The following is a 230,686-nucleotide window of genomic DNA, read 5'->3' as shown; positions in this document are numbered from 1 at the left end:
GCCGAATGGAAGTTAGAGGCCCACCATGCTTGATGCTTTGCTTACTATGCTGCAAAGTCCACTAATGCAGCGTGCCCTGATTGTGGCTCTGCTTGTAGGCATCAGCGCTCCGATTGTGGGTACTTACCTGGTGCAACGAAAGCTCGCCATGATGGGCGACGGCATTGGGCACGTCGCGCTAACAGGTGTTGCCCTAGGCTGGCTCACCGGCACACTTCTGAACCTCACTACCCCTGAGAGCCTGGCGATTCCCGGTGCCTTGGTGGTTTCAATCGCCGGCGCACTGTTGCTGGAGATTATCCGCATAACCGGTAAAACTGAATCTGACGTTGCTTTAGCTATCCTCTTTTACGGTGGTATCGCCGGTGGTGTACTGTTGATTAGCTTAGCGGGCGGCACCTCATCTCAGTTGAACTCCTACCTATTTGGGTCCTTGGCTTCAGTCAGCGTAAACGATGTGTGGACTACTATTTTTCTCTCAAGCGTAATCATGGCAGTGGGATTAGGACTTTCCCCGGCACTTTACGCAGTTTGCAACGACGAAGAATTCGCTAAAGCTTCTGGCCTGCCGGTAAGAGCTCTCAGCGTTTTAATTGCACTGTTAGCTGCTTTTACGGTGGCGATTTCGATGCGCGTAGTAGGGTCATTACTAATCTCTGCGATGATGATTGTACCGGTAGCAATTGCACAACTTATGACGCATTCCTTTAAACGTACTGTTGCCTACGCTATGATTATCGGCGGAACCGTTAGCGTTAGCGGACTGGTATTCACCTACTTCTTTGATGTTTCTCCGGGCGCTACAATTGTTACTTTCACGATTGCTATCTATGCTTTGGCACATGTTTTCAGAGGGATTCTAAAAAGAATTTAGGTTAGACTTACTTAAAGTAAAGTGAATTGATTGAGGAAATCATGACTGAACCACAAAAACGCTTAACTAAACAGCGTCAGGCAGTGATTGATGCGCTTGCGGATTGTAATGACTTCCGCTCAGCCCAGCGCATTCATGAAGATCTTATGAAGTCTTCCGCCAAGATTGGTCTGGCAACAGTTTACCGAAATCTGCGTTCACTTGCCGAAGAAAAAGAAGTCGATGTTCTGATGAGCCCCGACGGTGAAGCCCTTTACCGTCGTTGCGAGCAGGGCGAGCACCATCACCACCTGGTGTGCCGTAAGTGCCTGCGTTCAGAAGAGATTGAAGCCACTGCAGTTGAAAACTGGGTTCATGGTTTGGGTGAAGAATATGGTTTTACCCAACTAGAACACTCTATTGAAGTATTCGGAATCTGCTCTCACTGCGTAGCTTCGGACAACTAGAATTTAAAGGTAGTTATATGACCGGTGTACCAGATTTTATCTTGCACGGCCCGTTCCCAATCCTGGTGATTTTCTTAGCGATTGTAGTTTGTTTCCGTTCGCAGGGTACCTACTGGCTAGCCCGCCTTATCACTACTGGGGTTATTAAAACTTCGGAATCTACTACTAAACCTTGGCTGCGTAAGATTGGTAAGTGGCTTGAAGGTGCTTCTGTACAGCAGGGCGTGGATATTATCGACCGCTGGGGCTTAATTGCCATCCCGCTTTCTTTCCTCACTATTGGCATTCAAACAATTATTCATGCGGGTGCGGGTGTACTGCGTTTACGCTGGTGGCTTTATACTCTGGTGGCAGTGCCGGGCTACTTTGCTTGGGGATTCCTCTACGCTACGGTAACGCTTTCTATTTTGAAAACCGGTCAGGCAGCTGTGTTAGGCAAGACTTGGGCGATTTTGCTTACTTTAGGCATCGTTTTGATTGCTGTGTTGTTCAGCTTGCGTCGTTATAAGATTGCGAAAGCGCGCGTTAAAAACCAGTTAGACTGAGTTTTCTTATTTTCCGAGGGCGTCCCAGTTGGTCTCATATACCGCTGGGGCGTTTTTGGTTTCCATAGTAAAACGCACGAACGCGAGTTCGGACGCAGAGAAAACGCGGGAACTATGGCTGTACTTTATCTACTGCGCCCCCAAAACGACGCTCACGCCCTGTAAAAGCTAAAATATCGTCCCAAAGCGCTTCTCGGTTATACTCTGGCCATGGCAGCGGATTAAAAGAAAACTCCGCATAAGCGCACTGCCACAGCAAAAAGTTAGAAATCCGCTGTTCCCCACCAGTACGAATCAACAAATCAACATCTGGTGCACCAGGCGCATACAAACGCTTCGCAAAAGCGCCCTCGGAAATATGCCCCGCAGTTAGCCTACCAGCTTCCACCTCATGCGCCACCTGATTTACCGCATCCGTAATCTCAGCACGACCTCCATAATTGACCGCCATATTAAAATCTAAAGCAGTATTATCAGCGGTCAGCTCATGGGCTGCTTCCAACTCGTTGATAACTGATTTCCACAGGCGTGGGCGCCGCCCCCACCAGTTAATCCGCACTCCCCACTCATTAAGCTCTGTAGCCCGACACCGAATCACATCCCGTGAATACCCCATCAAAAAACGTACTTCCTGTGGAGAACGACGCCAATTCTCAGTTGAAAACGCATATACGGTTAAATGCTTAACTCCAATTTCCACTGCCCCCGCAATAGTATCCATCAGCGCTATCTCACCCTGGCGGTGTCCCTCGGTACGTGGCAAACCACGCTCATTCGCCCAACGCCCATTGCCATCCATAATGATTGCCACGTGCTGTGGAACCCCACTAATCTGAGGAGCTTGAGAACGTCCCTGACCAGGACCAGGCAAAACCATTGAAGTATCTAAAACACTCATATAATGAACCTACCCTATTCCAGACTTCAACGACGTGAAAGACACAATCCGCCGTTCGACATTCCATTGCACCCAAGCTGCCACCAAAGAACCCGCTTCTCTACGCGCAAAGTCCTCACTAGTTAAAGCCGCTTCCCAGTCGCCTGACAAAAGTTCGCCCAAGAGGCGCATTGCTTCTGCCGAAGGCGCAGCCGATCCGGGTGGACGACATTCCAAACACACTGCCCCACCAGACTGCAAGTGAAAATACTGCGATGGCCCATTCGCCCCGCACAGGGCACAATCCCAAAATGAAGGCGCCCAACCTGAAAGCGCCATGGCACGCAGCAAGAAAGAATTCATCACTAAATCCGCTGGATAACGCCCAGTTGCTAACGCGTGCAAAGCCCCCAGTAGCAGCAGATACATTTGCGGACTAGCATCATCTTCGCTTAAACGTTCCGCAGTTTCTACCAGCACAGAAGCACGCATGTATTTGTCGTAATCCTGTGCTATCTGCAACCCGTACTGGCGAATCGACTCCACCTGGTTTAGGACATCCAGGCTCCGCCCAATATGAATCTGCGCATCCACAACGGTGAAAGGTTCTAGCCGGGAACCAAACTTTGAAGTTGTCCTACGCACTCCTTTAGCCACCACGCGTTTAACGCCGTGGTGGTGAGTTAGTAAAGTGATGATTCGGTCGGCTTCCCCCAGTTTATGGGTGCGCAGCACAATCCCTTCATCGCGGTAGGTTTTGCTCATCGCACCGTGGTTTTAGAAACCTAACTTCCCTAGCATCTTCGGATCGGACTGCCAGTCTTTAGCGGTGCGCACGTGTAAGTCTAAATAAACGCGACGCTTCAGAAGTTCTTCAATCCCAATGCGTGCGCGGGTCCCAACTGCTTTCAGGCGGGCACCCCCCTTACCAATGATGATGGCTTTTTGGGAATCGCGTTCTACATAGAGGTTCACGTGAATATCTAGCATTGCCGGGTACTTCTGTCCCGGTTTCTTCTCTCGCTCAACGATTTCTTCAACCTGCACGGCCAGTGAGTGTGGAAGTTCTGCACGTACCCCTTCTAAAGCTGCTTCGCGAATTAATTCGGCAATCATCACGTCACGCGGCTCATCTGAGTAAATGTCCTGTGGGTACAGTGGCGGACATTTTGGCATGAGGTTTGCCAAGACTTCTTTGAGGACGTCAATCTGGCGGTCTTTATGAGCTGAAACAGGCACGATTTCTTTAAAGTCACCGAGCTTGTCAATATCCATCAGGTGTTCCATTAATCGTGGTGGCGCTACCTTATCCGTCTTAGTAGCGACTGCCACGATTGGCGCCCGCAGACCACGTAGCTGGCGGGCAATGAATTCATCCCCGGGCCCAATCTTTTGGTCAGATGGCAGACAGAAGACAATAACGTCAACTTCCGAAAGGGATTCGCGCACCATTTCGTTCAGGCGGCGTCCCAGCAGGGTTCGAGGGCGGTGGTATCCGGGTGTATCCACTAGCACCAGCTGGTAGTCGTCGCCATGGACTACACCGCGAACATTGTGACGGGTGGTTTCTGGACGCATAGAAGTAATCGCGATTTTTTCACCCACTAGAGCGTTTGTCAGCGTCGATTTACCAACGTTTGGACGCCCTACAATGGCAATGAAACCAGCGCGGAAGTTCGGATCATGGTCGGCTTCTACAAGGCTACCTGCACTGACTTGCCCAGGGAGTACCCCAGTTTCTTCGTAGGCAGCAATCGCGTCATCGTCAAATTCAAGGATGTCTTCGTCAAAGGCGTTTGGGCCGTCGATTAGTTCGTCATCGGAGGGAAAGAACATTATTCTGCTTCACTTTCTGCTTCTGTTTTACGAGTAGCGACGACGGTGCCTACCTGTCGGCGACGCCCCACGGCTTCCTCTGCTGTAATCATAATATCGTCTGTTTCAGCGCTATCCCCTGGAAGTGGCACTTTTCCAAGGAGTTTCGCTAAATAACCACCGACTGAGTCCACGTCTTCATCTTCAAGTTCAACTCCCAAAAGCTCGCCTAGCTCCCACAGAGAGAACCGGGCAGGCACTCGCCAAACGCCCTCGGAAATCTCTTCCGGTTGGGTTACGTTACGGTCGTGTTCGTCGGTAAGCTCGCCCACGATTTCTTCTAGCAAGTCCTCAATCGTAACCAGGCCCGCGATACCACCGTATTCATCGACAACCAATGCTAGGTGCACGCGGGAAGCCTGCATTTGGCGTAGCTCGTCATCTGCCAAAACGACTTCAGGGACGAAACGTGGCTCACGGCAAACATTACGCACTGGTACCTGTTTATCGTCCGGCCGGCGGCGCAAACGTGAAATCACGTCCTTGAAGTAAACGATCCCGACAATATCATCGATATCATCTTCAATCACTGGGATACGCGAGTAACCTGAGGTTACGAATAAGTCCAAAGCTTCATCTATAGTTGTTTCCGCGGCGATAGTAACCATTTCCGTGCGCGGCACCATAACTTCCCGCACCAGGGTGTAGCCGAGTTCAAAAACGGAACGAAGCATTTCGCGGTCTTCTTCTTCGAAACCGCTGGTTTCCCCTACTTCGTCCACTACCTCACGCATTTCTTCAACCATTTCTGCGCGAGCTTCAGCATCAGTTTGTTCCGAAGCTGGTACCAGTTTCTGCAATAGGGAAATAAAAGGATCCCAGGCTTTAGAACCCTGTAGGTAGAGTTCGAGAAGCGGAGTAAGCAGTAGTGCCACTGACTCTGGGTTACGAATCGCTAAACGGGTGGGAATCAATGAGACGAACAGGTACACAATTGCCCAGTTAATCGCGATTGATACCAGCAGCACCAACCACCAGTGAGAAATTAAGGAAGCCACCACCAGGGTGAGAGCCACCGTGGAAAGAGTTTGGAAAATCAGTCTCCAAGAACGCGTGGAAAGCACAGCTCGTTTACGGTCATCTACCAGTTTTTCTAACCGGCGTGCCCGAGGCTTTCCCGCTTCAACCAGGTCATCGACTGCTGCCCGGCTTAAACGTTGTAAAGCCGTTTCAGCAGCTACTGAAATTCCCGCAACAATCACTACTAATACGGAAAGCGTAATCAGCAGCCCCAGGGGAACGGTATTCATAGGTTTTAGCTCTCTTCCCCACTCTTCAAAGGAGGATCAATCGTAATCTTGCCAGCGAAAGTTGGCCGCTCAGCTAAGAAAGTGAGCAACAGTTTACGCTGTAGCTCGAACATTACTTTTTCTTCTTCAGGTTCTACGTGGTCATAGCCAAGTAAGTGCAATACCCCATGTACTGTCAGCAGTAGCATTTCCTCTGCGGCAGAGTGTCCGGCTTTTAAAGCTTGGGCTGCGGCAACAGTTGGGCAAATAACAATATCTCCCAGTGTGCCCGGTGGAGTGACGCGTCCGGGGGTGCCGGGACGCAGTTCGTCCATGGGGAAGCTCATGACGTCCGTTGGCCCTGGCAGGTCCATCCATTTAATGTGTAGTTCTTCCATTGGCTCTGGCTCAATGAACATCAGTGCCAGTTCAGCTTCAGTGGAAACATGCATCTGCGCGAGGACGAACTCAACTACCGCACGAAATTCATCAATATCTACCTGGTATTCAGTTTCATTTGCTACTTCAATAGTCATGATTTCCTCCGATAAGCTCCACGTCCAGAGGCGCGGTACTGTGGTTCAGGATGCTGCTGGTCCCAACGCTGATATGCGTCAATGATATCGCCGACAAGCTTATGGCGAACCACATCTGCAGATGAGAGGGCACAGAACTCGATTCCATCAATGCCTTGCAAAATATCATAGGCGGTTTGTAAACCCGACTTAGTATTGCCTGGTAGGTCTACCTGGGATGCGTCACCGGTTACTACTACTTTAGAGCGGAAGCCTAATCGAGTCAGGAACATTTTCATCTGTGACTGCGTGGTATTTTGGGCTTCGTCCAAAATGATGAAAGCGTCGTTGAGAGTTCGTCCTCGCATATATGCCAGGGGCGCCACTTCAATAGTGCCTGCTGCCAGTAATCGTGGTAGCGCTTCGGCATCTACCATGTCATTTAATGCATCGTAGAGGGGACGCAGATATGGGTCAATCTTTTCGGTGAGTGTACCGGGTAAGAAGCCTAGGGATTCGCCTGCTTCTACAGCTGGGCGGGTGAGGATAATGCGACGTACTTGCCCGGTGAGTAAAGCGTTTACTGCCATTGCCATCGCTAGATAGGTTTTACCAGTACCGGCTGGCCCAATGCCGAAGACTACTGTGTTTTCTTCGATCATGTCTACGTAGCGTTGTTGTCCGGGGGTTTTCGCGCGGATTACGCGTCCCCGTACATTTAGGATGGACTCATTTAGAGTGGATGAGGTTCCGGTTTGCGAAAGCAGTCCGATGGCGTGTTCGACGGTGGCGGAGTTTAAGTATTGTCCTGAACGCGCTAGGGAAATCAGTTCGCGTACCAGGTCGGCTACGGTTTGAACATTGTTGGCTGAACCAGTGATAGTGATTTCGTGTCCCAAAGAGTGTACTTTTACACTTGGGAAGCCTTTTTCGAGGCTGCGAAGTACTTGGTCAGCGGAGCCCAGCACAGTGACGGGGTCAAGGTTTGTGGGGATGGTGATAATGGTGCTGACGGACTGGTCGTATGCCAGGTTCGTTTCGAGGTTTGTATTTTCACTCATTAGTTCTGATTGTACCGCCCGCTTAGATAATTGACGAGGGCTAGGGCAACGGTTCCGGCGGTGGAGGAACGCATTACGGTATTTCCGATGCGGACGATTTGTGCGCCTTGCGCGGTGAAGGCTGCTAGTTCAGCTTCGGTGATACCACCTTCGGGTCCGACGATGAGAGCGATTTCAGTAGTGTCGAACCACTCGGTGGGGATTTGTTCGAGCGTGTGTTCACCGCTTTCGTGTAGTACCAGGAGTTTGGCGTCTGTAAGTTTGTTTAGGAGGCTCTTGGTGCTTTCCGCGTAGTCCACTGTGGGGATGCGGGAGCGCCGGGATTGTTTGGTGGCAGCTTTTAAGAGGTTGCTCCATTTTTCCAGGTTTTTCCCTTGTTTTTTGCCTTCCCATTTGACGATTGTGCGTTGGGATTGCCAGGCAATAACTTTGTCGATGCCTACTTCGGTGGCCATTTCCACGGCTTGTTCGTCGCGTCCGCCTTTTGCCAGGGCTTGGACCAGGGTGGTTACGGGTCGAATACTGGTTTCGTTTTTTATTTCCCGAGGGCGTACGGTGACGCTTTTATCTGCAGCAGAGATGACTTCGCTGATTACACGTAGCCCGTGTCCGTCTACGAGGTGGATTTCTTCACCGGGCGCAACGCGCATGACGCAGGCATGGTGGGCTTCACTACCGGTGAAGGTGAAGGGCTTGCCTACTTCAAGGCCAGTAAAGTCGTCGTGGAAATAGACGGGTGCAGTCATCTTTCACCTTTTAGTTTTAGAGGTTCGCGAATTTTTCTTTAAGAGTAGCGAAGAATCCGGAACTGGCGTGTTCTGGTGTGGCTTCAAAGTTGTCTTCTCCGCGTAGTTTAGCTAGTTGGCGGACAAGTTCTTTTTCTTCTTCGCTGAGGTGACGGGGTGTTTCGATATTTAGTTTCACTTTTAGGTCGCCTCGGGTCGCACGGTGTAGGTAGGTGATGCCGTGGCTGGGTAGCACGATTTCGTCGAATGGTTGTGCTCCGGATTCTACGGTGAGGGTACGTGGACCGTCGAGGGTTTCAAGGTTAATTTGGGTACCTAGTACTGCCGCCGTAAATGGGATGGTTACGGTAGCTACCAGGTCGTTTCCGAAGCGAGTAAATACCGGGTGGCGCTGTTCGCGGACTTCCACGTAAAGATCACCGGCAGGACCACCTCCGGGTCCTACTTCTGCTTGGTTGGTGAGGCGAATACGAGTACCGTTTTCTACGCCTGCGGGAATGTCTACTTTAATGTTGCGTTTAGTGCGTACGCGCCCATTAGCGTTACAGTCTACGCAGGGGGTGGTGATGACGTTACCGTACCCTTCACAAGTGTGACATGGTGCAGTGGTCATGACGTTACCGAGGATTGTGCGCTGTTGCATGCGTACTGCCCCGGCACCGTTACAGGCGGTGCAGGTTTTAGGAGCTGTACCTGGGGCACAGCAACTACCATTACAGGTCCCGCATCGTATGTAGGTGTCGAGAGTTAATTCTTTTTCAACTCCGAAAGCGATTTCGTTAAGGTTAAGTTCAACGGCGGTCAGCATATCTTTACCGCGGCGACCGCGTGGGGTTGGCCCACCGTAGCCGGCTGCTCCGAAGAAGGTTTCGAAAATGTCTCCGAAACCGAATGGGCTTCCTCCCATGCCTCCCAGTGGGTTTGCTCCGCCCATATCGTAGGCGCGACGTTTCTCTGGGTTTGAGAGGGTGTCGTATGCTACGGTAACTTTCTTAAATTCTTCTTCAGTTTCTTTACCTGCGATGTCTGGGTGGAGTTTGCGAGAGAGCTTTCGGTAGGCCTTTTTGATTTCGTCGGCGCTGGCGTCGCGGGAGACACCCAGGATTTCGTAGTAGTCTTCGTTCACTTTGGTTTCTTCCTGTTTTCGCTTCGATTATTTCTGTAAGTAGTGGGATAGGTAGGCACTGAGAGATTGTACTGTACTCATGGCTGCACCGTAGTCCATGCGTACAGGTCCAACGACTGCCAGGTGTGCGGAAGTGGTTTGCGTTCCGTATTTTCCAGCTACGATGGAAGTTTCTATTAGTCCGTCATGGTGGTTTTCTGCGCCAATTGAGACACTCACTTGGTTGGGGGTCACTCCAGAGAAGAGACGCAACAAGGATACTTGTTCTTCGAGGGCATCGAGCACGGGCACGATGGAGCGCTGGAAGTCGATTTCTGCTCTTGCTAAGTTTGCGGTTCCTGCTATGACCATACGGTGTTCTGTTTCACCTTTAGTAAGTTCTAGCAAAGTTTTTCCAATGACTTGTTCTGCAGGATTTTGCCATTCAACTAAAGTAGCCTGAAGGATTGTTTCGATTTCCAGTGGGGTTTTCCCTACGCAAAGTTTACTGAGAGTGAGTTTCAACTGATTCAGGTTTTCAGTTGAGATTTCGTAGCCGCTAAGGGTCCTGCGTTCCACATTTCCGTCATCGGTAATGGCTACGACCATTAAACGTCGTTCTCCCAGGTCTACTAGTTCTACACAAACGAGTTTTGTTTGCGCGTACTGGGGGTATTGGACAACTGCAACCTGGCGGGTTAGCTGTGCCATGAGACGCACGGTACGTTCCACAATTTCGTCTACGCTAACTGCGTTTTCGAGGAATTGTTCAATGGCTGCGCGTTCGGGAGCAGATAGTGGTTTTACTTGTGCTAGCCGGTCTACGAAAAGTCGGTATCCGGCGGGGGTGGGGACGCGCCCAGCAGAGGTATGTGGCTGGTAGATGAGTCCTTCTTCTTCAAGCACCGCCATATCATTGCGGATGGTCGCGGGGCTGACACCCAGGTCATAGCGTTCTACCAGCGTTTTAGAACCAACTGGTTCACGAGTGGAAACGTAGTCTGAGACGATGGCTCGTAGTACGTCTAAGCGTCGATCAGCAGTGCTCATTTCCTCTCCGTTCCTAGTTGTTTCCTAACTATTCAAATCTAGCACTCTCTGCATTTGACTGCTAACTTTGAGGTGTTTCTTTAGTCTCAGCAAGCCTCAGATTCCGTCACAAAATCAATAAGTTCTTCAACCCGCCCTAGCAAAGCCGGTTCTAAATCCTGATAGTTACGCACACGCCCTAAAATCGCTTTCCAACCTAAACCAATATCTTCTTTCGTAACCGCTGGTAATCCCAACGCCCGCAAAGTCCCCACCTTAATATCCGTCCCGCGGGGAACCTCCGGCCAGGCTTTCAATCCCACCCGCACTGGTTTCACAGCCTGCCAAATATCAACAAATGGGTGCCCTAAAACACGTACTGAATCCGGCCAACGCGCCTCTACAACCTGGGCAATCCGAGACTCTTTAGAACCGGGAACCAAGTGATCAACTAACACTCCCACACGAGCCTGCCGGGTTGGCCCAAAGACTTCCAGTACAGCTTCTAAGTGGTCAATGCCCTGCAGGTATTCAACAACCACGCCTTCAACCCGCAGGTCATCTCCCCAAACCTTTTCAACTAGCTCAGCGTCATGAGTTCCCTCAACAAAAATACGCGATTGTCGAGCAACACGCGCTCTATCCAACTTCACAGCACGCGACCCTGAAGCCGTCACAGCAGGATTATTTTCCACCTGCATTGGAATCCACACTGTTAATTCAACAGGTTTCCCATCCACCCAAAAACCCGGTCCCAATGGAAAACTACGCCGATTCCCCCGCCGGTCCTCTAACTCCACCAGGTGCATTCCCCCGGACTTTTCAACACGCACCACTGCCCCTACGAAACCTGAGCTGGGTTCTTCCACCACTAACCCCGGTTCGGCAGGCATTTTTTGTGACCGAGGGCGGGTAGCAAATGCCCCCTCTCGATGCGGATCCTGTTTCAAAATATCACTACCGTAACGGTCCCACATAAGTTCTTCTCCTCGTTTCCGGTAAAGATCGACTACCATCTGATAAGCATACTTTAATCCCCCGTTTTTCCTGAGGCAGTAGTACCATTAGCACTATGGATTTGTCACTGAATGTCACCCAAGTGCGAGCAGCACTCGCCACTGAACTCATCGCAGACACACTCACTAACCAAGTTTTCACCCAGGTTTCCTATAACTCTAAAAAGGTTATTCCCGGAGCTCTTTTCGTTTGCAAAGGCGCAAAATTCAATGTCGCCTACCTGGAAGAAGCCATAGAAAATGGCGCGCTCGCCTATATTTCTGAAGTTGCTTACCCCGTTGCTGCAGCGTGGATTCAGGTAAAGGATATTCGCGTGGCGATCCCTAAACTAGCTAACGCGTTTTACACTACCCCGTTTGCAGCTTTCCAACTAACCGGCATCACCGGCACTAAAGGAAAATCCACTACCACTATTTTCCTACAGCGGATTTTAGATACATACCTGGCTAACACAGGTAAAACCAGTGGAATTATTTCTTCCATCAACACCTACGACGGTATCGTAAATGAAGAATCCAGCCTAACTACTCCAGAGCCACTGGAACTTTTTGAACACTTCCATAATGCTCGACAAAGTGCTTTACCTTTCGTAACTATGGAGGTTTCCTCCCAGGGGTTAAAATACCACCGCGTCGGCGGAGTTCTCTTTGATGTAGGTGTATTCCTAAACATAGATAAGGATCATATTTCAGCTATTGAACACCCAGATTTTGAAGATTATTTCCAATCTAAACTGATGCTTTTTAAGCAGGTTAAGCACCTGGTAATTAACTTAGATTCTGCTGAAATCGATCGTGTTTTAGCTGCGATTCCCGCACATGTAACGGTAACAACCATCTCTGCTTCTAACCCGGCTGCGGATTTCTGTGCAACTAATATCAGCACTGACGGTTACTCTATTAAGTTTCAGGTGTCTGGTGAAGAAATAGACCTTGGTATTTCTGGGCTGTTTAACGTAGAAAACGCTTTGGCAGCAATTGCGGTAGCTCGCCATTATGGGATTCCGTTTACTGCTATTAAAGAAGCACTTTCTGAAATTCGTGTTCCCGGACGCATGGAACTCTTCATCGGTGAGAATCCTAATTTAGTTACTATCGTTGATTACGCACATAACCGTCTCAGCTACGAACGTCTTTTCCAGTCTTGTGAAGAGTCTTTCCCCGGCTTTAAAAAAATTATTATTTTTGGATGCCCAGGTCATAAAGCTTTAAACCGGCGCGTTGATTTGGCAGAAGTTTCTGACGAGTACGCAGATCACATTATCTTAACGATGGAAGATCCAAATGCAGAACCAGTTTCAGAAATCTCTGCAGACATCGCGAAGAATGTGAAACACACTCCGGTTTCTATCGTAGATGACCGGGTGGAATCTTTCGCGTATGCGCTATCTCTAGTTGAGGGTAAAACTGTGATTCTTTTTGTGGGCAAGGGTGATGAAACCACTCATAAGATTCACGGTAAAGCAGTTCCGTATCCGTCTGATGTAGAAATTGTTAGAGGTGCTCTAAACCTGTAGCGCAAGGAATCCACACTTATCTATAACTTTAGGGTATGTATTTTATGAAAAATACCCCCTAATCTGAAATTATCTACAGCAAACAGTACTTTGGGGTAGGTTTTTTGATAAAACCTACCCCAAAACTGCTTTTCCTTAAAGTTACTTGTAGTATTCGCGGATTAGCTCTACCGTTTCCAAAACATATTTTGCACTTACGTCATCAACATCTAGTTCTGGATTATATTCAACTAAATCCAAAGAACAAACAGAGGTATTTTCCAACAGCGCGCGTAAAATCTGGTGTGTATCCGCTGGTGTGAACCCTCCTGGCACAGGCACACTCACTCCCGGAATCAACTCAGGATCCATAGAATCTAAGTCCAATGAAACGTGCACTCGATCAACTGCCTGGAAATGTTTGACAATCTCTTCCAAACAGGCTGCTAACCCACGTTCTACTACTTCATCCCAGTAGTAGTGCAAAATCCCCAGTTTCTCTAAGTAAACTTTTTCACCTGGATCAACGTCACGCAACCCAATATAAACCATATGCTCTGGCTTAAACTTCGGGCCAGCAAAATGCAGATCGTTTAATTCCACAGATTCAGTAATCCCCAACAACGCAGCGATTGGCATACCGTGAATATGTCCTGAAGGCGTCGTGCTTTCAGTATTAATATCAGCGTGCGCGTCAATCCAGATTACCCCTAAGGTTTCTACTGAAGCAGAAGCAGCAGCTACAGTTCCCATGGCAGCTGCGTGATCACCCAAAATATGCAGAGGGGTTAGCTTCTCAGCATGTTTTTCCTGAGAAACTTTAGCTAAGTTTTCAGAAGTAGCTACAACTGATTCAAAGTTCTTCAAACGTGGATCATTCTTTACATGTTCACAAACTGTTTCAGCGACTACTTCTAAATCCAGCTGCGGGTTGAGTTCCTGCAAGCGGGTGAGGTTACCAGCTAATCCAGGGGCAGTTTCCCCCAAGTGGTTATTACAACCGATTACTTTAAGCATGTGTTTACTCCTCTAACTGTTAATTCAGTTTCTGTAATAATCCCGTGTGTTGATCATAGTACAAGCCAGTAACTCGCAACTGCCCAATTTTACAAAGCTGCTCTAAAGCCGCATGAGTTTCCAATACCTTAACCTGATGCAATATATTCAAACGAATAGCTTCATCTGCGGTAATGTCTGCCGTCGTTTCAAGAGAAGATTCTGCTCGAACGCCCTCGCGAATCCTATCTAAAACGGTCTGCAAATACGGGTCAGTCTCCCCTGAAACTGCCGCGGTCACTGCGCCACAGCCAGAATGTCCCAAAACCACAATCTCAGTAATTCCCAAACTGAACACTCCATAGTGAATCGTCGCGTATTCAGCCTCACTAATCGTATTCCCAGCATTACGCCCCACCAGGATTTCTCCCAGTTGCGCATTAAAAACCACCTCAGGAATAACTCGGGAATCCGCGCAAGTAACCAACGCCAGTAAAGGCTTCTGCCCACGTTCTGCCAGCTGCCTACGGGTTTCCGGACGGAAACAAACAGTCATCTGCTGGTCTTGTACCAGCTGCTCGTTCCGAGTCAAGTAATCTTCGAGAATCATTTCCTGCTACTTTCTTATACTCATTATTGCAACGATAGCAGAGAAAAAGACTTACTCGGACTTATTCTCAGGTTCACCCGTCTCAGGATCAATATAAGCGCCCTGCTCGTAATCATATTCCACCGGATTACCATCCTCATCGGTACGAATATACCAATCAGTATATTCTTCCGCAGTCGAGTCAAAATCATTACCCACACCGCGATCAGATTCCGGATCTACGGGTTCCACAGCAAGTTCAAAATTATCACCGTGTTCTTCAATACCGTAACGAACCGCATTAGAAATCGCGGTCTGCTCGTAGTGCTCACGAATCATCATTGGGTCAGTACGCAATTCTTTAACCAAGGCAAAACACATCAACACAATAATCACAGAGAAAGGCAAAGCCGTAACCGTAACTAAATTCTGTAATCCAGACAGTGCAGTTTTGCCACCCATCAGCAAAATCACCACCGCGATACCCGCCATAAGTACAGCCCAAAAACCAGTAATCCAACGATTAGGTTCTGGATTACCCTTTTGCGACAGCTGAGAGTTCACCAAAGATGCAGAATCAGAAGAAGTAATAAAAAAGACTGCCAGCATCAGCATTACAACCGGCGCAATCACGGTAGCTCCCGGCAAGTAATCTAATACCCGGAAGAACACTTCCTCAGATGGAGGAAGCATACTTATATCATTACCTACTGCCAGTTCCTGCAGTTCCCGCTGCTTGAAAATCGCAGTACCACCTAGGAAAGTGAAGGCCACGATAATGATGCTAGAAGGAATAAAAAGTACCCCGGTTACGAACTGGCGGATAGTACGTCCCTTAGAGATTTTCGCAGTGAAAACCCCTACGAATGGAGCCCAGGAAACCCACCAAGCCCAATAAAAAGTAGTCCAACCAGACAGGAAAACCTGCGTTTGAGGAGAATCAGCCATAGTTGCCCCCAGCATAGTGGGTAACTGATTAAAGTACTCCGCGATCACACCCGGCAGGATCGTAATAATAAAAACGGTTGGACCCGCGATGAAGAAAAATAACGCCAAGATAACGGCAAGCGCCAAATTAATGTTGGAGAGACGGCGAATACCTTTACCAACACCAGAAACCGCGGAAATGATAGTTCCAATAGTAAGGACTACGATTAGTCCAATCGCAAAAGCATTTCCTAGATCAGACCAGCCGGAAACCAGTTTCACACCGGAAGTAATCTGCATTGCTCCGATCCCCAGTGAAGCTGCGGTACCAAAAAGCGTTGCAATGATGGCCATGCCGTCTACTAATCTAGCCCAGACGGAAGTTGATTCCCCACCGAAAACGGGCGTGAGAATAGAAGACATCAAAGGCACGCGTCCCTTACGGAAAGATACGTATCCAATCGCAAGACCAACGATTCCGTAAAATGCCCAAGCGGTTGGACCCCAGTGTAATGCAGATTGCGCTAGCGCGCCGCGGATAGCTGCGCTAGATACGCCCTCGTAAGTGCCTGGAAGTGGGGAAAGGTAGAAAGTAAGGGGTTCTAACGCGCCAAAGAAAATAATGCCAATTCCTATGCCTGCGCCGAACAACATCGCTGCCCAAGAAAGGGTGGAATACTGGGGTTCTTCCCCATCCAAGCCCAAAGGAATCTTTCCGAAACGTGAGAAACCAATGGTAAGAAGGAATACGGGAAGGAAAATCGCTAATGAGTTAAACAACCAACCCATATTAAGCATGGTCCAATTCAATGCGGCTGAAGACGTAGTAAGCACCGATTGTGGAGAGAAAATACCCCAAAGAATAAATCCGATAACTAGGCTGGCAACGCCGATTAGAAGTGGTTTATCGATACCGTAACGGATTTTCTGGTCTTCGATGGAAACCCCTGGAACCAGGGCGGGGTGAATATTATGTGGATATTCGTCTAAATCTTTTAAGAAGTGGGCTGCACGGTTAGCGGTTTCAGAACCCGAGGATGAGAAAACTTGCTTTTTCGAACTATTCTTCAGTAACGACATAAATACCTAAAAGTAGCTAACATTATCTCTTCCAACCTAACAGAGTTAAAGAAAGTGCGCATTATTTAATAGTTGCCACGATGTTCTCTAACGTCATTTTTATACGTAGGAATGTTAAACTAAACTAGTTATTTATTTACCGAGTATCAGGTTTAGTTTCCCCATGACTGTTCTTTTGTCCCCTGCTTCAAACCACCCCGAAGTGCTGGAATTCAACGATTTTGTAGCTAACCATAGGTACGGCACTCTGATGCAGGCTCCGGCTTGGGCGCATGTTAAAAATACTTGGACTGCTGATTATGTGATTTTACGTGATGAGACAGGACACATCACTGCAGGTATGCAGATTCTGTCGATCAATAATCCTGTAGGCGGCGCTCTGCTTTACGCTAACCGTGGCCCAGTTATGGACCTGTATGACGTTAAACTTTTCGAGCAGCTTTTAGAAGAGGCTAAACAGGTTGCGCAGGCGCGCAATGGTTTTCTTTTACGTATGGATCCTGCGGTTGCTTATGACCCGGTTTTAGTCGCTGATTTACGTAAACTGGACCTGGTGGTAAAGTCAACTGAAGTTGAGGATAAGCATGCATTTACTAACCCCCCTTTGACAATGATTTTACATTTTAATAATCGTTCTTTTGAGGAGATTTTAGCAGGCTTTTCTTCGCGATTCCGCGGTAAGTTAAATAAGTCCTACCGCGGTGGTTTAACGACGCGTTTTGTTTCGGCAGCTGATCCGCAGATTGGGGACGCTTACGATACTTTCTATGATTTATATAAGGTTACGGGTGAACGTCAAGGGTTTGGTATTCGCCCGAAGGATTACTATGCGCGTATTTTAGAAGGCTTTAAAGATTGTGCCTATATTGTGATTACGCAAAGTGCTGAGGGGCAGCCTTTGGCTTCTACCCTGCTAGTTAATTACGGTGAGAAGTCAATGTACTTGTTTGCGGCTTCGGGAAATGAGATGCGTAATTTGAATCCTAGTGTGCAGTTGAATATCGAGTGTGTAAAGTTTGCTTTAGAGCAGGGTAAAACTCACTATGATATGGGTGGTTTATGGTCTTTCGATATGGAAGATGGCTTGTATCGTTTTAAGCGTGATATTTGCAGTGAGGCGGGTGCTCGTGAGTATCTAGGAGAGCTAGATTTAGTTTTCGATAAGGAAAAGTACGCTCAGTTTATTTCCTGATTCTAGATCCAACCATTTTCTTTCGCGATCCGGGCAGCTTCTGCCCGGTTTTTCGCATTTGTTTTCGAAATAATATTGGAAATGTGGTTGCGTACGGTTCCTGGGCTGAGAAAGAGTTTTGCAGCGACTTCTGCAACTGTGGCAGAGTCTGTGAAGGCTGTGAGAATTTCCTTTTCTCTTTGGGTGAATGGACTGTTGGGTAGGCTGAGGGCTTCTACAGCAAGTTGCGGGTCGATAACTTTTTGCCCGGCTTTGATTTTTTCGAGGGCGGTGACTAATTCTTTTGAGGGAGCGTCTTTAACTAAGAATCCCCGTGCCCCTGCGCTTAATGCTCTTTGAACGTAGCCGGAACGACCGAAGGTAGTTAAAATGCAGACTAGCAGCTGTGGGTAGAGTTTTTGGGCGTTTTCGCATAGCGAAAGCCCATCCATTTCAGGCATTTCGATGTCTGTGAGTAGAATGTCGATTTCTGGGTGTTGTTCTAGTAGTTCCAGGGCTTGATTCCCGTTGCTAGCTTGAGCGCTGACTTCTACTTCTCCTGTGAGTTCAAGGAGAGCGGCAAGTGCTTCTCTGACCAGGTTTTGGTCGTCTACGAGTAATACTTTCAGCATGCTTATCTTCTTTAGTATATTTAGGCTTGGTGGAAACTAACTTCTAGTATCCACTGGTTTTGGGTTTGTTCTGCGCTTACTTTCCCTAGGTTGCCAACGCGTTGTTTAAGAGAGTCAATACCTAGTCCGGTTCCGGCTGAGTTTTTCACGCTGTTAATATCGTTAGTTACCTGAATGTGAGTTGCGTCGATTGTAACCGCGATTTCGGTTGGTGAAGCGTGACGTAGCGCGTTTGTGATGGCTTCACGTAGCACGTAGGCGCTGATAGTTTGTAACTGTGCGGACTGGGTTGCATATTCCGCCCTCAGGAGCAGTTTGATGCCCGCTGTTTCGCAGATCCCCATGCAGTTTTGGATTTCTGCTTCTAAATCGAGTGCGCGGTTGGCAGCAACTACTGCGCGGACTTCGTTTAAGGCTTTACGAGTTAAGTCTTGTAGTTGTTTTAACTGCCCAGCGACTTTTTCAGTTTGTTCAGCCTCCAGGAGTTTCTCAGCTAATTCAGCTTTTAGACTAAGTGCCGTGAGGGTCTGCCCTAAAACGTCATGCAGGTCAGCACTAATGCGATTTCGTTCTTTCTCTTGGGCGTATAAGAGCTCTTTCGCAGCGTTTTCTCTACCTTGGTTGTCTAGGTCGATTGCTCTGCGGGACATGAAAACAGTGAATCCCGCAAGTAACAAAATCAGCGGGCTGAACTTGATTTCCCCTGGAATTAGAAAAGCTGTAACTGTGGCCAGAGCAACAGTTAAAAGAGCTCCGGGTAATAGGAGCGGTTTCAGCGCTTGGAGAATCCACAGGCTCAGAAAGTAACTGAGGAAGAATACAATCCCGATTCCTCCGACCAGATGAATTAACAGCATGTAAAGCACTGTGAATACTGCGAAAGAAACCTGCCAGGTAATAAACCGTTTGGTAACTTTGGAGGAACGCGGTGCGATGGGGAGAGCTACAGCAGTCAGCAGGTAGATTACCGCGTAGATTAAGGTACTGACTACGACTAGATACCAGGTTAAGCTGCCTGTTCCTTGTTGTGAGGCGGCTACTAGTGGGAATCCTAAGAATACTAGGAAAGGAGCTGAATGCGCTAAGACACTTTTAGTTTCTGACGGATCGGCTTGTAACTTCCAGTTACGCATATCAGTTCCTTTCCTAGTCCTTGTTTAAGTCTACTGGTAGTTTCAGCGTCCCGTATCACGCTTATTTCCCATCCAGGCTAGGAGTGCAAATATAAGCATCCAGACCAGTAGGTTAGTTACCCAGCCCCATTCAAAACCTTCACCGTAAATGGGGTAGGAAACTAGGCGGATACCACCGTAGAGAGGGCTAAACGGTGCCAGGTCTTGCACAAAGCTCGCCATCTGCTCAAGTGGGATGAAGATACCTCCTAAAAATGCAGATATTACGGTTAGTCCTGAGACCCCCGCATAGGCAGCGTCAGAGCGCAGTAAGAAACCGAAGGCTAACCCCATGAGGGTTGCCAGCAATGCACTAGCTAAGAGTAATACTCCGGTTATACCCCAGACCAGTGGCTCCATTTTTGCATCCGTATATGCCCCTACAGTAAAGGTAGTTAGGATCGCCAGTGTGATTATGGTTAGCGACGCGACAACACGCGTAAGTAAAAAAGCTAGGGGCGACATGGGGGTGAGGGAAAATAAACGCGAAACGCCGTTAGCGCGTTCTAGGGTAATACCTGCTGCCACTGAGGATCCGGCGACAGCTACCCCGTAGAATGCCATATTAACCATTATTTGCGCGGAAACGTTGGCATGTGGCAGTTCGATACTGCTATATTCTTTCCCCACTCCAAAAATCAGGTACATCATTACTGGCAAACCAACGGCAAAAATTAAGTTTAGTGGGTGCGCAGCGACTTTTTGAAAGGCGACGAGGGCGTTTTTTCCGAACCCTTTGAAACCATTCGAGGTAGGGATCTTTTTAATCTCTGCTAGGGTTTTCATCAGTTTTCACTTCCCTCTTTTGCATGACCAACTAGGCGAGTGTAGATTTCTTCCAAACTAGTGTTAGTTAGTTCCAGCCCGTAGGCTTGGGGCTGGTCCAACAGGTAGCGGGCTACTGCGTCAAAGTCTTTGCCGCTAAGTTCTAATGACTGCGGTTTTACCTGATAGCTGGTGATGTGGCCGGCGAATTTTTCAACTAGAGTTTTCGCAACTGCGTTTGCGCTCTCATCTGTGAATCTGATGTGGAGTATTTGCTCTTGGAAGTTGCGGCGAATATTAGCTGTGAGATCATCAATGAGGATTTGCCCATCTTTCATAATCACTGTGCGCTCAGCGAAAGCTTCGGCTTCGGCCAAGTAATGAGTAGCAAAAATAATAGTTTTCCCCTGATCGGCGAAACGTTGCATTAGTTCCCAGAATGTTTTGCGCGCCACCGCATCCATACCGCTTGTCGGCTCATCAAGAATCAGCAGCTGGGGGTTACCTACCAGAGCAGTGGCGAAACGAACTCGTTGTTGTTCTCCGCCTGATAGTTTCACAATTTTCTTCTGACGTAGCTGTGTTAAGTCAGTGACTTCCAGCAGTTCTTCCATTCCCAGCGGATTCGTATAAGTGCTTGCCACGCATTTTAAAAAAGTTTCCACCTTATAGTCCACCAGCAGTCCACCGGCTTGTTGCATAGCTCCAGCTAAAGAACGGCTGAGTGCTTCACCTGGTTTTAAGCCAAAGAGGCGGGTGTGCCCTGCGTTTGGTGTTTGCAATCCCAAACACATATCTAACAGAGTGGTTTTGCCCGCACCATTGTGCCCCAGCAAAGCTACAATTTCGCCTTGTTTAATTTCTAACGTTAAGCTATTTACCGCTGTTTTCTCACCAAAAGTTTTAGTGACTTCTTTAGCTTGCAAAGCTAAAGAAGCTTCATCTGTGAAAAGTGTTTCCATACTTCTAGTCTGCTGTTCGCAAGCGGCTATTTGAAGTATGCTTTTAACTATTTTTAGCCATGACATTTGTCATGGCTAACCTTCAAAACGCGCGAGTTGCGATTCGCGCGCAGACGAAACGCGGGAGTTAAACAGTGAGTTCGCGGGTGACGTAATCCGCTAAGAGGCGTCCTTGTAAAGTAAGTTGTAAAACCGCATCCCCTTGATTCGGATTTCCTGTTAAAGTCAGCAATTCTTGACCAACAAGTGCCGGAATCCGCCCTCGTAAATCCGGATCCACTTCACTCAGACCCAACCCGTCAGCAGTACGAATCTGCAGTAAAAACCGCTCTAAACTACGCTCTGCCGCAGTTAATTCCTCACCCGCTTGTGCCGGTGACAAAAACGATTCTCCCCGTCCTAAAGCATCTGCCCAAGCGCGTGGGTGCTTGCGATTCCACCAGCGTAGGTTACCTAAGTGCGAGTGTGCACCCGGGCCAATCCCCCACCAGTCATCGTCACGCCAATAAGCTAAATTATGCACGGAAGCATAAGTAAGCTGAGTAGTACCTGAGGACTCACCCGGTTCTAAACGCGCCCAATTAGAAATCTCATACCAAGCAAACCCCGCTTCAGAAAGTAACAAATCTGCCAGCTCATATTTCGCAGCCTCATCATCCGGATCAGGCATCGGTAAATGACCGCGCTGCACATCCTTCCACATCTTAGTGCCCTCTTCAATCACCAACGCGTAAGTGGAAATATGCTCAGTTCCAGCGGACAACGCGGCTGACAAAGACGCTTCCCAATCCACCAAGGATTCCCCAGGAGTTCCGTAAATCAAATCCAGTGAAGTATCCATACCGGCTTGTTGCGCCCACTTCACAACACGCTGAATCCGCTTCGGATCATGAGTGCGATCAAGAGTACGCAAAACCTGCTTAACCGCAGACTGCATACCAAACGACACACGCGTGAAACCACCAGCAGCTAATGTTTCTAAACTACGCGCATCTACAGAATCAGGATTCGCTTCAGTAGTTACCTCACAGTTAGGTGCGAAACTAAACTTTGTGCGCGCGTATCCTAGCACCTCTGCTAAATGCTGAGCATCCAGCATCGTTGGGGTTCCCCCACCTACAAAAACTGATTGCACAGGATTATGCTCGTAAGGAGCTAAAACTTGCGCCGCTAAATCAATCTCACGGAAAACGCTCTGATGATAGGAGCTTATATCCGCTCCTTCACCAAAGCCAACCGTATAAGTATTAAAATCGCAGTATCCGCAACGCACTTTACAAAAAGGCACATGAATGTAAAGGGAAAGATTTTTAGAAGTCTTTCCCACTACAGCAGGGTCGGGTACGCCATCTGCCGGCCAGGCGATGCCTTCCGGAAGTACAGGAGTCACAGTGTTTACCGTTTCGAGTTAAACGCGTGGCAGGCGAACGCCAACAATATCATAAGAATCCCGTCCCTGGCGATCCCCACGATTCTCAAAATGAGTCTTCACGCGCCCCTCAAAACGAGGTGCGTAGCCACCACGAGTAGCATCTTCTTCCTCAGGATCAGGGCGCTCCCCCAAATGCGGATTCTTAAAAAACGCACAGCCTTCAACTACATCTCGCATCTGCCAAGCATAGTTTTGCCAGTCAGTTGCTAAACGCCAAGTTCCCCCATCTTTAAGCAGACGAGCAACCTCTTCCGCAAACTTTGGGTTAACCAAACGACGCTTATGATGCTTTGACTTACGCCAAGGGTCGGGGAAGAAAACCCACACTTCCGTCGCTACCCCATCAGCTAACATGATTGGCAGTGCTTGAGCAGCATCAGCTTCCACCAGACGAATATTAGTTACCCCCGCAGCTACTGCCCGCGCAATAGTTTTACCAATGCCTTGACGGTAAACTTCAAAAGCTAAAAAGTTCATTTCTGGGTGTTCTTTAGCGTAAGCAACAATCTGTTCACCATTACCAGGACCGATTTCAACAACCAAAGGCGCTATACGACCAAAAGTAGCTTCCAAGTCCAGGCGGAAACCATCCGCTACCGTGGTGTATCCTTCTGCACGCGGCACATCAATCACATACTGATCAGCGTATTGATCCCAGGTGCGTTGAATCCCCGGGTTCAGTTCCCGACCGCGACGGGTAAAGGACTTCACACGGGCAATGAAAGGAGTTTTTTCATTTTCCATACTAGTTCTTCCCCTGTGGTGCTTCAGAAGTTAAAGCAGCAATGAAAGCTTCCTGTGGCACGTCTACACGGCCAATGGACTTCATACGCTTCTTACCTTCCTTCTGCTTTTCCAGCAGCTTACGCTTACGAGTAATATCGCCACCATAGCATTTAGCCAGCATATCCTTACGCAATGCTTTAATAGTCTCACGTGCAATCACACGAGAACCTACCGCAGCCTGCACGGGGACTTCGAACTGCTGACGAGGAATGAGTTCCTTCAACTTCTTTGTCAGCTTCACGCCATAGGAATAAGCGGCATCCTTGTGAACAATCGCAGAGAAAGCATCCACCTGCTCACCGTTAAGTAAAATATCAACGCGCACCAAGTCAGCAGCCTGTTCCCCCGCTGGCTCGTAATCCAAGGAAGCATAACCGCGGGTACGAGACTTCAAAGAATCAAAGAAGTCAAAAACGATTTCTGCCAGCGGCAAAGTGTAGTGCAGTTCTACACGGTCTTCAGAAATATAGTCCATACCGCCCATAATGCCTCGACGTGCCTGGCACAATTCCATGACTGAACCTACAAATTCCTTAGGGGTAAGAATCGTGGAACGTACAACAGGTTCCAGCACTTCATGTACCTTCCCGGATGGGTATTCACTTGGGTTAGTAACCACAATTTCAGAACGGTCTTCAGCCACCACACGGTAGATAACGTTTGGAGCAGTTGCAATCAAAGAAAGATTAAACTCACGTTCCAATCTCTCACGCACGATTTCCAAGTGCAGCAACCCTAAGAAACCACAACGGAAACCGAAGCCCAGAGCAGCTGAGGATTCTGGTTCGAAAGTAAGTGCCGCGTCATTAAGTTGGAGTTTTTCTAAAGCCTCACGCAGGTTCGGGAAGTCCGAACCATCAATTGGGTACAGACCAGAGTAAACCATTGGCTTAGGCTCTTCATAACCAGCCAGTGGGATTTCTGCACCGCGAATAGCAGTAGTTACCGTATCGCCTACCTTAGATTGGCGCACGTCCTTAACACCCGTAATCAGGTAACCTACTTCACCGACGGACAAACCTTTAGTAGAAGCAGGTTCCGGAGAAATAACGCCTATTTCCAAAACCTCGTGAGAAGCCGCAGTAGATATCATCTTAATACGTTCACGCGGATTCAAAGTGCCGTCAACTACACGAACATAAGTAACTACACCACGGTAAATGTCATAAACGGAGTCGAAAATCAACGCGCGAGCAGGCTTATCCTTATCACCTTTAGGAGATGGGATTCGACGCACGATTTCGTCCAGCAGTTCTTCTACACCTTCGCCGGTTTTACCGGAAACCTTCAGAATATCTTCTTCATTACAGCCAATCAGGTTCGCAATTTCTGCCGCATATTTTTCAGGCTGGGCGCTGGGTAGGTCAATCTTATTCAACACTGGAATGATTTCCAGGTCGTTGCTCATTGCCAAGTAAAGGTTCGCCAGAGTCTGCGCTTCAATACCTTGGGCAGCGTCAACTAGCAACACTGCACCTTCACAAGCAGCTAAAGAACGCGACACTTCATAGGTGAAGTCCACGTGTCCCGGAGTGTCAATCATATTCAACGCGTAGCCGGTCCCTTCAAGCTCCCACGGCATACGAACTGCCTGAGACTTAATGGTGATACCACGTTCGCGTTCAATGTCCATGCGGTCCAGGTACTGGTCACGCATATCACGTTGCTGAACTACGCCGGTTTTCTGCAACATACGGTCAGCCAAAGTGGACTTACCGTGGTCAATATGAGCGATAATGCAGAAGTTACGGATGAGCTCCGGAGCAGTTGCAGCAGGCTGAATATACTTAGCCTGCGCCTCGCTAACAACTGGTGACACTTGTACCTACCTTATGATTTTGAACATTCAGAGCAATTTTCGCATGTCCAGCTGTTTAGAGCGAATTAATTAAAGTAGATGTGGCACATTCCGCCCTAAAATACAATTACTGCGGGTCGATTATCATTCCCCTACGCATTTCTTCCCGGCGTGCTTTAGCGAAGCGCTGCTTTTCTTCCCAGCCGAGGGCGGTTTCCACAATCTTCTGACGCCGTTCAGTAGTTACCACCTGGTTCAACTCTGAAGGGGTTAGGTCCAGCAAATAATCCCCACTAGGTTGGGCTAACATCACCCAGTTCGCGAAGTTTAATATCTTTGCGGAAGTCAATGCTGAACCGCCCTCGGGAATAATCCAAAGTGGTTCTTCCGCCAGCGTTTCTTCCACCTCTTCTTCATTGAAATCTAAGCTAATTCCATATTCAGCAGCCACCCTGCGCAGCTGCCAACGGGGCCAGAAACTAGCCGCATACGCTACCAACGCGACACCGGTTAATCCTAATAGTCCCAGCACTACAGCCCACAGCCCAGTACTCATATTCGGCCCCATCGTCATAAACCCCGCAGTCAAAACAATTCCCGCGAACACCAACAGCCAATGCCGGTTATGATCCCACCACCAAGCACGATCCACAGCCGCCTGCACTTGCGCCGGCGTTCCTTGTTGTATTAGCTTCGTATCGTCTTGATCCCAACCTGTTTCTAAACTTTCTAACGCCGCAGCCATCGCAAACCCACGTAGACGCCAGCGCTTAAACTCCTCTCCCGCTTCAGTTTCCAACCATTCCAGATAGTCGCGTCGGTCAAACGGATCCAAATAATTTAGTGCCTCATCGAATTGCGCGTTTATTTCCTTACCGCGTTGTAAAACCAGTGTTGCCTGCGGGTCATTGCGCAGTCCGATAGGGGTAGCGAGGGTAATCCCAGGAGTGTAGATAACTTTCAACGCCGAACGTAGTGCCGGCATTCCGATTATTTCGGAGTTTTCCAAGGTTCCTCCCAGGTACTGTTTCTATACTTAGTATTAGTTTAGTTGATTACTGAAAACCAGCCCAGTTTCAGCTATTGAGAGGACTATTGATGTACGAAGATGATTTCGTGAAAAACCAAGCTTTTTCCCCTGGTGGTTTTGGCTCTCAGAACGCATACGAAAAAGCTACACAGGTAAAGATTGTAGCGCTTGATACCGGCGCTCGTTTTCTTTCGGCTATTATCCGTCTGCCCGGCACCTTATTGATTCGATTGGGTTTGCTTAGTTCTCTAACAGCTACTGTGTTAGTGCTATTAGCCATGCAGGGGTCTGCTTCAGTTGCGTGGAAGTTCGCTTTAGGTGCCAGTATTATGTCACTGGTTGTTTTGGGTTTGTTTACCTGGCGTCGTCAAGACCTTTTAAAACGTTTAGCTAAATCAGGTCCCGCGCAGGTGGTTTCTCTTTCAGGAGCGCAGCTTATTTTTCCAGAATCCCCGGCTAGCCCCACAGATCAGCTTAACTCTTTCGCGCGGAGTGAGGCCGAGGCTGTGGCAGCTGCACGAGCTGAGTTTGCTGATAGGCGGGCTCGGTTTTTGCCTGGTATTGAAGCTGGGCAACGGGCGTTGCGTCAGTTAGCTGGGGGTGTTTACGAGGGCGATTGGTTTAATCATGATCTGCGCCCAACACTGATTTTGTTTATTCTGGGCTTTTTGTCGATGCCGGTGATGTTTTTTATTAGTATTTTGGCTCTTATTGGGCTGTTAGTTGGCGCTTAGTTTAGTGACTGTTGTTGTTAGTGCTTGTGGCGGTGATTGGCTTCACCTATTTTATTTAGTTTAGGGCGTGGATTTAAGCGGTTTTCCTGCTAGTATTGCTAGTGGATTCAAGCCTGGTCGGGCTTGGGACCACGCTGGGTTGTTTGCCATATTCTCGAGTGTCCCCCACTGAGTTGTCTAGACCCAGCAAGCCCTCAACCGACCCTGTAATCTAACAAAAAGAGAGTAAGTACTGTGGCAAATATCAAGTCCCAGATGAAGCGCATCAAGACCAACGAAAAGCGTCGCATCCGCAACAAGGCTGTAAAGTCTGAACTTAAGACTTTCGTACGTCGCGTTCGTGAAGCAATCGTTGCTGGTGATCGTGAAGCTGCTGAAGCTGCTTTGCGCCTGGCTGGCAAGAAGCTCGATAAGGCAGCTTCTAAGGGTGTAATCCACCGCAACCAGGCTGCTAACCGTCAGTCTAAGCTGGCACAGCAGATCGCTAAGATGTGATTTTCTCTTAAATAGTTGTGGGGTGTGCACTTTAAGTGCACACCCCACAACTATTTTATTTTCTATGCTTGCCTGGCTTCACTAAGCACTCTTTGCGCTAGTTTAAGGTAACAGTAGAGGGCTACGCAGAATAGCAAAAACATTACTACGCCGTAGGTTCCTAAAAGGAACATGGTTACGAGTTGTCCGATGAAAAGTCCATCGACCAGGCCAAAACCAAATTGGGTAAGATAAATCTTCGTTTTTAGTTCAGATACATAGTTTGCAACTAAAAGGAATACAAACGGCGCGAGGATCGAAGTCACGCTTATGGCGATTAGTATCGTTTCAGATCCGTAAAATGGGTAGGTTCCGCTTCCCTCAATGTAGGCGTTTGGTAATAGTACGAAGCCGATTGCAATTAACCATTTTTCTGTTGCAGTCTCTGGATACAAAGCTCCTAGGATTTTCCTAAACTTAGCTTCCACTTCTTTCACTTTCTAATAGTTATTTTGCGAGTTTTTTCATTCTGTAACTTCATTGTTTATAAACGTAAAACTAAGTATTTCAAATAGATAACCTGTAGATGCGATTTGTTATTCAGTATAGATAAAAATCACCTTGTCAATACTAATAACCGTGTTTATCCCATGCGTTGCGTTCAATGAACGCCTGCATTTGCGCTTTAAACCAGACACTGCCAAGGGCAAATAAGATAGATGATATCAGCCAAGATCAGAAATTAGTTTTTATTTTGAATACTCTTGACACCACCCCGCCTACATGGTTAATTAGTTAAGTAATGAACCATTTAAGGAGGTGAACGAATCTTGAACTTTGATGACTCGACACCCATCTATTTACAGATTGCCGAAGATATTCGCCTAAAAATCCTCACAGGTATGCTTTCCACTGGCGACCAGCTGATGTCCACCACGCTTTACGCCACCACTTTCAGGATTAATCCCGCAACAGCAGGTAAGGCTTTCGCCCTGCTTCTAGAAGAAGGTTTAATCGAAAAACGTCGCGGTATTGGAATGTTTGTTACGGCTGAGGCTAAGCAGATAATCATCACCCAACGCCGGGATTCCTATTTTGAAACGGTACTTTCCACTGCTTTACAAACGGCTTTGGACCTAGGGATCAACAAAGACGAAGTCCTTAACTTCGTGTCTAACTACTTAGAGCTTGAACAGGATAATCATCATGGAACTAACTAACTTGAGTTTCACTTACCCAACTAATATACATGCGACGTTAGAGCAGTTTTCTTGTCATTGTAAGCCTGGGTCTATCACTGCTCTTTTAGGTCCAAACGGCAGTGGTAAAACCACTTTAATGCGACTAATCAGTGGACGTTTACTGCCCTCTGCTGGGCAGGTTTTACTTTCTGAAACTCCCGCGTCACAAGACAGACTTTTAAGCGAAATTTTCTATGCAGGGGATGCTTCTGAGTTTGCGTACTACAGAATCAAGGATGTACTGGCTTTTCTACGCCTGCGTTCAGATTGGAACGAGAATTTATATCAGCGGTTAGTAAAGCGTTTTGATTTGCAGTTTAACCCGAAATCTAATTTTAAAAAACTTTCCACGGGCCAAGCTAACCTTTTGTTTGCATTATTCGCTTTAGCTGTCCATTCTAAGGTGACTTTGTTTGACGAGGTACAAGCGCATTTAGACGTACCGACTCGCTATGCACTTTATCAGGCGATTATTGAAGTTAATGCGGTTTCTATAGAGGATGGACCGAAGCCGCGTACTTTCATTCTTTCTTCACATATGGTTGAAGAGTTGGAAAAGTTGTGTAGTGAAGTGTGGGTATTACGTAACGGTCGTTTAGTTTTCGAGGGCGGTGTAGATTCTCTAAGAGCCCAGTTTTTATCTTTACAAGGTAGTTCTGAGCGGATTAACGCCTTTAAGTCCGCTGTCTCTGCTGAGCAGATCGTAACTCATCGTGATCTTGGTGCTTTTGCAGAACTGGTCGTGAAAAACACGTCGGTTACCCAGCAGCTTTTGGGGTCTTACCCGGATTTAGCACAACAGTCCCTTTCTTTCCAGGATGCTTTTGTAGCGTCTGTCGCTTAAGGATTTATGATGAACCAAAAACACTCTTTTAATACTTTCGATTTAACCTTAACGAATCTTCGACTATACTGGGGATTTTCACTAATTTCACTAGGCGTTTTTACAGGTAATATTCTGATTAATTTCGTGGGGTCTTATTTTATGCAAGACTCACCTGACACGATAGCCCCTTCTGCCTTATGGATACTCATTTCTTTGATTTCTTCAGCAGCGGTAATGCTTCCACTCTATTTACAGTTTCCGCGTTTGAATTTCTTAGCGGGAGCTTCCCGCAAGCAGGTAAAAACGGCATTGCGTTTAACTAGTTTATTTTTTGTGTTGATTAGTTTCGTCGTGTGGGGGCTGATTCTGAGTTTTGAAAGTTGGGATAGTTCAATGAACCTGGTGTGGAGTTTAAAAGGGATTCTGTTAGTTATGTTTGGCTTTATGCTTGTTGAACAAGGTGCTTGGGCGATTGCAGCGCTTTTCTTTAAGTCTGCCTCGACGTATAAATCCTCCCTGGCTATGATTGTTTTCACTGTGTTTGCGGGGAGTAGCTTCGCCTGTTTATTCGGCGCAATCATTTTGGAAGTTACACAGTCAAGTTTCCCAATCCAGAACTATATTTTAATTCTTCCAGCGATTTTCACGGTTTTCGCTTACGTTGTTTCTAGGAACAACCCGCTACAGAAATAGGATACTTAGCTTCTCAATCTACCTAGCTGAAAAAGCATTTTGTAAGTTTTAGGAAAATCACGAAAACCGCCTTGGAACCCCTATCTAAATACTTCTACACAACCACCTTGCATTTGCACTCCCAAGCAGTCAAAGCCAAGTGCAAATGCCTGGGGTAGATAAAACCCCCTCCCGTTTGCACTTCGTGAGAATGATTCGCAGGTGCAAACGGGAGGGGGGTAATAAAGCGTAAGGTTAGTCAATATCTGTTCGAGTTCCTGAAAAGAATCTTCCTAGTTACAACTACTCGTTGTTGTTCCTGAACCCTATCCGATAAAGGCTCCTCAACGCCAAGATATAGTAGATTACCGCTACGATTAGAGGCGCAAAAGAAGTGGAGTTGGAATTGACGCTAGCAGGCTATCTCCTCCGCTTTCTGCTTGTTCAATAGCCTTTTCGAATAACCAATAAAAACCAACTATGCTAAGAGCAACGCAAGTAATAAGAGTCGATAGTTGTTGTTTTTCTTTATTTGTTGCCTTCTGGCTACTTAACATTAGTAAAAGAACAACCCCAAGCAACAAAACTACAATATAGAACGAAAACGGCAAGAGCATTACGAATGGCATAATGCATAGCATGATAAATACCAACTGTAGAGTTTTCATCGCACTCCAAAGGATTACATTTTGTGAGGATAGTCCTAGCACAACCAACATCTGGACGCCATTCATCTAAATTCCAGTAGTCTTTGAATGGGGTAAGGCGTTGATGAGGCGCATACTGGTTATACATACTGTTGAGATTTTTGTTAAGCACTTTATCTTGTATATTGCTAACAGTTCATTCCAACCTGCCACTTAAAAACTTGCCAAACATTACCCGAAAATCAGGATTTTCTTTCTTAATGCATTTCATCAAAGCGAGTATGCTATTAGTTCTTTCAGAATTTACTCCCGCGTCGCGCCACCGTAATCAAGAGTTTTTCTAAAGCGTAAACAGGGTCGCGGGATTCGCCTTTAACTTCCGCATCTGCAATCGCGCATGCACGGAAAGCTTCACGTAATGCCATTTCGTTCCAAGTCCGTAAGCTCCCTTGGGTTTTTTGCACCATAAATGGTGCCATTCCCATCTCATACGCTGTGCGACGTGGAATCGTAGAAACTTTTGCAAGCTGGCGTAGTTTAAAAGCCATTGCCCCGGTGATTGAAGGGCCGGTTACTCCACAACTAAGAGCGTGACGAAGGTGTGTGAGTGCGGTTGCCAGGTCGCCATCTATGGCAGCTTGCACTACTTCATAACCATCCACTTCGCGTTTACCTGCCTGGTATTCTTCAACTAGGTTGGCAGTGATAACTTCACCTGGGTAGTCAGATACTAGCTGGCTAACTACTGCCAGGATTTCAGGCAGTTCTGAACGCATTGCCAGGACTAGTGCAGCAGCAGCGTCGTTGTCGATACGTCCGCCTAGGCTGCGTGCTTCATCGATCACACATTTAATGCGTTCGCCGTCGTTGGCAAGTTTTGGTGCGATATAGGCGGGGACTTGCAAGTTCTGCAGTTCGGTAAGTAGTTTTCGCGCGCTATTGCCTCCATTATGGCGCAATAGGATGACTACTTGTGGCTCTGGGGTAGTCACATATTTGAGGAGGTCTTCAACCAGCGCGGTATTTGCTTGTTCTACTTGCGGGATATAGACGAAACGGCTTTCTGCAAATAGTGAGGGTGATACGGCTACGGCCAGTTGTCCACTCTCGTATGTAGCGGCTTCAACGGTTGAAATTTCAGTTCCGGGGTCGGCTTTTAACAGGTTCTTCCGGATGAGTGATACCGCACGATCTGCGAAGAGGCTTTCTTCTGCGCGTAACAGAATCACTGGTGCGGGTTTGATTTGGCGCCAGCTGGGTAGGTTTGATTCTGCGGAGCGTTTTTTAGAAGTGCTTTTTGATTTCACAGCCATGTTTTAAGCATCTCATACCCTTTTGGAATAGCAAACCGCTTACGACGATTCCCCATTGGGCTCCCAATGCTATCCAGGCTTTTTCGTTTTCAAGCTGCGCCCCGGGCAGGGTGGCAATTAGTTCCATGATTCCCAGTGCGTATTTGGCTGCGGTTTGCGCAATGTAGAGGAATACTTGTCCCAGGTGCGTATTTAAGTTTCCAGTGAGAATTGCGATTACTCCCCCGCCGGTAATAAATGGTACGAATCCACTGATTAGGATATTTGTAAGGATTCCGTAGGTTGCGTATCTGTTTAGAAAGATAACGGTCGCGGTAGCGGTCACCAGGTGGGTAAGTACCGGCAGGGCGATGATGGTGATAAGGGTTTGTCGGTAGTGTTCGAATAGGCTGGGGTTTTCATAGTGTGTAAGTCTTTGTTGCCAGAGGTTCACGCTAATTACTGTGGCGGTCGCTAAGGCTGAGAGGATGAATCCGATGGAGTGTGCTAGCCAGGGGTTGCAGGAAAGCCATAGTAGGCAGACTAATGCCAGGCTGTTGATACCTTGTGAGTGTCGTTTAAAGAGGGTTGCGGCTACGGAGACTGCCGCCATTGAGGCTGCGCGTAAGATGGAGGGTTGCCATCCGACGGCAGCAATGACGGCGGTGAGGATGGCAAGTATTGTGAGGGATTTTTCCCGAGGGCGCCCAGGAAGTGTAGTAGTTAAGAGTTGCAGCAAAATGGCTAAGTGTAGTCCGGAAATGGCTACGAGATGTGATGCTCCTGCCGTGCGAATGGCTTGAATTTCTGTGGGGGTAAGTAGTGTCAAATCGCCAAGGGTCATACCTTTTACTAATCCAAGGGAGTTGCTTTTTCCGCGAGCGCTGTTGGTTTTGGGCGTGTCGGTTGGGGATGTTTTACCTGAGGTGGTGTCGAATGTGTTGGAAACTGTATGCGCGAAACTAGTGGTTTTTAACTTTATTTGTTTTACTTTAAAGATTCCCAGGGACGGTGATTCAGTTTGGGGGATGAGTTTTCCCGTGACTTTTAAGATGTCGTTGGTTTTATAGGCGTCTAGTTTTGTTCCGCTGAGTTTTAGTTCTATGCGTGGGTGGTTGATTAGGGAAACTGGCAGAATGAACTTGGTGGCTGTGTTTTTGAAGCCTTTCACGGGGACCGCACTTTTCGTAGCTTGTACTTCCAGGGTGCAGGGGTTGAGACATTTGGTCGAGATGTGCTGGCGTTGCGGGTCTATTTTTTCTAAGTGTGCGGCAGTTAGGTTGAGAACACTGAGGATAACTGTGGCTATAAGTAGGAGGTGGATATTGTTTCCCAGTCTTTCGCTATGTTTAGGTCGTTTTTGGATAGTGCGGTTGACTAGCCTAATGAGGATGATGATTAGCCCGAGGGTGCCGATGCTTATGGTTATTGCGTTGATTCCTTGGAGGATTTGGTAGTCGAGTGCCCAGATTAGTAGGGTTGGTGTAACTAGGCTGAGGTCGTAGCTGTCTTGTTCTCTTACTCCCACGGTTTTCCCTTTGTTTCGTTTTATTTACATAAGCCAGTTTCTAAACGGCGATAGGTTTTTTGGCCGATTCCGTCGATATTTAATAGGTCTTGGGGTTGTTTTATGCCGTGTTCGTTGCGGTAGTCTAAGATTCGTTGGGCGGTTTTTTCGCCGATTCCTTTTAAGCTGGTGAGTTCTGTGAGGGAGGCGGTTTTTAAATCTACGCAAGTGTTTGTGGGTATGTTTTGAGTGCTGGCATTTCCTGTTGGCGGCTTGGGTTTTTCCCCTTTGGCGGGGATGTGGATGTGTTGTCCGTCAGAGAGTGGTTGCGCCAGGTTAATAGTATTTGCATCAGCATTTTCTGTTAGTTCTTGTGCTTTTCTAACTGCATCAATTACGCGGCTTTGTGCGGGTAGCTCATAGACTCCTGGGGTTTTCACTGCTCCGGAGATGTAGATTGTGATGGTTTGGGTTTCTTCTGGGGCTGGTTGAGTTTCAACTGGGGGTTCTGTTTGTATTTTTTGAGGGCGGTGAGTTGTATCGATAGCAGTTGTTTGACTGTTGGTTTTTGTTCCAATAGAGACGATTAAAACTACTATGCACATGAGGGTGAGCCCGACTACTGCTCCTGGAGAGGCAGACATGCGGATTTGTTTAAGCAGGCGAGAAACTCCTGGTTTTTGGGTGCTTTGTGGTTTTTTTGAGTATCCTGGATTCATCTTGTTATTATCTGCAGGATTTTTTGGCAACTGTAGTCTGTGCCAGATTTCCTGTGGATAACTGGGGGCGTGTTATGCGCCTTGTGCACACAGTCGGTAAGCACTGAAAGAGCGTAGGAAATGTTTGGTTTCATCGGAGCTGGAAATATGGTTAGCGCGCTAGTTAAAGGTGCTCACGCAAATGGATTCTTAACTGGTGAAAACTGTCTCATTACCGACAAATCAGGAATTTCTGGCCCAGCACTAGCTAAAAGTGTTGCCGGTCGTTACCTGGTTTCTAACTTGGAAGTCGCAAAGCAATCTGACGTGCTGGTATTAGGCGTTAAGCCACAGCATATCCTTGCTGTACTTGCAGAGTTACGCTCCGTCTTAGAAACACACCAACCGTTAGTTATTTCTTTAGCCGCGGGCGTGAAACTAGAAGATATTCAGATGACTGCCGGCTCTGACGTGCCGGTTCTGCGTATGATGCCTAACGTTAATGCGGCAGTGCAAGCATCAATGACTGCGATAGTTCCCGGCCAGAACTGCACTGATGAGCATATCGAACTGGCTTTAAAGTTCGCACGTACCTTCGGAGAAGCTATGCAAATCCAAGAGTCTGAGCTTCCGATTTTCACGGCATTGGCGGGCTGTTCCCCCGCTTGGATTTTTGATTTAATTGATGCTTTTGCGATGGCTGGCGTTAAATACGGTATTTCTAAAGCAAATGCCAGTAGAATAGTTACCCAAGCGTTTTTAGGCAGTGCAACGCTAGTTCGTGAAGCTACTGAAACTGGTACGAAGAGTACCGCGAACCTGATTGATCAAGTTTGTTCTCCAGGTGGTACTACTATTGCTGGTCTTCTAGCTATGCAAGCAGCAGGTTCTCGTCATTCTGCTGTCGAAGCTGTCGACGCTGCCGTGATGCAAGACATGATCCTCGGAAAGAAATAAATACCCCATCATGCCATTCCCTGCCAACAACACATCATTTTCAAAAGCTGATTTCGTTTACCAGCAGATTCAACAAGAGATTCTCTCAGGCGAACTTGTTCCAGGAGACCGCCTGGTATTAGATCGTCTTGCACGTAAATATGGTGTTTCTGCTGTCCCTGTCCGCGAAGCTATTCGCCGTTTAGAAGCCCAAAACCTAGTGGATTTTACTCGGAATGTGGGTGCTGTCGTTACGGCGGTTTCGCAAGAGGACCTTCTGGCTTCTTTTGAAACCCTCGCTGTTATCGAAGCCTACGTGACTGGTATTTCTGTGCAGCGTCTTAGTGATTCTGAAATCTCTGAAGCTGAGCAGTTGAACGAGCAAATGCGTGAAGTAGTGAAACGAAATTTCTCTTCTCAGAAATTCTCAGAATTAAATGCCCGTTTCCACCGGCTCTTAGCATCGCGTTGTACGAATCCTCGCCTGGCTATGCATTTGCAGCAAGAATGGGATCACCACGCGATCCAGCGTTTCTCTAACCATGGTTACAACCTAGAGTGGTGTGTGCGTTCTGTTGCGGAACATGATGAGATTCTGAAACTTATCCGCGAACGCGAAGCAAGTCATAAGATTGAGGCATACTGCCGCGCTCATAATCTGCGGGTGATTAAGCAAGTTAACTTACAGAATTCCTTGGAAAGCTAAGATTTTTCGCCCTCGGGAAAAAATATTTGTGCCCCCTGTGACAAAACTCAGACAGAGTTAGGAAACTGACACAATACCAGGTAAATTTTAAGGTGATAGAAAACTGTCTGCAGTCTCATGCTGTGACAGTACCAGATTATTTAAGGAAGACGCGGTTTCAATGACTTCTCATGCAAGCGACCTGACCCGCCTCCCTGCTCCAACCGTACCTGAGAAGGTAACCGCGGACGGACTGGAAGGAAAGTGGACCGAAAATTGGGCCACCTCAGATGTTTATGCATTCAACCCTGATACCACTCGCGCTGAAGTGTTCTCCATCGACACTCCTCCACCGACCGTGTCCGGCTCCCTGCACGTAGGTCACGTATTTTCCTACACCCACACCGACACCGTAGCCCGCTACAAGCGTATGCGTGGCATGAACGTCTTTTACCCAATGGGTTGGGATGATAATGGGCTTCCAACTGAACGCCGAGTACAGAACTACTTCGGTGTTCGCTGTGACCCTTCCCTGCCATACGACCCTAACTTTGAGCCACCACACCGCGGTTCCGCAACCTCCATTAAGAACCGCGACCAAGTACCCGTATCCCGTAAAAACTTCATTGAACTCTGCCAAGAACTCACCATTGAAGACGAAAAGGGATTCGAAGAACTCTGGCGTCGCCTGGGTCTTTCCGTAGACTGGAAACATCACTACCAGACGATTGGCACGAAAGCTCAGAAAGTCGCTCAGGCAGCTTTCCTTTCTAATCTTGAACAGGGAGAAGCCTACCAGGCAGCTGCTCCGGGCCTGTGGGATGTCACCTTCCAAACTGCAGTAGCCCAGGCAGAACTAGAAGCCCGCGAATATCCAGGTTTCTATCATAAACTCGCGTTCCACGCTGCAGATGGCTCCGACGTCGTTATTGAAACCACTCGTCCTGAGTTGCTTCCAGCTTGTGTAGCACTAATAGCACACCCAGATGACGAACGCTACCAGCATTTGTTTGGCACCACTGTTACTTCCCCAGCGTTCAATGTGGAAGTTCCAGTTTTGGCGCACCCCGCAGCTGAGATCGATAAGGGTGCGGGTATCGCCATGTGCTGTACTTTCGGTGACCTGACTGACGTACAGTGGTGGCGTGAGCTGGCACTGCCACTGCGGTCTATCTTGGCAAAAAATGGTCGTATTGAAGCTGAAACTCCAGAGTGGATCACTGATCCAGCTGGCCGTGAACTCTATGCTGCTTGCGCTGGGGCAACTACATTCACCGCGCGTAAGACCATCGTGGAGCATTTAGCAGCTAGTGGTGAAATGCTGGGCGATCCCACCCCAACTCAGCGTATGACCAACTTCTTTGAAAAAGGCGATAAGCCTCTGGAAATTGTTACTTCCCGCCAGTGGTATATCCGTAACGGTGGTAAGGACTTCACCCGTGCTAACGCGCATATGCCACTGCGGGATGAACTGATTTCTCGCGGCGAAGAACTTAACTTCCACCCAGATTACATGCGGGTTCGTTACGATAACTGGGTTAAGGGTTTGAACTCTGACTGGTTGATTTCTCGTCAGCGTTTCTTCGGTGTACCGTTGCCTCTGTGGTACGGCATTGAAGCTGACGGCACTGTTAACTACGATAACGTCTTAGTTCCAACCCAGGACATGCTTCCAGTTGATCCCACCACAGACGTTCCACCCGGTTTCACTGAAGACCAGCGTGACCAGCCGGGTGGCTTCGCAGCTGAAGTAGACATTATGGATACTTGGGCGACTTCTTCCCTCACTCCACAGATCGCAGGTGGGTGGCTGACTGACGCAGAACTATTCCAGAATGTTTACCCAATGGACGTTCGCCCGCAGGGACATGACATTATTCGTACCTGGCTGTTCTCTACGGTTGTGCGCGCACACCTGGAGTTTGATGCACTTCCTTGGAAGCACGCGTTACTTTCCGGTTGGATTCTGGATCCAGACCGTAAGAAGATGTCTAAGTCTAAGGGTAATGTGGTTACCCCCATGGGCTTGCTTGAAACTCATGGTTCTGATGCTGTTCGCTACTGGGCGGCTTCTGCTCGTTTAGGTACCGATACTGCTTTTGACGAGTCACAGATGAAGATTGGTCGCCGCCTGGCGATTAAGGTTCTGAATGCTTCTAAGTTTGCTTTGACCATGGGGTCTGAAGCTGATTTGGATTTGAATCCTATTAACGTCACTGAAGAGCTTGACCGTTCTGTTATCGGTGAACTAGTTAAGGTTATCGAAACTGCTACTAATGCTTTCGAAGCTTTTGACTACACTCGTGCTTTGGAAGTTTCTGAAACTTTCTTCTGGACTTTCTGTGACGATTACCTGGAATTGGTTAAGGAACGCGCGTACAACCGTGATGGTTTGTGGAGTGCTGCCCAGTCTTTGTCGGCTCGTTCTGCGTTGGCGCTGGTTGTTGACACTATGGTTCGTTTGTTTGCACCATTCTTGCCTTTCGCAACTGAAGAAGTTTGGTCTTGGTACCGTCCTGGTTCCGTTCACCAGGCTGCTTGGCCTACCGCTGACGCTCTGCAGGTAGCTGCGGGTAACCCTGCTATTTTGGATGCGGCTTCTAAGGCGTTGGTACGTCTGCGTCGTGTGAAGTCTGAAGCTAAAGTTTCCCCACGCACTCCTTATTTGAACGTGACTTTGGAAGCTCCAGCTGCGTTGGTTCCACTTTTGGAGTCTTCTCGCGATGACTTAGCTCGCGTTACCCATATTCAGGGTGAGTTCAAGATTGTTACTTCTGCTGAGGAAGAAGTAACGGTTAGCGATTTCACCTTGGGTGAAGCACCTGCGAAGGTGAAGAACTGAATTAAACAGTTCTTTTTAAACGGGGAGTTTCAGGTTCCGCCCTCCTGATTTTTTCTCGAGGGCGGAACGAAAACTTTTGTTGATTATTTAATCCACCCACTGGTTTTCTAAGCCAGTACAACTGAGTGTAAGTAGGATTCTTATGGAAAACTCGGGAGCAGAACAGGCCCCTGTGTTGGCTGAGGAAACCGATATTTCCGGCGTAGTCACCCCTTCAGAGGTACTGGAGTGGCATGGTCCGGTACTAGAAAAGTCTGAGATGCACATGACGATTCCCTGGTGGATTCGTCAGCGTGCCGAACGCAACCCAAGGTCCCCTATCATCGCCCGGAAAACCCAGATGGGGGCGAACTGGCGTAACATTAGTTGCGCTGATTTCCTTGAAGAAGTAAATGTAGTAGCTCGTGGTTTAATCGGCTTGGGCTTACAGCCAGGCGATTCAATTGCCATTATGTCCCACACCCGTTACGAGTGGACTCTGCTAGACGTAGCTGGCTGGTCAGCGGGTCTGGTTGTTGTGCCCATTTATGAGACTTCTTCTGTAGATCAAATTGGCTATATCCTTAACGATTCCCAAGTAAAGCTGGTTGTTGCTGAAACTATGGTGATGTCTCAGCTAGTAATGGCTGCACGTGAACACGCACCTGCCGGCCTAAAGATTCTTTCCTTGGATAACTCAGCGATTTTAAAGATCACAGCAGCATCAAAAGACGTTCCACAGTCTGCTGTCGACGAACGTCAAGCTAATCTTTCCATAACTGACCTGGCAACCGTGGTTTACACTTCAGGTACCACAGGTAAGCCTAAAGGAGTGGAGCTCACTCACGGTAACTTCACTATTTTGGCTCAAAATGGGCATAAGTGGATGGCTGAGATTGCTAATCACCGTCGTTCTCGACTGCTGTTGTTCCTACCGCTCGCACACGTTTACGCGCGGTTCTTAGAAGTATTCCAGCTTACTGGTGGAGGGGTGCTTGCGCACACTCCTGATACTAAGAACCTTCTGCATGATTTAGAATCATTCCGCCCTTCCTACCTTCTGGCAGTGCCTCGGGTGTTAGAAAAAATCTATAACTCTGCTGAACAGTCTGCCGCTTCTGGAATGAAACTTCGTACTTTCCGGTGGGCTGCGAAAACGGCAATTGCATACTCTCGGGCTTTAGATACTGCAGAGGGACCTTCTAAAACGCTACGCGCTCAACATCAAATGGCTGACGCGTTAGTTTACCGTAAGCTCAAAGACCTGCTGGGTGGGCACTGCAAGTACGTGATTTCTGGTGGCGGGCCACTGGGTGAACGTTTAGGACATTTCTACCGTGGCCTGGGTGTAACCGTTTTGGAAGGCTATGGTTTGACTGAAACCACTGCCCCACTGGCAGTTAATACTCCACGCCTTTCTAAGATTGGAACAGTTGGTCCCCCAATCTCTACTGTGGGTGTAAAGATTTCTGATACGGGTGAAATCTTAGTTAAGGGACCATCCGTATTCCGCGGTTACCGCAATAACCCAGAAGCCACCGCAGAAGCATTTGAAAACGGCTGGTTTAAAACCGGAGACTTAGGTTCCTTAGACCGTGACGGCTACCTGCGTATCACCGGGCGAGCTAAAGAACTTCTCGTGACCGCTGGGGGAAAGAACGTTTCCCCAGCTGCTTTAGAAGACAGTTTGCGAGCACACCCGCTGGTTTCTCAAGTAGTAGTAGTTGGGGATAAACGTCCTTTCATTGCTGCACTAGTTACTTTGGATGCGGAAATGCTACCCGGCTGGCTAGCTAACCATGGTTTACCGTCACTGACTGTTTCTGAAGCTGCTCAACATCCGGATGTCCTCCAAGCACTACACCGCGCAGTCGAACGCGCTAATGAAGCTGTTTCCAGGGCTGAGTCCATCCGTAAGATCACAGTTTTGGACACTGATTTTACTGAAGCAAACGGATTCTTAACGCCTTCTATGAAAGTTAAACGCCAGATAGTGATGCGTGAGTTCGCTTCTGAAATCGATGCAATCTACGGTGGTCCAGTAGCTGCTGACGCCTAGATCAGAAAAATTTACGTTGCCCAGGAATAGTTTATTCCTGGGCAACTTTCATTCTCTTAACCTTACTTTTCTAAAATACCAGCCGCGGAAAACCGCCCTCGGGAAATAATCGTGAGCTAGCCCTCAAAACGAAAAATCTTGGAATACCAAAGTAATTCCTGGTGTTAAACCCAACGGAACTACAAAAGTCCCCTATGAACCAATAAAGGAATCACATGACACAGCCTACTAACCTAGAACAGGTCACTCAAGCGAAGCACCGCTGGCTGAAAATGCCATCATTTACCGTCCAAATTTTCCTGGGCCTGGCAATTGGTATGTGTCTAGGCTACTTAGCAACTATTTTCGGTACTGCTGAAGAGCCCCTCCCTTGGTTAGTAGCCATTCTTAATTGGGTGGGTTCCTCCTTCGTTAGCCTACTTTTCGCGCTAGTGCCCCCACTCATCTTCGTTGCCATGGTGGTATCAATCAATAATCTCCGCGGGGTTGCAAATGCTACTAGCTTAGCTTTAAAGACCTTACTCTGGTTTGCTATCACTGCTCTGTTATCTGTCTCTGTAGGTATCGGACTGGGTCTGCTTTTTGAACCGGGGCTGAATACTTCCGTATCCGCCTCTGAAGTTGCTGCTCCCTCACGTGTAGGTGGCTGGACTGACTTCATAAATGGCATTATCCCCAACAACTTCTTAGGCCTAGAAGTCCGTTCAAAACTCGTTGAAGGTGAAGTCACTTCCTCACTCAAATTCAACGCGCTACAGATTCTGTTAATCGGTATTGCGGTAGGCATAGCAACTTTAAAGGCAAAAGACACTGCGAAACCATTCTTAGAATTCGCAGAAGCCACTCTGAAGGTTTTGCAGAAGATCCTCTGGGGTGTGATTCGTTTGGCGCCAGTCGGTACCGCTGGTCTGATTGGTACGGCTGTAGCCACCTACGGTTGGTCTAAGATTACGTCTCTGGGCTGGTTTGTACTGGCTATTTACGTGGGGTTGTTCATCGTCGGTGGTTTGATTTATCCTGTCTTACTGCGCCTGAATGGTGTCTCTGCACTGCAGTTCTATAAGGGTGCTTGGCCAGCGATTCAGTTAGCTTTTGTATCTCGGTCTTCCCTGGGTACTCTGCCTGTGACTCAGCACGTGGCCACTGAAAACCTTGGTGTCCCTGCCTCTTACGGTTCATTCGCTACTTCCTTAGGTGCAACTACAAAGATGGATGGTTGTGCGGCTATTTACCCTGCTGTTGCAGCGATTTTCGTAGCTCAGTTCTTTGGCCTTGAGCTAGGTGTTGTTGATTATCTGCTGATTATCTTTGTAGCAGTCGTTGGTTCTGCAGCTACCGCTGGTTTGACCGGTGCTACCGTGATGCTTACCCTGACTCTGTCTACGTTGGGTTTACCTCTTGAAGGTGTTGGCCTGCTACTCGCAGTTGATCCGATTCTGGATATGGGGCGTACTGCGCTGAATGTAACCGGCCAGATGGTGGTGCCAGTGATTGTATCTGCGCGGGAAAAGATTTTAGATCGCACTAAACTGTAGGTTACAAAATACAGCTAACGCGTTACTACTGCGTTAGCTGTATCTCTTCCAGCACTAAACGCAATCTTCAGTCACTATCCGCACCCTTTACATCAGGTTTTGACACTAAACGCGACGTTCACAGAGTTTAGGGTGGCATTTGGCGCGTGCCAGCGCACTAAATGCCACCCTAAACTACTACCTGTGCCGCTGAGTTAGTATGCATGATGCTTAAGCGCTACTACTCCAAAATCTCCGTTTTTCCCTCCCCCCGAATTTGCACTTCGGAAAGGCAGTTGCCAAGCGCAAATCAATGGGGTGCGGTTCTAACCCACAGCATAGACAGCATAATCGCGGGAAAACGAGTTCCCGCGATTTCCCTGCGCGCGAACTCAAGTTCCGGCGTTTTCCCTGCGTGGGAAAACGAGTTCCGGCGCATTTTAAGACGTACAACCACTAGCCACTCCCCGCAAATACTAATCGCCACCTGTACGTGGTGCTCGAAATTTACTATCACCGTATTTGTGCCCAAAGCTACCCTGGCAGCACGTAGTGTTTTATTCCCTGTTTCTGTCAGCCAGCCCCGGTCCACTGACGTGGGAGTATTTTTGAAAAAATGCTCCCACCGGCTTCAAAAACAGCTTTCGATTTTCCATGACCAGGCATTTAGTGCAAACAGGGCTTTAATGAAACCTAACGCCTTTATTTTGCATCCCTTGATACGCTTCATAAAATCAGCCGATTTTATCTAATAACTCCCGAAGGTGATGACAACAATACATAAAACAAAAAATCCTGAAGCGTTTGCTTCAGGATTAGTTTTGGTGGGCCCAGAGGGACTCGAACCCCCGACCTACTGGGTGTAAACCAGTTGCTCTAGCCAACTGAGCTATAGGCCCTTATTTTCTTCGCGCTCTCTCAAGCACATATATAAATATACAGACCAGTTACCGAAGTGCAAAATCGGAATAGGCAATTTCAGCAAATAGTGGCGAGGGTCTCACCACTGTCAGAAAATGAATATAATAAAAACCGCTGACTTTCAACGAAAATCAGCGGTTTAATAGTTTGCTAATTTATTTGCGTCCAGTTGCCACCAGACGCATCCCCGCCCAAGCAGGAGCAACTTTCGTAGCTGAAGTTGGCTTCAAGCCGGCTAGTTTCGCTGCATCTTGAATGTCAGCTGGTTGCACATGTCCAAAAGAACCTGACTTTGGGGTGAGTACCCAGACGTCACCACCCTCGTCAAGATTTCCAATGACGTCCAACAGCACATCAGTGAGATCTTCTTCCTCTGCATCATCTGCACGCCACCAGATAAGAACCCCATCAACCACGTCGTTAAAATCGACGTCTACCAGTTCCTCTCCAGTCGCTTCTGCAATCGCTTCACGCAGGGATTCATCTACATCGTTGTCCCAGTAAAATTCCTGGACTACTTGACCGGTTTTAAAACCAAGGCTTCCGGCTGCCTTCACACCCGCAGTTTCGGGAATAGAAATATCAGTCACAAAATCTATATTACAAGTATTGCTCTTAGTTTTCGCAGCATTTATCGGATTGTAAAACTGTATTATTTTCACCCTTTTTAACATCACAATTATTTGTGTTCTAAATACCTGGTGTGCATTTATTAACAACATGGGGTCTTTCGTCCCTAATCGGTATGCAAAACCCGTAAAAAAGTGGAAAATAGAATAGTATGCACATAGCTGTGCGACGTAATCGTCGCCTTCACAGAAAGAGGGACTCGTGACTCAACACGGTAACCGCCCACTGGTTAACGGCATCCTCAGCCAGGTACCTGACAACGATCCGAATGAAACCGGTGAATGGCTTGAATCACTCGAAGCATTAATCAACGAAAAGGGTGGCCCACGTGCTCGCTACGTCCTGCTCCATATGCTGGATCAAGCGCGTCGCAAGGACGTTCAGATTCCTCTGGAACTAACCACCCCTTACATCAACACTATCCCAGCTGATGAAGAGCCAGAATTCCCTGGTGATGAGAAAACCGAACGTGCTTACCGTCGTTGGATTCGCTGGAACGCAGCTGTGCAGGTAACTCGCGCGCAACGTCCAGGTGTGAAGGTGGGCGGTCATATTTCTTCATACGCCTCATCCTCCACCTTGTACGAAGTAGGTTTCAACCACTTCTTCCGTGGTAAGAACCACCCAGGTGGTGGCGACCACGTATTCTTCCAAGGTCACGCTTCCCCAGGAATCTACGCGCGCGCTTTCCTGGAAGGACGTCTCACCGAAGAACAAATGGACGGCTTCCGCCAGCAGGTTTCCAGCGCTGACGGTATTCCTTCCTATCCACATCCACGTCAGATGCCTGACTTCTGGGAATACCCAACCGTTTCCATGGGTCTAGGACCAGCAGAAGCAATCTACCAAGCTTGGTTCGACAAGTACCTGCACATGCGTGGAATTAAAGACACCTCCCAGCAACACACCTGGGCATTCTTAGGTGACGGCGAAATGGACGAGCCAGAATCCCGCGGTATGCTGCAGCACGCTGCACAGCAGGGACTGGATAACCTAACCTTCGTTGTTAACTGTAACCTCCAGCGTTTGGACGGCCCTGTTCGTGGTAACGGCAAAATTGTTCAGGAACTGGAAGCATTCTTCCGTGGCGCTGGCTGGAACGTCATTAAGGTCCTATGGGGACGTGGCTGGGATCAACTGCTAGAAGCAGACACCGAGCATGCTCTGATGAACGTCATGATGGAAACCCTCGACGGCGACTACCAGACTTTCAAAGCAAACGACGGTGCTTATGTACGTGAACACTTCTTCGGACGCGACCCACGTGCTAAGAAACTAGTGGAAAACTGGACTGACGACGAAATCTGGCGTCTACGTCGCGGTGGCCACGACTATCAGAAGGTTTACGCAGCTTACAAGTCTGCGATGGAACACACTGGCCAACCAACCGTTATTTTGGCTCACACAATTAAGGGTTACAGCCTAGGTAAGTCATTCGTGGGCCGTAACGCAACCCACCAGATGAAGAAGCTAACGCTGGATGATCTTAAAGCACTGCGTGACCTGTTGCGTATTCCAATCTCAGACGAAGTGTTGGAAGCAAACCCATACATGCCTCCTTACTACCGTCCAGATGATTCCGACCCAGCATTGCAGTACATGTTGAATCGTCGTAACGAACTGGGGGGCTTCATTCCATCTCGTCACCGTGAAGACCCAGCACTGCCAATGCCAGCTGAAAAACCATTCTTAGCTCTTTCTAAGGGTTCTGGCGCGCAAGAAGTTGCCACCACAATGGCACTGGTTCGTCTGTTCAAGGACCTGATTAAAGACAAGAACATCGGTAAGTACATTGTGCCGATCATTCCTGACGAAGCACGTACTTTCGGTTTGGACGCGATCTTCCCATCTGCAAAAATCTTTAACACTCACGGTCAGAACTACACTTCTGTAGATGCTGACATGATGCTGTCTTACAAAGAATCTCAAGCAGGTCAGATTCTGCACACCGGCATTAACGAAGCTGGTTCTGCAGCAGCAATGCAGGTTGCGGGTACTTCCTACGCGACCCACAACGTGCCAATGATTCCGTTCTATATCCTCTACTCAATGTTCGGTTTCCAGCGTACTGCTGACCAGTTCTGGGCTGCTGGCGACCAGCTGGCCCGTGGCTTTATCATTGGCGCAACCGCTGGCCGTACCACCCTAGCGGGTGAAGGTCTGCAGCACATGGATGGCCACTCTCACCTGATTTCTGGCACCAACTCTGCAATTGTTTCCTATGACCCTGCGTACTCTTACGAAATCCGCTACATTGTGGCAGATGGTTTGGAACGTATGTACGGTCCTAATGCTACCGGCCGTGACCGTGACGTAATGTACTACCTCACCGTTTACAACGAGCCATACCAGCAGCCAGTAGAACCTGAAAACGTTGATGTTGAAGGCATCGTTAAGGGTATCTACCAGCTGGATCCAGTATCTGGTGGCCGTCCAACTGTGAAGCTACTGGCTTCCGGTGTTGGTGTGCCTTGGATTCGTAAGGCTCGCCAGCTGCTCGCTGACGACTGGGGAATCGACGCCGCTACCTTCTCTGTAACTTCTTGGAACGAACTGCGTCGCGACGGTTTAGCAGCGGATCAGCATAACTTCCTCAACCCAGAAGCAGAACAGAAGGTTGCTTACGTAACTCAGAAGCTAGCTGGTATCGACGGTCCTACCATCGCTACCTCAGACTGGGATCACCTGCTACACGATCAGATCCGCAACTGGGTTCCAGGTGCATACTACACCCTGGGTGCAGATGGCTTCGGTTTCTCTGACACTCGCCCAGCTGCTCGTCGACACTACAAGATTGACGCTGAATCCGTAGTAGTACGTGCACTGCAAGCTCTGGCAGACGCAGGTCAAATTGACCGCTCCGTGGTTTCTCAGGCAATCGCGAAGTACGATCTGCACAATGTAAACGCTGCTAACTGAGTAGTTACCTAACGCTGGGGCGTGGATGGCTGAGAAGCCACCCACGCCCCAGTTTCGTTATACAAAAGAAAAGATTCCCGAGGGCGCTGAGTTTAACTTTCCGCCCTCGGGAATCTCCATATTTATCGCCTGATTCGTGCGCTAATCTCACTACTGCCCGATGTAGGATCCCGCTATCGCAGCAACTAAACCAAAAATAATTGAGACAGTAACGTAAATAACTGCTGTCCCCCATTGTCCATTTTCTACTAGCGTGAGTGTTTCCAAACTAAAAGTAGAAAATGTTGTGAATCCGCCGCACAATCCGACTCGCAACGCTAAGCTAGCAGTTTCTCCTAACCCCCACCGGACAACAAGTACCTGTGCAAAGAATGCAAGCAAAAACGTGCCTAACATGTTAATGCCGAAAGTAGCCCACGGGAAACCACCCCGGTACGGGATGGACACGGAAATTAGGTAACGCAAGGCAGCGCCGATGAAACCACCGGCGCCGACTGCTAAAGCATTGATGAACATACTTAGTTCTGTTTCCCCGCTAACTCAGGTTTTTCTTCAAGCACTCCATCGCGGATCTGATAAACACGGTCACAGTATTCCAACAAACGGCGATCGTGCGTTACCATTACCGTAGTCCGCTGATATTCATGCGTCAAGTCACGCAATAGACGCGTTGTTTCTAAAGCACGATCAGTGTCCAACGCAGCAGTTGGTTCGTCGGCTAAAATCACATCGGGATTGTGCATCAAAGCGGTTGCAATAGCTACGCGCTGGCGTTCACCACCAGAGAGTTCAGAAGGGTATTTGCGCGCTAGTTTCGCTACGCCTAACTGTTCTAGTAACATTTTCTGGCGTTCTTTATCAGCTTTCTCTCTAGCTACCTTTGAGTGCAGCAAGAGTTGTTCTTCTACACGTAAGAACGGCACCAGCGAAGATGCTTGCAAAATGAATCCGAGTTTTTCAAACCGCAGTTGAGAACGTTGTTTTGCGTTCATAGTGTCCACCCGCTGACTTGCCAGGGTAACTTCCCCAGTGGACGCTGACTGCAGGCCACCAATGATGGTGAGGAAAGTGGACTTACCGGAACCGGATGGACCAATGATTGCTACGAATTCACCTGGTTGCGCGGTGAAGTTAGTGTTTTTTAGGGCTTGAATTTCTTCTTCACCCTGTTTGAAGGTTTTAGTTACGTTTTTTAGTTCGATCATTAGTTAATCGCCTCAATCGGGTCAATGCGGCTAATCATGCGGGTTGGGATTAGCCCGCCTAATACTGCGGAGATAATGAATGCTGCGGTTACTGCAGTGTAGAAGGTGGGTTCGATCCGGAATGGGATGGCTCCGCCGATTGCGGAAGTGGTGGCTAACACTGCGCCTAATCCAAGGGATACCCCGATTACGGATAATGCCAGGGTTTGCATTACTCCAGCTTTCGCGATGTAGGCAGTGGAAATTCCCTGTGCTTTCATGATTCCGAAAATCTGCTTCTTTTGTACGGTGAGGACATAGAAGAAGATGCTGAGTACTAGTGCGAGGATCCCGATGAGAGAGCCAATCATGAGCATGAAGGTGAGAGTCTGCGCACGGTATCCAGGTAGGTTGTTGATGTAGTCATTGGGCGCGACGAGTTCCAGTTCAGCCTCTTTGGCGAGTTCTTTTACATTTTCCGAGGGCGGATTCAGAAGCACGATTGCGTTAGAAGATAGCTGGTCTGCTTCATCGATATGTGGGTTTTGTAATGGACGCAGGTGGTCTTTGTAGGAGGTTACATCTACGAAGAAAGTTGGCGCAGCTTGAAATTTTGCTGCTGTGAATCCGACGATTTTCCAGTCTATGTCTGATGCATCAGTTGCTTGGGCGACGGGGAGTTTTACGGTGTCTCCCAGTTCAAATCCGCGAATTTTGAAGTCTGCGTCGGCGATTATTTCATATTCTTCGGTGGGTTTTTTACCTTCGATTAGGGTTGGAGCTAACTCTGAGTTCAGGTCTATCCCAAAGATGAAAGCATTTTTACGTGTTTTCTTTGTTTCTGCGGGGGCGTCGTCTTTGTTGGGTAGGTCTACTACTACTGGTGAGACGGAGAATGAGACGGCTGTTTCATCTTCCAGGAGGATTTCAGAGGCTTGTTTGTTGGTGATGCGTGAGGCTGTGACGTTGTAGTGTGAGGCTTCAGATAAAACGATGGAGTTAGCTTTCCAGTCTTTTACTGCTTCCGAGTATGAGGATGAGAGGCCATATGCCAGGCCAGTTAGGAAGTAAACCAGGTAGCTTACTAGGAAAATTACCGCGGTGATGAGCACGAAACGGGATGCGCTGTGGCGGATTTCTTTTAGTGCCAGAAACATTCGGACTCCTTAAAACTATTTCCCTTACAGTATTAGCTATTTTTTGCCACTCCACACCATTTAATGACATAGTGTCATTAACGTCTCATTTGGGAATAAAAATCCGCCCTCGGAAAAGAAAAATCCCGAGGGCGGACCCTAAACCCCCACGCTACTGAGGCAACCCCTTCTCACCTGGCTGCCATATACGACCCGCATACTTAGGCGCCACCAAATTCTCAACATTCAAAACTGCCTCAACTTCCGCACGCGTCAACAACCCCTTCTCAACAATCAAATCAGCCACATTAGCGCCAGTCAAAACAGCTTCCTTACCAATCATGTCACCATGATGGTGGCCAATAATCTCATTGAAATAAGTAATAATACCAACAGAGCCCAACACCTGAGAGCGACAAACCTCAGCATTCGCCCTAATCCCCGGCACAGAGTTCTTACCCAAAGTTAAAGCAGCATTCTCAAGCAAAGTCATCGACTCAAACAAACACTGAGCAATCACCGGTTCCATCACATTCAACTGCAACTGACCAGCCTCAGCAGCCATAGTCAAAGTAACATCATTACCAATCACCTTAAAACAAACCTGGTTCACCACCTCTGGAACCACCGGATTCACCTTAGCCGGCATAATCGATGACCCCGCCTGCTGAGACGGCAACCGAATCTCCCCTAAACCAGCGCGAGGACCAGAAGACAACAAACGCAAATCATTACAGATCTTAGAAAGCTTCACTGCCAAACGCTTTAAAGCCCCATGCACAATCACATACGCACCCGTATCCGAAGTTGCCTCAATCAAGTTCTGTGCCGGACGAACCGCCAAACCAGTAACCTCAGCTAACTTAGCTACCGCGACCTCTGAATACCCTTCCGGAGTATTCAAACCCGTCCCAATAGCAGTTGCCCCCAAATTCACTTCCAAAAGCAAGTCGGAAACAAGGTTAATAATATTAAGTTCTTCGCGTAGAGTCACCGCAAAAGCCCGGAACTCTTCACCTAAACTCATAGGAACCGCATCCTGTAACTGGGTGCGCCCCATCTTAATGATGTGTTTAAACTCATCCGCCTTAACTTCAAAAGCATCAGCTAAGAAAGAAATCTGCGTATTAAGCTCATGAAGCTCCTGATAAACCGCAATGCGGAAACCCGTGGGATAAGCGTCATTCGTAGACTGCGACTTATTTACGTCATCATTTGGATTAATAACGTCGTAACGTCCCTTTTCAAAGCCCAGCATCTCTAAAGCCAGATTTGCTACAACTTCGTTAGTATTCATATTAACTGAAGTGCCTGCACCGCCTTGGAATACGTCAACTGGAAACTGATCCATGCAGACGCTCTCATCCAAGATTTTGTCGCAAGCTGCCACAATAGCCTCAGCAACATCCTCAGCCATTACATGCAACTGTGCGTTAGCTAATGCAGAGGCTTTCTTAACCTGCACCATGGAACGTACGAAAGTTGGAAAGTGACTGATGGGAATACCCGAAATGTTGAAGTTCTCTTTAGCGCGTAAAGTATGCACCCCCCAATATGCTTCAGCAGGAACTTCCCGAGCACCCAACAAGTCTTCTTCCACACGAGTCATCATTGACCCCTACCTTTCGGTTGACAGCATCGTTTACCTACTCTTCTAGGCTACTCCTCTTCCCCCTTGTTTTTTGCAGATTACGCGTCCCAAGACAAATCTGTCCGAACACCTTTAGCTACCAAGCCAGGGTCAGCACTAAGAGGCGTACGTGGCTTCTCATAACGCTTATCCGTATTCCACCAAGGCATCCAACCAACGTAACCATCACGTGGAGGTTGCAAAGAATCCGGTTCAAAACCAAGCTCCGCTGGAGTTTCTGGAATCATATCAGTCTGGAAGTACTTATCCTTATCATCAAAATGAGCGCGCACGATATCGCGGAACTCACCCAACTCAAAATAAAGATTATTAGTAATTGGGTTTCGTCGCGTCTTCACAATCTTGTAAAGCCAGTAAATAAACAGACCAATATTGAAAACTAACGCAGCAGCAGCACACACTATATTGGCAACCGGGTTCATAGTCGCAAAGTTATTCATATGTGCTGGTGGAACCAAAATCTCTGGAAGCAAGTTATTAGCAGCAATCCAGAACATCAACGTAAAGCAACGGAACCAAATCCACTGACCCTTAGCCCAAGTAAAAGCAGGAATCGTACATGCCAACAACAAAGCTAAAGTACAGTACCAGGTATAGTCAGCTAACGCATTATAAAGGAAAGCGTGGTTCCACAAATCATAGGCAACCACCCATGGCCAAACCATATCAACCCAGATTAAACCACGAACTTTTTGCTTACCCTCAGAAGTAATCGCAATCTTCCCTAGACCAGTAATAGTTATGATGTTTAAAACGCCTGCAATCGCCGACATGATATTCCAGTAACCACCGATGGTACGGAAACCCGTAGCAGGGTCGATACCGACGTGATTAGCTTTGAAATTATCTGCAACTGCTTGATACCACTCTGGTGAGTGCAATGGAGCGGTAACCCCACGGGTTTCAGGTAACCCGTTAATCATGTCGATTCCTTGACGAGAATCATTTATGCTCTGCAAACATTCCGCAGACGCCCCACAAGCATAGTAATTATCCGCTTCAAAGAAAATCGTAATATCCCGGATATTAGCTTCCATAATATTGACAGCCAACCCAATCCACAAAGCAACGCCTAGCCAAATTGCGTAACGGTGAGCCTTAACTGGATTACGTTTACCATAAACCAACAGAGTTCCTGTCATAGTTGCAGTAGCAACCATAATGGCGTATTTACCGAATGGGAACCAACCAACCATCGGAGTACCGTGAATAGCCGCGTATGGCATCATCGCCAGCCCACCGATAGTCCACAGTGCAAAAATAGTCCAGTTCCAACGACGGTTAATTTCTGCTATTGCAATCTGAGCAACAAACACAACTAGCCAAATCGCGTAAACCTTTGGCGTCCCTAGTTCCCACAAGAACAAAGATTCCATCATGCACCCAACTTCATCATTGAAATTATTTATTAGTCTATTAAAAATAAAATTACTCTTACCTAGCCTACCTTAGGTGAATCTAAGCCCAAATAGACTAAAAGACCTAATTATTTTTCCTACTTTTATTTTCTCACCTTCATTTATGATTCTGATTCATAGGCTTGCCCCGATAACGTTTTTTAGTGTTACCCTGAAAATAGGTTTGAGGGTTCTCAAACCCTAATTTTGTTTAGAAATAAATGCATTAAATATTTAACTAAGTGAGTTGTCCAATGACGAAACAAATCACCATTAACATAAACCCTAAGGCCATCGCCAAAGTTGCCGGCGCGCTTGGTGTAGCTGGTCTCTCCGGTCTAATCGGATTCTCCCAACTCAGCGGTAAAGCCACCAAAGCCGAACAAGAATGGGTTTACCCGGCAGATGACATTATCGATGCAAACTATAAGAACGGTCGCTCCTCCACCTACGCTATCGACATCGATGCTCCCGCATACGCCGTATACCGCATCTTCAAACAAATTGGCTGCGATAAATCTGGCTCATTCTCATCAGAATTCCTAGAACGCACTTTCGCTCGCCTACCATTCTTTAACTCCTACGAAATCCAGGAAGAATTCCAACAACCCGACTCCCTACTCCCCGGCGACGTAGCCGCATTCGATTACCACGGCATGACCATGGAATGGGCTGATGTCGTGCCAGGAAAATACCTAGTGCAATGGGTAGACACTAAAACCCCACCAGCCGCCCCAGGGTCCTACGCATTCCGTTTCCCCATGATGACCCACTATGCAGCAGCCTGGTGTTTTTACATCGTCCCCCTAAAAGGAAACCGTTGCCGCCTCATTAACCACTGGCGTATCGGTTTCGAACCAGACACAAAAACCGCAGCCGCAATCAACTGGATCAACATTGAACTAATTGGTGGCTGCATGGCCCACCTACAAAACCTATACGTAAAACGCGTAGCAGAATTCCGTAAAAAGGAACAGTGGCACGGCAAATTCATGCGCGGCGTCCTCGGTGGCCGCTTCTGGTCCAAGACCCCAGCAGGACGTTGGGATGGTACCCCACTATTCGAAGATACCTACACTCAATGGATGCGATACGGTCGTCAATCACCAGCAGTTGCAGAAATCCGCCCTCCAGTAACTGACAATCCTGAATGGCCACCAACTGGTCCAGATTCCCCTTGGGCAGATATTGTCGATCCCGAATATTTCGACGGTTGGACTGAACCAAAGTTCGATTGGAATGAACAGATTCGCCAGAAGATGGAACGTACTTACCTAGAAAACTGGGGTAAGGAAGCCTGATTTTAAGGAGATTCCATGAACGTCGATTACCCTACCCTACTCTTCTTCGAAGTAGGAGAATGGTGGGACTACCTAATGCTCGCCATCGTAATCTTCGGATTAGCATTCGGAGCTTGGCTGGCACAGCGCTCCAAGTGGTTCGCAATTACCACTTTCATCGTAGTTCCAATCCTCCTCACCGTTTTTTGGTGGCCCTACTCCACTGCAGGAACCCATTCAGCTGGCTGGTTCGCAATAGTTAAACAGTACTCAGCTCTAGCTGGTTCTCTCTCCCTAGTAGCATTGCAGTATTTCCCAAAGCTCCAAAAATCCCGTCTGTACCTCATGTTGCCACCACTGATTCTGGCAGTAAACATTGCCGAAGCCGTCATACGCGACATACAGTGCTACAGCATTCACGGTGCTGACCCAGTAAATGGACTATGGACCTGGGGCGGACCATGGAACCTACTAAATGCCGCTGCCGGATTCCTCAATCTAATCATGATTTGTGGCTGGGCTGGCATCTACGTGGCAAACGATAAGAGTAAAGCCATCATCTGGACGGATTTAACAATCTGGTGGATTATTGGCTACGACCTGTGGAATCTTTCCTACGTCTACAACTGTTTATCTGACCGCGCTTGGTACTCAGGGGTAGCGTTGCTCCTAGCCTGTACGATTCCAGCCGTACTACCTTTCGGTAAAGGATCCTGGATTCAATACCGCGCATACACCCTGACCTATTGGTCTGCGGTGGTCCTGACTTTCCCAGCATTCATGCATGATTCGATTTTCGCTCACCGTCCAAGTCACTCTGCGACCGCAATGCTGATTTTGGCAGTAGCATCCTTCGTATTCAACCTGGGAGTTTTCGTCTACCATGTGCGCCGGATTCTCGTTACCAAACGTAATCCGCTCACCCAGGAACTCTACTCAGATTTACCTGCTGCTCTGGAACTCTCAGAACGCACTGCTTCAGCAGAAGTTAAATCTGGAATTGCTGCAAGAATAGGTAAACTTCCTGAGCAACTGTGGCCACTACATAAGTAGCTATTACAGCAGATCATCCCGCGTCGAGTTTTTCAACTTTGGCGCGGGATTTTCTTTACCTTTAGCTTTGTATTTCTTTGAGACCTATAAGGTACCACCCTCGAGAATCTGAAATCTGCCACGCCGAATCGCTATCCTGCCAACTTTTCCGCGGGTTTTAGGGCATAATTAAACTACACTGCACGCCCGGTTGCCCAAAATGAGGTCGTAGGGGAAGACGGTCCTCAACAGATTGGAGCGATTATGACCGGAAGTTACACGCGCGGTGTCGTTTTTGTGCACTCTGCGCCTCCCGCGTTATGCCCGCACCTAGAGTGGAACCTCGCCAACGTACTCGGCTTAGAAGTTCGTTTAGAATGGGTTAAACAACCTGCTGAAGCCGGTACTTTCCGCACCGAATATGCCTGGGTCGGCCCAGTTGGCACCGGCGCTAAGCTTGCTTCCGCACTGCGTGGGTGGGATCAACTTCGCTACGAAATCACTGAAGAACCTGTCCGCGGGTCCGACGGCGCCCGCTGGTGCCACACCCCCTCACTGGGAATCTTCCATGCCCCTATGGATGTTTCCGGCAATATGACTATCCCTGAGGATCGGATTCGCTTTGCGATGGAGTCTGCTTCTTCCCTAGCAGAACTGCAAGAATCCTTAGAGTTAGCGATGGGACAGCCTTGGGATGATGAGCTGGAAGTATTCCGCTACGCTGGTGATGGTGTAGCAGTACGCTGGCTACACCAGGTCAGCTGAGTAGGTTTAAAGAAAGATAATAATGGGAACTTCAATCGCTGATTTATTAGGCATGCAGCTTCCAGAAGATCCAGTTTCGGATTCTTCCGAGGGCGGGGAATCTGGTGCTTCACCTGATAAAGTCTGGGAAACCGTGGTTGCAGCTATGCTGGATGTTTCAGATTTGCCGGCTGCAGATTACCGTTTAGACCTGCGTTTGCAAGAGGATTTTGATTTACATCCGATTGCTTTATTCGCGGTTGTATCACGCATTGAAGATGATTTGAAAGTAAAGTTGAAGGATTCTGAGGTTACTGAGTGCCAGACTTTAGCGGACTTAGTTGCCCTCGTTAAATCTGCCTAACTTACGTTTTCATACTGATAAGTGTAGAAAAACGTTTGCCCACATGAAAACCTACTTTCTCATGTGGGCAAACGTTTTAAAAGTTGCTTATTTTAAGTTCACAGTTTTTCGCGAACTTCCTTCATCGCCTTACGACGCATTGCACGATCCAGACGATCTAGGTAAAGCATGCCTTCCAGGTGATCACATTCATGCTGCAGGCAACGAGCCATCAGCTCTTCACCTTCGACGATAATCTTCTTACCATCTAAGTTGATGCCTTCAACCCGAGCGTACCAAGCACGCTTAGTTGGGAACCACAGACCAGGAACAGACAGACAGCCCTCATCACCGTCTTGGTATTCCTCTTCCATAGATGCTTCAACTAACTTTGGGTTAAGAACGTAGCCGATGTCGCCGTCGATGTTCCAAGAGAACGCGCGTAAGCCCACCCCAATCTGGTTTGCGGCCAGACCTGCACGGCCATCCATATCTACGTTTTCCAGTAGGTCTTCTACCAGACCTTTTACCTTATCGTCGATGTCAGTAATCCACTCGCAAGGAGTACGAAGTATTGGGTCGCCGATTACTCGAATTTCACGGTAGGTCATCGGTTAGACTCCCGGTTCTCTTCCAAAACGCGCAGTATTTCTGCGCTTGCTTCTGCTACTGGAAGTTCTACTGCAGTACCGTTGCGACGGTCGCGTAGTTCCACTACCCCATCCTTGAGGCCACGGCCAACTACCAGCACATATGGCATGCCCAACAGTTCCGCGTCAGCGAACTTAACGCCAGCGGATACCTTTGGACGATCATCGTAGAGTACGTCAAACCCAGCGTCGGATACTGCCTTAGCAATGGAACCAGCAGTTTCGAATAGTTCTTCGCCCTTACCAGTTGCCAGTACCTGCAGGTGGAATGGAGCTAAAATCATTGGCCATGCCAAGCCGTTTTCGTCGTTGCAAGATTCTGCTAGTGCCGCCAGTACACGGGAAACGCCCACACCATAGGAGCCCATGGTAACTACCTGGGTCTTACCGTTCTGGTCCAGAACTTTCAGGTCCAGTGCTTCTGCGTACTTCTTACCCAGCTGGAAGATGTGACCGATTTCGATACCGCGAGCTAGTTCCAGTGGCCCGGAGCCGTCTGGTGCTGGATCGCCTTCACGGATTTCAGCTGCTTCGATAGTACCGTCAGCAGTAAAGTCACGGCCCATAACTAGGTTGTAAACGTGCTTATCTACTTCGTTGCCACCAGCAATCCAAGAGGTACCTTCAACTACTCGTGGATCTACGAGCAGGCGTACGGAACCAGAAATCTTACCGTCTTCGTCTACGGTACGCAGTGGAGAGTTTGGACCACAAGCCTGTGGACCAAGGTATCCGGCAACCAGCTCAGGGTGATTTTCGAAGTCAGCGGCTGATGCCATTTCAACTTCAGCTGGGGAAACAGCAGCTTCCACGCGCTTCATGTCTACTTCACGGTCGCCTGGAATAGCGATAACCATTACCTCACGCTCACCATCTGGGTGGGTCAGAGCAACTACTACGCTCTTAAGCATATTAGCTGCAGTCCAATCACCTTCAGCGCGTGGATAGTGTTCGTTGGAGTATTCGACCAGTGCTTCCATAGTCTTTGCGCCTGGGGTTTCGTGAACGCTGAATGCAGGTACGTTAGTCGCGTCAACTGGCGCTGGGACTGGAGTGGTTACTGCTTCAGCATTTGCTGCGTAACCGCCTGGGGAGCGCACGAAAGTGTCTTCACCGATTTCACATGGGTGCAAGAATTCTTCAGAACGGGAACCACCCATTGCACCGGACATTGCTGAGCAGATAACGTATTCCAGACCGAGGCGTTCAAAAATACGCTGATATGCCTGACGCTGCAGGTCGTAAGACGTGTTCAAACCTTCTTGGTCAATATCAAAGGAGTAGGCATCCTTCATCACGAATTCACGACCACGAATCAGACCTGCACGTGGACGGGCTTCGTCACGGTACTTAGTCTGAATCTGGTAGAGGGTTACTGGCAGGTCCTTGTAGGAAGAGTACATATCCTTAACCAGCAGAGTGAACATTTCTTCGTGAGTTGGAGCCAGCAGGTAGTCAGCGGCCTTACGGTCACGTAGTTTGAAGAGAGTTGGGCCGTATTCTTCCCAACGATTGGTCTTTTGATATGGTTCTGCTGGTAGTAGTGCTGGGAAGTGAACTTCCTGTGCGCCAACAGCATCCATTTCTTCACGGACAACTTTTTCAATCCGCTTCAGAACCTGCAGACCAAGTGGTAGCCAAGTGTAGATACCCGGTGCAGTACGACGAATGTAGCCGGCACGAACCAGCAGCTTGTGGCTGGTTACTTCCGCGTCTGCTGGGTCTTCGCGCAGGGTACGCACGAAGAAACTTGACATATTCTTCAACATTTAGAGACCTCTATCTTCAGTGTTTTAAAAATTCGGGGTGGCTTTAATCAGCCAACAATATCGATTTCGCCCGAGCCTGCTTCCAGACCCATTTCTTCAGCAAGGCGGTTAGCGTGTTCAATCAGGGTTTCTACAATCTGATCTTCGGAAACCGTAGCAACGGTCTTACCCTTAATGAAGATCTGGCCCTTACCGTTACCGGAAGCCACGCCTAAGTCAGCTTCACGGGCTTCACCTGGACCGTTTACGACACAGCCCATTACAGCGACACGCAAAGGTACTTTCAGGTCTTTCAACCCTTCAGATACCTGTTCTGCCAAGGTATAAACGTCTACCTGTGCGCGACCACAAGATGGGCAGGAAACGATTTCCAGTGTACGTTCACGCAACCCCAAGGACTGCAGGATTTCAATGCCAACCTTAACTTCTTCCACTGGTGGCGCAGACAGGGAAACTCGAATCGTATCACCAATCCCCTGGCGAAGCAGTGCACCGAAAGCAGTAGCAGACTTAATGGTTCCTTGGAACTGTGGGCCAGCTTCAGTTACCCCCAAGTGCAGTGGCCAGTCACCGGAGTCAGCCAGGATCTCGTAGGCGCGAATCATGGTGATTGGGTCGTGGTGTTTCACGGAAATCTTGAAGTCATGGAAGTCATGTTCTTCAAAGAGAGAAGCTTCCCACATAGCGGATTCAGCCAGTGCTTCTGGAGTTGCCTTACCGTACTTTTGCAGCAGACGTGGGTCCAAAGAACCTGCGTTCACACCAATACGCAAAGAAACCCCTTGGTCACGCGCCGCTTTGGTGATGTCTTTAACCTGGTCATCAAATTTACGAATATTACCTGGGTTTACGCGTACTGCTGCGCAACCACCTTCAATTGCAGCGAAAACGTACTTCGGCTGGAAGTGAATGTCTGCAATAACCGGGATCGTAGATTTTTTCGCGATAATCGGCAGAGCTTCAGCGTCATCTGCGGAGGGGCAGGCAACACGCACGATATCGCAACCAGCTGCGGTTAATTCCGCAATCTGCTGCAGGGTGGCGCCGATATCAGTGGTTTTGGTGGTGGTCATTGACTGCACGGATACAGGAGATCCCCCACCAACCGGGACGTCTCCTACATGGATTAAGCGGGTTTGGCGGCGTGGAAAGCCAGCAAACTCTTCTGGAGTCTTAATCCGTGGCATACCTAAAGAAATTTCACTCACGGTATCTATTATCCCTCAGAATTAGCGAAAACGCCTAACTGTGCACGGACTTTTCCACGATTTTTTACACAGTTTCCCACCCTGGCTCTTATTTCCCGAGGGCGTCCCACTCATCACACCGTTTAAGGCAAGTGAATCGGGTTCCACAGGTCTGCAAAGACCAGAATCAGAGTCATAATCCCAAAGAATCCGACCATGATTTGTGCTAATGGAACGAGCTTCGCCGTATCAGCTGGACCTGGATCAGGTTTTCCAAGTAAACGAAATACAGCTCGCCTTCCGCCCTCGTAAATCGCGCCCGCAATATGCCCACCATCTAAAGGTGGTAGCGGAATCATATTAAAAACGAATAATGCCAAGTTCAAGGAAGCCCACAACCCTAACAGGGCGCTAAATCGATCAAGTAACGTCGCAGGCGAATCCGCAGCCGTTACTTCCCCAGCAATGCGGCTAACCCCCACGATCGAAAGCACGCCGTCAGGCTGTCGTTCCGCTCCGGAAACCAAACCCACAGCAGTATTCCAAACCTGCTGAGGTAAAACCAAAACAATCCCAGCAGTCTGTTGCAAGCCCTGACCAGTCTGGGAAAGAACATCTCCAAAACTGCCGTGAACCCGTTCAATCGAACCCACGATACCAAGTTTCAATGAGCCCTCATATTCAACCGGGGTAATCTGCGTACGCTGTTCTTTCCCAGCACGAATGTACTTGAGTTCTACCGGCTGAGTAACACCATCTTTAACAGGTAAAGTTGCCAAAATCTGCCCCAAATCAGCAAATTTTTCTACCGGTTTCCCTGCTAAAGCAACTACCCTATCCCCCGCTTGCAAACCCGCAGCTGTAGCTGGGGACGCCGGGTGACTAGCAGTACAAGAAGTTTCTAAGGTTCCTAAACACATCAGGGGCTTAGAAACCGTTGGAACAGGCTGGTTTATCCCAAATCCCATGATTACCACGGCTAAAAGAACTACCGACAGTACCAGGTTCGTAAGCGGGCCCCCAAACATGACCACCAGTTTATGCCAAGTCTTAAGCTTGTAGAATACTTGGTTCTCTCTACCTGCAGGGACTTCTGAAGCGGAATGTTGGCGCGCCTCCTCAGCTAAAGTAAGTTGCCCACCCTTAGTATGAGTTTTCGTACCCGGACGAGCGGGAGCAAACATACCGACTAAACGTACGTAACCACCCAGCAGGATAGCTTTCACACCGTACTCGGTATCTCCTTTTTTGACTGACCAGAGTTTCGGGCCGAAACCAATCATGTATTCCGGGACGTAAACGCCGAATTTCTTAGCGGGAAGAAGATGACCAAGCTCATGAATCGCAACGGAAATTACGATTGCTAGAATCATCAGAAAAATGCCCAGAACGTACATGAAATGCCTCTTTCCTACAGTTTAGATACACGCTCCGTGGCTGCTGTAACCGCCCAATCTTGGACGCTGAGAATCTCGTCCAAAGTTGGGTTTACTAACCCTTCATGTGCATCAACAATCTCAGCTACAGTATCTACAATCGCCAGGTACGGCAACTTTTCACGTAAGAATGAGTCTACGCAAACTTCATTTGCAGCGTTCATTACTGTCGGATGCGTATCTGATGTTGCTACGCTGTGGCGGGCTAAGTCTAATGCTGGGAAAGTTTCATTATCGACAGGTTCGAAGGTCCAGGCGGTGGGCTGGTCCCAAACACAGGCTGGTTCAATGTCGTCCCAACGGTGCGGCCAAGAGAGCGACAGGGCAATCGGCAGATGCATGCTTGGTGGGCTGGCCTGTGCGATGGTGGCACCATCTTTGAAAGTAACCATTGAATGTACGATGGATTGTGGGTGGATTACCGCTTGAATATCTTTAGGGGCGATATCGAAAAGCACATGTGCTTCGATTAGTTCCAGCCCTTTATTCATCAGGGTTGAAGAGTTAATAGTAACTACCGGCCCCATGCTCCAGGTTGGGTGTTGCAAAGCTTGTTGAGCGGTAATGTTTTGTAAGTCGGCACGAGTTTTCCCGCGGAATGGTCCGCCAGAAGCGGTGAGGACTAAGTGGGCAACTTCTGTGTCACCCGTGATTTCAGGGACGGTTAGGCCTTTGCCGTGACGTCCTGAGAGCAAACATTGGGCGATCGCAGAGTGTTCGGAATCAACTGGGATAATTTGCCCGGGGCGTACGCAGGCTTTTTTGACCAGGGGCGCGCCAACCACCAGGGATTCTTTATTTGCCAGAGCCAGGGTAGCGCCAGATTCAAGCGCTGCGAGCGTAGGAAGGAGACCTACTCCCCCATTGATTCCGTTGAGAACAATCCCGTTTTCGTCGAGCATGCTAGCGACCGCGACGACGGCTTCCGGGCCGACAGAAACTTTTGCTACTACGCCTTTTTCGTGGAGCAGTTTTTCCAGTTCGGCTTTATTCCCAGAATAAATTGCGATTTCTCGAGGACGGTGTGCCTGGGCTTGTTCTGCCAGGAGTTGCAGGTTACCGCCACCAGCTGCTAACGCAGCAACTTTAATGCGTTCGGGGTATTTCGCTACAATGTCCAGGCACTGTGTGCCGATGGAACCAGTAGAACCCAGCAGCACCAGTTCGCGCCTGTTCATGTTTTAGCTTTCTACGGATAGTAGGATTTCGATTACGCGAGCCAGGTAAGCGTCTACTGCCCCTTCAACGTATGCTTTCTGTTCCTTCGCAGGTGGGAAGGTGAGTGAGCGAATTTCACGTACAGTGAGAGGCTCATTCTGGTCAAAGAAGTCTGCCAGGCGCGCCAGGAAAGCGTCTACTGCTTCAGCAGAATAGCCTGGCTGATCTTTTTCTGGGTGGGCGAAGCGTTCACCTTCCGGGCGAGACAAACGTGGGTAAAGAGTGGTTGCTCGGTCTGCTACGTGTGCCAGCCAAGCAGCTTCACCGTTTACTGCCACGTGGTTTGCACGGTCACGCTGAATGAAACCGCCTTCCATACGGTCCAGGGCAGCGTCAACGGTGTATGGGTCGTAGCCACCACGAACCAGAGGGAACATTGCTCGGCGTACCTGTTCTGCAGAGAACTCGGAAGCAGGCAAACCACCCGTGTATGCCTGTTCTGCGAATTCGAAGAATTCATCTACTGCAGCAGTGTCGTAGCCCTTCTTCAGGAACTTAACGCGAGGGAACTTACCCTTCATTTTGCTTCCTCTTCCTTTGCAACGGTGGTAGCCAGCTGACCGCAAGCACCATCAATATCTGATCCTCGAGTGTCACGAATAGTAGTTGAAATACCGTTCTTCCGCAGGATTTCAACAAATTCCTGCTGGGCTTTCTTAGTTGAAGCCGTCCAGATGGAACCTGGTGTTGGGTTCAGTGGAATCGGATTAACGTGAGCCCAACCATGACCGCGTTTATTCAGCTCGTCAGCTAAAAGCTGCGCACGCCACGCATGATCATTCATATCACGAATCAAAGCGTATTCAATGGAAACGCGACGCCCCGTTGCCACAAAGTAGCGTCGGGCTGCGTCTAGCAACTCCCCTACTTTCCAACGCGAGTTAATAGGAATAAGCTCGTCACGTAGCTCATCATCAGGAGCATGTAGGGAAATCGCTAAAGTAACTGGATGTCCAAGTTTTGCCAGCTTATCGATAGCTGGGACTAGACCAACCGTTGAAACCGTAATATTGCGTGCAGACAGACCAAAGCCCTCTGGGGACTCCTTAATCAAACGATCCAGGGTTTCGACAATCGCCTTGTAGTTGGCCAGTGGCTCTCCCATACCCATGAATACGATATTCGACAGTCGGGTTGGACCGCCCTCCAGATCCCCATCTTCACAAGCTTTCGCTGCCAGACGAACCTGCTCAACGATTTCCGCAGTTGAAAGATTACGAGTCAGGCCCATCTGCCCAGTTGCGCAGAAAGGACAAGCCATACCGCACCCAGCCTGCGAAGAAATACACAGGGTCGTGCGCTGCGGGTAACGCATAAGGACGGATTCCACGCGAGAACCATCAAAAAGTTCCCACAGATGTTTAATAGTTAAACCGCCGTCTGCTTCCAGTGTGCGCACTGGCTTAACCAGGGTTGGCATCAAAGAATCTCGCACCTGATCTACCATGTTTTTTGGCAGGTCGGACATTTGTGCTGGGTCTGCAACATAGTTGCCAAAGTAATGGCGAGAAAGCTGGTCGGCGCGGAAAGCCGGTAAACCAGCATCTTTCAGTACCTGCTTACGTCCAGATAAATCTAAATCAGCCAAGTGAGAAGGCGCTTTACCGCGACGCTTCGCAGTAAACTGCAATACCGGTTTCGCATCCGGAGAAGTTGCCCCCTCTGGAGCCTGGTCAGTAGGCATAACCTGCCGACCGGAACGGTTAAGATTTACAGGAACTTTCACCATGGAAGGGCAACTCGCAATACCAAATAGACTACAGGAGCTACCATCAGCAAAGAGTCCATGCGGTCCATAAGACCACCGTGCCCTGGTAGCAGATTCGACATATCTTTCAAGCCTACGTCACGTTTAATCAAGGATTCGACCAAATCACCCGTAGTTGCGGCAATAGTAGTCAAAATCGCAAGAATAATGCCCCACCACCAGGAAGCACCCAGATAAACCATCCCGCCAACGCCCACAGTGATGGACGCCAGGATAGAACCTGCAAAGCCTTCCCACGATTTCTTAGGGGAAATCTTGGGTGCCATAGGGTGTTTTCCGAAAGTAATTCCTGCTGCCCAACCACCTAAATCGTTAGCTACAGCTAGAGCAATGAATAGCATTACTGCCGGAATCTTATAGGGGGACGCTAAGATGAACACCACGAAAGATGCCAGCAATCCCACGTAAACCAGTGAGAAAGCAGTGATCATCACGTCCATCAGAGCGTTTTCCCCAGTGCCGTCTAAAACTCGCCAGATAGCGATAGCGGCAATAGTGAAGCACAGGGCCGCTAGGACTGCTTCCAGTCCTAGCGTCCATGCACAAATAATCATGCCAACCGCGCCAATCCAGGCGGGAGGCAAAACTACTTGATGACCTTTACGAGCGAATGCACCAGCTAATTCCCACAGGGCAACTACAGCAAACGTGGACATCAAAACTAGGAAAGCAATATTCGATAAGAACAGGGCTCCCAGTGACACAAATGCCATGCTAAAGCCCACAGCCAGTGCAGCTGGGAGATTACGACCAGCTTTACCAGAAGCCGGAAGTGGCTCATGGTTTTGGGTGGGACCTGGGTGAATTAACTGTTGCAAGTTCAAAGTAAAGCTCCTCAGACCGTCATCAGGTCCTTTTCCTTAGCATCCAGTTCAGCATCAACCTTAGCTACGAAATTCTTGGTGAGGGTTTCAAGTTCTTTTTCTGCGCGTTCTACTTCGTCTTCGCCAGCTTCGCCGTCTTTCTTGATACGATCGAGTTCTTCCTTAGCCTTACGACGAACGTTACGGATGGAAACACGGCCGTCTTCTGCCTTGGACTTAGCCAGTTTCACATATTCCTTACGACGTTCTTCAGTGAGTGCTGGCAGAGTGCAGCGGATTACGTTACCGTCGTCAGTTGGGTTTACGCCCAGGTCAGATTCGCGGATAGCAGTGATAATAGCCTGCATTGCAGAGCGGTCATATGGGCTTACCAGCACCATACGTGCTTCTGGAATCTGTACGGATGCCAGCTGCTGTAGTGGAGTTGGGGCGCCATAGTAATCTACCAGCAGGCTGTTGAAGGTTTCTGGGTTTGCACGACCGGTACGGATATTACCGAATTCGCGTTTAGTAGCTGCCAGTGCTTTTTCCATGCCTTCTTCGGCAAGTAGCATTGCGTCTTCAATCATGATTACTCCTTGGGTGAGGTTAGGGTCTTAGTTTAGTGGTTCAGTGGATACCAGGGTACCGATCTTTTCCCCCAGCAGGGCTGCGGTGACGTTACCGGGTTCAGTCATGCCGAATACGCGCATGTTGAGTTGGTTATCCTGGCACAGTGAGAACGCTGCTGCGTCCACCACTTTCAGGCCCTGTGCCAATGCGTCACTGTAGGTGACGAAGTCAATGCGGGTAGCGTCAGGGTTCTTACGTGGGTCATCAGTGTAAATACCGTCCACGCCGTTCTTTGCTACCAGTAGTTCATCACAGCGGGTTTCCAGAGCGCGCTGTGCGGAAACAGTGTCAGTTGAGAAGTATGGTAAACCAGCACCGGCACCAAAGACTACTACACGTCCCTTTTCCATGTGACGGATAGCTTTCAATGGAATGTATGGTTCAGCAACTTGCCCCATAGAGATAGCGGACTGTACGCGGGTAGTAACGCCTTCTTGTTCCAAGAAATCCTGCAGTGCCAGCGCATTCATGACAGTGCCAAGCATACCCATGTAGTCTGCACGCGCACGGTCTAAACCATTTTGTGAAAGGGTTGCGCCACGGAAAAAGTTACCGCCGCCTACTACGATTGCTACTTGTACGCCTTCGACTACTGCTTTAGCAATCTGGGCTGCTACGGAACGCACCACATTTGGATCTAGCCCAATGGAGCCGCCACCAAATACTTCGCCGGATAATTTCAAAAGGACGCGACGTGGTTTATTCGCTGATTCAGACATTAGTTCTCCTGCGTTCCGCGTATGTTTGCACTGTGTGGTCGGTAGCTTGCAGACTTAAGCCTAAGTTACCGTTTCTATAATACCGGCTTAGAGCTGTTTTCGTGATAATCCCACTCTTACCTGCGCGAATTATCTTTCTGTTCGCACGCAACAAAATAGCCCTGTTTACACGATTAGAAATCTAACCGGCAAACAGGGCTATTTAGCGACTAGTATCAGGCGCCAACCTGTACGCGTACGAAAGACTGTACGGATGCACCAGCTTCAGCCAGTACAGCGGATACCTTCTTGGAAGGATCCTTTGCGAAGTCCTGATCTACCAGGCAGTTGTCCTGGAAGAAAGCGTCCAGACGACCTTCAACGATCTTTGGAACGATGTGTTCTGGCTTACCTTCGGAAAGGGTCAGCTTGGTCAGGGTTTCGCGTTCCTTTTCGATTACGTCTGCTGGAACGGTTTCACGGCAGACGAAATCTGGGGAGAATGCTGCAATGTGCATTGCAACGTCGCGGCCCAGGCCAGCCAGGGTTTCAGAGCCTGCTACCAGAACGCCAACCTGTGCTGGGAGGTCAGCAGAAGTCTGGTGCAGGTACAGTGCAACATTGTCGCCTTCTACGCGAACAACGCGGCGAACCTGAATCTTTTCGCCAATAACTGCGCCCATGTTGTCAACCAGGTCAGAAACCTTGCCGTCTTCAACTGGTGCTGCCAGCAGTGCATCTACATCAGCTGCTCCGGAAGCTACTGCAGCTTCCAGTACCTTGTTTGCGAATGCGATGAACTTTTCGTTCTTTGCAACGAAGTCGGTTTCAGAGTTAACTTCAACCATTACGCCGACCTTGTTGTCGACTACGGTGCCAGCAATCAGACCTGCGGATGCGGTACGGTCTTCACGCTTTGCAAGAGACTTCAGGCCGGAAAGGCGAATGATTTCCAATGCCTTTTCCTTGTCGCCGTTAGCTTCTTCCAGAGCCTTCTTAACGTCCATCATGCCTGCGCCGGTCTGGTCGCGCAGTGCCTTTACGTCGGCTGCAGTGTAGTTAGCCATTTTTATCCTTCTTTTGAGGGTTTATATGAAACAGTTAAGAAGCTCAGGCTTCTTCGGTTTCAGCTGGTGCTTCTACTGGAGCTTCTTCAGTTGCCAGCAGGTCGCGTTCCCATTCAGCCATTGGCTCTGCTTCAGCTGCTTCGCCTGCGCGGTTGCGCTTTTCGGAGCGTGCTACCAGGCCTGCTGCTACAGCGTCAGAGATTACGCGGGTCAGGATGCCAACGGAGCGGATTGCATCGTCGTTGCCTGGGATACCGTAATCTACTTCGTCTGGGTCACAGTTGGTGTCCAGGATTGCAACAACTGGGATGTTCAGCTTCTTAGCTTCAGCAATTGCCAGGTGTTCCTTCTTGGTGTCTACGATCCACAGTGCGGAAGGTACCTTCTGCATGTCGCGGATACCGCCGAGGGAACGAGCCAGCTTTTCCTGCTCACGACGCATCATCAGCAGTTCCTTCTTGGTGCGACCAGAGGATGCTACGTCGTCGAAGTCAATCTGTTCCAGTTCCTTCATGCGCTGGATACGCTTGTATACGGTGTTGAAGTTAGTCAGCATACCGCCCAGCCAGCGGTGGTTTACGTATGGCATGCCTACGCGCTGTGCCTGCTCTTCGATTGCTTCCTGAGCCTGCTTCTTAGTACCAACGAACAGAATGTTGCCACCGTGTGCAACGGTTTCCTTCACGAATTCGTAAGCGCGATCGATGTCTGCAACGGTCTGGTGCAGGTCGATGATGTAGATGTTGTTACGTTCGGTCAGGATGAAGCGCTTCATCTTTGGGTTCCAGCGACGGGTCTGGTGGCCGAAGTGAACGCCGCTTTCCAGGAGCTGACGCATGGTTACAAGTGCCATGACTTGGTTCCTTTCAAATACCTTAAAGCAGGTATTTATTTTCAGGAGTACCGGGCTTTCGCGCGGTTACTCAGTTTCAGTTGTTTACCAGTTCAGGTTTGAACTGGCCCTAGCGCCCAGAATCCGCACTCTGCAAGTTTTTGCAAAGACTTCGCTTCTTCTCTTCACTGGGTTCCCCATTGGGGTTAGCCGTTTTGTGAAGTTGCGGGCGCGCGATAGTCACTTTTTACATAAAGTGCCTTGATAATCTTATCTGATTTGGCGGGATTTTGGCAGTGGCGGAATGGATTTTTCGGCAGGCGAGAATATGAGTTTATACACAGGCAGTTTTAGAGACGAGCTTATCCACATTCTCGAGGGCGGTTTGTTACAGCTACGCAAATATTTTGCAAAGATACTGCTATGACTCTCCCCCGTTTTACAGTTTGGCTGCTTGCCTTTTATCTAACTTGGTTACCCGCTAGCACAGCTAAGTCACCCAAACAGAACATTTGGTCTCCTCCGCTGTCTGGAACGCTAGTAGTTGGTGAACGCTTCACGCCCCCTGAATACACGTGGTTGTCTGGGCATCGAGGTGTTGATTTATGTCCATTGCCAGGTGCCGCGGTATATGCGCCCACCGCAGGTACGGTCATTTACGCAGGTGTGCTTAATGACCGGAAAGTTGTTTCTATTCGAACACCCTCTGGATTAAAAACTAGTTTTGAACCCCTCCAAGTAACGGTAAGTAAAAACCAACTCGTACAACCAGGGGATTTACTGGGGTATTTGGAACCTGGGCACGTAAGCAACGGAAAAGTCACTAACTGCCTACACTGGGGCGTACGGACCGATAACGGCAAGTACTTAAACCCACTGCAATTTTTAGTTGGCAGACCTAGGCTCTTACCTTGGACTGAACCGCCCTCGGGAAATCTGCATTCTAAGAATAGTAAGTCCGCTTATTCCACCGGATCTTCAATCGGTTCTGCCGGGTAAATCGGCGGAGCCGGATACTCCGCTTTCAAAGCCCGATATAAGCCAGCCATTACCGCAATAAGCACTAATGAGAACGGCAACCCCATAATAATCGTGGCGTCCTGTAAAGCGGGGATTCCATCAACTAAAAGCATTGCCACAGTCAATAAACCAGTCACGGCTGCCCACCAAATCTTCACCGCCGGATGCGCGTCCGTAGCTGAATCAGGCAGGTTAGATGACAAATTTCCCATCACTAAAGCACCGGAATCTGCGGAAGTCACGTAGAAAAGGAGCCCTACAAAAGTTGCCACTGCAATCACCACGGGAGCCAGCGGGAAATGCCCTAAAAGCTCATAAAACCCCTGCTCTGGCGATTCCAAAACTGTCTGCGCAAACGCCTTATCCCCCGCCTCAACCAGTGAAATAGCCGAGTTACCAAAAATAGAAATCCACATCAGCACGTACGCGAATGGAATAAACATGGTTCCGAAAATAAACTCGCGTAAGGAACGCCCCTTCGAGATACGTGCCAAGAACATACCAATGAAAGAAGCCCAGGCAATCCACCAAGCCCAGAAGAACAGAGTCCAGTCGCTCACCCAAGAAGTCAAGTCATCATAGGCGAAAGTATTTAGTACACGCGACGGGAACGTAGCGGTAAAATCACCAATATTAAGAGTTAGCGCACGAATCAACCAGTCTGTCTTACCAGTGATGAATACCCAGCCTGCCAAGGCAAGAGCTAACCAAATATTAAGCTGCGAAAGGAAACGAATCCCTTTTTCAATACCCGCTGTTGATGAGACTACAGTCATGATTACAGCGAATAAGATCAGTGCAATCTGCGCGCCAATCCCAACAGAAATGCCAAACAGAATCTGTAACCCCACATTCAGCTGGACTACGCCAATACCGAGCGTGGCAGCCACACCGAAAACGGTACCCAAAATAGCTGCAATATCAACTAAATCCCCCCAACGCCCCGGCAGACGCTCTTTCAAAATAGGAGCCAAAGCTGAACGCACCGCAAGCGGGCGGTTACGGTTATAAGCGAAGTAGGCTAAAGCGATTCCCATAAGAGCGTACATGCCCCAGCCAATTACCCCGTAGTGGAAAAGCGTCCAGGTGATGGCTTCCCGCGCTGCCTCTGGAGTTTGGGCAGTGCCGACTGGAGGATACATGTAGTGTGAGATTGGTTCAGCTACAGAAAAGAACATGATGTCCGTGCCGATGCCGGCTGCGAAAAGCATTGACCCCCACGCGAAAGTTGAGAACTCCGGTTTCGCATCCACGCCACCTAAGCGTACGTTTCCGAAGCGGGAGAACGCCAGGATCAGCACGAAAACGAGGATAGCTCCGGCTAGGCCAATGTAGAAGGACCCTAGCCAGCGACTAATCCAGTCCACTCCAGCACCCAAAATGGTTTGAGTTTGGGTGGGGAGGAAGATTGCCAGGCAGGCAACGAAGAGGACAGCCACCGAGGATCCAATGAAAACGTGTAGGTTCAGGGTTTGCGCTTTGGCGCGAAGTTTCGCTACGTCAGCTTTAGTTAGTTTCGGCTTGTAGCGGCGGGGCTTGGAGCTGTCCAACGGTTTATCCTCTTTTAGTTTTCTGTACTGTTCTAAGGATAGCTTTATTTCGTGTATTTATGCCCGTGGGTGGGCTTGGCGCATGATATTTGAAAGACGTACGGCGTCTACGTGGGTGTAGCGTTGCGTGGTGGCTAGGGACGCGTGTCCGAGCATGTCTTGTACGGTACGCAAATCTGCACCGCCCTCGAGCATGTGAGTGGCAGCGCAGTGCCGCAGGCCGTGGGGGGAAAGTACCGGCACGCCAGCTTGCACGCAGGCTTTTTCTAGGCATTCACGCACGATGCGCTGGTCGATTCTTCCCCCGCGTGAGCCAAGGAAGAGGGCCTGTCCGCTGCGTTCGTTTACGAGTTGGGGGCGTCCTTGTGTCACCCAGGCGCGCAGGGATTCCAAGGCGGGAGTTCCAAACGGGACTAGGCGTTCTTTGTTGCCTTTCCCGATAACGCGTAAGGTGCGGTTACTACCGTCCACGCTGGTGAGGTTGAGCCCCACAAGTTCAGCGACGCGGATGCCACACGAGTATAAGAGTTCACTAGTTGCCCAGTCGCGGATGGCATTTACGTTCCCGGTTTGGGCTGTTTCAACCAGGTGGTTAAATAGTTGGTTGATTTGTTCCAGGCTGAGAACTTGGGGCAAGTGGTTATCTACTTTAGCGGTTTTAAGTTTCAAGCTGGGGTCGCTGTTAAGGTGTCCTTGTTTGAGAGCCCAGGAGCTGAAGAGGCGGAGCGAGGCTGCGTAGCGGGCGACAGATGCCCGGGCGTGGCCTTTGCGAATCCGATTGGATAGGAAACTTCGCAGGGCTTGGCTATTGAAGTCTATTGGGGTGAATGGGTCGTTTCCGAAGCAGTATTCGAGGGCGGCTTTCACATCATTTTCGTATGCCCGTTGGGTGTGGGTTGAGAATCCTCGGAAGTGTTCTAGCCACGTGGTGAAGTCTTTTAACAAGGCTAGGTTAGTTTCATGCATTTCCTGCCTTGCCTTTCTGTTGTGCGCATTTTACTGATGATATGAAAATGACCTTGCTTTCACAGCAAGGTCATTAACTTGTACGCGAGAGGGGACTTGAACCCCTACACCAAAGGTACTGGAACCTAAATCCAGCGCGTCTACCAATTCCGCCACCCGCGCAGGTACTTTATAAGGATACCGGGTTAGTTCAGAAAAATAAAACTGAATCTACTTCCATTCGCCTTCTCGACGTGCGAATTCAATCACAGCATGCGCTAATACGCGGTTTCCACGATAAATTACCAAGGATTGTCCCGCAGCGATACCACGTACCATTTCACCCAGACGAATCTTAACGGTTTCAGTAGTTTTTTCTAATCCGACTACTGGAATAGCCCGCCCATGAGCCCGCATTTGTGCGTATAGACACTGATCATCGTCAGTTCCCATTTCTTGAGAAATTTCGGTCAAAACTTCGCCCTGGTCATCGGTTGCTAACCAGGTTAGTTCGTTTGCGCGGACTGTGTCGATGGAGAGCAGCGTGGCTGAGCCAACTACTACTTCATTGGTGGAGGGACGAGTTTCTAACACGTAACGTGGTTTACCATCTTCTGCTGGGCGATCAATCCCCAGGCCTTTTCGCTGTCCGACGGTATATTCAAAGTACCCGCGGTGGGTACCTAAAACGTTGCCGTCTGGGTCAACAATATTACCGGTATTCTCTCCCAGGCGGGCGCGCAGGAACCCTTGGGTATCTCCATCTGGGATGAAGCAAATATCGTAGGAGTCTGGTTTGTTAGAAACCCCTAGCCCACGAGCTTCAGCTTCTTCACGGACTGCTGTCTTAGAAGTAACGTCACCTAGCGGCAAGATTACGCGGTCGAGTTCTTCTTCCCCCATAACTGCCAGCACGTAGGACTGATCTTTAAGTAAGTCACGGGCACGCAACAACTGTTTACCGTTTGGTCCTTCTTCTACGCGCGCGTAGTGTCCAGTACAGACGGCATCAAATCCTAGAGCTTTGGCGCGTTCGGCTAGTTCCCTGAATTTTACGAACTCATTGCAGCGCACGCAGGGGTTTGGAGTGCGTCCGAGCTGGTATTGCTCAACGAAATCGTTAATAACGGTTTCTTCGAATTCTTCTGCGAGGTCCCACACGTAGTATGGGATTCCAAGGGTTTCGGCAGCACGAGCAGCGTCTACGGAGTCTTCCAGGGAGCAGCATCCACGTGCGCCCATACGGCAAGACTGCGGTGATGAGGACAGCGCCATGTGTACGGCAGTTACGTCATGACCGGCTTCTACGGCTCGTGCGGCAGCTACGGCTGAATCTACGCCTCCGGATAGGGCGGCTAATACTCTCATGGGTTCTTTCAGTTGCGTTTCTTTTTACTACGTTGGTCTAGTTTATCCAATGCCTGGGCTTGTTGCAGGGTGGAAGGCAGAGCTGTGAGGAAGCTATCGATATCAGCTTCTGTAGAGCCAGGGCCAAAGGATAGCCGTAAGACTCCCAGAGCTTGGGTTTCATTCCTGCCCATTTCCATGATTACCCTAGATGGCCGGGTGACCCCAGCGTGGCAAGCGGAACCTGCGGAAGCCCAGATACCAGCGCGGTCTAGGTTCAGCAGAACTGCTTCTGGATGTGCGGTGGGGATGCTGAGATGGGCAATGGTCGGAGCAATCTCAGCTGTGACAGTTTGGGTTACTTCAGCAGGGAGTTCTCCACGGTTTTGCAGGATTTTAATGCCATCCCACAAGCGTTTTTGAAGGGTTTCGCATCGTTTACGCAGCTCGTCGCGTTCTACTGTAGCCGCGTTCAAAGCAGCTGCAAAAGCGCAGGCTCCGGCAACGTCAACTGTTCCGGAACGGTATTTTAGTTCTTGGTCGCCACCGGGCCGATCAGTGCGTAGCGGGGTGCCTCGTTTAATTGCGAGGGCACCGATGCCCACTGGTCCACCTATCTTATGGGCTGACAGAGTGATTAAATCTATCCCATCCGCATGCAAATTCACTGGCAGAGTATGCAGGGCTTGGCATACATCTATATGAACCAGCGGTTTACGTGAGTACTTTTGCTCGTCATAGTTTTCATTGACGCGATCAACGATTTTTGCAAGTGGCTGAAGCGTCCCCGTTTCAGAACATACTAGGGAAAAAGAAATAACTCCGGCGTCTGGGCTGAGGCTCTCAACTACCGCTACCCCATTGGTATCTACTTCGAGGGTTTTAAATATGCCACCCTCACGTTCAATCACAGTTTGCTGATTCCATGACGATGGGTGGTCTGCAGCGCATACCTGGACTGCTGAATACCCGTGTTGGCGCATTCCCCGCCAGCTTCCGACGATTCCGAGGGCGTTTGCTTCAGTCGCTCCGGAAGTAAAAATAACTTCCGCGCGGTCTGCGCCCAAGTTATGCGCGATTGATTCTCGGGCATCTTCTAAAAGTCGACGAGCATTGCGTGCCCCCGAATGTAGGGCCGCGGGATTACCAGGCACTACGCGGAGTTCTTGGGTAGCACGCAACCACGCCTCTTCAGCTTCAGGGCGAAGAGGCGTGGTTGCTGCGTGGTCTAAGTAAACCATTTAGTTGTTTACTACTCCCAAGTTCCGTAGTTCTTCCAACGCCTGTGGAACGACTTCATTAATGTCACCCACAACTCCGAAATCAGTGAGCTCAAAAATTGGTGCGTCTGGGTCATCACAGACTGCCACGATCTTTTGGGAAGCTTGAATACCGCAAGTGTGGTGAACTGCGCCAGATACCCCCAGGCCGATGTAGAGGCGAGGAGCAATAGTTACCCCAGTTTGACCAACCTGCGCGGAGCGTTCAATCCAGCCCTCATCACAGGCCACGCGGGTAGCGCCCACGCCCGCACCCAAAGCATCAGCAAGTTCTTCAACCAAGGTGAAGTCGCCATCAACACCACGACCACCAATAACTGCGATTGGAGCTTCAGCCAACGCTACTCGACCGTCAGACCCCTGCTCTTCAGAAGAAACTACCTGCACTGCTTTAGCAGCCGCACTGTATTCTACTGGGACAGCAGTAACAGTTGGTGAGGTTACTGCTTCAGCGGCAACTGCTTCAACAGCAGATGGACGTAGGGAAATAATCGGGGTACCGCGAGCGACCTTGAAAGAAGTTGCCCAAGTGCCCCCAAGCACAGTCTTAGAAGCCTGAAGTTCACCGTCTACAACCTTGCAAGCAGTTACATCTACAGCTGCACCGGAGTGTAGTTTCGCGGCGAGGATACCTGCCACTTCCCGCCCTCGGTAATTAGAAACGTTGAGGACAGCAGCGTATTCTGCCTGGCGAATAACTGCCAACGCAGCGTCAGCAACAACAGCTGCAACGCGCGGGGAAACGCCACAGAGATCCGGAGTGAAGACTTCGGAAACTCCGTAAGCACCCAAAGCTTCCATATCCGGATCCGGATTCAGAGCTACAGCGTGAACTGGTCCGGCAGTCAAAGAACGAGCCAGGGTGAGAAGCTGCTGAGAAGGACCGGTAAGGGTAAATCCCTGTACTGGGTCGCCTACGTGGTCGGTGATTACAAGAATCGGATTAGTTAGCATTTTCAAACCTCACTTCAGCACGTCCGCTAGGAAGTGTGCGAGCTTCACGCCAGCATCACCACTGTCTTGAATTACAGTGCCGGCAACGCGTTCTGGTTCCTGATCAGCCCCCAGAATTTGCGTACCAGCGGACTCCGCACCCACCTGCACGTTATCCACATCAAATCCTGGAATATCATCCAAAGACCAAATATCCAGTGGCTTAGAACGAGCTGCCTTCATGGCTTTAAAGTTCGGGTAACGAGGGTCATTCACCTGGTCGGTTACAGAAATAACCGCTGGGAAAGACACCTGCAGGGTATCGGTGAAACCATCCGCTGAACGCTTCGCAGTTGCAGTAGTCTCAGTGATTTCAAGTTCAGATGCCAAGCCAACGTATGGCAGGTCAAGCTCTGCTGCTAAGGTAGCGGGGAGCATAGAAGTCATACCGTCGAGGCTGGCCATGCCAGTAAGCACCAAGTCCACTGGAGTTTCAGCGTGGAGGGCGCGAATAGTAGCTGCCAGTACCTGTGCGGTACCGACTGCGTCAGTACCTTCTAAGCGGTCATCTGCAACGACGATTGCGCGGTCTGTGCCCTTTTGTAGTGCCAGTAAAGCTGAGTCCTCAGCATCTTCTGGGCCCATTGTCACTGCAATGACTTCTCCACCCAGGTCTTCGACTGCTTGAACTGCTGCTTCAATGGCGTTTTCATCAAGTTCATTCAGGGTATCGTCTTCACCGCGTACCAAACGGCCGTCTTCAATGCGACGTTGGGATACCACGTCGGGGACGTGTTTGAAACAAACTACAACTCTCATACCTATAACAGTGCCATAAAAGTACCTCTAATGTGGCACTCAGTTAAGTAGTGTTTACCACCTTTCTGCCTGATTTCCCGGTTTTCTGACGCATAAAATCTGTAAAGGAAGTATTATTTTCAGTGAAGAAAAACCACTTATTGATGATCGATTTGTATATTCACGATGGAAATGGCTGAGAAAACCTGGAAACCCGCTGAAAAAACTCTTCCACCTGCCACTGCTGGCGCTACTTTTTTAGGCGCCCGCGTTGTTGAAGGCGGCGTAGACTTCTGCGTCACGGCACCTTATGCTTCGGCAGTTGAGTTATGTGTATTCCCAACGGACGCTCCGCTGGCTCCTGAAACCCGTTACCAGATGAACTTGCATGACGGCGGCTGCTGGTCTGCATTCCTTCCAGGAGCTGGAGTAGGCACTTTTTACGGATACCGTGTAGACGGCGAATGGAATCCAGCACGTGGTTTATCCTATAACCCTTTTAAGCTCTTACTTGACCCTTATGGGCGTGGTTTAGCAGGTACCGCTCAGCACCATTTCGCTGTTTTTGCGCATGAAGTTGATCCTAAGACTTTTGAACCAGCAGCTAATCCTCCGCGCCGTTGCACCATGGATTCAGCTCCCTACCAGGCTCGTTCAGTGGTAATCGATAACCATTTCCCAGTTGCTGAGCATCCCCGTCGTTCTTGGAATGAAACGGTAGTTTATGAGCTTCATGTAAAGGGATATACGAAAAACCTACCTGGGGTTCCTGAAGAGCTACGCGGCACTTACGCTGGTTTAGCGCACCCTGCCACCATTGCGCATTTTAAGAAGCTGGGTATAACCGCGATTGAGCTTCTGCCCATTCATGCTAAGTGGGATGAGCCTTTCTTAGTTGATAAGGGGCTAACTAATTACTGGGGTTATAACACGCTGTCTTATTTCACTCCCGAACCTTCGTATGCAACTGCTGCGGCTCAGGCAGCTGGGGCACAGGCGATTTTGGATGAAGTCCGTGGCATGGTTTCCATCCTGCATCAAAATGGTATTGAAGTGCTGTTGGATGTTGTTTATAACCACACGTGTGAGGGTGGCACCTATGGTCCTGCGGTTTCGTGGCGTGGTTTTGGTCAGACCATGTACTACCGCCATACGAATACTCATCCGCGTCACATGATTAATGACACGGGTTGTGGAAATACCGTGAACTTTGATGAGGCTCGCGTTATTCAGATGACGTTGGATTCTTTGCGCTATTGGAGTGAAGAAATCGGCGTTGACGGTTTCCGCTTTGACTTAGCGGTTACGCTGGGTCGTTTTGCTGATGGGTTCACCCCTAAGCACCCGTTCTTTATGGCAGTGGCAGCTGATCCGGTTTTGAAACAGCAGAAGTTGATTGCGGAGCCTTGGGATATTGGCCCGGGTGGTTGGCAGACTGGTAATTTTCCACTTCCTTGGTCTGAGTGGAATGACCGTTTCCGCGATACGATTCGTTCTTTCTGGTTGGCTGACTTTGCTAACTTGGAGCGCGGTTGGAATACGCAGGGTCCGAATGATTTGGCTACGCGTATTTCTGGCTCGATTGATTTCTTTGGGGAAACTTTAGGGCATTGGCGTCGCACGCGTTCTTCAGTGAACTTTGTGACTGCTCATGATGGTTTTACTCTGTGTGATTTAACCAGTTTCAACCATAAGATGAATCATGCGAATCTGGAGAATAACCGCGATGGTTCTTCTGAGAATCGTTCTTGGAACCATGGTATTGAGGGCTTAACAGCTACTTATAGTGAAGAAAACGGCCATGATATTGATGATGGCTTGTTTGATGCGATTCGGTTTGCGCGTTTCCGTTCGATGCGTAATATCATGGCGACTTTAATGATTTCTGCGGGTACGCCAATGATTACTGCGGGTGATGAGTTTGCGCGTACTCAGAATGGTAATAATAATGCCTACTGCCAGGATTCTCCGATTTCTTGGGTGAATTGGGATTTGTCTGATTCTCAGCAGCATTTGCTTGAGTCAGTGCAGTATTTGATTCATTTGCGCGCTCAGCATCAGGTTTTCCGCCCGGTTTATTTCTGCAACGGTTTGGTTGCCGAGGGCGATGTGATTCCAGGCTTGGCTTGGTTTACTGCTGCGGGTCAGCCTATGCATGATGAGTTCTGGCATTCGTCTGAGCATCGTTTGTTGCAGATGTTGCGTTCTGGTAAGCCTCATAATGATGCTGATTTGCTGGTAGTTTTCAATGCTACTTTGAATGAGGGTACGGTGGCTTTACCTGAGGGGCGTGGCAAGCATTACCGGCTGGTTTTTGATTCTTCCTGGCGTGTTCCTTCCGAGGGCGGTGTGTCTGCTGACTTCGCTGATCTGTCAGGGTGTGAGGTTTTTGCACCTGGTGATGAGTCGCAGATTGAACCTCAGTCTTTACAAATTTTCTTAACGGTTGGTTAATGGCATGTTGAAGGTTCTGGATTCTCCGGTTGTTCCTACTAAGGTTATTTCAGATTCCGGCTTAGCTTCCCCGTTTCCCGGGGTTGTTCCTCCCCCAGGTCCGATCTGGTTTCCTTCTGTCATGGGTACTGGTATTTTGTCCAATCTGCTGGGTTTACATGCTGAGCGGATTCCGCTCGGCGCGTACTTTTCACTGTTTTTCCTGGCAGTTTCTTGGACTTTACTTGTATTCTTAACGTCTAGTTTCGTGGTTCGTTGTTTGCGTAGTGCCACGGTTTTTCGTGAGGCGTTAGTGAATCCGGCGCAGATTCCTTTCTGGGGCACTGTTTCGATGGGTTTTCTGTCGGCAGGGGCTGCTTCGACTGTTGCGTTGCCACTTTTCTGGCCTGATTTAGCTGATTTTGCTTGGCAAGTAGATACTGTTACTTGGATTATTGGGGCTTCTATTGGGGTTGTATCCGCAGTTTATTTTGCTGCTCGAGCTTTCGGATCTTCCTTGGGGAAACCTAATTTTGTTTGGGGTCTTGCGGTTGTGGGACCAATGGTTGCTGCTACTGTGGGGGCTAATCTTTCTCCGCATGTTGGACCAGCATATGGTCCGTTGGTATTAATTCTTTCTTTCTGTTGTTTCATGATTACCCTCAGTCTGGGGACAACGATTTTCATTCAGGGCTACGCAGAAATTTGGGGGCGTTCTCCCCTACCTTTGCCGGCTTCTGCCTCCTCTTGGATTCCATTGGGGTTGGTGGGACAATCCGCGGCAGCAGTGCAAGCGATTTCTTTTAATCTTGAGAACTTCGCTTCCGGTTCAGTTATTCCTACTGCACATTTCCTGGCGAATGTCTATGATTGGACGCTGCTAGTGATTGGTACTCCGCTGACTATGTGGGCCTCGTTTGTAACGATTCGTGGTGTTTTAAACCGTATGCCGTTCTCGCCTGGCTGGTGGGCTACAACATTCCCTATTGGCACGCTTTCTTTGGGCGCTACTTTAATGGCTAAGGGTACTGGTATTGAGGGCTTTATGTGGCTGGGTGCAGTGGGTACTTTGGCGTTGGTTGGTACTGTGCTTTTCTCAGGTTTAGGTAGCCTCCGCGCCGTTTTTGTAAAACTCACATAGCAACGCGAGTTCGCATATGAGTTTTGCACTCTAAAATCCCAAAACTCACATCGCAAAGCGAGTTCGCATATGAGTTTTAGGGGCGTTCCCAGGTAGCTATTGGCCCTGGTACTACCTTAAACATTGGGTGTGTGCGGGCTACTTCATCAGCTTCTAAAGCTGCGACTAAGTCTGGGGTACGCACCCGTAGTTTTGCCAGTAAATGAGCTTTTTCAAAAGCTACCTGCTGGTCGTTAACCTCGATTTCTACAAGTTGTCCAGGACAATCGATACGAGAAGCGTCAAAGTTATAGCCTCGCCAGGTAGCTTCCTGTTGCACGCCCTCAAGAAAAGTCCCTACTGCTACCAACGGATCCGCACATGCCAAGAACCGTTCTAGTTGCGGATGCTTCGTATATCCACGGGTCCTCCCGGCAATCACTGCCTGGGCTAACAGGGCTTCACGCCAGCAGGCAGTAAGCCCCTGACGATCTAAATAGACAGGGTGTAAGCTCCATAAACGCATATTTCTATTATCCTGCGTTTCTAATTTTATGCATTTTGAAACTACTCTTCTCCTCCCCCCTAGAATAAGAAGTGTCAGTATCGCTTCTGCTAGCTGAGGAAAACCCATGTTTTTTACTGAAACCTGGCCGGGACGTCGCCTAATAGTTCATTGTCCAGTACAAACAGCTATTCAAATCGCGACAAACCATTTAATTTCCAAAGGCTACTCGCCACATAAACTGGACCTTAATACCGCATTACAAAACGACCCGGATCTGGGCGGCGCGTGGTTGGGAACCTTCCTCATTAAAGGAAGCTACAGAAGCAAAATGATTCAAGATCTTATCGATGAGATTATCCCCTTCTATGGTTTCTGGAAAAAGCACACCTGCCTTTTGAAATCACTGTTATTGCTCGTCCTATAGCGGGACATCTGCAAACTGAGCTTTATTGCACGGTAACTTCCCTCCAGCAAGCGAATCTCTACGTTAATCCTAAACGCGATGCTGCCATTGCATTTGATGAGCTTCCCAAAAATCTTCAGCCAGTTCGGTTTCGATGTAGATTCAATCGAAAATTTCCCATTCCGTGAGCGTCCTGCAGATCACCCTCTTGGCGCTAAAAAATGATATCCCCTATATAAAGCAATGAAACGCGCGCATAAAAACGCTTTTAGTTTGCGTACTTGCGCTTATGCTGATTCTCTTTCTTTAAGCACTACATCCAAAGTATGTAAGCCGGCAACTTCACCTTCAACCATTTCTGAAGCAACTTGGAAGGCACGTTTTCCCTGCTCAACCATTGGCTGTGCCACCGTGGTGATGTGCGGAGCCGAAGAGGTGGCAGTGTCGTTATCATCGAAGCCAATCACTTTCACGCCGGCTGGGATTTTTACGCCCTCGGAAAGCAAATAATTAATTGCCCCACGTGCAATTCGGTCAGACCCGCACAGCAGACAATCGAAGTCTATTCCCTGTTCTCTCAGATGCGCGACAGCTAATGCTCCATCGGCTTCTGCCCAACCGCCGTAGAGTACTCGGTTTTCCTCATGCAGTTGTGCATAAACTTCACGATAACCTTTTACGCGGTCTTCCGCTGCCGGGTTTCCTTCCTCACCAGAAATAACCACTGGTTTTTTAACTCCCTGGGAAAGGCAGTACGAAGCTGCGAGTTTAGCACCTAAAACGTCATCAGAATAAACTACCGAAAACTCTGGGTAAGCGCTACGTTCAACTGGGAAACCACACAAAACTACTGGTAGTTTTGCGGTTGCTAAAGAAGCTAATAATCCATGATCAGCCCAGGGCGAAAGATGAATGAGAGCGTCAAAAGAACCGGTACTAGCTAAATCTGCGATTTTCTTTTCTTCTGCTGGGGCGGTGGCATGTAACAGTACCGGCAGGTAATCTGTACCGTCCATTCCTTCGTAAATGCCTTTAAGAATAAGGGAGAAAGTCGGATCGTGGAAGAAGTGTTCCATTGGTTCAGTCATGACGACAGCAACTGCTGCTGTTCGACCTGTCGCTAACGCGCGAGCACGTCGGTTGGGAATGTAGTTTAGGGTTTCAACGGCAGCGAGGACGGCTTCTTGCTTATCTTTACTGATTTGCCCTTTGCCTGAAAGTACCCGCGATACCGTACCTTTTGTTACTTTCGCTAGGTTAGCTACGTCTTGGATGGTAACTCTGGGCATCATGTCCTATTTTTCTCCATTTTTAATGGTGTTGAGAGAGTATTTGGAAGTTTTTATCTGTTTTTCTAGTGTAGCGATAATTTTTCCTGTAAAGTAATAAGAGTCATAACGGAAACCGGTTTCCGCAACTCGTTAAGCTTATGAACTCGTTTCAAAAGCGTTCACCGCAGAACGCCAATTACAGTGAAGTAAGGGGAAACGCATGAACAACTGGGAAAACCCACAGTTACAGCACGAAAACCGCTTAAAACCACACGCCTACATGCGTCCACACGCCACCCAAGCAGACGCCACCGCAGCACAGTGCCCCGCAAATGCCTATGCTGACCGATCCCGCATCAGCGACTACCAAAACCTCGATGGCACATGGAACTTCAGCTTCTACACCCACCCCGAACGTGTACCGGCCGATTTCACCTCACGTATACTCACCACCGACACTGTAACCATCCCCCACATGTGGCAGCTCGATGGCTACGGAAACCTGCAATACACTGACGAAGGCTTCCCCTTCCCCATCGACGTTCCATTCGTACCCGCTGAAAACCCAACCGGCATATACCAAAAAACCATCACACTCCCTGAAAAAGACCCCGCCCGCCACTATCACATTGTTTTCGACGGCGTTGAATCCTACTTCGAAATCTACTTAAACGGACACTACCTGGGTTTTTCCAAAGGAAGTCGCCTAACTGCCGAATTCGACCTAACCTCCACCATTCAATCAGGTGAAAACCTGCTGGTAGTAAAAGTCCTCCAATTCAGCGACGGAACTTATATTGAAGACCAAGATATGTGGTGGGCCTCCGGCATTTTCCGCTCCGTCTGGATGCTCAGCCGCCCCACCACCTACCTGCACGATTTCTACGCGGTCACGAAACTAGTTGATGTAAACACCGCCCTCGTAAATATCAGTGCTGAACTAAACCAACTATCCGCAACCACTGCGCTCAAAATCGAAGTTCTCGATAAAGAAAAACTGCTTAACAGCACCACTCTTAACTTTACTTCCACACAAGCTACCACACAGCTACGTTTAGAAAACATCCACACCTGGAACCCGGAAGCACCCTACCTATACACATTACGTTTCACACTCCTTGACGAAAATAAGCCGACTGAAGTTATTGAACACCTGCTGGGGCTAAAAGAAATCACCATTACGAACGGCAAACTCTACCTCAACGGCCAATACTTCAAAATGCACGGTGTGAACCGCCACGACTTTGAACCACGTAAGGGGCGCGCCATCTCTATGGAACGCGCTCAGCGTGACGTGGAGTTAATGAAAGAACACAACATTAACTCTGTTCGCACTGCCCACTACCCAAATGACCCGCGTTTCTACGAAATGTGCGACCGGTTAGGTTTACTAGTTGTCGCTGAAACCGATTTAGAAAGTCACGGTTTTGAAAATATCGGCAAACTAAATACGCTCACCGATGACCCCGCTTGGGAATACGCTTACGTGGATCGGATTGAACGCCATGTGCTGGCACAGCGTAACCACGCGTCGATTCTGCTGTGGTCACTGGGTAATGAATCCGGTTACGGCTGCAATATTGGTACGATGTACCGTCGTTGCAAAGAACTGGATCCAACTCATCCGGTTCACTATGAGGAAGACCGTAACGCTGAATACGTGGATGTTATTTCCACTATGTACTCACGCGTGTCTCAAATGAACGATTTTGGCGAATACCCGCATCCTAAACCGCGAATTATCTGCGAATATGGGCATGCAATGGGAAATGGTCCTGGCGGTTTAGCTGAATATCAAGAAGTTTTTAATCGTTGGGATAGTATCCAAGGGCATTTTGTCTGGGAGTGGTGCGATCATGGTCTGCAACTTCCCGGTGACGATACTTATCACTATGGTGGCGATTTCGGAGATTACCCAAATAACGCGAACTTCTGTATTGATGGTTTGATTTTCCCATGGCAGGAACCTAGCCCCGGTTTAACTCAGTACAAGTTCTTACTTTCTCCGTTGAAGCTGTCTTACCAGGAGGGTTCGTTACGAGTTAAATCAATGCTTTGGTTTACTGAGGCAACGGATTTCCAGCTTTCCTATCGTTGGCTTCTCAACGGTGTGGAAGTTTCTGACGGTATTGTAGATGTCCCGGTTTTATCTGTTGGCGCTGAGACTGAAATTACTTTACCGGCGCCTGAGGTGTCTGCCGGTGAGCTTTCCTTGGCAGTGCACGTGCTGCGCGCAGGTTTTGCTGAGCCGGTTGGTTTGGGTTCTTGGGTGATCCGCGAGCGCGATTATGCAGATACGCCTGTTCCGGGAGCGGGTGAGTTCCGTACCGATTTTTCCGAGGGCGTTCTGCGTATCTCTACCATTGCAAATAATTGGGTAGCAGAATTTGATACGGTTTCTGGTCAGCTAACTTCATTGGTTTACAACAATAGTGAAGTTTTTGCCCAGCCACTTTCCTTAGGCTTCTGGAAGCCGTTGATTGATAATCATCAGCAGGAGTTTGATTCTATTTGGAAGCCTAAGCATCTGCAGATTATGCAGCGTCACGCACGTAATTGTGAGTGGCGGGTAAGTGGACAGCAACTGGTGGTGGTTGTTCGTGAACAGATTGCCCCACCGGTATTTAACTTCGGTATGCGGGCTGAGCTTACTTATACTTTCGAGCTTGATGGTTCCTTCAGGGTTCGTTTCACTGGCTCCCCGTATGGCGACTACCGCAATATTGTTCCGCGAGTTGGTTTGTCATGCGCGTTACCTGCGGGTTTTGAAAGTGTGGAGTACTACGGTTACGGGCCAGGAGAGAACTATTCCGATTCTCATGCGGCAGCTTATTTAGGTTGTTTTACAGCTGAGGTTGCGGATTTCTACACTCCGTATGTTGTTCCCCAAGACCACGGTAACCGTTGGCAGACGCGTTGGGCAGCTGTATCTGACGGGACTGTGGGATTACGTGTTGAAGCCGTCGTACCTTTTAACTTCCGGGTAAGTGAGTACAGCGATGAAATGTTAGATACTACCAGTCATTCTTCTTCGCTAGAGAAGTCTGGTTTAACCCATCTGCATGTGAATCCGCAGTTGCTTGGTTTGGGTTCTAACTCGTGGGGTTCGGAAGTACTACATTCCCATCGGTGTTTCTTTGCAGAGTTTGCTCATGAGGTTAAGTTCATTCCATTCGCTGTTGAAAATCAAACCCCAGTGGAGGTGGCACTGTGATTCGTTTTAGTTCATTAACTGATGCTAAGGGGCTACTTCCCGAGCATAAGAAGTGGAACCGCACGTATGAGGCTATTGCAGCTTCAGATGAGTTACTAACGGGAGTCTTCTATTCCGTCGGTGACTCTCTCACCTGGATGAATCTGCCAGCAGGATTCCAGGACAAGTATTTGCAGGCTTCTAACCGTTATCTGCGTTTACTTTATGTTAAGTCCGGGTTAGTTACGCTTCGTTTCTGCGCAGCTGCAGATTGCGAGGTATTACGTACTTACTCTGATTTAGATGACAAGGTTTTTCTTTTAGGCAATGCCACCGAAGAAATCCTCGAAGCTGGCAGTTTCGTGATTTTTGAGCCGGAAGACGCAACTCAAATCATGGCAGTTAACGGTGAAGCTGTGATGCTACGAGTTACTGTTGAAGGCTTTTCTTTCCCGAATAAATAGTCCGTATTTTTCGCCCTCGAAAATATCTATTCATTAACACAACCAACATTCAAGATTAAGGATTTAAAATGAGCACCAGAGCCAAGATTGGCACTTATGCCCTTTTAACCATGACGGTTGCTGCTGTTTTTAACTTCCGTAACGTCATTAATAACAGTGTTTCTATTGGTTTGGTTTCAGCACCTGCATTCTTCTTTGCAACTCTGCTGTACTTCCTGCCTTACACTCTGATTATCGCTGAGCTAGTAGCTCTCAATAAGGATTCAGAATCTGGCGACTACCAGTGGGTAAAGACTTCTTTGGGTGGTCGCTGGGCGTTCCTAGGCGCGTTCTCTTACTGGTTCGTTAACCTTTTCTACTTCGCTTCTTTGCTACCAATTGTTTTAGTCTATGCTTCTTACGCTTTCTATGGTGAAGAAGTACAGATGTCACAGTGGGCAATCACCATTATTTCTCTGACGATTTTTGCGTTGGCAACTTTCGTTTCTACCAAGGGCGCAGCTTGGATTGGTAAAGTCACCAACATTGGTGCAACTCTGATGATGCTGATGGCAGTATCATTCATCATCCTTACTTCAGTAGCACTGTTAGGTGGTTTGGAACCAGCTACCCCAATCACTGCGGAAGCTATGACTCCGAACTTCACTGACTTTGCAATGATGTGGGGCTTCTTCGGTACTTTAGCTTGGATTATCCAGGGTGTTGGCGGTGCTGAGTCTGTTGGCGTTTACATTAAGGACATCAAGGGTGGGGTAAATTCCTTCATCCGCACTATCATCATCGCTGGCTTGCTGGTTGGTATGCTCTATGCAGTAGCTTCCCTCTTAATGACTGTTTTCGTTCCTGCTGGAGAGTTGGATTACTCTTCCGGCCTGTTCCAGACTATGGCTGGTCTGGGGGCACACTACGGTTTGGACGCTGCCTTAGTTAACCGCGTTGTCGGTGTAGTTATGCTTGCGGCTACCCTGGGATCTTTGCTAATGTGGACCTCTACCCCAGTTAAGATTTTCTTCTCTGAAATTCCCGGTGGTATTTTTGGCTCTAAGCTGGTTGAGCTTAACGAAAAGGGTGTACCTTGGCGCGCAGCTTGGTTGCAGTATGCAATCGTCGTTCCAATCCTCATCATCCCAGCTTTAGGTTCTGATTCTATCAACGGCTTGTTGGAAATCGTTATTAACATGACTGCAGCAACTTCTCTGTTGCCACCATTGTTCATTTACCTGGCTTATTTCAACTTCCGTAAGAACTTCGATTCTGTGAAGCGCGACTTCCGCATAGGCTCACGTACGTTCGGTATGGCTATGTCTGGCTTCATGATGGTTGTTTTTGCATTCGTATTCGTAACCGGTACTTTCCCTTACGGGCAGGAAGCATGGCTAACTTTGGTTTACAACGTCGGTGGCGTTGTAATCTTCATCGGTGGTGCAGTGATCGTTTACGAACGTTACATTCGTCGTTTGAAATCCACTGACCCTGAAGCTGCTAAACGTGAACTTACTGCTACCGCAGTAGGTTTCGAAAAGGAATAAGGCTAAGACTTTCTAGTTAGTCTAGTTTCTTCTGGTTAAAAGCGGGGGCTTCCTCAAGATATCTTGAGGAAGCCCCCGCAATCTTCTTACAGAAAAACTTGCGCTAACACAACCTATTCACCACTCAACGAGTTCGGCTCGCAGATAAGCTTCTTAGGCAACTTACCCGACAGGAAATAATTATTCACAACCGCATCAACACATTGAGATTTCCCCACGTATGCTGCGCCATGTCCGGGGCCATTAAGTGTCAACAATTTTGCGTTACCAAGTTCTTTAGCTAACGCCTGGGCGTACTGGTATGGGGTTGCGTGATCTCCGCGTACGCCAATCACCAGCACTGGAGTTTTCATACCTTCAGCAGAAAAACGCGTATTGATATCAGTTCCCACATACTTTGCCTGTAGGCAAGAAGTATCTAAAGCTGTCTCTACAGCGGTAGAGCCAGCCTCAGTATCTAACAGTGGATTACTGTTATCTACAGAAATTTCCTTTTTCACGGCTTTTAAATTTGGTTTCTTAGGGAAGGAATGACAGGTAACGATCATACGCCCAACTACGGATTTATCCTCTGCATTTTCATCTTCAGAGTCTGTAGCTTCAGCGGGAGCCTCAAACGCACCGCCCTCGGATTCTTCAGCAACAGACGCCTCTAAAAACGGGTAATCCATAGCAAAAATAGTTTCGACTGCAGTTTTATCCCCACTCAGTGCCGCCGCGATAGTGTTAAACATCTGCGCCCGCTCAGTGTCGGCTTGGTAAAGTCCCTGCGCTAAATAGTCACGCAGAATCTCTCCATCAACCTTATTTTCACCCTCGCCATCCAACGGCTTCTCATTCAACTGGGCGATCTGGGTTGCAGAATCCGTAACGGATACAAACGGACACTTTTCAACCCATCCTAGAGGCTCGAACTCAGATTGGCACTGTTTCACTAAATCAAGAGTCGCATCAGCAACTGCAACCTGCTGTTTCCAAGCATGCTCAGGGGTTGCCCACTGTGCATTTTCAGCCGAATCTAACACCAGCTTCCCAGCATTCTCTGGGAAAATAGTTGCGTAAGTAGCCCCCAACATCGTGCCGTAAGAGTAACCCAGATAATCCAGTTGTGGCAGTTTCAACAGCGCTCGTAAAAGTTCCATATCTCGAGCAACTGAGCTGGTCCCCATATAAGCAGCAATCGGATTCTTAGCAGAGCACTCTTTAATGAACTCTCCCAGATCCTTATCATCTGCCGGCACCTCACACTCAAGTGGAGTGGATTCGCCGATTCCCCGCGGATCAAAACCAATCAAATCAAAGGAATCAAGCACATCCAACGCCTGGCCAGCGGATACCGCCTCAACCCAGGTGAAGCGTCCTGATTCACCTGGACCACCTGGGTTAGTAAAAATTGCCTGCGAATGGTTCAGCTGCTGAACTTGGGTCGCGTGAATGCGTGAGACTGCGAGTTCTATTGATTCAGTTTCCGCTTCATTTTTTGCTTCCCAGTTAAGTGGGGCTTTAATAGTTGCACATTCAACCGTTTCCACGGGGATCTGCAACTGTTCAAACCCTGCTTTAATATCCTCAGTTAGAAGCTGTTTTTCTACGCAGGGTTCCCACTTAATTTCTTGCGCATAATATTGTGGAAAACGCTGTGCTTGTTCTGAAGCGGTAATAGAAGCAATTTTTGGCAGAACTGGTTTAGTATCCTCGCTCATAGAACAGGAGGTAAGAAGCGTTAAAGCCGTTCCTAAAGCGAGTAGTCGGTTTCGTTGCATACTTACCTCTTTACTTTCTAAAATGGGCATACTGCACCCCTGCGGATGCACTTCACTGGGACTTTTCATTGGAAAATAGGGTTTCCTTACCATGCTAAGGTAACGCTTCCCTTGCTAGACGCGTATTTTAAATGCCTCTACAGTGGGAACATGCTTAAAGAAAACACCAATGATTTAACTTTCTCACAGGTACCCACTCTTGTGAACCTACCGTCCAGCATTGTGACTGACGAGGCTTGCTTCAGCACCCGAGAGCGCATTGAGGAAACCGCCACCAACCTGGAAGAAAAGAACTCTGTAGCTTCTCGGTTGAATTGGTTACGCGCCGGAGTATTAGGCGCTAACGACGGTATCGTCTCTATCTCTGGCTTAGTTGTTGGTGTAGCAGCAGTTGATCCAACTAACACTACCGCAATCGCTTTAGCCGGTATCGCCGGTATCGCTGCCGCGTCTCTATCCATGTCTGTAGGCGAATACGTTTCTGTTTCCACTCAGTTAGACACTGAGCGTGAGCTGGTTAAGCGCCAGCAAACCGCCCTCGTAAACTCTGCTGGGGCGGAAGAACAACGCCTAGCAAAAATGTGGGTACAGCAGGGACTATCCCCAGCCACGGCAGCGAAAGTTGCTAAAGAGCTGTCTCGCAAAGACCCGGTGAAAGCCCACCTCACGGTTGAACACGGGATTGACCCCGATGATCTGACTTCCCCCTGGGCGGCAGCCTACTCAAGTTTTATCGCTTTCGTTGTCGGGGCTTTACTTCCATTCCTGACGATGTTGATTACTCCCCCAAGTATTCGTATCGCAGCCACCTTCGTTGCCGTGGTATTCGCTTTAGGACTGACAGGTTATATTTCTGCTTGGCTAGGCGAAGCCAACCGTTGGAAAGCCGTTACTCGCCTGGTGGTGGGTGGCGCTTTAGCAATGATTTTGTCCTACGCGGTCGGTCATTTCTTCGGCATTTCCGTCTGAATCTAGTTCTCAGTAGACACCGTTGGTTTTTGTGCTAAAGCGGCGCGACCAGTTTTAGCGGCAAAGAATGCTAAGAGTACGAAACCAATGGTGATTACGCCTGTCCAGCCGATTACTTCGGCGACTCCGAAGGCTTCAGAAAGTGGCCCGAAAATTGCCATCCCAAATGGCATTCCCAACGTGAAAATAATCGATACCTGAGACATGACGCGTCCCATGTATTCCGCTTCGGTACGTTCTTGAAGTTCCGTGGTTGATGGTCCACCAAAAATTGGCACAAATAAACCGGTAACCAGCATAAGTGCGAAAATCATCCACACGCTCGTTGCAGTGGCGATGAAGACTGCCAGAAAACCAAAAACTATAGACGCCGTCAGAAGCATTTTCATGCGGTGTCCTTTTGCGAGTACTGTAGCGATCAGTAGCCCGCCAAAGATCATGCCCACGTGGAAGACCATTTCGACGATGGTGAGGTTAGTAACTGATTCACCAAACCTTTCTGTGACTAAAAGTGGCACTAAGAAACTCGGAGCAACAATTAGGACGAATACAACTGCATAAACTGTCATTAGCCAGCGCAGGAACTGGTGGCGGGCAGTGTAGAGTACGCCTTCGGTGAGTTCTTTTAAAAATGAAGCTTGTTCACGTTCCACAGGGTTGGCGTTAAGTGGAATAAAAGTTAAGAGGACAACGCCAATTATTGCAGTCACTACGTCTACCCAAAGAGTCGCGCCAATCCCACTGAGACCGTAGATTAACCCGCCCATTGCTGGTGCTGCTAAGCCGATGATGCTTTGCATGGTCCCGTTGATTCCATTTACGCGTAGCAGGTGTTCGCTGGGTACGATGCTTGGGATTAAGGCACTTACTGCGGGCTGTTGGAAGCCTGCGCCGATTGAGCGAACGGTGACGACCAACATGATAATCCATAGGTCTCTACGCCCGCTGGCCATGATGATTGCCAGGATTAGTGTGGCGGTGGCGATTACGATATCGGGAATAATAATGAGGAGTTTTCGATTCACGCGGTCTGCTAAGGTTCCGCCAAAGAGGCTGATGATTCCCTGTGGCACGAAAGCGAAAATCGCGTAGAGAGCCACGATTGAGGCGGATTTAGTTTCCAACGTCAGGTACCACATCACCGCGAATTGAACAACGGCTGAACCGAACATAGAGATAGCCTGCCCGCTTAGGAACAGCGCTATGTTACGTTTCCAGTTCCCAAGGGCGAAGGATTCATCTCCCAGTTTTTCCTCAAACTCCGCGGGACTTTTAACCCCCACAGCGTGTTCGTGCTCTGGTAAGGTGCGCGCCTTATCTACTGTTTCTTCGGTAGCTACCAGGTTGTCTACTTTTTCATGCATCGTTTCAGCATACCGGCATTAGGAGCATTTTCTGCGTTCCTAGCGTGTGAAACCGGCGACTAGTTCCACATATTCTGCGGGCAACACGTAAGCGGGATTCCCAGAGATAGTCATTAAATAGTTTCTTAAATCTGTCTCAGAGTGAATACTATTAGCAAAGCGCGCGCCATGAATCCGTAACTGGGTTAAAGCATTCTGCGCGTCTTGTTCATCTTTAAGAAGCGTATCGGCTACTTGGATGCCTAGCTGCCAGACCCGTCCAGCTTCAACAAGAGCTCCCCCACTTGCCGTGGTTTTGAACAGTTCCAAAAGCATTTCCAGGTAGAGGCTTTGGCGTTTGGTCATGAATTCGATGTAAAGCTGCGCGGATTCTAAGTAGTACCCCGCGTGTTTTAAGGCTACTGCATCACGGTAGAGGGTTTTGTCTTCTGCAACGCAGTCAACGAACACTCGGTAGTCAGCTGTTGGCGCGTACACGGTTTCCAGAAACTGGGTAATCTCAGCTTTTAACGATTCAGTCATCTTCTTTACACCTTATTACTCTGTGGAAAGTGGTATTTTCCGCCCTCGGGAATTTATTTTTCCTCAACCAGCGTAATGATTTGTTGCACGGCTTCGCGACCTTCTGGGGTTGGGAAAACCGGGTAAACGTGAATCATGCGTGGCGCCACAATCAGCCGGTTTTCAATCCCCGCTTCGTTAAGGCGCTTATGAAAATCGCGAATATCTGGATAAAAAATCTCATGTAACCCAACAAAACTAGTGATTCGCGGGAAGCCTTCCAACTCCGCATCACTAAGGTAGATAGGGCTAATCAGCGGATCATTCAAAGCCATGCCGGGAGCTGCCCAGCATTTTGCCGCGCGCAACAGCCCCGCCAGCGGAATCATCGGCTCAACCGTGTCATAAAACGGCGCCTGCGGGTGATCCATAGCAGCATTCACCCATGGGGAAAGCAAAATCGCTTGCGCAGGCATTTCTAAGCCAGCTGCTTTAACGCCCTGTAGCAGGGACATTACCAGGCCGCCACCAGCAGAATCTCCCATGAGGACAATCTGCTTTGCCCCATGTTCTGCCACTAGTTCACGGTAGAGTGTAACTAACTTCAGCAGTTCCGTGCTGATATTGTATTGGGGTCCCAGCCCGTAGGTTGGGAAGATTGCACGTGCTCCCGTAGCTTTCACAACGCGGTTTACCATCAGGTAGTGCAGTTTCGAAGCACGCGAAACATAGCCTCCCCCATGCAGGTAGACCACTACTTTCTGTGTTTTCTCACCAATTTCATTCCAAGAAAACACCTGCATTTGCCCGACCCACATTTCGCGCCAAGATACGCCACGTAGCAAGCCGGCTGGGAATTTATCTTCCGAGGGCGGCAGTTCAAAACTTTCCATGAAATACTCAGGATCAGTAACGCGAATCCGATCCTTATATCCGATAGCTCGCATTCCTTTTTCTAAAAGGAAACTACGTGCCGACTGCTGGTAACGATACTTACCGTAGGTTCCGTAGGCAAAAATTCCGCCGGCAACTGTGAAAATCAGTTTTTTCATGGTGCTACCAGATGGAAACCATTACGTATAAACCCGCATCCGCGCTCTGGTTGTAAAACTCTACCAACCGTTCAAAATCTTCGGCAAGGATTTCTTTAAGTTCTTCTAAATCCTCATCCCCATCCCAAATATTGGGGTAGAGTTCAGCTTCCGCACCCTGTTCTAAAGTAAAGGTTGCCAGGGCTTTATCCATGTCGAAGTCACTTAGGGCTTTCGCAATATTAGCCACGCGTTCAGGGTTAATAACTGCCGTGTAGTCGTCTTCATCCAAAGTTATCTGCCCAGTGATTGCTTCACTCAGAGGGTTACCAGCGTCTGGTTCGCTACAGTCTGAGCCTGTCAGCAGGAAGTGCAAGATATCCCAGTTTTTGTCCAGGTCTAACAAATCTTGCGCTTCCTCGAAGAGTTCTTCGCAGTCATCCACGAAGTTATCGTTGCCGGTAAGTTTTAGTGCCGTATAGTCTGCTTCAGTTACAGCAGCATAATTCGCAATCATTCCCATAGGCTGATAATAACACCTAGGGAAAAGTAAAGTTCTCTGAGGTGCGATAAACTAGAAACCATGAATATGACTGCTGAAGAAAAGATGGAACGCAGCACTGATTCTGCTTCCCTCGCACGAGCTTTAGAACGCTCTAACGAAATTGATCGTGCAATCGATGAAGATCCAACTCATTTCCGGGTACTTACTGGCGACCGCCCTACTGGGCACCTGCATTTAGGCCACTATTTCGGCACTATCCGTAACCGCGTACTGTTGCAGCAACGTGGCGTGGAAACCTGGCAGCTGATTGCTGACTACCAGGTGATTACGGACCGTGATGGCGTGGGCCCTTTAAAGGAACGCGTTTTCTCTTTACTAACTGACTACATCGCAGCTGGTCTGGATCCAGAAAAGGCAGTTATTTTCAACCACTCTGCAGTACCAGCTTTGAATCAGTTGATGCTTCCATTCTTATCTTTGGTTACTGAGTCTGAATTGCATCGCAACCCAACGGTGAAGTCTGAACTGGAAGCTACTGATGGTCGCGCGATGTCTGGTCTGATGCTGACTTACCCAGTGCATCAGGCTGCGGATATTCTTTTCTGCCGTGCAAACGTAGTTCCAGTTGGTCAGGACCAGTTGCCTCACTTAGAGCAGGCTCGTTTGATCGCTAACCGTTTCGATAAGCGTTACGGTCGCGTGCATAAAGATCAGCCTGTCTTTAAGCGTCCTGAAGCACTGCTTTCTGAAGCTATGCTGGTGCTGGGCTTGGATGGTCAGAAGATGTCTAAGTCTCGCGGTAACACCATTGAACTTCGCATGAGTGCAGATGAAACCGCTGCGCGTATTAAGAAGGCTAAGACTGACGCTGATCGCGTAATCACTTTCGATCCTGAAAACCGCCCTGAGGTTTCTAACCTGCTGACTTTAGCTTCCCTAGCTAACGGTGAGGCTCCGGAAGCGATTGCTGCTCGCATTGGTGATGGGGGCGGTGGCGTTCTGAAAGCCACCGTGACTGAAGCTATTAACGATATGCTTGCGCCTATTCGGGCTAAGCGTGCTGAGTTGGAAAATAACCAGGATTACTTGGTTGAGATTCTGCGTCGTGGCAATGAACGCGCTAACGAGGTCGCTGAAGAAACTCTGCGTGACGTGCGTGAAGCTATGCAGATGATTTACTACTAATATTTTCTGATTTCTGTACTTTGGGGGTAGGTTTTCAGTGAAAACCTACCCCCAAAAAAATATTAGAACTTATCTACGTTTGCGTTGGTTAGTAAGTCAGAATAGAACACTTTCCGGGCCAAATATGAGGCAGTATTAGGATCCCAGTCATCACAAACCATCATCGCAACTGTTGGAGTCCCGAAGTCGTCGTACACGGCGTCTGAATCTTCATCGTATTCTGCCACCACAATATGGAGGTTTTCACGGTATCGATAACAAGCGTTCTCACCAGCAGCGTTAGAAATCTTGAGAATGTCCCCTGGTTTCACTAATCCAGCTAAGAGTTCATTTCCGATTCCAACCCCATCAGCATAAGTGTGCCCGGTTAAGAGTACTTTCCCATGCGCGGACCCTAATTTTGGTCCTTCGTTATACCAGGCGAACATTTGCCGTTCTGACAGTGGCGGGACTCCGGGAGCTAAACCGGTCTCATCCAAGCCAACGCTGATTAGGGGGAGGGTTTTCCCAGCTTCAACCAATTCTACTTTCACAGGGTCAATGAATTCTTGCGGGGTTAAATCGCATCCCAGCGCAGTTACTTTTTCCCTGAATGTCGGCGGTGCCGGTTTTTGTGGGGCGACTAAGGAAGCAGCGGGCATTGCTTTTAGTTTCTTGATTAGTGCAGCACTTGGCTGTGGGGGTTTCCCGTTGTAATTCAAAGTAAAAATAGTTGCCCCGATTAACAGAAGGATTGTCAGCACAGTTGCAACTATTTTCTTCATCTAGAGGGTTCCTCGCTACTGTAGGTTTTACGACTGGTTTCTATAATAGTGAACTCAGCTGGCTTTACGCACTGTGAGGCAGATTAAGAGTGAAGAAAACTATTAATTCCTGATTTTTTATTGAGTTTGTTTTATATTTAGTTATGTCTTCTGGTTTTAATCCCGAACCAGTAGGCTATTGAAAGGTGGCTAATGTCCAATTCTCTTACCCGTAGCCTAGTGGCTTCTGCCCTGGCACTGGTTCTTACTTCTTCCCTGTCCGCCTGTGGCGAATCTTCATCCGCTGAAATCAGTCCAGTGGTTTTACAGGCAGCAGAAAAGATCAATAAAGAAGTTGCTCTCGAAAGTGTTCCTGGTTCTGACGTTTTTGCCGATTACCAAGTAACTGCAGAAGCACCAGCAACTATTGTCTACTCCTACAAATATAAAAAAGGCGTGGACCTGGCTTTCTTTAAAAAGCACCTTGAGGAAAACGCTGGCAAAGACCTGGCTATTTTAGCTGAGGAGATTAAAAAACAGTTTGTTTCCGAGGGCGTTAAAGATATCAAAGTCCGCTACGTTTACAAAGACGCTGATGACAATGTCGTCTGGGAAAGTACTTTCTGATTTAAAGGATTCAAATGGCTAATTCACGTCGTATCGTTGCTGGCCTGTCAGCACTTCTACTTACCGTTTCACTTTCTTCTTGTGGTTTTAACTCTGCGGATGAGGGTAAACCTACCCGTGGTTCCCTTTCCGAAGTTAAATCAAAACTTGCAGAATCCAATGATTCCGCTGATGAAGCTAAGGAATCTGAAGAGATGGACACTTCCTCTGAGGAATCCGACTCTGCTGCAGATTCTGCAGATATTGATCCAGTAATTCTGGCTGAAGCTGAAGCTGCTGCAGCGCAGGTTAGTGTAGAAACCATTCCAGACGGGAAGCTTTACTACACTGATACGTGGGTTAAGGCAGAAGCTCCGGCTGTGCTTGTTTACGGATACAAGTACAAGGCTGACCTAAATCTTGAAGAACAAAAAGCTGCCTTGGAACAACATGGGGTTGCTTCATTGAGCGGTATTGTTGAAAAAATCAAAGCTCACTTAGTTTCTAAGGGTGCTAAAGCCCCACAGATTCGCTACGAATACTTTGACGCTGACGGTAACGTAGTTTGGTCCCACACTTTCTAATCAAAGAAAAGGAAATAAAATCATGGCAATGTCTATTACCAAGCGTATTGTTGCTGGTGTTGCTGCACTGGTAATGGTTACTTCTCTTTCCGCTTGTGGCGGTTCTTCTACTTCTTCTGATGCTAAGAAGCCAGGTTCTTTGTCTGAGGTTAAGAACAAGGTTAAGAATGACATGGCGGATGAAGAAAAGTCCGACGAAATGAAAGACAAAGAAACCACTGATGAGATGAAGGACAAAGATACCAACGATTCTGGTGATCTTGATCCGTTCCTGGTTTCTTTAGCTTCTCAGTTGAACGCTTCTTCTGACACTCTGTTAGCAGGTCAGAGCGATGTTAGTGGTGTGCGTGTATTCGCAGAGGCACCAAACACCCTAGTTTTGGAATACAAGGTTTCTCAAGATCTTGAACCTGCTTTGTTCCAAGAAGGCGTAAAGGCTGTCGGTGTTGAGCAGTTACAAAAAATGGCAGACAAGCTTAAGCAGGCGTTGACCGTGGAAGGCGTTTCTTCTCCTTCTGTGAAGATTATCTACATCGATTCCACTGATGAAGAGCTTTTCGCTCAGACTTTCTGAGCTTTTCTTTAGAAGCTAACTGAATAACGTTTTCATGGCAGTCCTGCCCGGTAAACTAGTAGCAACTAGTTTTATTCCGTGGAAGGACTGCCATGACTACTATTAAGCGTCGGGTGACGATTCGTAAGACTGCGTTAAAGAACCAGGTGCCAGAGTTGGCGCGGATTACTCGCATCCCTGCAACTGAAGTTTTCCCAGTTATCGAGGGCGGTCTGTGGGCAGCTAAAACTACGGAAGGTGAGGCTTTTCCTGTTCGCGCCACGGTTTTCCGCGAAGGGCATGATGCTTTAGCTGCGGAGGCAGTTTTGCTTTCCCCAGAAGGTAAAGTTGAGCAACGGGTTCACATGTATGATACTGATCCCGGCTTGGATCGTTATGAGGCTTGGTTGCAGGCAGCTTACCCGGGTAATTGGACTTTCCGGATTGATACTTGGTCCGATCCTTACGCTACTTGGTCTCATGATGCTACAGTTAAGATTGCTGCGGATACTGACGTAGAGCTGATGCTTGAAGAGGGTGCTCTGCTTTTTGAACGAGCTTTGCGCGGCGAAGTCTTTGCTATTTTAACGGAAAAGTCGATGAAATCCGCCCTCGTGAAGAAAACCCCAGAACTTGACTCCGCTTCGATTACGATTTTGGCTGAAGCAATTAGCCTGTTACGCGACCCAGAGGCCACCCCACAGCGCCGTCTTTCCGCTGGCCTGTCCAATAAGGTACGCAAGGTCTTTAAGCAGTTCCCCGTCCGTGATTTGCTGACCTCTACTCGTGAATACCCACTGCAAGTAGACCGCAAATTAGCGCTTTATGGTTCCTGGTATGAAATCTTCCCACGTTCCTACGGTGCAGTGCAGGATGCGGAGGGCAACTGGATTTCAGGTACTTTAGAAGCTGCCTCGTTAGAGCTTCCACGAATTTCGGATATGGGGTTTGACGTCATTTATTTAACTCCTATCCACCCAATTGGGACTACTCATCGTAAGGGCAAGAATAATACGTTAACTGCCGGTCCTAATGATCCGGGTTCACCTTATGGCATTGGTGCTGTTACCGGTGGCCACGACGCAGTTCACCCAGATTTGGGTACTTTCGAGGATTTTGATGCTTTTGTTAAGACGGCTAAAGCAAATGGTCTGGAAGTTGCCTTGGACTTAGCTTTGCAGTGTTCTCCCGACCATCCGTGGGTGGCTGAGCATCCTGAGTGGTTTACTACCCGGGCAGATGGTTCCATTGCATATGCAGAGAATCCTCCGAAAAAGTATCAGGATATTTACCCGCTGAACTTCGATAACGATCCTGAAGGTATTTACCTGGCTATCCGCAACGTGGTTTACACCTGGATTAAGCATGGAGTGACTTTATTCCGGGTTGATAACCCACATACTAAGCCACTCAGCTTCTGGCAACGTTTACTCGCTGAGGTTCGTTCCACTCACCCAGAGGTTATTTTCTTAGCAGAGGCTTTTACTAAGCCTGCGATGATGCGTACTTTAGGTGCGATTGGTTTCCACCAGTCTTACACGTACTTCACTTGGCGCACCACTAAGGAACAACTGGAAGAGTATTTCACTGAGGTGTCTGCTGAGACTGCGCATCTGATGCGTCCAGCTTTCTGGCCAACTACGCACGATATTTTAACTCCGCAGATGACTGCTGGTGGTACAGCTATGTTCGCTCTGCGTGCTGTGTTAGCTGCTACTGCGGCACCCACTTGGGGCATTTACTCTGGCTACGAGTTTGTCGAAAAGGAACCTCGTCCTGGCTATGAGGAACAGAATGACAATGAAAAGTACGAGTACCGTCCACGTGACTGGTCTAAGGTAAATGATTACGGTATCGCTAATCTGCTGACTCTGCTTAACTCTGCTCGGGCTAACCATCCTGCTTTGCAGCAGCTTCATAACCTAACGATTCACCCTACTTCTGATGATCGTCTGATTTGTTTCTCTAAGCATGTTGATGCGAAGCATTCTGCTACTGGTGAAGCAGACACGGTTATTGTGGTAGTAAATCTGGATCCAGAGAACACAGTCCAGGGTCAGGTTTACTTGGATTTCGCAAAACTCGGGGTGGCTGGTCAGCATACTTCTGAAGGTCCGTTGCTTTCCGTGGTGGATCAGCTGGATGGTCGCGAATACCAGTGGGGCGAGACGAACTTCGTTGAGTTGTGTCCACAGGTTCGCACTGCCCATGTTTTGGCTGTGAAGCACGGGGACTAGTTTAGTGTTTACTGACTCGACGCTGGTGTGGGAGCTTCCTGAGGTTCCCACACCAGTTAATGGTTCATATGCTGAAGCTGAGTATTTGCGTGCAGTTTTTTCTGCGATGCATCTCAAGGGCCTGGATTTTTCCAATGCGCAAGTGCTTTCTGGAGAACAAACTAATACGTCGGTTTTAGTTGATAATCGGGTCCTTTTAAAGGTTTACCGCCAGCTTCTTCCCGGTATGAATCCAGAAGTACTGGTAGGCGAAGCCTTAGCTACGCTTGATTCTGTGATTACGCCTCGTACACTGGGTGCGATTTTCGTCTGCCAGGGTGAAGAGCGGTTTGTAACTCATTTGGCGACTGAGTTTGTTCCAGATTCTGTAGATGCTTTCAAACAGTTCACAACGGAGGTGTTCTCACCTGCTTCTGCCGCTACCGAACTGGGGCACGTCACTTCCCAAATGCACGCGGATTTACGTCAGGCTTTCGGAGCTTCGCAGGCTTTAACTACTGTTAGTTTGGCTCAGCGTTTCCGTGGTGAGTTAGCTGAAACAATCCAGATGGTTCCCAGCATTGCGAAACAGTCTTGGTATCCTGACTTTTTAACCCACGTTGAGACCGTGCTTTCCGCCCTCGAGGAAGAAAATCTGGCGTTGCCCACCCAAAAGGTGCATGGCGATTTCCATTTGGGGCAGGTTCTCTTTGCTCCTCATCTTTCGCAACCTTGGCTGATTATTGATTTCGAGGGCGAACCGTTACGTCCTATTGAGCAGCGTATGCTCCCCGACTCTGCGTTGCGTGATGTCGCGGGAATGTTGAGGTCTTTCGCCTATGCGGCTGCTATGCATTCCGCGAGCGTTGATGCAGCGCTTTGGGAGGAAACTGCAAGGAAATCCTACTTGCGGGGGTATTGTCCAAGAGGTTTATCATCTTTGGAACAACAAGTATTAGAAATTTTAGAAATTGAAAAAACTTGCTACGAATGCCGGTATGAAGCGTCTTTCCGCCCTGACTGGCTGTACGTTCCACTTGCCGGCTTGCAACGATTTACAAAAGTTAGTTGAAAACCGTGCAAAATCCTGAGATTTTTGACTACAATTTCAACGCCGAAAATTACTTATTTCAACTCGATTCATGGAAGAATTAGATTATGAAATACAACGAAGTTACCGTAGAGCCTCACGTACTCGCAGCAGTCGCTCAGGCTTCCTACCATGATCCACATTCAGTTCTTGGCGCACACCTGTCTGACAATGCAGTCAGCATCCGCACCGTTCGCCACCTTGCAGACTCAGTTGAAGTAATCACCTCAGCCGGCACTTTCAAAGCAGAACATGAACAAGACGGCATCTGGCTTGCAGTGCTTCCAGGCACTACTATTCCAGACTATCGTCTGCGTGTTACCTACGGGAATCAGACTACTGACGTTGATGATCCCTACCGTTTCTTACCGACCCTCGGTGAGATGGATACCTATCTCATTCAAGAAGGTCGCCACGAATCCCTCTGGCGGGTACTAGGTGCTCGGGTGCGTCACTACGAAGGTGAACTCGGTGCCGTCGATGGTGTGTCTTTTGCTGTGTGGGCACCAAATGCTAAAGCAGTCCGCGTAGTTGGCGACTTCAACTACTGGGATGGCACCGGTTCGGCTATGCGTTCCCTGGGATCTTCCGGTATTTGGGAAGTATTTATCCCTGGAGTTCAGGTCGGTGCCCGTTACAAGTACGAAATCTGCGGTCCAGACGGCAACTGGTTCCAAAAAGCTGACCCTATGGCACGCGCTACCGAAATCCCACCAGCCACAGCTTCGGTAGTAACTTCTGAGTTCCACCAGTGGGAAGACGCCGAATGGATGGAAGCTCGCGCGCAGCGCGACCCACATAACAGCCCAATGTCAATCTACGAACTACACGTAGGTTCGTGGAAGCAGGGCTTAGGCTATCGTTCCCTGGCTGATGAGCTTATTCCTTACCTGCAGCACATGGGCTTCACCCACGTTGAGTTCATGCCTGTGGCCGAGCACCCATTCGGGGGCTCTTGGGGTTACCAGGTAACCTCCTACTATGCTCCAACTTCTCGTTTCGGCACTCCAGATGACTTACGTTACCTGATTGACCGTCTGCACCAAGCCGGAATCGGTGTCATTATGGACTGGGTACCCGCCCACTTCCCTAAGGATGCCTGGGCACTCGCTCGTTTCGACGGCACCCCACTCTACGAAGACCCGGATCCACTACGTGGTGAACACCCAGACTGGGGTACTCTGGTATTCAACTTCGGACGTCGTGAAGTCCGTAACTTCCTGGTAGCCAACGCCCTGTACTGGCTGGAAGAATTCCACGTAGATGGCCTGCGCGTAGATGCAGTAGCCTCCATGCTTTACCTGGATTACTCACGTAAAGATGGCCAGTGGCGTCCAAACCAGTACGGTGGTCGCGAGCACTTGGATGCTATCGACTTCCTGCAAGAAGCAAACGCCACCGCTTACCGCGCTCACCCGGGCATCATTATGATTGCGGAAGAATCCACCGCATGGCCAGGTGTCACTGCTGATACTTCCCAAGGAGGCTTAGGCTTCGGCATGAAGTGGAATATGGGGTGGATGAACGATACTCTGCGTTATTTGCAAGAAGATCCCGTAAACCGCTCTTGGCATCACGGTGAACTTACCTTCAGCTTGGTTTACGCTTTCTCAGAAAACTTTGTACTGCCTCTCTCACACGATGAAGTAGTACACGGCAAGGGCTCCCTCATCAATAAGATGCCAGGCGATAAGTGGCGCAAGCTCGCTGGTCTGCGTTCTCTCTTGGCTTATCAGTGGTCTCACCCAGGCAAGCAACTCCTGTTCATGGGACAAGAATTCGGGCAGGAAGCTGAATGGAACGAAGCCTACTCCCTCGACTGGTGGCTGTTAGAAGACCACGGTCATAAGGGTATTCTGGAACTCGTTTCCCGCCTCAACCACCTCTATACCGCTAACCCAGCATTCTGGGATGACAACTACACCGGTTATGAGTGGATTGACGGGTCTGACTCAGCCCACAACCTGATTTCTTACATCCGTAAGAATGATGGCGTATCTGAAGGTGAAGGCTCAAACGTTATCGTCTGTGTTGCAAACTTCGCGGGTAACCCACATGAAGGCTACCGCGTGGGCCTTCCATTCGGTGGAGATTGGGAAGAAGTCCTCAACACCGATGCTGAGGAATTTGGTGGTTCTGGCGTCGTAAACCTGGGTACACTCACTGCCGAAGAAATCTCCTGGAACGGTCGTTCACACTCGGTTTCCCTCCGTGTGCCACCACTCGGCGCTGTCTGGCTGCGTCCAGTTAAAAACTAAACAATTGTCATACGGGAACCCGCGTTCCCGTATGACAATTTAAGTCAAAAGCTAAAAAAGTCATATGCGAAGCATCCTTCGCATATGACTTTTTTAGCTTTCAAGTCCCACAGCTTAGCTGCGCGGCACAAAATCAGAATAAAAGAGTTGCTAAACGCCCTCGAGCAGATCGAACTGCCGGATCCGCATTGCCAACGATTGTAAACAATTCCAAAATCCGCACGCGCGCAGACTCTGCCAACTCATCATCAACAAACTTATTCTCAGAAATCAAAGTCAGCAACTGTTCAAAAGCCAACTCCACCTGCCCAGAAGCAAAAAGCTCATCAGCTTCAGCTAACGGACCCTGATTCTGTCCACCACGCAAACGAGAAACCATATTCAAACGAGCCAAAGCCTCTTTAGCGACCTGATCTTTAGGCTGTTTCTTTAAAACCAGCTCCCACTGTTCTAAAGCCAGCTCCAAATTACCCGCTTCCTCAGCAGCCCGCGCATCCGCATACAACGGATTCTGAGCCTCAGCTTCCTCTGCCGTCATATGAACCATCCGCGCAGTTAAACCAGCCTGCGCCGCAATATTCAGTAACTCGTTAAATACCGCAACTACATTTTCACGTGGTTGCAGCCCCTGGAACATAGGTAAAGGCTGACCATTAACAATCGCAGTCACTGCTGGGACAGACTGCACATGCAGCGCCTGGGCTACCTGCGCATGCGCCAAAATATCCAGTTTAGCTAAAACTACTCGCCCATCGAGCTCCCGGACCAACTCCTCCAACACAGGCTGAAGCTCAATACAAGGTTCAACGCCAGGTTGATAAACGAAAACCACTACCGGCAGCTTCTTAGAAATATCAACTAAGTCAGTTAAGTCAGCAGCCGTTACATCACGGATAATCGGACCGTGTAACTGATTCGTATCCGCTGGTACAGCAGAAGCCTCCTGAGGCTCTAAAATCACTGCCCCATCGATCTCAGTTTTATGCATGCTAGCAGAATTCACTTAACAACCTCACAAAATATCAGCGTGTTACAGAACGAAGTACACGTTCTGCTGCAATCACATTAATTGGTGCGTCTGACCCAACCGCAGGAATAGTCATAGCAACGGAAACCAGGTAAGTAGCGGTCACAGGGGCAGCCGCTTTTACCTCATCATCATTACCATCAAGTAAAGTAGCCTGCACTCCCTGAACAGTTAGTTTACCCTTTTCAGAAGTACGCTTATAAACCATCGTGTATGACAAATAGGCAAACACCAACGCGGAACCATCCGCTAATTTAACCGCAGAAATATCCTTTTCCTGAGGAAAAGCCTTATAGTCAACAGAGCCTACTTCAACGACCTGTTCGTTAATCCGCTTCTTCTCATCCAGATAGAACTTAGTGAAATCGTCCATTGGATAACGCTTCACATCAAGTTCAGCTCCATTCAACCGAGAAATCCAAGCTTTAAACGCTTCCAGAGGAGATTCCACATAATCGGTTGAATCCAGTTTAATTACAGGGCTTCCCTCGGATACCTTAATCGTCTGCACCTGGCTATTAGGAAACATCCGTGCCCACGCCTTTAGTCTATAAGGCGCACGAGCCTCAGCCTGCGTAATCAGAATTAAGGATGGTAGTTCTCCCTCAACCAGCTCAGTTCCCAGCACGATAGCACGAGGCCAGTCATTAGATTTAGTCACAGTTGCAGTTGCCTGATCAAACAGAAGTTTAGGAATCTTCGCATCCGCTTTAGCAGCCAGATTATAGTAGCCCTGACGCATAGAAAGACCAGGTTCTTGCAGGCGTTCTACTAACAACTCAGCGTTCTTAGCTTCATCAGCTTTCGAAAGGACTTTAGTTAAGTCATTCAAAACCGCACGAATCTGATCAGAATCCAGGTTGGGAACTTCCTTCTCAACCTTTTTAACTGGTTTCGCAACTGTTGGTACTTCATTTCCACAAGCAGCTAAACCCGCAGAAGCAGCCACAATTGCGAATAAACTCAATACTTCACGTCGTTTCATAATCACTCCGTAGGCAGTTCAGATTCGACCACGTCATTAACTTTCTTTACCACTGGAATCAAGCCAGTTTGGAAAGTGTGGCCATCAACTTCAATAACGGACTCGCCACGTAAACGAGCTTCCTTAATAGCCTGTCGTGATGGGAATTTAATAATACGGGAACCAACCATAGTTTCGATTACAGCACCGTGAGTACGAGGACGTTCTGGCTCTTCCTCCACCTCAGCGGGGATTTCCACAGCAGTTTCAGAAACCTCAGTCGTAACTTCCAGAACTTCTTCCCCGCTATCATCAGGAATATCCTCAGCTACCACTTCGTCCATAGTTGCTTCGTTACTGTCGGCAGACTCGTTACCAACTTCCATTGCTTCTACAAGCTTTTCATCAGCTTCAACAGCCTTTTCTGCTTCTGCGGTAACTTCTGTTTCTACCTCGGCTGGTTCAGCAGTATCTTCGCTTTCTTCTGTGGATTCGTCTATAGAAAGCTCTGCAACTGTTTCCGTAGTTTCTGCCTGCTCAACAGTTGACTTAGCGTCCTTTTGCTTAGTAAGCCATAGTGAAACTGCACCAGCACCAATCAGGATTAAACCTAAAATGAGCAATGGTAGTCGCCACACTAGTGAACTTGGAGTCTTCCAACCCAAAGTTAGAGCAGGTGCTTTAGCCGTACCATTGGTTGTTGCCAAGACCGCCATACCAGCAGTTTTCTCAGTAGTCGTGAAACTTACTTTCCCCTTGCTCTGCAGGACCTCAACCCACATATCGGCTTTAGCAGGATCAGTTTCTTCAAGTTCTGCTCCATCACCTTCTGTAACTTCAGTATGGAGTTCTTCCCAGGACTTTAAACCGGCAACCTCAGTGTAAGCAGCTGTTCCTAGCCAACCGTAGATATCGCTGCTACGACCAACTACCAAGGTTACGTCAGTTTCAGGGTTAGTAGCCTCTGCAGTGATGGTCATCGGAGTTGACGACAGTTCAAAAACGCCCTCGCGAGTAATCACGTAAGGAGTGGAAGGTGCCGCCATCTTAGCTGTTACTTGACTGTCGCCTCGTACAACCGTCAAAGTAATCAGCCCAACCAGAGCAATCACCACACCGAGACAGATGAGAATCACGGTTGGTAGTTGGTTGCGGTTCACTAAGTTTTTCACTTAAAGCTCCTGACTATACTATTGTTCAAGTCTAGCCTATGTCGTTTATGTAAAAGATGCCAGATATATTAGCGAAATACCGATAATCTCACAGAAAACTGCGGGCTCAAGAAGAGCCCGCAGTTTCCATTTTCCACTTTTAAAATCCAGCTTGACGACCTAAATCACGGTTCCAACAATCCGGATGCCAGTGACGGCGACTTTCTACTCCTTGGTCTAACCCAAAGCGAGCTTCAGAACGCCACACCACCACATGTGGTGAACCAACCGTGATAGGCGCTGGGCAAGCCGGGCACACATAGGTTTTAGTCGCAGCAGAAAGATGCTGCACTTGATAAGTGTCCCCGCGTCGTACAACTGAACGTGGTATAGATGCTAAACGCGTCATATCCAAAGGACGATGTTCAGCAGACCAAGGACGCTTACTCGACTTCCTACCCATGTTTACCTTTCACCCGTGGTTAGGCTACCACCTTACCACGACGGTAAACACGTTCCACTTGGAAGTCTTCACTCACAACCAAAACATCCGCATGAGCGCCCTCGGAAAGAGTACCGACGCGTTCATCGCCCAGAATCTTCGCGCCCTGTGCGGTAGCCATGTAAACCGCATCCACCAATGGAATGTACCCACCAGTTACCAACAGGCGAATCTGGTCAATCAAACGAGAAGTACCACCAGCGATGGAATCACCCTCAGTTAAACGAGCAACCCCGTCCTTGACGGTAACGCCCTGAGGTCCCAGCTGGTAGGAGCCATCCGGCATACCTGCAGCAGCCATTGCGTCAGTTACCAGAACCAGTGCGTTACGACCCAAAGTCTCGTAAACAGAACGGATAATCGCAAGGTTTAGATGTACCCCGTCAGAGATAACTTCCAAAATCGCTCCATCACGAGCCGCATCAGAAAGAAATTCTGGAACTGGTCCCGGGTCGCGGTGGTGGATTGGGCGCATACCATTAAACAGGTGAGTTACAGTCGCCTTCGGAGAGCGCGGGGCAACTACGCTAAGCTTCTCACGAGAATATTCGAGGGCGGCGCGCACATGGTCAGGACCGGAATCTGTATGCCCCCAAGAAGGCAAAGCTCCACCTTCAATAAGTACTTCTGCTACAGATCCTTCACCGTAAGCACGACCTTTTTCGGGAGCTACCGTCATAGTAGTACAGTACCCCTTACAAATCTCCAAAAGTTCCTGAGTAAGTTCAGGATCAGGATCAATAATATAAGTTGGGTCCTGTGCGCCACAGCGAGCGTGGGAAACGAACGGACCTTCAAAGTGAACGCCTGCCAACTCCCCTGCTTCGCATAGCTCGGTTAGGACTGCTGCGCGTGCTTTTAAAACTTCCGGTGCCGCAGTAACCGCAGAAGCCACCAGGCTGGTCGTCCCCTGTACTCGGTGAGCCATAACTGCAGTCATTGCCTGCTCAGTGGTTTCCGCATTAGGGAAAGATTCTCCACCACCACCGTGGCAGTGCACATCCACCAAACCTGGGAACAAGTAGCCTTCTACCTGCTCTGCTGCAGCGAGTTCCTCTGCAGACAAGATTTCAGTGGCCACGCCACTTTTAACGATTTCATCAGTGAATACAACAGCGCCATCTGCAATAACTTCAGTGTCAGTTACCAGACGACCGCGCAAAATAGTTTTAGTCTCCATGTCTACTATTTTCCTACTTTAGCGAAACTATGTCACGCTATTTGGCAACTATAAAGCAGGTTTTAAGTAAGTTAAGACATGAATATTTACGCCTAGAATAAACGTGAATCAGCGTCATCCATTCCACGCATAGCGTCGTAGTCAAGAATCAAAGATTCAATCCCCCGGTCAGTTGCTAAAGTACGGGCTTGCTTAGAAATCTCTTGCGCAGCAAAAATCCCGCGCAGGCCTTCCAATAGTGGATCACGACTCATCAGTTCTAAATAACGGGTTAACTGTTCTACCCCATCAATCCCGCCGCGACGCTTAACTTCAATCGCCACCGGTAGTCCCTGTGCGTCACGTACCAGCAAATCTACTGGACCAATAGCCGTGGGATATTCACGACGAATAAGAGTCCAACCCTCGCCCAGAATCTGCGTAACCTGTTCAGCTAGTAGTTCTTGCAGGTGGGCTTCCACACCATCTTTAATCAGACCAGGATCAATCCCCAGTTCTTCATTGTGGTCTAAATAGACCTCGCTAAGACGAATCACTAAACAATCATTAGTTTTTGCTGCTTTAACGGTCCAAATTTCGATAATTCCTTCTGCTGCTTCTTCCTCCACAGGAGCAGAAACCGTTAACGTACAAGGAGCGCTCATCCAATTCAGAGGTTTATAAGAGCCACCATCAGAATGTACTAAAACGGCACCGTCGCCTTTAACCATTAGTACGCGTTTAGCTTCTGGAAGGTGAGCATCTAGCCGACCAGAATAATCTACAGAACATTTAGCAATTACGATTCGCACGTAAACCACCTTAACAGGGTGGAAGATAAATAAAAAGCTGGGCGTTTAACCCAGCAAAATGTTTAGAATAGTTGTCGAGGTGAAGGTGCCCCGGATTCAACCCAGGAGACTAAACCGTTGTACCACTGCGACGCCATAGTACATTCAATTCTTTGACCATTTGCTTCGATAACTACTTCAACCGTGGGTGATGAGGTTAAATTCTCTGGGACTGAGATGCGCATATCTCCGCGCGGTAAACGTAACTGTGGACCATAGTAGAATCCAACAAGTCGGAACCATTGCAGTTCTTCTTCACCGAATCGAGCCATACCTGAGGTCCAGCCAGACTCAGAGTTAAAACGTACCCAGCACTCAAAAGTTCCAACAATATTACCTATTTTCTTCACACGGATGAGTAAAAATAGGATTCCTGCTAAGGCTACCAAAAGAAATGAGAGGAGGACGCTTAGTAAAATCGTTAAGAAATCCATCAGCGTCCTCCCCTCAAAATAACCTTATTATCAGAGCATATGTCCGTCTTCAGCGACGACCGTCACGAAGTCAGCGTCTACTGATACGAAACCTCCGGTTACCTGGAATTCCAGGCGACCTTCTGATTCAGAGTCTAGGCGAATAGTGCCCGCACGCAGTACGGCCAGGATAGGCTCACGCTTAGGCAAAATACCCAAGTCACCGTCAGCTGCTGGCACGACAACGGAAGTTGCGTTGCCACTCCACAACTGGGCTTTTCGAGTTACGACTTCGACCTGAAGCATATTTGCGGTTTTCATACTTATGCCTTCTGCAGAGCGTGGTAAGCACGTTCAAGGTCTTCAATACCACCGATGTTAAAGAACGCCTGTTCTGGAACATGGTCGTATTCACCTTCAGTAATGCGCTTAAACGCTTCGATGGTTTCTGCCAATGGAACAGTAGAACCAGCAACACCAGTGAACTTTTCAGCCATGTAGGTGTTCTGAGAGAGGAACTGTTCAATACGACGTGCACGTGCAACGGTAATCTTATCTTCTTCAGATAGTTCGTCAACGCCCAGAATCGCAATGATGTCCTGCAGTTCCTTGTTCTTCTGCAGAATGGACTTTACGCGGGTTGCTACAGCGTAGTGTTCTTCACCAACATAGGTTGGATCCAGAATACGAGAGGTAGATGCCAAAGGATCCACCGCTGGGTACAGACCACGGGAAGCAATTTCACGAGAAAGCTCAGTGGTTGCATCCAAGTGTGCGAAGGTAGTTGCTGGAGCAGGGTCGGTGTAGTCATCCGCTGGCACGTAGATTGCCTGCAGAGAGGTAATGGAGTGTCCACCTGCAGAGGTAATACGTTCCTGCAACTGGCCCATTTCGTCAGCCAAGTTTGGCTGGTAGCCTACTGCAGATGGCATACGACCCAGCAGGGTGGATACTTCAGAACCTGCCTGAGTAAAACGGAAGATGTTATCGATGAACAGCAACACGTCCTGGTTCTGAACATCACGGAAGTATTCTGCCATGGTCAGGCCAGTCAATGCGATACGCAGACGAGTGCCTGGTGGTTCGTCCATCTGGCCGAAGACAAGCGCAGTCTTATCGAAAACACCGGCTTCTTCCATTTCTACAATCAGGTCGTTACCTTCACGGGTACGTTCACCCACACCGGCGAATACGGAAACACCGCCGTGGTCCTGAGCCACGCGCTGAATCATTTCCTGAATCAGAACGGTCTTACCAACGCCTGCACCACCGAAGAGACCAATCTTACCGCCCAGTACGTATGGAGTCAGCAAGTCGATAACCTTAATACCGGTTTCGAACATCTTGGTCTTAGACTCAAGCTGATCGAAGTGAGGTGGCTGACGGTGAATTGGCCAGCGTTCGTTAATTTCCAGCTTCTCCCCGTCCTTGAGGTTCAGACATTCACCGGTTACGTTGAATACGTGACCCTTGGTTACGTCACCTACTGGAACGGAAATTGGCGCACCAGTGTCACGCACCTGCGCGCCACGTACCAAACCATCAGTTGGTTTCAGCGCGATTGCACGAATCAGGTTATCACCCAGGAACTGAGCAACTTCCAGAGTCATGGTAGTAGTGACTGCACCTTCGCCCATGCCAGTGAGGTCTACCTGCAGTGCGTTGTACATTGCTGGCATCTGATCCGGCGGGAACTCAATGTCCACAACCGGACCGATTACGCGGGCAATCCGGCCCACGCCGGGATTCGTTTGGGAATTTTCCATTTTTTATCCTTGTCCCCTGCCTCAGCCGTTCGCCAAAGCGTCGGCACCGGAAACGATCTCGCTGATTTCCTGCGTGATCTCCGCCTGGCGGGCCGAGTTCGCCAAGCGAGTGTAGTTGGTAATCAAATCTTCCGCATTTTCAGTTGCGGTGTGCATTGCCTGCTGACGTGAAGCCAATTCGGATGCTGCAGACTGCAACATGGCGTTCCGAATACGGTTTTCTACGTACAGTGGCAACAAAGCATCGAGTACAGCTGCTTCGCTTGGTTCAAACTCATAGACCGGTAGCGCAGCAGATTCTTCCTCAACCAGCAGACCACCATCACGGCTGGCATCAGCCTGTGGGGTATCTACCACGGTAAGTGGTAGCATCTGGCGAACTTCTGGTACCTGAGAAACCATATTCTTAAAGCGGGTGAATACGAGGTAAACTTCACCAACTGCTTTAGAAGGATCTTTCTCAAGGAAGAGTTCCAATAGGCTCTTCGCAATATCCATAATGGTGTCTTCGGTTGGCGCGTCAGATTCGCCTTCCCAAGTCTTATAGATTTCACGATTACGGAAACGGAAATGCGCTGCACCGCGACGACCAGAGGTAAAGAGTACTGGTTCTTTACCTTCGTCACTCAAGCGGTTCATCAAGCGTTCTGTTTCGCGCAGAATCGTTGAAGAGTAAGCACCTGCCATACCACGGTCGGAAGTTACGGTAAGGACTGCTACACGATTGGTGTCAGTTCGCTCACTGGTCAGAGGATGTTTGAGGTCCCCGTGTAGTGCAACTGCTGCTACCGCCTGCGTAAGCGCCTTTTCGTAAGGTGCGCCCATGGTTGCTTTGTCGCGAGCTTTACCGATACGTGAAGCTGCAATCAGCTCCATCGCACGGAAAACTTTTTTCAGAGTTTGCGTGGAGCGGATCCGCTGTTTGTAGATTCGCTGTTTACCGCCCATTATCAGGCCTTCTTACCGCGAACGATCTGTTCTTTAGTAACTTCAGCTTCTACTTCACGAGATTCGTCAGACTTACCGTAGCCTTCTGCTTTCATGAAAGAGTTCAAGAAGCTGCTTACGCCGGTACGCATAGCTTCTTCCGTTTCTTTCTCGAGGACACCGGTTGCTTCCAACGTTGCCAAAACATCGGTGTTGGAAGCCAAGTAATCCAGCAGACCACGTTCAAAACGAGCTACTTCAGTTACTGGGATTTCATCCAAGTAACCGTTAGTACCAGCCCAGATAGAAACTACCTGTTCAGCGACTGAGTATGGGTTAGCCTGAGACTGCTTAAGCAGTGCCATCAGACGTTCACCACGGGTCAGCTGCTGCTTAGTTGCATCATCCAAGTCGGAAGCAAACATAGCAAAAGCTGCCATAGAACGGTACTGAGCCAAGGTAATCTTCAAGGTACCGGATACCTTCTTCATCGCCTTTACCTGTGCCGCGCCACCCACGCGGGACACGGAAACACCCACGTCCACAGCAGGACGCTGGTTCCCATTGAATAGATCAGACTGCAAGAAAATCTGGCCGTCGGTAATGGAAATTACGTTGGTTGGAATGTAAGCAGAAACGTCATTTGCCTTGGTTTCGATGATTGGCAGACCGGTCATAGAACCGCCACCAAGTTCATCTGAAAGCTTCGCACAACGTTCTAGCAAGCGGGAGTGCAAGTAGAAAACGTCACCTGGGTATGCTTCACGACCTGGTGGACGACGCAGCAACAGGGAAACCGCACGGTAGGCTTCTGCCTGCTTGGACAGGTCATCGAATACGATGAGGACGTGCTTACCGTCGTACATCCAGTGCTGACCGATTGCAGAACCGGTGTATGGTGCTAGGAACTTGTAGCCTGCTGGGTCAGATGCTGGGGAAGCCACAATCGTGGTGTATTCCATTGCACCAGCTGCTTCCAGAGCACCCTTCACACCCGCGATGGTGGAACCCTTCTGGCCGATTGCAACGTAAATACAACGTACCTGCTTCTTTGGGTCACCGGATAACCAGTTTTCGCGCTGGTTCATGATGGCGTCCAGAGCAATCTGAGTCTTACCAGTCTGGCGGTCACCAATAATCAGCTGACGCTGACCGCGACCAATAGGAATCATGGAGTCGATTGCCTTGATACCGGTCTGGAGTGGTTCGTGTACGGACTTACGTGCCATAACGCCAGGAGCCTGTAGTTCCAGCGCTCGAACACCGTCAATATCAGTGATTTCACCTAAACCATCGATTGGGTTACCCAGTGGGTCAACAACACGACCCAGGTATCCGTCGCCAACTGGTACAGAGAGAACTTCGCCGGTACGACGAACTTCCTGACCTTCTTCGATATTTGTGAAGTCGCCCAGGATAATAACGCCGATTTCGCGAATGTCTAGGTTAGATGCCAGCCCCAAGGTACCGTCTTCAAAGCGAAGCAATTCGTTCGCCATTACACCTGGCAGACCTTCGACGTGTGCAATACCGTCGGCTGCCTGAGTGACGTGACCAATTTCTTCCACAGCGGTTTCGGACGGCTTGTATGATTCTACGAAGCTGTCCAGTGCCGCCCGGATTTCTTCGGACCGGATAGAAAGTTCAGCCATTGAGCTTTTCCTTACCGTTTTTAATGATGTATGGATACGTTGTCTTAGGCAAGCGCACGCTTTGCCTGCTCCAAGTTGGAACTTACTGTAGCGTTAATCGCTTGGTTACCGACGAGGATATGGAAGCCACCCAGAACTTCAGGTTCTACAACTTCGTGCAAAATCACGTTCTTACCGGTACGCTTCTCAAGGTTTGCTAGCAGTCGTTGGCGCTGTACTTCCGTAAGTGGCTGCGCTACGGTTACTACTGCTGGTACCTGCTGGCGACGTTGAGAAGCCAAATCGCTGAGGTAACGCAGACGGGAAAGTAGTCGACCGTGTACGGAAAGGCGTACTGCGCGACGTACTAGGCGAGTGGTGTAAACATTCAGTGCCTCTCCAAAGAGGCGTGCAGCAAAATGTGCACGATCGTGTGGAGAACCAACACCCAAATCAGACAAACCAATGCGTAGTTCTCGCTGATCGGCAAGGAAAGTGTTTACGCGGAAGAGTTCTTCTTCTACGTCAGCCAGCTTTCCAGCTTTCTCAGCTGCAATGAAAACAGCTTCGGTACCCAAAGTTTCGAATGCTTCGTTTAAGTCTTCCGGGGAAGACCAGTTACCACTTGCTAGTTCTTCAACCACTGATACAGTCTGTGGCAGCACGTTATCGCCAAGCAGATTGCGAGTGAGAGTTCGCTTATCGTCACTGCTTCGTCCTGGATCGGTCAGCGCATTACGCACTGAAGAGTTGTCCTGGGACAAATCAGATAGACCGAAGAGGTTTTCAGCTACGGTCATGACATCTGCATCAGTTTCAGACAATAGTCGATTTAGTACTGCTGAGGCAGCCTTTAAGGATTTCTCACTCGCTGCTCGCATCACGACTCCTGTACTGGGGCAGAGGTGTCAAGATCATCAAGGAAACGGTCAACAACGCGAGCGGTAAGCTCGGTGTCCTTGAGATGTTCCCCAACAATCTTTTCGGCCAGTTCCGTGGCAAGAATACCGATTTCAGACTTCAGAGAGATTTCAGCAGCCTGACGTTCAGCAAGAATCTGACGTTGCGCATTTTCAAGAATACGAGCGGCATCTGCTTCAGCCTCACGACGTGCCTTTGCAATGATTTTCTTAGCGTCTTCGGTTGCGTTAGAACGAATCTTACCTGCTTCTACATGCGCTGCCTGCAAGGCTTCTTCAGCATGGCGTTTAGCTAGTGCTTCAGCTTCTTTTGCACGATCAGAGGCTTCTAGACCTTCTGCAATTCGCTGCTCACGTTCATCAAGAACCGCATTGAACTTTGGCAGTACGTACTTGTACATAACCAAAGCGATAATTGCTAATGCGATTACCTGCCAGAAGATGTCATACAGCGGAGGAATCAGAAGCGAAGGCTCTTCGTGTCCGTGTCCTTCTGCAAGAGGGAAGTACATGTCAGAAGATGAGTCCTGGTACCAGACCAACCAGACCCAGTGCTTCGATAAATGCAGCACCGATGAACATGTTGGTGGAGAGCTTACCTGCTACTTCTGGCTGGCGAGCAGTTGCTTCCTGAGTCTTACCGATCATGATACCCAGACCAATACCTGGGCCGAGGGTTGCGAGGCCGTAACCGATTGCTGCGATAGAGCCAGTAATCATCTTTCTTCCTTTTCTGGTAGCCTTCAGTTTTCCTGAAGGATGGGTGGGATTTCTGCATTCATGCAGAAGTTTTATCTATCAGTGATGTTCGATAGAAAGCTTTATGTAAACGGAGGTCAGAATAGCAAAGATATATGCCTGTAGACCTGCTACGAAAATTTCGAAGAGGGTGAAAACAACACCGCCAGCGAGGGTCAGCACACCTACTGCTTTAAGAGCGCCTGCTGCTTCAAAGAATAGGTAATGTGTGCCAAAGAAACACAGCGCCAGCATGAGGTGTCCTGCCAACATATTGGAAAGCAAACGGACGGTTAGAGTTGCTGGGCGAATGATAAAAGTTGAAAGTAACTCGATTGGAGTGAGCAACACATACAGCCAGGTTGGAACTCCTGATGGGAATAACTGAGAACGGAAGTACCCAACTACACCGTGGCGCTTGATACCCGCACCAATGAAAACTACGTAGCTAATGATTGCGAAAATCAACGGTACTGCTACTACTGAGGAAGCTGCAATATTCAAACCTGGGATAACACCGGTAATGTTCATGAAGAATACACTTAGGAAAATTACGGTGAGGGTCGGAGCGAACCGGCGCCCTTCTTTCTCCCCCAGGGTTTCAATCGCGATTTGGTCACGCACGAAGAGAATAAAGGTTTCTAAGATCATCTGTCCCTTTGTAGGGATCAGCTTCGCACGGGATGCGCCGATGCCGAAAATAACCACCAGCAGAGCGGTAGCAATCAGACGAACCAGAACCAGTCGGTTCATTTCGAAAATAGTACCTTCGAATGCGAATGGAGCTGGAAAGAAGTCATCCAGGCCTGGCTTCATTGGCATTGTCATGAAACCAGCTACCTTAAGTAGCGACGTTGATACTGTTGCGGTGAACAGAATACACCCCCTGGTTGTTTTGCTTTAGCTACTACATAGTAACAGTCATTTTTGCAATGGACAGAATGCACCCCTGCAATCTATTCAGTAACTTAATAAGTTTAACAGAAATCCGCAAACTATTCAGATTCGTTTGCCACATTGTGGGCATCACGAATTGGCTCTACAACAGGCCCACTAAGGTTCGTAAGTGCCCTCACCTGCACGAAAGACTGCAACAAGATTGAAAGCACTAATACTAGAGCAACGATACGGTTGTCTAAGCCTACGACATGCTTTGCGATTAGTAGAGTCCCAATGAGTAAGATAGCTTTCAATAAATAGTCAATACCAATAAAGGCTGCTTGAAAATCTCGCTTCTTAACCCCGTATCGCAAGGTAGTTGCAGTTACGAATGCTAGGATCAGCCCTACTCCCCCACCTACAAGTGCAGATACCACTGATTTTTCAAAGAGCCAAGCTACCGGTAAGGAAACTCCTAAAACTCCTGCGGCGACCATTGGTAATAGTTTCCCAAGCTTTAGCACAGCTCCAGAAAGATTGTTAGTTGTCATGTCTCAGCCTTTCTTTCCCAGCAGGAAACGACGTAAACCGGGCAGATAATTAACAGTCATAAGAATCGCCAGTAAAATCCCCGCAAGTGCAGCCATTCCCACGTATTTTGTTGGGAAAACCAGTAAGCCGACTACAGGGAAGGTAATCACCGCGGTCCATAGATACATGAGCAGCACGACCCGGGTATGAGAATGTCCTAGATTCAGTAATCGATGGTGCAGATGCATTCGGTCAGCTTGGAATGGAGATTGTCCTGCTCGTAAACGCCTGAATACAGCTAAGGTCATATCCAGCATGGGCAGAACGATAACTAAAAGTGGTAGCGCGATTGGCAGGATAGAAGTAAATATCTGCGATTCACCCAGGATTGAAGGGTCAATCTGTCCAGTCACAATAATGCCTGCAGCAGCTACGATAGTTCCTAAGCTAAGAGCTCCAGAGTCTCCCATAAAAATGGTTCCCGGATGGAAGTTATATGGTAAAAACCCCAAGCAGATACCAACCAAGGCAGCTGTTATCAATGATGCTGTAGTCGCGTAAGTTAAAGCGCCAGAAATACGAGTCAACAGGTAAGTGTATGAGAAGAAAGCGATTGCGCCAATCCCTACTACCCCGGCAGCTAAACCGTCAAGGCCATCAACAAAGTTAACCGCATTCATAATTGCTACGATTACGAACACCGTCGCAAATAAAGATAGTTGTGCAGAGCCGATTGTGAGTCCAAAAATTGGAAAGGAGATTAGCTGCACGCCGTTGTATGCCATCAGCAGAGCAACCAAAATTTGTCCGGCTAGTTTCGCCATCCAGTCAAGTTCCCAAATATCGTCTACCACGCCCAGGATAGTAATAGCTAGAACGCCAAGTAGCACCGAAAATACGAGTGAGTTTTCAAATACGGGTTGAAAATAAGGAATCTTGGAAGCAAGTAGCAATGACACAATGAAGCCAATGGACATAGCAATACCGCCCAGTCGTGGAATGGGCGTAGTATGTACGTCCCTTTCCCGGACTGGAGTAAGGATTTTCCAGTCTATTGAGAGACGACGCATTACCGCAGTCATCAGGTAGGTGATGAGTGCAGCAATGGCAGTTACCAGCAGATATAGTCTCATTTCTTAGTTACCTGCGATCGCCTGTTGCAAAGCGGTTTCACTAATTAATCCGGCGCGGAGGATTTCGAGGTTTTCTCCGTTGAATTTCACAATCGTGGACGGAACTGGGCCAGGTGTGGCTCCAGCATCAAAGTAAAGGGCAACTTTATCACCGAAATATTCGGTTGCCTGCGCACAGTCAGTGGCTGGTTCTGCACCGGTTAGATTTGCAGAAGTCACTGCCAGTGGTCCGGTAGCTTTAAGGATTTCTAATGCTACTGGGTGATTTGGCATGCGCACTGCAATGGTGTCTGGCATATCCCCCAGGTCGTAGTTAACTAAATCCCCGGTTTCGAGAATTAGGGTTAGTGCCCCCGGCCAAAATTTTTCCATCAGAATCCGCGCATTTTGGGGAATATTTTTGGCAACTAAATCAACTTCAGTTGGGCTGCTAATCAGAACTGGTGGAGGCATTTGCCGATCGCGTCCTTTTGCTGCGAGGACATTGTTTACTGCTTGGGTGGATGCGGGGTTTCCCCCGATTCCATAGACTGTGTCAGTGGGTAGCACAATCGGTGAGTCCGCAGCTATTGCTTCTTTAACAGCGTTTTTAGCGGCATCGTCTAAAGTTTTAACGCAGTGCAGAATCCTCATAGTTTATATTCTCTCACGTTTTCCAAACCGAGTTAGTTCTGTGGCTTACGGGCGTATAAAAAGCGGTCGCGATTGTTTAAATCAACGCGGGTTTGCACCTCACTGAAGCCTAGCTTACGTGCGATAGCAACTGTTGCTTCCCCTTGTATATCGTCATGTTCCATTAGGAACAGGCCACCGGGAAGCAGGTATTCCCAAGCAACTTCGATTATTTTTGCGGGGATTTCCATTCCGTCCTCGCCAAATCCCCAAAGTGCTGCTGCCGGTTCGTAAGTGGTTTCTGCTGGCAGAGTGCGCGGTGGAATATAGGGTGGGTTCGATACTACCAGGCTCATTTTCGAGCGCCACTGGGGATTTACAACGGTTGCATCCCCCTGCTCGAATCGCACTGGGAGCCCCAGTTTTTCGGCATTTTCCTGCGCATTTCCGAGGGCGGTCGATGACTGTTCTAGCCCAGTTACCTGCCAGTTGGGGAGATTTGCTTGTAAAGCTAAAGCGATTGCTCCACTACCGCTGCAAAGATCTAGTGCCTCTAGATTCTCTGCGGTTTTGCTTTCACTACTGCCCCAATTCAGCGCAGTCTCTACCAGGGTTTCAGTTTCTGGGCGAACACAGAAGACACCTGGTTCTGCTTTGAGTTCCAACCCGTAAAACCACATTTTCCCTAGAATATAGGCTAGGGGCTCGCGGTTGCAGCGTCTTGTTACCATTTCTTCGATGAGCTGCTGCTGGTCGCCATCCAACTCCCCTGGCCAAATGTAGCGAGGGGCTTGCAGGATATGTTCAAACAGCAGTCTCGCGTCGTTCTCAGCTGCCGCTACTCCGGCTGCTTCCAGACGCTTAACTGCTGTTTGAAAGAAAAATAGGGTATGCATCCGATTGTTTTAGCCTTGGTTAGCTTGCCCAGCAGCTTCCATTCGACGCTGTTCTTCCAGCACGATTGCTGATTCAATAACTGGACCAAGCTCGCCTTCCAAAACGGTAGCTAAGTTATAAGCCTTGTAGCCGGTACGGTGATCAGCAATACGGTTTTCAGGGAAGTTGTAGGTACGAATACGTTCAGAACGGTCCACAGTACGCACCTGGGAAGCACGCATTGCAGAAGCCTCAGCTTCCTTCTTTTCACGTTCCAGCTGGATTAAGCGAGAACGCAACACTCGCATAGCAGCTTCCTTGTTCTGTAACTGCGATTTTTCATTCTGCATGGATACCACTACACCAGTTGGAATGTGGGTGATACGCACTGCCGAGTCAGTAGTATTAACTGACTGACCACCTGGGCCAGAAGAACGGAATACGTCAATGCGCAAGTCATTCTGGTCGATTACTAAATCTTCAGTATCATCTTCAACTTCTGGGGTTACCAATACGCCCACTGCAGAAGTGTGGATACGGCCCTGCGATTCGGTTACTGGCACACGCTGTACGCGGTGGACGCCACCTTCAAACTTTAAATGTGCCCAAACGCCGTCCTCTGGCGCTACATCTGACTTAGCAGCGATAGACAGGGAAACTTCTTTAACGCCTCCCAACCCCGTGTAAGTTGAGGAAAGCTCCTTAACTTTCCATCCTTTCGTTTCCGCGTAACGAGTGTACATACGTGCCAGTTCGGCTGCGAAGAGAGCTGACTCTTCGCCGCCTTCACCAGCTTTGATTTCTAAAATCACGTTGTCTGCATCTGCAGGGTCACGTGGGATCAAGATTTTAACTAGACGCGCATGCGCAGCTTCTAAAGCTACTTCCATTTCAGGTATCTCCGCAGCAAAAGAGCTATCCTCTTTTGCCATTTCCTTTGCAGCTTCTAAATCGTCAGCTGCCATACTCAGTGCGTCTGCAGCATTTTTAATGACGGAAAGTTCTGAGAATCGTTTAGCTAATTTACGCTGCTGAGTGCGGTCAGCCAGCACTTCCGGGTCAGCGAGAGAGGCTTCCACCTGCGCGTATTCTTCTAGAAGAGGTGATACTGCCTGAAGTTCAGCAGAATAAGAGCTCACGAAATATCCTTATTTTTCAGGGGTTTAAGAGTTCTAGAATACAAAACGGCGTCGCTCTAGCTCAAAATGAGCGAGCGACGCCGTTTAGATAAGCTACTTCTGGCGCTTGCCGTAACGAGCTTCGAAGCGAGCCACACGACCACCGGTGTCCATAATCTTCTGCTTACCGGTGTAGAAAGGATGGCAGTTAGAGCAAACGTCTACGCGCAGTTCTTCTACGCCCATAGCAGTACGGGTTTCAAAGGTGTTGCCACAAGTGCAGACAACCTTAGTATCGGTGTATTCTGGGTGGATACCCTTCTTCATGGTTTCTCCTTAAGGAATTCGAGGATGCTGGGTCCACACGCACTCCGCGGTGGTGAACCAGAACTAATCCATAATTTTTCCAGATTTATTGGAAATCTTCCAGTCTGTTGACGGGATTAAACCTGTTCTTTTGGAGTGGTCTTTGCAACACTCATCAGGAACTCAGCGTTATTCTGTGTTTCCTTCAACTTATCCAAGACCAGTTCCAATGCCTGCTGCTGTTCGAGGTTACCCAGTACACGACGCAACTTCCACATAATCGCCAACTCTTCCTTCTTGAAGAGAGCTTCTTCGCGACGCGTGCCAGAGCCGTTAACATCCACAGCTGGGAAAATGCGGCGATCTGCGAGCTGACGGGACAGGCGTAGTTCCATATTGCCGGTCCCCTTGAACTCTTCGAAAATAACTTCATCCATCTTGGATCCGGTTTCAACCAGTGCAGAAGCAATGATGGTTAGAGAACCACCTTCTTCAATGTTACGTGCTGCACCGAAGAACTTCTTTGGTGGATACAGCGCGGAAGCGTCCACACCACCGGAAAGAATACGACCCGAAGCTGGGGCAGCCAAGTTGTAAGCACGACCCAAACGAGTAATGGAGTCCAACAGTACAACTACATCACGACCAAGTTCAACCAGACGCTTCGCACGTTCAATCGCCAGTTCAGCAACCGTAGTGTGATCAGTTGCTGGGCGGTCGAAGGTAGAAGCAATAACTTCACCCTTGACAGTGCGCTGCATGTCGGTAACTTCCTCAGGACGTTCGTCAACCAAAACCACCATCAGGTGTACTTCTGGGTTATTCTGCGCGATTGCATTCGCAATCTGCTGCATCACAATCGTCTTACCCGCCTTTGGTGGAGCTACAATCAGACCACGCTGGCCCTTACCAATTGGAGCTACCAAATCAATTACACGAGGGGTAATCGCCTTTGGAGTGGTTTCCAGACGTAGCTGTTCAACTGGGTAAAGTGGAGTTAGCTTATTGAACTCACGACGAGCCATTGCCTGTTCAACGGTCAAGCCGTTCACACTTTCCAAGTGCACCAGAGCATTGTACTTCTGACGCTGACGTTCACCTTCCTGTGGCTGACGCACAGCACCCTGAATAGCGTCACCTGGACGCAGTCCCCAACGACGCACGTTGCCAAGAGTCACGTAAACGTCATTTGGACCAGGCAGGTAACCGGAAGTACGCACGAATGCGTGATTTTCCTGCACATCCAAAATACCTGCAATTGGTACTAAAACTTCTTCTTCAACCGGTGCTTCAACATCACGTTCTTCACGACCACGACGCTTATTGCGGTCACGACCACGGCGACGGCGACCACGCTCATCACGATCGTCGCGATTACGACGACGCATTGAACGTTCACCATTTTCGTTAACTTCTTCCACGTCTGCGGAAGGCAACTGGATTTCCTCCAAAGATGCTACTGCAGATTCAGGCTTTTCAGCTTCAGCGGTTTCAGTCTTGTCAGTTACCAGACCGAGTTCTTCCTTAACATCGATAACCAAGTTATCTGGAGAACCCTCAGAAGCAGTTACTGCCCGACGGCGGCGCTTGCGTGGCATTTCAGACTCTGCAACTGGCGCTTCCGTAGCTTCTTCCGCAGGCTTAGCTGCTGGAAGCTCAATCTCAACGCTGTTTTCATTCAACTTAGCGCCACGGTTCTTATCACGACGACGGTTTAATCCATCATTCTTACGAGTGTTTTCACGAGCAGGAGTCGCTTCAGGTACGACGATTTCTTCAGCAGCTACAGTAGCCTCTGCTCCTTCAACAGCAGCTGAGCCACCGCGCGCTTCGCGAATAGCTGCTACCAGTTCAGGCTTACGCATTTTTGCGGTTTCCAGCCCCATCTCAGCAGCCAGTTCACGCAGTTCTGCCAGGCGCATAGTAGAAAGTGGGCGCTTCTTGTTGTTTGCGTTATCGCTCAACAGTTTTCCTAACCGATATTGCCTAACGGCAAAGGGATGAAAATAAAAACTCTGCCCTAAAGCAGATACATCCAATGAGAATCAAAACCAACACACGGAAACTATTTAGAAACCAGGGGTGAAAGCTCATTGGCTTAAGGAACCGGCAAGCCGGTAGATAACTCAACCTGAGTTGTACTCAGCATAGCATGATTAGCGCAAAAACATACAAATTTTCGATAAAACCGGGCGGGTCTAAACCTGGCGTGAAGAGTTCACCTTAACGCCCTCGGAAGAAAACGGCACTTCGAAAAGGCGCCAACCCGCTTCCAAAGCTTCAGTTCTTAACTGCCCATCCAACCGCACTGGCAAGAAAACGCTCTCCCCCACACCATCTGCCAACGCCGGAATCCCCCGCCCCCGCAAAAAGGAAACCACCTGCGTCAACCTACCAGCAGACGATGCCTCAACTTCCGTAGCCTGCAGCCATAACTTAACCTCAGCTACCTCACTGGAATACGCACCCGTCCACAAGGAAATAAGCAACCCCAGATTCTTAACTAAACCAACCTGTGGCTGTACAGCAGATAAGTTAGAAGTCTTCGGCACCAGCAGTGCATACTCAGCCTCCGCACGCGCAGAATCCAAAAACACCGCACGTACTCCTCTGTCCCCTTCAGCAGCCCATCCCAACGCAATCTGTCCGCGCAACAAACAAGCCGCCAACTCCGGACACGCACCTGACTGTACAGCTAACTCCAACAGTTCCGATTCCGAAAGTACCTCAGATTCCAGCAATCCCGCAGCCAGACAAGTTCCCGCCACGGCCAAAACCGCTTCAAGCTCTTTTCCATACCCCAATGGCCAAGCACAACTACCATGCACTTCCAGCCCCACACGCGGAGCTCCCACATAATCCAAAACCCGCGTTGCTGCAGCTACTAAAACCCCCGTCGCCGCCCGGCTCAGAAGCTCCCCATCACCGGCTTGCACCCGCACCTGCGTATTCCCCGCAAGGGCCCGCAAATGCAAGTGAGTACGGAAATCAACTGGAACTCCTAAACGTTCACCTACAGAACTTACAAAACTAAGTGCCGCGCCCAGGCGAATCGTTACCTCGTCATTAACTAACCGCATATTATTCCCCCACTAGGAACGGTTCTGCAGCAAGTTTGCCTTCTAACAAGAAGTAAGTAGGTTCATCTACCCAAAAATGTCCCGTCGATAGGTCACTGCCCTGCAGGATTTTCCCATCCGCTAATGGTGGGTTAACTACCAGTAGTTTAGGCAGTTTCACCCCAGCTTGTTGCGTGTCCTTATTCCCCATAAATTTTCGCAGCCATCCCGCTAACTCACGAATTTGGACTGTGTAATCAACTTCAGTGGTGGTTACCTGCCAGTGTTCGTTCGAAACCGCGGTGAAGCCATAATCATAGAAGATTGCGAAGTCCAACTGGTTCAATCCCAGTTTTGCGAGCTTCAGTAAATCTCGAAATACCGCTGGTTTTAGTTTTTCAGTAGGATCAATGAGTTTTCCCCAGACTTTTAGGACAAGCGTGAAAGAGTTAGTTCCATCGTCGTAGAGCTTAAAATGGGCTGTCCCATCGCTGGTTTCAGCGAATGTGAGGATGCGTTTTAACTGTGTCCAGTCAGGAGAATCCGTATAGTCGGTGAGACAAATATTCCAAATTTGTTTTCCGTTGGGTGCTGGCAGGCGCTTTGTGGCAAATAAGTCTTCTTCCTGATGTTCTGCTAGCAGAGAGTAGAAGTCATCGAAAGTGAGGAAGTTTAAAAGAGTATTCTGTGGGTTAAATGGGTTTGTTATGAGGGCTTTGAGCGTGTGGTCCCCGTCGTAATCCAGCATCAGCGGGGCGTAGTTAAAGCAGTCTGTTGCTAACAGTTGATTGGTATTAAATTGGCTTGAGTTTAAGCCTATCCCGCGCTGTGCAAGGTTTTTCAGCAGTGGCTTGGTGGGGTGGTTTTCGGCGTTTTGGTAGATTACTCCGCCGTTCATTCCGTAGCCGTCCCAGAATTCTTCGAACATGAGGGTAGCCCACACTTCCAAGTGTTGGATGAGCCGGTCAGCGTCAAGGAGGTTGTGGGTTTTTCCGGCGGTGAGTTGCTGTAGTTCGCTTTGTACTGGGTTGGGAATCTGCATTTTTCTTCCGAGGGCGTTTATTCCAATGTTTCCACTCTGATTTTACTGTTATTCCGTGTGCGAATGTAATGGGCGGTCTAGGATTTTCCTAGACCGCCCATTATTTAACTTGGTTTATTGTCATAACCGTTCAGGTGCGCTTACGCCTAGCAGTGCCAGACCGTTTGCCAATACCTGCTTTACGGCTTCGTTGAGCCACAGGCGAGCAACGTGTCCGGTTTCCACCAGTTCGTCTGCGCGTGGGGTTACGCGACACTGACCGTACCAGGTGTGGTAGGAAGCAGCAAGGCTTTCTAGGTAGCGGGCTACGCGGTGTGGTTCACGTAGTTCCGCTGCCTGCGCAACCATTGCTGGGAACTGGGCCAGTGCGCCAAGGAGTTGTGCGTCAGCTGCATGATCCAGTGCTTCTGGAGCAAAACCTGCGTCCATGGAGACACCATGTTCAGCTGCGTTACGGCTGACGTTACAGGTACGTGCGTGGGCGTATTGCACGTAGTAGACAGGGTTGTCGTTGGAGTGAGAGGCCAGTAGGTCCAAATCAATATCGATTGCCTGGTCGATGGAAGACCGTACCAGCGCGTAGCGAGCTGCATCTACTCCAACGGCTTCCACCAGGTCATCTAAGGTGACGATAGTGCCAGCACGCTTGGACATACGCAGTGGTTCACCGTTACTGAGCAGGTTTACCAGCTGGCCGATGAGCAGTTCCAGGTTATCGCCTGGTTTGTCACCGAATGCAGCACACATTGCGTACATGCGTCCGATGTAACCGTGGTGGTCTGCACCCAGCATGATAACTACTTGGTCAGCTCCACGTTCACGCTTATTTAAGTAGTAGGCGATATCGCCAGCAAAGTAGGCGGCGTCACCGTCAGATTTAATAATGACGCGGTCTTTGTCATCGCCGAAGTCGGTGGAACGTAGCCAGGTAGCTCCTTCAGCTTCGTAGATTACGCCGCGGTCGCGGAGCTTTTCGATGGCTTCAGCAACTGCACCAGTGGTATGCAGGTGGTCTTCGTGGAAGTAAACGTCAAATTCAACGTGGAATTCAGCTAGTTTCTTCTTGATTTCAGCGAACATGAGTTCCACGCCTCTAGCACGGAAGGCTTCAGTTGCTTCTGCTTCTGGCAGGGTCACTGGGTTTGGTTCACCAGCTTCCTGCGCATCTGCCATTACTTGGTTTGCAATATCTTCGATGTACTGACCGCCGTAGCCGTCTTCTGGCGCTTCTTCACCCTTTGCACGGGCTACGAGAGAACGTGCAAAACGGTCAATCTGTGCGCCGTGATCGTTGAAGTAGTATTCGCGAGTGACTTTCGCACCCGAAGCTTCCAGCAAACGAGCAAGAGTGTCACCAACTGCTGCCCAGCGAGCACCACCCAGGTGAATTGGGCCGGTTGGGTTAGCAGAAACGAATTCTAGGTTTACGTGCTTGCCAGTTTGACTTTGGTTGGTGCCGTAGGATTCTTTCGCGGTGAGGATAGTGCGCGCCAGTTCACCTGCAGTGGCGGCATCAAGGGTAATGTTAATGAAACCTGGGCCAGCTACATCAACCTTTTCGATACCTTCTTTTTCAGCTAATCTGAAGGCAATATTTACTGCTAGCTCACGAGGGTTCATACCGGCTGCTTTAGCTAGGCGCATGGCGATGTTGGTTGCCCAGTCGCCGTGTTCGCGATTTCGAGGGCGTTCCACCACGATGTCTGCAGGAATCTGGTCATCCGTTAGGTTTACTTCTCCGGCAGCCACTGCTTCGGTAAGAACCGTGTGAATTAATTGTTCAAGGTCTTGTGGAGTCACTTTTCTTCTTCTCTATCGTCCGTATTTCAGCGTGCTTCTTCGTAGGCGCTCATCATGTTGATGCGATCGATATGACGCTGGTCGTTTGAGAATGGAGTTTCTAAGAAAACATCTACCAAGTGCGTAGCTTCTTCAAGGGTGTGCTGGCGAGCGCCAACTGCCACGATATTTGCGTCATTGTGTTCACGCGCAAGTGCTGCAGTTGCTTCACTCCATGCGAGTGCTGCGCGCACGCCCTTTACTTTGTTTGCAGCAATCTGTTCGCCGTTTCCAGAGCCACCGATAACGATGCCCAGAGAACCCGGTTCGGCGGCTACCGCTTCACCGCAAGGAATACACATGGTTGGATACGCGTCCAAAGCGTCGTATTCGGTTGCACCGTGGTCGACTACTTCGTAGCCTTTCTCGCTCAGGTGCTTGATTAGGTGTTCGCGGAGTTCGAAACCAGCATGATCGGCAGCAATATGAACGCGCATTTTAACCTTCCTTAAAAGTGTTGTTGCTTCGCTAACTAGTATTTTATCGTACTTTAAAACGTCGTTTAATCCAGGTTTTATCTGCTTCCACGTCTTCTGCCATGAATACTGCCAGAGGGCGCAAAGCAGGAACTTCACCGAAAATAATTCCTAGAATAGAAGTCATTGGTACTGCCAAAATGGCACCGGATACGCCCCACAGAGAAGACCAAAAAGCCAAGGCGACTAAAACAACGAATGCTGACTGGTTTACTTTCCGTCCAACTAACAGGGGCTCAACCATATTTCCCATAATTGTCTGTGCAGTGATGAGTAGTACGAAAAGGGCTAGTGACCACGGCCAGGAGACGAACTGCACGACTGAGAGCAATACGGGCAGTAGTACGCCAAAGATAGAACCGATGTAGGGAATGTAGTTTAAAAGTGCAATCAAAAGCGCCCAGAACCCGGCATAGTCTAGGCCAAATGCCAGCATAATCACGTAGGACACTAACCCGAGAATGACATTTACTAGGGTTTTAGCACCCAGGTATTGACCAACTTTCGTGTTTATTTCAGAAATGATTTGTTGAGCTCGAGCGGCTTTCACGGGATCGGGGAAGGCTGCGGTAAGTTTCTGGGAAAAACTTGAGCGTTCCCCAAAGATAAAAGCAACATAGATTGCAATGAGGAAAATAAAACCACTGGCAGAGCTAAGCTGAGCTGTTACCCACCCAAGCCAAGCGGGGATATTTATGGCACCGATAATCTTTGCGCGGAGTTCATCCCAAGACGGCAAGTGTTCTTCACCGACTAGGTCAGTAACTTGTGAAAAAATCTGTACCAGGTTCTTTTGATAAGTCCCAGAATGAGCAATTAGTTCCTGGATCGTAACAGTAAAAAGGGAAATCAACCCTGCGAGTAAACCGATGAATACAACGTAAATTACAAACTTTCGGACCCAGTCTGGAAGTTTTGAGATGCCGGGAAGTTTCCCAACGAGCTTATCGGTTTCAACGAAAATGTAAACAACGATGAAAGCTGCGATAATCGGCAGAATAATATTTTGCCCGATTACCAGTAGCCATCCAATGGCGATTGCCAGAAGTACTGCGAAAGTGAGGTTCTGCAGCGTCATATTTGGTTGTTCAGGTTTTTTCTCCACCCACGGATCCTTCCAGGTTTTGGGTCTACGTTTTAGTGGACGTGTTTCGCGTAGGCTTCAGTATCAAAGACGACGTCGATTTCACCTAATAGTTCCAGCAGTCCTTCTTCACCGCAGATTTCCTTCTTGAATCGGTAGAGACCATTTTCTGCGGAGATTTCAAATACGCCACCCATATCGTATTCAGTATTTCCCATTTCCAGGGCATACTTAATACCTTCAAAGTTAGTCTGTACAGCTGGGTAGAGATTACGTTTTTCATTCGAGGACGCAGCATAAATGTAGAAGCATTTACGGTTGTAGGACACGAGGATGCAACCAGAAAGAGCTTCACCAGTTTCATCGAATGTCATCAGTAACTGAGTATTGGAAAAGGCTTCCATTAGTGTCAGGAAGTAGCTTTCCGGACGGTGGCTAATCCCTTGGCGTTCAGCCATAATCTTAGTGAGGTTAAAGAAGCTATCCATCTGAGCGCGAAATTCTTCATCTTTAACCCCAAACCGACGAGTAGTTAATCCGCTCTTGTAAGATTTACGAATCTTTCCACGGAAACGGCTAGAGAATCCAGATAATACGTCTTCTTCGGTTTTACCGGTTAAATCCAAAATCATGTTCATTCGTGGGTTTGAAAATGCTTTTGGATCAGAGATTTCTTTAGAACGAACTGTGTAGCCTCGGGAGCGGTACTGTTCTACGAGTGTTGAATCGTATGCTGCTTCTGGGTCCAGACGCAGTAAGAAACCTCCACGGTTTTTAACTACTGTCTCAGCCTCAGTAAGTAGGTCTTGAACCAAATCAACATCGTAGATATCGCAAACTGGTCCGCGCGGAGCATACATAAAGACAGTTCCATCGGGTTGTTTCACCGAAATAATGGAGAGAACCGCGGTGATTTCTCCACCTTCATTCGTGCGATAAATGTAGTCAGAATCCCAGTTAGACTTTACCTTTGCCCATGCAGGAGACTGCATCATCACACCATATGGGCTGGTTGCTACAAAGTCATCAAGCTTTTGTAGTAGTTCGGTTGCTCCTGGTGCAGTTGGGTCAAAGATAGTCATGGATTCCCCTTTACTCCTATATATGAAAACCGCGTTGATCAAGGGAATGATCAACGCTAAGTTCCGTACCCCGAACAGGATTCGAACCTGCGACCTTTTGCTCCGGAGGCAAACGCTCTATCCACTGAGCTATCGGGGCATTGTGCTTTTAAAGCACAGCTCTATTAGTCTAACACTATCAGCGTTATTCTCAGAACTGCAGTCCTCGCGTAGCGATAACTAAATCTGCTAACCCAGGATCATCAGTTACGATTCCATCAGCACCTGCGTCTAGGGCTTCCAGAATTTCTTCTTCCGTATTCAGAGTCCAAACGTGCACAGCTAAACCATGCTTATGCGCGTGGGCAACAAAACGAGGGGTAACAATCTTTACCGGCCCCAGGCTAAGCGGAACTTGCACGGCAACTACTGAGTCTACAGGTCCCGGAACTTTAAAGTACTTTGCTGGGACGGTTAGCTGCGCAGCACTCCACAGCCTGCCCACTTCAGTCTGTCCCAGTGAAGTAGCAATCTCCGGAGCGTAGGCACGAATATCTGCTAACCGAGTGCTACTAAACGAAGCTAAACAAACCCTGTCCGTAGCATTGTGAGCTCGAATAACATCAACCATTGCTAAGGAAACTTCATCCTCTTTAGCATCAATGTTGAAGAAAAGCTGCGGGAATCGATCCAGTGCATCTGCCAGACGTACGAAACCCGAAGCTGAATCGTTAATCCGCAGCTGTGAAAGTTCTTCCCAAGTATGCTCAGCAACCAAACCGGAGCCGTTAGATACCCGATCTAAAACTGGATCATGTACTAAAATAACTTCCCCATCGGCACTGAGGTGAGCGTCCGTCTCTACATAGTGGAAACCATTATCAGCACAGTATTCTAAAGACTCCCACGAATTTTCTGGAGCCACTAAAGCTCCACCTCGATGGGCAATTACAAGTGGGGATGCGTTAAAACCAAGGCGATACATCTTAACAACCCTCTCCTGGCTGAGCTGCATTTTGCTTCTCTAGCCATACCATTGGGTCTGAGAAACCATCTTTAGTGTCGCGGATTTCAAAGTGCAAGTGAGGTCCAGTCGACCATCCATTTGAGCCGATACCCGCAATATGCTGGCCAGCTTTAACTTGGTCACCTTTCTTAACCAACACCTGATCTGGATACATATGAGCATAGGCAGATCGGTAAGCTTTACCGTCTTCATCGTGATGCTCGATTACTACCAAATAACCATATCCGGAAGGATTTGAAGCGGACTCAATAACTTCGCCATCCGCTACCGCATAAATTGGAGTACCCACCGGACCAGCTAAATCCAGCCCCGTATGGTTGTTGAAGCCACCCACGCCTGGCAGGAAGCGAGGTCCATATGATGAAGCCACGATTACGTTTGCTTTAGTTACCGGCCAGTTAACAGTAGCAATTTTTTCAACCGGACGATCCCCATTCGCTGTAACTGGGTTTGCAGAACAAGAACGTACTTCTAGCGGGTTACGTACCCGAACTCGTGAAGCTGCTGCGGTAACTCGCTTAAAATCTTCCGCATCAGCAGCCGCCGGCGGAGTTAAAGTAGCCCAAGACTGTAATGATCCGGTAGAAACCACCGCTTTCGCAGGAACTGCAATAGTGGATTCTGGCCCCACAAAACCGGTGATAGGCACAACGACTGTAGCCGCTGTCAAAGCCCCTAAAAGACTGGCACGCACCAGCGAAATACCAATTCCCCGGCGACGCTGGAAAGTCACCTTAGGAACCGTCGCAAACTGTGAAGTTAGCTGCTCAGCCTCAGCCCGCGCGCGCAACTCAGCACGACTTGGGAAAGGTGATTTAACCTCATTTACTTCACTCACAAATATCTGCTTCCTCAGGTTTTTCTGGGCTATTCAACAAAAATAGTCTCTATCTAATCTAACTCTAACACCGCGCTTTATCCAGCGTTCAGTAACTATGTGTATAGCTTCACTACAGAAGCTGATCACGCTGCAAAGTATCGTGCACTTCGCCAACCAATTCTTCCAAAATATCTTCCAAAAAGAGAACCCCCACAGTTTCTCCGTTAACGATGACTTCCGCTAAATGAGCCCCCAAACGCTGCATTTCGCGAAGCGCATCCTCAACTTCATCAAATCCATCAACCTGTGGTAGCTCACGAATACGCCAAGCCGGAACTGGAAGTTCACGCTCCTGTTCAGAAGCAAACAAAACATCCTTAATGTGCAAGTAACCTTCCAAGTCACCGCCCTCGGAAACCACCGGATAACGAGAGAAACCCGTGCGCGCAACTTCACGTTCCAACTCAGCCGGAGAAACCAACGCCGGTAACGTAACCAAATCAGCCAACGCTACCATTGTGTCTGCCACCGACTCTTCAGAAAACTCCAAAGTCCCCGTCAACAAACCAAGATCATCGTGAATCGTTCCCTGCGCCGTAGAAAGCTCCACAATAGAAGCTACTTCCTCAACCGTAAAAGTCGAAGCCACCTCAGACTTAGGTTCAAACCCAAATAAACGCACAAACCAGTTCGCCAAATGATCCATAAACGTAATCACATGACGCAGCAAACGACCAATCGCTACCAGCGGCGGAGCTAACCACAACAATGCCTTATCCGGCATTGAAACAGACATATTCTTAGGAACCATCTCGCCAAAGACAATATGCAAATAAAGCACCAGCGCTAAAGCTAAAGCAAAACCCACCACATGCGCAGAAGCACCCGGAAGCCCCAAAGCTACCAGCGGATGCTCAATCAACGCCGCAATCGCAGGCTCAGCCACCGCACCCAAAGAAGTAGAAGCAACCGTAATACCCAACTGGCAAATCGACAGCATCAAAGAAACATGCTCAATCGCCCACAGCGCCTTATCTGCACCACGAACGCCTGCTTCAGCCAAAGGCTCAATCTGCGCGCGACGCGAAGAAGTCACTGCAAACTCACCAGCAACAAAAAATGCATTCACTAAAAGTAAGAAAACAGTGATAGTAATGCCTACGCCGATGCTCATGCGGTCGCCTCCTGCGCAGCTGTTTCACGAATCGTAATCTGGTCAACGCGACGGCCCTCAATCAACGACACTTCCAACACCGCGTTATCAAGTTCAACCACGTCACCCAACTCAGCTACACGTTTCAGCTGGTACATCACTAACCCAGCTAAAGTGTCATAAGGGCCGTCCTCGGGAACCCGAATCCCCGTGCGTTCTAAAAGCTCATCCGGACGCAGAGTACCCGGCACCTTCCAACTACCATCTTTCCCCCGCCGAATACCATAACGGCGTAAATCGTGTTCATCGGCTACTTCACCCACGATTTCTTCAACCACGTCTTCTAAAGTGACAATTCCAGAAGTGCCCCCGTATTCGTCAACCACTACCGCAATCTGTAAACCCTGATCCCGAAGCTCCACCAGCAGCGGAGCCAATGCCAAGGTCTCTGGAACACGGGGGGCTTCAGACATCAGCGAAGCTGAAAGTACCGAAACTTCCGGGCGTCGCTCAAAAGGTACAGAAACCGCGCGACGCAGGGAGACGAAACCCAAAATATCATCGGAGTCATCACCCACAACAGGGAACCGAGAATGCCCAGTAGTGCGCGCAAGCTCTACAACATCAGCGGCGGAAGCTGATTCCTTCAAATATTGCATTCGTCCACGGTGAGTCATCACGTCAGATGCAGTTAGCTCAGCGATTCCAATAGATTTAGTAAGCAAGGTCGCCGTAGAGGTATCTAAGGTCCCCTCTTCCGCAGAGTGTCGCACTAAAGCAGCTAATTCAGAGGCTGAACGGGCGGAAGAAAGCTCTTCCATTGGTTCAATGCCGATGAGGCGCAGCATTCGGTTTGCAGTACCGTTAAGCACTTTAATGAGGGGCAGGAAAAGTTTCGTAAAAGCAGACTGCAGAGGCGTGACCAAACCAGCGGTTTTCATAGGATCTGCCAAAGCAATATTCTTTGGTACGAGTTCTCCAAAGAGCATGGAAACACCGTTGATAATCACCATAGAAATAATTACCGCTACAGTGGTTGCTAAAACCTTACCTAAACCAACCGAGCCTAAAAGTCGCCCGAACATATCAGCCAAGGTTACCTGCGTGGTATAGCCCAACAGAATCGTTGTGAGTGTAATCCCTACCTGTGCCCCAGACAACTGGGTAGAAAGATTCTTAACCGCTGTCAAAACTTGTTTTGCACGATTATCACCAGCAACGACACGCGCTTCCAAAGAGGCAGAATCTAAGGCAACATAAGAGAACTCAGCTGCCACGAACAGGGCTGTCCCAAGAGTGAGCAAGATGCCCAGAAGTATCATCACCAAGTCATAAATCATTGGTTACCCCCTAATGATGATGTGAGTAGGCGCAACCAGGGCATGGTACTTCGATACGGGTCAGAATTGCTCATGAAAGTTAGCCTATCCGATTTTCCCTTAGGTTTGCGAACGCTGGGATAAGATTTCGCTCACGTTCAGTTGTATTCGCTTAATAAGACCTGATTTTCAGGACTTGTGGCTTTTCTTAAAAATCAAGAAGAGACCGGCTACAAACATGAGGATTCCCAGGCTGCTAAGCAAAAGTGCAGTACTATTTGCACCCAGTAAACTCTTCACAGTAGCGAGGAATCCTCCTGCAACTGCTGGGGAGTTTCCCACCTGATTAGTGACTGGAATCGGTGCAGCACCTTGTAATTCATCGGTTGCAGGGCTAGCTTCCAGATTCTGATTTGGTTTAGTTTCCGGCGCTCCGGGCACTAATCCTGGCGTGGCTAACGGTAGGTTACCTGGAAGCGTCGCATAAGTTACGGGAGCAACTGGTGCTGGGTTTGCTACAACTCCTTGTGCTCCACCCGTTTGTGTACCGGTTTCGTTACTAAGCTTACCCTCACCCGGGTTAGCGTTTTCGTCTGAAATAGTAACTTCTGGAGCAAGTAGTTCATCCAGGTTACTTAGTTTTCCAACAGTTCCAGAGGTTTTTTCTGTGATTTGGAAAACCAATTCCTGGGGGGCTGAGATTGTTTTCCCTCCAGAGACCAGATCTACCTGCAGTTTATAGGTTCCTGGCTGAGTGAAAACCCAGTTCAAGTGACGGTGAGTAGGACCCTCCGTATGTAGGGTAAAGTCACCGGCTTTTTCAGTGTCAAAGAATACTTTTAGCTGGTCAGTTCCCGTTGCTAAAGGATCAATGGAGAAACCAACTGCCCGTCCACCGGTTGGAAGCTGTTTTGGAGTTACCTTGAAATCCACTCCCTGCGGGTAGTTGCGGTAGTCAAGGGCTTCTGTAGAAAAGCCTGGCCAGAGTAGCTGATGGTCTTGTACTTCTGGGAGTAGGTAGAAGGCATCTCCTACTTTCCCAAGGAAGTCGAAGTACGGCTGGGATTGTTCTACACTGCGAGTTTGTTTAGCTGCTGGTGGTACGAACAGGGTGGTGGTTGCCAGCTGACGTTCCACGCGGTTGTGGTGAGAGTGTTCTAGAGTGTCATCTTTAATGACTACTTCCAGTCCAGTTTTACCACTGATTGCAGCGATATCTAGGTGTCCGCGGGTCAGTCGTAGTTTATCTGCAGTTTTTTCAGTTTCTGGTGCTGGTCGTTGTGTATTATCTCCTTGGTTACCTGGCTGATTGCCTGGTTTTGTGCCCGGTTGGTTATTTAGCGGGTCACCGGGAATAACTTGAGTACCGGGTTCAGCAGGAGTACCAGGGTTTAGAGGCTGGTGTTCGTAGTCTGGCAGTTCGCTGGTAAGCGGCGCATGTGTGAGCTGCAAGGTTTCTGTGTAGCCCTTAGTCAGGTCCAAGGTTTTATCGTAGTGCAACCCGTTTGCGTTTATGGATGGGTAAGGTTTTAGATCGAATTTGAGGTAGAAATTTTTTTCACAGTAGCCCAAGTCCACTTCTTGTTCAGTAGCTCCTGTTTCTAAGCTTATTTCAAAGAAGCAGTCGTAGTAGGACTGACGTGGTTTTGCTTGGAATCCTCCACGGATTCTTCCTTTGAACCGTGGGTCTTTTGCGGTTACTTTAACGTTGTATTTTCCATCTTGACCGGCAATTGGGGTGAAGCTCAGGTCGACTCGAAGGTCTTTTAGCTCAACCGCTTGTAATGGTTGTACAGGCGCAGGTTGGATTGGGGCGGGGTAACTAATTTCGGTGGTTTCTTGGCGTTGTTCGACTGCTCCTTGGTTGCGTTGGTATGAGAATGGCGCACTTGCCCAGCGTGGGGAGGGTGAATCTGGTGTCGGGATGAAGATTGCCTGGTAGTTTGAGGTTTCGTCGCCGAGCATTTCGCTACCGGTAGCTACCCCATTTTCAACGGGAAGCTGAAGTAGCTGGTACCCGTCAATGGTGAGCACTAGCACGCCTTTATCAGCGGAGTTTCCTGTTTCAAAGTGGAAGTCGGTGTAGTGCTGGTCACCTGGATTCTGGTAGGTTTTTGGGGGCTTTGGTTGCACTTGGAGTTTCGGCGTGCCGGTGCGGGAGGATTCTTTTTCCGAGGGCGCGGCAGCGAAACTTGCACGGAAGTTTTTAGTGTAGTCGTGGCGCGGATCGTTGCCTCCAACACGCCATTCTTGGGTTTGTGGTTTAGAAATTATTGGGTTTCCGGCTTTGTCACGGGCGTAAACTTGGAAGGTGATTTTGTAAGTACCTGGTTTAGTGAACGTCGTGTAGTTGTGGGTGTGCTGGGAGAGTTCAAGTAGGGTTTCACGGTGTTTAAGGTCGTGGGATGAGAAGAAGCGTCGTACGCTATTTCCGGTTGCGGAGGAGATGAAGTATTCCACTTTGCCGGGTCCGTCTACGGCAATGAGGTTTAGTGAGAATTCTCCGTCGCGGAGTTTTTCGGTAGGGATATCTGAGTCTGCGCCGAATCCGGACCAGATGGGCGCATTTCCGTCTCCTGCTAACTGTGGTGCGGCGTAGAGGAGTTTTCCTGGTTCACCTAAAAAGGTTGCCCAATTTTGGTCTGGGATTGAGTAGAGGTGCACGGGGTTGGTACCACGCCAGCCTTTACCGACCCAGTTTACGGTGTAGTCAATGGGGAGGGTACTTTCTGTGTAGTCCCCTTCTGAGTCATATACCGGGTAGGTTGCGAGTAGTTCGAACTGATTGTTTTCGTAGTTCCAAAAGGCTTTGGGTGCGTCTACGTGGGTGCGGGTAAAGGTGTATTTATTGGCGTTTGAATAGTTGCTATTCTCCTCATTTGCTTGTGCGGCAACCAGCGGAGTTCCAAGAATAAGGATTCCGGTGATTGCTGTGATGGCTGGCTTTTTGAGGCGTTTTAGCATTTATCAGGTCGCTTTCTAACATCCCACACTTAATGATTATCATTCTCATTATCATTTACTTCACCGCCCTCGTCAAATAAACATTTTCTAAAGAAAAGCAACTTTGCTCAAAACGCAACCAAAACCAAAAAATCGCCCAAAAACCAACTAAACTAAGATACAGAGAAGAAGATTTTGGGACTTCCGCCCTAGCCGCGAAGGAGCAATCATGGACACCACCCCACAGCCGCCATTCCGCACCGTCCCTCCCCCACCTGCACCACCAGCACCCCCAACGGCATACGTAGCCCCCAACAGCGTCGTCACCCCAGCCGACGACTATAAACACGTCCAAGTTCAAGCCGACTCCCCAGACGAAACCTTAGCAAACACCATCGACGTCACCCGTTCCGACCTGCCACCCCGCCCCCGCTCCGTAATCGCAGAACCCACCTCCCCCTACGCGCGCTCAACCTCCCAAACCACCGCGCGACAACTCAACCAAAGCCAAGCAGAAACCGACTCCACGGAACCCCTCAAAGGCATCGCCCGCGCAGTCGCAAAAAACATGGAAACTTCCCTGGAAGTCCCCACAGCGACCTCCGTGCGCCAACTCTCTGCAAAACTCCTCATTGAAAACCGCGCTCTAATCAACTCCTACCTGGCTCTCACCTCAGGCAAAAAAGTCTCTTTCACCCACCTCATTGGCTACGCACTCATCGAAGCCCTAGTAGAAGCACCTGCCCTTAACGTCCGCTACACCCTGGACGAAAAAGGCAAACCAGCGATTGAAAACTTCGCCCACGTCGGCTTCGGCCTGGCTATCGACGTACCAAAACCAGACGGCACCCGCATGCTCCTCGTGCCCGTCATCAAAGACGCCGATACCCTCACTTTCGACGAATACCTAAGCGCCTATGAAGATATCGTAAAACGCGCCCGCGCCGGCAAACTTGAAGCCACAGATTTCAGCGGAGTCACCGTCACCCTCACCAACCCCGGCACCATAGGCACCACCCACTCAGTCCCCCGCCTCATGCAAGGACAAGGACTAATCATTGGCGTAGGAGCAACCGAATACCCAGCCGAATGGGCAGGCGCATCTAAAGAACTGCTGGCAGACATGGCCATCGGCAAACTCATGACACTCACCTCCACCTACGACCACCGCGTCATTCAAGGCGCAGGATCGGGAGAACTATTACGCGCTGTAGCCAACAAACTTACCGGCCAAGATGGCTTCTACGAACGCGTCTTTGACTCTATGAAAGTCCCCTACTCCCCATACGAGTGGGCACAAGACCTGCATACCTCACGTGGCAACAACCCACGCATCATGGAGCTTATCCACGCATACCGCTCCCGTGGCCACCTAGCAGCTGACACTGACCCACTCGCATACAAAGTACGCCGCCACCCTGACCTGCAAATCAGCACCTACGGGCTAACCATCTGGGATCTAGACCGCACCTACCCAGTCTCAGGTTTCCACGGACGCGAATCTATGACCTTACGCGAAATCTTGCAGCTACTCCGAGAAACCTACACCCGCACATTGGGCATTGAATACATGCATATTCAAGACCCCGTGCAACGTGAGTGGATACAGGAAAAAATTGAAAAGCCATGGCGTAAGCCTTCTTCAGAAACTCAGCGTCACATCATGACCATGCTGAATAAAGCTGAAGCCTTCGAACACTTCCTGCAGACCAAATACATCGGTCAGAAACGTTTCTCTTTAGAGGGCGGCGAATCGCTGATTCCGCTTCTAGAACGAGTACTTTGGACCGCAGCTCATAACGATATTGCCGAAGTAGCTATCGGCATGGCCCACCGTGGCCGTCTCAACGTTTTAGCTAACATCGCTGGTAAGTCATACGCACAGATTTTCTCTGAGTTTGAAGGTAACTACGACCCCCGCAGCGTACAGGGATCCGGCGACGTCAAGTACCACTTAGGCACTGAGGGGATTTACTCAGCTTCTGACGGCTACGCCACCAAAGTCTCCTTAGCCGCTAACCCCTCTCACCTAGAAGCAGTTAACGGGGTTTTACAAGGCATAGTTCGCGCTAAACACGATAAACTCAGCGAACCAGGTTACCCAGTACTACCAATCCTAATTCACGGAGACGCGGCTTTCATTGGCCAGGGTGTAGTCTATGAAACCCTGAATATGAGCCAGTTGAAAGCCTACCGTAACGGTGGTACTTTCCACGTGATTGTGAACAACCAGATTGGTTTCACCACCAGCCCCACCTCTGGTCGTTCCACTCGCTACTGCACAGACCTAGCTAAGGGACTACAGATTCCAATTTTCCACGTAAACGCTGACGATCCAGAGATGGTAGTACGCACCGCTAAAGTGGCTTTTGAATTCCGTAAAGAGTTCAATAAAGACGTCATTATTGACCTGATTTGCTACCGCCGTCGGGGACACAATGAAGGCGATGATCCATCAATGACCCAGCCAGTCATGTATGGGCAGATTGAACGCACTCCAACCACACGCGACGGCTACACTGCAGACCTTATTGGACGTGGTGATATCACCGCTGAAGATGCCGCTGCTGCGTTGCAAGAATACAATGACCTACTTAATCAGATTCTCACTGAAACTCGTGAAAACGGAGGCTACGCTACACCAACTGCCAACTCCATCGCTGGCTTAGAACAGCCAGAATCTCAACGTACTGATCAAAACCTGGTGTTCGGCTGGGAGTCTAAGATTACCCAAGAAATGATCGAACGCATTGGCGATGCACACACTGACATTCCCGCCGGTTTCACCCCTCATCCAAAAATGGTGAAGCTTTTCGAAAAGCGTCAGGAAATGTCTCGTCAAGGCAATATTGACTGGGGCTTTGGAGAACTCCTCGCCTTTGGGTCACTACTCATGGAAGGTACTCCTGTTCGCATGTCTGGACAGGATGCTCGACGCGCAACCTTCGTGCAACGACACGCTACTTTGCATGATTACACGAATGGTTCTGAGTGGACTCCGCTGAACTTCTTGGTCGAAGGACAGCCTGGTTTTGAGATCTATGATTCTTCGCTTTCTGAATACGCTCCCTTGGCTTTCGAATACGGCTACTCTGTGGAACGCCCTGAAGCTTTAGTACTTTGGGAAGCTCAGTTCGGCGATTTCGCTAATGGCGCTCAAACTGTATTGGATGAGTTTATTTCTTCTGCAGAACAAAAGTGGGCACAACATTCTTCTGTCACCATGTTGCTTCCTCATGGGTTTGAGGGGCAGGGCCCTGATCATTCTTCTGCACGGATTGAACGTTACTTATCTCTATGTGCAGAGGACAATATGTGGGTAGTGCAGCCTTCTACCCCCGCTAACCACTTCCATATGTTGCGTACTCAGGCTTATAAACGCCCTCGGAAGCCACTTATTGCTTTCACTCCTAAGCAGCTACTGCGTCTACCAGAAGCGGTTTCTGCGCTGGCAGACTTTACTACCGGTTCTTTCCAGCCGGTGATTTCTGAAGTTGATTCCCAGGTGACCCCAGAGGCAGTGGATCACGTTCTAATCTGTTCTGGCCGTCTTTACTATGAGTTAGTTAAGGAACGTGCTCGCCTCAACGACTACCGAACTGCGATTATCCGTTTGGAACAGTACTACCCACTTGCTACTGAAGTTTTAGCTGCTGAACTAGCTAAGTATCCTCACGCTAAGCTGATTTGGACTCAGGATGAGGCTAAGAATCAAGGTGCCTACCCATTCTTAGCTCTGAACCTATTCCCAGAGCTGGACCGTCCGGTTTCTGTGGTGTCTCGCCCGGCTGCGGCTTCCCCAGCAGCTGGAACTATGGCGTTGCATAAGTACCAGGCTGCCCAACTGCTAGTTGATGCTTTTAAGCGTTAAACTGGTAGTTCGGAAGGAGAGGTAATGACCACGATACGACTATGTGTAGTTGGTGACGAACTAGTTTCTGGATTAGGGGATGCCCGTGGTCTAGGCTGGTTGGGTCGAGTATTAGCTCGAACCCAGTTACCGGCGGATTTCCAAGTTTTCCCTTTGGCAGTCCCAGATGAGACTACCACGGCTTTAAATGAGCGTTGGGAACGCGAATGCGGTCTGCGTTTTAAGCCTGATACTGATAATCGTTTGATTATTCAGATTGGTAAGGCAGATTTAGTAGCCGGGGTTTCGGCTGCGCGGACGCGTTTAAACTTAGCCAATATTTTAGACGTCGCAATGCAGCACGGGATTAAGCCTTTGGTAATTGGTCCTCCGCCATTGCGCTCTTTCGATATGCGTCAGTTACAGGCTATTTCGCAGGCGGCTTTTGAGGTTTGTGAACGCCGGGATGTGCCATTCGTGGATACTTTTAAGCCTCTTGCTAAGCATGACCAGTGGCACGATGACTTGAGTGTTTCAGTTACCCAAATGCCTTCTCAGGCTGGTTACGGCTTGTTGGCTTGGATAGTATTGCATCGTGGATGGTATTCCTGGATTGGTTTAGAACCTAAGCATTAAGTGTCTTCTGAGGTTTCTGTGACTACTCTTTTACCGGATTCTCTGCGGGTTTTATTGCGGGCTGATTCTGTTGAGGATTTGTCGATTTGGCAGTCTGCGGAAGAGGATTTACGCTGGGACGCACCTTTTGATAAAGCTGCGGATTTGTTGGATTCTGATCCTGAGCCTTGCTTTGATGCGTGCGTCTTGGCTTTGGAAACTGTTGAGTTAGAGTTCCCGCTGATTAGGGAATTCTTAGCTCGGGAAGATTCGGTGGCTGGTGTTGCTGATTTAGAGGCGTTGCCACTTTATTGTGAAGAGCTTTCAGGACGCTTGTTGATATCTTTAACACCGTTATTCGCGGCTAATCTGCCTTATCAACGGATTCCCGATATTACGGTGAGAGGCCGTTTGTGGTTGGCTTCGAAGCTTTATCAGGGGTTTTTCCCACATTTAGAGCATGCTTTAGATTTAGCGTTCCAGTTTTGTTTTGAGGCGATTAGGTTAGCTCCTACTGACGTGGATGCGTTACTTACTTTAGTAGCGTTAGAGACTTTCGTTTCTGAGTCTGCTGAGCCGTTTGGTTGGGCTTTACCGCGAGCGTTTTCTTTAGCTGTTTCGGATGAGCAGTTGAGTTTCGCTTATTATCGGGCAGCTTGGCGGCGTGGTTTTTGCGCGGATGCGCTGGCATGTTACGCGCAGGTTTTGCCGGGGACTTCTTTTTTCGAGGACGCTCAATCTGAGGCTGACGAAGTTGCTTTGCTGTTACATGCTTCGAACCCTGAGTTAGTTATTCCTGACTATTCTGATCCGGCGCAGGTTTTTAACTTTATTAATGGTGGTACTGTTTCTACTTATGCGGTAGATCCGGATTTTCGGCAGCCGGCTCTGCAGGTTTTACAAGAGGTTGAGGCCCTCTTTTTAGGGTCTGGTCTAGAACTACCGCAGCCGCCAAGTACATCTGAAGATTCTGATACCGCTCAGTAGATTTATGGTTTGGAAACCGCTGTTAGGGCAAATGGGTAGGGGTAACTGCCGGGTTCAAACCTACAGAATCTAAAACTCATATGCGAACTCGTGTTGCGATATGTTTTTTCTGGCTATGACATCAAAAATCATATGCGAGTAGCTGCTCGCATATGAGTTTTGCTTATCTGGTGGATATAAAAGAGGGAGTTTCCTTTCGGAAACTCCCTCTGAAAATCTTGGCTTATCGCCCGTCAATCAATAAGATTGACAACCACTCATGCGTTTGGACGCTTACCGTGGTTTGCACCATTCTTACGACGGGAACGACGCTTACGGCCTCGCTTGCTCATTTCTGGCTCCTGTTTTCTAAGCTTAGATTTAGTAACTGTATTTCCTAGGAATTACAGACAACCCTGCTATTTTCGCATATTCGACTGTCATTGACAATTAGAAGCAGCCTTTGCGGACCGGTTTCACAATCTACCGATTTGGAGTTCTGCCAGTTGGGAACGAATTTTTGCTTCTAAATCAGCAGGTACGGGGCGTTCAAAACAGTGTTTAATCAACTGTCGCAGATGCATTTCTACGTCCAACAGGGTTTTACACTGTCCGCATCCGTCCAAATGGGCTTGCAGACGTTCTTGGGTGTTCTCATCTAGCTCACCGTCGGCCAGTAAAAACAGTAGTTCTTCTACTTCCTGACAGGCGGTACAACCTACGCTATACGCCATTTCAGTTAACCTCTTCTTTCACAACTATAATCCCGTTTTCACGCGCATAGTCAGCCAAGCGTTTACGTAGCATAGCGCGACCGCGGTGGATGCGTGACATTACTGTTCCCGTTGGAGTCCCCATTAGGTCAGCGATTTCTTGGTAGCTGAAGCCTTCCACATCAGCTAAGACCACTGCCTCACGGTATTGGTCTGGCATTTCTTTCAGTGCGCGTACCACGACTTCATCAGTTAGTGAGCTGAATGCCTCTGCTTCTGCTGATTTCAGCCCCGTTGGGTCGTGAGTGGATGCCTGGTACATTTCCCAGTCGGTAGTTGTATCTGCGTCTACTTCGGCTGGGCGCCTTTGGTTACGACGGTAGTTATTGATAAAGCTATTTTGCAAAATCTTATACATCCAGGCTTTCAAGTTGGTACCTTCTTTGAAGGTGTGGAAAGAGCTGAATGCTTTCACGAAAGTATCTTGCACCAGGTCTTGTGCGTCTGCTTCACTACCGGTGAAACGGTAGGCGGCTGCGTAGAGCTGGTTCAGTAGTGGCAAGGCTTGTTCTTCAAACCTGCTTCTGAGCTCGTCTTCGTCATATTCTGAGGTTCTCATCAGTATTCAGCGTACGCATTTTTTCCCAGTACGCAAACGCAGAAATACCGGTAAAATGTGGGTATGAGTATTTTACGCACTGTTATTCGTCCAGTTTTAGTTCTCCCTTTGGTTGTTGATAGCGTGGATGCTATTCGCAATCCTAAGGATCATGCTAAGAAGTTCTTGAAGCTTTATAAGCATGCTGAAAAACATGGCGCTCCTAAACTTTCTGAGAAGCAAGCTAAGTTGGCTTCTCAGGCTGCGGGTTGTGCAACTTTGGTGGCGGCAGCTGGTTTTATCTCTGGCAAAGCTCCTCGAACTTGTGCCACTATGTTGGCTTTAACTGCTTTGCCGGTGGCTATCGTACAAAATCCTGTCTGGACTGCTGAAGACCGTAAGGAACGAAACCAGTATCGTCGTGGTTTAGAACGTTATGGTGCTGTTTTCGCGGGCCTAGTTTTTGCTGCTTTTGACCGCCAAGGGGAACCTTCGGTGGCTTGGAAGGCACAGAACTGGCGTGATCAAAAGGTCGCGTTAGTTGAAGCTCGTAATGAAGGTTGGCAGGCTGCAAAGGATTCTTTCTCCGCATGAGTTCTGCTTCCCAGCAGGTTTTGTGGTGGCCAGCGCCGCTCAGAGTTGGTCCCCTCAATGGAGTTTTAGAGGTTCCTGGATCAAAGTCGCAAACTAACCGTTTTCTGCTTTTGGCGGCTACCGGGCAAAGTAAATGCAGGTTGCGGGGTTGTCTGTGGTCCAGGGACACTTTATTGATGAGGGCGGGTTTAGAAAAACTTGGTGCTTCTTTCCTAGCTTTGCCTGATGGAACGATTGAGGTCTCTCCGATTACTACCCGCGTTTTACGCGAGCCGGTGACTATTGAGTGCGGTTTAGCGGGCACAGTAATGCGTTTCTTACCACTACTGGCAGTGGCATTTAATGTACCCATTACTTTTACAGCGGATGTACAAGCTAATGCGCGTCCCATGCAGCCAATATTCGAGGTACTGAAACGTTTCGGAGCTAAAGTAACTTTCAGTGGTGGCGAATCTTTCCCTTTCACTGTAACTGGTCCTCTCACTACGCTACCCGAGAGAATAGAGGTTGATTGCTCTCTATCTTCACAGTTTTTTAGCGCGGTACTGTTAGCCTTACCTTTTTTAGCTGAATCTCCGGGTACTTTCTTTATAGAGACTGTGGCATCCCCCAGCCACCCGCATGTTGCCATGACTGTTGCGACGCTTAAAACCTTTGGTCATGAGGTTTCACTAGTTTCTGATTCCGAGCTTAAGTCTTTAAAAGCAACAGCAACTATTACTTCACAGCCCACTTTCAATCAACGCCTACCCGAGCTAATAGTGGAGCCAGATTTAAGCTCAGCAGCTCCTTTTATCGCTGCCGTAGCTTTCGCTGGTGGGAGTTTGCAACTTCCTGCCGTGCCTAAAACAAGTACGCAGGTAGGCATTAGGTTTTTGGAAATCGTTTCTGAACTTGGACTACTTACAGTTAGCAAAACCGAAGATACTCAGAACTGCTACTACCGGGTAGCTTCCCTTTCCACTGATTTTTCTACGTCCCCACTCGAAATGAACCTCACTGCTTTAGGGGAACTCACCCCGATTTTAGTAGCACTTGCCACACTTTTACCTCATGAGACTACTTTCACTGGGATTGGGCATTTACGCGGTCACGAAACGGATCGCTTGACCGCCCTCGAAAAAGAATTAGGAAAGCTGGGGATAGAATGCGAAACTGGGCCTGATTGTTTGCGCGTGCACCCACCTGCAGCCCCTGCCGTTACCCGCGAGCGTAGCCAGCCGGTTAAACTTAATACGTATAACGATCACCGTCTGGCAATGTTTGCGGCTCTAATGGGGCTACGCCAACCGGTGCTGGTAGAAAATATTGGAACCACTTGCAAAACGATGCCAAATTTTGAGCGTATCTGGCAGGAACTGATTTTAGGGGTAGAGAATGAGTAAGCGAGATATTGGTACTGATGATCCTCGCGTGCGCGTTCGCCCTGGAAAAGGAACACGCCCCCGCACGAAAATCCGCCCCGATTATTCGGATTGTCCAGAGGGCTTCATTTTCTCTGTAGACCGTGGACGCTACCATGTGCGCTTCGAAGATCGCCTGTTAATGGCTGTAAAGAGCCGTGAGTTGGGGCGTGGCTCCATCGTAGTTGGCGACGTGGTAAAACTGAATGGAGATTTAAGCGGTCGCAAGGATACCTTGGCACGGATTGTGTCCGTGAACGAGCGTTCTTCGGTTTTGCGTCGCTCAGGTGAGGACGCGGATACGAAAGGCCGTGAGAAAACCATGGTTGCAAATGCTGACAACGTGGTTATCGTGACGGCTATGACGAATCCGCCGGTTCGCCCTGGTTTTATTGACCGCTGTTTAGTGGCAGCTTATGACGCGCATATGCGACCCATTGTGTGCCTTACTAAAGCTGATTTAGGCGATCCTGATAATGTGATTTCCCTCTGCGAGTCCTTGGGGGTTACTACGGTGATTTCTTCAAACCAGGAGGGGCACGAGCATCAGTTCGGTTATGAGAAGCTAATTGAGTTAATTTCTGGGCAAACTTCCGTGTTGATTGGTCATTCTGGGGTCGGAAAATCCACGTTAATTAACGCTATTTTGCCTGAGGCAGAACGTTTAACTGGTGATGTTAATCAGGTGACTGGGCGCGGGCGGCATACTTCGACGAATATGATTGCTTTGGAGCTTCCCGAGGGCGGTTGGATTATCGACACCCCAGGTATACGCGGTTTTGGTTTAGCACATGTTGAACCAGATACTGTGATTGATGCTTTCCCTGAGTTAGAAGATGCGATTGAGGACTGTCCGCGTTCTTGTAACCATTTGGAATCTGCAGTTGATTGCGGTTTAGATGCTTGGGTTAAAGCCGGCGCGGATGAAGCTGACGCTGTTTATCGGGCTAATCGTCTGGCATCAATTCGTAGGCTGTTAGAGAGTTTGAAGACTGCTCAAGAAAAGCCTTGGGAAACTGTCCGCGATTAAGTTTTCGATGCCGTCAGTGGGGTAAGTTAGGATTTTAGTATGAAGATTTTGCATACCGCTGACTGGCATTTGGGACGCGTGCTACATGGTTATTCTCTGGAGGATTACCAGGCTCAGTTTCTGGATTTCTTTATTGATTTAGTAACCCAAGAAGTTCCTGAAGCGGTACTGATTGCCGGGGATATTTTCGACCGTTCGATTGCTTCTATTCGCGCGTTAGAATTGATGGATCAGGCATTACAGAAACTGAGTGCTTTAACGCAGGTGATTTTGATTCCTGGTAATCATGATTCTGCCTCTCGTTTAGGTTATGGTACTGCGCTTTACCACGATCAGATCAAGGTTTTCTCTAAGTACTCGCAGGCGGGTACTCCAGTGGTTTTAGAAGCAGATACTGCGGTTAATATTTATCCGATTCCGTATTTGGAACCTGATTTAGCTCGTTTCGAGTTTTCTGACCCCAATGCTGACATCCCTGTGGCACGCTCTCATCAAGCTGTTAATGATGCGGCGGCGCAGCGTATTTTCACTGATTTAGCTGAACGTCCGGGGATTGGCATTGTGATGGCGCATCCATTCGTGTCTGGTTCCGTAATTTCAGAGTCTGAACGCGATATTTCCGTGGGTGGGGTACAAAGTATCGGTGCAGATACCTTTAAGGATCCATCCGGGAAGATTCGTTATGTTGCTTGTGGACATTTACACCGGCCACAGTCTCTGGGAGCCACTTCCGATTACGTAGTTCGCTACAGTGGCTCTCCCCTACCTTTTTCGTTCTCTGAGGCCTGTGATACTAAGAGTATTACCAGGTTGGATATCACTGGTTCAACAGTTGAGATCTCTGAAATTCCAATTCCGCAGTCCTATAAATTATGTAGTTTTAAGGGGACTTTAGCTGAACTTGAGGAAGCTCAGCTTCCGACTGAGAACTGCTATTACAGTGTGCAGATTACTGATCCACTCCGCCCAGAAAAACTCTATGCACGGGTTAAAGAAAAACTACCGTTGCTGATGAACTTACAGTACGTGGAAACCGGGCAGATTACTGAATCTTATCGTCCTACCGACGCTACGATTTCTAGTCCTGAAATAACTGAACATTTCTTTGAGCAAGCGCTTGGACGTGAACTCGATGCAACAGAAAAAGCCTTAGTGCAAGAAATCTGGGAGCAGATTCGTTTAGAGGAGGTTGATAATGAGGCTAATTGAGTTAAATTTTGCAGCCATCGGACCGTTTCCAGAAGAACACCGCATTCGTTTTGCGGATTTTGAGTCTGCCGGCTTATTCTTACTACGAGGTGCTACTGGTTCTGGAAAGTCAACGATTATTGACGCCGTACTTTTCGCTCTCTATGGTGAAGCAGCTATTAAGATTACCTCCTCTTCTCTGCGATTACGTTCTAACTTTGCCCGTAAAGAAATGAACTCATACGCTGAGCTTATTTTTGAAGTCCCTTCTGGAATCTACCGGATCCAACGCTCCCCTGCTTATGTGAAAGCTGGGAATAAGAATGCCACGGCAGCTACTGCAGTGTTAGAAAAACTCGTGGTAGTTGAGGATGAAGTAATCTCTCGCGAACCACTGGCAGCTAAACCACGTGATGTAAATGCTCTGATTCCCGAAATTGTGGGGATTCAAGCTGATCAGTTTTTACAGACTGTAGTTCTACCACAAGGGAAATTCGCTGAGTTTGTGCGTGCTACACCTGATGCTCGTAAACAGTTACTGCAACAGATTTTCAAAACCCAGCATTTCAATACTTTTACAGAAAAGTTAAAAGAAAAAGCGCGGGCAGCTCGCGCTCAATATGAGGAGACTAGCCTCCGCGCTCAACAACTAACAGCTACTATTCTGGGTGCTGAAAATAATCTCCAAGACGCTACAGTTATTTCTGTTGAAGTAGATTCTTTACTAAAGAATCTAAAAGCAGAGGTTTCGACCCAGACCGCTTTATTACACGGGACGAAAACGCTACTTCGGGAAGCTAAGTTTACTTACGCCGAAGTTTCTGAGCTAAAGGGGTTACAAGCTGAATTCACTCTGGTAGAGGCAGAGTACGCTTCACTTAATCAACGGGTCGCCGAAATGCAAGAACTTGCTGAAACTATTGAACTAGCCCGGCAAGCGCAACCGGTTTTAAGCGTGGCTGAAGCGTTTGAAAAAGCGCAGACCAATTTGCAGAGCCTACATATTCGTCTAGAGGCTGAATGTGACTACCACTTAGAGGAAACGGTAAACACTGCTTGGGAATCTGCGGAAGCGTTGCTTACAGAAAAAACTCAGACGGAAGCTACTCTCACGCAACAGCTGGCAGTGATAAAGCAACTTAATGAAAAACGCCAGACTCTTGTCAATAAGGTCGCAGAAGTCGCCCAACTCAAAGCGACTGTATCTGAGCAGGAACAGCTTTTAGAAATGGCTGCTGCACCAATGGAACAGCAGCTTAAAAACATTACTGAGTTGGAAGCTGAAGTAACGCAGCTTCCTTTAGTCGCAGAGCAACTTACGGAGTTTAAAAACCGCTTAGCATTTGTGGATTTAGCAGATCAAAAGCGAAAAGAGCTCGTGGAATGTGCTGAGTTAATCGGTACGCGAGTCCGCCAATTAGAATCTGCCAAACGCGAAAGCCAAGTCATTTGGGAACGCTGGAAAGAAAATACTGCTGGCGCTTTAGCTACTCAACTAAAAGACGGTGAAGCCTGCTTTGTCTGCGGCAGCGTTGAACACCCTGCTTTAGCTATGGAAAGTAACTGCGAAGCAGTTAGCACTCAGCAGTTAGCAGAAGTAGCGGAAGCTGAAAATGAAGCTAAACTACTGCTAGAAAAAACTCAAGATAAGCACGTTCAGTTAAATACTGAAATTGCTGAACTTAATAAGCAAGCCGGTGCTATGCGTTTGCACTTAGAGGATGGTATCGCTGAACGCGAACAACTTCTGCGTGACCTCCAAGCTAAAGAAGCAGCTGTATTGCAGGCAAAATCAGACTATGATGCAGCTCTTGCACAGCTTACCGAGATTAGGCAACAGGTTTCCTTGGCGAAGGTCCGTAGTGAAGAAATCCAAAAAACCATCACAAGTTTAGAAGCTGAAATCGCTACAGCTGAAGCCACTACGTTAGGTTTATCTGAAGTAGATTTAGTGGCTAAAACTCAATCTTTATCTGCAGAGGTAACTAAGCTACGGGCGTTGGTTAACCTGCTATCCCAGTTACAGTCTTTAACTGAAATAGCGTCGCAGACAGAAGCAGAGTTGCAACAAGCCCTCACTGAGTCTGTTTTCTCTTCAGTTAATGAAGCTAAACAAGCAGTTGAAGCAGTGGAACCTTTAGATGAAAAACTCCAGCTAGTTGCTAGTTTTCATGCTAAACATGCGCAGGTTAAAACCCGTTTCTTAGAGCTGCGCTCAGTTCTAGAGACAGTCCGTGAGCTACCTGATTTAGAACATCTCAAAACTGTAATTTCGTCACTACAGGAACAACAAGATAACTTCTATGCTCTGCAAGCCGAAGCTACGGCTGAGCTCAAGCAGGTTCAAAATCAGGCAGTACAGTTAGATAATTTACTGGCAGAGCTTAGTGATTTGGAAGCACGCAATGGTGTGGTTCTCCGTTTAAGTGCTTTTGCTGCTGGAGCTAAAACTGTCACTGGAGTTGAGATTCCCCTAAGTACATGGGTTTTAATGGAACGCTTTGAAGCAGTTATTGCTGCCGCCAATCCTTTCATCGCAAGTTTCTCTGGATCTCGATTCAAGTTGGTACGTGTCGATGATGACGCTAATTCACAGGCACGTCACGGCGGTTTAGGCATCGCTGTTTACGACAGCGAAACTGACCAGCAACGTCCTTCCAAAACTCTTTCCGGTGGAGAAACCTTCTATGTTTCTCTTGCTTTAGCCCTTGGTTTGGCAGAGGTTGTATCGGCAGAAGCAGGTGGAATTGATTTCCGTTCGATGCTCATTGACGAAGGTTTCGGAACTCTTGACCCCGAAACGTTAGATAAGGTTCTAGAGGGGATTAAGAAAATTAACCAAAGCGGTCGCACTGTTGGGATTGTTTCTCACGTTGAAGAACTACGTCGTCGTATTTCCGATGGAATTGAGGTTTTCCCACGTTCTGAGGGTGGCTCGACGCTGCGGGTATATTCCTAACGTGAAATAGTCTTTGGGGCGGCCCTAAGGACCGCCCCAAAACTTTAAACTTCGGTTTTTACCAAGCGTTGCAGTAGCTTCTTTTCTTCCAACGCGTACCATTCTAAAATGTACTCGAGAACTTCTGAGACTGCCTCATCAGCTTCGTCCTGGGTTTGTGCCGCATATACGGTTTCAACGAATGGTTCAGCTTCCGGACCGTCCACTAAAATAGCTTTAACCTTATTCCAATTAAGTCCGTTCAACACCTCATCGGGATTCTTCACATCTGCTGCAAGAACTACCCGGCGGGCTGGTTTTTGCTCAGTTTCGCGTAGCAATTCTAGGGAAAGAATCGAAGCATCTTCAGTTGCTTCAAAGTCGGCTACCTCAACCGCCTCAGCCCCAGTCAAGGTAACTTCAGGAACGACTGCTTGCCGGGCTGGTACTTTTTCTAGGAACAAGTCTTCTAGGGTCGCTGGAATAAATACGCGCATACTTTCATTGTGCCACTGTTTTCGATAAGAGTGTATTTTCTAGATAGTCTTTTAGACTATCTAATGCCTGTACGAATTTATTGTGCGGAGCAAGCTGTACCAGTGGTTGTGCTTTTAAGACCGCTTCTTCAAGTTCGCTAGTTTCTTCAAGCATTAGAAACGGAATATTTGCCGCAATAGTATTTAGCACGCGGTGAATAGATTGTTTAAGTTTTCGATCTTTCCCACTGATTTTCGCCCTATTTATTAATATCATGTCTATCTGAATATCATTTTCGGCGCAATCATCTAAGATATACCCCAAACGAGTTAGGCCAACGGCGTCTGCTTTTGCTATAAGTATGACAACATCAGCTTCTTGCAACAGGCGCAGGTTAATATCTTCTTTTGAGGGAACAAAACTGAGTTGTGCTGGATCTGTATCTCCAATCCCTGCGCCTAAATCTAAAACTAGATTTGCTTGCTTCTTCTGGATTTCTATAAGTTCAAGAATCCCTTCTGAAGTTACTTGCCTCCAACGGTCGGCTCTGGTGAGTCCTGGCAGTAGCTGACAGTTATCGCTGATTGGCAGCATCATTTCGCTTAGGTTCTGGACGGTTAACTCACCGCGGTTACGTAATCCCAGGGCTGCGGCCAGTCCGGCTCCCCCGGGAGCTTCTCCGGCTAGTTGTAGTAATGAGGGTGCTTGCAGGTCAGCATCAATGATGGTTACTGGTTGTTTTTCGCTACTCCATTGGTACCCGAAGTTCAGTGCGATCGTAGATCTTCCGGGGGCTCCGTGAGTTCCCCAAAAAGCAATTACTTTTCCGTCTAGGGGTGCTTCATTTTGCGTTTCAGGATGTTCTATTGGCGTTAGGATTCCGAAGAGCTTTTCTTTTATCCCTAGTGTAAGAGTCTCTATAATATCGGCTGGGTTTCCGTATTCGCAGACCGCGGATTCCCCTCGGTTACGAGTAGTTAGAGCATTTTCTACAAGCAGCAGGGTGAATACTTCGGCTGCGTTCATATCGTCTAGGAACTGTGCGTCTAGTCCGTGTGCGTCTGCATCAGCAATGAGAATGCGGCTAGTTCCTGATTGGATTGTGGCGCGCGCGTCAGCAGCATCTGCGCAGCGTTTTATTACTGTGTATTTGCCGCTGTGTTTGTTAAGTTCTTTAATGACTTCAGGTTCGTAGGGTTGCCTGACCCAGACGACTACGTTTTCGCTACTCATGTTCAGCCTTTGGGTACTAATACTAGTTGGTGCTGGTTATTCGCGTGTTCAAGAATTACTGGGAGTTCTGCTTCGGGGACAGAGATTTCCACTGCCTGCGCTCTTTCAGTAAGTATCCGATTTTGGCTTTCCGGCAGATTGTAGACTATTACCTGTTCACTCAGGCGCTGTGCTTTGTTGGGTTCTGGTGAATTTCCGTTTTCTTCAGGGACTACCCAGAGTTCTACTTTTGACCCGACTTTAACTGAGGTGGGAATTTTCGGGGTTACGTTTATGACTATCTGACGATATGCTTGGGAATTTTCTTTTACGAGGGCGGCTTTGGGTAGCATTTCACCTTTGTTAATGGTTCGTGTGGTCAGGGTGTTTTCTGTTAGTTGCCCGGCTCTTAGATAGGCATCGCCGTCGACTCTTGCTGAGATGACTTTCAGGTCGCTCAAAGTGATGATTTGTCCGGCGGGGATATCTTTGGTGGCTTCATAGTATTCTTGACCACCGCGGGCTTTGTTGATGAGCAGGGTGGTAAGACTGATTGAGATGATGATGAGGAAAACACCGATTAAGAATTTTGGATCGGTAAGTACTCGCTTACCTTTGGCTGTATTTGTATGCACTTTAGTTTTGGAAGAGAGAATCATAGTTCTATCATGCCTGAAACTATGTTTCTTTGGGGGTTATCCACAGGAAGTAGTAAAAACTGTTACAGACTGACGCTTTTAAGGCATACTGTTAGGTATGAACCCTCGTTTTTACACCTTAGCTGATGTAGCTGAAGTACTGAATATTAGTATGTCCGCTACCCGTGCGTTGGTGCATTCTGGTGATTTACCTGCTATTCAGATTGGCGGTAAAAATGCGTGGCGAGTTGAGGCAACTGAGCTTGAGGCTTTTATTCAGCGTCAGTATGAGCTGACTCGCCAGCGGATTAAGTCCGGTGAGTTACAGGCCTAGTAGTCGCACTGAGAACACGATTTCTGTACGAATCGTTAGGTTTCGTTGCGGTTGTTCTGTGACAAAGTCTAGGTGGTCTTTGTAAACTGCGGTTAAGTATCCGCTGAGGTTTGTTCCATTCGTTAGCTTTAGCATTACTCTGCTGCGTGAGCGTGCGATTCTACGTAGGATTTGTTGTATTTCGGCGCGTTTTTCAAGCAGGCCAGGGGTTTTATTATTGCCACCGAGTCCTTCAATTACGCTGCAGGTGGAGAGATTTACGAGTTCTTCAACACCAGCAATTTTAAGCAGAATCCAGTTTTTTACGACTTCTTGCACTATCCCTTTAAGGGGTTCTACTCCGTTTCCGTATACGGAGATTTCTTTTCCGAGGGCGCTTTGCAGTCTGTCTTGCAAATAAATTTGCGCTATTTCTCCTTCAGCGATTTCAGCTGCTTCTAGAAGTTCTGCTTGACGGTGTTGGGCAAGTAGTTCTGCTTCGAGCTGGTCAATGATGAATTTGATATGCATAGTTTGATTCAAGCGGATTTCATTTGGGTTTCCAAGCTTTTTTCATAACAAAAGACTAACTATTGACGCTACAGAGTAACTTATATATATTTATATTATTCGATACGAACTAATATGAACTGATAAGGTTTGTAGCAAAATGAACACTCTCCCCTCCACCGTTAGCCTACTTGGTTTCTACCGCAAATCATTCCTAGCTATTGTCTTCTCTGCCGCTACCACCGGCTTAGCCGGCTTCACCCTGCTAGAAATTCAACCGCTACTGCCAGCTAATCCCGTAGCGGTTTTCAACCAGCCAATTTCCACCGGCTCCAACCTATTACTACTGCCTCTCGTATTAGCAGCACTCTTGGTAATGCTCATAAGCTTCTGGATTTGCGTCTCACACCTAAGTGCGGCTGGCGCTGTCACCATGAGCCATTTGGGTTACAGAGTCAATCTGCACTCATTCAGCAAGTCCCTTTGGTGTGCGCCAAGCGCTCGAAAACTACTGTTACGTACCGTAACTACTACAATTCTGGCAGCAACTAGCATTTCACCAGCCTTCGCTTCTGAAACTACCACCCCGGCGGAAGACTTACATTGGGGCACCACAACCACCGTCCCCAGCATTTCCCCAACCGCGCAGCCAACTACCAGCTCAACAAGCTCAGACAATACGCCCTCGGAAACCACCAACCCTACCAACACAACACCTGAATCAACCCCAGCGACCAGTTGGACGGTACGCGAAGGTGACTGCCTGTGGGATATTGCAGCCTCCCAACTAGCCTCTACCGACGCCAGTAAAATCAACGAATACTGGCACCAAATTTGGAAAGCCAACGCAGAAATTATTGGCTCAAACCCAAACCTAATTCTCCCCGGACAAGTTCTAACCCTGCCTTCCACTCACACACACTGAACTCTTTTCAAAGTCGAAAGGAACTCCCATGAATCCATTAGTTGTAGCTTCCACTATGCATCGCACTCGCCGACCATTCGCCGCAACCAAAAAATGCGAACGAGCTTCAAGATGGTACAATCTAGATGCTTCTTGGGACTACGCTACCCTCCCCACCAATCTGCGTAGCATTCACAATCTCTTCCCCAACCCAGACAGCGCAACCGTGCGACACCTTCCAGACCCTAAACTCTGGTCCAGATCAATCGCGGCCGCCCTATTAGAAGTAATGAGCGGGCGACGCCCGGTCCAGCAACTAGAACGTTGGCTTGATGACCGTATTTTCGAAGCCTTAACCCGCCGCGTTGAACTAAACCAGCGTCTTTCCGGAAAACCACCCAAAACCAGTGCAGCTAAAGTTCTTTCTAGCCGCGTATGCGTGGTGAATGACCATGTTATTGAAACCACTCACTCAGTATTCATCACAGGCACTACTCACGCGGTATGCGTACGGCTAGAAGCACGTCGTAACCAATGGCTAGTCACCGCGATTGAAGCCCTTTAAAACTAAGTGACTCAGATTACCTTCAAGGTTTTTCTTATGCCCTGACCTCCCAGAGAATATAGAAAACCTCTACAATGAAAGGGACTATGTTTTATTAAATTAGTGCTTCGTAGACCCACAACCTGCGGGCCACTAGAAACGACATTGGAGTAACGTGTCTATTTTCGATAAGATTCTACGAATCGGCGAAGGTCGCGCCCTCAAAAAGCTTGAACAGCTAGCCGACCAGATTGAAGCACTAGAAGAAGATTTTAAAGCACTCTCTGAAGAGCAGCTACGCGGCAAAACTGCAGAATTCAAGGGACGTTTGGAAGCAGGCGAAACCCTCGATGACCTTTTGGTAGAGGCTTTCGCAACCGTTCGTGAAGCCTCCGCTCGCGTACTGGGAATGCGCCCGTTCCGCGTCCAGCTAATTGGTGGTGCTGCCCTTCATCAAGGCAACATTGCGGAAATGAAAACCGGTGAAGGTAAGACCCTGGTAGCTACCTTGCCTTCCTACTTACGTGCACTAACTGGAGATGGCGTACACGTAGTTACCGTCAACGATTACCTGGCTTCCTACCAGTCCGACATCATGGGTCGCGTATACCGTTACCTAGGTTTAACTTGTGGTTGTATCCTAGCTGGACAGACTCCAGATCAGCGTCGCAAGCAGTACAACTGCGACATCACTTATGGCACTAACAACGAGTTCGGTTTCGACTACCTGCGTGACAATATGGCGCAGGTTCCAGAAGAAATGGTTCAGCGTGGCCATAACTTCGTAATCGTCGACGAAGTTGACTCCATTTTGATTGACGAAGCCCGCACCCCACTGATTATCTCCGGCCCTGCAACCGGCGACGTAAACGCCTGGTACTCAACTTTCTCCCTGCTAGTGCTAAAGATGAAAGCTGGCACCGACTATGAAGTTGATGAAAAGAAACGCACTGTCGGTGTTTTAGAACCAGGTATTGAATTCATCGAAGATCAGTTAGGCATTGAAAACCTCTACGATGCGGCCTACACTCCGTTGATTGGTTTCCTCAACAATGCTTTGAAAGCTAAGGAACTTTTCAAGCGCGACCGCGATTACATCGTGGCCGATGGTGAAGTACTTATTGTCGACGAACACACCGGTCGTGTTCTGCCAGGCCGACGCTACAACGAAGGTATGCACCAGGCTATTGAAGCCAAGGAAAACGTTAAGATTCAGGCTGAAAACCAGACTCTGGCAACTATCACCTTGCAGAACTATTTCCGTCTCTACCCTGAGGGCTCTCGTTCCGGCATGACTGGTACTGCAGAAACGGAAGCTGCTGAATTCGTCTCCACCTACAAGATTGGTGTTATTCCAATCCCTACGAACCGTCCAATGATTCGTAAAGACCAGCCAGATCTTATCTTCCCAACCTTTGAAGGTAAGATGCGTGCGGTTATTGAAGACATTGTCGAACGCCACCGTAAGGGGCAGCCCGTACTGGTTGGTACTACTTCAGTTGAGAAATCCGAACTAGTTTCTCGCATGTTGAAAGAACGCGGAGTTCCACACGAAGTTCTGAATGCTAAGCAGCATAAGCGTGAAGCTGCAGTAGTTGCTATGGCTGGCCGTAAGGGTGCTGTCACGGTAGCTACGAACATGGCTGGTCGTGGTACCGACATTATGCTGGGCGGCAACCCCGAACACCTAGCTGTAGCCGAAATGGCTTCTAAGGGGCTGGATCCAAAAGAGGATTCAGAAGCATACGAAGCAGAATGGCCACTGGCATTAGAGCGTGCTCGTAATGCTGTAGCAGCTGAACATGATGAAGTTTTGGAACTCGGTGGTCTGTATGTTTTGGGTACAGAGCGTCACGAATCCCGCCGTATTGACAACCAGCTGCGTGGTCGTTCCGGCCGTCAGGGTGATCCGGGCGAGTCCCGCTTCTACCTGTCCATGGAAGATGACTTAATGCGTCTGTTTAACTCTGGTTTAGCTCAGCGCATTATGGCTTCCGGAGCTTACCCAGAAGATCTCCCAATCGAATCTAAGATGGTATCGAAATCTATTGCTTCCGCACAGGCACAGGTTGAAGGTCGTAACTTTGAGATTCGTAAGAATGTTTTGAAGTATGACGACGTTATGACTGGTCAGCGTGAAACTATCTATGGTGAACGTCAGCGAGTTCTAAACGGCGAAAACATGGAACCTCAGATGAAACGTTTCATGGAAATTATCATCGCCAACGTAGTGAACCAGAGCTTTAACTCTGAAACTAATGAACTTGATTATGAAGCACTGTCAGAAGCATTACGTAGCGTCTACCCAGCTTCTATCACTCCACAGCAGATTATGGATGCTGCTGGTGGCGAGCGTGTCGTTTCTGCCGAGGACTTCATTTTCGAATACACCGAAGATATTAAAGCAGAATACGAACGTTTAGAAGAACGCTTAAACCAGAATCCTTTGGCACTAGCACAGCTAGGTAAAGAACCTATGCGTGTTCTGGAACGCCGAGTAGTCTTGGCTACCGTGGACCGCCTCTGGCGTGAACACCTATACGAGATGGATTACCTAAAGGAAGGTATCGGCCTACGCGCCATGGGTCAGCGTGATCCATTGGTTGAATACGGCGAAGAAGGCGCTCAGATGTTCTCTGCCATGATGGAAAACATTCGAGAAGACTCTGTAACTCAGGCTTTCTCTTTCGCCGGCCAGTTCGAATTAGCCTACCAGCAGCAGCAAGAAGCTGCTTTGCAAGCCGCTAAGGAAGAGGCAGTAAAGAAGAACTTGGCTGCCCCTAACGCTGCAGACATTATGGGCGACACTGGTAAGGAACATTTGGGTAAGCTCACTACCTCTGGTCCTGCTGAGACTGCTGAGGAACCTCGCGGCAACCGTCAAGAACGCCGTAAAAAGAAGTGATATAGAGTTTTCCTGATTTTTAGTTAGGGGGTTCCACTTATGTGGAGCCCTCTAAACCTATAGCAAATAAAAGGTTTGAGGTCGCAACCACAGTGTTGCAACCTCAAACCTTTTGAAATGAAATGAAATGGAGTTTTGAGACAGTTAGGTTACGATGCTACCACCGTGTTCAGGCGAATCACACCGTAGGTCCAGCCTTCGCGGTGGTAAACCACGCATGGCTGTCCGGTTTCTACGTCGACGAAGAGGAAGAATGGGTGACCTACCAACTCCATCTGGTATAGTGCCTGATCTACCGTCATCGGCTCTGCCTCATGTAGCTTCTGACGGACAATTACTGGAGAATCCCCGAACTGTTCTTCACGTACTTCACCTGGTTTCAGGTCTGCAGCAGAACGCAGACTTTCTTCCGCGGTAACCGGGGCTTCTTCTACTTCAACTTCGTCTGGAACGATACCACCTAAATCAACTGCGATTGGGGTGTCGTAGCGGCGACGGTGATCCTTAGCGCGGTCACGAGCACGGCGCAGACGCTCAAATAGTTTTCCTACTGCAATGTCTACTGCTGCGTGACGGTCAGAGCTTGACGCTTCTGCACGAATGATTGGACCTTTACCAAAAACAGTTAATTCAATTCGTTCAGCCGTTTCTGCTTGACGTGGGTTCCGCTCGTGCGTGAGTTCAACATCAATTCGCTGAGCCCGTGGATATAGCTGCGTTACTTTAGCTACTTTTTCTTCAACGTAGGCGCGGAAGTTAGGGTGAATTTCAGCGTTACGACCAACAATGGTGATATCCATGGTTTCCTCCATGATCCTTTAGGGGACTCCCTGGTGGAGTTTCCCAATCCAGTGAAAATACCTGAGAACAACAGTTTCAGGCTTTGCAGTTAAGCAATCACCTCACTTAAATATTCCTTCACCCCTCTGTGAAGGTTATACTCAATAATACCTCATTTTGGTGGCACGCGTCACTTTATTGCGTCTTTTCAAGATTTGCTAAACAAATAATTCCCACCACTTCCCCACCAGCTAACTGCACCACGCGCATTCCCTCACGCATAGTCGCGCCAGTAGTAACCACATCATCTACTAAAATCACTCTCTTACCCGTAAAATCTCCTCTTACTCCCATCGTTCCACGCCTACTTCCACGCCGAGACACCCCACTTTTACCTCGTTGACTGCCACTTCCCCCAACACCCCACAACTGCTTAAAAGCAGTCCACAGACCGCCCTCGGAAAAGAAAAACAAACCGTCTTCAACCGACGCAACCAAATTTGCTGAGTCGCACCCCCGTGCCACTCCCTCTGCCAAAGTCGGAGTCACCAACATTCCCCGCCAAACACGCTGCCAATGCGAAGGCAAAGGAACTACCACCACCTCATCTAAAGGATCTAAATCCAGCGCTAACTCCACTCCCAAAACTTCTCCAACTGCCTCCAGCCAAATGGAAAAATCTAAAACACGATCGTGCTTAGCACTTAAAATCAACGAACGTAGATCCCCCACATAAGAGCCTAAAGACAACCCCGGTAAGAAACCTCCCGCATCCAGCGCAAACCGAAACCGTCGCAAACCAGAAATAGAACCAGCAAAGCAACGCAGACAAAGCCCCTGCCCCCACTCACCACAAACCACACACTGCGTAGGGAAAAGCAAATCAAGAAACTCGTTCACCCAGGTTTTAAACTGCACGCATTCAGGTTCTCACAACAGAAAACCCCATAAAACCCCCTGTGGATAACCCGAGGTGTACTTCTAATGTGGGAAAGCCCGGTACTTTACGTCAGAAACCAACGCATTCCATAATGACCCGGAACGCACGAAATACTTACCCTCGTCAGTTTCAATCTGCAAGAACTGCTCTGACGCGCCACCAGAAATTCGCACAGCTTTCTCAGGAGCCCGAATTTTCTCTGCCGCCGCACCCAAATGGGCAATCAACACGTACCGATTAACGGCCTCTGCCTGCAAAATCGCAATCGTCGCATTCCCCACCCACGTAGCATCCAAAACGCGGGCAGTACCGCTATTTAAAACCTCAATCTCGCCTAGTGAAACCGGCCGCGCATCAACATTTCTGCGAATGGGTAAAATCCCCACACTAGGAGCATCTCCCCCACGTTGCACCAGGAGCCGCGCTCCATCAGGAGACACCCGCACCGCGGTAATCAGCTCCTCAGCTCCCCAGGGAGACTCAAACACAATCGGGTCAGTCCCCGACCGAACGACAACGATTTTCCCTTTAACTACCGTCCACGTCCAGTTAGCTCGATCAACAGAAGGTGCGCTTAAACTATCAGCAGTATAAATCTCCACCGGTTGCGCATTACGCGCGACCACAACCAGTTTAGAGTTAGATTGAATATAAGCAGTTAATGAATCTTCTAAAGGCCCGCGCGTAGGGAAACTTACTGGTTCCTCCCCCAGTGTACTTGCGGAAACTACAATATCTTTCTTGCTATCACGCTCACGGATAAGACCGTCTTTTCCGACGCTCACAATATTATCGAGTGCCCATTGTGGTCCCGTTGGAACTGGCTGTTCAGTCACCAGTACTCCATTGACGCGCAAGTGCACTTCAGACACGCTTGGTACTTGCAACAAGGTAGCGTTTACTTGCCATTTGAAAAGCAGTTGTGCTTCTTCTGTGCCTAAGCCGGTCCCCTCTATCGCGACTTCCGCAACAGAATCATTTACTTCGACATTTTGGAGTGGCAGCACAGCCCCTTCGGGAGCTGCATTAATAACTGCGGGTGCGATTCCTGCTGATGGTCCAGCTAGAATCGCCTGCATTAGGTATGAGGCTAATCGACGCCGAGGAAACCAACGGTGGTCAGCTACCAGGGTGCGTTTATCCGTGGTTGGGAAAAATACTGAGCTATATTGGAAGGCCGCGCGGAAGGAGGATTCTGAGATCACCGCGCCATCAGGCAAGCCTTTGATGCGCCATTGGTTTTGCGCGTCTTTAACGAGTTCAAAATCAGAGGTGTAAACCGAGTTAGTTTTTTCAATCCCGTAGGTGCCGTCTTTCGCCACAGATGCGTGGATACGTGTCGCGGCAGTGATTTTACTTTCCCCATTGTAGGAAATTATCGGAGTGTAATCATCAGAGTATACGTATACCGCGGTGTCTGGTTTCCAGGTTTTCTTTGCCGTTTCAGTAAGGTAGGAACGGGCAACTTGGAAATCATCTGACCAGCCAGCAGCGGTAGCGCGCAAAAAGTCACGGACAATGGTGTCGGGCTCGGCATCTTTAACTGGACCAAAGCCTTTTAGAACCAGGGATGCGGAAGTATTTTCCTGCAGTTCAAAAGGGGTTACGGGTCCTGCGGTTGGCAGGGTTTGGCAGGCACTAGCAAAGAGAATAGTTCCGAGGGCGGCAGCGAAAACTTTTAGTTTAGTCTTCATTACTTACCTCTTTCACAAACTCTTCAATTTGTTTTTGCGTGTAGTTTTCCCACAGCAACAAAGCTGGTTCGGTGACGGTCATCCCCGGTTTCCGAGAGACACTGACCATGAATGCACTTCCCTGTCCCAGTTCACCGTGAGCTTCGATGCGACCGTTATGTAAGGCCACGTCTTCAGCCGCGATTGATAGCCCCAGCCCAGTACCACCCGTGGTGCGCGTACGGGCTGGGTCAGCGCGGAAGAAACGATCGAATACACGGGCAGCGGTTTCAGGGGTCATGCCAACCCCGAAATCCCTGACACGGACGCTAGTTACCTGTTCAGTTGAAGCAATCTCAATCTGAACGGGTTTGCCTTCCGCGTGTTCAATCGCGTTAACCAGGAAGTTCCGCAGGACGCGTTCAATTCGACGGGAGTCAATGTGGGCGACGCAGCGTTGCGTGGTGGGTTTAATAGTGACTTTAACGCCAAGTTTTTTAGCAAGTACCTTGTCCGCATCCACTACTTTGCGGACGAGTTCTTTGAAGTCAGTATCTTCTGCATCTAACTGAGCTGTATTGGAGTCGTGGCGCGAAATTTCCAGCAAATCTGCAAGCATTTTTTCAAAACGATCAACCTGGCTGTGCAGTAACTCAGCTGAGCGAGCTACCAGTGGGCTCATCGTGTCGCGTTCGTCGTAGATTATTTCTTCCGCCATCCGAATGGTAGTCAATGGTGTACGGAGTTCATGAGAAACATCCGAGACGAAACGTTGTTGAAGTTGGGAAAGCTCATCATATTCCGCGATTTGGTTCGACAGAGACTGTGCCATGTAGTTGAAGGATTTGCCTAACTGTGCCATCTCGTCTTCACCACGGGGTTCCACCCGAACACTTAGGTCACCTTTAGCGAGTTCTCGAGCTGCCTGCGCGGTAACGCGTACCGGACGGAGCATATCGAAAAGTACCCACAGGATTCCCCCACCGAGGAAGATTACAACCGGAATAGTACCAAACACGAGGCTTTGCGTCATTACTAAGATAGTGTCTTCTTCGTGTTGTAAAGAATAAACCGAATACAGCTCGTAGGGACCGGCAAGTGGGAGGATCACCGTCGCGCCTACGACGATTCCAGGTGTAACGTTTCCTGCACTATCTTTAATAGCTACAGATTGGTAGAACTGCCCCTTAGTTTTCGCCATTTCCGCCCGCATTTCCGGGGTAATCACATCTACCAAATCGCGGTCAATAAGTTCGTTGATAGCAAAGGTAGTGGGTGCATCCGGTGAGCGTAGCAGCATAGTAGTAACAACGCCTGAGCCAGATTTTGTCGATCGTAGTGAGGACACCAGCTGGTTAGCGAGGTTCTGCACTTGGTCAGTAGTTGTGGCTGTGGACTGTTCGAAAGCAGTTTGTACCTGGTTAATAGTTACGGAAGCGTCGTCAATAATTTGTTCTTTACGCTGCTCGTAAATGGAGTTTCTTACCTGGTAGGTTACACCTACGAAAAGGAGTGACAGAATGGTCATGACAATAACTGCCATGCCCACTGAGACGCGTACTGAGAGAGACTCTTTCAGTAGCTTCCGCAGTTTAAGTATGGTGGTGGCTAAACGTGAAACCTGTGGTTGTTCAGCTGCTTCACTCAAGAGATAGCAGCCCCAGCTCGGTATCCGACACCACGAACCGTAATAACGATTTCTGGGTGTTCCGGATCGCGTTCAATTTTTGCTCGCAGACGCTGTACGTGTACGTTTACTAGGCGTGTATCAGCTGCATGGCGGTATCCCCACACAGTTTCAAGGAGTTCTTCGCGTGAGAAGACTTTCCAAGGGGATCGACCGAGGGCTACCAGCAGGTCGAATTCCAGTGGGGTGAGCTGAATAGGCTGACCTGCACGGGTAACGTGGTGTCCGGATACGTCAACTACTAGGTCCCCTAGACGAACGTGTTCTTCCGTGGTTTCTTCTCGACCACGCAGGCGGGCTTTAACCCGCGCAATCAGTTCTTTTGGCTTAAACGGCTTTGGCACATAGTCATCTGCTCCGGCTTCCAAACCAGCAACTACGTCAGCCGTGTCGGAACGAGCAGTGAGCATCACGATGGGAACGTCAGATTTTTGACGAATCAGCGAACAGATTTCAATACCATCCATTCCCGGGAGCATAACATCCAAGAGAACTAAATCTGGCTGAGTGGCTGCAAAAGTTTCTAAGGCAGCGTCTCCGGAATGGCAGTAGTCAACATTGTATCCTTCGGTTTCTAATACAATGCCAATCATTTCGGCGAGGGCGGTATCGTCATCTACGACTAAAACTTTTGCTGTCATGGTTACAATTTTGTCACGAAAAAGTATTTTTGAGGGTGGTTTGGGCTGTGTTTTCTTTATTCGTAGGTTTTCACACTCAGTTGTGTACGCCACGGGTCTCGCGGTAAACCAATCCGAGCTTTCCGTCCCGCTTCTTTCACAGCTTCTGCCAAAGCGGAAATATCTGCTTCTGTGGGTTCTGGAGGTTCGGTACTGAATGCAAGGCGAATTACTTGCCACCCATTTGGTGCTGTAAAAGTATTCGCATGATGTTCACAAAACTCTGACGTGTACGGGGCTTTTTCCGGAGGAAGTGGCCCTAATACGGCAGTGGCTTCAGCATAGTTGTATGTAAGGGTTGCGACGGCTCTTTCCTCACAACCAAAATGGACGCACTGTCGATGGGCTTTCATAGTTTTTAGGATAGTTGTTGGCATGTGGGTTTTCTAGTTAAACGGTTCTTAGTTCTTTAGTTAGACTGGTTTTATGCGTGCTATTTCTAGAAGACGAAACCGCCATGGGCGCTCTCAACGTTCTCCACTTTTCTTACCTGGTGTGCCTGCTCGCGCCTCTTGGAAGGATTCTTTTGAACAGATTGTGGCGTGGAATTTCCAAGAAATTGCACAGCGTTACCCTGAGGTTACGCAGATTGAAGTGGCTTTTGAGGATGCTCCCCCTTCTGATCCAGCTCCTTGGGAAGATCATTCGGTGAGTTTAGCTAGGCATTTTTCTGCTAGTAAAACTGTAGGTTTAAAAGCCCGAATTGTGCTTTATCGCTTGCCGATTCACGCGCGTGCAGGGCGTTCCACTTTCAGAGAAATCGGTGCTCCCCTACACGCTATGGTCAGGTCTCTCTTGATTCAGCATCTTTCAGAGCTCACCGGTATTTCTGAAGCTGACTTACACGGTAAGCAGTTTTAATCAGCTAGGTTAAGCTTAAGGCTTGGCAGTGCTGCTTCTGGGCTTACGAACTGTAAGCGAGTCACTAACGTGGTTTTTCCCTCCAGCTTTTTGATTACCATACCTGCGTAAATTGGCTGCGTCGAGTTAATCTCAAGTTTGTCGCTATTTACTGCATGAGTGAGTTCAGAGTTATGCGGAACCTGTACTTCAACCCCATTGACAGTTACTTTCACAGCAACATCACTGGGATTATATAGCGCTAAGAGCCGCTCTTTCTCACCATTTTGCAAAGCAGGAAGCGGGGTTTTTAAGCTAGTCAGCGCAGCAGTGGCACTCCAAATCGTACGGTCTGCGAGCACATTATCGTCTTCTTTATCGCCGCCCTCGAAAATGCTAGTAATATTGGCGACCAGCGGCTTATCTGACTGCAAAATTAGGGTTTTAGAGCCCTCACCAATGCCTGCTAAATCGAGTTCAAAAACAGCTGAACCGGCAATTTCAATATTTTCAGCACCTGGTAGTGGTTTAGTTCCCAATGGGTCTGCTACCAAAATTTTCGCAGTGGCTACTTCATTGCGTGGATTCAAAATTTGGATTTTTGTTCCGTTCGAGGAAGCTACCACGCTGGGGAAAATATTTTCTTTCGAGGGCGCTACCACCGGTGCTACAGTTTCCAAACCACGACTTGCCAGTCCTTTTTCTCCTGCAGAGTGAAGAGTGACTACTACTCCCGGACCGTGTACAGAAGCATGTAGCCCTAAGCGGTCTTCATCTGGAAAGAAACTAGCGACGTTAAAAGTCTCTGTAGTATTTGCGGGAATCGTTAAGCTAGGGCCGTGCGAAAACTTACCGGTACCATTCCACGCTTCCAGAGTTATCTGAGTAGCATTACCTGAGGGATTAGTAACTGTTAGGTAGGTGGATTCTCCTACCCCGGTGTTCCCCGTAGCAAACCAGGAATGAATCTGCGCCGTACTACAGTTAGCAGTAGTAATACCTTTTAAAGTAGCGTTACTAGCCGCAGTGAAAGTAGTGCCCGCGAAGCTACTCTTTCCGGTAGTAGATACTGACACTAATGTTGGTTGGTTAGCGTCAATCACTTTTTGACCTCTAGTTGGCTGGGATAACGGAGTTTTTCCGTTTTCTCCCAGTGTTTTCACTGCCGTTACAGTAGTGCCTTCAGTGGTGTTCAAAAAGACTTTCCCAGTGGTGGCTTCCGTTTTAGCTTCCGTGGGGAAACCGACGTTACATCCCAGCAGATAACTGTGCTCTGGTAAAGTTGCTAGATTAGTAACTTCACGCTGAAAATCTGAATTAATCGCATACTGTGAAGAACGTGGTAGCCACAGGTCTGCTGAAAAAGCGAAGGTTGCCGCACTGAGCAGGGCGATTCCAGAAATGCCTAAGGTTGTGAGAGTACCAACCACTTTACCTTTGGAAATTAGTTTCTGAGCGGTACTTTCTGCATGCGTGTCTTCGGTGATTTCAGGTTCCGGGGTTTCTTCGGCGATGGTATCTGCACAACGAGTCTCATTCGACATCGGTTCGGCCCCTTCCATTAACTGGGATTGCCCCAATCAGCATTCCTAACAGGCTTGCAGTTGCAGCTAGCCACCAAACTGGTAGCCAATCTGCGTACCAGCTCATACGTAGTTGCCCGGCTTCTGCTGGAACTGCGTATGCTTGCTGCCATCCGTAGTCGGTAGCAGTAAGTTCCGCACCATTCAAAGTAGCATTCCAGCCACTGTGTTTCGGCTCAGCAAGAATCAGCAAGCTTTCAACATTAGCGGCTTCTGCGGGGAGCTCAACTGGACCGAGCGTAGGGTCAGCAATTGGCAGATACTTCTGTCCGATTTTAAGGTAGGCGCGGGATGGTTCTAAGCCGAATGGGCGCAACCGCCACAAGCTACCTGCTCCTGCTTCACCAGCACGTTTCAAAATCGGGCTCTGCTCTAAAGCTAACAAAGCGGTTTCCCGTGCTAGAGAATCATTCACAGACAGGGCAACTTCATCAATGCCGAACTCCAGTAGTTTACTTCCGTCAGTAGTATCAGGAGCAGTCAGCAGTTCGGTCACTGCAGTTGCCAAAGCTTGCTGTGCCGGAGCGCTTTGTTTAGTGATATTAAAATCGGCGCCTACCCGAGCTTTCAAAACAGTTTGAGCGTTATTCCACCGCTGTAGTGGAGTTGAGTCCGCAAGCTGCTTACCGTCACCCCGAAGCAGTGAGGCTTCTACTCCCTGATCAGTAACGTTCAATAAAAGGAACTTTGCAGAACGCTCAGAAAGCTGAGCTTCCACTGTCGTTGCAGGCGTTAAGTAGCGGGGAGCTGGCTTAACTACCTGCGGTTGTGTTCCTATTTGAGGGAACCATAGCAAGGCAGGTACCAAAGCTAGGGCGAAAATTACTAGCGCCGTAAGTGCTTGGAACCGGTAGGCAGAACGTTCCTTCAGCGTAGTCGTGTCCAAACGCTTAATCCGGTGTTCCAAATCATTTCCACCTGCGCTTGGCTGTTCCCCAGATTCTTGCTTCCGAGGGCGCTTACGCAATGCCTTCATACGACGAGCCATCGACTTTTCCAAACGACGACGCCCTCTGTAAGAATGCAGGTATTCTTGCAAAACCAAGTTTGGAATACTACCAGCAGATGCCAGCATCCAGCAAAGAGTTGCAAGCAAAATGCCAATACCTGCCCACCCGTAGATGAGTTCACCGCCCTCGGAAATAATAATTCGCGAAGTCAATACCGCAGCCCCGGTTGCCAACACGCCCACCAGGAACGCAATGCGTGCTCGCAAAACCCAACGCTGCAGGTTAAACAAAGCTAAGCCGGCACCTACGAAAATCACCACCCCTGGAACCAACCAAGCAAAAGTTAAGTAAGGCAGTAATACTTCCGGCAAATACTGTGCGAAAGGCACACTCAAAGAGTGATGGTCTTGTGGAAGCCCTAAACCAATCTCCCAAGTATTAGCCTGTGCAAAAGCCAATCCAGAAACCGTATCAGCAAACAGTACCTGCCAACGTGCTTTCCCTGAGGAAGTAACGAAATGAATCCACAACGGAATCAAGAAGACTGCCGCAGGCAAAGACAACATCAACTGCGTCAAACGTCGCTGCGGAGTAAAAATAGCCACTCCAATAACCAGTGGAACTAAAAGAAGCGTAAGCCATGGGGCAGCTCCGGTTAAGACCAGTAAAGCTAAGGTTGCTAAAGCTGGATATTGGAAGCTACGGGAACTATCAAAAATGCTAATTTCCTCTGTAAACGCACCCCTAATATAGAGTGGCACGACGTGTGCACTCGTATGCAACCAAGCCCGCATGAAAAGTGGCAAAGCTACAGCAACTAAAAGAGTTGCCAAACGTCCCTCAGACCAAGAAATCAACACCGTTGGGCTTCCCACCCAAAGCAGAGCCAGGAGCAGACGCCATCCCCAACGGTGGGTGATTACGCGGCTACCCCAATACATGGAAATCCAAATTAGCGCTGGACTTAAACGCCAGAAGAAATTCAGCTGCTCATGTGGAGTAATCCCAAAGAGTGCCAAAGGCGCAGTTAGTACAGAAAAAACAGGGAGTAGTGTATCCACTGGTCCCGGAGTGCCAATTCCCCCCAGGTTCCAGCCCGACCACGCCTGCCAGAACAGGCTGCTATAGGAATCTGGAAGATTAGCCCAGGCTCCTCCACTGATACCAGTCGCAAAGTCACGGGTAAATAAAATGCTGGCGATTGCAAACAGTGTAAAACCGGTAGAGGCTACCAGGCGGTTAACACTGCGGTGACGCTTCAACAAGCCTGCTGCAATTGGTTCCAAACTATTGCTGCGAATCAAGCGGCGTTCTTTACGACTTTGCACACGCTTATGGCGGTTTACTTCCATCTGCGTAGCTTCGAGGCTCTTCAACGTGCTAACTGGAACCTTCGCATAACACTTCACTCGGTGACGCGCCACAAACACTTTACTAAGGTTCGCGTACAGTGTGGTGAAAGCAGCGACTTCTGCATAAGCTAAGTCTAAACGCTTCTGCAAAAGACGCCCCAGCGTACGCAGCAACGTCCACAGGGGAAGCCCCAAAAGGGTCAGGAATAGCTTTAGGCCAGAGGTTAAAAGCAAACCATTATATAGCTGTGCAACGCGACGAGCTTTGAAAGACCCGTCAGTATCAGGAACAGTATCTGTACGTAAATCGCGGTAAGAAAGTCGAGCGTGTGCAAGTTTTGCCTGCGGTACTACGACAACGCGGTGCCCGCCTAAACGAACGCGACGGCAGAATTCTAAGCCATCTCCAAAAGGGGTTAAGAATGTGTCTAAACCACCAGTTTCCTGCCAAATCTCATTTTTAACGAGCATACCGGCAGTGCCCACTGCCAAAACGTCAGAGATGTCGTCGTACTGCCCCTGATCGATTTCATCGGCTGATTCAATCTCTAAACGACGGCCAGAACGCGTTGCTTTAATACCAACTTCAAGGATTCTGTCAGAGTCAGACCAGGCAACCTGTTTTGGACCAACTACAGCGGTGGTTAAACCGGCTTTAGTAGCTTCTAGCAGCAACTCCAAACAATCTAGTTCTGGGGCAGAGTCATCATGTAGAAACCATAGCCAATCTACCCGATCTAAGACTGGTAAGGCATCGATACTGCGTTGCACCGCTTCACCGTAGGTTTTTACGTTAGGTACCTGGAGAATTTCTAGTCCAGGAATAGGTTCTAGCAGGGATTTTGCAGTATTGACGACGATGATTTTCTCTGGGCGGTGGGTTTGAGAAAGTAAAGCCGAAACTGTTCGGCGCAGATATGGAGTAAGCCCTCGTGTGACTACGAGGGCAACTACGGTTGGCTCAGTCATGAGACCCCTTTATCGTTCACTCCTAAGAGTTATTGATTATCCTGCTCGACGTTTCAAGCGACGACGTTCACGCTCAGACAATCCACCCCAAATGCCGAATCGCTCATCATTTAGCAATGCGTATTCCAGGCATTCTGCACGAACCTCGCATGCTGCACAAACAGCCTTTGCTTCGCGAGTGGATCCACCCTTTTCAGGGAAGAATGCTTCAGGATCAGTTTGGGCACACAGAGCTGATTCTTGCCACGAGAGTGGACCGTCATCTAGGTGTGCACCTAGGTCATCGATGACCAGTGGCCCTTCCCCCAGAATGTTCCACACAGCAGTGTCCCTTCACTTGTACTTATTTCCTTATAGAATTACACGCGTGTAATTCGGTTAAGTCAAGCTGAATTAAGTCTTGACCTTTTACAATATTTATGATTGTCTTATTTTTTCATTGAGTTTCCAACGAATGAGCACAAAAAATGTTTACCAAATCTCATCTTGACAACCTCCTAAATACCCCTGGTTCCCTACTCACCTGGTACACTCCGGAAGGTCGTTTAGATTTTACGGGCCCTAATATTTATCGTTGGTTAGCTAAAACCACTAACTTTCTAATCTCCGAGTTTGGAGAATCACCCCAAGCACTCCTTATCCTCGACCTCCCTCCATCTTGGCGCACCCTCTATTGGCTTACCTCCGCAGGATTAGCAGAACTTGCGGTAACTACTGACCGTTCACTTGTAGACGAAGCAGATTTAGTAGTAACCACAGACGCTAGCTTCGCATCCGCTTTGGCGGAAGAACAGCCAGGATTGCCGGTACTCCTCCAAGATCTAGGACCACTCTCACTTCGTTGGATGGGGCCAACAGTTCCGGGTGCGCTGGACGCAATTGGTGAAATCAGTGCACAGCCAGATACTTTAGTTTATCCTGCATCCGGTGAGGCAACTGATCTGGTTGAAAGCGATTTTATTTTTCCCGAGGACGTTCAAGCAGCAATTATCACAAAAGCAGAACCTGATTATGCGACCCGTATTTGGCATGCTTGGAGTGTAGGTAAACGTGCTCTCTGGGCTGATACCTCTTTAGATATTGAAGCAATCTTAAAGCAAGAAACCCTCTAAGCCTATACAAAAGCTAAAAGTTTGGGGACCTACGAAGAATCGTAGGTCCCCAAACTAAAGCTTAAAGCTTAAATCACATCATGCGTGCACGCTGGTACTGTGCAGAGCCGAAGCCCATGATCAAAGTACCAACTGGTGGGAGCAGTGCAGTAAGAATACCCATGCCGGCGCCCTGACCAAAGGACTTAGCAAGCTTAAACATCAAAACCCAAACAGCAATAACGTTTACGAATGGTACGAAGGTCAGGATGAACCAAACCAAACCTGCACCAGAGACCTGAGATACCTGGTAGAAGTTGAAGTAAGGCACAAATGCGTGCCAGCCGGTTACCCCAGCCTTTTCAAACATCTTCATCAGGCCCAGAGCCAGCACTACATAACCGATCAAGCCCATACCGTACATTACGGTGAAGCTACCTGCAACAGCTTCCTGTGCCATTTCTACTTCCATGCCCATTATTATTTCCTTTACTAAAAGATTAGGCGTTTTTAACAACAGCATTATTGTAAGCAGACTATTGCAGATTTAACAATAGATACCGAGTTTTTATAAGGAAACGTTATAACGCACGCCCTCGGGAAAACTGCTCAGGAACCGTAAAACAACACCTGAGCAACCAACAAAACCAAACCGAAACTAAACAAGAACACAACCATCGGCCACACAAACTTAAACCACTGATTGTACTTCGTATTCAGCATCTGCAAAGTCACCATAATCAGCCCCGTAGGAGCAATCAGCAGCACCGAATACTGACCCCACTGGTAGGCAGAAACCACCACAAAACGAGGGATCCCCACCGCATCCGCGAGCGGAGCCAAAATCGGCATCGCCAGCACTGCTAACCCCGAAGAAGAAGGCACTACAAAACCTAAAACGCAGAAAATTAGCATCATCACGATAATGAACAACGGCCCGTTCATCTGCGAAACCACGTCAGTCGCCGAATGCAAAATAGTGTCAGAAATATTTCCCTCTGACAAAACCAGATTAACTGCTCGAGCCAAACCAATAATGATGGTTACTCCCACCAGTTCCGAAGCTGCTTTCAAAAATGCTTCAACCACAGCTTTTTCATTAAGATTCGGGTTCCCCACTACCGCAATCGTCATCACAATGATAGTAATCAGTAGGAATGAAGCAGCCATCTCAGGGAACCACCAGCCCCATTGAGTAACCCCCCACATCATAATTGGGAAGCCCGCTACGAAAAGAACCAGAATCAGCTTTTGACGCCAATCAAAACTGCGAATCTGAAGAGTATCTAAATCAATCCGCCAGTGGGATAAGAACTCTTCACGGCTCTCGTATGCGAAAGAGGCAGTTGGATCAGCTTTAACCTTACGCGCATAAAAATAAATGTAAGGAACCAGAACGCACATTGCTACCAGCAAGCCGCCGAAACGCCACCAGATTCCCTCAGTGAAAGAAATGCCCGCCGCATTAGAAGCAATAATCGCTGAGAAGGGATTGATAGTTGAAAAAGCCGTCCCCATTGCTCCAGAGAGGAAGATCGCAGCAATAGCGACAATCGCGTCATACCCGAGGGCGATAAATACAGGTACCAGAATCGGATAAAAAGCCAACGCTTCTTCTTCCAGACCCAAGGTAGTGCCGGCAATCTGCATGAGGATGGAAACCACCGCTACCAGCAGGAACTCATGTCCTTTAGTTCGTTTAGTTAGTGCAATCAACCCGGTTTCAAAAGCTCCAGAAATCTGCACTACCCCAATCAAGCCACCCAGCACCATGATGAAAACCATGATGTCAGCGGCTTCGATAGTGCCGTTGACCATGTGGCGGAAAATATCCATCACGCCCACCGGGGTCTGCTCTATTTCCTGGTAGGTTCCCGGAAGGGAAACCGGCTTCGAGATAGTGCCCGAAGTGAAGTTTTCTAAAGCAATCTCAACGTCTAAATCGTCAAGGACCTGCTGTGTTGCGGGCAGAGTTTGTTCAGCTTCGCCTGGTGTACTGATGACGAATTGGGAGCTTTCTGCCTGGTAGGTGAGCTTCGCGTAACTACCTGCGGGAATCACCCACGTAGCGATTGAGGCTAGTAGAAGCAGGATAAAAAGGATACTAAATGCCGTAGGTAGGGCCGGGAGACGGTATTTTTTACCTAATTGGGCATTCGTTGAATCAGACAAGGTATTCCTTCGATAACATTGCTAATGTAATTTTAGTTTACGTAACTCTTTTTAGATTGTTAGAAACCAATATCACTGCGAAAAGTGATTTATTAGACATAGAAGACAACCTACATGCTTTTACCGCAACTTGCCATTGTTATTCCCTGCTATAACGAAGAGCAGGTGTTGCCACTTACTTACCCGCTTTTTGCCGATAAGTTGAAACAACTACAGGATAAGGGGCTGGTTTCAAAATCCTCTTACCTACTGTTTGTTGATGATGGGTCTAGTGACCAAACTTGGCAGTTGATTTGCGATTATGCAGTAGCTGATGAACAAGTGCGGGCTTTACGCCAAAGTCGTAACCGTGGTCATCAGAATACGGTTCTTGCGGGGCTTTTAGAATCTATTGATGTCTGTGACATCACGATTAGTATCGACGCGGATGGTCAGGATGACTTAGATGCTATGGATGAGATGGTCTCAGCTTATTTAGATGGCGCTGATGTGGTTTACGGGGTTCGGAATGACCGTTCTACGGATTCTTTCTTTAAGCGTTTCACGGCGGAGTCTTTCTACCGGGTTTTGAACGCTATGGGAGTCCAAGCAGTTTTTAATCATGCTGATTATCGTCTGATTTCTGCGCGGGTTTTAAAAGAGTTTGCGAACTTTAAAGAAGTGAATCTTTTCTTACGAGGTATGGTTCCCCTGGTGGGCTTTAAATCTACTTCTGTTTATTATTCAAGGGCACCTCGCCTGGCTGGGGAAAGCCATTACCCGTTTTCTAAGATGCTGAGTCTGGCAATCGATGGGATTACCAGTTTGAGTGTTAAGCCGTTACGCTTTGTAACTGGTTTGGGGCTGGCTGTTTCATTCCTAGCGTTCTTACTTTTAGCTTGGATTATTACTGTTTTCTTCCTGGGCAAAACTATTCCCGGGTGGGCTTCCATGACGGCGATTGTTGCGTTTATGAGTGGTATCCAGTTACTTTCCTTAGGAATTATTGGCGAGTATGTAGGGAAAATCTACCTAGAGTCAAAGGGACGCCCTCGTTATATTATTTCTGAGCGGGTTGGTATGCTTCCCCCGGTTTCTTCCGAGGGCGCCAAATGAAACCCAGCTTTAAAGAGGCAGCTCTTAACCTGTGGAACTCTACTGGCTTTCGATTCATCCTTGTGGGGATTGTGAACACGCTGGTGGGAACCTCAGTTATGTTCCTTTTATTTAACTTAACTTCTGCAGGCTACTGGGTTTCTTCAGTGATGAACTACATTGTTGGTTCAATCGTTTCGTACTTTCTGAATAAGTACTTTACTTTCCAAGATTCTTCGCGTTCTTTCCTGCAGGTTTTCCGATTCGCACTCACGATTGCAGTGGCTTATTTGGTGGCATACGGTCTGGCAAAGCAACTCGTACTCTGGGTTTTAGCGGGTTTCAATGAGCAGGTACAAGGCAATATTGCGATGCTTATCGGAATGTATGTATTCGTAGTTTTGAATTATCTTATGCAACGCTACTTTGTTTTTAGTGCGACTGAGGAAGGGAAAACTGATGAGTGCTGAATCGCAAACTGTTTCGATCGTAGTCCCGTGTTTCAACGAAGAAGCGAACCTACCTCACCTTTACTCAGAAGTGAAAAGGCATTAGCTGACAGCAACCTTAACTGGTCTTTACTACTAGTAGATGATGGTTCAGCTGATAACACGGCTAAAGTTATTAAAGAGCTATCTGCATTCCCGGAAGTTGCTGGTGTTATCTTTTCACGTAATTTCGGTAAAGAAGCCGCCATGCTAGCAGGCTTGCACCGTGCGAATGGTGACTACGTGATTATTATGGATGCAGATTTACAGCACCCTCCTGCATTAATCCCTGCGCTTATCTCACGTGCTTTAGAAACTGGTGCCGATCAGATTATCGCTTGCCGCGATCGTGTGGGTGAGAAAGGGGTTCGTAAGTTCCTTTCAAAAACCTATTACCGGATGGTGAATTCTTTACTTGATGAAGTTCGTTTAAGAGATGGAGAAGGCGACTTCCGACTTCTTTCCAGGCGAGCTAGGAACGTCTTGGTTAACCTGGATGAGCGTTCCCGTTTTTCCAAAGGCTTATTCTCTTGGATTGGCTTCCCTACTGAAGTAATCGAATACCAAAATGTTATTCGTGAGGCTGGTGAATCCTCATGGAGTATTAAGAGCCTATTTGAATACGGACTTAACGGGGTACTTTCATTCAACACTAAACCGCTTCGCGTAGTTGCCTACTTTGGTGGAGCAATCTTTGGACTATCGTTAATCTACCTATTTGCGCTCATCATTGGTTGGCTGATTAACGGGGTAACTGCCCCCGGATACATTACGATTATTGCTTCAATCATCGGGTTTGCAGGCATCCAATTACTGGTTTTAGGCGTTATCGGCGAATATGTGGGACGAATTTACCAAGAGGTAAAACACCGTCCGCATTACCTGGTCTGGGAAGAATACTCTGTTTCCGTGCAGGATTAGATTTTCCAAACCGCCCTCGGAAACGTTAGCGAAGGAACTTTTTCAGTACGCGCTGTAATGCCTCGTCAAAGTATTTGTTGATGACCACGCCTGATAATGCACTTAAAGCCATTGTCGTCGCAATCAGTAATGCGGCCCTGCCAGGCGCTTCAGGACCAGCTAAACCACCAAAGAAACTCGGTCCCAGCAACCCCACAATGAAACCATGGAAAAGATAAATGGCATAGCTACCGGCTCCAAGTTCTAAAAGCAACATCGTTAATTTGCCTGGGCGGAATAGTGGCTCCAATAGCAGTGTCCCCACTACCGTCAAGAAAGCTGGAATCCCATAGAATCCGGCTCTTTGATCAAAAAGGTATGCCATCTGCGACGTATCTTGCGCCACCATAAGGTATATTCCCACTGCGAAAAGTACTACACCAGGAATAACCAAGCCGATTCTCAGCATCGGAGGTAAATTCAAAGTCGTATACCAGCGGAAAATAAAATACAAAACCATGCCCGCTACAAACTCAAGTAGCAACGGATTCTGATAGTGCAATAAAGCAAAATTCTGCGGCACGTAATACCAACTTGTACCAACTAAGACAACCAAAGAAACCCCAGTAGCTGCCAACGCCTTAGGGGCATCTTTAAAAATCCACAGTGTCAAAGCTACAAAAAGATAAAAGAACATTTCATAGTTCAACGTCCACCCCTGCCCCAGCAGTGGACCAACTCGAAGTGGCATTTCAAAGGGAATAAAAAACATGGATTTAAGCAAAGTCTCTGCGGTTACAACCGTAGAATTCGTTTTCTCAGGTAACGCTAATGCTAAACCCGCCCACATGAAAGTCGCTAACCAATAGAGTGGGACGACGCGAATAATGCGACGTTGCAGGAACTTCTGGTTATTCTGGAACGCCACCATACCAATGATGAAGCCACTAATGACGAAGAAAATATCCACGCCCCAGGCTCCGGTTTCTGGAAGTTTCAGTGCCTTACCGAAGTCTAGAATCGCAATATGATAGTAGACTACCGCCAGAGCTGCGAAGGCGCGCAGAAACTGGATGCTGTTAATCGTTGCCCGTGGTTTATTCTTCACCACTCCAGACTATCAAGTGAAGACACAGAGAACGGAATAAAACAAGAAACTACAGAAACTATATAATCAAACTATGCATGATTCTTTACGAACTTCCCCGGCGTCAGCGTCCTTGAAAGAAACAGAGACACTTAAACGCAAGTATTTTCGTAAGGATATTCAAGCCCTCCGCGCTTTCGCAGTTCTGGCAGTAGTTCTCAACCATCTTTGGCCGCTACGACTTACAGGAGGGTTCATTGGTGTCGATATCTTCTTCGTAATATCCGGGTTTTTAATCTCTTCCCACCTGTTAAAAAACACTTTAGAAACCGGCACGGTTAATCTCTGGCAATTTTATTCCCGCCGTATTCGTCGTCTGTTACCAGCTGCTTTTACTGTCGCAGCGGTTTCATACCTCGCGGTCTGGTGGCTTCTACCCCTACATTTGCAACCCCGTAACTATTGGGAATTATTCGCCTCTACCGCATACGCAGAAAACCTCTATCTCTTCTCTCAAGCAGTTGATTACCACGCTGCAAACCAGACAGCTACCGTTGCCCAACACTACTGGTCACTCTCTGTCGAAGAACAGTTCTACTTCATTTGGCCACTATTGCTCATCCTCATCGCAGCACTTAGCAAAACTAATCGTCGACGCGTCTCAGTTATTTTTATTAGCGTCTTTACGCTCGGATTCTTTGTTTTCAGCCTCTGGTTCTCACATTTTTCACCCCACCAAGCTTACTTCTTCACCCCAGTGCGTTTCTGGGAGTTTGGACTGGGCGCCCTCGTTGCCATTGCCACGCCTGCTCTTCGTAAACCGGTAGTTGGAAAGCTGAACTGGCTGCGCACGCTCCTAGCCGCGTCCGCGTGGTTTCTTTTGCTACTAAGCGCTTGGCTGATTACTCCCACGTATTTATTCCCCGGTTGGATCGCACTTATCCCCACTCTGGCTACTGCCACAATCATCGCTGTGGGTACCTCTGGGGCACTCCCCTTACTACGTTTCTTCACCGATTTTAAGCCTGTGCAAATAATCGGCGACGCTTCTTACTCCATTTACCTGTGGCACTGGCCGCTAATTATCATTACCCCCTACTTAATCCGCGATATTCTGCACTGGAAAGAAAAACTCGCCCTGATTCCCATTACAATCCTGATTGGATACCTCTCAAAACGGTTAGTTGAAGATAAGGGCTTAGAAAACCAGTGGTTCGCTGATTCTGTTAAACGCACTTTTATAGCGATGCTCGCCGCGATTCTTTGCTTTGCAACAGTCACATTTGCGTTGAATGCACACGCTAAGACAGGTTTAGCTAAAGCCCATCAGGCTTTCGAAACTGCCCTCGAATCCGGCTGTGTCGGGCCACAGGCACTAGCACCTAACTCTGGTTGCACAAACCAGCTGGGTCTGCCTATTTCAACTTCCCTGGCGCCAGAATATGACTACACTACCTTGCCTACAGGATGTACGGAAACTAACCATGAAGTTTCGCCAGGTATGTTTTATACAAGTGCAACTTGTGATTTCCGGGTAAATGGAAATACTGACTCAGCAGACACCATTTACCTAATCGGAGACTCTCACGCCCAACAGTGGAATGCAACTCTTACTGAGATTGCTAAAAAACACCAGAAGCTCCTGCAAATCCACACCATCCCTGGCTGTCCGGTACATGATTTCCGGAAGTTTATGACTGAAGCTGAAGCAATTGCTGGTTCGGGCCATCAGTGTGCACTGGGGTCAGCTTACATTCTAAATAAGATTTCCGCTGATAAACCTGGCACAGTGTTGTACAGTGCCTACGCAAAAACCGAGTATTTGGGTAATGTAACCGGTGAAGACTTAGATAATCAAGCTAAATTCAACCGTGCCTTAGGCGCCACTTGGCAGACCTTGGCGGATGCCGGTGTAAAGCAAACGATTGTGCTTGCAGATACGCCATATAATGATTCCGTCAGAGACGTAAACTGTTGGAACTTCGCAGCTAATCCCGCAGTTGATTGTCGAGTTCCCCGTGTACAAGCTTTAGGCACTGACCCGCTGATTCCAGCTAGCCAGGTTAGTTCGATTCCTTCTGTAAAGCTTCTGGATTTAACTGATTATTTCTGCGATAAGGAATACTGTTACGCAGTGGCTGGGCAGATTCCGGTTTACTACGATACTACCCACGTATCTACGCAGTACTCACGACTCTTAGCTCCACAAATTGAAGCAGCAATCGGACTTAAATGATTGTAAATAAACCATGTGGTTGTGGCTCCCACGCTAGTGGGAGCCACAACCACATTAAGACAGTTTAGAGGTCTTCCACACCACGCTTGCGTGGGTGGAAGAACAATCCTTTAACGCCAGCTTTGGCTAGGCGTAGTTTCAAAGATGCAGGAATTTTCTTACCCCACATCTGCTTCAGCATATTCTCACCCATTTCAGCTACTAAAGTAGGGTTACGCAAAGACCAAGCAGCTGAAACCTGATTACGCACTCCGTATTCGAACTTCCAAATATTCTGTTCATTTACGTCACCATAGTTAACCCCACGGTTTTGAGCCAAGAGGTGATCTACCTTAGAGGTTGGCACGTAAATACCGGAACGGAGTTTAGACAAACGGGTCGTGTATTCTGCATCGTCATACCAAATGAAGTACTCACGGTATGGAAGCCCCTTAGCTTCTACCGCCTCACGGGTAACTAAACAGGAAACGAAGGAACAAGACTTTACGTCCACCCATGAGTGTCCTGCGGCTAGAGAACGAGCCCAGTCCCAAACCGGAGCCGGAGTGTTCATTTCGCACAGGTTTCCGTCAGTCCACAGTACTGAAGAGCAAGCGAAGGATGGGTATGCTCCGCGGGCTTCACGGTAGGATTCCATCCCGTTAAGCAGTTCTTCTAAAGATTCTGCCTGTGGGACAGTATCGTCGTCCATCAGCCAGAAGGCGTCAAAACCTTCTTTGTAGGCTTCTTCAATGCCCAGGGTGAATCCCCCTGCTCCGCCGGTGTTTACGGTTGCGCGAATAATGCGGTGATCAGTGGTGTACTCGCGGGTTGCCAGGTACTGGGGCGTTTCATCGGTGGAAGCGTTATCGATGATGATGATTTTGTCTACCGGGCGGGTGAGGGATTCCAAACCAGCTAAGGTTTTTTCCAGCATTTCGCGACGGTTGAAAGTTACTACTACTGCTGCGACCTTCATTTTTCTTAGCTCTTTTCTTCTTTATTCTGCTGAAACTGGGTTCAGGCAAGCGCGGAAGTTCGCATCCGCATAATGTTCACTAAAATAGTCTGATGCTGACTGCTGACGGCGAAGCTCATCAGTTAAAGCTTTCTGCTGTGCAGCTACCAGCTGATAGAATTCGGGGTCTTCTGCCAGGCGTTTCAAAAGTGGTACGCTCTGTTTGATGAAGCCGATTGGTTCACGTGGCAGTAATGCGAGTTCTGAAACGACGGAATACTGGCTTCCGACATTAGCTGATACTACTGCTACCCCGGCGGCATCGGCTTCAATGGTAGTGAGGGTTAGGCCCTCATTTTCAGAGGTGATAACAAGAATATCAATGTCGTTAAAGAACTCTTCCACCGGTGCCCACGGGCGCCGTTCTACTACGTTTTCTAAGCCCCAACGCTTCAGCTGCTGGGTGACAATCTTTTCAAGTTCACCAGAGCCTTGCATGATAAAGCTAAATTGTCCCGGGTAGCGGCGATGCAGGTAGGCAGCTAGCATGATGAACAGCACTGGGCGTTTCTGCGCAGATAAGCGCCCCAGGAATCCCAGCCGTACGGGATTATTATCGAGGGCGGAAATTTCAGCTATTTCACTCTGATCTGAAGTTAGCTGTGTCAGAGGTCGATAGAGAACTTTTTCAGCTTCTACCCCGTGATTGGCATACATCTTCACTAGTTGTGGAGAGATCACATGGTGGAGGTTAATCCACTGGCTAGTACCAACCGAAGAACGCACGAAACCGCCACCGCGGTGTTCAGCAATATGAGTTGAATCTTCCACCCAAATCTTTGGGTAGAGCGATTTCAGCAGCGGTAGCTGTGTGTAGACGAACTCTGAATGGTGGATATGTAGTTTACCGGGACGATGGGTTTCCATAATTCCCACCAGTACGCTACTCCAGTCCTGTTTCAGTACGCCCTGACCGATTACGTAAATGTCATCAGAAAGTTCACTAGCTAAGCGTAGCTGACGTTGCGGGGCAGCTCGATCAAAAGTGAAAACCAGCTTAAAACCGGCAGCTTTAGCAAGGCGCGCTTGCTCCCATGCCCACGATTCAGCGCCACCGGATTCTGCCCAGTGCATAGCTACCCACATGACTTCCGGGTTCAGTTCAGTGTCTTCCCCACGGTTAGTAAACATTGGTGGGAATAGTTTTGCTGGACGCCCTCGACCGTTCTCATTGCGTTTCTGACGGTAAACGTCCAGAGTGAACGGAACCTTATGATAAAGCTTCGTATAAACTTTCGCTGCGATTGCTTCAAACTTAGAGCGGTTTAAACGAATCTCAAAATTCGCAGGAACCTCAATCAACTCTAGAGTAGGCACTGCCACTACGACTCTGGAAATCTTTTGCCGCTTCACTCCTGCAGGGTAAGCCAAAATCGTACCCACATAGGCGTCCCCCATGAAAATATCCCGCAGCTCACGTGGATCTTCATTGAGGTTAATCATTGGCTCATGCGCCTGCTGAGATAAGTAAACTTCAACCGCGTTCTTTGCCAGCAGCAGAGGTCGAATAACTGCTGCCACCCAGTTATTATCCAGGCGAGAAAGAATCTGCGCTCCCAGTTCCGTTAACTGCACTTGGAACTTATATCCCGGTAGCTGTAGTTCCAGGTCGGCTGCTAATGCGTCCACTAATTGCTGGTGCTTCAGGTCAGACATGACGCATCCTCTCTACGGCAGACTTAGCATCCGTATCGGCAACTAACTTGCCTTTTTCTAAAACAATGCCCCGGTCACAAAGTTCTGCCACCATGTCTAAATCATGGCTCACAATAACCAAAGACTTGCCTTGGTCTTTCAACTCGTGGATACGGGTTAGACATTTCTTTTGGAATGGTTCATCCCCCACTGCCAAGATTTCATCCACCAAGAAAATATCCGGGTCAGTGTGTACTGCTACTGAGAAAGCCAAACGCAGGAACATACCAGAAGAATAGAACTTAACTTCTGTTTCGATGAACTTCTCAATTTCTGAAAACTTCACAATGTCATCGTAGGCGGCTTCAATATGGTCTTTACTCATGCCGAGGATAGCGCCGTTTAGGAAAATATTTTCACGGCCAGTTAAATCTGGGTGGAAGCCCGCGCCCACTTCGATTAGACCTGCTACTTGACCGCGTACCCCAATGTAGCCAGAATCTTCACGCATCACACCGGAGATTAGTTTCAGCATGGTTGATTTGCCGGAACCGTTGTGGCCCAGTAGTGCAATCGTGTCGCTTTCATTAACTTCAAAGGATACATCGTTTAGAGCTCGGAACTGCTCTGAGATTTGATCCCGACGTCCAGTGAGAGACCAAACGATAGTTTCTTTCAAAGTGTGCGTGCGGCGAAGAGTAAACTCTTTCGTAACGTTTTCTACTTTAATAACGGGAGCTTTAGTAGTCATGAAATCACAGCTCCTGCGCAAATCGAGGGTCAAGTTTACGGAATACTAATTCACCAATTAGCAGGGTAACCACAGCGGTTACACCAGCGATACCAGCCCAGAACCACATGTCTGGGGGCATAATATCGGCTTTAGCGGCGGAGTCAGCTGGTAACGTCGGTGCCCAGAATACGTAGTGGAAGAGCTCTACAACTACCGTCAATGGATTCAGCTGGTAGAGGGTCCATAACCAGGAATCAGCTCCCAAAGCATGCTGTACCATGGACCACTTGTAAAGAACTGGCGAAGACCACGTGGCAACCATCAGCATCAGTTCTACGAAGTTTTCCGCGTCTCGGAAGAATACGTTTAAGGCGCCGGCTAATAAGCCTAAGCCCAGTGCAAATACCGTCACGATAAAAAACGCATAGATGAATACGCCGAATTCAATGATTCCGGGACGCCATCCTGCAATCAAAGCCCCCACTGTAAGAATCACCAGTTGCGGAATAAAGTGAATGAAAGCCACCCAGGCGGAAGCTACCGGAAAGAGCTCGCGTGGCAGGTAGATTTTCTTTACTAAAGGAGTATTCCACACCACTGACCGAGTATCGTTGTTGAAAATTTCGGTGAAGAAATTGATTGCAACTACGCCAGCGAACATGTAGATTACGTAGTTTTCAATATTGCGGTTCATCCCCATGAACATGCCGATAGCAAAATAGAAAACTAAAAACTGTACGGCTGGTTTAGCGTAGCTCCACAGCATACCGAGGACTGAACCGCGGTATCGAACCCGCAGTTCTTTATGTACCAGCAGAGAAAGCAAGTACTGTTTCTGGAAGACTTCAAGAAGTCCTTTAGATCGTCCTGGGCGGACGAACTTCTGGGTTTCGACGCTCAAAAGTTACTCTCCTGCAGTTTCTGCTTGGGAAAATCGTGGTTCTAGCTGGTTATCCCACATAGACAGTGCAGAGGCAATCGCCATGTGCATGTCTAAATACTGGTAGGTTCCCAGACGTCCTCCGAAATATACGTCAGTTTCTTTCTCTGCCAACTGACGGTACTGCAAGACTGCTTCCCGGTCGGCAGTGGAGTTAACTGGATAGTAAGGCTCATCGTCACGGGTTGCGAAACGCGAGTATTCACGCATAATCACGGTCTTATCAGTAGGATAATCGCGTTCTGGATGGAAGTGCCGGAACTCGTGAATACGGGTGTAAGGTACATCCACGTCACCGTAGTTCATTACGGAAGTCCCCTGGAAGTCGCCTACCGGCAATACTTCTTCTTCAAAATCTAGAGTACGCCAAGTTAATTCACCGGCAGCGTAATCAAAGTAGCGATCTACTGGACCAGTGTAAATAACTGGCACCTTTCCAACTACCTTATCTTTAGACAGTTCATGAGACTCGTCGAAGAAATCAGTATTCAAGTAAACGTCAATCAGCTCATGATCTGCCATGCGTTCCAGCCAAGCTGCGTAACCGTCAGTCGGAAGCCCCTCATACTTATCTGAGAAGTAGCGAGTGTCGTAGTTATAACGCATTGGCAAACGAGAAATGATTGAGGCCGGCAGGGTCTTAGGATCTGTCTGCCATTGTTTCGCCGTATATCCCTTGAAGAAAGCTTCAAAAAGTGGGCGTCCGACTAAAGAAATGCCCTTTGATTCAAAGTCAGTGATTTCAGTTCCAGCGACTTCTGCAGCCTGTTCTTTAACTAAGGCTTTAGCTTCTTCCGGAGAATAGGCTGCGCGGAAGAACTGGTTAATCGTTCCCAGGTTCACTGGCATTGGGAAGACTTCCCCGTTCACGGTAGTCATCACGCGGTGTACGTAGTTCGTGAAGGAGGTGAAGCGGTTTACGTATTCCCAAACGCGTTCGTTAGAAGTGTGGAAGAGGTGTGCCCCATAACGGTGTACTTCAATACCGGTGGTTTCTTCATTTTCTGAGTATGCGTTTCCGCCGATGTGGTGGCGGCGTTCCAGCATTGCTACTCGCAAGCCTTTTTCTTCCGCGCACTGGCGTGCAATAGTCAGACCGAACAGTCCGGTTCCCACTACGATAACGTCGTATTTCATGGGGCCTCCTGATTAATAAGCTTATAATCTATTCTATTTTAGTCGTTCACAGCGGTTTTCGCGTTAAACCAATGTTTGCCAGCAATATTGCGGTAGAGGTTTTTGCGTAGTTCTGCCGGGATTAAGCGGTATCCAGCACGAATCAGCAGGTTACGAGCAAACTGTTTTTTCGTGGTGAAACCGTAATCATAAAAGCGTTTTTGTAGTTCGATTTCAGCTTTGAATAACTCTAATCCACCGCGCCGATTATAGGCACCGCTTCCAACTCGGTAGGCTACTAGTGGTTCAGCTAGGTTTGCGCAACGAACTCCCAGTTGCAGCATGCGTGCGAATAACCAGTAGTCTTCAAGGCGTTCACATTCTTCATAACCGCCCGAGATAACTACCGCACTCTTGCGGAATACTACTGTTGGGTGGTTGAAAGGGTCACGGAAACGCGCGACTTCGTTAATTTCTGCTTGGGTAAGTGGCAGAACCCGAATCATCCCCCATTGAGTTTCATCTTCTTCAAACTCTGCGATTGCAGAGCCCAGGATATCCAGGTCTTTCATAAGTGGAATCTGCGTTTCAAAACGGTGTGGTAACGACACGTCATCAGAGTCAGCGCGGGCAACTAACTCATAATCGCAGTAGCTTAACCCCTGGTCCAATGCTTGGGCGAGACCGCGATTTTCTTCTAAGGTTACGTGAGTTACTTCCTGTGCGGTGATTTCTGTAGCTGCGTCGATTACAGCTTGGAGCGCTTCATTCACGGGACCGTCTTGGACCAGTACGATTTGGTTTGGTCGCCGGGTTTGTTCCTTAGAAATGGATTCTAATGCGCGCTTAAAATGTGCTGGATGGTCGCCGTGGTAGACACTCATGAGTACTGAAAATTCAGTGTTTTCTTCCCCTACTTCAAAGAGGTTAGCCGGAGCAAGTAACGCATTTACGTCTGCTGCTACCGGGGTGTCAGCCAGGAGTTCTACGGTGGTGGGAACTGTTTGTAACCCGGCTTTGATACCGTCTTTAGCGTGGTTCAGTAGTGCTGTTGGGTCGCTTGAGTTGCGTACGGTCTGTGCCCAACGAAGCAGGGTTTTGCCACCGTATAGTAGTTTTTCTGCCGGGTTTAAGCCGTTGGAGCGCAGATACATCCAAACTTTATTACGGGTTTCGTTAAAGAACCGTGGTCCTGGGTCGGCTGAGGAGTCACCGAACTTTTTAGTTTTGTGTTCCACGATGGAAGCTGGAACGTATAGACCGATGCGGTTACGGAGCAGGCGGGAAGTGTACTCAAAATCATCATTCCATAGGAAGTAGGCGGCTTCTGGTAGACCTTCTTCAAGGATGGCGCGGGCATCCAGCAGGATTGAGACGAATGAGGCTGTGCGAATGGGAATACACCCGATTTCTTCGGCAGCTTGGGCGATTTCTTTCGCTAGCATCGGGCGTTTCCGAGGGCGGTTCATGGGATGTTCCCGCCCGTCAGTCCAGACTGCTTTAGAAGCTAGCACTGCGGGCTGACCTGGATAAGCTTCACGAGCTGCGAGGAGTGCTTCCAAAGCAGTCGCAGTGGGGACTGTGTCGTCGTCCATAATCCACACAAAGTCTGCATCGTGAGTAGCTACTGCGCGTGCAATACCAGCTGCGAAGCCACCTGCCCCACCCAAGTTACGAGGCATTATCAGCACTTCGGTAGTCACTGGGTGGTTGCGCGCTACTTCAGGTGAATGATCAGTAGAAGCATTGTCAATCACTACAACTGCATCGAGGGGACGGGTTTGTGAGGTTAAGCCGTCTAAAGTTTCTTGTAGAAGCTGGGGACGATTCCAAGCTACCACGACACCTACGATTTTAAGGGCGGTGTTTTCGATACTCATTAGCTGTCCTTCTTCTACTCTGCGGGGCAGTTCGTAATCTTATAAAGTTTAGCGGTACCTGACTGCGCTACTAAATCCAAGCCTTCAGGATTATCACGATTCCGGTCAAAACCATCAAAATAACGGTTAACTGGGTTATCTTTCCAATAGATAACTTCGTCAGTGTAAAAGTATTTTGCATTCCATTTCTTTAAACGGTCGCAAACACGCCAGTCTGGAATTCGCTGATCAAAATGATGCGCAATAATCCACTGGTCTTTATCAAAGCTACCGTCGAAATGGCGGTGTACTACCGGCAAGCCAGTATAAGCGTAAATGAGAGCCCCACCCGTGCGCGGATCAGTCGCAATAGCAGCACCGGATTCAATCTGGTTTGGCAGGCTCTTAATGAACTCAATCTCTGAATCGCTTACCAGTGCCCCCAGCGTGCTGTTGGGATAATAGGTGTAGTTAAGATCGAGAATCCCCTTGCCACCCCAGTAACCCAGAAAATTAGTTCCGATAATCGCGCAGATAACTGCCGAAATTTGGATGAGATTAAGCGTATTAACTACCTGGTTTCGATTTAAAAACTGCTTCAGGGACGGCAGATTTTTTTCAACCAAACCAAAACAAAGATCAACGCAAAGTTGCAGGCCAAAAGCAGCTAATAAAGCTCCGAAAAGCGGGATGATTGCACCTAGTCTAACTGCATCCGAATACCAGGGGGCAACCAAGAAATAGAACGGTACTTTCACTACCGCAGAAGCCACAAACAGGTAGCTGAAAATCCCCCAAGCTACCAGCCACCAACGATACTTAGCGTAGCGACAAGCAATAAACAGTCCAAGTATGGTCAGCGCTCCCAAAATATAATCTGGGTCCTTATCGCCATAGCCCATCCAAGAAAGCTGCTGGTCGAAAATAACACCGAAACTTTCCCTCGCGAATGAGCCAATCGGTTCACGCTGCCAGTTAAGAACCGTTGACCAAGCTTGTAACTTAGAACCCATGTAACCAGCGATGCCAATCGCCAAGATTAGTAATCCTAACTGCATGGCTTGTGTCAGATTCAACTTGTAGTTACGAGTAGCCAAACGGATTAGCAGATCAACCACCAATACGCCCACAACCACCAGCGCAACTAACACCCCGGTAGGATGCGCTGTTACTAGCCCTATAACACCCAACGCTAAAAGAACGGTAGTAGACAGTTCCATCGCCGGGGTTTTAGTCCGCCCAAACCACTGCATCAAAAGAGTAATAATCAAAGGAAGCAACGCGTAGGCATATACATTTGGCCACAGCGTTCCGTATGACGACGGACGTTCTGGAAACGCTGTGTAAGCAACTGCCAAAACCATCGCTGCCGTATGCACAAAAGGCTTCTGTGGTGCTAAGTTCTTAGCTAAAAGACCAACCCCCAATGGCCAGACAACTGAAATAACCAGCAAAATCAGCAAATTCAAAGTTAAAGCAGGATCTGACACCCACCCCAAAAATGCTAAATCATGCAGACCAGCTGGGTAGATTCCCCCACTAGTCGCCTGAGCTGGTTGCAGTGGCGAAGACAAACCCGATAAGTGTAAAGAAGAACCATTCCCAGACTGCTCAATCCACCGCAGAGCATTCAAATGGAAAACCGCATCCCAAGTTTGCGGTGGACTGTACAGACTGTGGATACCTTTTAGAAAAATGAATGCGCTCGCGGGAACTGCAATTAGCGCACCAGCCACAATACCTTTACTGGTTGGTTGCTCGACAGTTTCCTTTTCCGCCCTCGGGAAAAACAATCGCGTAACTAGGCGAGCTGAAATCCCCAGTATCCACACGACCAACGTAAAAATAGCTAAACCTGCCCACCCCCAGGGAAAACCGAAACGCGGCGTAGCAATCGCTGCCGAGCCGATAATTCCCGCAGAAAGTAGTGGAGCCAGGATAATTCTCTCTGCGCGAGAGCGGTTCGCTAAAGCTAAAACTCCCCACCCTGGAATCCAAAGTGCACAAGCCAGCAGTAGAACTGTCTGCCAAATCGGAAGCCAGGATGAGGAGCTCAGCATAAACTATCCCCTATTTTCTCAGGTCAGTTTGCAGCGTCGCCGATAACCAGGCGAGGGGTGCCTACCCACAGCGCAGCATCGGTAGCGCGACGACCGTCGAAAAGAACCTTCACACCAGGCAAGTCAGCTGGAGTCAAAGTACGGTATTCTACGTGATCTGCCTGCACAATCGCAGCATCAACTTCCATGCCTAACTCGTAAGCTGCCCAACCGAACTTAGCGAGCTCTTCTGCAGAATACATTGGATCGTGCACGAATACTTCTGCACCGCGAGCGCGCAACGCCTCCACAGTAGCGAATACGCCAGAGAAAGCAGTTTCCTTTACGCCACCACGGTAGGATGCGCCAAGTACAACTACCTTCAAGCCCTGCAGATCGCCCAAAACGTCAGCAACCCGAGAAACTACGTAGTCAGGCATGCCAGCGTTGAAAGTGCGGGCAGTGCGAACTACAGATGCATCTGGGTCAGTGGAAAGGTACAGGCGTGGGTAAACCGGGATGCAGTGACCGCCAACGGCAATGCCTGGGCGGTGGATGTGAGAGTAAGGCTGAGAGTTACAAGCGTCGATTACGCGCTGTACGTCGATACCAACTTTATCTGCGTAAACTGCAAACTGGTTAGCCAGGCCGATATTAACGTCACGGTAAGTGGTTTCTGCTAGCTTTGCCATTTCAGCTGCTTCTGCAGAGCCCATATCCCAAACACCGTTTGCTACTGGCAGGTCTGGACGCTCATCGAACTGTAGTACAGATTCATAGAATTCAATAGCGCGCTTAGTACCTTCTGGGGTAAGACCGCCAACCAGCTTAGGGTAGCGACGCAGATCCGCAAATACACGACCGGTGAGTACTCGTTCTGGAGAAAATACCAAGTGGAAATCTTCGCCTTCTTTCAGACCTGAGATTTCTTCCAACATTGGCTTCCAACGACCACGAGTGGTACCCACTGGCAGAGTGGTTTCGTAAGATACCAGAGTACCTGGGGTAAGGTGTGCTGCTAAAGACTTAGTGGCAGCATCCATCCAAGCGAAGTCTGGCTGCCAGGTTTCGTCGTTTACGAACAGCGGCACAACGAGGACTACTGCGTCCGCGTTAGGAATAGCTTCTGCGTAGTCAGTGGTAGCGCGTAGCTTACCTGCTGGTACTAAAGCAGAGAGCTTTTCTTGCAGGAATGCTTCGCCTGGGAATGGTTCAGTAGCTTCGTTGATGAGACGAACAGTTTCTGGGTTTACGTCTACACCGATTACTTCATGTCCAGAGTCAGCGAACTGAACTGCCAGTGGCAGACCGATTTTTCCCATCGCTACTACGGCAATGCGCATTAGTTTCCTCTTTTCAACAGTTTCTGCCCCTCTGATAAGTGACAGACTTCTAAACCTATACTGTTCTATTCTACGTCTTAAATCGAGTTTTAATCGGGTAACATCTAGGGAGAACCAGATTTTCTTGATTCATGTTCCCCCTTACCAGACTCCCCCGATTGGAAAGTGTATTTAATGCAGGTTAAGAGTTCATTTACCCCATCTTGGGGCGTGCGCTTACAGTTCCTTTTGGCGGGTGTCGTCCTAACTTTATTCATGCGGTATGTTTGGCGTTTTTCACTTGCCAATGGGGATGAGTTCTTTTTTGCGGGATTAAAGAATACTGCTCAGATTGGCAGTTACTCTTTGGCTACGCTTAATGATTTCTTGCATTTCTTGTGGTTTGAGCATACTGGTCGGACGGCTGATTTCCTATCTACTTTCGTTTATTATTTTGGTTTTGACGCGGGTAAGTGGATTGTTTCAGCTTTAACGGGTTTTTCAGTTTCTTTAATTGCTTTTTCGCTGTACCGTAGTTGGCTGGTTTTCTCTCCTAGTCGCATGTTGCCGAAGAGCTCTGGTTGGGTTGCGCTTACCGTGTCTTTGTTTGCGCTTTTTTCACCGGCTGTTCTTAATACTGCTTATATTTCTAATCTGCTGGTTTATTCTGCAGCTATCTGTAACTACTTGGTTTTCGTGGCGTTACTTACTTACGCTTGGTCTTTGAGTCTTACCGCGTCATCGTTAAATAGTTGGCTTGTTCCCGCAGGCTTAGTGTTTGTGGTGGGCACGTCCCATGAGCAGGCTTCCTTGTCTGTGATCACGCTGGTGTTTTTAGCTTTCGTTTTTCGTTTTTCTACCAGTTCTAAACTTGGTTTAGCAGTTTTTGCGGGCGCTGGGTTGGTAGGGTCTGCTCTGATGCTCGGCTCCCCCGGTTTAGCGAATAAACTAGGGCGGGCAAGCGCAGCTTTAAACCATCAGCAAGGACTGATTTCGAAGGCAACTAATTCGCTCTATGCATTGGCTGCGCAATACCATCTGCTACCTGTTTTTATTCTGGTAGTTGGTTTAGTTAGTTTACTGTTGATTTCAAAGCATCAACTAGCGCGGGGGATTAGCGTTTCTGGTCCTTTCTATGCAGCTGTTGCTTTTGCCCTTTTAGCTGCTGCTACGCTGAGTATTCCGTTAGCTTCGGGAGTTGGACAGGTACGAGTTTTCCACTATCCGCTGATTCTTGGGGCTCTGGCAGGCGGATACGCTTATTATCTAGGGGCGGTAGTTTTATGTGCCGGTCAACGATCGTCTTTGGGTACGAAGATTCTCATCTTAGTTTTTTGTGTTCTCGCAGTGTTCGGGGCATTCCGTACTTATAATTCACAAGTGCGTAACTTCCCACTTGGTGAAGTTCAGCTATTAGAGCAGATTGATTCTTGCCCTATTGAGGACTGTATGTTGGTTGATTTAACTGGGTTGCCGGTACACCATGGGTTCTCTGGTTACGGAGAACATGACTATGCTCATACTGGCTACATGACACTATGGTTGGAGTCCAAGTGATGAAAGAGGCTCAGGCGCGGATTCGTTTAGATTCCCTAACTGGGGTGCGCTGGTGGGCGGCGTTCGCAGTATTTGTCTTCCACTACCACAATGTTGGTAATATTCCGGGAATTGGTCTTGGCACCATCGGCTATACCGGTGTAGCTTTTTTCTTTGTTTTATCCGGTTTCGTTCTTACTTGGTCAGCTAGTCCGAAGGTAACTAAACCGCAGTTTTGGATGCGACGTGTAGCCCGCATTTGGCCAGCTCATTTCGTAGCGCTTCTCTTAGCTCTTCCCGTGTTTTACCCCTGGGACGGTCCAACGGCAACTAACTGGTGGGAGAAGGATTTTGCCTTGTTGCCTATTCTGGCAGCAGTATTTTTAGTACAGGGTTTTTCAACTAATCCCCTGGTGCTTTTTGCAGGCAATCCAGCTGCTTGGACTCTGTCGTCTGAAGCCGCGTTCTATTTCACGCATCCTTTCGCGAACTCTTTCGCATTAAAGCTAAAAAAAGCCCAGTACCTGATTTTCGTGGTAGCGATTCTGGCATTAGGTATTCTCAGCGTAAAGTACGCGGGGCTAACCCCAACGATTCTTAACCGTTTCTGGGAGTTCTTCTTAGGAATGTTTGCGGCGCACTTATTAAAACGCGGTTTCCGCACAGGTTTACCAGCGTGGGTTGGCTACCTTGTAACGATGTGCTTAGTAATTAGTTACTGGCTCCTGCACGTGCGCGGATTTAACCCAGCTTTAGAAGCAACATTAGAGCCAATGCGACCGTTCTACCTACCCATCATTTACATGTTGGTAATCATTATCCTAGCTTCGTCAGATTTAGAAGGACGACGCAGCTTAATGCGTTGGAAACCAATGGTTATCGCCGGAGAAATCTCCTATGCGTTTTACCTGGTACATGCTACCGTGCTGTATTTATTCCTCGGTTGGTATGGACGTTCAGATTCCGTCCTCGTATTTATTTTCTTGCTAATCTGCGCATTCTTGGTTGCCGCAGCCCTGCATTATTTGGTTGAACGCCCTTGTGAAAAACGCATCCGCGCTTGGGCAGATAAACGCTTCGGACCTAAAACCAGCTAGTTTCCAACAACCAGCTGGCACCCTTGTGGAATAGCATAGTAGTCCCGTAGGTGCTGTAAATACTGTTTACCGTCATCTCCAAAAGGTGAGTGCAGTTCTCGGTATGACAAACGCGCTGGGAAAACCACTTGTTCCCCGTCTTTGCAAGTTGCTACCTGATTTACAATTTGAGTCCAGGCTTTCTGATTTGCAAGCATTTTCGGCATAACTGTTTTTGCTTCAAAAACACCTATCCCAAGGAAACAGCTAACTGCCAGACAAACTGCTAGCATGCCACGCGCAGGATGCTTAATACAGTGCAGCGACCATCCTTGTAAAAATGCCAAAATGGCACTTAATAACAAGAAGAACAGACCATAAAACAGAGGTCGCCCACTCAAGAAACTAAGTTTGAATGGAACTAAGAAACCAGCCAAAGCTAAAGCAAAAGTTAGTGATACAGCTAAGGTTTTTAGATTAAACGCAGCCAGAATCAGGTTCAAAAGTTGCAACGTTAAAGAAGTAAGCGCAAAGGCTGCCATTAGCAACGCTGTCTTTGAAAACAGAATCTCTTGATACTGGTTAAGTTCCAGCGTCCCCACGTATAAGGATTCTGGTAAACGCTGTGCGAGGTGAATCGCTGATGCCAGCCCTGCCAAACTTAAATAATGAGCGGATAGCATCCAAGCTGGAAGTATACGATGCTTAGTGAGTTGAAAATAGAAGTATGTGAAAGCTACAGCGGTTCCAATCAGTAGCACCTGATTGTGGGAAAGAAAATAAGTTAGGAAATAAATCAGTCTGCTTAAGTATTGAGTACCAGCACTTGCCTGCGGGTCCAGAAATGCCCATTCGTACACTTCCGAACGTTTCCACATTCCCGGTGTGAAGAAGCGGAGGATAGAAATGAGCCCTACCCACCCCAGGACCAGCCAATAGTTTCTACCCGGCTTGAGTTTGAAACTAACCATCCCCAGTACTATAACTAGCATTAGCTGTAACAGTGCCAAGACTTCATGGTGAAAGGCCACTAAAGTAGAGGTGGCGGCAACAAAACTGATTTTCACTATGGATAAATCTGTTTTCCGGTTAACTAATACGTTACGTAGCCAGCCGATTACCAGCAAAATCCATGAAAAACCCAGGACATAGCCAACAGTGGCACTCATAAAGAAGTAAGTGGCAAAGGCGGAAGCATCAAAAAATGGGTAAACCAGCGGTGTCAAAACACCGAAACTGGTGGTAGTTCCCAAAACTACCAAATACCAATCATTTTTTGGCAGAGCTGAGTAAAAGAACCAGCTTAAAACTGCACTGAAGAAAACGAAAATAGCAGCCATCCAAAACCCCAATAGGGTCGAATTGCTAAAGAACAGTTGGGCAAAGAAGTCAGCAGATCGAGAGTTACGCTCGAAAAGATCCAGCATCAGCCCCTGCCATAGTGAGCTTAAGTCAGTTTCACCGTAGGCGTTACCTGAACGTGTTGCGAACAGTAAGTCGTCTTGGAGCCACACGGGAGTCTTCCACGTAACTACCCAAAATACGCTCACACCTAAAACACAAACCAGCGCAAATAATAGGCTTAATCCAGCATTTCCCCAATGGGCTTGCGTAGCACGTTTGCTGTTCTGCTTACTCACCGATCTGACTCCCCTACCTGTCTTCGTACTTAATTCAATCAGTTTTAACGGGTATAGTTCAACAACGCGCTAAGAAAGCAAGTTAGTGCGTAATCTATGGTTTTAAATAAGCTAAAATTTGCAGGTAAGAAAAAACTGGGACTGGCTGAAGTCTCTCTACTAAAGTGGGATTCCATGAGCATTATCATTGCATCGCGTTTATTCTTGCCTGAGCCTGGTGCTGCTGCATTACGCTTAGGTGGCTTAGCTAAAGCATTTGCGCAGCGTAATTTGCCAGTCACTGTTCTAACCAGCACCTACCAGAAGCAAGACGTTCAGCTACCTGGCGTGAACATTAAACGAGCTCCAGTTTTACGAGATAAGCTTGGCGCTGTCCGCGGCTACGTGCAGTACATGTCCTTTGATATTCCACTGTTTGTTCGTCTCTTAGCTGAAAGAAAAACACAGACCGTTATCTGTGAGCCGCCTCCAACTACAGGTGTGGTCACGCGCTTAGCATGCGCATTAAAACGTGTCCCCTACGTATATTTTGCTGGTGATATTCTTACTGACGCGGTAAAAGATTCCGGGGCTCCAGAGTTTGTTGTTAATACCGTTGAGAAGCTAGAACGCTTTGCGCTAAGAGGTGCGGCTTTAGTTATCACCGTAACCCCAGGCGTTGAAAAACGAGCATTAGAATTCGGGGCAAAGCAAACCATTATGGTTCCAAACGGGGTGGATACTTCCGCTTATGAGGGCGATATTCCTGAAAATTTCCCCACAGGTAAGAAAGTATTACTCTACGCGGGTACAGCTTCTGCCGTACACGGTGCCGGTATTTTCATTGAGGCATTTCAAAAGGTCTATGATGCGCATCCTGACACTGAATTAGTGTATTTAGGACAAGGCACAGATTGGCCCAAATTACAAGAAATGGCAGCTCAGACTTCCCTGCCAATTAAGTTCTTCCCGCTGGTACCAAATGAAGTTGCCAAAGGCTGGTTTAAGCACTCTGCGGTTGGTTTAGTTTCCCTCCCGAATAATAACTACTCGTACGCATATGCTACTAAATGCTTGGCTTCGCTAGCTCACGGCACCCCTGTAGCTTACGTTGGCGGCGGGCAAACCAAAGAAGATATTGAAACACATAATCTGGGCGTAGTTGCTGAGTTTACAGCTGACGATGTTTCAGAAAAAATCATTAGCTTACTCGACGACATTGAAAACCACACTGCCCCTGCATCTGAAGCGCTAATAAACTGGGTAGAAACGAATCGTTCACTTACTACCTCTTCAGCTAAGATTGCAGATTCAATCATTTCGATGCTTTTGAAGAATTGAGATTCATATGCCAAAAATGATTTACCACGTTCCTTACCCATTAAATTTTCAAGCTACTGCGGGTTCTGGAATACGCCCTGTAAAAATGTTTCAAGCTTTCGAAGCAATCGGCTACGAAGTACTACTCGTTTCCGGTTACGGGAAAGAACGCCGGGCCGCTATTAAAGAAGCTAAACGTCGTATCCGGGCCGGTGAAAAATTTGATTTCCTCTATTCTGAGTCAGCCACAATTGCGACCCCACTGACAGATCCTAAGCATCTGCCGCCGCATTTTCTCTTAGATTTTAATTTCTTCCGATTCTGCGAGGCAAACAATATTCATACGGGGGTCTTTTATCGGGATATTTACTGGTTGTTCCCGATTTACAAGCAACTAACTGGTACCTTGGTTAGCTTTGCGATGCGACGCGTATTCCGTTGGGATTTGTGGAACTACCGTACTACTCTGACAAAACTATTTTTGCCATCTTTAGAAATGGGCAATTACATCCCGATTGTTGAACGCGAAAAATTCAGTGCTTTGCCACCAGGGGCTCCTGCTAGCCCAGCGCCACTACATCGAGATCAGCTTTCACTACTTTATGTTGGCGGTTTAGGGTCTCACTATAGGCTCCATCGGTTGCTTGAAGCTGTGATTCAGCTACCGCAGGTAAAACTAACGATTTGTACCCCAAAAAATGTCTGGGATGCTTGCAAAGATGAATACGAGCATCTGCTGGGAAATAACGTCGAGTTAATCCACTTACATGGAGAAGAGCTAGAGCCGCATTTCAAGCAAGCTAACGTTGGGTGTATCGCAGTCGAAAGCGATGAATACTGGCGTTTTGCGGTGCCGATTAAACTCTTTGACTACCTGGGACATGGTTTGCCTGTATTCGCAACTGCTGATACTTGGGCAGGGAAATTTGTGTCGCAGAATGAGTGTGGCTGGACTGTAGAATATGACGTTGAAGCTATTAAAACCCAGCTAGAATCCTTGTCTTCCCTCTCCTGGGTTGAGGATATGGAAGCACATATTAAGACTGTCAGTGCAGAAAATACTTGGGAAGAACGTGCCCGTGAAGTCGCGCGCCAGCTTAAAGCCCAGTAACTGATTAAAGCCCAGTAACTAACATTGCTTCAATAATTAAGTGGTCGGTTTAAATAACTCAAAGTTGTTTAAACCGACCACTTAATGTACCAGCTACTTCTGGCAGTAAGTAATCTTATAAACCTCTACCGTTGAGCCTTTATCTACAAGTTCAAAAGCGTCTTCGCTGGTATCTACTGCATAGAGCCCCGGGCGAAGTCGCCAAGTGAAGTTCCCATTAAAGGTTCCCGAAATATCTTTATAAAAATGGGTAATTCCATACTTATTGATAAGTTCACAAACCTTAGGATCTTCTCGATAGTTATAGAAGTTAGCTTGTAAGTAGTTATCATCTGCAGATCCTGAAGAAGAGTTAGGGTACTTCCAAACTACTGGTTTCCCAGTCAGTGTATAAACTAGCGAAGCTCCTGCAGCGGGGTCTCCAAGTAACAGATCCGTATCCTTTAGTTCGCTGCCTAAACGTTTAATTAAATCTAGCTCTTCTTGGTTGGCTAAATAGCGTACTGAGTATTTCTCTGGATACAAGGCGTTATTTAAGTCCTGCATCGTGCCGGCAAAATTCAAGATTCCCAACGCTATTATCAATGCAGAAGCTACCACCTGCGAGTTGCCAACTTTAAAACGCTCACTAGTTTTCGTAAAAATAGTCTGCAACGTTAGCGCAAGCACTGGAATCAGGTAAATCACATAGGCAAATTTCGTGCGGTCTGCGACGTTGTAATAGAAGCTAGTCAGTTCAGAAAACATTGGTAGAGGGAATAAAGATCCCATGACCACTAGCCACTGAGATAGTAGTGCTGCTAAGACTAAATATTTGCGTTGTTTAATGTGGAGCCAGATGGCAATAGGAATGAGTAGAAGTACTAACCCCCAGGTAATAAAACCCAGCATGAAAGGAGCAGTTACGAATACACCACTTCCAGAGGCAAGTTTCATCACGGGGATTCCCCAGCCAACATTCGGGACCCTATGAAGCTGTCCTTGCTGTGGTCCCGGCCCATAGATGAAGAACAAGAATGATCCGATTAGGAAAACAATGGTAAAAACTGCAAAGACAACTGATTTCCAGTCTTGTTTCAGGAAGCTATAACGAATATTTAAGAAACCTAATACTACCGCTGCAAAGAAAAGTCCCATTCCCGGTACCACTACCACTGAAGGATGCAACCCCGTCAGCCCAATGATTATGAGCGCAGCCGCTACTAACCTACCCGCATAAACTTTTAGGTAGGTTAAAACTAGTGGCTTTTTAGGCGGTGTTTTTTCTAAAACATAAGCGATGACACCCGGGACTACAGTCAAAGCCGTGATGAATGGCCAAAGTGTAGTTACATGTGCAAGACGTACTGTTGCTAAAGGAACCAACATTGCAGCAACTACTGCCCAACGAGTGATTCCTTTGTGTCGGCTTAGATTCACAGTCAACGCACTAATAGAAATCAACCAAATAAGCGGCAGAAGTAATAAGAAAGCCGCGGTTGCAACTATGACTGAAGCACCCGCATCAACCAGGAGATACACATAAGCATGCCAAGTAGTTGGATAGTACCAACCTGAAGGATTTAATCCCCCCAAACCGGCATTAGCAGTTAGCGGAAAGATATCACCTGTTTTTGCGATCCAAAGTACTTGATTATAGTGATAATTTGAGTCACCACCTTGAATAACGCGACTAAAATCAGCGTATCCAAGCATTGGAACGATTAACACCAACCACCCTAGAAGAATATATTTAAAATCCGTGATTGGAATCGTTAAACCGTTCTGATTCTTACTTAACTTTCCAGAAGTACGATTGTTGCTTCTTAAACTAGCAAGCCAGAAAATGCCAATAAATACTGCTACAAACAGTGTAAATCCAACAATACCCCAGGTTAGAGGTAAGTATTTAAATACCAGGGTCGCGACTGTAATCAATGCCAGAGTTAAAGCCGGTGCCAGTGCAAGGTTCTTAATAAACCCAGCGCGCTTATTAAAAAACTGCGTCAGAGCATAACCGGGTAGAAAAGTGAGTACTACAAGTAATAACAGGTACGGAGTAATAGTCAGAAGGTTATTAACTAAAATCAAAACTCTGCCCCCTTGATAGCGGCTTCATAGATTTCTTTATGGCGTGTGACAAAGATTTTTTCGGTAAACCGGGTGGAGCCGTATTCACGAATATGAGCGTTGAGCTGGGAATCTTGCGCGTAGCGTCGTTGAATTTCATTCATAGCTGCTTCTAATTCTTCAGCATCATCGATAGCTACGACAATTCCGTTTTCTTTACGAATCATGTAACTGCCCCCAAAAGTTGCGGAAGCAATAGAAGGAATCCCCAACGAGGTGGCTTCAGCAAAAACCGTTCCCCCGGCTTCCAGTGCGGACACTAAAATCATGCAGTCGCCCGAGTTGATTTCGAAGATAATCTGCTCACGATCGACTTGCCCGGTAAATGTCACTGCCTCGGAAAGTTCCATTCGCTGAACTAAATCTTTAAGTTCCATAACACGCTGTGCAGCCCCACCAACTATATGCAGACGTAGATTTGGCTGCTGGGCGTGGATTTTCTGGAATACTTCCAGCGTGAATTCAGTGCGCTTATTATCATCCAGATTAGAAATATGAACGAATACGAATCCATCTTCCTGGGGCGCGTGTAACGGCGCGGCGAAGAACTCATCTCTTACTGGGAGAGCTACAGTTTGAGTTCCTGTAAGACCATAGTATTTGTCTAGTTTTTCGCTCATCCCATCGGAAACTGTCACTGTAAATGAGGCTGCTTCGACGGCTTTTTGAATAGCCTTAGCCCGGAAAGTCCCTTTTTCTGCTTCTAGGGACGATGGACGGTGCTCAGTGAGCCCGTAGGGAATCTGCCAATATTCACTTAAGGTTTGCGCAACGATAACTCCTGGCCAGACGGAGTGAGCGTGAATGACGTCTGGTTTCCCATATTTTTGTTCATAAAGTTTCGCAGCCTCTAATGATTTTCTGGCAATGGTTTTGGCATCAAAAGGTAGGATACCTTTGGGTACTAACCACATGCTGTTATGGATTAGAGGAATATCAGCTTCGCAGACTTCTAGCGGAGCTTTGCGTTGCCCGAGGCTTTTAGTTTCCACCCAGATTACGCCGCATTTAATACCGCTACCTTTCAGCATTTGCAACTGTTCTAGGAAGAAGCTGCCATTGTTTGGGTGCTCCTCAGATGGGTACCAAGAAGGAGTCCAAAGTACGTGCATATTAGGATTCTTTCGCCTCTAGTGTGGGTCACAGCCTAGTCTTTTTCTGTATTTAGTTTACTCTAAAAGGGAGACTATTCTTTCTGGAGGACCTGTTATGTTCAACCTGCTTGATCTTTCTGCGTGGACTTACTTCCCTGATCATTCTTTAGGGAGGCTGTACTGGCGTTCTTCCGTATCTGGGCATTTGCCTACGGAGGTAACCACTGCTGATCCACTGGAGTGGGCGCAAGCGCAGGAGGGCAACTGGGGTGCGGTAGTACTCCGTGAGGATTCCGCCCTGCTCATTTCCGATCAGGCTCGTTCTATTCCGCTGGTGTATCTTCGTAATGAGTCTGGTTTTGAGATTGCGTCTGATATCAACGCGATTACTGATGTGCATCCTGATTTAACGTTGAATTCTTTGGCAGCATCAGAGTTCCGTCATTTTGGTTACGTGATTGGTGAAGATACGTTATTTGAGGGCGTTAAGTCCGCTCCTTTCGCAAGTGTGTTTGAACTTAAAGCTGATGGTTCTTCCACTACTACTCCTTTGATTTCTTGTATTCGTGCGTCGCAGGACTCTGCGTTAGCAGCGGTTGAGAAGCTTTCTGCCAGTGAGTTTTTAGAACTTTTCCATGCTGAGCTTTTAAAGGCGTTCGAGTTCACCTTGAAAATCGCTGCTGGTCGCCAGCTCTTAATTCCTCTTTCCGGAGGCGCCGATTCACGCTTGCTTTTAGCTGTTTTGAAAGAGCTTAATGCCGAAAACGTCCTATGCTTTACATACGGCCAGCCAGATTCTCGCGAGGCACAGATTTCTAAGAGTGTGGCTGAGGGGCTGGGCTTTAAGTGGATTTTTGTTGAGCTGCAGGTTGATGAGATGCAGCGGGCTTGGGCAGACGCAGAAGGTTTCTTGAAAGCCAACTGGGTGGGCCAGTCTTTACCTCATATTCAAGACTGGTATGCGCTGACTCAGCTGATTAAGCATCCTGAAGTTGAATCTGATGCCATTGTGCTTCCTGGACACACTATTGTTGGTAATGAGCATGATGAGTGGGTTTGTTCCCCTGATGTTTCTTTCACTATGCGTGATGCTGTGAAGATTTTCATTGCGCATCATGGGGTATTGCAGGGTAAACCTAAGCAGGCTGAGATTCCTTATACCATTAGTAAGCTTGCGACTCTCTTTGCTAGGCATTGGACTGGGGCTTCCTTAGAGAATCGTTTGGAAACTTTAGTAGCGGTTAATGTTTCTGAACGTCAGGCAAAGTATATTTCTAACTCAGTTCGGGCATACGAATACTTTGGTTTTAATTGGGCTTTCCCCATGTATGAGCGTGGTGTGTGGGATGTTTGGATTAACGCCCCACAACTGTTCCACGATGGTGCTCGCGTGGAATATGTTAAGTATGCGAACGATCTTTACGCAAAGATGGCGGGCCAAGAACTAGTTTACTTTGGCGGCCCCGCTCAGCAGCTTCCTTCGGGGGCTGTAAATGTTTTAAAGACGGTGCTTTCTAAGACTGGTTTACTTGATACTGCTAATCATCTGGCGTCGGTTCGCACCCAGCTAAATCATCCGATGGGTTTTCATGCTCTGGTTCCGAATCTTTCTCAAAGGCAGGTCGCAGCTAAACTTTTGAGGGGAGCTACTCTTTTAGGCATTTATGCAGATTTATTCTTAGCTGATCGTTGGGTAACTGATTCTGAAGTTATTCCGCCTCTTAAAAAGTGAGTAGTAATGCTGTATTCAGATTCCACGCGTGTGGTACATGTTAATGAGGTAGCTAATGTTCCTTCTACTCTGGTGACACAGGCTCAGCTTGAGGGTAAAGCTTGGTCCTTACAACGCATTCCGGCTGGTAAGGGGCACCCGGCAAAGGTTATTTCGTCCCGTTTAATACACTTCTTCCAGTGGCAGCAGTTGCGTCACGATGCCGATATTATTCATTTGCATTACGCGACGAATGGCTACTATGGGTGGGGGCGTAAGCCTTTTGTGCTTCACTTACATGGTTCTGATATTCGCCGTGACTGGCAGAAACCTGGTTTACGACAGGTGATTACAAAATCAATTCGTGAAGCAGATGCTGTATTATGCGCGACACCGGATTTACTTCCCTGGGTGCGCACTTTACGCCCAGATGCTCAGTGGATTCCTAATCCGCTGCCGTTGGAGTTTTTTACTCCTGCAGATGTAGAGGTAGTTGCGGGCAAAGTAGTTTTCGCTACCCGTTTAGATGAGACGAAATCGATTGATCTGTTAGTCGGTTTGGCTGCTTTCTTAGTGCAGGCGGGGATCGAAGTTCATGGTTTAGACTGGGGCTCAGGTGCAGCTCGCATGGCAGAAGTTGGGGTTATTTTACATCCGTTAATGCCACTTCCAGAGTTTGCTAAGTTCTTAGGGTCTGCAGATTTCGTTATTGGACAGTTGCAGTTCCCGGCACTTTCGATGACTGATTATCAGGCTTTAGCTTTGGGAGCACGACTATTGTGTGCGGCTTCGGCTGAGCATGTGCCAGCATTTACTGTGGTTGCGGATGGCGAGTCCGCAGATTTTTCCGAGGGCGCTGCACAGATGCTGCCACGTGACCCGCAGGTTTTAGCTGAGTTCGTCATCGGGGAACTAGCCTCTGGCCCGCACTCAGAGCAAAAACAACGTGCCCAACGGGATTGGGTTTTCAAGTATCATCATCCTGCAAATGTGGTGGCTAAACTTGAGGCAGTGTACCGCTCGCTGTAAGAAGTACCTTTGGGTTTAGTTGTTTGTAACGCCCTCGGAAGCCGAACGGTCGTATTTGCGGGCTGCCAGCAGGGCGAGAACTAGCATCCCTACCAAGCACACTCCCATGATTGCACCCAGAATATAAACAGTTGGAAGCAAAGCGTAAGGTGAGAAATACAGCCATGAGAGCGGTGCAACCGTGTAAACCACTGCGAATCCGAGTAGCCAGCTTTGCGTACCGGTCACAATAAACATATTGGAAATCGGTGACGTCATCAGCGTCATAAACAGCCACGGAATCAACGCCTGTACGAAATAACCGGCTTCAGTTAAGTGTTGCCCAAATAGCAATGGCACCAGCCAAGGAGCCAGAATATAAAGTAGCGTAAAGGGAAGAATCCCGACTAAGAATGCTCCCCGAATGGCTTTGCTGATTTCTTTCAGCATCTGTCCTGCCGGGACCTGCGAAAGTTTTTGGAAGAAAACCTGCGAAATAGCGCCAGTAAATAAGCCTACTGGAACCATCACCACAGCTTCAGCGATCTTATACTCCCCTAACGATCCTAGTGAGACGGCACCAATTAAAGCTGGGATACCTAGGTTACGTAAGGCATCTACAAAAGCATTCGGCCCATTTAAGACCGGCATTTTCCAATGTTTTTTAGCTAGCTCCAACATCCCCATAGAGTTTGAGGTATCAATAGTACGTAAATCTTTCGCGCGGATTCCTAAGTTAAAGAAAGCAAAAGCCTGCCCCAGGGTCTGTCCACCCCAAAGTCCAAGTAAGTTGGTGATCCCTGCAAATCCAAATGCTACTTGTCCGCCGCTGGCACCAATCTGTTGCTGTACTCGGTTCATGGCAATCGTCTTGTAGTCGCTCTTACGGTTGTACCAAAACTGCAATAGTGCAGCTCCTGATAAGAAGAGTACTGTGACCCCAACTAGTGGTAAAGCACTGGCTACCGCTTCAGAATAGTAGTACCGAGCTACACCTTTTAGTGCTAACCCAAGGAGAGTCGCTGAAACTGATACGCAAAGAATCAGACGAAATGCTAGACAAAAAGTATTCTTCGCGTTTCCGTCCTCTGCCTCTAGAATCACAGCTAAGTCGTATCGTCCTGCTGCGATTAACGCTAGGGCCGCTACTATCGAGTTGTAGACTCCCAGTTCTCCCAATGTTTCACGGGTAAATAAACGTGTAATCACCATTGTCATTAAGAAAACCACTATCTGCGCTCCGGCGGTACCGGAAACCAGAGTGAGAATATGTTTTAAAAATGGTGAGGACTGGTTTAGTCCCTGTAGCTTTTCACGTAAGTTAAGTTTCATATGCAGGTCAGCCTTTATTTCAGCGGTTCTCGCCACTGAGACGGTAAGCTGAGAACTTCTCTGACCATGTTGGCAGACGATCGATTCGTTTCTTCGTAACCCTGTATAGGATTAGCTTTCCGTCGTGAGTAATACCAACCATCCATTGCTGTTGTTTTCTACCGTGCAAAGTAGTTAAACGGTTATACATTTTCCAACCGTGGCCAATTTGATACCGGTTAAGGATAAAACGATCGGTATCCATCGGATAAGTCCACAGTTTCCCAGCATAATCCAGTGCCAGAATATCGGTCTTTCCGTTTAGGTCATAGTCGATAATCATTGGAAATTCAATAATGTTCCAACCGTGCCCTATTCGTTTAGGGTTAGAGACATACTTCATTCCGTTGTTGTCCCAACGGGTAAAATCGCCGTTTGGAGCGATCGTAAAGAGCAGTGGTTTAGCATTTTTATCACGTTTTAGATAACCCTTGTAGTTTCCAAAACCATGCCCGATTTGGGCTACCCTGTTGAAAATACCATTTTCATTAGTGAAGTAGACTCTTAGTTCACCTGTCTTAAAGATTGCGATTACATCCAGGTAACCGTCTTGATCCCAATCAGTGGTATCAAACCAAGATACTCCTAGCCAGCCGTGACCTTTTTTAACTGGATTTCCAAAAGGCATGGAAACGCCTCCGAAGTTTAATAGTTCTCCGGCTTGAGAAATAGTGAATAAGTCTCCCAGTACGGGCAGAGTTTTTTCATTGCGGTAGGTGTACTTCACTACTGGTTCAGCTGGTTTTACCGGCGGTTGTGCCCCTGATCCTGCGGGGAGCCATTTAGTGTCTTTTACACGGAAATTTGGTTTACCCTTAATCAAATCAGTTACTTGTTGTCGTAGCTCCCCAAAGTGCGGGTAGAACGCGTCTCCTGGGCAGGCAGTGTAGTTCCACGCCCGGTGTCCATCAAGCACCTTTCCGGTAACTTCAGAGTGCCCTGGTTTTAAATTTGAGCGTTTTTCCGTGTGATCCGCATTCGGGTCAAGTTTCGCAGCTTTAAGTTTCCAAGCGGCAAGTTTCGCTACTGAGTCTAGAGCTGCGTCAGTCGGCAATTCTTTTTGGAAGTTACCGATCATTGAGATCCCAATGGTACCGGTATTAAACCCGAAAGCGTGTCCACCTTCGTTTACCTTGTTTATATCACCATCACGCCCCTGATAGATTTTGCCGTACTTATCAACTAAGAAGTGATATCCAATATCACCCCAGTTGAGGGTTTTAGCATGGTAATAGTAGATTCCTGCAACAATTCCCGGAGCTTGTTCTGGAGCGTAATCGTTTGAAGATGCGGTGTGGTGAACTACTACGGCTTTTAGAGGCGCATATTTGTTCTCCCAGTCCAAGTACTTGGGATTGGCTTTCCACTGTGCTCGGGTAATAATTTCCGGGCGTTCTCCCAGCACATATGGGAATTCTTGAGTTTTAGGTTTTTCTGTCTGAGTATGTGAAATCCCAGTAGCTTCACCTTCAGTTAAGAAGGGTTCTACTACGCTAAGTTCTAGGCCGTCTATTGGTTGCCCGTCCGAGGTTTCAACAATAACTTCTAAAGCCTCAATATCAGTGAAAATGAGTGCCTCAGTACCGATACGTTGTGAGCTTCCTTCGTCTTCAGAAAAGACTGGTTCAGGTTCAGTTGCTTCCCAGGCCTGCCATTCTCCTTGTTTCTGCACACGATAGGTAATGTCGGTTTCGGCTGGGGAGTTAGTAGTTTCCCAGGTAATCCCAGCTACGGCTACTGAAGACTCTACGGGTACTACGGCAGCTTGCACTGCTTTTAGTTTAGGCTGGTCTTCTGCTGGTGTTTCCTCTTGCGTAGTTGTTTCAGTTTCATTTGAGATTGTGCTTACCATATTATCGGCAGAAGCTGGTTCAGTTTCCGGAGCGAGGGGATTTTCGTCTGTAGTCCCGGCTTCTGCATAGTCAGTGGGGACAGTGATGGTGTGCAACGACTGTACTAATACCGCTGGATTTTCTGCGATTTCGGGAATATCTGCAACGGTTTGGACGGGTGGCAATACAGCTGGATTTTCAGTGTCTAAAAAGCTGTGTTCTGTTGTCTTTTGGTAGCTTCCGGTAGAGATCAGCATCCCGGTAGTTGCTATAGCAGTTACTGTGGCCAGGGCGATTCCCTGTATGATTTTGGTGATTCGTTGCTTATCCGTCTGCATTTTTAGTCCAGTTGGTTTCGTTTTATGTGGCGTTAATTTTCCGAGGGCGAGCTGTGATAGCTCGCCCTCGAGAAAAGCAGGTTAAGTTAATCAGAACTTAACGGACTGTCCGGTCTTTGCCGATTCCAGCATGCCTTCAATCACGTGCATGGTTTGCAGGCCCTCACGCATGGAAACGTGTTCGGAACCTACACCCAAAATCGCGTCACGGAAGTGTTCGTGTTCTACGCGCAGTGGTTCACGCTTAACCAACGCAAAACGCTTTACTTCACCTTCAGAAACACCGCGGAAAGCAGCAATCTGATCCCATTCCACTGGGAAGGTGCCGTTTGCGTAGAAAGTCAGGTCGCTCATTGCAGTGTCGGCTACCAGTGCGCCACGTTCACCGGTTACTACAGTCATGCGTTCCTTGAAAGGAGTTAGCCAGTTAACCAGGTGGTTTACCAGAACACCGTTCTTGAAACGACCGGAAGCGGTCACCATGTCTTCAAATTCACGACCAGATCGGAAAGTGGTCTGTGCGTAAATGGAGTCGTATTCAGAGCCAGCTACCCAAGCTGCCAAATCGACATCGTGGGTTGCTAAGTCCTTTACTACGCCAACATCGGAAATGCGTGCTGGGAATGGAGACTGTCGGCGAGTTACTACCTGGTAGACTTCACCGAGGAAACCTTCAGCAATCAGGCGACGCATTTCCAGCAGAGCTGGGTTACAGCGTTCTACATAGCCAACTGCGCCGATTACGCCGGCGGCTTCGAAAGCTTCAACCATCGCAGTACCCTGTTCCAAAGTAGCTGCCAAAGGCTTTTCTACCATGGTGTGTACGCCTGCTTCTGCGAGCTTCAGAGCGGCATCTACGTGATAGACAGTTGGCACTGCAACTACTGCAGCATCAATGCCAGCAGCAATCATAGATTCTACGTCTGGGAGAACTTCCAGATCACCAGCTACACCGAATTTATCGCCACCTGGGTCAGCTACAGCTACAAGTTCCAGACCTTCAGTTTCACGCACGTTACGAACGTGGTGACGGCCCATAGAACCAATGCCCAGAACGCCAACGCGCAAGTCAGCCATCAGGCACCTGCCTTAGCACATGCGTTAACTGCTTCAACTACGCGTTCCAGGTCAGCCTGGGACAGCGCTGGGTGAACTGGTAGGGAAACTACCTGCTTAGCAGCAACTTCGGTTACTGGCAGGTCCAAGCCTGGTGCAAAGTGTTCCAGGGATGGCAGACGGTGGTTTGGAATTGGGTAGTAAACGCCGGAACCAACCTGGTATTCGTCGTGCAGAGCCTTCATGAAGCGATCACGGTCAGTATCTACAACACGAATGGTGTACTGGTGGTAGACGTGGGTTGCACCTTCAGCTACTGGTGGAACGATTACGCCTTCTAGATTTTCATCCAGGAACTTTGCGTTTGCCTGACGGGTTTCAGTCCATGCACCGACCTTGGTCAACTGTACGCGACCAATAGCTGCGTGGATGTCAGTCATACGGTTGTTCAAGCCAACTACTTCGTTCTGGTAGCGGATTTCCATACCCTGGTTGCGGTACAGCTGGCAATTACGTGCCACAATTGCGTCACCGGTGGTGATCATACCGCCTTCGCCAGCGGTCATGTTCTTAGTTGGGTAGAAGGAGAAAGCTGCGAAAGTACCGAAGGTACCAACCATTTCACCGTTAAGTGAGGCACCATGTGCCTGTGCAGCGTCTTCGAACAGCATCAGTCCGTGACGGTCTGCGATTTCACGCAGTGCAGTCATATTTGCTGGGTGACCGTACAGGTGTACTGGCATAATTGCCTTGGTCTTTGGGGTGATTGCTGCTTCTACGGATTCTGGATCCAGGCAGAAGTGGTCAAGTTCAATGTCAGCGAAAACTGGGGTTGCACCGGATAGACCTACGGAGTTACCAGTTGCTGCGAAGGTGAAGGATGGAACGATGACTTCGTCACCGGCACCGATGCCGGATGCCAGCAGACCAATGTGCAGTGCGGAGGTACCGGAGTTTACTGCGATAGAGTGGGTGCCAGGAGCCATCTGAGCGGAGAATTCTTCTTCGAAGGCCTTTACCTGTGGGCCCTGTGCAACCATGCCGGAGCGCAGGACTGCAGTTACTGCTTCAACTTCTTCTTCGCCGATGAGTGGCTTTGCTGCAGGAATAAATTCACGGGTCATTACTGTTCAACCTCTTTCAGTTCGGTTTCACTGATTTGTTCGTAGATTCGACCGCTAACTGGGCAAGCGAATCGGTTTTCAGAGCCTTCTACAGCTTCTAGTTTCACACCTGAGTGCCCTACCCAGCCGATACGACGCGCGGGAACTCCCGCAACCAGCGCAAAATCTGGCACATCTTTAGTTACGACTGCACCTGCGGCCACAGTCGCCCAGGCGCCAATGATTACTGGTGCCACGCAAACCGAACGAGCACCGATAGCCGCGCCTTTTCGAATGGTTACGCCAACTGGCTGCCAGTCGTGTGCGGATTTCAGGGTACCGTCAGCATTAATAGCGCGTGGATAGTGGTCGTTAGTGAGCACCACTGCTGGACCAATGAAAACGCCGTCTTCGAGCACTGCTGGTTCATAGACGAGGGCGTAGTTCTGGACTTTACAGTTATCCCCCATCTTTACGCCGGTGCCGATGTAAGCTCCGCGGCCCACAATACAGTTTTCACCCAGTTCGGCTTCTTCGCGTACCTGAGCCAGGTGCCAAACGGAACTACCTTCACCGATTTTTACATTAGGCGAAACATCAGCGCTGTCAACAATACGAGGCATTTGCTCTCCTTTAGCTTTCGCTTTCAATTACCCCTAGTTTACTCTCTGGAATCGGCGCATATATACAAGGCGCGACTCCGTGATATAAACCTCAAACAAAACTCTAACCCACGAGAACTATTCAAACCTGGGACTTTTCAGCGAAAATAATAATTATGGAGAAATGCGCAAACTCTGAAATGACTGAATTAGCAGCTAAAACTTGGCTAGTTATTCCGTTATACAACGAAGGAAAAGTCGTTTACGACGTGCTGAAAGAAGTCCGTAAGACTTTCCCTAATATTATTTGTGTTGATGACGGTTCCGCAGATAACTCTGGTCAGGAAGCGCTGAAAGCCGGAGCTTACCTAGCTACCCACCCTATTAATTTGGGTCAGGGAGCTGCTTTACAGACCGGCATTTCCTACGTGTTACAGCAGACTGACGCTAAATATCTGATTACTTTTGACTCTGATGGTCAACACCGGGTTGAGGACGCGTTGGCTATGATTGCTGCTGCTGAAGCTGATGATTTAGGCTTCATTTTAGGTTCTCGTTTCTTAGAAGGAAAAGCTGAGACTGGCGCCCTCAAGAAATTTATTTTGCAAACCGTTGCAACCATTACCCGCTTGCGCACGGGTCACCAATTAACCGACGCCCACAATGGTCTGCGTCTGTTGCGTCGCGATGCTGCAGAAAAAATCGAAATTCGCCAAAACCGGATGGCACATGCCTCTGAACTCGTTAATCAGCTTCTAAAAACCGGTTTGAAGTGGAAAGAAATCCCCGTCCACATTATTTACACAGACTACTCTCGTTCCAAGGGACAATCTCTCTGGAATTCCGTAAACATCCTAACTGAGCTAATCATGAAGTGAGGATCGAATAATGTTTTTACTTTTTACTGGTTCTCAGTGGCTAATTAAAACTCTGCTAGTCCTCTCCCTGGCACTACTGGCTTATGGCATTATTCGCCCAGTTAAGTCTGCCTCCCACTTAGCAATACGACGCTTAGGAATGCTCTTCTTCATCGGTGTTGCTGCTGTAACCGCTGTCTTCCCGCAGATCGTTACCTACGTAGCCCAATACCTGGGTATCGGACGTGGTGCTGACCTGCTGCTCTACGGGTTGACTATTGCTTTCTTCTCTAGCCTGGCTACCGCATACAGGAAAGACTCAGCTACGGAGCGTAAGCTAACTAAACTAGCACGTACAATCGCCCTCAGCGACGTACAGCATAAGACGGAAGACTAAGTTAAAAATTTTCTAAAGAGCGTGAGATGAAAGAGAAGACTCCTACAACTCAGCCGCGATGGCTAGACCGGTATCATGGTCGTTTCACCGGCCGGAAACTTCCTAAGCGTTTACGTATTGAGCTCTTCCCCCGCATCCGCCATGCCGAAAAACTCCCCGGGACTAAACGACTCCGCCGTTACCTGGCGTCCGGTTTAGTAGGTGCCCTATTTTACGGTGGTACGGCAGCAGGTCTTTTCCTCCACGATTTAAACAACCAGTTCAGCCAAAGTACTGTCTCAATCGATGACTTTGTAAAGAAAAAAGTTGAACCCGTTGATGATTACACTGGGCGTGCTTTAAATATCATGTTGTTAGGCATTGACTCTCGTCACGGCGAAATTAATGATCTCTTCGGCGAACCAGAGGGCCTGCTGAATGACACAAATATGTTGTTGCATATCTCTGCAGACCGTAAGCATATTCAAGTCATCTCAATTCCGCGTGACAGCCTAGTCAATATTCCATCCTGCAAGCTCAAAGACGGCAGCCTCACCGAGCCACAGTACGGTCAGTTCAACTGGGCTTTAAGCATCGGAGCCGAAGGCGATCCTGAAAACCTGGCTCCCGGTATCGCCTGTGTGCAGGCAACAATGGAAGAACTCACCGGCCTCACCATTGACGAATTTGCGATGGTAGACTTCAGCGGTTTTAAATCCATCATCGATTCCTTAGGTGGAGTCGAAATGTGTTTCGAAACTGACCTGTATGACCCTAAATCTGCTCTGGATATCCCGGCAGGTTGCCATACTCTCAACGGTTATCAAGCAATTGCCTTCGCACGTACCCGTTCTCTACCTGATGATCCATCTGGCGATATTGGTCGTGTAGGACGCCAACAACAGTTAATTGGACGAATCCTGGATACTGTAAAGAGTAAGAATATTCTGGCAGATTTCCCGAAGCTCTATTCTTTTTCTAAAGAAACCTTGAAGGCATTGAGAGTTTCCCCATCTCTGTCTTCTATTTCTACTTCAACTGGTTTGGCATACTCTCTCAGCTCTATTCCAAACTCGGGGATTCAGTTTGCAACCATGCCATGGGGACAATCCCCAGTTGACCCAAACCGCGTAGTCCCCACCGAACAAGCTGACTTAGTTTGGGAAGCACTGCGAGAAGACAAACCATTCCCTCCAGGCACGGAAGTTCGTGACCTCGCCGGACAGGTTTTCACCATTCCAGATCCAGATAACCCTAATCCAGAAGACAGCAACGAAGGAGAACACACTCCGGGTGATCCGGCCCAGACTGAAACTGGTGGTGAAGGACAGTGACTAACCTTCCCCCAAGTATTCCACCGCAGAATCCACGGCGACGTCCTACGGTTAATGGACGTTCTGAAAATTTACCTTCCGCCGATGCAAAGAGTTCTTCACAGCGTCCTCGGGAACTGCGTCCACGCCCAGAAATCAAACGCGACCCAACCCGCAAACGTGTTTCCCACCAGCCCGCTGAAAACCAACGCACTCAGCATCCAACTGAGCGGACAACTCCCCCACCTTCATTCCAGCCAACCCATTCCCGTACCCGACGCAACACCGAGGCTGAACACCGTCCCGTAGTAGAACGCCGTAGCCTCACTTCCTCAACACCAGTTGCGCAGAGTTCAACTGCTGTGCGTCGCACAGGAGCGCGCCCCGCGCAGCAAACCAAATCAGCAGGCGCTCCCCGTCGTCAGCCCCCAGCATTTATTCCCCGAGGGCGCGAAAGCGTTAATCCACCAGCTAAACCAGCAGTTACAGTTGGAAACACCCACCCACCAGCTCGAAAGAAACCCGGCAAGTTAAAGAAAGTCTTCCTTGGTTCAACTGTGGTGGTACTTGCCATGTTCCTAGGTCTAAGTGCTTGGATCTACTCACTGTGGAACCTAGCTGATGATTCTTTAAAACACACCGCCGCGTTATCAGGAGCTGCAAATACTCCCGGAACTACCTACCTGCTAGCAGGTTCAGACTCGCGCGAAGACTCTTTCTTCCAAGATGAAACTGAGGGCCGTCGCTCAGACACCATTATGCTGGTTCATAAGGCCGATAACGGGCAGGTAGCCATGGTTTCCCTCCCTCGTGACACCTTCGTGAATATTCCTGGCTACGGGGAAGAAAAACTCAACGCAGCCTACTCATTAGGCGGGCCAGAACTCTTGGTTTCCACCGTTGAAGAACTAACTGGTCTCACCATCGACAACTACGTAGAAGTCGGCATGGACGGTGTTACTAAAGTCGTTGATTCTGTAGGTGGCGTACCGCTCTGCCTGGACTACGATGTATCTGACCCCTACTCAACACTAGAATGGACTGCCGGTTGCCACACAGTAGACGGCAAAACCGCGCTGGCTTTCGCACGTATGCGCTACGCTGACCCAGAAGGCGATATTGGGCGAGCTAAACGACAACGTCAGGTAGTTGCAAATGTGGCGGATAAGGTTATCTCTAAAGAGACTTTCACTTCCCCATCACAACTACGCAAAGTCGTTTCAGTTGGTTCCAGTGCACTAACCGTCGATAACGACACCAGTGCCTTAGACGTGGCCTACCTGGGAATGTATTTCCGTGAGGCTTCCAACTCAGGTTTAACCGGAGTACCGCCGATTGCCAGCCTAGACTACTCAACTTATGCGGGTTCAGCAGTCCTACTCGACCCAGAAGCGGCTCCTGAGTTCTTCCGTAAACTAGCTGCCGGAACCCTCACCAAAACTGATTTCTGGCAAGGACAGTAATAAAGTGTGGTGTGCAGTCAAATGACTGCACACCACACTTTATTACCCTAAAACTCAGAGTTCAATACGGCGAGGACCAGCCTGCCAAGCACTCCAAGCAGAATCAACGATTTCGGCTACCCCGAACTTAGCTTCCCAACCCAGATCTTCCTGGATACGAGTAGCATCACCAATCAGCTGTGGCGGGTCTCCTGCACGACGGTCTTCCTCATCGGCTACGAAATCAACACCAGATGACTTACGCACTGCGTCAACGATTTCCTTCACCGAAGTTCCCTTACCGGTACCAACGTTGTACTGGTGATACTTCATTTCTTCACCGGAAGCCAACTTATCCAAAGCGGCAATATGGGCTACTGCCAAGTCGTGTACGTGAATGTAGTCACGGATACAAGTACCATCAGGAGTTGGGTAATCCGTACCGAAAATCTTTGGATTCTCACCTTTTGCCAAGCGGTCAAAAATCATTGGAATCAAGTTCAAAGTTGCAGGGTCACCCAAGTCATCCCATCCGGAACCAGCAACATTGAAGTAACGCAAACCTACCCAGCGTAATCCCCAAGCGCGTTCGCAGTCAGCCATCATCCATTCACCGATAAGCTTGGTTTCACCGTATGGGTTAATTGGGTGCTTCTCAATATCTTCAGAAACTACTTCAACCGGTGGCATACCGTAAACAGCTGCAGAGGAAGAGAAAATCATCTGGTTTACGCCCGCAATTTCCATGGCCAGCATAACGTTAGCCAAGCCACCGATATTCTGCTGGTAGTACCAAGCTGGCTTCATCACGGATTCGCCAACCTGCTTACGAGCAGCGAAGTGAATTACCGCAGTAACTCCATGCTCACGCATCGCATTAGCGAGGATTTCAACAGAGTCAGTCTGTGCTACGTCACAAACCAGCAGTGGGGATTCCCCAATACGGTCGCTGGTACCGTATGAAAGGTCGTCTACAACTAGGACTTCGTCGTTGCGTTCCTGTAGTAAACGTACAACGTGGGCGCCAATGTAACCAGCGCCGCCAATAACCATAATGCTCATGGTTTTAGCCTACCGCTATCTGCTTAGTCTTCCAACTACTTTCAGAAACAAAATCTGAAAAACTTCAGATGTTAATTCAAGTTTTCCTTGAGACGCTCGCCTTTTTCCTGGGCGATACGCTTCAGGTCAGCTTGAAATTCCAACATTTGCTTTCGAATACGTTCTGCTTCAACGCCCTCGGAAGCCCCCAAAATACGCGCTGCCAACAAGCCCGCATTGCGCGCTCCACCAATAGAAACCGTAGCCACCGGAACACCAGCTGGCATCTGCACAATAGAAAGCAAAGAATCCATACCATCTAAGTATTTAAGTGGGACAGGTACACCGATCACTGGTAGCGGAGTAACCGCTGCCAGCATACCTGGCAGATGCGCTGCTCCACCAGCACCGGCGACAATCACACCAATACCCTTTTCATGCGCAGTCTTGCCATAAGCAATCATCTCTTCAGGCATGCGGTGTGCAGAAACAACCCCCACCACGTACTCAATACCGAACTCGTCCAAGGCTTCCCCAACTTCATGCATTACGCGCCAGTCAGAGTCAGAGCCCATAACGATACCGACTTTAGCCATTTCCAGTTCCTCATACTTTCAGCCGAAAAGAATCTCTGCCGCCCGCGCGGCCTTACGCTGTGCTTCTGCAACCGTCGCCGCACCGACGTTAATATGGCCGAGTTTACGACCAGGGCGTACATCTTTGCCGTAAATATGTACTTTAGCTTCGGGGATTTCCTGCAGTACTTGTGGCAAGGCTTCATCAGCCTCTCGATAGTTAGTACCCAGTAGGTTCTGCATTACCCAAACTCCCGGCCGAAGTTTCGTCTCTCCCAATGGCAAACCTAAAACGGCACGCAAATGCTGCTCAAACTGGCTGGTTTCACAGCCATCTTGGGTCCAGTGACCACTATTATGAGGGCGCATTGCAAGCTCGTTCACATAGAGCTTTCCATCAGCCGTTTCAAAAAGCTCTACCGCTAAAACCCCAGTAACGTCAAGTTTCTCAGCAATAGTCTGCGCAATCCAAGCTGCCTGAGACTCTGTATCTACGCCAGATGCAAGTTGCGGAGCAGGAGCAATCACCTGCCAGCAAACCCCGTCCTTTTGGATACTAGCTACCAGTGGCCAGGCTTTGAACTCTCCCGTTGCAGAACGTGCTACCAGCTGAGAAAGTTCCCGTACGAAAGGAACCTTCTCTTCTAAAATCAGTGCAGAATCCGCCAGCCAGTCGCTTACTTCCGCAGCTGTGTGAGTTACTTTCACGCCTTTACCGTCATAGCCACCACGCGGAGTTTTCACAATAATTGGCCAGCCGACTGCGTTACCGAAAGCCTCAACTTCAGCTTCCATAGTAGCTTTTGTCCAACGTGGTACCGGCACCCCGATTTCTTCTAACTTGGCACGCATTTCCAGCTTGTCCTGGGCGTAAAGCAGGGCCTGTGGCTTTGGGTACACTGGCAGAGTCTGTTCCATCTCAGCCAGTACCTCTGCGGGGATATGCTCATGTTCAAAGGTAAGTACGTCGGCACCTTCAACCAGGTATTTCACAGCATCTAAGTCACCGGGGCGTGCTACGAAAGACGCGGGAATAGCTTTAGAAGCAGAGGTTAAAGGCCCTTCTACCAGGGCTTTCAAAGTGATGTTTAAGTTGGTGGCAGGTGGAGCCATCATGCGGGCTAGCTGTCCCCCACCAATTACTGCTACTACACGGCTCATAGTTCCACTTTAACCAGTAGCGTACCCATTTTGGTACGGTAGCCAGGTTGTGGAATGGTTAGAAGCGACGGCGACGACGGCTTACTGAGACCACTGCGCCCTTGGGAATCACTAAGTCTGGATCCAAACTGGTTGGTAGCGCAGCTAAAGAAACAGTGAACTCAGCTGGGCGAGCCTGGGTAAGTTCAATACGCCCTCCGATTGCCTGCACCAGGTCTTTTGCTAGTGGCAGACCAATCCCAGAGGATCCATGTCCAGAAACCCCTTTTTCGAAAATTCGATTCTCAATCTCAGCAGGTACCCCAATACCCTCGTCAATCACTACAAGCACGACGCCTCGGCTGGAAGTGCCTCGACGACAAGCGACAGTGGTAGTTCCCGCCCCGTAGCGAAGTGAGTTTTCAATCAAGGTCGCTAAAACCTGCGCCAAAATCGAACGGTCTGCCAATACCGGTTGAGCTGCTTCGTCAATGAATTTGAGTTCGCGTTTTTGTTTCCGGAAGCTCTCTTCCCATTCCTCACGCTGCTGGTTAAAGATTTCCAAAATATGCAGGGCTTCAGCGTTCGCAGCCTGGCCTTTAGAAGTATTCAGTAAATCTTGAATAACCTGTGTAAGCCTTTCAACCTGCTCTAAGCAAATACGGGCTTCATCTTGCACTTCAGGTTCTTTTGAGAAAAGTTCGATTTCTTCCAAACGCATAGAAAGTGCAGTTAGTGGAGTGCGCAACTGGTGGGAAGCGTTGGCAGCAAATTGGCGTTCAGCAGCCAGACGTCCAGCCATGCGTTCACCGGTGCGTACCAGCTCTTCTTGCACAAGGTCAATTTCTTCAATACCACAAGGGCGCACAGTTGCCCGCACCTGCACTGAGCCAAGCTGTTCAGCTTGCGCTGCCAAATAGATAAGCGGAGCTGAGATCCGTCGAGAACCCTTCATAGCTAGCCACACACCAACCAGCAGGGACAGTAGAATACCAATAAACATCGCGCCGATTAAAGCCCCCACGCGCATGATTGCTTTCCAAGCAGAGGCCTCAGCAATCACAACTGTGCCGGAAGGACCGATAGAAATAGAACTCAGTTGCGGGTCGCTAACCGGAGCCCCAACCGTCAGCACCTGGGTGCCTGGCGCACGCACAGTTAAACGCTGTACTTCAAAGTTCAAATGCTCCGGTTGCAACCATCCTAAAAGAGTTTCCGTATTGATGGGCTCACCAGTGTCAATACGGCGTTCTACCGTAGTGGAAATCGTTGCCGCATAATTTTCTAAAGCAAGCTGTTCTGATTTCCATACAAGTATCCCCCCGAGAATAATCGAGGGGATGCCGAGGATTAGCACCGAGATTGTAACCGCGGTGATAATCATTTTGATTACGCGCTGGCGCAACTATTAAGCCCGTTCTTTTTCAAAGCGGAAGCCCATACCGCGCACAGTGGTGATGTAGTGAGGATGAGCTGCATCGTCACCGAGCTTACGACGAAGCCAAGAAACATGCATATCCAAAGTCTTAGTGGAACCAGTTGGGTCAGAACCCCAAACCTCACGCATCAGTAAGTCACGTTCAACTACGTTTCCAGCCTCACGCACCAAGACACGCAGCAAATCAAACTCTTTAGCAGTAAGCTGCAACTCGCGTTCATTCACGAAAGCACGGTGTGCAGTAACAGAAACACGCACATCCTGTGCTACCAGATCTTCTTCTGGTTCTTCACTACCGATACGACGAAGCAACGCCCGGACGCGTGCTAACAATTCAGCCAAACGGAATGGTTTAGTGACGTAGTCATCCGCCCCCGCGTCCAGACCAACTACCATGTCAATCTCATCTGCTCTCGCAGTAAGGATCAAGATTGGAGTAGTCTTACCGAGTTTACGAACGTGACGGGCAACGTCAAGCCCATCCATATCTGGCAAACCTAAATCAAGAATGAACAGGTCAGCTGCTTCAACTTCAGTTAAGGCAGCTGCCCCAGTGTCATGCGAACGAACGTCATAACCTTCGCGAGAGAGTGCGCGGGCAAGAGGCTCGGCAATCGCTGAATCATCTTCAACTAAAATTACGGTAGTCACGTATCTAGGATACGCCAAAACAAAAACTTTACTTACTATTTACACAATAAAGTTAGACGTTTTACATAACTAACGCTTATACACGCGGAACGGCATTACCTTACCAACCCCACGTAAATCAGCTTCCTTCACCGGCTCAGCAACATAAGACACACCACCCTCGCCAGAAATAATCCGGCTCGCCGTCTCCGAATCCGTCAAAATCTGCCCCACCGGAGCCACATCCGTAAGCCGCGAAGCCAAATTCACCGTCGGACCAAAAACGTCGCCAGAACGCGAAAAAACCGCCCCCTGCACCACAGACGCCCGCACCGGCAACAAATTCTTATCCGAAGTCAACTTCTCAATCAACTCCGTAACCACCCGCAAGCCCGTTGGTAAATCATCCGCAATATAAAACACCGCGTCACCAATCATCTTCACCACACGGCCACCCGCAGAAGGAATCGCCTCCCGGCAAATATTCTCAAACCGGTTAATCAAATCAATCAAATCAATCTCAGTTAAATGCGTAGAACTGGAAGTATAAGAAACCATATCCACAAAACCAAAAGTACGCATCAACGGGAACTTACCAGTCGCCCCCACCTGACCCCGATGTGAAACTTCCATATCAATCCGCGAAATCAACGCCTCCAACTGGCGCTTCCACGTATAAATCATCTCTGACTCAAGGAAAGGCAAAAAATCACGGAAACGATCCAAAGTAGTAATCCGCGCCGTAGTGTCATCCAAATTAAACCGACGAGACACATCATCAACCAGCGCCTCCGTCTGCCACAACACCAACCGGTCCGCAATATGCGACTGCGCCCGCACAAAAGAAAGCCCCGTATTTAAATCGATCTTCCCGGAATCAATCAACGAAGACCAAGTCTGATAAGCCTCTAAATCCATCTCCGTAAAAGTCGGCACATCCTCAGCCACCGGAGTAAAACCCATCGCCACCCAATAAGAATTAACTCGCTCAATAGGAGTTCCCGTGCGATACGCCAAATCAGCAATAGTTAACGAAGGTTCCCCGCCCAACAGGGTTTTACGGTAAGCCGCTACCGTAGAGTTCACATTACTTTCCGATTCAATCACAAATCTAATTTAGGCTTTTTATGACCTAGATTCCACTCAATTAGTAAGTTAGGTCATAGTTAAGTAAGGCATCTGTTGATTTTCAGCAGAATTCCCGGTAAACTAGCTTAACTGCCTGTTTTGAGGCAGTACTGAAAACTAAATAGGGGATGATCGGTTTCGACAGCGATTTACGATCGTGGAGAAGCGTGCCGAGGATGTTTACTGATCTCGTAAACCAAGTATTCAAAAATTAGGTGCCGAACAGAATCGCACCGACCTCGTTCTTGCAGCCTGATTGCGCAAGACGGTCCGTCAGACCAAGTGATGCTCTTAGCTTGGACCCTGGCGCAACCTTAAGAGCCACTGGATTTCCGGTTTGTTAGTGGCCGGCATTCGACACTTTAGCTAACTGAGCCTACTGACATTGGGTCTGCGCATAGTCAGGGGCTGAGAAATACTCCGCAGACTGCGCACGGAGAAGCCCTCGGGGTTGGTCGTTGGACGCGGGTTCAATTCCCGCCATCTCCACAATCTACCCACTCACGTTGAAACATTTTCACGTGAGTGGGATTTTATATTTTATTGGAGGAGCTTTTGCCTAAGCGCGTAAAAGTACCGTATTTCAAGGGGAGTGGGTAGGAGACAAGTATCCGAGTATCCTCCTAACACTCATTCGCACTAAGTTACACTGCCTCATAGTTATGAATTAGTTTAGAAATATTAAGGGAGTCGCAGGATACGTACTGGATCCTGCCGGGAAGCCCAGACTGCCCCTGGTAAAGAAGCTAGCACCATTGTTAACAAGACTAAGTACACCAAAGCCAAAGTAAAGCTCACAGGTGGAACCTGCCCCCAGTAACTAGTAAGAATATATCCACCTAATACACCTATGAAAATACCTAGAATCGTAGGAGCAACCACCCTGCCAATCGTATAGAACACTATTACTTGGCGGGTTGCCCCCAATGCCAACCGCCTCCCCAAATCAGCACGCTTCGCCAAGGCATCTGCAAATACGATTAGCGCAGAAATCAATGCTCCGAACGCTAATACGCTATAAAGCACACTCGCGTTGTATTGACGTATATCTTCAGCAATGCTCTGGGTAAGTTCGGCTAAAGTTACTGGAGGTTGAATGTTGATATTCTCAGGAGCATGTACCCCCAGGGTAAGGCGAATCAAATTAATTACTTCCGGGTTCTCTCTAAAATCCGTAGTGATTACCCTCGCAACCTGCATAGCTTCATTCTCTGGTGTTTTAATAACTACCTCAGCTATTACTTCTTCATCGGCTTTAGGTCGATAAACCCCAACAAGTGGAGCTTCTGTTTTATCAAGAGGAATTAACACAGCTCCGGTGGCTGCGTCTAAGTGCAAGTCTGCTAACCCTTCTTTGGTAATGAGAGCTTCTCCAACACGTGGCCAGCGTCCACTAATAAGCTCAAATTCTTCAGCAAAATCTGCATTTACTCTGACCGTAGTAGTGGTTTCTCCATCTATACCGATCGACAGATTGACTCCATCTTTTAAAATTCCCGTGCCATAGACTCGCTGTACATTCGAAAAGCTACTAATTGCTTCTATGACTTGCGGAGCTAGGTACTGAAATTGTTGCTTGTCTGTTACCAAAATCGTGCGGGCGGCACTTGCTTGTAAACGCTGTTCGATAGTTGCATTCGCCGCGGCAGCCCGCCCCACGGTGATAAGTGATGCGATTGTTACAAGTAAAGTAATACCCAGAATGAGTATTGACGAGGTGCGCATTACCAGAGTGCTGATTGCAATCTCTCGCAGAAGTTCTTTAGGTTTCATTGTTCTTCTGCCCTTAGCTCAAGCACATAGTCAGCACTTCGTACGACTCTTTCGTCGTGGGTGATAACTATAACAGTGCGCCCAGTGGAAGCTTGATTTTTAAGAAGCTCCATAATCAACTGCGTATTTTCTGTATCGAGGTTCCCGGTAGGTTCATCTGCCAAGATTACTTGCGGGTCATTTATTAAAGCTCTTGCGACTGCAACACGCTGAGCTTGTCCTCCAGAAATCTCATTTGGACGGTGAGTGTATCTGTAGTCAACTTTTGTAAGCTCCAATAGCTCTAGCGCTTTTGATTTAGCCTCGACGCGACTTTTCCCTCCGTAAAGTGCTGGTTCGATCACGGAATCAAGAATAGTTCGATAGGGATTCAACACAGCATCTTGGAATACGAAACCCAGTTTAGCAGCACGGATTTCTGCTTTCTGATTAGGGCTCTGTGCAGATACTCTGACCCCATCAAGCAACACTTCACCTTTAGTTGGTTTTAGCATTAACCCAAGAATATAAAGGAGTGTAGATTTGCCGCATCCTGAAGGACCTGTAATGGCTGTGACTGCTCCAAGTGCAAAAGTATGGCTTAGTCCATTAAAAAAAGTTTGTCCTTGCGGGGTGTAGCGGAAATGTAAATCATTTACTGCCAACACCATTTTCGTTGCCTTTTTCTAGCGTAAGTTTCAAAACTGTGCCTACTGGAATCCCTTTAACCGCAGCTAAGCCTTGGTTAGTGCCAAGAATTTCAACGGGGTGTTTTTGTTGGTTGTTATCAATTACGTACGTTTCATTTTGTGCATTGGTACGAATCGTAGCAAGAGGAATGATAATTCCTTCAACAGGCGCGCTGGGACTAACTTTAGCTAAGTAATTTTGCTTACTAACGACTGGAAGCTGGTGACATTTTGGGTCACAAAGCTCTTTTCCATTTGCTTGCGCAACCAGAATTTTAGTTGTCGTTGCATTTGTATCAGGCTCGTTTTGTGTAACCACTCCGCTTAGCACGTTACCGTTGACTGAGACTGTCACATTCGCCCCGATGGGAGCAAATTCAAGTTGTTCTTTCGCTAAGCTCAAGTAATACTGTCGATTTCCTGCAGGCACCCGTAGTAAATCTTCTCCACCGGCAAGCTGTTTTCCTTTACTAAGACTGTCAGTATGTTCAACTGTAGTTGGCAAAACTGGAAAAGCTACCAGCATTCCTAATGGAACGCTCTCTAAGTTTTCTCCTTGATTAGCTTTTTGCAAGACGCGCCAGGCGAATAGAGTCTGATTATCGAACCTACCGGTTGGCTCTGCTTTATAGTATCCAGTGGCTTTCAACATTTTCTGAAAAGCTGTCACGTCCATCCCACTTATGCCAGGCAAAAGCTCTCTCCAAAATGGCACCTCACTTTGTACACCATAGACGGGCTGGTTATTGACCCGATATACAACGCTACCCGGTTTTACCTGGGTGTCTCCTACTTCAGTAACGATTCCTGGTGTCAGGTTTGATCCTACCGAGGTAAGTGGGGTTTCAATCGTCATCCCGAATGTGTATTCGCGTTGCAACATTCCTGACTTAGCTTCTACTGTGGTTGCTTCAGTTGAAGACGTATCAGCTTCATTCACAAGCTGCGTTTGTTTTGCAGCCCAAAAACCCAATGCGAAAGTTACTGCTATTGCCAGGACACTTGCAATGATTTTCGTAACTAGACCTAGTTTCGCAAGCATATAGACCTACTATTTTTCGTTTATCCCAGAAAATTCTAAGATTTCGCAAGCGTTGATTTCATCTGATAATTGCTCACCAATATTTGAATAGTCACGCACATCATAAAATTGTTTGGTTGCAAAATAATAGTCTGTGTAAGTTTTCTTTGAAGGAAAGTTCTTAACTGCAAAACCGGCTTCTTGGAGGCAGGGAATAACCTTATTTGTAACGTTTTCCCACTGCTGTTCAACGGCCGTTTCATCTGGGAATTCAAGACTGCCATCAAAATAGGCAACCTCACATTCAAACCCGGCAAATTGGTAAGCTAACGCATCGGTTGAAGTATTAAACTCAGCTACGATTGAACCATCTTCAATAAAAGTATTCGTCCATCCCTTAGCATGTAAACACTCGAGTCGCTTTCTCAGTTTTTCTTCGGGTCTATTCTTAGAAATATCTTCAACGAATTGGATTGTTGGACGAGCCGGTGGAGTCGCCCCCTCAGCTTCAAACTCACTAACCAACTGTTCCCACGAGGCGTCTTCAATTTCTTTCATCGTCAAAGGCGGAAAGCTGCGTTTTCCGTCCGCGTCAACGATTACCTCGGGCAAATCAGAAAGAGTTTCTTGCTGCGCTTTATCTACCCTTTCGATACTAGAACCTTTATCGGTAACCGCGTCAGACGCGCTATTATTTTCAAAGGCGCAACCAGTAATCAGCACAGACACTACAAGTACTGAAAATATGAGATTCCTGTTCATTGTTTCCTCGCTAAGTCGCACTTCAGACATGGATAACGAAGAGTCCCTGATGTCCGCAGAATAATATCAATATGCGCAAAGGAATAGTTAGTAGAAAACTTATGCATTGCTACATTACTTATTGAAACAAATTGAATCGACCCGTTTGATTTCCAATAGTTATAAATATGCGTATAAAAGATGCTTAGTTTAGGAAAAGTTGTGATTCGTTTTTTCACCAATTTATAAGAGAATGTCTGGATTGCTGTCTGCCTAACTTTAGCGATGCCAAAAGGGAACGTTGATGCTAGGGCGCCAAACACGGCTTGAAACATTTTCTTCCGCATAGCATCCTCCTATTAATCCCGAACAGCCTTCTTTGCCCGTTGAATCTCAATATAATCTGCCATTCCCCAAATGACAATATTTAATTTGTTAATTCTTACTTCTACGCTCTAATACGCAGTTTGTGATGCTTTTTCCGGTTGTTATCTTCTCGTGGCTTTCAGAAGCGTATTTTAGTTAGATCTTCGGCGCATCATTACGATAACAAGTTATAGACCACAACATCACGCAAAACCCACCCCCACGGTCGCGTAGGATGGTTGTACCTTTAACAGATGCGTTCAGCCATCGTCTTGGCACTTCACTGAAATACCAGGACATTTTTAAATACACACTACTAAAACTCTAAGGGGGGTTAGTACTTTTCCTGTACGAACCCCCCTTAGAGTTTTAACTACCGCTTACCTTTAGCGAAGCGATGTATCTCGCGGCGAGCTTCCAGGTTATCCTGGCGCTCACGCAGGGCATGGCGTTTATCGAACTCCTGCTTACCGCGAGCCAAACCAAGCTCAACCTTCGCGCGACCGCCAAAAAAGTATAGTTCCAAAGGCACAATCGTGTACCCTTTCGCTTGCACTTTCTGCCCCCACTTGGTGAGTTCACTGCGATGCATCAACAGTTTGCGTTTACGAGTCGGCGCATGGTTAGTCCAGGTTCCCTGAGCATATTCTGGAATATTAGCCTGACGCAGCCACGCCTCTCCCCCATCGATTTCCACCCAGGCTTCAGCTAAAGATGCGCGACCGGCACGCAGAGCTTTCACTTCCGTACCAGTCAGAACTAAACCAGCTTCTAAACGGTCTTCAATAAAATAATCATGCGTAGCGCGTTTATTACGCGCAATTACTTTCTTTGCATCCGAAGCTGCCTTCGCCTTCTGCGCCTGCGTCAGCTTCGGTTCTTTCCATGCTTTCGGCATGTTTTATTTTTCCTTACGTCTATTACATGTATGGGGTTGGGTTCACTGCCACACCATTCACGTGAACCTCATAGTGCAGGTGACAACCTGTAGAGTTACCCGTAGTACCTACGAAACCAACCACATCACCGCGGTTAACTCGCTGGCCAGCATAAACATTATGCCGAGTAAAGTGCATGTAGAACACTTGAACTGAGTTGCCGTTAATCAAACCGTAGTTGATGATTACCCAGTTACCGCCATAACGGTCCCAGTTTGCGGTTGTGACTACGCCATTCGCAGTTGCGATCGCGGGCGTACCACAAGGAGCGCCTAAGTCAATACCATAGTGGTAGTAGGCGGAAGCCGCCAAACCTGGAATATAGCGTGGGCCGAACCCTGAGGTTACTGGATACACACTTGGCAATGGGTATCCAAACGTGCCCCCAGGTTTAACGGGTGGTGGCGGCGGAGTGGAACCTTGAGGGCGCCCGGGGTTTGCCTGCGCGTTCTGTTGTGCCTTACGACGTGCTGCTTCAGCGGCCTGCTGCTGTTGGAAGATAATCTGCTTACGGTGGTTTTCTTCATCGATACGCGCGATTTCCGCACGAGCAGTATTAACTACTGCATTCTGCTGATTAAGCTGAGCAGTGATTTCCGTAGAACGTGCCTTGAGCTTAGCAGTTTCAGTACTTTCTTCCTGTTGCAGTGAGTGCAGTTGCAGCACCTTAGTTTGTGCTACCCCAGCAGCGTTTTCTGCTTTCTGCGCGGCATCGGCTGCTTTGGTTTGTAATCCTTGGATACGCTTCGTTAAAGCAGTTTGTCGGGCTTCCTGATTTTTCGTTACTGCGATTTTATCGCGAGCATTCTCGAGGGCGCGGGCTTGAACTCGGGCCATAGACTGAGCGGTAGTTGCGCGTTGGGACACATCTGCGGTAGATTCCGTGCTCAAAGCTAAAAGCAGTGGAGAACTGGAACCGCCCGAACGATACATTTCCCGAGCCATCGTAGCTAAAGCCTGGTCCGAACGAGAACTCTCAGTTCCTAAATCGTCAATAGTCTTACCCAAGGATTGCAATTCGCCTTCGGCAGCGTTCAACTGATCGGTGATGATCTGCAGTTCGCGGTTCGCTGCAGCAGCTTTTGCTTCTGCGTCATCTGCGGCTGCCTGGGCTGCTGGTAATTGCGTCTGAATATCGTTCAAACGCAGAATATGCGCCTGCAGGTCTTTATCTAAGCTGGCAATTTGGATTTGCAGTTCGTCACGCTTACGTTGGGCTTCCTGCTGTTGGCGAACTAAGTCGTCGCGTTCCCCAGAAACAGAAGGAACAGTAACTGAAGAAAAAGCGAGTACACCCATCGTAAAGACAGCGCCTACACGCAGCCATCTTGCATAATGTTTAGTCAGTGACTTACCCATACTCACTCTCCCCTTCCTATTCAAGTAAGTGTAGTTTAAATCTTCGTGTACTTCGCGAGGGAAACCCCCGAAGCAATTGCAGCAAGAAGAATCGCTGCCACTAAAAGCCCTGGCGCAACAATCAGTAGTTCCTTGTACCCGACGAAGTAGCTCCAAGTAAATGAATCTGCTAAGTAGTTATCTGCGAGTACGCGCAAACCACCCCAAAGAGCAACTACCGCTAGGATAGCTCCGGTAAGAGCAGCAATAGCGCCCTCGATCATAAACGGAAGCTGAATCGTTAAGCTGGACGCACCCACGAAACGCATAATCGTCGTTTCCTTTTCACGCGCCATTGCCGACAAACGAATCGTCGTTGTAATCAGCAACACCGCAGCCACCGTCATCACACCAGCCAACGCCAAAGAAAGAAACTTCGCGTTATCAATAACCTGTAGCAAAGGCTCAACAATCTGACGCTGGTCCTGTACCTGCGCCACGCCAGGTGCACCTGCAAATTCTTCTTCCAAGAAACGGTACTGCTTAGGATCAACCAGTTTCACACGGAATGAAATCTGCAGCCAATCTGGGCTACCGAACTGCGCTAAAGGAGAGTTAACATAAAGCTTCTGGAAGTTTTCAAAGGCTTCTTCCTTAGTTTCTAAATACGATTCCTTCACATACTTAGAAAGCTCCGCGGACTCTAATTTTGTCTTAACTGCTTGAATCTGTTCTTCGGTAGCTTCCGCGTGATTACAAGAAGGCGCGGTATCTTCTGCCGCACACATGTAAATGGAAACCTCAATCTTGTCGTACCACTGAGATTTCATGGCAGACACTTGGAACTGCGCCAAAGCTGCCACGCCCACGAAAAATAAGGATACGAAAGTAACCAGAACAACGGAAACAGCCATTGCCTTATTACGGGAAAGGCCTTTACCAACTTCAGACAGAATGTAACGTGCTCGCATAATCCCCCCCTAGGCTCCGTAGGAACCGTCATGCTGGTCGCGAATCAAGCGACCGCCTTCTAGCTCTACCACGCGTTTACGCATTTGGTTCACGATATCAACGTCATGGGTTGCCATCACCACAGTAGTGCCGTTGAGATTGATGCGGTTCAGCAGCTTCATGATGCCCATAGAAGTTTCTGGATCCAAGTTACCGGTAGGTTCGTCAGCCAACAGTAGCTGCGGGCGGTTTACCATTGCCCGCGCAATCGCTACACGCTGCTCTTCACCACCGGATAGTTCCCAGCGCATACGCTTTTCTTTACCAGCCAAACCCACAAGTTCCAGAGTTTCTGGCACCTGGGTTTCAATCTGGTGCCGAGGGCGTCCCAGCACCTGCATTGCAAACGCTACATTCTCATAAACAGTCTTATTTTCCAGAAGTTTAAAGTCCTGGAAAACCATGCCGATTTGACGACGCAGGTGAGGAATCTTCCAGCGGGAAAGCTTACCCACATTCTGACCTAATACCCACACATCACCTGAAGTTGGGATTTCTTCACGCATGGCAAGCTGCAGGAAAGTAGACTTGCCAGAACCAGACTTACCCACGAGGAACACGAATTCTCCGCGCTCAATTTCCAAAGACAGGTTATTAACCGCTGGAGCTGCTCCACGGGTATAAACCTTAGTGACGTTATCAAATCGAATCATAGTATTGCCTTAGAGTTTGCAGACCGCAGATATTGAAAATCAGTTTTCTTCCTGAGCCTGATCCTTACGCCAACGAATACCCGCGTTGATGAAATCATCGATTTCACCATCAAATACGGCACCGGTATTTCCGTTTTCGTGGCTGGTACGCAAGTCCTTCACCATCTGGTATGGCTGCAGCACGTAAGAACGCATCTGGTCACCCCAAGAAGCTTTCACGTCACCCGCAAGAGCTTTCTTAGCAGCCTGTTCTTCTTCGTGACGTAACTGCAGCAGGCGAGACTGCAGAACTCGCAAAGCTGCCGCACGGTTTTGAATCTGCGACTTTTCGTTCTGCATGGAAACCACAATGCCAGTAGGAATGTGGGTCATACGCACAGCGGAGTCAGTGGTGTTAACTGACTGACCACCTGGGCCGGATGAACGGAAAACGTCAATCTTCAGTTCAGATTCAGGAATCTCAATATGGTCAGTAGTTTCAATCAGTGGGATAACTTCCACTGCAGCGAAAGAAGTCTGACGACGCCCCTGGTTATCGAATGGGCTAATGCGCACCAGTCGGTGTGTACCAGCTTCAACCGAAAGAGTGCCGTATGCGTAAGGTGCATTTACTTCGAAAGTTGCCGACTTCAAACCAGCTTCTTCAGCGTAGGACGTATCCATAACCTTAGTTGGGTAGCCGTTACGTTCTGCCCAACGCAGGTACATACGAAGTAGCATTTCCGCGAAGTCTGCTGCATCAACGCCACCAGCACCCGCACGAATAGTTACTACCGCAGAGCGTTCATCATACTCACCAGACAGCAGCGTCTTAATTTCTAAGTCAGCCAGTGCCTGACGAATACCCGCTAAATCAGCTTCAGCTTCTTCTAGAAGTAGGTCTTTTTCGTCCAGGTCTTCTTCTGCCATTTCCACGATGGTTTCTAAGTCGTCAATACGCTCAACCATCTTTTCAATACGACCCAGTTCAGCTTGGGTGTGAGACAGTTCTGAAGTCACAGCCTGAGCTGCTTCTGGGTTGTCCCACAGGTCTGGGACAGCAGCCTTTTCAGATAGTTCGGCAATACGAGCCTTCAACTCATCCGGGCGGGTTACCGCAATGATGTTTTCTAGAGTGCCTCGCAAGGACTCAATTTCTACAGCAAAATCAATACTCACTCTTCTACACTACGGGATTTCGCGACTTTCACTAAGGTTGCAACGCGAATTTTCGTATGTTCGGTGAGGAAGCTCATGTATCTGGACGCAATTGGTAGGCGTGGAATAGTCGAAACTGAAAGATTCAGCTCATCGCCCTCGAAAATAATCTCTTCCACGACCACGCCCTCACCCACACGACAAGCAGAACCCTTCAACTGCCCCAAGCGCTCTTGAACAATATTGCGCACTTCCTGCTGTTTCAGGCGCAACGCGCTCTTTTCGTAATAGTCTGCCCCGGAAATCACCTGGGCTGCGCTTACAGCCACTGCATCGGCGCAACCATAAAGTTGACGACGCTGCGTATGCACCGCAGTAATCGTTAAACTAACTGTCAAAACAGCGATAATTAATAATGCCAATCCTAAGACCAGAACAGAAATCCGCCCTGACTCATTCTCTAGCTGTCTCATGGTTCTACGCTCAATCCTTCAATAGGATAGGCGTACTCAGCTTCCACAGGAATGGACGCGCCTAAACCAGCAACCAAACTATCAGGCAATAACGGTAACGGCACTGCGGTATGTACCCGCGCATGTACGAAACCTCCGGCGGCACAAGTTTGTGGCTCGCACCAGTTCTCAACCTGCGCAGACGCAGCTGAGCGCCCTAAATAATCAGTAAAAATCTGGTCCACTTGGACTGAAACTAAATCATCATTGCCCTGCCCCTGCGATTGTAAAACCGCAGTTTGACGCGCAGCCGCTTCACACGCAAAGACAGAGGCTTGTACCTGCGAAAGTGTAAGAACCAAATAACCCAGCGGAATCAAAATCGCTGCCGCTAAACCAATGAATTCAATAACAGCTTCACCGGATTCAGCTCTGCCAGATTCAGAATTAACCCTGTAGGTATTTTTCCGCTGTAAGAACCTACTCATGCCGCCTCCAAGCAGATGCTTCAACTTGTAGGCTCTCTGGTAATCCCCACGGGCCAATAATCGGAAGAGTGGTAGCCACTGACGCTGTAACCTTATCTAACTCACCAACAGTTTCCAATCGAAAACTAACCGTTGCTTGCGTGCCTGCGAAAGAACTTTCCAAAAGCGCCTGTGCACGCAACCTTGCCTGCGCTTCACTGGCATTGCGCAAACTCAGATATCGCGCTGCTTCAGAAGCGGCATCTACCGCTGAGTTACGTATATGCAGTGCAAATGCTAGCTGCAAAGTGGCACTGACTAAAATTAAGACCAGTACCTGCACCAGGACGTGTGAGACGATTTCTGACCCAGACTCGTCTTTCAAACTTGTTCGCATTAATACTTCTACGGATGTACTACGGAAGTAATTGCCTGTTGGAACCAGTCACGTAAAGCCTGGTCCGCGAGCGCCCAAATCATGGTTACTAGCCCAGCGGTCATTAGGGTGACAAGTACCCAGCCTGGGACGTCTCCGGCTTCAGATTCTGCTTTGGATTGTGGTAGGTGTGCGATGACGAAGCTGAGGATCCGTTCAAAATGTGGGAGAACCATTTTATTTTCCTTTCGGTTGGGTTAGAACTTTAGGGCAATTAGCCCCGGGTAGAGTGCGAATATGACGGTGACGGGAAGAATCAGGAAGACGACGGGAATTAGCATGGCGATTTCTTTGCGTCCGCCTGATTCCAGTAGGTTTCTAAGTGATTCTTCGCGGAGGTCTTTTGCTTGATGACGCAGGATTTCGCTCAGTGATGAGCCTCTTTCCATTCCGGATACGAGGGTGTTTAAGAGTCGTTGTAGCTGGACGCTAGGGGTTTTATTAGCAAGGGTTTTCAAAGCTTTTGAGACTGCGGTTCCTTGTGCGATTTGGGTGAGCGCGCTTTCAAGTTGCGATGCCATTTGGGGCCCGCTTACTTTCGCAACTCGATTTAATGCTCCGGGTACTGATTCGCCAGCTGAAATTACCAGGGCAAGTAGTTCCGCTGCATCAGCTACTTGGGAGTTTAGTTTCTTGGAAAATGTGTTTACTCGGTAAGTGAGGAGCTTATCCCAGCCGACTGTGATTAAGGTGAAACTGATACTGGTAATGAGTAGCCACTGTAATACGGTAAGATTTCCGGCTTTCCCAAAGATTATGGCGAGTCCAATAAGGAGTGCTCCGAAAGTTGCGGTGGCAACTTGAATGAGTCTGAATCCGCTTACTTCTTGGGAGTTTCCTAGGGTTTCTAGGCGGGCGCGAACGCTTTCATTAGTAGATCCAAGGGCATTCCAAAGTGGGGTGAGAAAGTCTAGCGAGTGTGAGATCCGACTGCTGGGAGCAGTTTCTTTGGGAACGCACAGGTAGATGAATACGCGGGTTTCCAATTCCCGAGGGCGGTTTCTGATGACTTCTACGCAGAGGATCATCCCGACACCTAGTAGGAGTCCGGTAATGATTGGGAGAGTTGTTAGAGACATTCTAGTTCCTGTTTGTTCTTCGGTTTACTTATCGAGTTCCCTATCGAAACTTCCCAGTTTTTGCATTAGCCAGTATGCGAAAGTACAAGCTATACCTCCGAGTGCCAGAATCATCATGCCGTTAGTGGTGCTGTAGGAGCTGGCTGCATCAGTGCGCATGGAAATCATGAGAAGTACAATCCAAGGAGCAGCCACTGCCAGGCGTGCGGCATTTACGGTCCAGGACTGGCGGGCTTGGATTTCTCCGCTGATGCGGAGGTTTTCTCGCATCATTGCTGATAAATCTCTAAGGATATTTCCCATTTCGCTACCGCCTACTTCCCTGCCTAAACGGATGACTTCAAATACTCGTTTAGAATTTTTATCCGCAAAGTTGGATTGTAGGCTGGTTAAGGCGACATCAAATTTGCCGCTACTGCGATATTCCATGGCGAAGTGTTGGAAGTAGGTTCGCGTGATTTCTGGACCACTGTGACTTAGTTGTACTACTGCCTCAGGGAGGGAAACTCCGGCTCTGACTGCAGTCAGCAATGAGTCAACGATATCTGGCCAAGCTCCAGCAAATAGTTGCTGTCGTTTTTGTAAGCGGGCTCGCAGCCAACCCCACGGAAGTGGTGCGACTGCGGTCGCAACTGCCACTGCTACAGGAATCACCTGGGTTAGTGTAAATACTAGGCTCCCAACTAGCAGGGGGATGAGGATACTTACTATGAGGAATAGCCACTGTTGATTTCCCACCAAACCGGCTTTAAACAAAAGCTGGCTAAATTGGTGAGCTTTCACCAGCAGCACCGATTCACTACTAATCTGAATTTCCAACACACTTACGTAAACTAGTAGCACGCCAGCTGCCAGCAGAATCCCTAAAAGTAGTTCCATTTTAATGGCCTGCCTGCTCATAGGTTAAGCCTGTGGGCACTAGGTCTGCCCCATTCCATTTCCACAGTGGAACTGCCTCAATATGCCCGTTTTCACTTCTGCCCGTAACCTGACTAATTTCTGCTACATGACGAAAACCATTCATTTCACGTTCGAGATGCACTACTAAGTCAATACAGTTTGCAACTGTGGGAATCACGAACTGTAAGGAAACGTTATCGGCTGCTAGTAGAGGAAGCATCGTGAGTTTACGAAGCGCATCCGCAGCACTATTTGCATGAATCGTGGACATTCCGGGCACCCCCGCGTTTAATGCTAGAAGCATGTCTAGGGATTCTGCCCCACGAACTTCCCCTACGATAATGCGCTCTGGACGCATACGCATGCACTCGCGAACCAGGTCTCGGAGAGTTACAGCTCCGATTCCCTCAATATTGGCATTACGTGTCTGCAGGGCAACACAGTCATAGTTGTTAAGGTTCAGTTCGAATACTTCCTCGCAAGTGAGGATTCTTTCTTTAGCGGGGATTTCTTGAGCTAAAGCGCGCAGAAACGTAGTTTTACCTGCTTGAGTTGCCCCGGAAACCACCACAGTTTTACCGGTAGCCATGGCTTCAATAAGTTGGGTAGCGGCGCCCTCGGGAAGCATATTCAACGCAACCAAATCTGCCAACCGATGTTTTTGCTTTAAATGCTTGCGAATATTCAGTGACCACTCTCGCCCCGCCACCGGAGGAATCACTACATGTAGTCGTTCTCCGCCCGGTAACATAGCATCAACAAAAGGAACTGAAAGATCCAATCTTCTACCAGAATGATAAAGCATTCGTTCGACTAAGTCTTTAACTTCCTCAGCCGTCATAATCAGATTCGTAAGCTCTGACTTACCAGCTTTCGCAACAAAAATCTTTGCCGGCGAATTAATATAAATCTCTTCCACAGACGGGTCATTTAAAAACTGTTGCAGCTCCCCATACCCGCCAATTTCTGCCAGAAGTTGCGTGGTATGGGCGCGCTCTTGATCACTATCAGCAGCCGGGAAACGAGTAAACGAGTCTGCCACCACCTGTTTCAGTAAAGAACTTTCTAACACGGGGTCGAAGCCAATTTCCGCTACTTTAGCGCGCACCCACTGGCGACGCTCACTGACTTCTATTGCCACCATGTTTCATCCTTCCAACTACATTGTCGTTAAACATAAATTAACTTAAAACCATTCACCCTGTCAGCGATTCACTCTAGCCTGTGGAAAACTCTTCGCCGTTTCGGTTGCGTGCCTACCTGACCGCAGACGAAAACTGTTTTACGGTAGT

The 230,686-nt window shown here is 48.4% G+C and carries 214 protein-coding genes, 3 tRNA genes, 1 other RNA gene and 1 pseudogene (2 of these 219 running past the window's edge); 67 read left to right on the top strand and 152 right to left on the bottom strand.

The features are described 5' to 3' along the window. The 4 genes in view from HMPREF0044_RS03650 to HMPREF0044_RS03635 are tightly spaced (at most 41 nt apart) and all read left to right on the top strand, a layout consistent with a single transcriptional unit that may run on beyond the window. On the top strand, positions 1-33 hold the 3' portion of the coding sequence (locus HMPREF0044_RS03650) for a metal ABC transporter ATP-binding protein (RefSeq protein WP_006546760.1). Its footprint begins 663 nt before the window's first position; 33 of the gene's 696 nt are visible here — the last part of the coding sequence; its start codon lies off the left edge, out of view; it ends in the stop codon at positions 31-33. Continuing rightward, a complete protein-coding gene (locus HMPREF0044_RS03645; RefSeq protein WP_006546759.1) occupies positions 26-874 on the top strand; it encodes a metal ABC transporter permease in 849 nt (282 codons plus the stop codon). Before HMPREF0044_RS03650 ends, HMPREF0044_RS03645 begins: the two co-directional genes overlap by 8 nt. 41 nt (positions 875-915) lie before the next feature. After that, positions 916-1,320 carry a Fur family transcriptional regulator gene (locus HMPREF0044_RS03640; RefSeq protein ID WP_040312777.1) on the top strand — a complete coding sequence of 135 codons (405 nt, stop codon included), beginning with the start codon at positions 916-918 and terminating at the stop codon, positions 1,318-1,320. A 17-nt stretch (positions 1,321-1,337) separates the two neighbouring features. Further along, complete coding sequence (locus HMPREF0044_RS03635) at positions 1,338-1,865, top strand: SNARE-associated domain-containing protein (protein WP_006546757.1); 528 nt, start codon at positions 1,338-1,340, stop codon at positions 1,863-1,865. Positions 1,866-1,977: 112 nt separating this feature from the next. Here HMPREF0044_RS03635 and uppS read toward each other — a convergent pair whose 3' ends face one another. The 10 genes from uppS to HMPREF0044_RS03585 all read right to left on the bottom strand — a co-directional run bounded on the left by uppS (position 1,978) and on the right by HMPREF0044_RS03585 (position 11,318). Next, positions 1,978-2,763 carry a polyprenyl diphosphate synthase gene (gene uppS, locus HMPREF0044_RS03630; RefSeq protein ID WP_245528812.1) on the bottom strand — a complete coding sequence of 262 codons (786 nt, stop codon included), beginning with the start codon at positions 2,761-2,763 and terminating at the stop codon, positions 1,978-1,980. Positions 2,764-2,772: 9 nt separating this feature from the next. After that, on the bottom strand, positions 2,773-3,507 hold the full coding sequence (gene recO, locus HMPREF0044_RS03625; RefSeq protein ID WP_006546755.1) for a DNA repair protein RecO: 735 nt from the start codon (positions 3,505-3,507) through the stop codon (positions 2,773-2,775). 12 nt (positions 3,508-3,519) lie between these two features. Continuing rightward, positions 3,520-4,578 (bottom strand): GTPase Era, encoded by a 1,059-nt coding sequence (era, locus tag HMPREF0044_RS03620; protein WP_006546754.1) that lies wholly within the window; start codon positions 4,576-4,578, stop codon positions 3,520-3,522. Further along, positions 4,578-5,867: a hemolysin family protein gene (locus HMPREF0044_RS03615; protein ID WP_006546753.1), complete on the bottom strand. Its 1,290-nt coding sequence runs from the start codon at positions 5,865-5,867 to the stop codon at positions 4,578-4,580. The genes era and HMPREF0044_RS03615 overlap by 1 nt, the downstream gene beginning before the upstream one ends. Positions 5,868-5,872: 5 nt before the next feature. Next, entirely contained in the window at positions 5,873-6,382 is a 510-nt protein-coding gene (gene ybeY / locus HMPREF0044_RS03610) for an rRNA maturation RNase YbeY (RefSeq protein WP_006546752.1), read from the bottom strand. After that, entirely contained in the window at positions 6,379-7,422 is a 1,044-nt protein-coding gene (locus HMPREF0044_RS03605; protein ID WP_006546751.1) for a PhoH family protein, read from the bottom strand. The genes ybeY and HMPREF0044_RS03605 overlap by 4 nt, the downstream gene beginning before the upstream one ends. Continuing rightward, complete coding sequence (locus HMPREF0044_RS03600; RefSeq protein ID WP_006546750.1) at positions 7,422-8,168, bottom strand: 16S rRNA (uracil(1498)-N(3))-methyltransferase; 747 nt, start codon at positions 8,166-8,168, stop codon at positions 7,422-7,424. Before HMPREF0044_RS03600 ends, HMPREF0044_RS03605 begins: the two co-directional genes overlap by 1 nt. Before the next feature lie 16 nt (positions 8,169-8,184). Then, a complete protein-coding gene (gene dnaJ / locus HMPREF0044_RS03595) occupies positions 8,185-9,294 on the bottom strand; it encodes a molecular chaperone DnaJ (RefSeq protein WP_006546749.1) in 1,110 nt (369 codons plus the stop codon). A 27-nt stretch (positions 9,295-9,321) separates the two neighbouring features. Next, on the bottom strand, positions 9,322-10,323 hold the full coding sequence (gene hrcA / locus HMPREF0044_RS03590; protein WP_006546748.1) for a heat-inducible transcriptional repressor HrcA: 1,002 nt from the start codon (positions 10,321-10,323) through the stop codon (positions 9,322-9,324). 86 nt (positions 10,324-10,409) lie between these two features. Continuing rightward, positions 10,410-11,318 (bottom strand): DUF3097 domain-containing protein, encoded by a 909-nt coding sequence (locus tag HMPREF0044_RS03585; protein ID WP_006546747.1) that lies wholly within the window; start codon positions 11,316-11,318, stop codon positions 10,410-10,412. 56 nt (positions 11,319-11,374) lie between these two features. Between HMPREF0044_RS03585 and HMPREF0044_RS03580 the strand changes: the two genes are divergently transcribed. Beyond that, positions 11,375-12,835 carry a Mur ligase family protein gene (locus HMPREF0044_RS03580; RefSeq protein WP_006546746.1) on the top strand — a complete coding sequence of 487 codons (1,461 nt, stop codon included), beginning with the start codon at positions 11,375-11,377 and terminating at the stop codon, positions 12,833-12,835. Positions 12,836-12,976: 141 nt separating this feature from the next. Here the strand turns inward: HMPREF0044_RS03580 and HMPREF0044_RS03575 are convergent, their stop codons facing one another. Genes HMPREF0044_RS03575 through HMPREF0044_RS03565 form a run of 3 tightly spaced genes read right to left on the bottom strand, consistent with a single transcriptional unit; the run spans position 12,977 to position 16,406 of the window. Next, positions 12,977-13,831, bottom strand: a complete 855-nt coding sequence (locus tag HMPREF0044_RS03575; protein ID WP_006546745.1) for an arginase — start codon at positions 13,829-13,831, stop codon at positions 12,977-12,979. A 19-nt stretch (positions 13,832-13,850) separates the two neighbouring features. Further along, the gene (locus tag HMPREF0044_RS03570; RefSeq protein ID WP_006546744.1) at positions 13,851-14,420 is read right to left on the bottom strand and encodes a carbonic anhydrase; all 570 of its coding nucleotides are present in this window, start codon (positions 14,418-14,420) and stop codon (positions 13,851-13,853) included. A 51-nt stretch (positions 14,421-14,471) separates the two neighbouring features. Next, on the bottom strand, positions 14,472-16,406 hold the full coding sequence (locus HMPREF0044_RS03565; protein ID WP_006546743.1) for a BCCT family transporter: 1,935 nt from the start codon (positions 16,404-16,406) through the stop codon (positions 14,472-14,474). Positions 16,407-16,569: 163 nt separating this feature from the next. Between HMPREF0044_RS03565 and HMPREF0044_RS03560 the strand changes: the two genes are divergently transcribed. Continuing rightward, complete coding sequence (locus tag HMPREF0044_RS03560) at positions 16,570-17,598, top strand: lipid II:glycine glycyltransferase FemX (protein ID WP_006546742.1); 1,029 nt, start codon at positions 16,570-16,572, stop codon at positions 17,596-17,598. Between the two features lie 2 nt (positions 17,599-17,600). Here HMPREF0044_RS03560 and HMPREF0044_RS03555 read toward each other — a convergent pair whose 3' ends face one another. The 8 genes from HMPREF0044_RS03555 to HMPREF0044_RS03520 all read right to left on the bottom strand — a co-directional run bounded on the left by HMPREF0044_RS03555 (position 17,601) and on the right by HMPREF0044_RS03520 (position 26,133). Next, complete coding sequence (locus HMPREF0044_RS03555; RefSeq protein ID WP_006546741.1) at positions 17,601-18,209, bottom strand: response regulator transcription factor; 609 nt, start codon at positions 18,207-18,209, stop codon at positions 17,601-17,603. A 20-nt stretch (positions 18,210-18,229) separates the two neighbouring features. Next, positions 18,230-19,342, bottom strand: a complete 1,113-nt coding sequence (locus tag HMPREF0044_RS03550) for a histidine kinase (RefSeq protein ID WP_006546740.1) — start codon at positions 19,340-19,342, stop codon at positions 18,230-18,232. Positions 19,343-19,384: 42 nt separating this feature from the next. Then, the gene (locus HMPREF0044_RS03545) at positions 19,385-20,167 is read right to left on the bottom strand and encodes an ABC transporter permease (protein ID WP_006546739.1); all 783 of its coding nucleotides are present in this window, start codon (positions 20,165-20,167) and stop codon (positions 19,385-19,387) included. Beyond that, on the bottom strand, positions 20,167-21,108 hold the full coding sequence (locus tag HMPREF0044_RS03540) for an ABC transporter ATP-binding protein (RefSeq protein ID WP_040312775.1): 942 nt from the start codon (positions 21,106-21,108) through the stop codon (positions 20,167-20,169). Before HMPREF0044_RS03540 ends, HMPREF0044_RS03545 begins: the two co-directional genes overlap by 1 nt. A 127-nt stretch (positions 21,109-21,235) precedes the next feature. After that, on the bottom strand, positions 21,236-22,498 hold the full coding sequence (hemW, locus tag HMPREF0044_RS03535) for a radical SAM family heme chaperone HemW (RefSeq protein WP_006546737.1): 1,263 nt from the start codon (positions 22,496-22,498) through the stop codon (positions 21,236-21,238). An 18-nt stretch (positions 22,499-22,516) separates the two neighbouring features. Then, a complete protein-coding gene (trmB, locus tag HMPREF0044_RS03530) occupies positions 22,517-23,284 on the bottom strand; it encodes a tRNA (guanosine(46)-N7)-methyltransferase TrmB (RefSeq protein ID WP_006546736.1) in 768 nt (255 codons plus the stop codon). Between the two features lies 1 nt (position 23,285). Then, the gene (gene lepA, locus HMPREF0044_RS03525) at positions 23,286-25,145 is read right to left on the bottom strand and encodes a translation elongation factor 4 (protein WP_006546735.1); all 1,860 of its coding nucleotides are present in this window, start codon (positions 25,143-25,145) and stop codon (positions 23,286-23,288) included. A 106-nt stretch (positions 25,146-25,251) separates the two neighbouring features. Then, complete coding sequence (locus HMPREF0044_RS03520; RefSeq protein WP_141553826.1) at positions 25,252-26,133, bottom strand: hypothetical protein; 882 nt, start codon at positions 26,131-26,133, stop codon at positions 25,252-25,254. Positions 26,134-26,222: 89 nt separating this feature from the next. Here HMPREF0044_RS03520 and HMPREF0044_RS03515 point away from each other — a divergent pair, with 89 nt between their 5' ends. Continuing rightward, positions 26,223-26,888: a hypothetical protein gene (locus tag HMPREF0044_RS03515; RefSeq protein WP_006546733.1), complete on the top strand. Its 666-nt coding sequence runs from the start codon at positions 26,223-26,225 to the stop codon at positions 26,886-26,888. A gap of 234 nt (positions 26,889-27,122) precedes the next feature. After that, positions 27,123-27,383: a 30S ribosomal protein S20 gene (gene rpsT / locus HMPREF0044_RS03510; RefSeq protein ID WP_006546732.1), complete on the top strand. Its 261-nt coding sequence runs from the start codon at positions 27,123-27,125 to the stop codon at positions 27,381-27,383. Positions 27,384-27,445: 62 nt separating this feature from the next. On the opposite strand, the gene HMPREF0044_RS03505 is transcribed toward rpsT, so the two are convergent. Further along, positions 27,446-27,850 carry a hypothetical protein gene (locus HMPREF0044_RS03505; protein WP_040312773.1) on the bottom strand — a complete coding sequence of 135 codons (405 nt, stop codon included), beginning with the start codon at positions 27,848-27,850 and terminating at the stop codon, positions 27,446-27,448. Positions 27,851-28,192: 342 nt separating this feature from the next. Between HMPREF0044_RS03505 and HMPREF0044_RS03500 the strand changes: the two genes are divergently transcribed. The 3 genes from HMPREF0044_RS03500 to HMPREF0044_RS03490 all read left to right on the top strand — a co-directional run bounded on the left by HMPREF0044_RS03500 (position 28,193) and on the right by HMPREF0044_RS03490 (position 30,122). Then, positions 28,193-28,582, top strand: a complete 390-nt coding sequence (locus HMPREF0044_RS03500) for a GntR family transcriptional regulator (protein ID WP_006546730.1) — start codon at positions 28,193-28,195, stop codon at positions 28,580-28,582. Beyond that, complete coding sequence (locus tag HMPREF0044_RS03495; RefSeq protein WP_006546729.1) at positions 28,569-29,447, top strand: ATP-binding cassette domain-containing protein; 879 nt, start codon at positions 28,569-28,571, stop codon at positions 29,445-29,447. The genes HMPREF0044_RS03500 and HMPREF0044_RS03495 overlap by 14 nt, the downstream gene beginning before the upstream one ends. A 141-nt stretch (positions 29,448-29,588) precedes the next feature. Beyond that, on the top strand, positions 29,589-30,122 hold the full coding sequence (locus tag HMPREF0044_RS03490) for a hypothetical protein (RefSeq protein WP_141553824.1): 534 nt from the start codon (positions 29,589-29,591) through the stop codon (positions 30,120-30,122). A gap of 356 nt (positions 30,123-30,478) precedes the next feature. Here HMPREF0044_RS03490 and HMPREF0044_RS08285 read toward each other — a convergent pair whose 3' ends face one another. The 5 genes and pseudogenes from HMPREF0044_RS08285 to HMPREF0044_RS07840 form a co-directional block, all read right to left on the bottom strand. Continuing rightward, positions 30,479-30,769, bottom strand: a complete 291-nt coding sequence (locus HMPREF0044_RS08285; RefSeq protein WP_245528811.1) for a hypothetical protein — start codon at positions 30,767-30,769, stop codon at positions 30,479-30,481. Between the two features lie 22 nt (positions 30,770-30,791). Next, positions 30,792-30,920: pseudogene (locus tag HMPREF0044_RS08425) on the bottom strand (DUF2599 domain-containing protein); the annotation flags it as partial. Positions 30,921-31,044: 124 nt separating this feature from the next. Then, the gene (gene holA, locus HMPREF0044_RS03480; protein ID WP_040312770.1) at positions 31,045-32,061 is read right to left on the bottom strand and encodes a DNA polymerase III subunit delta; all 1,017 of its coding nucleotides are present in this window, start codon (positions 32,059-32,061) and stop codon (positions 31,045-31,047) included. Further along, positions 32,033-33,568, bottom strand: a complete 1,536-nt coding sequence (locus tag HMPREF0044_RS03475) for a ComEC/Rec2 family competence protein (RefSeq protein WP_006546725.1) — start codon at positions 33,566-33,568, stop codon at positions 32,033-32,035. Before HMPREF0044_RS03475 ends, holA begins: the two co-directional genes overlap by 29 nt. Positions 33,569-33,588: 20 nt before the next feature. Beyond that, a complete protein-coding gene (locus HMPREF0044_RS07840; protein ID WP_158027164.1) occupies positions 33,589-34,191 on the bottom strand; it encodes a ComEA family DNA-binding protein in 603 nt (200 codons plus the stop codon). 195 nt (positions 34,192-34,386) lie between these two features. Between HMPREF0044_RS07840 and proC the strand changes: the two genes are divergently transcribed. From proC to HMPREF0044_RS03445, 5 genes are all read left to right on the top strand, one after another. After that, positions 34,387-35,202: a pyrroline-5-carboxylate reductase gene (gene proC, locus HMPREF0044_RS03465; RefSeq protein ID WP_006546723.1), complete on the top strand. Its 816-nt coding sequence runs from the start codon at positions 34,387-34,389 to the stop codon at positions 35,200-35,202. Positions 35,203-35,212: 10 nt separating this feature from the next. Next, positions 35,213-35,887 (top strand): GntR family transcriptional regulator, encoded by a 675-nt coding sequence (locus HMPREF0044_RS03460; RefSeq protein WP_006546722.1) that lies wholly within the window; start codon positions 35,213-35,215, stop codon positions 35,885-35,887. Positions 35,888-36,047: 160 nt separating this feature from the next. Then, positions 36,048-38,708 (top strand): valine--tRNA ligase, encoded by a 2,661-nt coding sequence (valS, locus tag HMPREF0044_RS03455; RefSeq protein WP_006546721.1) that lies wholly within the window; start codon positions 36,048-36,050, stop codon positions 38,706-38,708. A gap of 142 nt (positions 38,709-38,850) precedes the next feature. After that, positions 38,851-40,746 carry an AMP-dependent synthetase/ligase gene (locus HMPREF0044_RS03450; RefSeq protein ID WP_006546720.1) on the top strand — a complete coding sequence of 632 codons (1,896 nt, stop codon included), beginning with the start codon at positions 38,851-38,853 and terminating at the stop codon, positions 40,744-40,746. A gap of 215 nt (positions 40,747-40,961) precedes the next feature. Next, on the top strand, positions 40,962-42,281 hold the full coding sequence (locus HMPREF0044_RS03445) for a dicarboxylate/amino acid:cation symporter (protein ID WP_006546719.1): 1,320 nt from the start codon (positions 40,962-40,964) through the stop codon (positions 42,279-42,281). A gap of 801 nt (positions 42,282-43,082) precedes the next feature. Here HMPREF0044_RS03445 and HMPREF0044_RS03440 read toward each other — a convergent pair. Both HMPREF0044_RS03440 and HMPREF0044_RS03435 read right to left on the bottom strand, forming a co-directional pair. After that, a tRNA-Val gene (locus tag HMPREF0044_RS03440) sits at positions 43,083-43,159 on the bottom strand. A gap of 177 nt (positions 43,160-43,336) precedes the next feature. Further along, the gene (locus HMPREF0044_RS03435) at positions 43,337-43,771 is read right to left on the bottom strand and encodes a DUF3052 domain-containing protein (RefSeq protein ID WP_245528810.1); all 435 of its coding nucleotides are present in this window, start codon (positions 43,769-43,771) and stop codon (positions 43,337-43,339) included. 241 nt (positions 43,772-44,012) lie between these two features. Between HMPREF0044_RS03435 and aceE the strand changes: the two genes are divergently transcribed. Further along, entirely contained in the window at positions 44,013-46,730 is a 2,718-nt protein-coding gene (gene aceE, locus HMPREF0044_RS03430; protein ID WP_006546716.1) for a pyruvate dehydrogenase (acetyl-transferring), homodimeric type, read from the top strand. Positions 46,731-46,880: 150 nt separating this feature from the next. On the opposite strand, the gene crcB is transcribed toward aceE, so the two are convergent. From crcB to HMPREF0044_RS03405, 5 genes are all read right to left on the bottom strand, one after another. Further along, positions 46,881-47,246, bottom strand: a complete 366-nt coding sequence (crcB, locus tag HMPREF0044_RS03425; protein ID WP_006546715.1) for a fluoride efflux transporter CrcB — start codon at positions 47,244-47,246, stop codon at positions 46,881-46,883. Between the two features lie 2 nt (positions 47,247-47,248). Continuing rightward, the gene (locus HMPREF0044_RS03420) at positions 47,249-47,935 is read right to left on the bottom strand and encodes an ABC transporter ATP-binding protein (protein WP_006546714.1); all 687 of its coding nucleotides are present in this window, start codon (positions 47,933-47,935) and stop codon (positions 47,249-47,251) included. After that, a complete protein-coding gene (locus HMPREF0044_RS03415; protein WP_006546713.1) occupies positions 47,935-49,071 on the bottom strand; it encodes an ABC transporter permease in 1,137 nt (378 codons plus the stop codon). The genes HMPREF0044_RS03420 and HMPREF0044_RS03415 overlap by 1 nt, the downstream gene beginning before the upstream one ends. A gap of 151 nt (positions 49,072-49,222) precedes the next feature. After that, positions 49,223-50,662 (bottom strand): aspartate ammonia-lyase, encoded by a 1,440-nt coding sequence (gene aspA, locus HMPREF0044_RS03410; protein ID WP_006546712.1) that lies wholly within the window; start codon positions 50,660-50,662, stop codon positions 49,223-49,225. Positions 50,663-50,739: 77 nt separating this feature from the next. Beyond that, positions 50,740-52,077 (bottom strand): DUF5692 family protein, encoded by a 1,338-nt coding sequence (locus tag HMPREF0044_RS03405; protein WP_040312879.1) that lies wholly within the window; start codon positions 52,075-52,077, stop codon positions 50,740-50,742. Positions 52,078-52,352: 275 nt separating this feature from the next. Here HMPREF0044_RS03405 and HMPREF0044_RS03400 point away from each other — a divergent pair, with 275 nt between their 5' ends. From HMPREF0044_RS03400 to HMPREF0044_RS03385, 4 genes are all read left to right on the top strand, one after another. Continuing rightward, the gene (locus HMPREF0044_RS03400; protein ID WP_006546710.1) at positions 52,353-53,399 is read left to right on the top strand and encodes a hypothetical protein; all 1,047 of its coding nucleotides are present in this window, start codon (positions 52,353-52,355) and stop codon (positions 53,397-53,399) included. A 15-nt stretch (positions 53,400-53,414) separates the two neighbouring features. Continuing rightward, positions 53,415-54,431, top strand: coding sequence for a DUF5692 family protein (locus HMPREF0044_RS03395; protein ID WP_006546709.1), 1,017 nt, complete (start codon positions 53,415-53,417; stop codon positions 54,429-54,431). Positions 54,432-54,674: 243 nt separating this feature from the next. Continuing rightward, positions 54,675-55,175 carry a DUF3145 domain-containing protein gene (locus HMPREF0044_RS03390; protein WP_006546708.1) on the top strand — a complete coding sequence of 167 codons (501 nt, stop codon included), beginning with the start codon at positions 54,675-54,677 and terminating at the stop codon, positions 55,173-55,175. 22 nt (positions 55,176-55,197) lie between these two features. After that, positions 55,198-55,518, top strand: a complete 321-nt coding sequence (locus tag HMPREF0044_RS03385) for an acyl carrier protein (RefSeq protein ID WP_006546707.1) — start codon at positions 55,198-55,200, stop codon at positions 55,516-55,518. A 98-nt stretch (positions 55,519-55,616) separates the two neighbouring features. Here the strand turns inward: HMPREF0044_RS03385 and def are convergent, their stop codons facing one another. The 12 genes from def to rpsB all read right to left on the bottom strand — a co-directional run bounded on the left by def (position 55,617) and on the right by rpsB (position 67,579). After that, a complete protein-coding gene (gene def / locus HMPREF0044_RS03380; protein ID WP_006546706.1) occupies positions 55,617-56,108 on the bottom strand; it encodes a peptide deformylase in 492 nt (163 codons plus the stop codon). After that, entirely contained in the window at positions 56,105-57,916 is a 1,812-nt protein-coding gene (locus tag HMPREF0044_RS03375) for a proline--tRNA ligase (protein ID WP_006546705.1), read from the bottom strand. The genes def and HMPREF0044_RS03375 overlap by 4 nt, the downstream gene beginning before the upstream one ends. Positions 57,917-57,963: 47 nt before the next feature. Then, on the bottom strand, positions 57,964-59,103 hold the full coding sequence (gene ispG, locus HMPREF0044_RS03370) for a flavodoxin-dependent (E)-4-hydroxy-3-methylbut-2-enyl-diphosphate synthase (protein WP_211205082.1): 1,140 nt from the start codon (positions 59,101-59,103) through the stop codon (positions 57,964-57,966). Positions 59,104-59,246: 143 nt separating this feature from the next. Continuing rightward, positions 59,247-60,500 carry a M50 family metallopeptidase gene (locus HMPREF0044_RS03365; protein WP_006546703.1) on the bottom strand — a complete coding sequence of 418 codons (1,254 nt, stop codon included), beginning with the start codon at positions 60,498-60,500 and terminating at the stop codon, positions 59,247-59,249. Between the two features lie 14 nt (positions 60,501-60,514). Continuing rightward, positions 60,515-61,717 (bottom strand): 1-deoxy-D-xylulose-5-phosphate reductoisomerase, encoded by a 1,203-nt coding sequence (dxr, locus tag HMPREF0044_RS03360; RefSeq protein WP_006546702.1) that lies wholly within the window; start codon positions 61,715-61,717, stop codon positions 60,515-60,517. A gap of 3 nt (positions 61,718-61,720) precedes the next feature. After that, complete coding sequence (locus HMPREF0044_RS03355; protein ID WP_006546701.1) at positions 61,721-62,278, bottom strand: DivIVA domain-containing protein; 558 nt, start codon at positions 62,276-62,278, stop codon at positions 61,721-61,723. Further along, positions 62,275-63,486: a dual-specificity RNA methyltransferase RlmN gene (rlmN, locus tag HMPREF0044_RS03350; protein ID WP_006546700.1), complete on the bottom strand. Its 1,212-nt coding sequence runs from the start codon at positions 63,484-63,486 to the stop codon at positions 62,275-62,277. Before rlmN ends, HMPREF0044_RS03355 begins: the two co-directional genes overlap by 4 nt. Continuing rightward, entirely contained in the window at positions 63,480-64,349 is an 870-nt protein-coding gene (locus HMPREF0044_RS03345) for a phosphatidate cytidylyltransferase (RefSeq protein ID WP_084799317.1), read from the bottom strand. The genes rlmN and HMPREF0044_RS03345 overlap by 7 nt, the downstream gene beginning before the upstream one ends. An 11-nt stretch (positions 64,350-64,360) precedes the next feature. Then, on the bottom strand, positions 64,361-64,918 hold the full coding sequence (gene frr / locus HMPREF0044_RS03340; protein ID WP_006546698.1) for a ribosome recycling factor: 558 nt from the start codon (positions 64,916-64,918) through the stop codon (positions 64,361-64,363). Between the two features lie 27 nt (positions 64,919-64,945). Next, entirely contained in the window at positions 64,946-65,680 is a 735-nt protein-coding gene (gene pyrH, locus HMPREF0044_RS03335; RefSeq protein WP_006546697.1) for a UMP kinase, read from the bottom strand. A gap of 215 nt (positions 65,681-65,895) precedes the next feature. Next, a complete protein-coding gene (tsf, locus tag HMPREF0044_RS03330) occupies positions 65,896-66,726 on the bottom strand; it encodes a translation elongation factor Ts (RefSeq protein WP_006546696.1) in 831 nt (276 codons plus the stop codon). 43 nt (positions 66,727-66,769) lie between these two features. After that, the gene (rpsB, locus tag HMPREF0044_RS03325) at positions 66,770-67,579 is read right to left on the bottom strand and encodes a 30S ribosomal protein S2 (protein ID WP_006546695.1); all 810 of its coding nucleotides are present in this window, start codon (positions 67,577-67,579) and stop codon (positions 66,770-66,772) included. A gap of 402 nt (positions 67,580-67,981) precedes the next feature. Between rpsB and HMPREF0044_RS08420 the strand changes: the two genes are divergently transcribed. Then, positions 67,982-68,557 carry a M23 family metallopeptidase gene (locus HMPREF0044_RS08420; RefSeq protein WP_084799316.1) on the top strand — a complete coding sequence of 192 codons (576 nt, stop codon included), beginning with the start codon at positions 67,982-67,984 and terminating at the stop codon, positions 68,555-68,557. Here HMPREF0044_RS08420 and HMPREF0044_RS03315 read toward each other — a convergent pair. The 7 genes from HMPREF0044_RS03315 to HMPREF0044_RS03285 all read right to left on the bottom strand — a co-directional run bounded on the left by HMPREF0044_RS03315 (position 68,521) and on the right by HMPREF0044_RS03285 (position 75,452). Beyond that, complete coding sequence (locus HMPREF0044_RS03315; RefSeq protein ID WP_006546692.1) at positions 68,521-70,128, bottom strand: BCCT family transporter; 1,608 nt, start codon at positions 70,126-70,128, stop codon at positions 68,521-68,523. The two genes, HMPREF0044_RS08420 and HMPREF0044_RS03315, sit on opposite strands and share 37 nt — an antisense overlap. Positions 70,129-70,185: 57 nt before the next feature. Beyond that, positions 70,186-71,094: a tyrosine recombinase XerC gene (locus HMPREF0044_RS03310; RefSeq protein ID WP_006546691.1), complete on the bottom strand. Its 909-nt coding sequence runs from the start codon at positions 71,092-71,094 to the stop codon at positions 70,186-70,188. 81 nt (positions 71,095-71,175) lie between these two features. After that, a tRNA-Leu gene (locus tag HMPREF0044_RS03305) sits at positions 71,176-71,256 on the bottom strand. 48 nt (positions 71,257-71,304) lie between these two features. Next, a complete protein-coding gene (gene mnmA / locus HMPREF0044_RS03300; RefSeq protein WP_006546690.1) occupies positions 71,305-72,441 on the bottom strand; it encodes a tRNA 2-thiouridine(34) synthase MnmA in 1,137 nt (378 codons plus the stop codon). A gap of 8 nt (positions 72,442-72,449) precedes the next feature. Next, positions 72,450-73,661 carry a cysteine desulfurase family protein gene (locus HMPREF0044_RS03295; protein WP_006546689.1) on the bottom strand — a complete coding sequence of 404 codons (1,212 nt, stop codon included), beginning with the start codon at positions 73,659-73,661 and terminating at the stop codon, positions 72,450-72,452. After that, positions 73,662-74,654, bottom strand: a complete 993-nt coding sequence (locus tag HMPREF0044_RS03290; protein ID WP_006546688.1) for an electron transfer flavoprotein subunit alpha/FixB family protein — start codon at positions 74,652-74,654, stop codon at positions 73,662-73,664. Between the two features lie 9 nt (positions 74,655-74,663). Next, positions 74,664-75,452, bottom strand: coding sequence for an electron transfer flavoprotein subunit beta/FixA family protein (locus HMPREF0044_RS03285; protein WP_006546687.1), 789 nt, complete (start codon positions 75,450-75,452; stop codon positions 74,664-74,666). 171 nt (positions 75,453-75,623) lie between these two features. Between HMPREF0044_RS03285 and glgX the strand changes: the two genes are divergently transcribed. Continuing rightward, complete coding sequence (gene glgX, locus HMPREF0044_RS03280) at positions 75,624-77,885, top strand: glycogen debranching protein GlgX (RefSeq protein WP_040312877.1); 2,262 nt, start codon at positions 75,624-75,626, stop codon at positions 77,883-77,885. A 4-nt stretch (positions 77,886-77,889) separates the two neighbouring features. Then, the gene (locus HMPREF0044_RS03275) at positions 77,890-79,005 is read left to right on the top strand and encodes a TDT family transporter (protein WP_006546685.1); all 1,116 of its coding nucleotides are present in this window, start codon (positions 77,890-77,892) and stop codon (positions 79,003-79,005) included. A gap of 76 nt (positions 79,006-79,081) precedes the next feature. Here HMPREF0044_RS03275 and HMPREF0044_RS03270 read toward each other — a convergent pair whose 3' ends face one another. After that, positions 79,082-79,510, bottom strand: coding sequence for a pyrimidine dimer DNA glycosylase/endonuclease V (locus HMPREF0044_RS03270; RefSeq protein ID WP_040312765.1), 429 nt, complete (start codon positions 79,508-79,510; stop codon positions 79,082-79,084). A 106-nt stretch (positions 79,511-79,616) separates the two neighbouring features. Between HMPREF0044_RS03270 and HMPREF0044_RS03265 the strand changes: the two genes are divergently transcribed. Together HMPREF0044_RS03265 and HMPREF0044_RS08355 are read left to right on the top strand one after the other, a co-directional pair. Then, entirely contained in the window at positions 79,617-79,916 is a 300-nt protein-coding gene (locus HMPREF0044_RS03265; RefSeq protein ID WP_006546683.1) for a hypothetical protein, read from the top strand. Between the two features lie 78 nt (positions 79,917-79,994). Next, entirely contained in the window at positions 79,995-80,120 is a 126-nt protein-coding gene (locus HMPREF0044_RS08355) for a hypothetical protein (protein ID WP_006546682.1), read from the top strand. A gap of 62 nt (positions 80,121-80,182) precedes the next feature. Here HMPREF0044_RS08355 and HMPREF0044_RS03260 read toward each other — a convergent pair whose 3' ends face one another. Continuing rightward, positions 80,183-81,187, bottom strand: a complete 1,005-nt coding sequence (locus tag HMPREF0044_RS03260; RefSeq protein WP_006546681.1) for a LacI family DNA-binding transcriptional regulator — start codon at positions 81,185-81,187, stop codon at positions 80,183-80,185. Between the two features lie 199 nt (positions 81,188-81,386). Between HMPREF0044_RS03260 and HMPREF0044_RS03255 the strand changes: the two genes are divergently transcribed. The 3 genes from HMPREF0044_RS03255 (at position 81,387) to HMPREF0044_RS03245 (ending at position 86,352) form a co-directional block, all read left to right on the top strand. Next, positions 81,387-84,380, top strand: a complete 2,994-nt coding sequence (locus HMPREF0044_RS03255; protein WP_006546680.1) for a glycoside hydrolase family 2 TIM barrel-domain containing protein — start codon at positions 81,387-81,389, stop codon at positions 84,378-84,380. After that, on the top strand, positions 84,377-84,823 hold the full coding sequence (locus HMPREF0044_RS03250) for a NanQ anomerase/TabA/YiaL family protein (protein ID WP_006546679.1): 447 nt from the start codon (positions 84,377-84,379) through the stop codon (positions 84,821-84,823). Before HMPREF0044_RS03255 ends, HMPREF0044_RS03250 begins: the two co-directional genes overlap by 4 nt. A 68-nt stretch (positions 84,824-84,891) precedes the next feature. Next, positions 84,892-86,352: an amino acid permease gene (locus HMPREF0044_RS03245; RefSeq protein WP_006546678.1), complete on the top strand. Its 1,461-nt coding sequence runs from the start codon at positions 84,892-84,894 to the stop codon at positions 86,350-86,352. 113 nt (positions 86,353-86,465) lie between these two features. Here the strand turns inward: HMPREF0044_RS03245 and HMPREF0044_RS07835 are convergent, their stop codons facing one another. Continuing rightward, a complete protein-coding gene (locus tag HMPREF0044_RS07835; RefSeq protein ID WP_211205076.1) occupies positions 86,466-88,145 on the bottom strand; it encodes an alpha/beta hydrolase in 1,680 nt (559 codons plus the stop codon). A gap of 120 nt (positions 88,146-88,265) precedes the next feature. On the opposite strand from HMPREF0044_RS07835, the gene HMPREF0044_RS03235 reads away from it, so the two are divergent. After that, positions 88,266-89,084, top strand: coding sequence for a VIT1/CCC1 transporter family protein (locus HMPREF0044_RS03235; RefSeq protein ID WP_141553821.1), 819 nt, complete (start codon positions 88,266-88,268; stop codon positions 89,082-89,084). 2 nt (positions 89,085-89,086) lie between these two features. On the opposite strand, the gene HMPREF0044_RS03230 is transcribed toward HMPREF0044_RS03235, so the two are convergent. From HMPREF0044_RS03230 to HMPREF0044_RS03215, 4 genes are read right to left on the bottom strand one after another with little or no spacing between them, the layout of a single operon-like run. Continuing rightward, positions 89,087-90,448 carry an MFS transporter gene (locus tag HMPREF0044_RS03230; protein ID WP_006546675.1) on the bottom strand — a complete coding sequence of 454 codons (1,362 nt, stop codon included), beginning with the start codon at positions 90,446-90,448 and terminating at the stop codon, positions 89,087-89,089. A 39-nt stretch (positions 90,449-90,487) separates the two neighbouring features. Then, positions 90,488-90,970: a hypothetical protein gene (locus tag HMPREF0044_RS03225; protein WP_006546674.1), complete on the bottom strand. Its 483-nt coding sequence runs from the start codon at positions 90,968-90,970 to the stop codon at positions 90,488-90,490. A 53-nt stretch (positions 90,971-91,023) separates the two neighbouring features. Continuing rightward, positions 91,024-92,001 (bottom strand): alpha/beta hydrolase, encoded by a 978-nt coding sequence (locus tag HMPREF0044_RS03220; RefSeq protein WP_006546673.1) that lies wholly within the window; start codon positions 91,999-92,001, stop codon positions 91,024-91,026. 4 nt (positions 92,002-92,005) lie between these two features. Beyond that, positions 92,006-92,497, bottom strand: coding sequence for a YfbM family protein (locus HMPREF0044_RS03215; RefSeq protein ID WP_158027163.1), 492 nt, complete (start codon positions 92,495-92,497; stop codon positions 92,006-92,008). 66 nt (positions 92,498-92,563) lie between these two features. Between HMPREF0044_RS03215 and trpS the strand changes: the two genes are divergently transcribed. Next, positions 92,564-93,670: a tryptophan--tRNA ligase gene (trpS, locus tag HMPREF0044_RS03210; protein WP_006546671.1), complete on the top strand. Its 1,107-nt coding sequence runs from the start codon at positions 92,564-92,566 to the stop codon at positions 93,668-93,670. Positions 93,671-93,732: 62 nt separating this feature from the next. On the opposite strand, the gene HMPREF0044_RS03205 is transcribed toward trpS, so the two are convergent. Further along, on the bottom strand, positions 93,733-94,434 hold the full coding sequence (locus tag HMPREF0044_RS03205; protein ID WP_006546670.1) for a class F sortase: 702 nt from the start codon (positions 94,432-94,434) through the stop codon (positions 93,733-93,735). Between the two features lie 192 nt (positions 94,435-94,626). On the opposite strand from HMPREF0044_RS03205, the gene HMPREF0044_RS03200 reads away from it, so the two are divergent. From HMPREF0044_RS03200 to glgB, 6 genes are all read left to right on the top strand, one after another. Further along, on the top strand, positions 94,627-95,040 hold the full coding sequence (locus HMPREF0044_RS03200; RefSeq protein WP_040312763.1) for a hypothetical protein: 414 nt from the start codon (positions 94,627-94,629) through the stop codon (positions 95,038-95,040). 14 nt (positions 95,041-95,054) lie between these two features. Further along, a complete protein-coding gene (locus HMPREF0044_RS03195; protein WP_006546668.1) occupies positions 95,055-95,603 on the top strand; it encodes a hypothetical protein in 549 nt (182 codons plus the stop codon). 22 nt (positions 95,604-95,625) lie between these two features. After that, positions 95,626-96,177: a hypothetical protein gene (locus HMPREF0044_RS03190; protein ID WP_006546667.1), complete on the top strand. Its 552-nt coding sequence runs from the start codon at positions 95,626-95,628 to the stop codon at positions 96,175-96,177. Between the two features lie 92 nt (positions 96,178-96,269). Then, positions 96,270-98,393 (top strand): alpha-1,4-glucan--maltose-1-phosphate maltosyltransferase, encoded by a 2,124-nt coding sequence (locus HMPREF0044_RS03185; protein ID WP_006546666.1) that lies wholly within the window; start codon positions 96,270-96,272, stop codon positions 98,391-98,393. Between the two features lie 4 nt (positions 98,394-98,397). Continuing rightward, the gene (locus HMPREF0044_RS07830) at positions 98,398-99,444 is read left to right on the top strand and encodes a hypothetical protein (protein ID WP_006546665.1); all 1,047 of its coding nucleotides are present in this window, start codon (positions 98,398-98,400) and stop codon (positions 99,442-99,444) included. 86 nt (positions 99,445-99,530) lie between these two features. Beyond that, positions 99,531-101,720, top strand: a complete 2,190-nt coding sequence (glgB, locus tag HMPREF0044_RS03175; protein WP_006546664.1) for a 1,4-alpha-glucan branching protein GlgB — start codon at positions 99,531-99,533, stop codon at positions 101,718-101,720. Positions 101,721-101,853: 133 nt separating this feature from the next. Here the strand turns inward: glgB and HMPREF0044_RS03170 are convergent, their stop codons facing one another. The 34 genes from HMPREF0044_RS03170 to HMPREF0044_RS03005 form a co-directional block, all read right to left on the bottom strand. Next, on the bottom strand, positions 101,854-102,708 hold the full coding sequence (locus HMPREF0044_RS03170) for a tetratricopeptide repeat protein (RefSeq protein WP_006546663.1): 855 nt from the start codon (positions 102,706-102,708) through the stop codon (positions 101,854-101,856). Between the two features lie 34 nt (positions 102,709-102,742). Then, positions 102,743-103,732 (bottom strand): hypothetical protein, encoded by a 990-nt coding sequence (locus HMPREF0044_RS03165; RefSeq protein ID WP_006546662.1) that lies wholly within the window; start codon positions 103,730-103,732, stop codon positions 102,743-102,745. Between the two features lie 2 nt (positions 103,733-103,734). After that, on the bottom strand, positions 103,735-104,883 hold the full coding sequence (locus tag HMPREF0044_RS03160; protein WP_006546661.1) for a hypothetical protein: 1,149 nt from the start codon (positions 104,881-104,883) through the stop codon (positions 103,735-103,737). 139 nt (positions 104,884-105,022) lie between these two features. Next, entirely contained in the window at positions 105,023-105,325 is a 303-nt protein-coding gene (locus HMPREF0044_RS03155) for a hypothetical protein (protein WP_040312762.1), read from the bottom strand. Between the two features lie 19 nt (positions 105,326-105,344). Beyond that, positions 105,345-106,544 carry an N-acetylglucosamine-6-phosphate deacetylase gene (locus HMPREF0044_RS03150; RefSeq protein ID WP_006546659.1) on the bottom strand — a complete coding sequence of 400 codons (1,200 nt, stop codon included), beginning with the start codon at positions 106,542-106,544 and terminating at the stop codon, positions 105,345-105,347. Positions 106,545-106,636: 92 nt separating this feature from the next. After that, positions 106,637-107,335 (bottom strand): endonuclease NucS, encoded by a 699-nt coding sequence (gene nucS / locus HMPREF0044_RS03145; RefSeq protein ID WP_040312761.1) that lies wholly within the window; start codon positions 107,333-107,335, stop codon positions 106,637-106,639. 62 nt (positions 107,336-107,397) lie between these two features. Then, positions 107,398-107,808, bottom strand: a complete 411-nt coding sequence (locus HMPREF0044_RS03140; protein ID WP_006546657.1) for a DUF2550 family protein — start codon at positions 107,806-107,808, stop codon at positions 107,398-107,400. A 30-nt stretch (positions 107,809-107,838) separates the two neighbouring features. Beyond that, a complete protein-coding gene (locus HMPREF0044_RS03135) occupies positions 107,839-108,108 on the bottom strand; it encodes a F0F1 ATP synthase subunit epsilon (RefSeq protein ID WP_006546656.1) in 270 nt (89 codons plus the stop codon). 2 nt (positions 108,109-108,110) lie between these two features. Then, complete coding sequence (gene atpD / locus HMPREF0044_RS03130) at positions 108,111-109,553, bottom strand: F0F1 ATP synthase subunit beta (RefSeq protein ID WP_006546655.1); 1,443 nt, start codon at positions 109,551-109,553, stop codon at positions 108,111-108,113. 21 nt (positions 109,554-109,574) lie between these two features. After that, positions 109,575-110,501 carry a F0F1 ATP synthase subunit gamma gene (locus HMPREF0044_RS03125; protein ID WP_006546654.1) on the bottom strand — a complete coding sequence of 309 codons (927 nt, stop codon included), beginning with the start codon at positions 110,499-110,501 and terminating at the stop codon, positions 109,575-109,577. A 2-nt stretch (positions 110,502-110,503) separates the two neighbouring features. Beyond that, complete coding sequence (gene atpA / locus HMPREF0044_RS03120; protein WP_006546653.1) at positions 110,504-112,132, bottom strand: F0F1 ATP synthase subunit alpha; 1,629 nt, start codon at positions 112,130-112,132, stop codon at positions 110,504-110,506. A gap of 44 nt (positions 112,133-112,176) precedes the next feature. Then, complete coding sequence (locus HMPREF0044_RS03115; RefSeq protein ID WP_006546652.1) at positions 112,177-112,992, bottom strand: F0F1 ATP synthase subunit delta; 816 nt, start codon at positions 112,990-112,992, stop codon at positions 112,177-112,179. Further along, the gene (locus HMPREF0044_RS03110) at positions 112,992-113,543 is read right to left on the bottom strand and encodes a F0F1 ATP synthase subunit B (protein ID WP_006546651.1); all 552 of its coding nucleotides are present in this window, start codon (positions 113,541-113,543) and stop codon (positions 112,992-112,994) included. Before HMPREF0044_RS03110 ends, HMPREF0044_RS03115 begins: the two co-directional genes overlap by 1 nt. A gap of 1 nt (position 113,544) precedes the next feature. Continuing rightward, on the bottom strand, positions 113,545-113,751 hold the full coding sequence (gene atpE, locus HMPREF0044_RS03105) for an ATP synthase F0 subunit C (protein WP_006546650.1): 207 nt from the start codon (positions 113,749-113,751) through the stop codon (positions 113,545-113,547). Between the two features lie 78 nt (positions 113,752-113,829). Continuing rightward, positions 113,830-114,597 (bottom strand): F0F1 ATP synthase subunit A, encoded by a 768-nt coding sequence (gene atpB, locus HMPREF0044_RS03100; RefSeq protein WP_006546649.1) that lies wholly within the window; start codon positions 114,595-114,597, stop codon positions 113,830-113,832. Positions 114,598-114,764: 167 nt separating this feature from the next. Next, positions 114,765-115,199 (bottom strand): hypothetical protein, encoded by a 435-nt coding sequence (locus HMPREF0044_RS03095; RefSeq protein WP_006546648.1) that lies wholly within the window; start codon positions 115,197-115,199, stop codon positions 114,765-114,767. Between the two features lie 3 nt (positions 115,200-115,202). Then, complete coding sequence (locus HMPREF0044_RS03090) at positions 115,203-116,312, bottom strand: MraY family glycosyltransferase (RefSeq protein WP_006546647.1); 1,110 nt, start codon at positions 116,310-116,312, stop codon at positions 115,203-115,205. Between the two features lie 3 nt (positions 116,313-116,315). Then, on the bottom strand, positions 116,316-116,945 hold the full coding sequence (locus HMPREF0044_RS03085) for an L-threonylcarbamoyladenylate synthase (RefSeq protein ID WP_006546646.1): 630 nt from the start codon (positions 116,943-116,945) through the stop codon (positions 116,316-116,318). A 32-nt stretch (positions 116,946-116,977) separates the two neighbouring features. Further along, positions 116,978-117,820 carry a peptide chain release factor N(5)-glutamine methyltransferase gene (gene prmC / locus HMPREF0044_RS03080; RefSeq protein WP_006546645.1) on the bottom strand — a complete coding sequence of 281 codons (843 nt, stop codon included), beginning with the start codon at positions 117,818-117,820 and terminating at the stop codon, positions 116,978-116,980. A gap of 9 nt (positions 117,821-117,829) precedes the next feature. Further along, on the bottom strand, positions 117,830-118,939 hold the full coding sequence (gene prfA / locus HMPREF0044_RS03075) for a peptide chain release factor 1 (protein WP_006546644.1): 1,110 nt from the start codon (positions 118,937-118,939) through the stop codon (positions 117,830-117,832). A 93-nt stretch (positions 118,940-119,032) separates the two neighbouring features. Beyond that, the gene (rpmE, locus tag HMPREF0044_RS03070; RefSeq protein ID WP_006546643.1) at positions 119,033-119,245 is read right to left on the bottom strand and encodes a 50S ribosomal protein L31; all 213 of its coding nucleotides are present in this window, start codon (positions 119,243-119,245) and stop codon (positions 119,033-119,035) included. Between the two features lie 116 nt (positions 119,246-119,361). Continuing rightward, on the bottom strand, positions 119,362-121,146 hold the full coding sequence (gene rho / locus HMPREF0044_RS03065; RefSeq protein ID WP_006546642.1) for a transcription termination factor Rho: 1,785 nt from the start codon (positions 121,144-121,146) through the stop codon (positions 119,362-119,364). A 276-nt stretch (positions 121,147-121,422) separates the two neighbouring features. Continuing rightward, positions 121,423-122,304: a hypothetical protein gene (locus HMPREF0044_RS03060; RefSeq protein WP_006546641.1), complete on the bottom strand. Its 882-nt coding sequence runs from the start codon at positions 122,302-122,304 to the stop codon at positions 121,423-121,425. Position 122,305: 1 nt separating this feature from the next. Then, positions 122,306-123,325 carry a hypothetical protein gene (locus HMPREF0044_RS03055; protein WP_006546640.1) on the bottom strand — a complete coding sequence of 340 codons (1,020 nt, stop codon included), beginning with the start codon at positions 123,323-123,325 and terminating at the stop codon, positions 122,306-122,308. 120 nt (positions 123,326-123,445) lie between these two features. Beyond that, a complete protein-coding gene (gene argS, locus HMPREF0044_RS03050) occupies positions 123,446-125,125 on the bottom strand; it encodes an arginine--tRNA ligase (RefSeq protein WP_006546639.1) in 1,680 nt (559 codons plus the stop codon). Positions 125,126-125,151: 26 nt separating this feature from the next. Continuing rightward, positions 125,152-125,601: a ribose-5-phosphate isomerase gene (locus HMPREF0044_RS03045; protein ID WP_006546638.1), complete on the bottom strand. Its 450-nt coding sequence runs from the start codon at positions 125,599-125,601 to the stop codon at positions 125,152-125,154. A 43-nt stretch (positions 125,602-125,644) separates the two neighbouring features. Further along, positions 125,645-126,745, bottom strand: a complete 1,101-nt coding sequence (locus HMPREF0044_RS03040) for an AI-2E family transporter (protein WP_050754343.1) — start codon at positions 126,743-126,745, stop codon at positions 125,645-125,647. Positions 126,746-126,777: 32 nt separating this feature from the next. Then, positions 126,778-127,806: a lipid II:glycine glycyltransferase FemX gene (locus tag HMPREF0044_RS03035; RefSeq protein ID WP_141553820.1), complete on the bottom strand. Its 1,029-nt coding sequence runs from the start codon at positions 127,804-127,806 to the stop codon at positions 126,778-126,780. A gap of 66 nt (positions 127,807-127,872) precedes the next feature. Next, positions 127,873-127,945 (bottom strand) — tRNA-Arg (locus HMPREF0044_RS03030). A gap of 51 nt (positions 127,946-127,996) precedes the next feature. Further along, a complete protein-coding gene (locus HMPREF0044_RS03025; protein ID WP_040312759.1) occupies positions 127,997-128,770 on the bottom strand; it encodes a glycerophosphodiester phosphodiesterase family protein in 774 nt (257 codons plus the stop codon). A 1-nt stretch (position 128,771) separates the two neighbouring features. Next, complete coding sequence (locus HMPREF0044_RS03020) at positions 128,772-129,650, bottom strand: M23 family metallopeptidase (RefSeq protein WP_006546634.1); 879 nt, start codon at positions 129,648-129,650, stop codon at positions 128,772-128,774. 112 nt (positions 129,651-129,762) lie between these two features. Next, positions 129,763-130,806, bottom strand: coding sequence for a hemolysin family protein (locus tag HMPREF0044_RS03015; RefSeq protein ID WP_006546633.1), 1,044 nt, complete (start codon positions 130,804-130,806; stop codon positions 129,763-129,765). Beyond that, positions 130,803-132,125 carry a hemolysin family protein gene (locus HMPREF0044_RS03010; RefSeq protein WP_006546632.1) on the bottom strand — a complete coding sequence of 441 codons (1,323 nt, stop codon included), beginning with the start codon at positions 132,123-132,125 and terminating at the stop codon, positions 130,803-130,805. Before HMPREF0044_RS03010 ends, HMPREF0044_RS03015 begins: the two co-directional genes overlap by 4 nt. 168 nt (positions 132,126-132,293) lie before the next feature. Further along, positions 132,294-135,068 (bottom strand): choice-of-anchor M domain-containing protein, encoded by a 2,775-nt coding sequence (locus tag HMPREF0044_RS03005; protein WP_006546631.1) that lies wholly within the window; start codon positions 135,066-135,068, stop codon positions 132,294-132,296. Between the two features lie 208 nt (positions 135,069-135,276). On the opposite strand from HMPREF0044_RS03005, the gene HMPREF0044_RS03000 reads away from it, so the two are divergent. Genes HMPREF0044_RS03000 through HMPREF0044_RS02990 form a run of 3 tightly spaced genes read left to right on the top strand, consistent with a single transcriptional unit; the run spans position 135,277 to position 140,499 of the window. Further along, on the top strand, positions 135,277-138,918 hold the full coding sequence (locus HMPREF0044_RS03000; RefSeq protein WP_006546630.1) for a multifunctional oxoglutarate decarboxylase/oxoglutarate dehydrogenase thiamine pyrophosphate-binding subunit/dihydrolipoyllysine-residue succinyltransferase subunit: 3,642 nt from the start codon (positions 135,277-135,279) through the stop codon (positions 138,916-138,918). 24 nt (positions 138,919-138,942) lie between these two features. Then, positions 138,943-139,533, top strand: coding sequence for a GDSL-type esterase/lipase family protein (locus tag HMPREF0044_RS02995; RefSeq protein ID WP_006546629.1), 591 nt, complete (start codon positions 138,943-138,945; stop codon positions 139,531-139,533). A gap of 18 nt (positions 139,534-139,551) precedes the next feature. Then, positions 139,552-140,499, top strand: a complete 948-nt coding sequence (locus HMPREF0044_RS02990) for a hypothetical protein (protein WP_141553819.1) — start codon at positions 139,552-139,554, stop codon at positions 140,497-140,499. Between the two features lie 257 nt (positions 140,500-140,756). On the opposite strand, the gene HMPREF0044_RS08415 is transcribed toward HMPREF0044_RS02990, so the two are convergent. The 3 genes from HMPREF0044_RS08415 to HMPREF0044_RS02980 all read right to left on the bottom strand — a co-directional run bounded on the left by HMPREF0044_RS08415 (position 140,757) and on the right by HMPREF0044_RS02980 (position 141,810). Continuing rightward, entirely contained in the window at positions 140,757-140,831 is a 75-nt protein-coding gene (locus HMPREF0044_RS08415; protein ID WP_425357250.1) for a 50S ribosomal protein bL37, read from the bottom strand. 123 nt (positions 140,832-140,954) lie between these two features. Continuing rightward, positions 140,955-141,212, bottom strand: a complete 258-nt coding sequence (gene rsrA, locus HMPREF0044_RS02985) for a mycothiol system anti-sigma-R factor (RefSeq protein WP_006546627.1) — start codon at positions 141,210-141,212, stop codon at positions 140,955-140,957. Position 141,213: 1 nt separating this feature from the next. Continuing rightward, positions 141,214-141,810, bottom strand: coding sequence for a sigma-70 family RNA polymerase sigma factor (locus tag HMPREF0044_RS02980; RefSeq protein ID WP_006546626.1), 597 nt, complete (start codon positions 141,808-141,810; stop codon positions 141,214-141,216). 63 nt (positions 141,811-141,873) lie between these two features. On the opposite strand from HMPREF0044_RS02980, the gene HMPREF0044_RS02975 reads away from it, so the two are divergent. From HMPREF0044_RS02975 to HMPREF0044_RS02955, 5 genes are read left to right on the top strand one after another with little or no spacing between them, the layout of a single operon-like run. Continuing rightward, on the top strand, positions 141,874-142,383 hold the full coding sequence (locus HMPREF0044_RS02975; protein WP_006546625.1) for a hypothetical protein: 510 nt from the start codon (positions 141,874-141,876) through the stop codon (positions 142,381-142,383). Further along, positions 142,380-143,768: a 3-phosphoshikimate 1-carboxyvinyltransferase gene (locus HMPREF0044_RS02970; protein ID WP_006546624.1), complete on the top strand. Its 1,389-nt coding sequence runs from the start codon at positions 142,380-142,382 to the stop codon at positions 143,766-143,768. Before HMPREF0044_RS02975 ends, HMPREF0044_RS02970 begins: the two co-directional genes overlap by 4 nt. Next, positions 143,761-144,816 carry a ribosome small subunit-dependent GTPase A gene (rsgA, locus tag HMPREF0044_RS02965; RefSeq protein WP_006546623.1) on the top strand — a complete coding sequence of 352 codons (1,056 nt, stop codon included), beginning with the start codon at positions 143,761-143,763 and terminating at the stop codon, positions 144,814-144,816. Before HMPREF0044_RS02970 ends, rsgA begins: the two co-directional genes overlap by 8 nt. 39 nt (positions 144,817-144,855) lie before the next feature. Continuing rightward, positions 144,856-146,025 carry a metallophosphoesterase family protein gene (locus HMPREF0044_RS02960; RefSeq protein WP_006546622.1) on the top strand — a complete coding sequence of 390 codons (1,170 nt, stop codon included), beginning with the start codon at positions 144,856-144,858 and terminating at the stop codon, positions 146,023-146,025. After that, on the top strand, positions 146,012-148,963 hold the full coding sequence (locus tag HMPREF0044_RS02955; RefSeq protein ID WP_006546621.1) for an AAA family ATPase: 2,952 nt from the start codon (positions 146,012-146,014) through the stop codon (positions 148,961-148,963). Before HMPREF0044_RS02960 ends, HMPREF0044_RS02955 begins: the two co-directional genes overlap by 14 nt. A 44-nt stretch (positions 148,964-149,007) precedes the next feature. Here HMPREF0044_RS02955 and HMPREF0044_RS02950 read toward each other — a convergent pair whose 3' ends face one another. Genes HMPREF0044_RS02950 through HMPREF0044_RS02940 form a run of 3 tightly spaced genes read right to left on the bottom strand, consistent with a single transcriptional unit; the run spans position 149,008 to position 151,290 of the window. Further along, positions 149,008-149,439 carry a DUF6912 family protein gene (locus HMPREF0044_RS02950; protein ID WP_006546620.1) on the bottom strand — a complete coding sequence of 144 codons (432 nt, stop codon included), beginning with the start codon at positions 149,437-149,439 and terminating at the stop codon, positions 149,008-149,010. Positions 149,440-149,443: 4 nt separating this feature from the next. Further along, entirely contained in the window at positions 149,444-150,652 is a 1,209-nt protein-coding gene (locus HMPREF0044_RS02945) for a CpaE/TadZ family protein (RefSeq protein ID WP_006546619.1), read from the bottom strand. A gap of 2 nt (positions 150,653-150,654) precedes the next feature. Further along, positions 150,655-151,290 carry an SAF domain-containing protein gene (locus HMPREF0044_RS02940; RefSeq protein ID WP_006546618.1) on the bottom strand — a complete coding sequence of 212 codons (636 nt, stop codon included), beginning with the start codon at positions 151,288-151,290 and terminating at the stop codon, positions 150,655-150,657. Positions 151,291-151,387: 97 nt separating this feature from the next. Between HMPREF0044_RS02940 and HMPREF0044_RS02935 the strand changes: the two genes are divergently transcribed. After that, positions 151,388-151,603, top strand: a complete 216-nt coding sequence (locus HMPREF0044_RS02935) for a helix-turn-helix domain-containing protein (protein WP_006546617.1) — start codon at positions 151,388-151,390, stop codon at positions 151,601-151,603. Here HMPREF0044_RS02935 and HMPREF0044_RS02930 read toward each other — a convergent pair. Continuing rightward, positions 151,592-152,113 carry a hypothetical protein gene (locus tag HMPREF0044_RS02930; protein ID WP_006546616.1) on the bottom strand — a complete coding sequence of 174 codons (522 nt, stop codon included), beginning with the start codon at positions 152,111-152,113 and terminating at the stop codon, positions 151,592-151,594. The two genes, HMPREF0044_RS02935 and HMPREF0044_RS02930, sit on opposite strands and share 12 nt — an antisense overlap. 139 nt (positions 152,114-152,252) lie before the next feature. Here HMPREF0044_RS02930 and HMPREF0044_RS08280 point away from each other — a divergent pair, with 139 nt between their 5' ends. The 3 genes from HMPREF0044_RS08280 to secA all read left to right on the top strand — a co-directional run bounded on the left by HMPREF0044_RS08280 (position 152,253) and on the right by secA (position 156,445). Further along, a complete protein-coding gene (locus HMPREF0044_RS08280; RefSeq protein WP_006546615.1) occupies positions 152,253-153,017 on the top strand; it encodes a LysM peptidoglycan-binding domain-containing protein in 765 nt (254 codons plus the stop codon). A 28-nt stretch (positions 153,018-153,045) separates the two neighbouring features. Next, positions 153,046-153,561: an Rv3235 family protein gene (locus HMPREF0044_RS02920; protein ID WP_006546614.1), complete on the top strand. Its 516-nt coding sequence runs from the start codon at positions 153,046-153,048 to the stop codon at positions 153,559-153,561. Between the two features lie 154 nt (positions 153,562-153,715). Then, positions 153,716-156,445 carry a preprotein translocase subunit SecA gene (secA, locus tag HMPREF0044_RS02915; protein ID WP_006546613.1) on the top strand — a complete coding sequence of 910 codons (2,730 nt, stop codon included), beginning with the start codon at positions 153,716-153,718 and terminating at the stop codon, positions 156,443-156,445. A 149-nt stretch (positions 156,446-156,594) separates the two neighbouring features. Here secA and hpf read toward each other — a convergent pair whose 3' ends face one another. The 6 genes from hpf to HMPREF0044_RS02885 form a co-directional block, all read right to left on the bottom strand. Beyond that, positions 156,595-157,245, bottom strand: coding sequence for a ribosome hibernation-promoting factor, HPF/YfiA family (hpf, locus tag HMPREF0044_RS02910; protein WP_040312756.1), 651 nt, complete (start codon positions 157,243-157,245; stop codon positions 156,595-156,597). A gap of 175 nt (positions 157,246-157,420) precedes the next feature. After that, entirely contained in the window at positions 157,421-158,143 is a 723-nt protein-coding gene (locus tag HMPREF0044_RS02905; RefSeq protein WP_006546611.1) for a ComF family protein, read from the bottom strand. Between the two features lie 63 nt (positions 158,144-158,206). Then, the gene (locus HMPREF0044_RS02900; RefSeq protein WP_006546610.1) at positions 158,207-159,859 is read right to left on the bottom strand and encodes an LpqB family beta-propeller domain-containing protein; all 1,653 of its coding nucleotides are present in this window, start codon (positions 159,857-159,859) and stop codon (positions 158,207-158,209) included. Further along, positions 159,849-161,486 (bottom strand): MtrAB system histidine kinase MtrB, encoded by a 1,638-nt coding sequence (gene mtrB / locus HMPREF0044_RS02895; protein ID WP_006546609.1) that lies wholly within the window; start codon positions 161,484-161,486, stop codon positions 159,849-159,851. The genes HMPREF0044_RS02900 and mtrB overlap by 11 nt, the downstream gene beginning before the upstream one ends. Then, on the bottom strand, positions 161,483-162,166 hold the full coding sequence (gene mtrA / locus HMPREF0044_RS02890; protein ID WP_006546608.1) for an MtrAB system response regulator MtrA: 684 nt from the start codon (positions 162,164-162,166) through the stop codon (positions 161,483-161,485). Before mtrA ends, mtrB begins: the two co-directional genes overlap by 4 nt. Positions 162,167-162,222: 56 nt before the next feature. After that, the gene (locus HMPREF0044_RS02885) at positions 162,223-162,582 is read right to left on the bottom strand and encodes a DUF3499 family protein (protein WP_006546607.1); all 360 of its coding nucleotides are present in this window, start codon (positions 162,580-162,582) and stop codon (positions 162,223-162,225) included. 49 nt (positions 162,583-162,631) lie between these two features. Between HMPREF0044_RS02885 and HMPREF0044_RS02880 the strand changes: the two genes are divergently transcribed. Then, positions 162,632-163,066, top strand: coding sequence for a metallopeptidase family protein (locus tag HMPREF0044_RS02880; protein ID WP_006546606.1), 435 nt, complete (start codon positions 162,632-162,634; stop codon positions 163,064-163,066). On the opposite strand, the gene HMPREF0044_RS02875 is transcribed toward HMPREF0044_RS02880, so the two are convergent. The 3 genes from HMPREF0044_RS02875 to HMPREF0044_RS02865 are packed head-to-tail and all read right to left on the bottom strand — an operon-like array spanning position 163,063 to position 168,193. Beyond that, the gene (locus HMPREF0044_RS02875) at positions 163,063-164,589 is read right to left on the bottom strand and encodes a DUF5719 family protein (RefSeq protein WP_040312755.1); all 1,527 of its coding nucleotides are present in this window, start codon (positions 164,587-164,589) and stop codon (positions 163,063-163,065) included. The genes HMPREF0044_RS02880 and HMPREF0044_RS02875 overlap by 4 nt on opposite strands. Beyond that, the gene (locus tag HMPREF0044_RS02870) at positions 164,579-167,899 is read right to left on the bottom strand and encodes a glycosyltransferase family 2 protein (RefSeq protein ID WP_006546604.1); all 3,321 of its coding nucleotides are present in this window, start codon (positions 167,897-167,899) and stop codon (positions 164,579-164,581) included. Before HMPREF0044_RS02870 ends, HMPREF0044_RS02875 begins: the two co-directional genes overlap by 11 nt. 36 nt (positions 167,900-167,935) lie before the next feature. Then, positions 167,936-168,193 carry a WhiB family transcriptional regulator gene (locus HMPREF0044_RS02865; protein ID WP_245528814.1) on the bottom strand — a complete coding sequence of 86 codons (258 nt, stop codon included), beginning with the start codon at positions 168,191-168,193 and terminating at the stop codon, positions 167,936-167,938. A 173-nt stretch (positions 168,194-168,366) separates the two neighbouring features. On the opposite strand from HMPREF0044_RS02865, the gene HMPREF0044_RS02860 reads away from it, so the two are divergent. Beyond that, positions 168,367-169,011 carry a hypothetical protein gene (locus HMPREF0044_RS02860; protein ID WP_006546602.1) on the top strand — a complete coding sequence of 215 codons (645 nt, stop codon included), beginning with the start codon at positions 168,367-168,369 and terminating at the stop codon, positions 169,009-169,011. Positions 169,012-169,084: 73 nt separating this feature from the next. Here the strand turns inward: HMPREF0044_RS02860 and HMPREF0044_RS02855 are convergent, their stop codons facing one another. Beyond that, positions 169,085-169,468, bottom strand: coding sequence for a DUF5684 domain-containing protein (locus HMPREF0044_RS02855; RefSeq protein WP_040312754.1), 384 nt, complete (start codon positions 169,466-169,468; stop codon positions 169,085-169,087). A gap of 131 nt (positions 169,469-169,599) precedes the next feature. After that, positions 169,600-171,162 carry a YfcC family protein gene (locus tag HMPREF0044_RS02850; RefSeq protein WP_006546600.1) on the bottom strand — a complete coding sequence of 521 codons (1,563 nt, stop codon included), beginning with the start codon at positions 171,160-171,162 and terminating at the stop codon, positions 169,600-169,602. Between the two features lie 114 nt (positions 171,163-171,276). Between HMPREF0044_RS02850 and HMPREF0044_RS02845 the strand changes: the two genes are divergently transcribed. Genes HMPREF0044_RS02845 through HMPREF0044_RS02835 form a run of 3 tightly spaced genes read left to right on the top strand, consistent with a single transcriptional unit; the run spans position 171,277 to position 173,645 of the window. After that, on the top strand, positions 171,277-172,257 hold the full coding sequence (locus tag HMPREF0044_RS02845; RefSeq protein ID WP_006546599.1) for a glycosyltransferase family 2 protein: 981 nt from the start codon (positions 171,277-171,279) through the stop codon (positions 172,255-172,257). Beyond that, positions 172,254-172,706, top strand: a complete 453-nt coding sequence (locus HMPREF0044_RS02840) for a GtrA family protein (RefSeq protein WP_006546598.1) — start codon at positions 172,254-172,256, stop codon at positions 172,704-172,706. The genes HMPREF0044_RS02845 and HMPREF0044_RS02840 overlap by 4 nt, the downstream gene beginning before the upstream one ends. Positions 172,707-172,733: 27 nt before the next feature. After that, entirely contained in the window at positions 172,734-173,645 is a 912-nt protein-coding gene (locus tag HMPREF0044_RS02835; RefSeq protein ID WP_006546597.1) for a glycosyltransferase family 2 protein, read from the top strand. A gap of 25 nt (positions 173,646-173,670) precedes the next feature. On the opposite strand, the gene HMPREF0044_RS02830 is transcribed toward HMPREF0044_RS02835, so the two are convergent. Continuing rightward, positions 173,671-174,732, bottom strand: a complete 1,062-nt coding sequence (locus HMPREF0044_RS02830) for an acyltransferase family protein (protein WP_040312753.1) — start codon at positions 174,730-174,732, stop codon at positions 173,671-173,673. Between the two features lie 73 nt (positions 174,733-174,805). Between HMPREF0044_RS02830 and HMPREF0044_RS02825 the strand changes: the two genes are divergently transcribed. Continuing rightward, complete coding sequence (locus HMPREF0044_RS02825; RefSeq protein ID WP_006546595.1) at positions 174,806-176,947, top strand: acyltransferase family protein; 2,142 nt, start codon at positions 174,806-174,808, stop codon at positions 176,945-176,947. 64 nt (positions 176,948-177,011) lie between these two features. On the opposite strand, the gene HMPREF0044_RS02820 is transcribed toward HMPREF0044_RS02825, so the two are convergent. The 8 genes from HMPREF0044_RS02820 to HMPREF0044_RS02785 are packed head-to-tail and all read right to left on the bottom strand — an operon-like array spanning position 177,012 to position 187,609. Continuing rightward, the gene (locus HMPREF0044_RS02820; protein ID WP_006546594.1) at positions 177,012-177,905 is read right to left on the bottom strand and encodes a glycosyltransferase family 2 protein; all 894 of its coding nucleotides are present in this window, start codon (positions 177,903-177,905) and stop codon (positions 177,012-177,014) included. A gap of 21 nt (positions 177,906-177,926) precedes the next feature. Continuing rightward, positions 177,927-179,600, bottom strand: coding sequence for a glycosyltransferase (locus HMPREF0044_RS02815; protein ID WP_006546593.1), 1,674 nt, complete (start codon positions 179,598-179,600; stop codon positions 177,927-177,929). Beyond that, entirely contained in the window at positions 179,593-180,330 is a 738-nt protein-coding gene (locus tag HMPREF0044_RS02810) for an ABC transporter ATP-binding protein (RefSeq protein ID WP_006546592.1), read from the bottom strand. Before HMPREF0044_RS02810 ends, HMPREF0044_RS02815 begins: the two co-directional genes overlap by 8 nt. Before the next feature lie 4 nt (positions 180,331-180,334). Next, the gene (locus tag HMPREF0044_RS02805; RefSeq protein ID WP_006546591.1) at positions 180,335-181,213 is read right to left on the bottom strand and encodes an ABC transporter permease; all 879 of its coding nucleotides are present in this window, start codon (positions 181,211-181,213) and stop codon (positions 180,335-180,337) included. Positions 181,214-181,216: 3 nt separating this feature from the next. Then, positions 181,217-182,389: a UDP-galactopyranose mutase gene (gene glf / locus HMPREF0044_RS02800; protein ID WP_006546590.1), complete on the bottom strand. Its 1,173-nt coding sequence runs from the start codon at positions 182,387-182,389 to the stop codon at positions 181,217-181,219. A 38-nt stretch (positions 182,390-182,427) separates the two neighbouring features. Further along, on the bottom strand, positions 182,428-184,248 hold the full coding sequence (locus HMPREF0044_RS02795; protein WP_006546589.1) for a glycosyltransferase: 1,821 nt from the start codon (positions 184,246-184,248) through the stop codon (positions 182,428-182,430). 14 nt (positions 184,249-184,262) lie between these two features. After that, the gene (locus HMPREF0044_RS02790) at positions 184,263-186,287 is read right to left on the bottom strand and encodes a DUF6541 family protein (protein ID WP_006546588.1); all 2,025 of its coding nucleotides are present in this window, start codon (positions 186,285-186,287) and stop codon (positions 184,263-184,265) included. Positions 186,288-186,310: 23 nt separating this feature from the next. Beyond that, complete coding sequence (locus HMPREF0044_RS02785) at positions 186,311-187,609, bottom strand: nucleotide sugar dehydrogenase (protein ID WP_006546587.1); 1,299 nt, start codon at positions 187,607-187,609, stop codon at positions 186,311-186,313. A gap of 174 nt (positions 187,610-187,783) precedes the next feature. On the opposite strand from HMPREF0044_RS02785, the gene HMPREF0044_RS02780 reads away from it, so the two are divergent. Both HMPREF0044_RS02780 and HMPREF0044_RS02775 read left to right on the top strand, forming a co-directional pair. Next, positions 187,784-189,145, top strand: a complete 1,362-nt coding sequence (locus HMPREF0044_RS02780; protein WP_006546586.1) for a hypothetical protein — start codon at positions 187,784-187,786, stop codon at positions 189,143-189,145. After that, entirely contained in the window at positions 189,145-190,221 is a 1,077-nt protein-coding gene (locus HMPREF0044_RS02775; protein WP_040312752.1) for an acyltransferase family protein, read from the top strand. Before HMPREF0044_RS02780 ends, HMPREF0044_RS02775 begins: the two co-directional genes overlap by 1 nt. On the opposite strand, the gene HMPREF0044_RS02770 is transcribed toward HMPREF0044_RS02775, so the two are convergent. Next, a complete protein-coding gene (locus tag HMPREF0044_RS02770; RefSeq protein WP_006546584.1) occupies positions 190,218-191,840 on the bottom strand; it encodes a hypothetical protein in 1,623 nt (540 codons plus the stop codon). The two genes, HMPREF0044_RS02775 and HMPREF0044_RS02770, sit on opposite strands and share 4 nt — an antisense overlap. A gap of 174 nt (positions 191,841-192,014) precedes the next feature. Here HMPREF0044_RS02770 and HMPREF0044_RS02765 point away from each other — a divergent pair, with 174 nt between their 5' ends. Further along, entirely contained in the window at positions 192,015-193,160 is a 1,146-nt protein-coding gene (locus tag HMPREF0044_RS02765; RefSeq protein ID WP_040312855.1) for a glycosyltransferase family 4 protein, read from the top strand. An 85-nt stretch (positions 193,161-193,245) separates the two neighbouring features. Continuing rightward, complete coding sequence (locus tag HMPREF0044_RS02760; protein WP_158027161.1) at positions 193,246-194,250, top strand: glycosyltransferase; 1,005 nt, start codon at positions 193,246-193,248, stop codon at positions 194,248-194,250. Positions 194,251-194,343: 93 nt separating this feature from the next. Here HMPREF0044_RS02760 and HMPREF0044_RS02755 read toward each other — a convergent pair whose 3' ends face one another. Both HMPREF0044_RS02755 and HMPREF0044_RS02750 read right to left on the bottom strand, forming a co-directional pair. Then, the gene (locus tag HMPREF0044_RS02755) at positions 194,344-196,320 is read right to left on the bottom strand and encodes a DUF6541 family protein (RefSeq protein ID WP_006546581.1); all 1,977 of its coding nucleotides are present in this window, start codon (positions 196,318-196,320) and stop codon (positions 194,344-194,346) included. Beyond that, positions 196,317-197,471 carry a glycosyltransferase gene (locus tag HMPREF0044_RS02750; RefSeq protein ID WP_006546580.1) on the bottom strand — a complete coding sequence of 385 codons (1,155 nt, stop codon included), beginning with the start codon at positions 197,469-197,471 and terminating at the stop codon, positions 196,317-196,319. Before HMPREF0044_RS02750 ends, HMPREF0044_RS02755 begins: the two co-directional genes overlap by 4 nt. A 97-nt stretch (positions 197,472-197,568) precedes the next feature. Between HMPREF0044_RS02750 and HMPREF0044_RS02745 the strand changes: the two genes are divergently transcribed. Together HMPREF0044_RS02745 and HMPREF0044_RS02740 are read left to right on the top strand one after the other, a co-directional pair. Then, positions 197,569-199,185 carry an asparagine synthase-related protein gene (locus tag HMPREF0044_RS02745; protein ID WP_006546579.1) on the top strand — a complete coding sequence of 539 codons (1,617 nt, stop codon included), beginning with the start codon at positions 197,569-197,571 and terminating at the stop codon, positions 199,183-199,185. Positions 199,186-199,191: 6 nt separating this feature from the next. Then, the gene (locus tag HMPREF0044_RS02740; RefSeq protein ID WP_006546578.1) at positions 199,192-200,193 is read left to right on the top strand and encodes a glycosyltransferase; all 1,002 of its coding nucleotides are present in this window, start codon (positions 199,192-199,194) and stop codon (positions 200,191-200,193) included. A gap of 15 nt (positions 200,194-200,208) precedes the next feature. Here HMPREF0044_RS02740 and HMPREF0044_RS02735 read toward each other — a convergent pair whose 3' ends face one another. The 5 genes from HMPREF0044_RS02735 to HMPREF0044_RS02715 form a co-directional block, all read right to left on the bottom strand. Continuing rightward, on the bottom strand, positions 200,209-201,504 hold the full coding sequence (locus tag HMPREF0044_RS02735; protein ID WP_040312854.1) for a lipopolysaccharide biosynthesis protein: 1,296 nt from the start codon (positions 201,502-201,504) through the stop codon (positions 200,209-200,211). A 19-nt stretch (positions 201,505-201,523) separates the two neighbouring features. Beyond that, positions 201,524-203,713: a peptidoglycan recognition protein family protein gene (locus tag HMPREF0044_RS07825; protein WP_006546576.1), complete on the bottom strand. Its 2,190-nt coding sequence runs from the start codon at positions 203,711-203,713 to the stop codon at positions 201,524-201,526. 90 nt (positions 203,714-203,803) lie between these two features. Next, a complete protein-coding gene (locus HMPREF0044_RS02725) occupies positions 203,804-204,790 on the bottom strand; it encodes a Gfo/Idh/MocA family protein (RefSeq protein ID WP_006546575.1) in 987 nt (328 codons plus the stop codon). Then, on the bottom strand, positions 204,790-205,893 hold the full coding sequence (locus HMPREF0044_RS02720) for a DegT/DnrJ/EryC1/StrS family aminotransferase (RefSeq protein ID WP_006546574.1): 1,104 nt from the start codon (positions 205,891-205,893) through the stop codon (positions 204,790-204,792). Before HMPREF0044_RS02720 ends, HMPREF0044_RS02725 begins: the two co-directional genes overlap by 1 nt. Next, a complete protein-coding gene (locus tag HMPREF0044_RS02715; protein WP_040312750.1) occupies positions 205,893-206,495 on the bottom strand; it encodes an acyltransferase in 603 nt (200 codons plus the stop codon). The genes HMPREF0044_RS02720 and HMPREF0044_RS02715 overlap by 1 nt, the downstream gene beginning before the upstream one ends. Before the next feature lie 155 nt (positions 206,496-206,650). Here HMPREF0044_RS02715 and HMPREF0044_RS02710 point away from each other — a divergent pair, with 155 nt between their 5' ends. Genes HMPREF0044_RS02710 through HMPREF0044_RS08275 form a run of 4 tightly spaced genes read left to right on the top strand, consistent with a single transcriptional unit; the run spans position 206,651 to position 210,483 of the window. Further along, positions 206,651-207,352 (top strand): glycosyltransferase family 2 protein, encoded by a 702-nt coding sequence (locus HMPREF0044_RS02710; RefSeq protein ID WP_006546572.1) that lies wholly within the window; start codon positions 206,651-206,653, stop codon positions 207,350-207,352. A gap of 10 nt (positions 207,353-207,362) precedes the next feature. Then, positions 207,363-207,728: a DUF2304 domain-containing protein gene (locus HMPREF0044_RS02705; protein WP_006546571.1), complete on the top strand. Its 366-nt coding sequence runs from the start codon at positions 207,363-207,365 to the stop codon at positions 207,726-207,728. Positions 207,729-207,754: 26 nt separating this feature from the next. Further along, a complete protein-coding gene (locus HMPREF0044_RS02700; protein ID WP_006546570.1) occupies positions 207,755-209,041 on the top strand; it encodes an LCP family protein in 1,287 nt (428 codons plus the stop codon). Continuing rightward, on the top strand, positions 209,038-210,483 hold the full coding sequence (locus HMPREF0044_RS08275; protein ID WP_006546569.1) for an LCP family protein: 1,446 nt from the start codon (positions 209,038-209,040) through the stop codon (positions 210,481-210,483). The genes HMPREF0044_RS02700 and HMPREF0044_RS08275 overlap by 4 nt, the downstream gene beginning before the upstream one ends. 54 nt (positions 210,484-210,537) lie before the next feature. On the opposite strand, the gene galE is transcribed toward HMPREF0044_RS08275, so the two are convergent. The 6 genes from galE to HMPREF0044_RS02665 form a co-directional block, all read right to left on the bottom strand. Then, on the bottom strand, positions 210,538-211,524 hold the full coding sequence (gene galE / locus HMPREF0044_RS02690) for a UDP-glucose 4-epimerase GalE (protein WP_006546568.1): 987 nt from the start codon (positions 211,522-211,524) through the stop codon (positions 210,538-210,540). 71 nt (positions 211,525-211,595) lie between these two features. Then, positions 211,596-212,099: a 5-(carboxyamino)imidazole ribonucleotide mutase gene (gene purE, locus HMPREF0044_RS02685; RefSeq protein WP_006546567.1), complete on the bottom strand. Its 504-nt coding sequence runs from the start codon at positions 212,097-212,099 to the stop codon at positions 211,596-211,598. Between the two features lie 18 nt (positions 212,100-212,117). Continuing rightward, positions 212,118-213,239, bottom strand: a complete 1,122-nt coding sequence (locus HMPREF0044_RS02680) for a 5-(carboxyamino)imidazole ribonucleotide synthase (protein ID WP_006546566.1) — start codon at positions 213,237-213,239, stop codon at positions 212,118-212,120. A gap of 58 nt (positions 213,240-213,297) precedes the next feature. After that, positions 213,298-214,602 carry an ATP-binding protein gene (locus tag HMPREF0044_RS02675; RefSeq protein WP_006546565.1) on the bottom strand — a complete coding sequence of 435 codons (1,305 nt, stop codon included), beginning with the start codon at positions 214,600-214,602 and terminating at the stop codon, positions 213,298-213,300. 24 nt (positions 214,603-214,626) lie between these two features. Beyond that, positions 214,627-215,307: a response regulator transcription factor gene (locus HMPREF0044_RS02670; protein ID WP_006546564.1), complete on the bottom strand. Its 681-nt coding sequence runs from the start codon at positions 215,305-215,307 to the stop codon at positions 214,627-214,629. Positions 215,308-215,376: 69 nt separating this feature from the next. Then, on the bottom strand, positions 215,377-216,393 hold the full coding sequence (locus tag HMPREF0044_RS02665) for an adenylate/guanylate cyclase domain-containing protein (RefSeq protein ID WP_006546563.1): 1,017 nt from the start codon (positions 216,391-216,393) through the stop codon (positions 215,377-215,379). 145 nt (positions 216,394-216,538) lie between these two features. Between HMPREF0044_RS02665 and ssrA the strand changes: the two genes are divergently transcribed. Beyond that, positions 216,539-216,906, top strand: a transfer-messenger RNA (tmRNA) gene (ssrA, locus tag HMPREF0044_RS08060). Positions 216,907-217,095: 189 nt separating this feature from the next. On the opposite strand, the gene HMPREF0044_RS02660 is transcribed toward ssrA, so the two are convergent. The 16 genes from HMPREF0044_RS02660 to HMPREF0044_RS02580 all read right to left on the bottom strand — a co-directional run bounded on the left by HMPREF0044_RS02660 (position 217,096) and on the right by HMPREF0044_RS02580 (position 230,538). Then, positions 217,096-218,187, bottom strand: coding sequence for an ABC transporter permease (locus tag HMPREF0044_RS02660; protein WP_006546562.1), 1,092 nt, complete (start codon positions 218,185-218,187; stop codon positions 217,096-217,098). Continuing rightward, a complete protein-coding gene (locus HMPREF0044_RS02655; protein WP_006546561.1) occupies positions 218,184-218,837 on the bottom strand; it encodes an ABC transporter ATP-binding protein in 654 nt (217 codons plus the stop codon). The genes HMPREF0044_RS02660 and HMPREF0044_RS02655 overlap by 4 nt, the downstream gene beginning before the upstream one ends. Beyond that, positions 218,818-219,897, bottom strand: a complete 1,080-nt coding sequence (locus HMPREF0044_RS02650) for a peptidoglycan-binding domain-containing protein (protein WP_006546560.1) — start codon at positions 219,895-219,897, stop codon at positions 218,818-218,820. The genes HMPREF0044_RS02655 and HMPREF0044_RS02650 overlap by 20 nt, the downstream gene beginning before the upstream one ends. A gap of 9 nt (positions 219,898-219,906) precedes the next feature. Continuing rightward, positions 219,907-220,605, bottom strand: a complete 699-nt coding sequence (locus HMPREF0044_RS02645) for a hypothetical protein (protein WP_141553818.1) — start codon at positions 220,603-220,605, stop codon at positions 219,907-219,909. 751 nt (positions 220,606-221,356) lie between these two features. Next, the gene (gene smpB, locus HMPREF0044_RS02635) at positions 221,357-221,881 is read right to left on the bottom strand and encodes an SsrA-binding protein SmpB (protein WP_006546557.1); all 525 of its coding nucleotides are present in this window, start codon (positions 221,879-221,881) and stop codon (positions 221,357-221,359) included. 22 nt (positions 221,882-221,903) lie between these two features. After that, positions 221,904-223,280, bottom strand: a complete 1,377-nt coding sequence (locus tag HMPREF0044_RS07820; RefSeq protein WP_006546556.1) for a peptidoglycan DD-metalloendopeptidase family protein — start codon at positions 223,278-223,280, stop codon at positions 221,904-221,906. 35 nt (positions 223,281-223,315) lie between these two features. Next, on the bottom strand, positions 223,316-224,230 hold the full coding sequence (gene ftsX, locus HMPREF0044_RS02625; RefSeq protein WP_006546555.1) for a permease-like cell division protein FtsX: 915 nt from the start codon (positions 224,228-224,230) through the stop codon (positions 223,316-223,318). Between the two features lie 9 nt (positions 224,231-224,239). Next, entirely contained in the window at positions 224,240-224,923 is a 684-nt protein-coding gene (ftsE, locus tag HMPREF0044_RS02620; protein WP_006546554.1) for a cell division ATP-binding protein FtsE, read from the bottom strand. 39 nt (positions 224,924-224,962) lie between these two features. Beyond that, the gene (gene prfB, locus HMPREF0044_RS02615) at positions 224,963-226,081 is read right to left on the bottom strand and encodes a peptide chain release factor 2 (protein ID WP_006546553.1); all 1,119 of its coding nucleotides are present in this window, start codon (positions 226,079-226,081) and stop codon (positions 224,963-224,965) included. Beyond that, positions 226,078-226,533, bottom strand: a complete 456-nt coding sequence (locus HMPREF0044_RS02610) for a hypothetical protein (protein WP_006546552.1) — start codon at positions 226,531-226,533, stop codon at positions 226,078-226,080. The genes prfB and HMPREF0044_RS02610 overlap by 4 nt, the downstream gene beginning before the upstream one ends. Further along, on the bottom strand, positions 226,530-227,000 hold the full coding sequence (locus HMPREF0044_RS02605; protein WP_006546551.1) for a hypothetical protein: 471 nt from the start codon (positions 226,998-227,000) through the stop codon (positions 226,530-226,532). The genes HMPREF0044_RS02610 and HMPREF0044_RS02605 overlap by 4 nt, the downstream gene beginning before the upstream one ends. Beyond that, positions 226,993-227,376 (bottom strand): hypothetical protein, encoded by a 384-nt coding sequence (locus tag HMPREF0044_RS02600; RefSeq protein ID WP_006546550.1) that lies wholly within the window; start codon positions 227,374-227,376, stop codon positions 226,993-226,995. The genes HMPREF0044_RS02605 and HMPREF0044_RS02600 overlap by 8 nt, the downstream gene beginning before the upstream one ends. Positions 227,377-227,384: 8 nt before the next feature. Beyond that, on the bottom strand, positions 227,385-227,591 hold the full coding sequence (locus tag HMPREF0044_RS02595) for a hypothetical protein (protein WP_006546549.1): 207 nt from the start codon (positions 227,589-227,591) through the stop codon (positions 227,385-227,387). A 21-nt stretch (positions 227,592-227,612) separates the two neighbouring features. Beyond that, entirely contained in the window at positions 227,613-228,494 is an 882-nt protein-coding gene (locus HMPREF0044_RS02590; RefSeq protein ID WP_006546548.1) for a type II secretion system F family protein, read from the bottom strand. A 24-nt stretch (positions 228,495-228,518) separates the two neighbouring features. Beyond that, complete coding sequence (locus HMPREF0044_RS02585) at positions 228,519-229,394, bottom strand: type II secretion system F family protein (RefSeq protein WP_006546547.1); 876 nt, start codon at positions 229,392-229,394, stop codon at positions 228,519-228,521. After that, the gene (locus HMPREF0044_RS02580; protein ID WP_006546546.1) at positions 229,375-230,538 is read right to left on the bottom strand and encodes a TadA family conjugal transfer-associated ATPase; all 1,164 of its coding nucleotides are present in this window, start codon (positions 230,536-230,538) and stop codon (positions 229,375-229,377) included. Before HMPREF0044_RS02580 ends, HMPREF0044_RS02585 begins: the two co-directional genes overlap by 20 nt. An 80-nt stretch (positions 230,539-230,618) precedes the next feature. On the opposite strand from HMPREF0044_RS02580, the gene HMPREF0044_RS02575 reads away from it, so the two are divergent. After that, a protein-coding gene (locus HMPREF0044_RS02575; protein ID WP_006546545.1) for a phosphotransferase crosses the window boundary here: on the top strand, positions 230,619-230,686 show its beginning. 1,090 nt of this gene lie beyond the right edge of the window; only the first 68 of its 1,158 coding nucleotides appear in the window; its start codon is at positions 230,619-230,621; its stop codon lies beyond the right edge, outside the window.

Origin of the sequence: Gleimia coleocanis DSM 15436, assembly GCF_000159015.1 — a bacterium.
Lineage (GTDB): Bacteria > Actinomycetota > Actinomycetes > Actinomycetales > Actinomycetaceae > Gleimia > Gleimia coleocanis.
This window is presented reverse-complemented; position numbering and strand designations above follow the sequence as displayed.

Excerpts from the sequence above, each read along its gene's own strand:
- HMPREF0044_RS03645 (WP_006546759.1), top strand. The coding sequence starts at position 26 with ATGCTTGATGCTTTGCTTACTATGCTGCAAAGTCCACTAATGCAGCGT.
- HMPREF0044_RS03640 (WP_040312777.1), top strand. The coding sequence starts at position 916 with ATGACTGAACCACAAAAACGCTTAACTAAACAGCGTCAGGCAGTGATT.
- HMPREF0044_RS03635 (WP_006546757.1), top strand. The coding sequence starts at position 1,338 with ATGACCGGTGTACCAGATTTTATCTTGCACGGCCCGTTCCCAATCCTG.
- uppS (WP_245528812.1), bottom strand. The coding sequence starts at position 2,763 with ATGAGTGTTTTAGATACTTCAATGGTTTTGCCTGGTCCTGGTCAGGGA.
- recO (WP_006546755.1), bottom strand. The coding sequence starts at position 3,507 with ATGAGCAAAACCTACCGCGATGAAGGGATTGTGCTGCGCACCCATAAA.
- era (WP_006546754.1), bottom strand. The coding sequence starts at position 4,578 with ATGTTCTTTCCCTCCGATGACGAACTAATCGACGGCCCAAACGCCTTT.
- HMPREF0044_RS03615 (WP_006546753.1), bottom strand. The coding sequence starts at position 5,867 with ATGAATACCGTTCCCCTGGGGCTGCTGATTACGCTTTCCGTATTAGTA.
- ybeY (WP_006546752.1), bottom strand. The coding sequence starts at position 6,382 with ATGACTATTGAAGTAGCAAATGAAACTGAATACCAGGTAGATATTGAT.
- HMPREF0044_RS03605 (WP_006546751.1), bottom strand. The coding sequence starts at position 7,422 with ATGAGTGAAAATACAAACCTCGAAACGAACCTGGCATACGACCAGTCC.
- HMPREF0044_RS03600 (WP_006546750.1), bottom strand. The coding sequence starts at position 8,168 with ATGACTGCACCCGTCTATTTCCACGACGACTTTACTGGCCTTGAAGTA.
- hrcA (WP_006546748.1), bottom strand. The coding sequence starts at position 10,323 with ATGAGCACTGCTGATCGACGCTTAGACGTACTACGAGCCATCGTCTCA.
- HMPREF0044_RS03585 (WP_006546747.1), bottom strand. The coding sequence starts at position 11,318 with ATGGTAGTCGATCTTTACCGGAAACGAGGAGAAGAACTTATGTGGGAC.
- HMPREF0044_RS03580 (WP_006546746.1), top strand. The coding sequence starts at position 11,375 with ATGGATTTGTCACTGAATGTCACCCAAGTGCGAGCAGCACTCGCCACT.
- HMPREF0044_RS03575 (WP_006546745.1), bottom strand. The coding sequence starts at position 13,831 with ATGCTTAAAGTAATCGGTTGTAATAACCACTTGGGGGAAACTGCCCCT.
- HMPREF0044_RS03570 (WP_006546744.1), bottom strand. The coding sequence starts at position 14,420 with ATGATTCTCGAAGATTACTTGACTCGGAACGAGCAGCTGGTACAAGAC.
- HMPREF0044_RS03565 (WP_006546743.1), bottom strand. The coding sequence starts at position 16,406 with ATGTCGTTACTGAAGAATAGTTCGAAAAAGCAAGTTTTCTCATCCTCG.
- HMPREF0044_RS03560 (WP_006546742.1), top strand. The coding sequence starts at position 16,570 with ATGACTGTTCTTTTGTCCCCTGCTTCAAACCACCCCGAAGTGCTGGAA.
- HMPREF0044_RS03555 (WP_006546741.1), bottom strand. The coding sequence starts at position 18,209 with ATGCTGAAAGTATTACTCGTAGACGACCAAAACCTGGTCAGAGAAGCA.
- HMPREF0044_RS03550 (WP_006546740.1), bottom strand. The coding sequence starts at position 19,342 with ATGCGTAACTGGAAGTTACAAGCCGATCCGTCAGAAACTAAAAGTGTC.
- HMPREF0044_RS03545 (WP_006546739.1), bottom strand. The coding sequence starts at position 20,167 with ATGAAAACCCTAGCAGAGATTAAAAAGATCCCTACCTCGAATGGTTTC.
- HMPREF0044_RS03540 (WP_040312775.1), bottom strand. The coding sequence starts at position 21,108 with ATGGAAACACTTTTCACAGATGAAGCTTCTTTAGCTTTGCAAGCTAAA.
- trmB (WP_006546736.1), bottom strand. The coding sequence starts at position 23,284 with ATGGAAAATGAAAAAACTCCTTTCATTGCCCGTGTGAAGTCCTTTACC.
- HMPREF0044_RS03515 (WP_006546733.1), top strand. The coding sequence starts at position 26,223 with ATGTACGAAGATGATTTCGTGAAAAACCAAGCTTTTTCCCCTGGTGGT.
- HMPREF0044_RS03495 (WP_006546729.1), top strand. The coding sequence starts at position 28,569 with ATGGAACTAACTAACTTGAGTTTCACTTACCCAACTAATATACATGCG.
- HMPREF0044_RS03490 (WP_141553824.1), top strand. The coding sequence starts at position 29,589 with ATGCAAGACTCACCTGACACGATAGCCCCTTCTGCCTTATGGATACTC.
- HMPREF0044_RS08285 (WP_245528811.1), bottom strand. The coding sequence starts at position 30,769 with ATGAAAACTCTACAGTTGGTATTTATCATGCTATGCATTATGCCATTC.
- holA (WP_040312770.1), bottom strand. The coding sequence starts at position 32,061 with ATGGCTGTGAAATCAAAAAGCACTTCTAAAAAACGCTCCGCAGAATCA.
- HMPREF0044_RS07840 (WP_158027164.1), bottom strand. The coding sequence starts at position 34,191 with ATGTCTGCCTCTCCAGGAGCAGTAGTCGGGCTCACCCTCATGTGCATA.
- proC (WP_006546723.1), top strand. The coding sequence starts at position 34,387 with ATGTTTGGTTTCATCGGAGCTGGAAATATGGTTAGCGCGCTAGTTAAA.
- HMPREF0044_RS03460 (WP_006546722.1), top strand. The coding sequence starts at position 35,213 with ATGCCATTCCCTGCCAACAACACATCATTTTCAAAAGCTGATTTCGTT.
- valS (WP_006546721.1), top strand. The coding sequence starts at position 36,048 with ATGACTTCTCATGCAAGCGACCTGACCCGCCTCCCTGCTCCAACCGTA.
- HMPREF0044_RS03450 (WP_006546720.1), top strand. The coding sequence starts at position 38,851 with ATGGAAAACTCGGGAGCAGAACAGGCCCCTGTGTTGGCTGAGGAAACC.
- HMPREF0044_RS03445 (WP_006546719.1), top strand. The coding sequence starts at position 40,962 with ATGACACAGCCTACTAACCTAGAACAGGTCACTCAAGCGAAGCACCGC.
- crcB (WP_006546715.1), bottom strand. The coding sequence starts at position 47,246 with ATGTTCATCAATGCTTTAGCAGTCGGCGCCGGTGGTTTCATCGGCGCT.
- HMPREF0044_RS03420 (WP_006546714.1), bottom strand. The coding sequence starts at position 47,935 with ATGATCGAACTAAAAAACGTAACTAAAACCTTCAAACAGGGTGAAGAA.
- HMPREF0044_RS03415 (WP_006546713.1), bottom strand. The coding sequence starts at position 49,071 with ATGTTTCTGGCACTAAAAGAAATCCGCCACAGCGCATCCCGTTTCGTG.
- aspA (WP_006546712.1), bottom strand. The coding sequence starts at position 50,662 with ATGATGACTCGTGTGGAAGAAGACTTGTTGGGTGCTCGGGAAGTTCCT.
- HMPREF0044_RS03405 (WP_040312879.1), bottom strand. The coding sequence starts at position 52,077 with ATGGAATCTTTGTTCTTGTGGGAACTAGGGACGCCAAAGGTTTACGCG.
- HMPREF0044_RS03400 (WP_006546710.1), top strand. The coding sequence starts at position 52,353 with ATGACGAAACAAATCACCATTAACATAAACCCTAAGGCCATCGCCAAA.
- HMPREF0044_RS03395 (WP_006546709.1), top strand. The coding sequence starts at position 53,415 with ATGAACGTCGATTACCCTACCCTACTCTTCTTCGAAGTAGGAGAATGG.
- HMPREF0044_RS03390 (WP_006546708.1), top strand. The coding sequence starts at position 54,675 with ATGACCGGAAGTTACACGCGCGGTGTCGTTTTTGTGCACTCTGCGCCT.
- HMPREF0044_RS03385 (WP_006546707.1), top strand. The coding sequence starts at position 55,198 with ATGGGAACTTCAATCGCTGATTTATTAGGCATGCAGCTTCCAGAAGAT.
- def (WP_006546706.1), bottom strand. The coding sequence starts at position 56,108 with ATGACCTACCGTGAAATTCGAGTAATCGGCGACCCAATACTTCGTACT.
- HMPREF0044_RS03375 (WP_006546705.1), bottom strand. The coding sequence starts at position 57,916 with ATGTTGAAGAATATGTCAAGTTTCTTCGTGCGTACCCTGCGCGAAGAC.
- ispG (WP_211205082.1), bottom strand. The coding sequence starts at position 59,103 with ATGCCACGGATTAAGACTCCAGAAGAGTTTGCTGGCTTTCCACGCCGC.
- HMPREF0044_RS03365 (WP_006546703.1), bottom strand. The coding sequence starts at position 60,500 with ATGTACGTTCTGGGCATTTTTCTGATGATTCTAGCAATCGTAATTTCC.
- dxr (WP_006546702.1), bottom strand. The coding sequence starts at position 61,717 with ATGAACAGGCGCGAACTGGTGCTGCTGGGTTCTACTGGTTCCATCGGC.
- HMPREF0044_RS03355 (WP_006546701.1), bottom strand. The coding sequence starts at position 62,278 with ATGAAGGGTAAGTTCCCTCGCGTTAAGTTCCTGAAGAAGGGCTACGAC.
- rlmN (WP_006546700.1), bottom strand. The coding sequence starts at position 63,486 with ATGGTGAAAGTTCCTGTAAATCTTAACCGTTCCGGTCGGCAGGTTATG.
- frr (WP_006546698.1), bottom strand. The coding sequence starts at position 64,918 with ATGATTGAAGACGCAATGCTACTTGCCGAAGAAGGCATGGAAAAAGCA.
- pyrH (WP_006546697.1), bottom strand. The coding sequence starts at position 65,680 with ATGTCTGAATCAGCGAATAAACCACGTCGCGTCCTTTTGAAATTATCC.
- tsf (WP_006546696.1), bottom strand. The coding sequence starts at position 66,726 with ATGGCTAACTACACTGCAGCCGACGTAAAGGCACTGCGCGACCAGACC.
- rpsB (WP_006546695.1), bottom strand. The coding sequence starts at position 67,579 with ATGGCACTTGTAACCATGCGTCAGCTCCTGGAAAGCGGCGTTCACTTC.
- HMPREF0044_RS08420 (WP_084799316.1), top strand. The coding sequence starts at position 67,982 with ATGACTCTCCCCCGTTTTACAGTTTGGCTGCTTGCCTTTTATCTAACT.
- HMPREF0044_RS03310 (WP_006546691.1), bottom strand. The coding sequence starts at position 71,094 with ATGCATGAAACTAACCTAGCCTTGTTAAAAGACTTCACCACGTGGCTA.
- mnmA (WP_006546690.1), bottom strand. The coding sequence starts at position 72,441 with ATGAGAGTATTAGCCGCCCTATCCGGAGGCGTAGATTCAGCCGTAGCT.
- HMPREF0044_RS03295 (WP_006546689.1), bottom strand. The coding sequence starts at position 73,661 with ATGGTTTACTTAGACCACGCAGCAACCACGCCTCTTCGCCCTGAAGCT.
- HMPREF0044_RS03290 (WP_006546688.1), bottom strand. The coding sequence starts at position 74,654 with ATGCTAACTAATCCGATTCTTGTAATCACCGACCACGTAGGCGACCCA.
- HMPREF0044_RS03285 (WP_006546687.1), bottom strand. The coding sequence starts at position 75,452 with ATGAGAGTTGTAGTTTGTTTCAAACACGTCCCCGACGTGGTATCCCAA.
- glgX (WP_040312877.1), top strand. The coding sequence starts at position 75,624 with ATGGCTGAGAAAACCTGGAAACCCGCTGAAAAAACTCTTCCACCTGCC.
- HMPREF0044_RS03275 (WP_006546685.1), top strand. The coding sequence starts at position 77,890 with ATGTTGAAGGTTCTGGATTCTCCGGTTGTTCCTACTAAGGTTATTTCA.
- HMPREF0044_RS03270 (WP_040312765.1), bottom strand. The coding sequence starts at position 79,510 with ATGCGTTTATGGAGCTTACACCCTGTCTATTTAGATCGTCAGGGGCTT.
- HMPREF0044_RS03265 (WP_006546683.1), top strand. The coding sequence starts at position 79,617 with ATGTTTTTTACTGAAACCTGGCCGGGACGTCGCCTAATAGTTCATTGT.
- HMPREF0044_RS08355 (WP_006546682.1), top strand. The coding sequence starts at position 79,995 with ATGCTGCCATTGCATTTGATGAGCTTCCCAAAAATCTTCAGCCAGTTC.
- HMPREF0044_RS03260 (WP_006546681.1), bottom strand. The coding sequence starts at position 81,187 with ATGATGCCCAGAGTTACCATCCAAGACGTAGCTAACCTAGCGAAAGTA.
- HMPREF0044_RS03255 (WP_006546680.1), top strand. The coding sequence starts at position 81,387 with ATGAACAACTGGGAAAACCCACAGTTACAGCACGAAAACCGCTTAAAA.
- HMPREF0044_RS03245 (WP_006546678.1), top strand. The coding sequence starts at position 84,892 with ATGAGCACCAGAGCCAAGATTGGCACTTATGCCCTTTTAACCATGACG.
- HMPREF0044_RS07835 (WP_211205076.1), bottom strand. The coding sequence starts at position 88,145 with ATGCCCATTTTAGAAAGTAAAGAGGTAAGTATGCAACGAAACCGACTA.
- HMPREF0044_RS03235 (WP_141553821.1), top strand. The coding sequence starts at position 88,266 with ATGCTTAAAGAAAACACCAATGATTTAACTTTCTCACAGGTACCCACT.
- HMPREF0044_RS03230 (WP_006546675.1), bottom strand. The coding sequence starts at position 90,448 with ATGCATGAAAAAGTAGACAACCTGGTAGCTACCGAAGAAACAGTAGAT.
- HMPREF0044_RS03225 (WP_006546674.1), bottom strand. The coding sequence starts at position 90,970 with ATGACTGAATCGTTAAAAGCTGAGATTACCCAGTTTCTGGAAACCGTG.
- HMPREF0044_RS03220 (WP_006546673.1), bottom strand. The coding sequence starts at position 92,001 with ATGAAAAAACTGATTTTCACAGTTGCCGGCGGAATTTTTGCCTACGGA.
- HMPREF0044_RS03215 (WP_158027163.1), bottom strand. The coding sequence starts at position 92,497 with ATGATTGCGAATTATGCTGCTGTAACTGAAGCAGACTATACGGCACTA.
- trpS (WP_006546671.1), top strand. The coding sequence starts at position 92,564 with ATGAATATGACTGCTGAAGAAAAGATGGAACGCAGCACTGATTCTGCT.
- HMPREF0044_RS03205 (WP_006546670.1), bottom strand. The coding sequence starts at position 94,434 with ATGAAGAAAATAGTTGCAACTGTGCTGACAATCCTTCTGTTAATCGGG.
- HMPREF0044_RS03200 (WP_040312763.1), top strand. The coding sequence starts at position 94,627 with ATGTCCAATTCTCTTACCCGTAGCCTAGTGGCTTCTGCCCTGGCACTG.
- HMPREF0044_RS03195 (WP_006546668.1), top strand. The coding sequence starts at position 95,055 with ATGGCTAATTCACGTCGTATCGTTGCTGGCCTGTCAGCACTTCTACTT.
- HMPREF0044_RS03190 (WP_006546667.1), top strand. The coding sequence starts at position 95,626 with ATGGCAATGTCTATTACCAAGCGTATTGTTGCTGGTGTTGCTGCACTG.
- HMPREF0044_RS03185 (WP_006546666.1), top strand. The coding sequence starts at position 96,270 with ATGACTACTATTAAGCGTCGGGTGACGATTCGTAAGACTGCGTTAAAG.
- glgB (WP_006546664.1), top strand. The coding sequence starts at position 99,531 with ATGAAATACAACGAAGTTACCGTAGAGCCTCACGTACTCGCAGCAGTC.
- HMPREF0044_RS03170 (WP_006546663.1), bottom strand. The coding sequence starts at position 102,708 with ATGCATAAAACTGAGATCGATGGGGCAGTGATTTTAGAGCCTCAGGAG.
- HMPREF0044_RS03165 (WP_006546662.1), bottom strand. The coding sequence starts at position 103,732 with ATGAAACGACGTGAAGTATTGAGTTTATTCGCAATTGTGGCTGCTTCT.
- HMPREF0044_RS03155 (WP_040312762.1), bottom strand. The coding sequence starts at position 105,325 with ATGGGTAGGAAGTCGAGTAAGCGTCCTTGGTCTGCTGAACATCGTCCT.
- HMPREF0044_RS03150 (WP_006546659.1), bottom strand. The coding sequence starts at position 106,544 with ATGGAGACTAAAACTATTTTGCGCGGTCGTCTGGTAACTGACACTGAA.
- HMPREF0044_RS03140 (WP_006546657.1), bottom strand. The coding sequence starts at position 107,808 with ATGGATTTCTTAACGATTTTACTAAGCGTCCTCCTCTCATTTCTTTTG.
- HMPREF0044_RS03135 (WP_006546656.1), bottom strand. The coding sequence starts at position 108,108 with ATGAAAACCGCAAATATGCTTCAGGTCGAAGTCGTAACTCGAAAAGCC.
- atpD (WP_006546655.1), bottom strand. The coding sequence starts at position 109,553 with ATGGAAAATTCCCAAACGAATCCCGGCGTGGGCCGGATTGCCCGCGTA.
- HMPREF0044_RS03125 (WP_006546654.1), bottom strand. The coding sequence starts at position 110,501 with ATGGGCGGTAAACAGCGAATCTACAAACAGCGGATCCGCTCCACGCAA.
- atpA (WP_006546653.1), bottom strand. The coding sequence starts at position 112,132 with ATGGCTGAACTTTCTATCCGGTCCGAAGAAATCCGGGCGGCACTGGAC.
- HMPREF0044_RS03115 (WP_006546652.1), bottom strand. The coding sequence starts at position 112,992 with ATGCGAGCAGCGAGTGAGAAATCCTTAAAGGCTGCCTCAGCAGTACTA.
- HMPREF0044_RS03110 (WP_006546651.1), bottom strand. The coding sequence starts at position 113,543 with ATGTACTTCCCTCTTGCAGAAGGACACGGACACGAAGAGCCTTCGCTT.
- atpE (WP_006546650.1), bottom strand. The coding sequence starts at position 113,751 with ATGATTACTGGCTCTATCGCAGCAATCGGTTACGGCCTCGCAACCCTC.
- atpB (WP_006546649.1), bottom strand. The coding sequence starts at position 114,597 with ATGACAATGCCAATGAAGCCAGGCCTGGATGACTTCTTTCCAGCTCCA.
- HMPREF0044_RS03095 (WP_006546648.1), bottom strand. The coding sequence starts at position 115,199 with ATGACAACTAACAATCTTTCTGGAGCTGTGCTAAAGCTTGGGAAACTA.
- HMPREF0044_RS03090 (WP_006546647.1), bottom strand. The coding sequence starts at position 116,312 with ATGAGACTATATCTGCTGGTAACTGCCATTGCTGCACTCATCACCTAC.
- HMPREF0044_RS03085 (WP_006546646.1), bottom strand. The coding sequence starts at position 116,945 with ATGAGGATTCTGCACTGCGTTAAAACTTTAGACGATGCCGCTAAAAAC.
- prmC (WP_006546645.1), bottom strand. The coding sequence starts at position 117,820 with ATGCATACCCTATTTTTCTTTCAAACAGCAGTTAAGCGTCTGGAAGCA.
- rpmE (WP_006546643.1), bottom strand. The coding sequence starts at position 119,245 with ATGAAGAAGGGTATCCACCCAGAATACACCGATACTAAGGTTGTCTGC.
- rho (WP_006546642.1), bottom strand. The coding sequence starts at position 121,146 with ATGCGCCTGGCAGAACTGCGTGAACTGGCTGCTGAGATGGGGCTGGAA.
- HMPREF0044_RS03060 (WP_006546641.1), bottom strand. The coding sequence starts at position 122,304 with ATGCGGTTAGTTAATGACGAGGTAACGATTCGCCTGGGCGCGGCACTT.
- HMPREF0044_RS03055 (WP_006546640.1), bottom strand. The coding sequence starts at position 123,325 with ATGCAGATTCCCAACCCAGTACAAAGCGAACTACAGCAACTCACCGCC.
- HMPREF0044_RS03045 (WP_006546638.1), bottom strand. The coding sequence starts at position 125,601 with ATGCGCGTTCATATTGCTGCCGATCATGCTGGTTTCGAACTCCGCGAA.
- HMPREF0044_RS03035 (WP_141553820.1), bottom strand. The coding sequence starts at position 127,806 with ATGACTATCTTTGACCCAACTGCACCAGGAGCAACCGAACTACTACAA.
- HMPREF0044_RS03025 (WP_040312759.1), bottom strand. The coding sequence starts at position 128,770 with ATGTATCGCCTTGGTTTTAACGCATCCCCACTTGTAATTGCCCATCGA.
- HMPREF0044_RS03015 (WP_006546633.1), bottom strand. The coding sequence starts at position 130,806 with ATGAGCATCGGCGTAGGCATTACTATCACTGTTTTCTTACTTTTAGTG.
- HMPREF0044_RS03010 (WP_006546632.1), bottom strand. The coding sequence starts at position 132,125 with ATGATTTATGACTTGGTGATGATACTTCTGGGCATCTTGCTCACTCTT.
- HMPREF0044_RS03005 (WP_006546631.1), bottom strand. The coding sequence starts at position 135,068 with ATGCTAAAACGCCTCAAAAAGCCAGCCATCACAGCAATCACCGGAATC.
- HMPREF0044_RS03000 (WP_006546630.1), top strand. The coding sequence starts at position 135,277 with ATGGACACCACCCCACAGCCGCCATTCCGCACCGTCCCTCCCCCACCT.
- HMPREF0044_RS02995 (WP_006546629.1), top strand. The coding sequence starts at position 138,943 with ATGACCACGATACGACTATGTGTAGTTGGTGACGAACTAGTTTCTGGA.
- rsrA (WP_006546627.1), bottom strand. The coding sequence starts at position 141,212 with ATGGCGTATAGCGTAGGTTGTACCGCCTGTCAGGAAGTAGAAGAACTA.
- HMPREF0044_RS02980 (WP_006546626.1), bottom strand. The coding sequence starts at position 141,810 with ATGAGAACCTCAGAATATGACGAAGACGAGCTCAGAAGCAGGTTTGAA.
- HMPREF0044_RS02975 (WP_006546625.1), top strand. The coding sequence starts at position 141,874 with ATGAGTATTTTACGCACTGTTATTCGTCCAGTTTTAGTTCTCCCTTTG.
- HMPREF0044_RS02970 (WP_006546624.1), top strand. The coding sequence starts at position 142,380 with ATGAGTTCTGCTTCCCAGCAGGTTTTGTGGTGGCCAGCGCCGCTCAGA.
- rsgA (WP_006546623.1), top strand. The coding sequence starts at position 143,761 with ATGAGTAAGCGAGATATTGGTACTGATGATCCTCGCGTGCGCGTTCGC.
- HMPREF0044_RS02960 (WP_006546622.1), top strand. The coding sequence starts at position 144,856 with ATGAAGATTTTGCATACCGCTGACTGGCATTTGGGACGCGTGCTACAT.
- HMPREF0044_RS02955 (WP_006546621.1), top strand. The coding sequence starts at position 146,012 with ATGAGGCTAATTGAGTTAAATTTTGCAGCCATCGGACCGTTTCCAGAA.
- HMPREF0044_RS02950 (WP_006546620.1), bottom strand. The coding sequence starts at position 149,439 with ATGCGCGTATTTATTCCAGCGACCCTAGAAGACTTGTTCCTAGAAAAA.
- HMPREF0044_RS02945 (WP_006546619.1), bottom strand. The coding sequence starts at position 150,652 with ATGAGTAGCGAAAACGTAGTCGTCTGGGTCAGGCAACCCTACGAACCT.
- HMPREF0044_RS02940 (WP_006546618.1), bottom strand. The coding sequence starts at position 151,290 with ATGATTCTCTCTTCCAAAACTAAAGTGCATACAAATACAGCCAAAGGT.
- HMPREF0044_RS02935 (WP_006546617.1), top strand. The coding sequence starts at position 151,388 with ATGAACCCTCGTTTTTACACCTTAGCTGATGTAGCTGAAGTACTGAAT.
- HMPREF0044_RS02930 (WP_006546616.1), bottom strand. The coding sequence starts at position 152,113 with ATGCATATCAAATTCATCATTGACCAGCTCGAAGCAGAACTACTTGCC.
- HMPREF0044_RS08280 (WP_006546615.1), top strand. The coding sequence starts at position 152,253 with ATGAACACTCTCCCCTCCACCGTTAGCCTACTTGGTTTCTACCGCAAA.
- HMPREF0044_RS02920 (WP_006546614.1), top strand. The coding sequence starts at position 153,046 with ATGAATCCATTAGTTGTAGCTTCCACTATGCATCGCACTCGCCGACCA.
- hpf (WP_040312756.1), bottom strand. The coding sequence starts at position 157,245 with ATGGATATCACCATTGTTGGTCGTAACGCTGAAATTCACCCTAACTTC.
- HMPREF0044_RS02900 (WP_006546610.1), bottom strand. The coding sequence starts at position 159,859 with ATGAAGACTAAACTAAAAGTTTTCGCTGCCGCCCTCGGAACTATTCTC.
- mtrA (WP_006546608.1), bottom strand. The coding sequence starts at position 162,166 with ATGACAGCAAAAGTTTTAGTCGTAGATGACGATACCGCCCTCGCCGAA.
- HMPREF0044_RS02885 (WP_006546607.1), bottom strand. The coding sequence starts at position 162,582 with ATGCCAACAACTATCCTAAAAACTATGAAAGCCCATCGACAGTGCGTC.
- HMPREF0044_RS02880 (WP_006546606.1), top strand. The coding sequence starts at position 162,632 with ATGCGTGCTATTTCTAGAAGACGAAACCGCCATGGGCGCTCTCAACGT.
- HMPREF0044_RS02875 (WP_040312755.1), bottom strand. The coding sequence starts at position 164,589 with ATGTCGAATGAGACTCGTTGTGCAGATACCATCGCCGAAGAAACCCCG.
- HMPREF0044_RS02870 (WP_006546604.1), bottom strand. The coding sequence starts at position 167,899 with ATGACTGAGCCAACCGTAGTTGCCCTCGTAGTCACACGAGGGCTTACT.
- HMPREF0044_RS02860 (WP_006546602.1), top strand. The coding sequence starts at position 168,367 with ATGTTTACCAAATCTCATCTTGACAACCTCCTAAATACCCCTGGTTCC.
- HMPREF0044_RS02855 (WP_040312754.1), bottom strand. The coding sequence starts at position 169,468 with ATGGGCATGGAAGTAGAAATGGCACAGGAAGCTGTTGCAGGTAGCTTC.
- HMPREF0044_RS02845 (WP_006546599.1), top strand. The coding sequence starts at position 171,277 with ATGCTTTTACCGCAACTTGCCATTGTTATTCCCTGCTATAACGAAGAG.
- HMPREF0044_RS02840 (WP_006546598.1), top strand. The coding sequence starts at position 172,254 with ATGAAACCCAGCTTTAAAGAGGCAGCTCTTAACCTGTGGAACTCTACT.
- HMPREF0044_RS02825 (WP_006546595.1), top strand. The coding sequence starts at position 174,806 with ATGCATGATTCTTTACGAACTTCCCCGGCGTCAGCGTCCTTGAAAGAA.
- HMPREF0044_RS02820 (WP_006546594.1), bottom strand. The coding sequence starts at position 177,905 with ATGAAGGTCGCAGCAGTAGTAGTAACTTTCAACCGTCGCGAAATGCTG.
- HMPREF0044_RS02815 (WP_006546593.1), bottom strand. The coding sequence starts at position 179,600 with ATGTCTGACCTGAAGCACCAGCAATTAGTGGACGCATTAGCAGCCGAC.
- HMPREF0044_RS02810 (WP_006546592.1), bottom strand. The coding sequence starts at position 180,330 with ATGACTACTAAAGCTCCCGTTATTAAAGTAGAAAACGTTACGAAAGAG.
- glf (WP_006546590.1), bottom strand. The coding sequence starts at position 182,389 with ATGAAATACGACGTTATCGTAGTGGGAACCGGACTGTTCGGTCTGACT.
- HMPREF0044_RS02795 (WP_006546589.1), bottom strand. The coding sequence starts at position 184,248 with ATGAGTATCGAAAACACCGCCCTTAAAATCGTAGGTGTCGTGGTAGCT.
- HMPREF0044_RS02790 (WP_006546588.1), bottom strand. The coding sequence starts at position 186,287 with ATGCTGAGCTCCTCATCCTGGCTTCCGATTTGGCAGACAGTTCTACTG.
- HMPREF0044_RS02785 (WP_006546587.1), bottom strand. The coding sequence starts at position 187,609 with ATGCGCATTGCCGTAGTAGCGATGGGAAAAATCGGTCTGCCACTGGCA.
- HMPREF0044_RS02780 (WP_006546586.1), top strand. The coding sequence starts at position 187,784 with ATGCAGGTTAAGAGTTCATTTACCCCATCTTGGGGCGTGCGCTTACAG.
- HMPREF0044_RS02775 (WP_040312752.1), top strand. The coding sequence starts at position 189,145 with ATGAAAGAGGCTCAGGCGCGGATTCGTTTAGATTCCCTAACTGGGGTG.
- HMPREF0044_RS02765 (WP_040312855.1), top strand. The coding sequence starts at position 192,015 with ATGAGCATTATCATTGCATCGCGTTTATTCTTGCCTGAGCCTGGTGCT.
- HMPREF0044_RS02760 (WP_158027161.1), top strand. The coding sequence starts at position 193,246 with ATGTTTCAAGCTTTCGAAGCAATCGGCTACGAAGTACTACTCGTTTCC.
- HMPREF0044_RS02750 (WP_006546580.1), bottom strand. The coding sequence starts at position 197,471 with ATGCACGTACTTTGGACTCCTTCTTGGTACCCATCTGAGGAGCACCCA.
- HMPREF0044_RS02745 (WP_006546579.1), top strand. The coding sequence starts at position 197,569 with ATGTTCAACCTGCTTGATCTTTCTGCGTGGACTTACTTCCCTGATCAT.
- HMPREF0044_RS02740 (WP_006546578.1), top strand. The coding sequence starts at position 199,192 with ATGCTGTATTCAGATTCCACGCGTGTGGTACATGTTAATGAGGTAGCT.
- HMPREF0044_RS02735 (WP_040312854.1), bottom strand. The coding sequence starts at position 201,504 with ATGAAACTTAACTTACGTGAAAAGCTACAGGGACTAAACCAGTCCTCA.
- HMPREF0044_RS07825 (WP_006546576.1), bottom strand. The coding sequence starts at position 203,713 with ATGCAGACGGATAAGCAACGAATCACCAAAATCATACAGGGAATCGCC.
- HMPREF0044_RS02725 (WP_006546575.1), bottom strand. The coding sequence starts at position 204,790 with ATGGCTGACTTGCGCGTTGGCGTTCTGGGCATTGGTTCTATGGGCCGT.
- HMPREF0044_RS02720 (WP_006546574.1), bottom strand. The coding sequence starts at position 205,893 with ATGACCCGTGAATTTATTCCTGCAGCAAAGCCACTCATCGGCGAAGAA.
- HMPREF0044_RS02715 (WP_040312750.1), bottom strand. The coding sequence starts at position 206,495 with ATGCCTCGTATTGTTGACAGCGCTGATGTTTCGCCTAATGTAAAAATC.
- HMPREF0044_RS02710 (WP_006546572.1), top strand. The coding sequence starts at position 206,651 with ATGGAGAAATGCGCAAACTCTGAAATGACTGAATTAGCAGCTAAAACT.
- HMPREF0044_RS02705 (WP_006546571.1), top strand. The coding sequence starts at position 207,363 with ATGTTTTTACTTTTTACTGGTTCTCAGTGGCTAATTAAAACTCTGCTA.
- HMPREF0044_RS02700 (WP_006546570.1), top strand. The coding sequence starts at position 207,755 with ATGAAAGAGAAGACTCCTACAACTCAGCCGCGATGGCTAGACCGGTAT.
- galE (WP_006546568.1), bottom strand. The coding sequence starts at position 211,524 with ATGAGCATTATGGTTATTGGCGGCGCTGGTTACATTGGCGCCCACGTT.
- purE (WP_006546567.1), bottom strand. The coding sequence starts at position 212,099 with ATGGCTAAAGTCGGTATCGTTATGGGCTCTGACTCTGACTGGCGCGTA.
- HMPREF0044_RS02680 (WP_006546566.1), bottom strand. The coding sequence starts at position 213,239 with ATGAGCCGTGTAGTAGCAGTAATTGGTGGGGGACAGCTAGCCCGCATG.
- HMPREF0044_RS02675 (WP_006546565.1), bottom strand. The coding sequence starts at position 214,602 with ATGATTATCACCGCGGTTACAATCTCGGTGCTAATCCTCGGCATCCCC.
- HMPREF0044_RS02660 (WP_006546562.1), bottom strand. The coding sequence starts at position 218,187 with ATGAAACCTAAAGAACTTCTGCGAGAGATTGCAATCAGCACTCTGGTA.
- HMPREF0044_RS02655 (WP_006546561.1), bottom strand. The coding sequence starts at position 218,837 with ATGGTGTTGGCAGTAAATGATTTACATTTCCGCTACACCCCGCAAGGA.
- HMPREF0044_RS02650 (WP_006546560.1), bottom strand. The coding sequence starts at position 219,897 with ATGCTTGCGAAACTAGGTCTAGTTACGAAAATCATTGCAAGTGTCCTG.
- smpB (WP_006546557.1), bottom strand. The coding sequence starts at position 221,881 with ATGCCGAAAGCATGGAAAGAACCGAAGCTGACGCAGGCGCAGAAGGCG.
- HMPREF0044_RS07820 (WP_006546556.1), bottom strand. The coding sequence starts at position 223,280 with ATGGGTAAGTCACTGACTAAACATTATGCAAGATGGCTGCGTGTAGGC.
- ftsX (WP_006546555.1), bottom strand. The coding sequence starts at position 224,230 with ATGCGAGCACGTTACATTCTGTCTGAAGTTGGTAAAGGCCTTTCCCGT.
- ftsE (WP_006546554.1), bottom strand. The coding sequence starts at position 224,923 with ATGATTCGATTTGATAACGTCACTAAGGTTTATACCCGTGGAGCAGCT.
- HMPREF0044_RS02610 (WP_006546552.1), bottom strand. The coding sequence starts at position 226,533 with ATGAGACAGCTAGAGAATGAGTCAGGGCGGATTTCTGTTCTGGTCTTA.
- HMPREF0044_RS02605 (WP_006546551.1), bottom strand. The coding sequence starts at position 227,000 with ATGAGTAGGTTCTTACAGCGGAAAAATACCTACAGGGTTAATTCTGAA.
- HMPREF0044_RS02600 (WP_006546550.1), bottom strand. The coding sequence starts at position 227,376 with ATGCGAACAAGTTTGAAAGACGAGTCTGGGTCAGAAATCGTCTCACAC.
- HMPREF0044_RS02595 (WP_006546549.1), bottom strand. The coding sequence starts at position 227,591 with ATGGTTCTCCCACATTTTGAACGGATCCTCAGCTTCGTCATCGCACAC.
- HMPREF0044_RS02590 (WP_006546548.1), bottom strand. The coding sequence starts at position 228,494 with ATGTCTCTAACAACTCTCCCAATCATTACCGGACTCCTACTAGGTGTC.
- HMPREF0044_RS02585 (WP_006546547.1), bottom strand. The coding sequence starts at position 229,394 with ATGAGCAGGCAGGCCATTAAAATGGAACTACTTTTAGGGATTCTGCTG.
- HMPREF0044_RS02580 (WP_006546546.1), bottom strand. The coding sequence starts at position 230,538 with ATGGTGGCAATAGAAGTCAGTGAGCGTCGCCAGTGGGTGCGCGCTAAA.